The following is a 230,686-nucleotide window of genomic DNA, read 5'->3' on the forward strand; positions in this document are numbered from 1 at the left end:
TTTTATTTGGATAATATTTATTTTTATGAAGTGCCAACTGTTCCTGTTGTTCCTACAATGGCAGCACCTACACCAACTGTTCCAGCTGCAAACGTAATATCTGTTTTTAGTGATGCATATACAAATGTTGGAGCAGATTATAATCCAAATTGGGGTCAAGCTACAGCTGTTGCTCAAGTTCCAATTGCTGGAAATAATACTTTAAGATACACGAACTTAAACTATCAAGGTTTGCAATTGAATACTAGTCAAAATGTTTCAGGAATGACACATTTGCATATTGATTATTACACAACTAATTCATCTCTTTTAAATGCATATTTAATTAGTACTGGACCTGTTGAAACACCAAAAAATTTAGCAGTTCCAACAAACGGTGCTTGGGTAAGTTTAGAAATTCCATTATCTGAATTTTCACCTGTCAATCTTTCTGATATAATTCAGTTTAAATTTGATGGAAACGGAACTATTTATTTGGATAATATATATTTTCATAACTAATAAGCTAATTATTAACTCATAAAATTTAAAGAATGATTTTAAAAAATAAATTAAATAGTAAGTACTTTTTAGTAGCCAGTATTCTTATACTTGTTAGCTGTTCCACAGATGAAAAACAAACTGTTGTAACCAAAACACAGTTAGTTATGCAAGATGAATTCGATGTTGATGGTGCACCTAACTCTGATTTATGGAGTTATGATATTGGTACAGGAAGCAACGGTTGGGGTAATAATGAGTTACAATATTATACTGATAGACCTGAAAATATTGTAGTCGAAAATGGAATGTTAAAAATAACAGCTCGTCAAGAATCGTTTATGGGTTCAGGATATACTTCAGCAAGAATTTTAACTAAAGGAAAATTTGAACAAAAATTTGGTAGAATTGAAGCTCGAATTAAACTTCCAACAGGAAAAGGAATTTGGCCAGCGTTCTGGATGTTAGGTTCAGATATAGATATTAATTCATGGCCTCAATGTGGAGAAATTGATATTATGGAATATTTAGGAAATAGCCCTACTAAAGTATTAGGGACTTTACATGGTCCTGGTTACTCTGGAGCTGAATCAATTTCTAAATCCTATTCATTAACGAATGACAGGTTTGATAATGACTTCCATATTTTTGGGATAGAATGGGATAACAACTACATTAATTTTTATGTAGACGATGTTTTATACAATCAGTTGAAACCAGAAGATGTTCCTGGAGATTGGGTTTTTAATAATTCTTTCTTTATGATTTTAAACATGGCAGTGGGTGGAAACTTACCTGGATCTCCAAATCAAGATACTGTTTTTCCTCAAGAAATGTTAGTAGATTACGTGAGAATATATCAATAAAAAACTTTAAAATACATATTTAATTAATACAAAAAAATTGTGAAATCAGGATTTATGTAAAAACCTGATATAGGATTTCTTTGTCTAAAATTAAACAATATTAATATAGAATTCTTTAAGAAAAACATGAATAATAATCAGACCATAAGTAATGAAAATGAAATAGATACAGAAAAAGTATCTATGGATATTGTTTTAGTAAATGGTGAAAAATATTATAAAATTTCCAATAACAATGCTATGCGTCCCTTTTTTATGAGTATAGTAAGTGATGCAAATCATTGGATGTTTATTTCAAGTAATGGTGGTTTAACAGCTGGAAGAAAAAATGCTGAATTTGCTCTTTTCCCATATTACACAGATGATAAAATAACAGAATCATTTGACATAACAGGCAGCAAATCTATTTTTCAAATTCAATTGAATGGTCAAACTCATATTTGGGAACCTTTTTCGGAACGATTTTCTGATAATATATATTCCATTTCCCGTAATTTATATAAAAATCTTTATGGAAATAAAGTAATATTTGAAGAAGTCAATCATGATTTAGAAATTACTTATAGCTACCAATGGAACTCAAGCAATAAATATGGTTTCGTTAGAAAGTCTGAATTAGTAAATAATTCTAATAAAAATTATAAAATAAACCTTTTAGACGGAATCCAAAATATCCTGCCTTATGGTGTTAGTAGCGATTTACAAAATGCAGCTAGTAATTTGGTCGATGCCTATAAAAGAAGTGAATTGCATGAAAAAAGTGGTTTGGGAATTTATGCTCTAAGTGCTATTATAGTAGATAAAGCAGAACCAAGTGAAGCTCTAAAATCAAATATTGTTTGGTCATTAGGATTGGAAAACCCAAATTATTTAGTTTCGTCTTTACAACTTTCAAAATTTAGAAAAAAACAAAAAGTTACTCCAGAAAACGACATTAAAGGGGAAAAAGGAGCATATTTTTTAAATACTGAAATCAACTTAAAAGCAAATTCAAAAGAAGAATGGATGCTTGTTGCAAATGTAAATCAAGATCATTCTGACGTAGCTCAAATCATCAATACCATTCAAACTGAGAAAAATATAGCTAATTCAATTAATGATGATATTGAATTAGGTACGCAAAAACTAATTGCCTTAAATGCTTCTTCGGATGCTTTGCAATTAACCAACGATAATTTAAGAGATACAAGACATTTTGCCAATACATTATTCAACATAATGCGCGGTGGAATTTTTGACTTTAATTACCAAGTTGAAAAACAAGATTTTAGTTCTTATCTAAAAAAGGCAAATACTTTAGTCTTCCAAAAAATAGAAAACAATTTAAATCAGTTACCAGAATTATTTTCATTAGAAACCTTAAAAGAATTTGCTTCTAAACAAAATGATTCAGATTTTGAAAGATTAAGTTTAGAATACTTACCACTAAAATTCAGCAGAAGACACGGTGATCCAAGTCGTCCATGGAATAAATTTTCAATTAATACACAAAGTGAAATTGACGGTTCTAAAATTTTAGATTACGAAGGAAATTGGAGAGATATTTTCCAGAATTGGGAAGCATTAGCTCATTCTTTTCCTGAGTTTATTGAAAATATGATTCATAAATTCTTAAATGCAACCACTTTTGATGGGTATAATCCATATAGAGTAACTAAAGACGGTTTTGATTGGGAAACGATTGAAGAAGATAATCCTTGGTCATATATTGGCTATTGGGGTGATCATCAAATTATTTATTTGTTGAAGTTTTTAGAAATTATTCAAAAGCACCAACCCAAGAAATTAGAGGAGTATTTTAACAACGATATTTTTGTATATGCCAATGTGCCTTACGTAATTAAATCGTATGAAGATATTCTCAAGAACCCAAAAGACACGATTGAATTTAATCACAAATTAGATTTAAAAATTCGTGAAGAAAGAAATACAATTGGTGCAGATGGAGCTTTGCTAAAAGATGCTAATGGTGAAATTTATAAAGTCAACTTTATTGAAAAAATGTTGGCTACGGTTTTAGCAAAAATGTCCAATTTTATTCCTGAAGGTGGAATTTGGTTAAATACGCAAAGACCAGAATGGAACGATGCCAATAATGCATTGGTTGGAAATGGTGTTTCAATGGTTACACTTTATTATTTGAGAAGATTCTTAAATTATTTCCAAAATTTAGTTGAAAATTCGGAAGTCGAACAAATAAAACTATCTAATGAAATGGTAGAATTTTATCATGCTGTAAGAGAAAATTTAATAAAATATGAACACTTATTACAGGGAAAATTCACTGATTTAGATAGGAAAACAATTTTAGATACTCTTGGGAAAGCTGCTTCAGAATATCGCAATCAAGTGTATCAAAATGGCTTTTGGGGAAATAAAAGAACGCATTCCATGGCTGGTTTAAAACGATTTATAGAAGTAAGTTTAAAATTTATTGACCATTCCATCGATGCTAATAAAAGAGCAGACAATTTATATCACGCTTATAACTTAATGACTGTTGAAAACGATAAAGAAGTTTCAATCTCATATTTAAGCGAAATGCTTGAAGGTCAAGTTGCTGTTTTAAGTTCAGACTATTTGTCCTCTAAAGAAGCTTTAAGCGTTTTAGATGGTTTAAAAAGCAGCAAATTATTTAGAAAAGACCAATACAGTTACATTCTATATCCAAACAAAGAATTACCAAAATTCATTGAAAAAAATACAATTTCAGAAGAAGCTGTTTTAAAATCTGAATTACTTAAAGAATTAGTAGCCAATAACAACACACAGATTATCGAAAAAGATTGTTTTGGAAAATACCATTTCAATGGAAATTTTAAAAATGCAGCTGATTTAGAAAAAGCATTAGAAGCACTTTCTAAAACTTCTTATTCAAATAAACTTCAAAAAGATAAAAAACAGGTTTTGCAAGCTTTTGAAGAAGTTTTTAATCACAAATCATTTACAGGTCGTTCTGGTACTTTCTATGGTTACGAAGGTTTGGGTTCAATCTATTGGCACATGGTTTCAAAACTACAATTAGCGGTTCAAGAATGTTGTTTGAAAGCTGTTGAAGAAAATGAATCACCAGAAATTATAGGAAGATTATTAGAATATTATTATGAAATTAATGAAGGAATTGGTGTGCACAAATCTCCAGCATTATACGGAGCTTTCCCAACTGATCCTTATTCACATACTCCAGCCGGGAAAGGTGCTCAACAGCCAGGAATGACAGGTCAAGTGAAAGAAGATATTTTAAGTCGTTTCGGTGAGTTAGGTGTTTTTGTTAAGAATGGAAAATTATACTTCAATCCATGTTTATTACGCAAAGATGAATTTCTTACAAAAGCTAAAACATTTAAGTATGTAGATTTAAATTTCAATCAAAAAAGTATTGACTTACATCAAAATTCGCTTTGTTTTACTTATTGTCAGATTCCAGTTATTTATAAAATTTCCGATAAAAAAGGTATTGAAGTTCTATACAACGACAATACAAATAAACAGTTTGAAACATTGACTTTAGATGCAAATACAAGCAAACAAGTTTTTGAAAGAACTAATGAAATCAATCAAATAATTGTACACGTTTTAGCAAACGATTTAAAATAAAACAATGAATTGCAAGGCATTATTACATACTAAAATAACCTTAAAATCTATTGCTATAAGTGCATTGGTTTTGATTATGTTTTCATGTAAAAAAGAAACTAAAATAAGTAATTCCCCAAAAAGTAAACAAGTGACTGCAAAAGATATACTAGGAAATCCAAATTATCAAGCCATATGTTATGGTGGTTATCGAAAGACTTCAAGAGATGTCCAACCCACAATAGCACAATTAAAAGAAGATTTACTGATTTTAGCAGCTATGAATATTAAAGTGGTTCGAACTTATAATGTTCATTTAGCTCATGCTTCTAATGTTTTGATTGCAATTTCTGAATTAAAAAAAGAAAATCCAAATTTCGAAATGTATGTAATGTTAGGTGCTTGGATAGATTGCAAAAACGCTTGGACAGAATTAGAACCCAATCATGAAGTTGAAAGTGAAAGAAATGCCAAAGAAATTGATGAAGCAGTTCGATTAGCTAACAAATATCCAGAAATTGTAAAAATTATAGCAGTTGGAAATGAAGCTATGGTAAAATGGGCAACCAGTTATTTTGTACAAGCTAATGTGATTTTAAAATGGGTTAATCATTTACAAGAATTTAAAACGAATAATAAATTAGATAAAGATTTATGGGTTACATGTTCTGATGATTTTGCTTCTTGGGGTGGAGCAGAAGATGTTTACAAAACAAAAGATTTAGAAGCACTTATTCAAGCTGTAGATTATGTTTCTATGCATACCTATCCTTATCATAATTCGCATTATAATCCAAATTTCTGGAAAATTCCAGCTGATGAAAATTCACTTTCTGATTTAGAAAAAGTAAATGCTGCTATGAATCGTTCTTTAGAATTTGCCAAAATGCAATATAATACGGTTAAAAATTATGTAAAAAGTATCAATCCAAGTAAACCCATTCATATTGGTGAAACAGGTTGGGCTTCAAGTTCAGATGGTTTTTATGGTGATGAAGGTTCAAAAGCTTCTGATGAATACAAGCAAGCCCTTTACTATAATGCTATGAGAGCATGGACAAATAAAGAAGGAATCTCATGTTTCATTTTTGAAGCTTTTGATGAACCTTGGAAAGATAGTGGCAATCCATTAGGTTCTGAAAATCATTTCGGACTAATTACAGTGGATGGAAAAGCAAAATATGCCTTATGGGATTCAGTTGACAACAAAATATTCGAAAATTTAAAGCGAAATGGAATGTCAATTACCAAAACATACAATGGTAATAAAGAAGAATTAATGAATAATGTTTTAGTTCCACCAAATCATTAATCATATGAAACATTTAAAAACTACACTTTTCACCTTTTTAATAATGACAATGATTAATTGTAATAAAAAAAATGATGCTCTAGAAATTGAAGTTTATGAAACGTCAGCTTCTGGAAATACTTTGACTAAAGTTACAGAATTTACAAAAGCAGATAGTTTAATTACGATTGATTTAAATTCAGAAGAAAAATTCCAAACTATTACTGGTTTTGGAGGATCTTTTACGGAAGCTTCGGCCTCATTACTTAATCGCTTAAGTTCAGAAAAGCGTAAAAAAGTGCTAGATGCTTACTTTAGCGAATCAGGTGCCAATTATTCATTGACTAGAACACATATAGCTTCATGTGATTTTTCATTAAACAATTACACCTATGCTAAAGTCGAAAATGACATGACTTTGGAACACTTTACTATTGAAGATGATAAAGATGATCTAATTCCAATGATAAAAGAAGCTAAAGCTATTTCAAAAGAAGGATTTAAAATTATTTCTTCACCATGGTCTTGTCCTCCTTGGATGAAAGACAATAAAAAGTATGTGGGTGGAAAATTACTACCAGAATACAATGATGTGTTTGCTTTATATTTTTCAAAATATTTAGAAGCTTATAAAAAAGAAGGCATTGATATTTGGGGTGTAACAGTAATAAACGAACCTCACGGAAACGGAAACAATTGGGAAAGCACACATTTTTCTCCAAAAGAAATGACCGATTTTGTACAAAATCATTTGGGGCCAAAATTAGAAAAAAACGGTTGGGGAAATACTAAAATTTTAGGTTATGACCAAAACCGTGCAGGAATAAAAGAATGGGCAGATGAAATGTACAGAGATGAAAAATCCTCAAAATATTTTGCAGGAATGGCTATTCATTGGTATGAAAGTACGTATGAAGTTTTTCCAGAAGATTTACAATATGCTCACAAAAAGGCTCCGAATAAATACTTAATTGAGACAGAAGGTTGTGTCGATTCAGAAATTCCACATTGGCAAGACGATGCTTGGTATTGGAAAAAAGAAGCAACAGATTGGGGTTGGGATTGGGCAAGTGAAAAAGAAAAATATTTACATCCAAAATACGCTCCAGTAAATAGATATGCAAATGATATCATTGGATGTTTAAACAATTATGTTGATGGTTGGATTGATTGGAATATGGTTTTAGACCGACAAGGTGGACCAAATTGGTTCAAAAACTGGTGCGTAGCTCCTGTAATTGTTGATCCTGAAAAAGACGAGGTTTATTTCACACCACTATATTATACGATGGCCCATTTTAGCAAATTTATGCGTCCAGGAGCAGTCAAAATTGGATGTGTAACAGATTCTAAAAATGTAGTTTCAACTGCAGTACAAAACCCTGATGGTAGTATTGCAGTTGCTATTTTTAATCCTACAGAAACTAATTATTCAGTAGAATTGAAATTGAATAACAAGAAAAGAATCATCACAATTCCGGCAAAAGCTTTGCAAACGGTTGTGATTAAATAATAATTTAAAAACACATAATTATGTCAAATAATACTTCAAAAGGAAAAGTACCGATGGGCCAAAAAGTAGCTTTTGGATTAGGTATGTTAGCCAATCAAATGTTTCCTGCAGCATTAGGTATTTTTATGGTTGTTTTGGTTCAAGATTTAGGTTTTCCAACATGGATGTGGGGAATTCTTTTTTTCCTACCTAGAGTTTTCGATTCTATCACTGACCCAATCATGGGATTTATTTCTGATAATACTAAATCAAAATGGGGCAGAAGACGTCATTATGTTTTTGTAGGTGCTATTATAATGGCAATTTCATTCATTTTAATGTGGCAGTTGGAAAGAGCTGATGGTATTTCTTATAATTTTACATACTTTCTATTGTGGTCGTTAATGTTCTACTTGGGACTCACTATTTTCAGTGTGCCTTATGTAGCAATGGGATATGAAATGAGTGATGATTTTCATGAAAGAACAAGTATTATGGCTGTCGCTCAATGGATTGGACAATGGGCTTGGGTAATTGCTCCATGGTTTTGGGTTATAATGTATGATCCTGAATGGTTTGCCTCAGCAGATATTGCAGCTCAAACATTAGCCATTTGGGTTGGTGTTGGATGTGGTATTTTGGCAATAGTTCCAGCCATTTTTATTAAAAGTAAATCCACTTTAAATGACGATAATTTGAAACCGTTGACCATGAAAAATATTGGTTCTAGTTTTAAAGAAATTATAAAAGGTTTTCAAGAAGCATTTAAACTAAAACCTTTTAGAAAATTATGTATTTCTACTTTTTTTATTTTCAACGCATTTAATACTGTTGCTGCATTTTCTTTCTTTATAATTGTTTATTACTTATTTAATGGTGATGCTGGTGCAGCTTGGATTTGGCCAACCCTTTTTGGAAGTGTTGGTGCTTTGGCAACGACTTTTGTTGTGATTCCAATTGTAGCTAAAATGTCGAAAGCAATGGGTAAAAAGAATGCTTTTTTAGTTTCACAAGGGATTTCAATTTTGGGATATATTTTATTGTGGTTTTTATTTGTTCCTGGTAAACCCTATTTGTTTTTAATAGCTTTACCTTTCTTTTCTTTTGGAATTGGTGGGTTATTTACCTTAATGATGTCAATGACAGCTGATGTTTGTGATTTAGATGAATTGAATTTCGGACATCGACGTGAAGGAATTTTTGGTGCGATTTATTGGTGGATGGTTAAATTTGGTTTTGCTATCGCTGGTGGTTTGAGTGGTTTAATTATGTATGTAATAGATTTTACTCCTAATGCAGCTACTCAACCAGAAGGTGCAGTAACCGGTTTACGAATCTTTTTCTCAGTATTTCCAATAATGGGAACATTGATTGCCATGTATGTTATGCGAAATTATGATATATCAGAAGAACGAGCATTAGAAATTAGTGCAGAATTAGCCAAAAGAAAAGGAATAAAGAAAAAACAATCTTCATCTTATTTACCTGGCAAATTGAAATCATTAATCAAAAGTGATACAAATATTAATACTTTAAATGGTTTAGACTTAAGTTCAAAAACAGAATCAGAGATCAAAGAACAATATATAAAAATATTAAATGATGGATTACATGGTCTTTGTTTTAGTCCTTATGTCGAAGGTCAACAAGCTGGTGATATTTTATCGGTATCTCAAATTAAAAGAAGGTTAGAAATAATTGCTCCACATACCAAATGGATTCGTTCTTTTTCTTGTACAGAAGGAAATGAATTAATTCCAGAAATCGCACATCAAAAAGGATTAAAAACAGTTGTAGGAGCTTGGATTAGTGATGATAAAGCAAGAAATGAAAAAGAAATTGAATCGCTAATTCAATTAGGAAAAGCTGGTTTAGTTGACATTGCTGCTGTAGGAAATGAAGTTTTACACCGAAATGAAATATCAGAACAAGAACTTTTAGGATATATTTTAAGAGTTAAAAAAGCTTTGCCAAATGTCAAAGTCAGTTATGTTGATGCCTATTATCAGTTTTTAGATAGACCTAATCTTGTAGCACATTGCGATTTATTGTTAGTGAATTTTTATCCTTTTTGGGAAGGAGCTAACAATGATTTTGCGCTTACTTATTTACATCATATGTTGGAATTAACTCAAACGGTTGCTAAAGGAAAGAAAATTATCATTTCAGAAACTGGTTGGCCAAGTAAAGGAGAAAGTGTTGATGAAGCTATTCCTTCTCAATATAATGCTATGAAATATTTTGTAAATTCTCAAGAATGGGCTAAAGCCAATAATATAGAATTATTTTATTTCTCTTCTTTCGATGAATCATGGAAAGTAAAACAAGAAGGAACAGTAGGAACAGCTTGGGGAATTTGGGATAAAAATGAAAAATTAAAATTTGAACATTTAACCGATACATATGTCATTTAGAAAAGATTATATAGATTATTTAGACACTGTTGACTATGCTAATCCAGATTATGGTGTTGGTTTAGATTTTACTGAAAAATCAGAACAAGAAATTCAAAATCTTTTTAATGAAGTATTTAATAAAGGCATGCACGGCCTTTGTTTTAGTTTATATGAAGACGGACAAAAACCAGGAGATATAATTTCAGAAGAACAAGTTCGCAGAAGAATGAAAATTATTGCTCCTTATACCAAATGGGTACGCTCTTTTTCATGTACAGAAGGAAATGAATTTATTCCAATTATAGCTAAAGAATATGGCATTAAAACACTTGTAGGTGCTTGGTTAGGAAATGATCCAGAAATTAACGAAAAAGAGATTGAAGGTTTAATCAAATTAGCCAAAGAAGGTTATGTCGATATTGCAGCTGTTGGAAACGAAGTAATGTATAGAAAAGATTTGTCTGAAGATGAATTATTAGGTTTCATTGCCAAAGTAAAAAAAGAAATTCCTTCCAATATTCCGGTTGGATATGTTGATGCTTATTATGAATTTACTATCAAACCTAGAATTACAGAAGCTTGTGATGTCATTCTAACCAATTGTTATCCTTATTGGGAAGGAAGTTCCGTAGATTATTCTTTAGCACACATGAAGAGCATGTACCATCAAGCTAAAGGTGTTGCCAACGGAAAAAAAGTAATTATAACCGAAACAGGTTGGCCAAGTCAAGGTGAAAGTTTTAGAGATTCTCATCCATCAACTGAAAATGCTATTAAATATTTTATCAATTCGCAATTATGGTCAAAAGATGAAAATATTGATATTTTTTATTTTTCTTCTTTTGATGAATCTTGGAAAGTAGGAGCAGAAGGAGAAGTTGGTGCTTATTGGGGAATTTGGGATAAAAATGAAAAATTAAAATATTAAAATATCTGTAAATAATGATATCAAAGAAATAGCTTTTTTATGATTAAAAACGCAAGTATTTGATTTTAAAAATTCATTTTTGATACTTTTTTCAAGAAAATTTTGAATTAAATTTGGAATTCATTCAAAAATTATGTTATATTTGGCTCATAAATCACTAATAATCAATTAGCCTATAGCAAATAAAAATACTTTTTAAAAATTATTTAACCCCAATTAAAAGGTATTATTATGGCTAATAATCAACTTCCTGACGCAATTTTAGTGCAGCAATATATAGCTGGAGATGAACTAGCACTTTCTCAACTAGTAGAAAGGCATCAATCGAGAATTTACGGATTTATTTATTCAAAATTAAATGATCGCGATCTTTGCGATGATATTTTTCAAGATACATTTATTAAAGTTATTAGAACTTTAAAAACAAAAACATACAATGAAGAAGGAAAATTTCTTCCTTGGGTAATTCGTATTGCACATAATCTTATTGTTGACCATTATCGTAAAAACAAGAAAATGCCAATGACAAGAGAAACAGAAGAATATTCTATTTTTGAATTTCTTAAAGATACTTCCTCAACTATTGAAGGTCAACTGATTACGGAACAAGTTGAAATAGATTTAAAGCGCTTAATTGAAGAATTACCAAACGATCAAAAAGAAGTTTTGGTAATGAGAATGTATGAAGATTTAAGTTTTAAAGAAATTTCAGAACAAACAGGAGTTAGTATAAATACAGCACTTGGAAGAATGCGTTATGCATTAATGAATTTAAGAAAACTAATTGATAAAAATCAGATTGTTTTGACGAATTAATATTTGTTTAGTTATATATTATGCTTATTGAACCATTTTGATATTCTCAAAATGGTTCTTTTTTTTTACGAAATAAATAATTTTAACATTTATACAATATTTAATTCTCAATTTCGTTATAGTATAAACAATCATATATATGGCAAAAATTTACTCTAAAGAAAAATTAGCTTCTTCAAAAATGTTACCTAAAAAAGAAACTATTCAACTGATTTTAAGTTACTCTGCAGCATTAAATGTTGTTAAAGTAGGTAAGAAAAAATTTGAAATTATAGCTAATTAAGAAAAAATCCTGATAGAAAATATCAGGATTTTTTTATTTTAAACTAGTTTTAAGGTCTATTTTAATTTCTTATAATATTCATTTAAAACTGATTTTCTGCCTATTGTTTTGGTAATGATATCTTTTTCTAAATCCCAGCCTCTAGCTTGAGAATATTCTCTTCCATACCAAATAATTTGTAAGTGCAAATCATTCCACAATTCTCTTGGAAAAATAGCTTTTGCATCTTTTTCTGTTTGAGTTACATTTTTTCCATTGGTTAAATTCCAACGGTACATTAATCTATGAATATGTGTGTCTACTGGAAATGCAGGAACACCAAAAGCCTGACTCATAACAACACTTGCTGTTTTATGTCCAACTGCTGGTAATGATTCTAAAGCTTCAAAACTTTGTGGAACTTCTCCGTTATATTTATCAATTAAAATGTGTGATAAACCATGAATTCCTTTCGACTTCATAGGAGATAAACCACAAGGTCTAATAATTTCTTTTATTTCTTCAACACTCATCTTTACCATATCAAAAGGATTGTCTGCTTTTGCAAAAAGAAGAGGTGTAATTTGATTCACTCGTACATCTGTGCATTGAGCTGACAATAAAACAGCAACTAATAAAGTATAAGGATCTTTATGATCTAAAGGAATTGGAATTTCAGGATATAATTCATTTAACGTATTTATAACAAATGTTGCTCGTTCTTTCTTGGTCATTTTTGTACTTTTATAGATGTAAAATTAAGCAAATTCAAGAACAAGTTCAATACCAATAACAAGTTCAATTTAAAAAATAAAATATGACAACTTTAAAAGCAGGAGATAAAGCACCCAATTTTTCAGGATTAGACCAAAATGGAAACCAACATACTTTAGCAGATTATAAAGGAAAGAAATTAGTTGTTTTCTTTTACCCAAAAGCAAGCACACCAGGTTGCACAGCAGAAGCTTGTGATTTAAGAGATAATTTCAAGAGATTTGAAGCTCAAAATTATGCTTTATTAGGAGTTAGTGCTGACAGTGCAAAAGCACAAACCAAGTTTATTGAAAAATATGATTTACCTTTTCCTCTTTTAGCCGATGAAGATAAAAGTGTGATCAATGCTTTTGGAGTTTGGGGACCAAAGAAGTTCATGGGAAAAGAATATGATGGCATCCACAGAACTACTTTCATTATTGATGAAAACGGAATCATTGAAGAAGTAATTGAAAAAGTGAAGACTAAAGCACATGCTGCTCAGATTTTGGGGTAGTGGGTTAACGTTTTGCGTGTATGAGAAGTAGCGGATTAAAAAGCACTTCACTTTCAGTTTGACATTGACTTTTATTAAAAGCACTGACCTTTGATTTAGTAATGAACCCGCTATTTCTCATACACGATGTTGTAGTGCGTTTTTTTTATTCAATTATATACCTATGAATACTCGTATTATATATTTGAGTTTTAAATTTTCTTTTGTCAATCATAGTGTCTTTTCTTTTTTTAAAGTCAATATGAAAAATTTCGTAATCTGATTTAACAACTTTCACTTCATAACAGTCATTAATTTTAATTCCTAAATTTTTAATACCGTATTCTGTTAAGTCCGATATTTTATGGAAAACAGTGTCATTTTTCACGAAATAAAAATAAACAACATCTTTTCTCGTTGTAGTTCCTTTTGGGGAATTAGGTTTTAATTTTTCTACAATGCCGTATGTTGTAAATGAATTATTTTTTAATTTCTCTAATCTATTCTGTCTATAGAAATATAACAGAGTAAAAATAGGTAAAACAAAAAGTAAAATATATCCAATTGTCTTTATAGAGCTAGATTTTTTCTTTTGTTTTTCTATTTTCCTATTTTCCATATTTAATTTTCAAACTTCTTTTAGTTTAGTTTCATCGGTCAAAATGCACTACAACTCGTTTATATTCGCAATAACTTACACATTTTATTCCAAATTAGCAGGATAGTCACAATTGCTAAATATTTTAATCAAATATATAAAAAAAGTTCTCAACTTAGTGGTTGAGAACTTTTTTGTTTTTTTGTAAATATGTTTTGTTAGTCTCTTGTTTCACAATGATTTAAAAATCCAAAAAGATTATCTTTTTTAATCAATTCTGGTACTCCTTCTGGAACGTTTTCTTCCCATCCAGGTTCATTGGCACAAATTTGTTTTAAAACTTCTCTTGAGAATATTTTTAGATTTTTTTTGTCATAAGTTTCAATATCAACCACCTTTCCATTGTAAGCAAAGAATTTGTATAACTCTTTCATACGTGGATGAACTTTTAAGTTTTGAGAGTTTATGATTTCTCCATCTTCACCTTCCATTGGATATAAATATACTTTCAAATCTCTGTAGAATAATTTTCCAAATGCTTCCAATATTCCACCACTCAAATGGCGGTAATATTTCTCATCAAAAATATCTACAAGATTGTTAACACCCATAGCTAATCCCATACGAGCTTTTGTAAAACTTGAGAAGTATTCAACAACTTTATAGTATTCTTGGAAATTTGAAATCATTACGGTTTGTCCTAATGAACAAAGTAATTCAGCTCTATCCATAAAGTCACGTTCGTCAATTTCTCCTTCAGATCGTAAGTTAGACAAGGTAATTTCAAATATTACATAAGTATTGTCTTTGTCTACTTTATTTTCTTGTATAAACATCTCGTAAGAACGCTTATACATATTCATATTTACTTTAGTAACAGGTCTAAAACTTCCTCTTAAAGCAAGAATATTCTTTTTGTACAAAACAGCTGCAGGCAAAATATTTTTTCCTTCCGGGTTAAACATTACAGCATCAGTCATTCCGTTTTTAACCAATTGCAAACTCATTAAGCGGTTATCTACATTTTCAAAACGCGGTCCTGAAAAGTTAACAGAATCGATTTCTAATTGGTCTTGGTCTAAATGATCATATAAATAGCGTAATAATTTTTTAGGATCATTATACTTATAAAAAGCACCATAAATTAAATTAACTCCTAGAGCACCAAGCGTTTCTTGTTGTAATCTTGCGTCAGTTTCTTTAAAACGAATGTGTAAAATAATTTCGTTATATTCTTCATTTGGTTCAACTTGGTAATTAATTCCAACCCAACCGTGACCTTTAAATTTTTTAGCAAAATCTATGGTTGCAACTGTATTTGCGTAACTAAAAAATAATTTATTAGGATGCTTATCCCTTTTTAAACGTTGCTCAATAAGTTCGGTTTCATGTTTTAACATTTTGCGCAAACGACTTTCAGTTACATAACGACCATCAATTTCATCACCATAAATGGCATCACTAAAGTCTTTATCATAAGCAGACATTGCTTTTGCAATTGTTCCTGAAGAACCACCAGCTCTAAAAAAATGACGAACAGTTTCTTGTCCAGCACCAATCTCAGCAAAGGTTCCATAAATATTCTCATTCAGATTTATACGCAAAGCCTTATCTTTCAACGAAGGTATTTGCTCAATTTCTTTATCTCCTCTTAATTTAATTTCAGTCACAATTGTTTTTTTATAGCGATTTGTTTTACAAAGGTAATTATTTAATCATTTTTTTTTGATTATTTTTACATAAAAATAACAAATTGAAGGTCTATTTTCTAGGAACAGGTACATCTCAAGGAATTCCAGTAATTGGAAGCAATCATTCTGTATGTTTAAGTACAGATTTAAAGGATAAACGGTTACGTGTGTCGGTTTGGATTCAAGATGAAGGTTTTTCAGTTGTAATTGATTGTGGTCCAGATTTTAGGCAACAAATGTTGACTTCAAAATGTACTCAGCTTGATGCTATTTTGTTTACTCATGAACATGCAGATCATACTTCAGGTTTAGATGATATTCGTCCTTTTTTCTTTCGACAAGGTAATATTCCCATTTTTGCTCATAAAAGAGTTTTACAAAATTTAGAAAAACGATTTGATTATATCTTAATTGATGAAAATAAATATCCAGGAGCTCCTTCCGTTTTAAAAAATGAGGTAAAAATCAATCAAGATTTTAGAATTAAAAAGAAAACTATTATTCCAATAAATGCAATGCATGGAAATTTACAAGTTTTTGGATATAGAATTGATGATTTTGTCTATTTGACTGATGTGAAAACTATTGAAAAATCTGAAATTGAAAAAATAAAAGGTGTCAAAGTTTTAGTAATTAATGCTTTACGCGAAGAAGAGCACAACACACATTTTAGTTTAAAAGAAGCTTTAGATTTTATACATTTGGTCCAACCAAAAAAAGCCTATTTAACACACATTAGTCACTTATTAGGTTTTCATGAGGAAGTACAACAAAAACTTCCAGAAAACGTTTATTTAGCTTACGATAATTTAGAAATTAATTTATAAAAAATTCTAGCCTTATGAAAAATACAATTCTATACTTATTTATATTTTCTTTATTGATTAATATCTTTCAATATGTCAATTCTAATAAGATATTAGATGCCAAAGAAAAACAAATTGTAGATACAAAAAGGCATTTAAAAATATCTAGAGATTCATTGAGATTAATGAGTGAAAATAACTCTTTCGACTTAAAAAATAACGACAATGCTCAAGAATATTTTTACAACAAAGGTATTGATTTCAATAAAGTGATTGAGAAAGTTAATAATGATATTAATGCTTTAAATGCTACTAAAGGAGGAAATCCATTAATTCCTTATGATATGATTGATGGAAAACCATTTTTAGTGAATAGAATTAAAATGGTTAATCATCGTTGGGTAATCGCAGAATATTCAAATGGAAAAATTTGGGGTGAAGTACTGCTAAAATATTTTATAGTAGAAGATAAACCTACTGAATTTGAAACAATTGACACTGTTTTGTTTGAAGCAACTTTATAAAAAAAATTAACGTATTGTTTTTTTTACTAAATTTAGCAATCAATTATTAAATCATGAAAAAGCTTTTGCCATTATTTTTTTTATTTACTTTTTTTACTTCTTGCGATTATGTTTTGAAGAATAAAGAGAATAATGCAATAGTTACAACTGATTCAGTTCCAGAATTGGGAATTCCAATTGAAAAAGATAAAAACGGTTGCGTAAAAGAAGCAGGTTATAAATGGTCAATAATAAAAGATGATTGTATAAGAGTTTCAGATGAAGGTTTTCGTTTAAATCCAATAGATGATTTGTCGAATTTAGAACCTACAAAAAGTGCTTATGTACTTTTAAGTGAAGAAAAACTACAGGCTGAAGTTTTTTTACAAGAAAAGCAAAATTCAATTTTATTATCAAGAAAAACTGAGGATGAAGATTTTATAGAAAAAAACTATAAACTTTCTATAAAATCAGGTTACACTTTTGCCATAAATGATTCTATTTCTTACAAAGCTGCAGAAACAGCCATTAAGGCAGTTGTTGGTTCCGACATTCAAGAAAAATAATTAATTGTTAATTAACCAATCTCTCAAATCATAAAAATTTTGTGGTGAAACTCCGTGTCCAATAGGATATTCATTATAAACTACATCAATGCCTAAATTTTCTAAAACTGGTTTTGTTTTTCGAGCCCAATCAACCGGAATTACTTGATCAACTGTTCCGTGAGAGACAAAGAATTTAACTTTGGTAATATTATTTTTCAAGTAATCTTCAGTAGCGATTTCTGTATTCAAATAACCACTCAATGCTACAACTCGATTAATTTTTTCAGGATAAGATAAAGCCACAGCTGAACTCAAAATGGCTCCTTGACTAAATCCAATTAATGTCACTTTTTCGACATCAATGGCATATTTTGAAACACATTCATCTATAAATTCGACAATCAAATCGCGTGAACTTCTCGCTTGATCTAAATCCGAAAATTTGTTTTCATCTGCATCAAAATTTATGGCATACCATGCATAACTTTCGTACATCATGTCATAAGGTGCACGAGCAGAAATTACATAATATTCATCAGGTAATTCGGTTGCAAAAGAGAATAAATCTTCTTCGTTACTTCCATAACCATGCAATAAAATGATAGCTGGATTTTTATCTAATTTGACTTTTGGTTCTCTAATTAAATGATGTAATGACATAAATTATAGGCTTTTAAAAATGTTTTGGAAAAATTTTCCAACAATTGGGCTTTCTTTTTTTTCTCCGTTCAATGCTCCAATAAAACCATAAATCCAAAGAGCGAACATAAATACCCAAAAAGAAATGCTTATCATCCAACTATCAAAACCTCCAACGATGTATGAAAGCATTAAATACATAAGATTAATTCCTAATGCTTGTCTTATATGATAACTGGCAAATTCAGACCTGTTTTCATTATTCATCAAAATTGAAATTATAGTTCCTATTATGGTTAAATAACTAATGATTGCAATATTTTTTCCTTTGTTGATATCGTCAAAATTTTCCATTATATTTCTAATTTTCCATTATTATAAATTCCATATACTTTTCCTTTTAAATTTTGGCCTAAAAAAGCCGAGTTTTTAGACTTTGAAAGAATATCTTCTTTAGTAAAAGTTGATTTTTCATTTGGATTAAATAAACTTAAACTAGCTTTATTTCCAACTTCAATTTTATTTTTTTCTATTCCAAAAACTGCTTTTCCGTTTGTTAATTTTTCAATAATGACTTCAGTTGAAAGCACATTCTGAAGCATTCCAAAAGCTGTTTCTAAACCAATGGTTCCGTTTTTAGCTAAATCGAATTCCAGTTTTTTATGTTCAATGTCAATTGGATTGTGATCTGAAGTTATCATATCAATAGTTCCATCAGTAATTCCTTTTAATAAAGCTTTTCTGTTAGCTTCCGTTTGCAAAGGTGGTGTTACTTTATATCTTGAATCAAATCCTTCTAGAACTGTTTCATTTAGAGTCAAATGATGCACTGAAACGCTACAAGTTACGTTTAATCCTTTCTTTTTAGCTTCTTTAATCAAAGCTACAGATTTTGCTGTTGAAATAGTTGGAATATGCATTTTTCCACCAGTATATTCTAAAATAGAAAGATTTCGAATCAAATCAATTTCTTCTGCCATAGCTGGAATTCCTTTTAAACCTAATTTGGTACTGACAATTCCTTCATTCACAACACCATTTCCTTTTAAGGTTTTTTCTTGGCAAAAAGAAATCACTAAACCTTCAAAATCTTGCACATATTGAAGAGCAATTTTCTGAATATTGGCTTTGTCCATGGACTTGTTATAATCACCAAAAGCAATTGCTCCAGCATTTTTCATATCAAATAATTCTGCTAAATCATTGCCTTCACTATTTTTTGTTAAAGCTCCAATTGGATGCAAATTTGTGGCAAAACCATTGGCTTTATTTTTCACAAATGAAATTGCCGATTGATTATCCAAAATAGGATAGGAGTTAGGTTGTAAAGCTACATCTGTAAAACCTTTTTTGGCAGCCACTTTTAATCCATTGGCAATAGTTTCTCTGTCTTCGTAACCTGGTTCGCCAAAGCTTACTGATGAATCAAACCAACCTTGTGAAACATGAAGATTATCCAAAGAAATTTCTTCTATTTTTTTGGGGTTTTTAGCAGTTTTGTCAATGGAAGTTATTTTTCCATTTTCAATAGTAATATCCATTTTTTGATTGTGAAATTTACTTTCAGCATCAATGATGGTTGCTTGTTTTAGTATAACATTTTTCATTTGAAAATTGTTTAGTTGTGTTGTTGTTTTAGTTATAATTACTATTTAACGAATTTCTGAATCAGCATTTCACTGACCAAAAACAGTAAGGCTAAAATAATAAACCATTTCCAAAATTCTTTTGAACTTCGTGATGACTCTATTTCATTAAAAACTGTTGAAATATCATTTACTTTAGTAAAATCTTCAAAAGTTGTTTCGTTTTTAGATTCTAAATCACTTTCTGTTCTTGAGTAATTGAAACTTATATTTTTTAAATTATTCTCTTTCTTTTCTATTGCGAAGTTTCCAGAATTTGCTGGTAAATCTCCAAGAGATAATTTGATTTTTGTATTCAAAACTTGTTGCATTGGAATAAAGCTTTCGTCTTCATTTTGAATCGAAATCACTTCGTCTTTACTGGTAATAGCATCAATTAAAACGACTTCATTTTCTCCAATTGTGTGAGATAATTTACCCGAATTTCCTTTGGTTTGAGCCATGTTATAAAAAGTAGGCACAATTAAAGGTGAATTCTGAAAGTTTGAATTTTGCTTATTTATTGGTGCAGAAAACGTATAAATACTTCCAACTTGATTGCTTGTTGATTGCAAGAATGCACTTCCATCTTCAAATTGTAAAATTGGTAATCCTTTCGTGCTTAAGGCAAAACTTTGTTTTACTTCTGGATATTGAAAATTTGTGATTTTCTTCTCAAAAACATTCTGATATAATGGATGTGAAAAACTAATTTTTGTAATTTTTTTGTCTTGATTTTGTAAAGCCGTAAAGCTTGAATTCCCAACTTTATTCGTCAAACTATTTAATTTTTCAACAGAAATTGAAGCTGATGGAATTATAATCACAGTTCCACCTTTAGCATAAAAGTCATTCAAATTTGTAGCTAAAGAACTCGGAATTTCATCTAATTCATTCAAAACGATTGTATGTTGATTTTCTAGTTCACTGTAATTAATTTCTGAAAGTGTATAATTAGTTACATCAAATTCTTCTGAAATATAAATCTTATATAGAAAAGCATTTTTATCAGCTGCTCCAATTGTTGTGACTTTAATTTTCTTTGGTTTTTCAATGCTGAAATAAAACGTATTATCATAATTTAGACCTTTATCTTGAATTTGAGCATAGCCATGAAAATCCTTTTTTGGTAAAGTGAAAATTACACTTTCTTCGTTTTCTTTGAAATTCACAATTGTTTTGGCAACATTTTTTGATCCATTAACAATTGAAAGTGGAATTCCGTTTTCTTGTTCACCAAATGATTTTAAGGTGACTTTTATTTCATAAAACTGATCTAAATTCTGCGAAAGTGTAACGTTTTCAATGCTTACATTGTTTTTGTTTTGAGCAATGGCATCAATGAAATAAAGAGAATTTCCTTCTGAAAGTGATGTTGTTTTCTTTGAAGCTACATTAATTGCATCGGAAATAACCACGTAATCAATAGATGTATTTGGTTTTTTAGCTTGTATTTTTGTAATTAGATTGTCTATTTCAAAAGGTGTTCCACTGTATTTTAGATTCAGTAATTCTTTTTGAATGGATTTGATATCTGTGTCCCAAAAAACATCATTTCTTGTCAATAATGATAAAGTTTTGGTTTCTGGAGTTTCTTCAATTAATTCTTGAACGGCTCTTTTAAGCAATTCACCTTTATTTCCTTTGGCTTGCATGGAAAAAGAATTGTCTAATAAAATAACCAATTCGTTATTCTTTTTATCATCATCTTTTCCTTTAAAGAAAGGTTGAGCAAATGCAAAAATTAAAGCAGCAAGCAATAATAAACGAGTCGCAAGAAGCAACCATTTTTTAATTGTAGAACTTTTTTGGGTTTGAATTTGGAGTTCTTTCAGCAATTTGACATTCGTGAAATACTCTTTTTTAAATCGTCTTAATTGGAATAAGTGAACGATAATTGGAATTACCAATAAAAAAAGAAAGTATAGAATCTCTGGGTGTTTAAATTGCATCAAAAATTTAATTTTTCAAAAGTACTTAATAAAAACTAATATTCAAATTTTAAAAATCCCAAATTCCAAAAGTTAATAATGAAGTTTGGGATTTGGAATTTTCCTTTTTGGAGTTTATTTCTTCTTTCTCTTAGCAGCACGTTTGCGTTCCATATTTCTATTGGTAGAACCTGAAACTTTTTTATAACGTTTTCCTGGTCCACCCAAATTAACTTTTTTGTTTTTGTCACTTTTCTCGTGAAAAGAAGCACCACGTTCAACATCTTCTTTTTTCTTTTTCACTTTCATTTTAACCTTGTCTTTTTCGAATTCTAATTTTCGAACTTCAACAACAACGTTTTCTGGAATGTCAAGGATTTCAATTTCTTGATTCATTAAAGTCTCTACTTCCAAAAGCATTTCTTCTTCTTTTGGAGCAATAAAACTTATCGCAACACCTTCTTTATCAGCACGACCAGTTCGTCCAATTCTGTGGATATAACGTTCTGGTTCATCAGGAAACTGTAGGTTGAATACGTGAGTGATATCTGTAATATCCAAACCACGAGCCATTATATCAGTTGTAATCAAACCACGTAGTTCTCCACTTTGAAAGCTTTCCATCGTATTTAAACGATAATTTTGTGTTTTATTGGAATTAATAACACCAAATTGACCGGTAAAATGTTCTTCTAAAAAGTCATCTACTAATTCAGAAATACGTTTGCTATTGATGAAAATCAAAACTCTTGAAGTAGTTTCATCACTTTCTAAAATATGTTGTAAGATGTTCAATTTCGTTAAAAAATTGGGAACACTATAAATATATTGACTAATTTGTTCCAATGGAGTTCCACTTGGAGCCAAGGAAACTTCTTGTGGAAAATCGAAATATTCTTCTAACAATTCATCGACTTCTTCTGTCATGGTTGCAGAAAATAAGATGTTTTGTTTTTTGGTTCGCATCATTGATAAAATTGCGGTCAATTGTGTTCTGAAACCTAAATTTAAGATTTCATCAAACTCATCAATTACTAATTTTTGAAGCGTATCAAATCGAACCACATTATCTAAAGCCAAATCCATAATTCGACCTGGAGTTGCTACTAAAATGTCTGTTCCTGTGTAAACTGAGGTTTTTTGTGTATTGATATTCACACCACCATAAATACCAAGAGTTCGTATATTCATGTAAGTGGTTAACTTTTCAATTTCTTCCACTACTTGAACTACTAATTCGCGTGTAGGAACCAAAATTACAACTCTTGGAGTGTGTATATCTGCAACGAATTTCCATTGTTTTAGAATTGGTAAAAGGTATGCGAATGTTTTTCCTGTTCCAGTTTGTGCAATTCCCATAACGTCTCTTCCCGAAAGAATAACTTTATAGGCTTTTGCTTGAATTGGAGTAGGAGTCTCAAAACCTAATTCGTCCAAGGCTTTTTGTAGTGATTTTGGTAAATCAAATTCAGAAAAAGAATTCATTGTGCTAATTTTGTGCAAAGTTACAACTTTATTCTTTGTGTATTAAACATAAAAAAACCTTTCGGTTAGGAAAGGTTTTTAGATTTTTAGATTTGGAAATTTTATAATTTCCCCATATTGGAAGCTAACGTTTCAATAAATTTTCCAATAGGTCCTTTGATCATCATGGCCATCATTGGATTAAATTCTCCTTCAAAATGCAATTGAACTTCCGTTTTGTTTGCATCTATTTCGTTTAAGTTTCCCGTTAAGGTAAATGGTAATTTACTTGAAGCAGCTCCTAAAACAATTTTAGAATCTGGAGTAAATTCTTTTTTTACCAATTTAATTTCGGGCATTCCTTTTAAACCAAATTCGAAACAATTTTCATCAATTACTTCAAATTTTGCTATGTTTTCAGGCATTAATTTTTCAAAATTCTTTACATCTGATAATTGTTCAAATAAATATTGTGCCGATTTTTCTATTGTAACTTTTGGACTTTCTAAATTCATATTTAATTCTTTTTTACCATTAAGGTATTAACGATGATTAAGTTTTTTAGCTAATTGCTAACTATTATTGATTCCAAGTAGATGGACTTTTAGACCATTCCACTAAAGATTCCATTTCTTTTTCTGAAACATATTGTTTTTCAATAGCTTTTGCTAAAAGTGTACTGTAATCACTCAAAGTGTAAACATCAATGTTTGATTTTTTGAAGTTGTCTTTAGAAATATCAAAACCATAAGTAAATATAGCAGCCATTCCTTTAACGTTTGCACCTTCATTGCGTAAAGCTTCCACAGCCATTAAGCTACTTCCACCTGTACTAATTAAATCTTCTACAACTACTACGCTTTGTCCTTTTTGTAAAAAACCTTCTACTTGATTTTGTCTTCCATGTTTTTTTGCTTCTGGTCTAACATATACAAAAGGAACTCCCATCACTTCAGCAACAAGTATACCAATTCCAATAGCACCGGTAGCTACACCTGCAATGACATCTGGTTTTCCAAACTTTTCTTCAATTTGTTTCGCAAATTCATCACGAACGTAATTTCTTATAGGAGGAAAAGACAGTACCAATCGGTTGTCACAATAAATTGGAGACTTCCAGCCTGAAGCCCACGTAAAATAATTTTTTGGATTTAATTTAATTGCGTTTATTTGTAAAAGCAATTCGGCTGTTTTTTGCGCTGTGTTGTTATTAAAAATCATATTGCAAATGTATAAAGTTTTTGTGAACGATAAGCCACTTTTTTTAACAAATAAAATAGAAAAAGAAACCGATTTTCAATTATTTCTTTTGGAAAGTATTGATATTAAAAAACTTATCATCAAAATTTTTCAAAATAAAATTCAAAAAGCATTTTTATATCATCCTGATGAATCATTACTTTTGAAGACTTTGAAATCAAAAATTCCTGTAGTAAAAGCTGGTGGTGGATTGGTAAAAAATGCTAAAGGTGAAATTTTATTCATTTTTAGAAATGGAAAATGGGATTTGCCAAAAGGTGGAACTGAAAAAAAAGAAACCATGGAAGAAACAGCCATGCGTGAAGTAGAGGAAGAAACAGGTGTAAATGGTTTGTCAATTGTAAAGAAACTTTGTAAAACTTATCATGTTTTTAAACGAAATGGTCGTTATAAGTTAAAAGTAACTACTTGGTATGAAATGAATTCCACTTTTAACGGAAAAACTGAAGGGCAAGTTGAAGAAGGAATTGAAAAAGTAGAATGGATTAAACCTAAAAAAGTTTCTAAGCTTTTGGAGAACTCTTACGAGAACATCAAATTGCTGTTTGATGAATAAATGAATTATTAATTAAAACTATATATAAAATGAGAAAATCAATTTTAATGTTTGCTTTTGCAATCGCAACGATGACATTCGTATCATGTAAAGGAGAAGCAAACGAAGGAACAGAGACAAACGTTGAAGCTACTGACGAACATGCAGGTCATAATCATGAAGAAGGTGAAATGCATATGGCAAGTTATGTTTGTCCAATGGATTGCGAAAAAGGAAAAACATACGAAGTAGCTGGAAAATGTCCAGTTTGTGAAATGGATTTAGTTGAGAATACTGAAAGCCATGAAGGTCACGATCATGAAGGTCACGAAGGACACAATCATTAACATTCTATAATTTTTACTAATAATTTTGTAACAACATACACCCGTTTTTTATTGAAATTTGTAAAGAATCAAAAAATTAAAAAACTATGGAAATTACAAAAAACGTACAAACATTAGAAGAATTAATATCAATTCTTGATGATGGAAAGGTTGGTTATACAAATGCTGCAGAAAATTGTGAAAATCCGACCTTAAAAACTGAATTTTTGTCAAATGCAAGAGAGAGATCTTTGATGATTGTTCAATTACAAGATGAAATTAACAACTTAGGAAAATCAACAGATGCGACAGATGGTCCATTAGGAGCTATACATAGAGCATGGATTGATTTTAAATCTTTTGTTACTGGTCACGATACAAATGCAATTATTGAAGCATGCGAAACAGGTGAAGAATATGCTATTGAAAAATTTAAAGCAGCTTTGAAAAATGATTTTCTTACACCTTCAACAAGAGCTGTAATTATTTCTCAATTAGCAATGATTGAAAGAGCACTTGTAAAAATTAAGTCTTTTAAGATTATCAATGCTTAATTGATTTTGGCAAAGAAAATGAGAAAAGAGCTTTTATATAAAAAGCTCTTTTTTATTTCACCCTATAAACAGGATACTGCAAATGTGCTTTTTCATAATAAGGCGAATGTTTGTAAATCCAATCTAACTGCCAATCACCGTTTTGAGCGAAGTCTTTATCGTTTTTCTTTTTCGTTTCAAATTCTGCTTTCAAAGTCGGATTTTTATCTAAAATTTCTTTGGCTAAATCTTCAAAAACATAAGCCGAAAAATATTCTTTTTGCTGTAAAATAGGATCAAAATAATTCCAATTGAAATAACTGTCAACAGCTTCAGGTTCTAAAGTTTCCAAAAGATATTTCACTCCTTTTTGTTGGGTTTTGATTAAGAAATCTCCTTTTCTAAAACCAAGTTTTTCTTTACTTGAAGTCACAACTGTATTGTAATGTCCATAATGTCCTTCATACGGATTTTTAGCAGTTTTGTAATCCGCAATTTTATAACTTTCGACTTCAATTACAGTATCGTTTTTAATTTCAGTCATTTCAATTTGGTTGACTTTTAATAACTCTAAAATTGGCCATTGTGATTTTGGAACTATATAATAAGTTGGAATTATAACATTTTTTGTTGCTTTATAATCATTATAAAAAGGTATATTTTTGGTAAAAGGTTTTGCTCTGTCATAAAATAATCTTGGTTTTCCTGAAACATCACTTGGTTTGTAATCTCCTTCATAACCTCGAAAAGCAATAGAAGAGACTTTAGAAGAATCAATTTCCCATTGCAAAGGATAAAGATTTCCGACTTTATAATTTTCTAAATTTTCTGTTTTTAAAGCTTTGATTTTCTTATGATTTTTATCGACATATTTCAAACTTGAAACCATGTATCCATAAGTCACTTTTACACGACTGGCAAAATCTTTTAACATATGTGTTTCAGGCACAGAACCAATCGCATTGAATATAGTAGTGTATCCTGTTGCATATCTTGGTGTATCCATAAATTGTGCAAATCCTTCATCAGGTTTATCACCGTGAATGTTTACATAAGGCACACTTTCAATATCTTTTTTCTTCAAATCTTTTACGATTTCTGGATGCATTTCGGTTTTATAAAACTCACCCAATTTTCCACCCAAACGTTGATGCTGTGTTGCAATACAAGTGAAAGTATATTGATAATCAGCACCATTACTCACATGATTGTCAATGAACATATCTGGATTTACCAAATGAAAAATCTCTTGAAAACTCTTAGAATTTTTAGAATCTGTTTTGATAAAATCTCGGTTCAAATCATAGTTTCTTGCATTTCCTCTAAAACCATATTCCTCTGGACCATTTTGATTGGCTCTCGAATGTGAATTTCGATTCAAACTTCCACCAATATTATAAACTGGAATCGCAACTAAAACCGTATTTTTTGGAATAGAAATCTTTTTAGCAGCCAAATCACGCATCAGCATCATGGTTGCATCAATTCCATCTGGTTCACCTGGATGGATGCCATTGTTGACTAAAATCACCGCTTTGTCTTTGTTGATTTGAATGAAATTAAATTGTTTATCTGGATTAAAAATCACAATATGCAAAGGTTCACCACTATCCGTTTTGCCCATTTCTTTCACCGAAATCGTTTCAAAAGCACTATCTAATTTCTGATAATAAGCAATACATTCTTCATAAGTTGTGGATTGATTGCCATTTCCTTTTTCAAATGGTGTTAAATATTTTTCTTGGGAAAAGGAAATAAATGAGGTTAAAAATAATAGTGTGATAATGTAACGCATAGTCTTAAATTTATTCTTTCAAAAATAGTGATTTTTTTACCACAGATTCGCAGATTTTTAGAAGATGATTTATTTTTTTTCGTCAGTTCGAGTGTTTTTGTGGAATGAAATGTAGCAAAAATGTATCGAGAACTTTTGTTTTGGAAATTGATTTCAGTTCACGACTTCTCGATACAATTTTCAAAATTAAAAACTAGCGTTTTTCATTTTAAAAACCACTCGAAATGACGGAATGTATCATAATTCGTAATTGATAATTCGTAATTCCTAATTCAAACCCTATCTTTGCTCCATGAATACAAATCACCATTCGACTAATTTATTGGTCAATTTAGGAATCGAAAGCCTAAATGAAATGCAAGAAGTAGCACAAACTACTATTCTTAATGACAATAACGTTTTATTACTTTCTCCAACAGGTTCAGGGAAAACCTTGGCTTTTTTGATGCCTATTTTCCAACTTTTGGAAGAGCATATCAATACGGTTCAGTGTTTAATTTTGGTTCCTTCACGTGAATTGGGTTTACAAATTGAGCAAGTTTGGAAGAAAATGGGAACGAATTACAAAGTCAATATTTGTTATGGTGGTCATTCATTGGATACAGAAATTAAGAATTTAAGCAATCCACCAGCCATTTTAATTGGAACTCCTGGAAGAATTAAAGATCATTTGGAACGCAAATCGTTTGAGGTGGAAAACATCACGACTTTGGTTTTAGACGAATTTGATAAGTCGTTGCAACTGGGTTTTCATGAAGAAATGTCTTTTATCATTGGTCGTTTGCCGAAATTGAATAAACGTGTTTTAGTTTCCGCTACAGCTGGCATTGAAATTCCGAAATACACACGAGTTGTAAACCCAACGGTTTTAGACTTTATTGTAGAAGAAGAAGAAAACTCGAATTTAGACATTAAATTGGTCATTTCGAAAGAAAAGGATAAGATAAACACGCTTTTTCAGTTGATTTGTACTTTAAAAGGAGAAAGTGCGATTGTGTTTTGCAACCATCGTGATGCTGTGGAACGTATTAGTGATATGTTGAACGAAAAAGGAATTTACGCTACGTTTTATCATGGAGGAATGGATCAAGATGAACGAGAACGTGCTTTGATTCAGTTCAGAAATGGAAGTATGAGTTATTTGATTACGACAGATTTGGCTGCTCGTGGTTTGGATATTCCAGAAATGAAGCATGTGATTCATTATCATTTGCCTTTAAAGGAAGATGAATTTACACACCGAAATGGTCGTACAGCTCGTATGCAAGCTTCTGGAACAGCTTATGCTTTGATTCACGAAAGTGAGAAAAAGTTAGATTATTTCGATTATAGTTTAGAAAAAAAAGTGGTTACTGAAACAACAAGATTGCCAAGACCACCGCAATTTCAGACGATTTATATCAGTGGTGGAAAGAAAAACAAGTTGAATAAATTTGACATTGTAGGCTTCTTTTCGCAAAAAGGGAAATTAGAAAAAGGGGATTTGGGTTTAATTGAAGTGAAAGATTTTATTTCGTTTGCTGCTGTGAAATATGGAAAAGTGAATGAATTTTTGAAAAACATTCGCGATGAGAAGATGAAAGGGAAGAAATATAAGATTGAAGTTGCGAGAAAGGTTGTTAAGAAAGAAGAGGAATAAATTTTGTTTCAATTTGTTTCAGGTTGTTTTAATAGTTTCAAGTTGTTTGTTTAGTTATGGATAATTGTCCTTTATGTAATGGAAATGCTACGGTTTTTTGCGAAAAGCCCAATCATTTATTCTACAAATGTGACACTTGTGAAGGCATTTTTAGACCAAAGCATACGCATTTAGATGCAACTGCTGAAAAAGCCCATTATGAGCAACACAACAACGATGTAAATGATTTAGGCTATCAAAACTTTGTTTTTCCTGTGGTGAAAGTTGTTTTGAATAACTTTTCTGCTGAAGATAAAGGCTTAGATTTTGGTTCTGGAACTGGACCAGTGATTGCCAAATTGTTGCGGGAACAAAACTACCAAGTAGAAAATTACGATTTGTATTTTGAAAATAAAACTGAACTCTTGCAACAAAAATACGACTACATAACCTGTTGCGAAGTAATGGAACATTTTAAAGAACCTTTGAAAGAGTTTCAACAATTGCAAAAAATGCTTAAACCAAAGGGTAAGTTAATTTGCAAAACAGAAATCTACAAAAACCAAACTCCTTTTGAAAATTGGTATTACAAAAATGACTTAACCCATATTTTTATTTACCAAGAAGCAACTTTGCATTGGATACAAAAGAATCTTGGGTTTGGGAAGGTTTTGTTTTTGGATAAGGTTGTTGTTTTTGAGGGTTTTTAACGTTTTGAATATCAAAAGGGGTGATTTCTAAGCACCAACCTTTCGGTTAAGCACAAAGTTCTAAAGAAATGAAAACCTTGATTTTACCAGTACCTCGCTTGTTTTTTATATACATTGTTGTACCACGTTATTTAAGTAGTTTAGATATTCTTTCACTATTTATTTTATTTAATTTACATAATGGTTTTAATGAATTGTCAACATATTTATCAGTCAGTAAATTTTTATTTTTAGCTGATGTATAATAAGCAGGTATTGTAAAATTATTAGGATAATATTTTCTGTCTGTTACAAAAGGAATTGATCTAGTGTCTTCGGAGCAAATTAATCTACACTTTGTAATGACAACTATTGCAGGTAAATGCGGATCGTCAAAGTCTTCATTGTCTCGTAAATTTTCAACTTTCTTTTGGTATTCATCAATATCGTTTTGACATCCTTCTACAGCTTTCCCAACATCTTTAAGTAGTCTAATAATTGGTAGATATTTCGAAGTTTTAGCCATTTCCTTACGATATTGACTACCCCCAAATATCATTATTCCTTTACCTAATAATATCCATTCAAGTACTGGCTTGAAATCTAAGTGTTTAGCAGATGATTTTGAAAATACATTAGCCACACAATTTGCATCTATAATTATTGCCATACTTAAATTATATTTCTAATAATTTAAGTTCCTCATCAATAAAAAAGTCTCGATAACTTGTTGGGACTTTCTTTGTAAAAGTTCCATCTTTATTAATTTCTATGTTCGTTATTGAGTTTCCATCAATATTTCGTTCAAAAAATAGTACTTTGGTGTCAAAGTTCACTTCTTTTTTAGAACTATGTAATTTGTGTCTAAGCCTGTTAATAGTAAAATCACTATGAGTTTCTATTATAAATTTATTTTTGTCATTTTTTACAGCGTTGTAAAGAAAACTACCAAAAGCAGCTTGAGCTTTTGGATGCAAATGCACTTCAGGTTGTTGTATTGAAAAACAAGTTTTCTTTGTAGATAATACCTCAATTATAATAGGTAAGGATTGAGAAACGCCATAGCCCACATTAGGTAGTTTAATTTCAATGTCTTTATATTTTACAATAATTTCAAAAGGAGAACTATTCTTTTTTCCTAATTCACGTATTTCTATTTTATCAAATAAATTACTATCCTTTCCAAAAGACTCCAAAATTGTAATTATCTTGTTCTTTTCTATATTAGATTTGTTTCCTAGAATTTGACGAAGAATAGAAGGGATATGGTCTCCTTCTGGAGAAAATTTTATTTTGTAAGATTCATATGTTCTTTTAGCTTTTGCTCTAATTGGAGCTAACCATTTGTAGCTTGGGTAAAGCATCTCCTGACCAAAAGAAGTTCTAAATTTAAATTCATCATTATTTTTCATAATTTCTCTTTCAATAAATCTTATTAGAAGAGAAAGGGGTAATTGTTGATGAGGAATATTTATTCTTTTGTACTGCTTAGGAAATTCAAAATCAACAGCCCATTTTTCAAATTCTATAACTTCTGTTTGTTTTATCCGATAAGTAATTTGTTTTTTAGTAAACTTAACAAGCACATCAAACTTCTCGATTTGAAATTTAATTTGAGAGATTATTGGGACAGAGTTTTCTTCGGTAAATTCAAAAATAACTCTAAATGTTTGTTGTTTTTTCTTTTTATCATCATCATCAAAATTTGGTTTTTCAATTCCGATTTGAAAATGATTATCTTGAGTTTTTTTATTTATTATTTCTTCAAAATATCCTAATTCAATCTCATTGTTATTGAACTCATAGTTATACCAAAATTCTGGACTTGAAAGAAGATTAATAATTTTTAAAAATGAAGTTTTTCCTGTACTGTTTTCGCCAACTAAAAAATTAATATCTTTTAATTCAACAAATTGTTGTTTGAATCCTTTGTAATTCTTTAAATATATTTTTTCCATATAGGTTTTTTTAATGTGGTATAACTTGTGCATATGTTGAACTAACAAATACTTACAAGTGTTTATAAATGTTTGTAATTAATTGTAAATATATAAAAACAAAAAATACAATTATTACGGTTTTTCGCATAAAAACAAAAAAAAGCAAAAAAAGCTAAAAATCATTTCTAACTTTTAGCTTTCTTATTCTATAAAAAGGTTCTCGATACATATTTTGTTTCATTGCATTACAAAAAAAACACTAGAACTGACGAAAAAATTATTTCCCAGGCACAACCTTATAAGTTGGATCTTCTAAAATATTTACATCAATAATCGCTTCCGCATTTTTAAGCAATTCTACACAATCGTTACTCAAGTGTTTTAAGTGCACTACTTTGTTTACGGCAGCGTAACGTTCTGTTATTTTGTTTACAGCATCAATGGCACTCATATCGGCAATTCGGCTTTCGGCAAAGTCTATGATGACTTCGTTGGGGTCGTTTTGTACATCAAATTTTTCAGCAAAAGCTGTTGTTGAACCAAAGAATAAAGGGCCAAAAATCTCATAATGTTTCACACCATTGTCATCTACATATTTTCTCGCACGAATTCGTTTGGCATTTTCCCAAGCAAAAACCAAAGCAGAAATAATTACTCCAATCAAAACCGCTAAGGCTAAGTTGTGTAAGAAAACCGTAATCAAAGTAACCACAACCATCACAAATATATCGGATTTTGGCATTTTGGTAAAGGCTTTAAAACTGGCCCATTCAAAGGTTCCAATGGCAACCATAATCATCACACCAGTTAAAGCAGCCATAGGTAATAATTCAATGACTGGTGCTCCAAATAAAATAATGGCTAAAATGGTCAAAGCAGCTACAATTCCAGATAATCGAGCTCTTGAACCTGATGATAAGTTGACTAAAGTTTGAGCAATCATTGGGCAACCACCCATTCCAAAGAAAAATCCGTTGGCTATATTGGCTGTTCCTTGTGCTAAACATTCGCGGTTGCTGTTTCCTTTTGTGCCTGTGATTTCGTCTACTAAATTCAGCGTTAACAAACCTTCTGTTAAACCCACAGCAGCCATAATCAATCCATAAGGCAAAATGATTTTAAAGGTTTCAAACGTAAAAGGAATTTCAGGAATATGAAAAGGAGGAAGGCTTCCACTAACAGAAGCGATATCTACTACTTGTTTGGTATCAATTTTAAAAATAAGTACAACTGCAAAAACGACAATAATAGCAACCAACGAAGCCGGAACAGCTTTTGTAATTTTTGGAAATAAAAGAATAATAGCAATAGTTAAGGCCACTAATCCAGCCATGATGTACAAGGCTGAACCTGATAACAATTCGCTTTGTCCGTTTACAATGGTTTTAAATTGCTCTAATTGCGACATGAAAATGATTACCGCTAAACCATTTACGAAACCAAACATTACAGGTTGTGGCACCAATCGGATGAATTTACCTAATTTGAGTAAACCAACTACAATTTGAATAATTCCAGCCATAGCAACAGCTGCAAAGACATATTCTAAACCATGAGAATTCATTAAAGCAATCAAAACGATAACGGTTGCACCAGCACCACCAGAAATTAATCCAGGACGACCACCTAAAATAGCTGTGATTAATCCCATGATAAAGGCTCCATATAATCCAACTAATGGTGGAAAACCAGCTAAAATAGCAAACGACAACGATTCAGGAATCATAGTCATGGCAACGGTTAAACCAGCAAGGATTTCAATTTTATAATCTACTTTTTGTTTAAAATCGAAAAGATTTAGGACTTTTTGCATTACAATTTGGGCTTAGAAAATTAAGCGGCAAAGGTAGGGTTTTCAATTTAAAGATAGAAGTTACTTTTGCAATGAAGTTTTTTGGAACACAGATTTTGAGAAATTGTAGAAATCTGAGAAATGGAACGCGGATGACGCTTATTTGAATGATTTGCGGATTTTTTTAACGCAAAGTGTGAAAGTTTTTCGCAAAGTTCACAAAGAGTTGAGGAGAAGCTGAATCAAGTTCAGCTTGACAAAAATTAGAATAAAATAAACTTTGAGTAACTCTGTGCTTTACTTTGTGATACTTTGTGTAAGAGATTTAATCGCAAATTTTTTATATAAAACATAGCTATGTTTAACTATGTAAAGCAAAGCTTCTCAACTCAATACAAAAAAATCTATGTGCCTATGTGGTTCAATAAAAACTTTGAGTAACATTGTGCAATACTTCGAGAAACTTTGTGCTACTAAAAAACTTATTTTTTCAAAACAGAATCAGGAACCATTTTAGAAACATCACCACCATTTCTTAAAACGTCTCTTACAATACTTGATGAAATATAGGAAGTTCTAGCGGCTGTTAGTAAGAATACAGTTTCTATTTTAGACATGGTTCTATTGGCATGAGCAATGGCTTTTTCAAATTCAAAATCAGCTGGATTTCTTAAACCTCTTAGAATGAATTCGGCTTTTTCTTTTTTACATAAATCTATGGTCAAACCTGTATAAGTTATGACTCTTACTTTTGGTTCATCTTTAAAAGCTTCTTCGATAAATCGTTTTCTGTCTTCTAGGGAAAACATGTATTTCTTTTCGGCATTGACACCAATGGCAACAATGACTTCATCAAACAGAGAAATCCCTCTTTTTATTATATCAAAGTGACCGTTTGTTATTGGGTCGAATGAGCCTGGGAAAATTGCTTTTTTCATTTTTTATCAGTTGTCTGTTGTCTGTTGTCAGTTAACTGAAAACAGATAACGGTTTTTTTATTTCTTCCAAATTGGTTTGTTTTGTAAAGCTAATTCAATTTCACTATCTAACAAGTCTTTCATTGCAATTTTTGCATAATCTGCTTGTTGTGGAAATATGCTTTGTGGGCTTAAACCTGGATTGGTGTTGATTTCAATAAAATGTGGTTCATCATTCATGATGATATATTCAGCTCTAGAAAAACCTTTCATTCGCAAAGATTCATACACTTTTATGGCTGTTTTTTTGACTTTTTCTGTCATTTCATCACTAATTCTAGCTGGAGTTATCTCTTCTGATTTTCCTAAATATTTGGCTTCATAATCAAAGAATGCATTGTGCGAAACGATTTCTGTGATGCCTAATACAGTTGTTTTTCCTTTGTAATTTAGCACACCAACTGAAACTTCCATACCATCTAAAAAGCTTTCTATTAAAATATCTTTGTCTTCTGCAAAAGCAAAAACTAAGGCTTTTTCATATTCTTCTTTCGAATGTACTTTTGAAATTCCCAAACTACTTCCTGATTGATTAGGTTTTACGAAAAAAGGTAATCCTAAATCCGCAACAACATCTTCATAAGTGAAATCAATATTTCCTTCAGAAACATAAATAGATTTTGCTCTAGGAATATTAAATTTAGATAAAACAGATAAGGTATCACGTTTGTTAAAAGTCAAACTCGATTGGTAGTAATTGCAACCAGCATAAGGGATTTCTAATAGTTCCCAATAAGCTTGTAAATGTCCATCTTCACCTGGTGTTCCGTGTACTGTGTTTAAAATCACATCAAAATGAATGGTTGAAAATCCATCAGAAAATGAAAAATCAGCTTTGTTTATTGGAAATTTTTCTTCTTCCACAATAGCGTGCCAACCTTCTAACAAAATATGAATTTCATAAATGTTATACTTTTCTTTATCTAAATTATTTAAAATTAACTGTCCACTTCGAAGTGAAATTACTGACTCATCAGAATATCCACCCATTACAACTGCTATGTTCATATAAAAATTGAATATATACTTCCATACAAAAATATCATAATTTATTTATTTGAAGGTTAGGAATTGTAGTTTTATTAAAAATAAATAAGCAAATAATAAATTGGTACTTCTGTGTTTAATATTTGATAGGTATATCAAACTATAAATTTATATCTTTGCTAAAATTAAATGTATGAGGTTTTTCGAATTTTTAAAGAGTTGGGCTTTTTTTAGACAATTATTGATAGCCATATTGATAGTTGGTGTTATGGGCTTTTTATTAGTGAATTTTCTAGATTTTAGAACTAGACATGGTGAAGAAATTGAAGTTCCAGATTTAAAGAAAATGAAAATTGAAATTGCTGAAGAAAAATTAGCCGATTTAGGTATTGAGGCTTTGGTTTTAGATACAATTGATTACAATAAAGATTATCCTCCTTTTTCAATTGTGGAACAAGATCCAGAAGTAGGAGAGAAAGTAAAAGATGGTCGAAAAATATACGTAAAAATCAATGCTGGTGGTTATGCTATGATTACTTTACCTGATTTAGAGGAGAAAACATACAGACAAATTCAAGCTACATTTAGAGCTTTAGGTTTACAAGAAGGAGAAATTACATACAAGCCTAATTTAGCGAAAGATTTGGTTTTAGTGGTTAAGCATAAAGGGAAAGTAGTTAAAAAAGGAGATAAAATTCTTAAAAATTCTGTTTTAGATTTAGAGTTAGGTGATGGAAAACGAACATTTGAAGATTCAGATTTAGGTATTGATACAATTAGTGTTTCAAACCCAGAAATTGATGTGGATGTTCCAACAACTGAAGGACAATAATAATGAACGAAGAAGAAAAAAATATTGATGCCGAATTAGAAGAAGATTCGCTACATGAGCATTTTAAATTTGAAGCCACAAAAGGACAAGCACCTTTGCGTGTTGATAAATTTTTAATGAATTATATCGAAAATGCTACTAGAAATAAAATTCAACAAGCTGCTACAAACGGAAATATTTTTGTAAATGATGTACCAGTAAAATCAAATTATAAGGTCAAAGCTTTTGATGTTGTTAAAGTTTTATTGGAATATCCTCCGTTTGAGAATTTAATTATTCCAGAAAATATTCCGTTAAATATTGTTTATGAAGATGATCAATTGCTAGTTATCAACAAACCACCAGGTTTAGTAGTACATCCAGGTTATGGAAACTACACAGGAACTCTTGTAAACGCTTTAGCTTATCACTTTGATAATTTACCAATGAACAGTTCTGAACGACCTGGATTGGTTCACAGAATAGACAAAGACACTTCTGGTTTAATGGTTGTAGCTAAAACGGAATCAGCTATGACATATTTAGCTAAACAATTTGCAGATAAAACTTCTGAAAGAGAATATATTGCCATAGTTTGGGGAAATGTGAAAGAGGATGAAGGAACGATTGAAGGAAACATTGACAGACATGTGAGCAATAGAATGCAAATGGCAGTTTATGATGTGGATAGCGATAAAGGGAAACCTGCAATAACACATTATAAAGTACTAGAACGTTTAGGATATGTTACTTTAGTTTCTTGTAAATTAGAAACTGGTAGAACACATCAAATTCGCGTGCACATGAAACATATTGGTCATACATTATTTAATGATGATCGTTATGGTGGAGACTTGATTTTAAAAGGAACAACTTTTACAAAATACAAACAGTTTGTAGACAATTGTTTTAAAGTCTTACCAAGACAAGCACTTCATGCTAAAACATTAGGTTTTGAACATCCTACTACAAAAGAGTTTATGCGTTTTGATTCGGAAATTCCTCAAGATATACAAGAATGTATTAAAAAATGGAGAACCTATTCTAATGTCAAAAGTTTTGAAGATTTAGAAGATTAATAATATTCAATTTTTCTTGAAGTATATAAAACAAGATTGTTTAACGTCGTTTTCTTGCTAATCCAGTTTTCATTATTGTCATAGGTGTATTCTAGCTGTTTTTTATAGATTTCATTACCATTTCCGTCATATACAATATGAAAAATCACATTGTTTTTGAAGTCGTATTTATAAACTGTTTCAGATATTAACTTTTCGTTTTTGAATACTTTCCAAGTAGTCATATTATCATTTTGATCATATTCAAATTCTTCTCTGGTTTTTGAATTGTCAAAAACTTCAAAAGTGGCTTTAGAAATTAAACGCTTTTTCTCATCATAGGTTTTCGATATTTCTGAATCTAAACTTCCGTTTTCAATTAAAGTTTGCGAACTTAATAACTGATTATAACTATTGTAAAGCGAAGTTGTTTTTGAAATTATTTTGAAATTTTTATCATAAAATACTTCAGAGGCTCTATTACCATTGTCATCATACTCAATAGATAGTCTTGACTGCATTGTTTGTTTATTTCGAAAATAAATTTCTTCTTTAACTCTATTGTTTTCATCATAACTAAAACCAGTTCTATTGATTACTATTTCATTATCATCGTATTTGTAGTGTTCAGCCAATAAGCCTTTATTATATAAAAACACCTCTTTGTCTAGTATTTTAGCACCATTATAACGTCTAGTAATAATAGTATTTTTTTCGTCGTCCCAAGTGTATTTTGTTTCTACATATTCAGTAGGAGAAGTAAAGTTTTTCTTAGAGATTATTTTGTCTTTTCCATCAAAAACAATGTCTTCAGTTATATTTCCGTTTTCGTTGTAAGTGATTTTGTTGATTAATTTTCCTTTTTTGTCAAATTTTAATGCAATATCTGGTAAAAATTGATTTTCAAATTTACGAACTGAACTGGTGTTTCCACCATCTTTTTTCTCTTCTGTGGTATATTCTAAAGTTGATTTGACGCTTCCTTTTAAACCAAAGGCACTCCATTCAGAATGAGCTTTAGAAGTTCTAATTTCTTCAGTTTCTGTTTTATTTTCTTTTTTACAAGAGATTAATAATGAAGTTACGTAAATTAATACAAATATTTTTTTCATAATTATTACTTAGAAGCTGTAGCGTTATCAAATTTTTGAGAAACAGTTTCCCAATTGATTACATTGAAAATTTCTGAAATATAATCGGCTTTCTTGTTTTTATATTTTAAATAATAAGCATGTTCCCAAACATCAATAGCTAAAATTGGAGTTCCCTTTTCAACTGCATTTGACATTAAAGGATTATCTTGATTGGCAGTTTGTGTAACTTTTAATTTTCCATCTTTATCAACAATTAACCATACCCAACCTGAACCGAAAAGGGTTGTAGCTGTTTCAGAAAGTTTTGAGTTTAAGTTGCTAAATGAACCAAAATCTCTGTTTATAGCTTCTGTAAAAGCAGTTGTAGGTTTTGTGTCTTTTTTTGGACTTAAAATTTCAAAATATAAATTGTGGTTGTAATATCCACCAGCATTATTGCGAAGAAATGTATTATTGATATCTAGTTGATTTAAGATTTCTTCTATTGTTTTTGTTTTAAACTCAGTATCGTTGACTGCTGTGTTTAATTTATTGGCATATCCTAAATGATGTTTTGAATAATGAGTTTCCATTGTTGTTGCATCAATGTAAGGTTCTAAATCATTGTATTGATATGATAAACCATTCATTTTAAATGGACCAGTTGTAGTTTTGACATCAGCGGGATTTCCATATATAACTTCTTCAACAACATTTGGATCAGGTAATTGTACTTCTTGTAGTTGTTTTTCCTTTTTACATCTAGTTAATAATAAAACAGAAAATAAACTTAATAGTACTGTTTTTTTCATTTCGGTATTTTTTATTGACAATTAAAGTTTTCTTTCTTTTAGTAATGAATTTATTAATTCAATATATTGTTCTTTAGCTTCATCAATTGATAGGTGATTCACTTGCATCCAAGCATTCATCTTAAAAGCATTTTTTAAATCATTAGAGTCTTGAGAAGCTTCAATAGTTAATGAAGGTCGAGTAGAAGTAGCATGCTTGTACAATCCATATAGTACCAATTGTACATTTGGTGGAACAGATTCTTTCGGAATCTTATTAGCATTTTCAAATGCTTCATCAAATAAAATATTTAACGCTTCACTATTCAATTTTACTATTTTTTTGTTAGTACAGTAACTCCTCCAATGGCTTTTTGACCTAATTTAACATCAATAGGAGTTCCTATTGGAAAATATAAGTCTACTCTAGAACCAAATTTAATAAAACCAGCATCTTTTCCTTGAACAACACGCATTCCAACTTGTGCATAGTTAACAATTCTACGAGCTAATGCACCAGCAATTTGACGATACATAACTTCTCCATAAATACGATTTTCAATGACTACAGTAGTTCTTTCGTTTTCTTCACTTGCTTTTGGATGCCAAGCAACTAGATATTTTCCTGGATGATATTTGCTGTATTTTACGATTCCATTTAACGCATAACGTGTAACGTGAACATTGATTGGTGACATAAAAATAGAAACCATTAAACGTTTGTCGTTGAAGTATTCTGGTTCAAATACTTCTTCAATAACAACCACTTTTCCGTCAACAGGAGCAATAACATGGTTGTCGCTATTGTCCACATTTCTTTTAGGATTTCTAAAAAATTGTAACACTAAAATTAATATTACTATTGCTAAAACTTGAATAAATTTTCTTATCCAAAAATTATCAAAAACATCTGATAATAGTAACAATGCTACTGAAATAATAACTGTAGCTAAAATAATTTTTCCACCTTCTTTATGAAACATAATATAAAATTTGATAAAATAAATATACAAACGGAGCAACAAATATAATACTATCTAGCCTATCTAGCACACCACCGTGACCAGGCATAATGTTTCCGCTATCTTTTACTTGTGCAATTCTTTTAAACTTGGATTCCACTAAATCTCCAATTGTACCAAAAACGCTAGCAATAAATGCAATTCCTATCCAAATATACATAGTTTCTATATTATCGGAACCTATAAAATATTTTGCTATTAAAACGCTCGCTAAGATACTAAATACTAAGCCACCAAAAAATCCTTCGATGGTTTTTTTTGGTGAAATGCGTTCAAAAAGTTTATTCTTTCCTATAGATTTTCCAACAACATAGGCAAAAGTATCATTTGTCCAAATCAGAATAAAAATACCAATGATAATTTTTGGATTATAACCCTTTACACCAAAGGGTATTTTAGTAATAAAAATAAATGAAAGAATAATATAGCCTAGAACATAAAAGTATTTATCTATAGTAGAGCAGGGTAAGTTTTGTTTAGAAAAAAGAAAAGCCATTGCTTTAATTGAAATCAACAATGTAATTGCTAAGGTAATCTGGATGATTGATGTTTCATTAATTTCACCAAAAGTAAAGAAGTAAAACAAAACAATTCCTACAATAAAAGGAGCTATTTTTGGGATTTGAACAAGATTACAAAATTCATTAATTGCAATGACCATAAAAACGCCAAATAGTATAAAAAAACTAGTGGTAGAATAGGAAATAGCAAACAGTAACAAAACTATATAAACTACACCTGATAATAATCTGGTTAGAGTTTCGTTCATTTTATAAATCTTCTAATAGCAACAAATATAAGTTTTTGTGGCTGCTTCCATAATGAAGAAAGTCCTCCTCTTTTGTTTTTTCAAAATACTTTATAGTTGTAATATTTGATGGATATTCTTTGTCGTATCTTTTCTTAATGTTTCTAAGACCATCGCTTTTGTTTCCAACAATTTGACTTGTTGTGGCAAAAACAACCATGTCACAAGGTAATTCGTTAGCTTTGTATTGTTTGAATTGTTTAGATGAAAATAATATTGAACCATCGTCAGCAATTAAATCTTCGCAAATTGTAAAAAAGAATTTAGGAGTTTTTACATTTTTGTATTCTAATTTATTTTCATCCAATAACGAAAATAATTTTTCGTCATGACATAAAACTTCGTTTTCAAACCAATCGTTTTCTTCAAGAATATTTTCAAATTGTTCTCTTAATTCATTTAAGTTTTCGCAATATAAAAATTTACCACCGTTATTTTTAAAATTGAAAGTAAACTTTTCGTCAATTGGAGTATTTATTTCAGGTTCATAAGGGCTTCCTTGTGAATCTTTATCGTCTTCTGAAGTGTTGCCAAATATTTTTTTGAATATGTTCATGTATGGCTGGATTTTTGAATTTAACCAAAGGTAAAAAATCTTAACTCAAAATTAATATGAATTAAGATTTTTTATTAATAAACAATTGTTAATAACCTTAGGCTATATCTTCGTTTGTGTGGTCTGAAATATCTTCTAAAGGCTTGAAATTTCTCTGACCAAAAATAGTTTCTAAGTCATCTTTAAAAATAACTTCTTTTTCAATCAGAATATCAGCTAGTTGATTCAGTTTATCTTTATTTTCTTCCAAGAGTTTAATAGCTCTTTGGTATTGACCTTCAATTAAAATTGAAATTTCGCTATCGATAACCTTTGCAGTTTCTTCAGAATAAGGCTTAGAAAAATTATAGTCGTTTTGACCAGATGAATCATAATATGTAATGTTTCCTAACTTTTCATTCAATCCATAAATTGTAACCATGGCTCTTGCTTGTTTAGTTACTTTCTCTAAATCACTCAAAGCTCCCGTAGAAATGTTATTGAACATAACTTTTTCTGCAGCACGACCACCCATAGTTGCACACATTTCGTCTAGCATTTGCTCTGGACGAACAATTTGTCTTTCTTCTGGTAAATACCATGCAGCTCCAAGACTTTGACCACGAGGAACTATTGTTACTTTTACTAAAGGAGCAGCATGCTCAAGCATCCAACTTACCGTTGCATGACCAGCTTCGTGAACAGCAATTGCTCTTTTTTCTTCTTTAGTAATGATCTTGTTTTTCTTTTCTAAACCACCAATTATTCTATCGACAGCATCCAAGAAATCTTGTTTGTCTACAGCTGTTTTATTGTTTCTTGCAGCAATTAAAGCAGCTTCGTTACAAACGTTAGCAATATCAGCACCAGAGAAACCTGGAGTTTGTTTAGCTAAAAATTCAGTATCTAAACCTTCTGCTTTTTTAAGTGGTTTTAAATGCACTTCAAAAATTTCTTTACGTTCTCTAATGTCTGGTAAGTCAACATAAATTTGTCTATCAAAACGACCTGCTCTTAATAAGGCTTTGTCTAAAACATCAGCTCTGTTGGTTGCTGCTAATACGATTACATTTGAATTAGAGCCAAAACCATCCATTTCAGTTAAAAGTTGGTTTAAGGTGTTTTCTCTTTCGTCATTTCCACCAGACATGTTGCTTTTACCTCTAGCTCTACCAACTGCGTCAATTTCGTCAATAAATATAATTGATGGAGATTTTTCTTTTGCTTGTTTGAATAAATCTCTTACTCTAGAAGCACCAACTCCTACAAACATTTCCACAAAATCTGAACCAGATAAAGAGAAAAAAGGAACTTTAGCTTCTCCAGCAACAGCTTTAGCTAATAATGTTTTACCAGTTCCAGGAGGACCAACTAACAAGGCTCCTTTTGGAATTTTTCCACCTAGTGAAGTATATTTTTCTGGTGTTTTTAAGAATTCAACAATTTCTTGTACTTCTTCTTTTGCTCCTTCTAAACCAGCTACATTAGCAAATGTTGTTTTTACATCTGTTTTTTCGTCAAATAATTTAGCTTTAGATTTTCCAATGCTAAAAATTTGGCTTCCACCACCACCAGCTCCACCACCTGACATTCTTCGCATCATAAAAATCCAAAGACCAACTAAAATTAGAATTGGTAAGAATGAAAAGAATATTTCAGTCCAATCACCAGTTGATTTAAAATCATAATTTGTAATTAACCCTTTTTCATCAGCTTCTACTAATTTCTTTTGAAAGAGTTCTTCATTACCAATATTTTCTAATAGATAATGAGGGCCTTTTTCGTTTGTTTTTCCTAAAACATCTTTATTTACAGCATCATATTTTTTGTCGTTTAATACTTCTTTTTTCAAGAAGATTTCAGCAGTTTTGCCATTATATACAATAACTTTATCAACTTGAGACGAATCTAAAAGTTGATTAAATTTTGAAATACTACTTGGTTTTGGATTGCTTAAATCAACTCCCGATGATGCCACTTGTATAATGAAAAATAAGGCAAGAATTGAAAGAAATATATACCACGGGCTAAATTTCAAGCCTGGTTTTTTATTATTATCGTTTGACATATTTAATTTTTATTTTCTAATGAAATGATTTGGGCATCTCCCCACAAACCTTCAATGTTATAATATTCTCTAATGTGTTTTTGAAAAACATGAACTACAACGTTAACATAATCCATCAAAACCCATTCAGCATTTTCAGAACCTTCAACATGCCAAGGTTTGTCTTTTAATTCTTTTGAAACTACTTTTTGAATAGAGTTAACGATTGCATTAACTTGTGTGTTCGAATTTCCGTTACAAATGATAAAGTAATCACTTACGGTGTTATCTATTTCTCTTAAATCAAGAATATCAATATCATTTCCTTTAACATCTTCTATACCTTTGATGATATTTGCTATTAAATCATCATTACTTACTTTCTTTTTAGTCATCTAAATTTTTTACTTTATGCAAATTTACCAAAATTTGTCTTTACATTTGAACGTTAACAAAAGTTTACAAAAATTATTTTTACACATGAATATCATCAAACTAAATGCCACAAACTCAACGAACGACTATTTAAAAGATTTAATGCGAAAACAGTTTGTTGATAACTTTACAATTGTGATAGCTAATAATCAAGAAAAGGGTAGAGGTCAACGAGATGCAGAATGGTTTAGCGAATCAGGTAAAAACCTAACGTTTAGCATTTTAATTAGAGATTTGATAATGAGCCCAACAGAACTTTTTTCTTTAAATATTGCAGTTGCTTTGAGTGTTTTTGAAGCATTAAATCTACTGACAAGAAAAAATATTGCTGTAAAATGGCCAAACGACATTATGGCAGATAATAGGAAAATTGCTGGAATTTTAATAGAAAATGCTATTCAACAAAATGGAGAAATTTATTCAGTTATTGGAATTGGCCTAAATGTAAATCAAATTAATTTTAATTCTGCTAAAAAAATAACTTCATTAAAATTAATTGAAAATGTAGATTTTAATTTAGATAAAGTCTTGAATTTGGTAGTAGAGAATTTAAAACAAAATATTTCTTTAATACGAAGTAATGAAAAAGTTTTATGGAATAAATATTTAGAGAACTTATTTAAAAAAGAAATTCCCACAACTTTTGAAGATGAAAATCAGGAAAAATTTATGGGAATTATTAAAGGTGTTTCTTCAATTGGCCAACTTCAGGTTTTGCTTGAAGATGATTCCATAAAAAATTATGGAGTTAAAGAAATTAAAATGTTGTATTAGTTAACAATAATCTTTTTGGTTATCGATTGATTTTCTGAACTTAATCTCAATAAATAAAAACCTTGAGGTAAATTCTCTAAAGTATATGTATTGTTGTTTAATACAGGTTTTTTTATTACTTGAATTAGTTGTCCGTTTAAATTAATTAACTCAATTTCTTCTAAAGCAATTTTTGTTTCAATGTTTACTCTATTATCATTTGAAGGATTTGGATAAACTGAAATTTCACTTAAATTAACAAAATTTTCTGTTGATAAAAAGATAGATGGCCAACGGTTTTGAGCTACTGGTCCGCCCCAAATAACAGTTGCTAAATAAGGGTTGTCAATAAAAGGATTTCTGTTTCCTTGACCATAACTATTACTTGAGTTCCCCAAATAAGTATTTCTATTATCTTCGTATTGTGAAACTGGATCTTCAGCGTTCCATTGTAATAGCAAGTCAATCATGTTTGAATCACTAGAGTTTGTTGTACCAGATGCTACATAGGTGGGTAAGCATTGATTTCCATATCGTAAATACATATACATGATAATTCTTGCACAATCACCTTTCCATTCGTCTCCTGGATACCAATTACTTCCTACAGTTGTAGACTGTATCCCTGAACCTGCTCCAAATTTTTTGTTTCCTCTATCTGAATTGCGTTGTACATCAGATGCTCTTAACATTTGTGCATCAGCACCTGGACCAGATTGTCCTAAAGCAGGATTTCCTAATGATTGAGCAAAAACATGCTCTCTATTCCATTCTCCAACATTACCACCATTGTTGTTTTTGTTTCTAACTCTATCGTTTGTAACATCACTATCAGAGCCATTTTCCCAACCATAAATTAATTGTACATTATTTGAATTTGTTGGATCTAAATCAACGATTTTTAAAGCTTCCCAAACATCGCTATAAGATAAAATTGAGGTATGTGTTGTAGTAATTTTTGTTGCTAAAGCATTTTTTAAAGCAGTACCAGTTTGGTTCCAATTAAAACCATTATAATAAGGTGTTGCAGGAGCACCATTTTGAGCAAAACTAATTATTACGCTCAATAAAAATAATAAAATGTAATTCTTTTTCATGTTTGTTTAATTATATTTTTTTTTCTAATAAAGCCATATAGAATCCGTCAAAACCTGATTGATGTGCCAACACTTTTTGGTCTTTTATTAGTTTGAATTTTTGTCCTTCTTCTGTTTTTAAGAATTTTTTAATCTGTTCTTCGTTTTCAGATGGCAAAATAGAACAAGTGGCATAAACCATTTTTCCACCAGGTTTTACAATTTTTGAATAATTATGTAAAACTTCTTCTTGCACTTTTTTGATGTTATCAATAAATTCTGGTTGTAATTTCCATTTGCTGTCAGGATTTCTTTTTAAAACACCAAGTCCGCTACATGGAGCATCAATTAATACTCTATCTGCTTTTTCGTGTAAACGTTTGATAACTTTTGTGGTATCAATTACTCTAAATTCTGCATTGAAAACACCATTTCTTTTAGCACGGATTTTTAATTGTTTCAATTTACTTTCATAAATATCCATTGCAATTAATTGTCCTTTATTTTCCATCAAAGAAGCTAAATGCAACGTTTTTCCACCAGCACCTGCACAAGTATCAACAACTCTCATTCCTGGTTTTACATCTAAATAGTAAGCTACTAATTGAGATGAAGCATCTTGTACTTCATATAAACCTTCTTTAAAAGCTGGAATAAGAAAAACATTTGCTCTTTCTTTTAAAACAAGAGCATCAGGTTGGTCTTTTAAAAATTCAGTTTCAATGTTGTGATCCATTAAAATGGCACGCACTTTTTCTTTAGTCGTTTTTAAAGTATTAACCCTTAAAATTACTTTTGCTTGTTCGTTTTGAGCAGCTAGTTCTTTTTCCCAAACTTCTTTTCCTAACTCTTTTAGACCTAATTCATCCATCCAATCAGGAATAGCTTCTTTGAATTTTCTAATTTTAGTTAATTCATCAAAACGGCCTTTTATTTTTCGAGTTGGAGTACTTTCAAAATATTTCCAATCGGGTAACTTTATTCCTCTTAAAACAGCCCAAACAGCAAAAATTCTCCAAACATCATCTCTTGTAAATGGTTCTTTTACTTCGGCTATTTCAGTATATAATCTTTTCCAGCGAACAATTTCATAAATAGTTTCGGCAACAAATTTACGGTCGTGACTTCCCCAACGTTTGTCTTTTTTTAAGGCTTGTGCAACCATTTTATCGGCATAAGCTCCTTCATTAAGGATGGCCATTAATGAATCAATAACTGTAAATACTAAATTTCTGTGTAATCTCATTTCTTTTTTAATCAGCTTGCAAAGATAGTATTAATAATGTGTTTATAGAATTTTTTAATCATAAAAAAAGACCACATTGCTGCAGTCTTTGTTTTTATTTATAATTTGAATTTTATCCTCTTCCACCTCTAGATGAACCACCTCTGGATGAACTTCCAGTTGAAGATCCTCCATTTGAAGATGAACCTCTTGAGCTTCCCATTGAAGGTGAACTTGAGCGAGATGGAGCACTTGCTCTAGAAGGAGAGCTCGATCTAGAAGGAGCACTAGTTCTTGTTGAAGAAGAACCTCTATTTGAAGATATTGCTTTTGGAGAAGAACTTCTTGTTGATGTACTAACTCTAGGAGAAGAAGAAGTATTAGATCTTTCAGCTCTAGTAGAAGTTGTATTTCTTGTAGAACTATTAGCTCTAGTGCTTTCGTTTCTTGTTGCAGTAGTACTTCTTGGTGTTTCTACTGATGCACTATTGTCTCTTGTAGAAGTTGTAGCTCTTGGACTTTCACTTCTAGTTGATGTTGTGCTTTTCGTAGAAGTTGTCGCTCTAGTATTTCCTTCTCTTGTTGAGACTTCACTTCTAGTAGAATTATTATTTCTAGTTGAGTTGTCACTTCTATTTGAAGATGCAATTCTAGGTTGCGTGTTTCCTCTTTCTCTAGCGTTTACTGTTCTTGTACTTCTTGTTCTATCTAATTCATATCTATTAGTCACAGATGCATTTCTGTGAGAGAATGAACGATTAGGATATCTTACTTCATAAGCATTTGCTCTTCTTCCATAATATGCGTTGTACGAAACTCTACAGTTTCTATAATTTACATAGTTGTAAACGTGACCATATCCACCAATATATACATTTATATGATTTCTATATCTAAAAACCGGAAATGGACGCCAATATGAATAGTAAGAAGGATAATAACCCCAATACCAACTAGAATAATAAGGACGATAATTTGTTACCCAAAATGTAGTATAGATTACTGGTGTGTGAACATAAACTGGTTCGTAAATGTAATTTTCACCATACATATACACATCACCAACAACTTGAACTTGAACTTTATTGTTTTTATCACGTTGTACTTCAATTGTAGCAACATCTTGATATAAATCTTTATCAATAACAGATTGTACAATTATAATATGATCATTTCCTTCAATTGATTCTATAACTCGTAAATAATCTACATAATTATCACCGTTTAAGTCCAAATTACTAATTTGAGCTTTAGGATCATTAATTCTTTTTTCAAAGTCTTCTAAATCAGAAGACTCTCCAAAGATTGTAGCAATAGCTCTTAAATCTAAATTATCACTAATTTCAGATGAATTTGCTGTTACAGTTGTTTTATCTTGTGCATTAACAAACATTGTTGTTAAACTAAGTAAAAGGGCAAGGGTGAATAATTTTTTCATAATAAATAGTATTAAGTTACTAAAATGTTTGAATTTTTACATTCGAATATTGAATATTCAATATTCGTGCCAAAGTATATCAGGAATACTTAATCACTTGTAAATCAATTTTTTAATAATTTATAGATTTGGAATTTGAATTTAGAGTACTATTTATAACTTTACAAAAAAATAATCAAGATGAAATATTTTCAATGCATTTTTATTTTACTATTAATAAGTTCTTGTAGCTCTCAAAAAGAAATGAATGGAAATTATTCTAAAGTCGAAATTCAATCCATTTTGGATGAAAAAATTAGTATTAGGGCAATTTTAAGTGATGAAAATTATCTTTGGTATGCTGGAGACAATGGTAATTATGGTAAAGTAAATTTGAAAACCAATGAAGTTTCAAAATATAAAGTTCAGTCAGACACAACTGTAAATGAAATTAGAAGTATAGCTCAAACAAAAGATTATATCTTTTTATTACCAGTAGCAAATCCAGCAAATGTTTATAAAATTTCTAAGAAAGATAATTTGCAACAAATTGTATACTCAGAAATAAATGAGAAAGTGTTTTATGATTCCATGCAATTTAAAGATGAGTTAAACGGAATGGCAATGGGTGATCCAACAGAAGATTGTTTGTCTGTTATTGTTACTAATGATGGAGGAAATTTTTGGAGAAAAATAAGTTGTGATGATTTACCAAGAGTAGAAGATGGAGAAGCTGCTTTTGCTGCAAGTAATTCAAATATAATGTTGGAAAAAACAAAATCATTTATGGTTTCTGGTGGTAAGAAATCTAGATTATTTGCAAGTGATGATTTTGGAAAAACTTGGCAAGTTTATGAAACGCCTATAGTTCAAGGTGAAGAAATGACTGGAATATTTTCTGCAGATTTTTACAACGATAAAATCGGATTTATAACTGGTGGAAATTATATGAAACAAAATGATAATACCAATAACAAAGCGATCACTTTTGATGGTGGAAAAACTTGGAAATTAGTGGCAAATGGTCAAGGTTTTGGATATGGTTCTTGTGTGCAGTTTGTTCCAAATAGTGAAGGAAAAGCATTAGTTTCTGTGGGAGCCAATGGAATTCAGTATTCTAATGATTTTGGAAATACATGGCAACAATTGAATGAAGATAAAGAACTTTATACTATTCGATTTTTAGATTCAAAAATAGCTTTTGCAGCTGGAAGAAATAAAATAGTTAAAATAATCTTTTCAGAATAAAATTAATAAAAGAAAGACTACTCACATTAATGAATAGCCTTTTCCTATAACAATTTTTCCCTTATTAAATTAGAATGATAAAACTACATTTAAAGTGAAATCATCATTGATAGCTTTGTCTCCTAAACCATCAAAAATACTTCCTGAGTTGTATTCAATTCCGTATTTTGTTCTGTCAATCACAACTTCAGCAGTAGCTGTTTTGTCTTTTACTGTGATGTCAAAAACTACTTCATTTGTTTTGTCTTTGATGGTTAAATCTGCATAAATAGTGTAAGTGTTATTTTCTTTTGTAGCTATTTTTTTGAAAACTAATTTTGAAGTTGGGTATTTATCAGTACCAAAGAAATCATCAGCTTTTAAATGTCCTTCTAATTTTCCTTTCATTCCACCTTCTAAATCTGTAACATTGATTGATGTCATATCTACCGTAAAATTCCCACCTACCAATTTTTTTCCGTCAAATACTAAAGCTCCTTCTTTTAAGCTTACTGTTCCTTCATGTTTACCTGTAACTTTTTTTCCTACCCAGTTGATTGTGCTTTTTGCAGCATCTACTTTTACGGTTTTTTGAGCTGTAGCTGAAAATGTAACGAATGCTACTAATGTTAATGCGATTGATTTTAAATTTTTCATTTTTGTTTTAAATTTTAGTGATTGTTTTTATTAAATTGTTTCAAATAATTCGTTAATTGGTTTTCTTACTTTTGGATAGTGTTGCGTTGCATCTTCTTCATGACGATATCCTAAAGTTGCTACTAATGAAGCATTTAGGCCAAGTTTGTCTAATCCTAAAATTTCATTGTATTTTTCTGGTTCAAATCCTTCCATTGGAGTTACATCAATTTTTAGCTGTGCAGCTGCATTTAGTAAATTTCCTAATGCTAAATAAGTCTGTTTTGAAGTCCAATTTGATTTGATTTCTTTTGGTAAAGGAGTTATTTTTGATTTCATAAAATCACTATATCCTTTTAAATCTTCAGCTTTTAAGCCTCTTGTTTGAGCCATATTACTCATATAATCGTCAATATGATTATCTTGTACATCAACCATATTTGCAAAAACAAATAGGTGAGAAGCTTCAGTAATTTGAGATTGTCCCCAAGAAACGGGTTGAAGTTGTGCTCTAACTTCTGGGTTTTCAATAATTATTACTTTGTAAGGCTGTAAACCATAAGAAGAAGTGCTTAATTGAATTGCTTCTTTCAAAGTTTCTAAATCTTGTTCAGATATTTTTTTTGAGGCATCAAACTTTTTTGTTGCATAGCGCCAATTCTGATTGTCTAAAAATGTATTCATAGTTTATATAGTTCTGAATTTTTCTAATAATTCGTTTAAAGTTTCTAATTCTGATGTTGTTAAGTTTTTTGTAAAACTTTTTTCGTGATTAATTACTAAAGGATCCAATTCTTTTAATGTATCTAGCCCTTTTTGAGTAATAGTAATCTCCATTTTTCTTCTATTGTTTGGACAAATTTCACGTGTTACAAGATCTTTTAATAATAATTTGTCTACTAATCGAGTAGTGTTACTTGTTTTTGCAATCATACGTTCTTGAATATCACACATGTTTGCCGATTTTCCATTCTTACCTCTTAATATGCGTAATACGTTAAATTGTTCTACTGATAAATCAAAAGGTTTTAAAACTTCATTAAATTTTTCACCAATACTATTATGGCAATACATTATATTAAGTAATGTCTTCTTTTCTAAAGCTATTGGTGAATTACTTTTTATTATATCTTCAATTTTCATAATTGTATATACAAATATTTACATGACAAATGTAGTATATTTTTTTAATTGTATATACAAATGTCAATTAATTTTTTGTTAAATTTTTAAAATTATATTTTTGAGTGTACATTTGATAAAAATTTTTTAGAAGATGAATTTAGAACAAAACGATTGGTGGAATACCTTTTTAGCAGATGATAATGCTGTTATTCTTGATGTTAGAACAGATGATGAATTTGAATCAGGAAAAATTTCTGGAGCCATTAACATTGATATTTACAAGGGACAAGGTTTTATTTATATGTTAGAGGAATTAGATAAAACTAAGAATTACTACGTGTATTGTGCTGCTGGTGGTAGAAGTGCACAAGCTTGTGGAATTATGAATCAATTGGGTTTTGAAAAAGCTTATAACTTGATAGGTGGAATATCACAATGGGATGGACCAGTAGAATAACGAAAAAGAGCTAATTGAAAAATCAGCTCTTTTTTTATGAAATTTTCTTTAATTTATTTTTATCAAGTAAGGTTATTTTTTTTCCTTTTAAATCGATTATTCCTGATTTATTATATTCAGAAAGTAAACGAATACAACTTTCAGTTGCTGTACCTATCATTCCTGCTAATTCTTCTCTAGAAAGTTGAAGTTTTAATGAATTGTCTTCGTTTACACCAAAATTTTCTTCTAAGTATAACAAGGTTTCTGCTAATCGTTGTTTTACTGTTTTTTGAGCCATGTCAACCATGTGGTCATCCGAATCTTTTAAATCACCACAAATAGTTTTCATCATATTCAGTGAAAATTGGTTGTTTTCATTAAAAACACCCATAATTTCTGATTTTGGTATAAAACATACTTGCATGTCTTCTAGAGCAATGGCACTTAAATTTGCTGCTTCATCACTTATCATTGAACGTTGGCCTAAAAGTTCACCTGGTTTAGACAATTTTACAATTTGGTCTTTACCATTATCACTCAACTTAGTCATTTTGCATACTCCTTCTTTCACACAATATACACCGTTTACCGTTTCTCCTTCTTCAAAAATAGGTTCTCCTTTTTTTATGGTATAAGATGTTTTACAATCTGCCATTTTAATAAGCTCATTTTTTGTTAAGGCTTTTAGAGAGCTAAATTGTCTAACAATACACTGTTCGCACTTACTCATATAGTATGATTTAACTTATTTTACAAATATAATTAAAGTATGACAAATATCATATTTTTACTTATCAACATTTGCAACCTTTGTTACAGGTAAAATGAGCAAATTTATGGACACAAATAACTGTTTCCATTGTGGTAATGAAATTATTAAAAAAGACGAAATCATTTTTGATGAAAAAAGTTTTTGTTGTAATGGTTGTAAGACCGTTTACGAAATTTTTAGTCAGAACGATTTATCTTGTTATTATGATTTAGAAAAAGCACCTGGTGCAACGCCACAAGAGATTAAGGGAAAATATGATTTTTTAGATGATGAAAAAATTATTGCAAAACTGTTGGAATTTCAAGAAGATTCAACCGCTATTGTTTCACTTTTTATTCCTCACATACACTGTAGTTCGTGTATTTGGATTTTGGAAAATTTACAAAAACTGCAAGATGGAATAAGTACATCACAAGTTAATTTTCCTGAAAAGAAAGTAAGAGTTACTTTCAATTCTACAAAAACTTCTTTAAAAGACATTGTTTATCTTTTGAGTTCTATTGGATATGAACCCTACATAAGTCTTGAAAATTTTGATGAAGGAAAGAAAAAAGTAGATAGAAGTTTGATTTACAAAATTGGAATTGCCTTTTTTTGTTTTGGAAACATCATGCTACTTTCATTTCCTGAGTATTTTGAAGTAGAAGAATTTTGGATCAATCAATACAGAGGATTCTTTCGTTGGCTGATTTTTGCATTGGCATTGCCTTCTTTTTTGTATTCAGCTTCAGGCTATTATGTTTCCGCTTGGAAAAGTATTCGTTCAGGACTTCTAAATATTGATATTCCTATTGCATTAGGTATCATTGTAATGTTTATTAGAAGTACGGTTGATATCATTTTCGATTATGGTCAAGGTTTTTTCGATAGTATGACTGGTTTGGTTTTTTTCATGCTTTTAGGAAAATTATTCCAACAGAAAACGTATGATTTTCTCTCTTTTGAACGTGATTATAAATCTTATTTTCCAATAGCAATTACAAAAATTTTGCTTACTGGTGAGGAAAATTCCGTTCAAGTTTATGATATTGAAAAAGGAGATAGACTGTTAATTCGCAATCAAGAATTAATTCCAGTTGATGGAATTTTAATTTCAGAAAAAGCTTCAATTGATTATAGTTTTGTTACTGGTGAAGCTGTTGCTATAGAAAAAAAATCAGGTGACAAACTCTACGCAGGTGGAAGAATGATGGGTAACGTTATTGAAATGGAAGTTTTGTTTTCAGTTTCTCAAAGTTACCTAACACAATTGTGGAGTAATGATGTTTTTCAGAAAAGAGTGGAACAAAAACATAAAACCATTACAGATAGAATCAGTAGATATTTTACGCCTATATTATTAATTATCGCAATAGTATCTTTTATCTATTGGGTTTTTATTGATGTTACAACTGCTTTTAATGTTTTTACAGCAATTTTAATTGTCGCTTGTCCATGTGCATTAGCTTTGACAGCACCATTTACCCTTGGAAATGTGCTTCGAATTTTAGGGAATCGAAAATTTTATTTAAAAAATGCTTTAGTAATTGAACAAATGGCTAAAGTAGATACTATTGTTTTCGACAAAACAGGAACTATAACAACCAACAAAAAAACAGCTATAACCTATGAAGGTGAAATACTGAATGAAAATGAGTTAGCAGTTCTGAAAAACACTTTAAGAGGTTCCAATCATCCATTGAGTAGGAGATTGTATGATTTCATTCCTAATCAAGAAAGAATGGAAGTGTCTAGTTTTGAAGAAGTTATTGGAAAAGGAATTTTTGCTATTTGTAATGATATGACAATAAAACTAGGTTCATCTCAATTTTTGCAACACATGAGCGAAAATACCCATAAGAAAACCAAAGTTCATGTTGAAATAGATGGAATTTACAAAGGCAGCTATATTTTCAATAATCAATACAGAAAAGATTTAGAACAGTTATTTGAAAGTTTAGCCAAAAAATACAATTTGGTTGTTTTATCAGGAGACAATGATGGGGAACAAAAAATTCTCGAAAAAATGCTTCCTAGCAAAACAAAATTAGTTTTCAATCAAAAGCCAGAAGAAAAGTTGTCTTACATAGAAAATCTTCAAAAAGAAGGCAAAAATGTAATGATGATAGGTGATGGTTTGAACGATTCAGGAGCATTAGCTCAAAGTAATGTGGGAATTTCAATCTCAGAAAATGTAAATGTTTTTTCACCAGCTTGTGATGGAATTTTAGATGCTTCACAATTTAATAAAATCAACTTTTTCATGAACTATTCTAAAAATGCGATGAAGACTATTTATATGAGTTTTGGGTTATCCTTACTCTATAATGTAGTAGGATTAAGTTTTGCAATTACAGGAACTCTTTCGCCAATAGTTGCTGCCATTATAATGCCATTAAGTACAATTACAATTGTAAGTTTCGTAACAATAATGACAAATATTTACGCAAGAAATAAAAAATAGCTTTAGTTGAGTTACCGTTGGCTTTAGCCATCGAAAAAATAATTTTAACAAAATTTTAAAGTATGACAAATATCATATTTTAAGCAAAATAGGCAAAGTAACTTTGTTATCACAAATTAGAGGTATGAGTGTCATTTATATTTTAATCACAGTAAGTATAGTAGTTGCGGTTGTTTTCTTGGTTGCTTTTATAAAAGCAGTTAAGAGTGGACAATATGACGACGATTATACACCATCAGTCAGAATGCTTTTTGACGATGAATTAATTAAGAGTACAAACAAATTAACTAAAACTGATAAAAAAAAATAATTAATTATGGAGAAAGAACAATTTTATTACGACAACAAAATTGTGAGAAACTTCCTTTACGCATCAATTGCTTTTGGTGTAATTGGAATGTTAGTTGGTCTTATAGTGGCCTTCATGTACTTATTTCCTAACATGACCGATGGAATTCCTTGGTTGAGTTATGGTAGGTTAAGACCTTTACACACTAACGCTGTTATTTTTGCCTTCGTAGGTAACTCCGTTTTTGCAGGAGTATATTATTCTTTGCAAAGATTATTAAAAACCAGAATGTATAGTAATTTCTTAAGTCAGTTAAACTTTTGGGGTTGGCAGTTAATCATTCTTGGTGCAGCTATTACATTACCATTAGGATACACATCATCAAAAGAATATGCCGAATTAGAATGGCCTTTTGATATTGCAATTGCTTTAATTTGGGTAGCATTTGGAGTTAACATGATTGGAACAATAATAAAGAGAAGAGAGAGACATATTTATGTAGCCATTTGGTTCTATTTAGCTACATTTATTGCTGTTGCTTTACTTCATATATTCAATAATATTGAAATTCCTGTTTCAGCTTTTAAATCTTACTCAGTTTATGCAGGTGTTCAAGATGCTTTAGTCCAATGGTGGTATGGTCATAATGCAGTTGCGTTTTTCCTTACAACGCCAATTCTTGGATTGATGTATTATTTTGTTCCGAAGGCAGCTAATCGTCCAGTATATTCATATAGATTATCTATTATTCACTTTTGGTCGTTAATTTTCATTTATATTTGGGCTGGACCTCACCACTTATTGTATTCAGCTTTACCAGATTGGGCTCAAAACTTAGGAGTTGTATTTTCAATCATGTTGATTGCTCCTTCATGGGGTGGTATGATTAATGGATTACTTACATTAAGAGGTGCTTGGGATAAAGTAAGAACAGACCCTGTTTTAAAATTCTACGTTGTAGCAATTACGGGTTACGGTATGTCAACTTTCGAAGGACCAATGCTTTCACTTAAAAACGTAAACGCTATTGCTCACTTTACAGATTGGATCGTAGCTCACGTTCACGTTGGTACTCTAGCTTGGAATGGTTTTATGGCTTTCGGTATGATTTATTGGTTAATACCACGAATGACTAAAACTAAATTATTTTCTACAGCATTAGCAAATTTCCACTTTTGGATTGGAACATTAGGTATCATTTTATATACTTTACCAATGTATGTTGCAGGATTTACTCAAGCTTCTATGTGGAAACAATTTAATCCAGATGGTTCATTAGTATATGGAAATTTCTTAGAAACAGTTACTGAAATCATGCCAATGTATGCTATGAGAGCAATTGGTGGAACTCTATATTTTATCGGAATTTTAGTTTTGGTTTATAACGTAGTAAGAACAGTAATGGCTGGTTCTAAAGTAGAAGATGAATTAGCAGAAGCTCCAGCATTAGTAAAAATTTCTAGCAAACAACTAAAAGGTGAAACTTGGCACTCATGGTTAGAAAGAAAACCAGTTCAATTTACAATCTTAACTACAGTTGCAGTAGCAATTGGAGGAATTGTTCAAATCGTTCCTATGTTGGTTGTGAAATCAAATATTCCAACGATTACAAGTGTTAAACCATATACACCATTAGAATTAGAAGGAAGAGATTTATACATTCGTGAAGGATGTAACAACTGTCACTCTCAAATGATTCGTCCTTTCCGTTCAGAAGTTAAACGATATGGCGAGTATTCTAAATCAGGTGAATATGTATATGATCATCCATTCTTATGGGGTTCAAAACGTACTGGTCCAGACTTAATGCGTATTGGTGGAAAATACAATGATAATTGGCATTTCAATCATATGTGGGATCCACAAAGTACTTCATCAGGTTCTATTATGCCAGGATACAAATGGATGTATGATAATAAACCAATGGATCATCAGCATATTGAGAAAAAAATGGAAGTAATGGTTACACTAGGAGTTCCATATACTAAAGAAGATATTGCAAATGCTAGAAAAAATATGGATGCACAATCGGCTCAAATTGAGAAAAACTTGAGTAATGATCCAGATTTTGTAAAATCGTATGAAGATAGTAAAAAAGCTGCTGCTGCAAGAGGTGAAGAATTTACACCAATGAAAGACAGAGAAATTGTAGCACTTATTGCTTACTTACAGCGATTAGGAACGGATATTAAAGTCAAAAAAACAGAATAATTTAAAACTCATAAGCATGTTAAAATTTGTAAAACACAATATGGAAACCATTATGGGAATTGACATTTATCCTATAATATCATTAGTGCTTTTCTTTATCGTTTTTGTTTCCTTCTTCATTTGGGCAATGACTTATAGTAAAGACAAGATTAAAGAATTAAGTGAATTGCCATTTAAAGATGAAAAATAATTAAAGCTACCTCTTTCTTTTCAGAATAGAGAGAGGTACTTTTTACTAACCAAAGCAAAAGCTAATAATAAAACAAGTTAAAATGAAAAAAATAATTCCAGCATATGTAAGAGTTCCGTTACTTTTTGCAATTGTTTTTGCAGCAATGGAATACTTTATTGATTCAGGAGATAAACCAGCGTTTATTGAATATCCAATGGTGTCTTTATTCTTAGGCGTATTTCTATTTTTATTAATTGCAATAGAAATAGTAATTAGTGCTGTAGATAATGTTACTTATCATTTATTGACTGATGAACAAAAACAACAATTAAAAGAAGCACAAGCATTGCCTTTCACAGAAGGGAAATTCTATCAAGGTTTGGTAAAAAAACTAACTCGTTCTAAAGCGATTGAGCAAGAACAAGATGTAATGTTAGACCATGATTATGATGGTATTAAAGAGTTAGATAACGTATTGCCTCCTTGGTGGGTATATCTTTTCTATGCTTGTATTGTATTTGCCATAGTATATTTAGTTCGTTTTGAAGTGTATGGCGATTATACACAAGCTGAAGAATTTGAGGCAGAAATGGCACAAGCTGATATTGAAATTAAAGAATATTTAAAAACGGCTCCAGATTTAATGGATAAAGAAAGTGTGACATTATTAACAGATGCAACTTCTTTGGCTGAAGGAAAGACACTTTTTACATCTAATTGTGTGGCTTGTCACAGAGCAGATGGTGGTGGAGCAATTGGACCAAACTTAACCGATGAATATTGGATTTTAGGTGGTGGTATCAAAGACGTATTCAACACATTAATGGAAGGTGGTAGATCAGGAAAAGGAATGATTTCTTGGAAAGATCAATTAAAACCAACCGAAATGCAAAAAGTTGCAAGTTACGTGCTTTCTCTTCAAGGTACAAATCCAAAAGATCCAAAACCTACTGAACCAGAAGCAGTGCTATACAAAGCAGAAGCTTCAGCAACAACAGATGAAGTTAAAACTGAAACTGCTGATGATTCAACAACTATAAAATAAATTATAAAAGGTTTTAAGTTGTGACTTAAAACCTTTTTCAACTCGTTTTAGACTTGTATTTAAAACAACAAAATTATGTCAAAGTTACCAGACGAAAGTTTTAGAGATTCCATAGGAACCATTACCACTGAAGGAAAGAGAAATTTTATTTTCCCAAAAAAACCTTCTGGAAAATTCTATGATAAAAGGAAAATATTAAGTTATATATTGTTAGCATTTCTTTTGTCAGCTCCTTTCATAAAAATTAATGGAAATCAATTTCTGATGTTCAATGTTTTAGAGCGAAGATTTTCAATTTTTGGATTTCCTTTTTGGCCACAAGATTTTCATTTATTTGTAATGTCAATGATTGTTGGAGTAGTGGGATTAACTCTTTTTACGGTAGCTTTTGGTCGAATTTTTTGCGGTTGGTTTTGTCCACAAACAATTTTTCTAGAAATGGTTTTTAGACGAATTGAATATTGGATTGATGGTGATAGAGGTTCTCAAATGCGTTTAGCAAAACAAGAATGGAATGCGAAAAAAATAAGAAAACGTCTTACTAAATGGATTATCTTTTTTATCATATCTTTTATTATCGCTAATGTTTTTTTAGCTTACTTAATAGGAAGTGATAAACTAATTCAATACATAACAGAAGGACCAGCTAAAAATTTAAGTACTTTAATTGCCTTACTAATTTTTACAAGTATTTTTTATTTTGTCTTTGCATGGTTTAGAGAACAAGTGTGTATTATTGCTTGTCCTTATGGTAGAATGCAAGGAGTACTTTTAGATAATAAATCAATTAATGTAGCTTATGACCATGTAAGAGGTGAAGGAGTTACAGGAAGAGCAAAATGGGATAAAAGAGAAAATAGAGCCGAAACGGGTAAAGGAGATTGTATTGATTGTAATCAATGTGTAGTCGTTTGTCCTACTGGAATTGATATTCGTAATGGTACTCAACTAGAATGTGTTAATTGTACTGCTTGTATAGATGAGTGCGATACTATAATGGAAAAAGTGGGATTGCCAAAAGGATTAATTCGCTATGCCAGTGAAGATGAAATTGTGAACAAAGAAAAATTCAAGTTGACAACTAGAATGAAAGGTTACATAGGTGTTTTAACTTTACTGATTGGAGTTTTAATAAGTTTGCTGTTCATGAGAAATGATGTAGAAGCAACTGTATTAAGGTTGCCAGGACAATTATTTGAACACAAAGGAGAAAATATCAGTAATATATTTACATATAAGATTGTAAATAAAACCGTTAGAGACTTTGATAGTGTTTATTTTAAAATTAAAAGCCCAAAAGGAACTATTAAAATGGTTGGAAATCCTTATGCAAAAGTCAAAAAAGAAGGATTAGCTCAAGGTACTTTATTTATCGAAATAAATCCAGCTTTTCTAAAAGGAGATAAAACCAAAGTTAAAATTGAAGTTTACAACAAAGATGAATTAATTGAAACCACAAAGACGAACTTTTTAGGACCAAGAAGTTTTAACTAGGATTTTCGGATTTTCAGATGGCGGATATTAAGAAAGAAATTTTATAAAAAAGACTTAACCATAAACTTGTCGATCCGAAAGGAATTAAATTTTAAAAAAAACATTGCATAAAAAGAAACTTCGCGACTTTGTGACTTTGTGGCAATAATAGAAAAAAAGAAAAAAATGAAAATAAATTGGGGAACAGGAATCGTAATTGCATTTGGACTATTTATCACATTCATATTGTATTTTGTATTTAAAGTACAATCAGATTCTACATATGATAATGAATTGGTGACAGAAGATTATTATAAAAAAGAATCATTAGTTCAAAATGATATTGAAAAGCAGCAAAGTGCCAATCAGTTAGAATATAAATTGAAATTTACAAAATCTGCTGAAGGAATTACAGTTGAATTTCCTTCCAATTTTGATTTTAAAAATATAAAAGGAAAAGTGTCCTTATATAGACCGTCAAGCCAAAAGCTAGATTTTGAAATTCCGATTTCATTATCTTCTTCAAATTTGCTCATACCTAATAGTAATTTGGAAGGCGGTCTTTGGGACATTTCTGTAGATTGGACTTACAATGATTCCAGCTACTTGAACAAAGAAACAATGTATTATTAATTTTCTAAATTTCTAGTTTGGAATTTGGAATTTAAAATATTGAAATTTTAAAAAATGGTGTGCTTTTAGGTAATTGGTATTCTTAATTAGTTTATTGGTTATTAGTTTTTTAATTTTAAACCTTTTATCTAAAACACACTTTTTTAACATCGATTTAAAAAAATCAATTTCAAATCCAATGCAAATTCAAAAATCAACAATCGTTAATCTTCAATCAACAATATAATGCTTTATTCTGCTATCATACTAGGTTTAATCAGTAGCTTTCACTGCATAGGAATGTGTGGTCCAATTGCTATGATGTTACCTGTTGATAGAAATAATCCAACCAAAAAAACAAAACAGATTTTCACTTATCATTTAGGAAGATTAACAGCTTATTCGAGTTTAGGATTACTATTTGGCTTATTGGGAAAAGGATTATCAGTTGCAGGTTTACAACAACAATTATCAATTATAGTAGGTTTATTGATGATTATTGTAGCAATTGTTCCAGAAAAAGTATTTGCACGTTACAATTTTTCGAGACCAGTATATAATCTTATTTCAAAAGTAAAATCTAGTTTAGGAAAACAATTCAAAAACAAGAGTTACAAATCGCTTTTCACAATTGGCTTGCTGAATGGATATTTGCCTTGTGGAATGGTTTATGTAGCTTTATTTGGTGCAATAGCCATGCAAAGTTTACCAATCGGAACTTTATATATGTTTCTATTCGGATTAGGTACAATTCCAATGATGAGTGCTGTAGTTTATGTAGCCAATTTCATCACACCAAAAACCAGAAATTCTATTCAAAAAGCAATTCCAGTTCTAACAATCTTAATCGGAATGTTATTTATAGTAAGAGGTTTAGGATTAGATATTCCATACATTTCACCAAGTAATATGAGTTTGTTTGTGCAACCAGAGGCGAATTGCCATTAAAAAACGTTAGCAGTTTAAAGGGTTAAGAGTTTAAAAGGTTTTGCGATTTTAAACGTTATTAAATTTTTCAAATTTCTTCAATTTCTCAAATCTGTGTTCCAAAAATCGAACATCTAAATAGTCATTGAAAACAACTGCGTTTGTGGTGCTTTTCTAATCAATCTTAAATCAAAAGCCATACAAATATTACGAACATAAGGTTTACCTCTTTCTGTAATTTTAATAGAATTTTCTTCAATTGTCAATAAACCATCTTCTTTCATTTCTTGAAGACTTTGCAAAACATCGTTTATTTCATCAAATTTCATTGCATCATTTTCCCATGAAGTAGTAAACTGACACATTAAATTTAGAATATGTTTTCTTATAATTAAATCTTCATTTGTCAAAATATGACCTCTAAAAACAGGTAACTCATTTTTATCTAAACGTGCATAGTAATCCTCTAAAGATTTTTCATTTTGTGCAAAAGCATACCAACTGTCACTTATAGAAGAAACTCCTAAACCAATCATTAATTGGGTTTTTGATGAAGTATAACCCATAAAATTGCGATGTAACTTTCCTTCTTCAAAAGATTTGGTCATGCTATCTTCTTTCAAAGAAAAATGATCCATGCCAATTTCAATATAATTATTTTTAGCTAATTGAATTTTACCTTTTTCATACAATTCTCTTTTTTCATCACTTTTGGGTAAATCTTCATCTTTAAAACCACGTTGACCATTTCCTTTTATCCAAGGCACATGAGCATAACTATAAAATGCTAGTCTATCTGGTTGAAGCGATTTTGTTTTATCAATCGTATCCAAAACATCATCTAAAGTCTGAAAAGGCAATCCAAAAATTAAATCGTGACCAATTGAAGTATAACCAATTTCTTTGGCCCAAAGCGTAACTTTTGCCACATTATGAAAAGGTTGAATTCTATGAATTGCTCGTTGTACTTTTTCAGAATAATCTTGAACTCCAAAACTAACTCTTCTAAAACCTAAGTCATATAAAGTTTGTAAATGTAGTCTTGTTGTGTTGTTTGGATGACCTTCAAAACTAAATTCATGTTGAGGTGCTTTTTCAGCTTTTTCAAAAATTCCGTTAATTAAACGTTCTAAATTCTTTGGAGAAAAAAACGTTGGAGTTCCACCACCTAAATGAATTTCTTTAATTATTGGCTTTTCAGTTAATAGATTACAGTATAATTTCCATTCTTTTAAAACAGCATCAATATAAGGATGTTCCACTTCGTGACGTTTGGTAATTCGCTTATTGCAGCCACAAAAAGTGCATAAGCTCTCGCAAAAAGGTAGATGAATGTATAAACTTATTCCTTCTTCTGTGTTAGATTCATCAAATGATTTTTTGAATGAACTTTTCCAATCAGAAACAGTAAATAAATCTTCTTCCCAATAAGGCACAGTTGGATAGCTTGTGTATCTTGGACCAGGAACATTATATTTTTGTACGAGTGTTTGCTGCATAACATTTTTAATTTAGTCAAAAATAGTACTGCTTTGTAAAACTAAAAATGATATTTATCATAAATTGATATTTGTAACAATTATTACATGTTTTACTTTTTTTAAGTCGTAATTTTGTTTTAAAACTATATAGAAAATGAACGCAAAATTTAACGAAATAATAAACCAAAATCAGCTAGTATTAGTAGATTTTTTTGCTGATTGGTGTGGACCTTGTAAGATGATGTCTCCTATATTACAAGAAACGAAATCTGTAGTTAAAGATGATGTTAAGATTATAAAAATAAATGTAGATCAACATCAGGATTTGGCTTCAGAGTTCATGGTTCGAGGAGTTCCTACTTTCATTTTATTTAAAGAAGGTAAGATGCTTTGGAGACAATCAGGTGTTTTAAGTAAAGATCAAATTGTAGAAATAATTAATCAATATAAGAATTAATAAATTTTTCTTATTTTTATAAAAAATTCTACAAATGAAAAATATATTTTTAAGCTTAAGTATTTTAGTTTTAACAACGTGTTCGTGTATAAAACAACAAGAAGGTGTTACATTAGTTGATTCAAACAAGTTTGAAGAACAGATGAAAGAACCAACTAGTCAAATTATAGACGTAAGAACTCCTGATGAATTTGCAGAAGGTCATATTACAAATGCAGTAAATATGAATGTGAATGATAGAGATTTTGAGTCAAAAATTGCTACTTTGAATAAAGAAAAACCTGTAATGGTTTATTGTAAAGCTGGAGGAAGGAGTGCCAAAGCTGCAGCCATTTTACGAGATAATGGTTTTAAACAAGTTTATGATTTAGATGGAGGAATGATAGGATGGAATGATGCTAACAAACCAGTTGAATATTAACCAAAAATTACATTTATGAAAAAAAATATTGGAAATGGAGATCGATTTCTACGAATTATGATAGGAATTATTGCCTTAATTTTAGTCATGGGAAATGTCGTTGAAGGTACTTGGATGTGGGTTGCTTTAGCAGTTGGATTAATTATGGTTCTAACATCTTCCATACAGTTTTGTCCGGCATATAGTTTATTTGGAATAAATACTTGTAAGGTTAAGAAAAAAAAATAAAACAAAGAATATGCTACAAAAAACCTCGCTTACACTAAACGAGGTTTTTTATGCTTTTAAAATTATATGTTCAATTATTATTTATTTGAATTACATACATCATGTATAGCAAAATTTTGAGCATTTCATCTTGATGTTATTTAGCTTAAAAAGAACAGAAAAATAAGAGGGAATAGTAAACCAGCAACTGCGAGTTTCCAACCTCTTCTTTTAAAGGTGTGTTTGCCATGTTTGACCATTAATGTTCCTGTAATTGCAATAATGATTAATGAAATTCCAAAAATGTCTGAAAAATAAATCCACCAATTTGAAGTGTTTTTGTGTATAAACATCATTTGACTAACAATTGGTGTTTTTATAAAAGTAGTAATTTCTCCTTTTCCTAAATTTATATCTATTTCAACATCAGTTTTTTCATAAGAAATACTTAATTCGTCTTTTTTAATTCTATGTCTTCTGAATTTATCTTTTATTCCTAATGCTTCACCAATAGCTATTGCTTTTTCTTCAGATATATCTTTTTCATCAGCCAAATTAACTTCAATGGCTTTTGTTTCAATAGTATATTTTTCGGCATGAAAACTATCTCTGTGGTTCATTAAAATTCCTGAAAAGGCAAATGTTATGATTAATCCTAAAAAGAAATATCCTAAATCTCTGTGCAATTCTCTTGCGTTAACTTTTTTCATATGTAATTAAAAATTTAATTCTAAGGTTGTGTAAAAACTTCTGGTTTCTGAAGGAATAATTCCTGGTCCAGGATAACCAGTTGCTCTTCTAGTGAAATATTTTTCGTTAGTAAAATTATTTACTCCAGCTTCTAATTTAAAATTTTTGAACTTGTAAGAAGCCGAAAAATCAAAAACAAAATAAGAAGGAATTTGTCCAAAAATACCGTAAGTATTCTCAGTTTCATCGGTTGGTGAATTATTAGCATTAGTAAACTGTTCAGACAAATGCGTAAACTGAATGTTAGACAAAAAGTTCTTATAACCTAAATTCATTCCAGTTTTGACATTCAAATTAGGTACAAATTCTACTTTATTTCCTTTAATGTTTGGAATGTCAGATTTTAAATATTCAGAATCTGTAACAGCTGTATTTGTGAAAACAGTCCATTTGAAATTTTCATTTGATTGAAAAAAAGTTTGACTGATATTCCAATCGATAAATGTTTCAATTCCATAATTAAAAGCTGTTCCGACATTATCTCTAATTCGAACGACAGCAGCAGCACCATTTGGGTTTAAGCCTTGATATTCTCCAATTTTATCATTATAATATAAAGCAAAGACACTTCCGTCAAAAGAAATTACTTTTCTAATTTGACCTCTAAATCCTAAATCAGCAGTAAATCCTTTTTCATCTGTAATGTCTGATGCAATTACCTGACTAGGTGTAACGGTTCTGATATCATTGAAAGTAACCGATCTATAATTTTGCGAAACGTTTCCGTATAATTCCGTATTATTTTTGGCTTTATAACTTAATCCAACACCTAATAAAACAAAGTTTCTGTCTTTTATGTTGTTTTCAGTTTCTTGAACATCTAATATTATGTTTCCGGCAAAATCCTCATTGATTCTTCGATAAGAACCAATGGCTTGCGTTTTAATTTTTTCAAATCTAAATCCTGGAGTAACTGAAAACTTAGAAGATAATTTAAACATATTCTCTCCAAATACAGAAAGATTTAAGTTAGGATATTCATAATCAGATTGGCTAGCATAAGTTGGAAATTCATCTGTTGCTAAATTGAAATTGGCATCACTTCCTGAACTTCCTGGTCCTTGAATTCCGTTGTTTTTGGCTTGATAATATTTTGCACCTAATAAAAAAGCACTCTCGTTATCATTGATTTTGTATGTTGTTAAGTATCGAGCTTCTGCACCCCAATTTACAAAATCACCTAAAATTAAATCTCTACCAGAGCCTTCAACATCATTTGAAGAAACTCGGTTGTCTCTATAACCAACAGCATTTCTTTCAGCATTTAATCCGAATAATTGTAAGGAGAAATTACTGTTTTTTGTTACTTTATGTTTTAATTGTAAAGCAAATAAATTCCAATTGACTTCAAACCAATTTCGTTTTCTGTTGCTTTGAAAAATATCTTCATTAAACATTTTGTCAGTTAAACCACCAGCTTGTTGTGCCAAGTAAGTAAAATAGGTGTAATCAAAATGCACTGAAGTTTTTTCGTTAAATTGATAATTTAAATTGGCAAAATAATTTTTACTTTCAAATTTGGAATTGTCTCTAAACCCATCTCCTTTTTTGTAATTATAAAAAGTATAATAACTGAATTTACCTTTTGTTCCACTCAAAGAAGTAAAGTTTGTAAATAAACCAAAAGATCCTAGTGTATTTCTAGTTTGAACTTCAATAGGTTTTTTACTTGGAGATTTTAGTTTGAAATTCACTAAACCACCAAATTGTGTTCCATATTGCAAAGAAGCAGCACCACGAATAATTTGAACTTCTTCTAATGCTTCTGTTGGAGTTGCATAATAACTTTCAGGATAACCTAAAACATCAGCACTAATATCATAACCATTTTGTCTTGTGTTAAAGTTTGATGTTCTATTTGGATTTAATCCACGACCACCAATACTCAATTGCAATCCACCATCTGAATTTTCATTAATAGTTAAACCAACAACTTGCCCAAAAATTTGACGAGCATTATTGGTTGATTTATTTGCAGTTAATTTTTCTACAGAAATAACTTCAGTTTTCTTACCAGCATAAATGGCTGTTTCTTCAACGTCTTTTAATCTGTTTAGAGCAAAAATTTTATCTTTTTGAGCTATTAAAACTATTTCGTTTAACAGATTAATTTTTTTCAGTTGGACATTATAATTTTTACTTGAGTTCGAAAAAACTACTTCTAAAACAATAAAATCTTCATTATAAAAAACAAGTTGATTGTCAATTTTATTTATGATTTCGATGGTGTAGTTGCCTGATTCATCAGAGATTGTACTTTGATTGTTGGTTTTATTGTAAATGTTAATGTTAGCCAATTTTTGTTGATTTTCATCTTCAACAAAACCAGATATTTTTTCTTGAGCAGTAACAGTGTAGCTAATTAGAATTAGTACTAATATTTTAAAGGCCTTTAATTTCATCGTTAAATGGTAAAATCCAGTTTTTAGGTTTAAATGATTCTTTTTCATTGGCTAAATTTACGTTAGGATCAATGTATTTTTGACTTAATCTTCCGTTAAGAGCAACGTAACTTTCGACATATATTCGTGGGTTTACAACACCTTGTTTTTCATAATAATCTTTCAAAATATGAGCATATTCTAAAATAAAATCTGGTTGAAAAGCCATTTGTTTTTCTTGAAAAGCTGTTAAGAATTGAGTATTATTAACTCTAATTTCTTTTTGGGTTTTAGGATCAACTACTTTAAATTGAATGTAGCCTGCTTTTTCCATCAACATTACTCGCCAAGAGAATCGGAAGCCTTCTTCTGTCCAGAATAATTCATTTGGATATAACATATACCTAAAAGGAAATACTAATTGAAAAACAATAAATAGTATTAAAATAGCTTTAGTTAATTTTGAAGCAAGTTTTGAGCTTTCAAATTGCAAAGCATTATTAAAACGTTCGAAATTAATTTTGAAAAATGATGCAATTTTTTTCAATATATTTTCATGAAATGAAGGTTCAAAAAACACTAGAGAACTTACAATCATTACAAAAGGAAAAACACCAATTGGAAATAACATTCGTGTCAAAACATGAAATAATACTACTAAAACAAATGCAAATTTACGAGTGGGTTTATAAAGTAATAAAAAAGGAATTGATAAATCATAAAGCATTCCAGTCCAACTAAAAGCATAATGCACCCAATTTTGATTTAAGAGTGTTTTTATAAAAGGTAATTCAGTATTTGTTGGTAACCAAATTTTTAAAGGCATTGCTTCAATTAGCCAATCAGAATTTATTTTAGCTAAACCTGCATAAAAATATACTATGGCAATTAAAATTTTAAGAATATCAACATTCCATTTAGGAACATATTGAAAGCGTATTTTTGGATTTTGTTTAGCATCAACTGAAAAATAAGCATTTGCTGGTAGAAATATAAACACAAAACTTACTATTGAAATAAAATAATAATGATTTAGATAAGTAGTTTTGTCTAAAAGCTCGATATAAGTAAAACAAAGAAAAAATGTGATTATTGCTATTCTGTATTTATATCCAATAGCAACACAAAAAGCAGCTATTGCCGTAATTAAAAATAGGAGGTAAGTATAGTTTCCTAATCTAGGAATCCATTCGAAACCGTAATAAGTAAAACGATTTGTAGGTAAAATATACAGTTTTTCAATCCAGCCTAAAACTGCAAATCGAATTAAACTGAAAAGCATCATTAAACCAAACGCTAACCTGTAAAAAGCTAGCGTTGCGGTTGATGTGTATGCATTAAAATATGTATTCAGTTTTTGTATCATGATTAATCACCATCACTATCTACGTAATCAATAGTGATGTTTAAGGCTTGCATCATGTCAAGTTTAATGTAAACTACGTTTTGTTGCAAAACATCATAAGCATTAAGCATTTTTGAATTGTCAGTTGAAACCTGATAAGAAAAGTTGTTATCCAAAAGGTTATTTACAGTATAGCTACTTGTAAATTGATTGTTTATAACATCACTAAGATTTTGGTCACTTCTCACTGCATTAACATAATCTAAATATGATTTTAAACTTGGACCAGTTGAAGAACTGTTGAAGTTTTTTCCATTAAAGAAATCTTGTTGAGCTTGAATTGCTGTGTTTAATAATTCTTTTGAAATGTCTTTTTTATAAAAAGCTTCAACTTTTTCTGGAAATAATGTTCCGCTAGAAAATACTCCAGCAGGAATTCCGATTTTACCACTTCTAATATCTTTTTCTAAGTTTTTAACAAACAAATTGGTTATTACATTTACCGAACTACTCACTGTGTTTCCATTGCTAGAAATGAAAGTGTTTCTATAAGATGAATTCCAATCTGCAACTACAGAATTACTATTTGCTTTCAGTTTATTCGTTACATCTAATAAATATTGTTTGTATTTATTTGCATTTGTGTTTGAAGTATAAAATGTAAGAATATCAGCATCTGTAGAACCTAAACCATTTATAAGGTAATCTAAAGCAGGAAGACCTTGTTTAGAGTATTGAGATAATAAATCTAAATTATAACTTCCTGAAGCAATATTATTTTCAATTGCAGTTGCATCTGTAGGATAAGTATTTGTAGTTTCTTTGAAGTTTATTTCTGTTGCTTTTCCAACATAAAATAAAGTCACTTTTTGATACGCTTTGTAAGCATTAATCCAAGAAGATCTAACTGTTTGTAGATTTGCTTCTGTTGGAGTAGTAGTGAAATTGATAACATCATAAGATAAAGTTTGCATTGTATCATCATAATTTTCATAGCTTGGAATTATAATGTTGTCTGCCCAATGCGTTAACATTGCAGTTCTATCATAATTATCTGTAATTGAATCATCACTATTGTCACTTGAAGAACAAGCATACATAAGTGAAATTAGACTGATAAATAAAAATATTTTCTTCATTTTTAAAATTTATTTTTGCAAAAATACAAATGTTTTTATTCTTATCTATATTTATTCTAAATAAATTTAAAATAATTTTATCAACAATTGTAAGCCTTTACGGAACTTTTAAATTAAATGTTATTCTAATTATAAAAAGAACCTCAATAACTTTTCAATTATTGAGGTAAATTTAATGTTTTTTATAAATAATTAGTTTACTGTTGCTGCTTGAGCTACTGTAAATCCAAATCTCGTTGCAATTTGAGTTGAGATAGCATCCAATTTAGGAGAGATGTTATCAATATCCCATAAGCCGTTTGGTCCACTTATTAAAGTATTTAGCATAGTATCAACTTCTACTTTTGAGAAATAAGGATTGTTGGTTCCAGGTTTGTTTGTATATCTTAATGACATGATAAAACCGTATGCTTCTGATAATGCATGAAAAGCTTTTGCACCATTATCAGTAACTAATTTAGCTTTTCCATCTTGTAAATAATACACTGCTCTTACAGCAGGAACGATAGCGATTTTTTCTTTTATGATTGCAATTTGTTCATCACGAGTTGTGTAATCGTTAGCAACAATTGCAGCTCTACCTTTTCTAAATGCTAAATCAATATCAGCTCTTACAGTATTAAAATCTGAATCAGCATTTACTTGATTGATATAACTTGACCAGAATTTATAAGAATTATTTGCTGCATCATCAGCTCCATAAATGTAGCCATAAGCTTCATCCCAATTGTGTTCCATTGTAGTATAGTTTTTGCCTGATTCTACAATTTTGTTGGTATTGTCTATAAAATTAGTTCCAGCATCTAATTTATTTACACTTAAATAAGTGTTTACAATTTGATCCATAAATGAAGCACCCATCATTCCTTTTAACAAAACTTGTTGAGGTTCTAATCCATTAGCTGCAAATAATCGCACTGAAGATCCATCTAAATATTTTCCAGCTACACCAGCAGAAGCATTATTACCTTGACTTGCATTAACTCCTTCTGTAAATTGAGTTTCAAAAAATGCTCTTACACTAACTTGTTCTGCAGTAGTTCCACCACCAAATAATAAGTCAAAATAGTCAACAGAAGCAGCAGTTTTATCTTTTAATTGTTTTCCAGAGCTGTTTAAATCTGCACTTGAAAACGGATTTCCTGTGTTAGAGTACATATTGTTTAAAACAGTTGCATCTATAGCAATTCCAGCAGTTCCTTGAGTTTTATAATAGTCACCCATCTCTTGTAACATTAAGATTCTAGCATTTTGTCCGGAATAATCAACTGAAGTTAAATTGTTTCTTTCAAAGGTATAAGTTTCAGGGATATCATATGTTTGTGTTGAAGGATTTGAATCATCATCATTAGAACATGATATAAAAAAAGTAGATAAAGCTACTAAAGCTAAAAATTGTTTTTTAGAATTCATTACTTATTTGGATTTAATTAAAATAACGACGCAAAAATAACAGGTCGTTTTTAATTGACAAAATTTATTTAGACTTATTTTAAATAAAATTTATAAGCTATTGATTTAGAGTTAATAAAAATCAATAATTTTAAGAATAACAACTAATCGTTTTTTTCATTAACTTTGCACTCCTAAATAAAAGTGCTACAATGTTAGAAAGACTTCAATATGTAAAACAACGTTTCGATGAGATATCAGATTTGATTATTCAACCTGATGTTATTGCCGATCAAAAGCGTTATGTTCAATTAAACCAAGAATACAAAGGTTTAAAAGACTTGATGGAAAAACGTGAAGAATTAATCAATATAACAGGAAATATAGATGAAGCTAATGAGATAATTGCTGATGGCTCTGATGCCGAAATGGTTGAAATGGCTAAAATGCAATTAGATGAAGCTAAAGAACGTTTGCCTCAATTGGAAGAAGAAATCAAATTTATGTTGATTCCTAAAGACCCAGAAGATGCTAAAAATGTGATGGTAGAGATTCGTGCAGGAACTGGTGGTGATGAAGCATCAATTTTTGCAGGTGATTTGTTCAGAATGTATACAAAATATTGCGAAAATAGAGGATGGAGAACTTCTGTTGTTGATATGAATGAAGGAACATCTGGTGGTTTCAAAGAGGTTATTTTTGAAGTTACTGGAGAAGATGTTTATGGAACTCTGAAGTTTGAAGCTGGTGTGCATCGTGTGCAACGTGTTCCTCAAACAGAAACTCAAGGTCGTGTGCATACTTCTGCTGCAACAGTAATGGTTTTACCAGAAGCTGAAGAATTTGATGTTCAAATAGACATGAATGATGTTCGTGTGGATTTTTTCTGTTCGTCTGGTCCTGGAGGTCAATCAGTGAATACTACAAAATCTGCTGTTCGTTTAACGCATATTCCAACTGGTTTGGTGGCTCAATGTCAAGATCAAAAATCGCAACATAAGAACAAGGATAAAGCATTAAATGTTTTACGTTCTCGTTTATATGAAATGGAATTAGCTAAGAAGGAAGCAGAAGATGCTACAAAACGTACATCACAAGTGAGTAGTGGTGACCGTTCAGCAAAAATTAGAACATATAATTATGCTCAAGGTCGTGTAACAGATCATAGAATTGGTTTAACCTTATACGATTTAGGAAATATTATGAATGGTGATATTCAAAAAATCGTAAGTGAATTACAATTGGTAAGTAATACTGAAAAATTAAAAGAGTCAGAAGTCTTTTAATTTAAGACTTATATATAAATCAAAAACAGCGAGATAATTCTCGCTGTTTTTTTCCCCGAAAGTAAGGCATTTGCCAAACTAACATACATAACTGTTAAACTAACAATTATTTTTTTGCATCTGCATTCTCTTCAGATTTTGAACCAATTCTGTTTACAGTATACATTGGTGCAAATTTTACTTTAATTCCTGCAATTTTTCTATTGTCTTCTCCAGATAAACCTTCTTTTTCAACTGTATTTTTTCTAGTATCTAGAGCTTCATAAGTTAACTTAATTTCATCCCAATCTTCTCTTGAATAATTGTCTTTATTAGCTTCTACAGTGTTGTAAAAATTTTCATAAACACTTGCGATGTTGTCTTTGTTTACCCACATAAATTTCATGTCATCATTTACATAAGAGTCACCAAAGAATGATTTATACATAACCATTTTAGAATTTTCTCCATCCATTCTTTGTTTTTCAGTAACTATTTTTACTTTATACTCATCGTATTTCATAGATGCATTGTCTAAGTCTTTTTGTAATGCATCTTTATCTTTAGCTGAAGCTAATGAAGATTCGGCATCAGTTTTCATTCTTTGGTAATCAGCTTCAATTGCATCCCAATTAGCAGCAGCTTCAGCTTCAGCAACATTACTGATTGAATCGACATAGTTTTCATAAGAATCTACTGATTTTTGGGCCATTTCTTGATTTTCATCTTTACAAGATGTAAACATTGCTGCGAAAGCAACTAATCCTAATGTTAATTTTAAATTTTTCATTTTTTTAGAGTTTTAAATTATTTAGTAAATTTATTTAGTCTGAATGTTTTAGCTGTTATATAATTTTGGTTATATCTTATACAATTAACTTACATTATTTAATTTTTTATTTTAATGTTTTTTTGAAGAGTCAACTTTTTTTGCAATAAAATTGGTTACTCCATATTGTAAAACATATCCCAATATTTTCTTAAACATTGAATGTGATTTTCCCAAAAGAAGTCTCTTTGAAAAAAAACCACCTGCAAGACTAACTGCAGATTGAAGTAAATTTGATTTAACTCCAGGAGATTCTTTAAAATCAATTAATGTTTGATTCAGAATATTGATAGGCTTAATACTTTCATAAGTAGCATTTAATTGATATTTTAATTCTTCAAATTTCAATGCTCTTTTACGTTCTAAAAGTTCGATTGCAATATCTAATTCTTCATTTTGGTTCTTATAAGATCTCATCGTTTGAAATATTTGGATTTGTATTTTTAACTTTTGGGTGTAATAATTTTGCAATTACTAAATTGGTCAAAGGAATTTTTAATAGTTTATCGCTAAATAAAAATAGTATAATTGCGACTATTAAATAAAAACCAGATACAATTAAAAATCCTAGATACATTTCATCTAAAAGCTTTCCAATGTAAAGACTTAAGGCTATGTTTATCAATAAAGAAAACATTGCAACAACCATTAATAAAGCTAATCTTGCAAATAATGATGAAACTACATCAGCAGTTTTATCAATTGCATTTAACCTATAGAGTTCTAAACTTGTTTCAGTATACTCTTTGGCTTTTTCATATAACTTTTCAAAGTTTGTTGCAATATTATCCATTTTCTATGATTTAGTAATTTGTTTTTTTGCGTTAACTGCTTCTTCTTTTCCTTCTTCTAGCAAGCTTTCCCCTTTGCTAACTAATGTGTTGTATTTTTCAGAAACGGTGTCTAAAAACTCGCTGAAGCTATCTTTTAAGCTGTCTTTAGCTGAATTGCTCTTGTCAGCGATTTTTTTTCTAGTTTTTGATCCTTTGTCTGGAGCAAACAAAATTCCTAATGCTGCACCAACTGCAACTCCGCTTAATACTCCAATTATTGTTTTACTTGTTTTCATAATTTTTTATTTTTTTAATTATTTTTATTTGTTTTTATACTCCTTTTCCTCTAATCAATCTTAATAAAATTGCAATTACGGCTATTACTAATAAGATATGAATTAATCCACTTGCACTGTAAACGAAGAACCCTAAGGCCCAAAATATCACTAAGATAACTGCAATTAGGTATAATAAATTTTGCATGATTTCTATTTTTTTAAAGGTTACTAATTAATTTAATTTAAACGCTACATAAAGACTAATGTTGCTGTTTTTTCCATCAGGAAAAGTATAAGTTGTTCCAGCAAAATCTCTTTCTTTTCCTACAGTAGAAAGACCGTAGTTATAACGTGCTCCAATTCCTATTGAATTAAAGTCGAACCCTAAACCAGCAGAAAGTCCTACATCAAATTTGTTGAAATCATCATTATCAATATCTTCTTCAAAATTGACATCTCCATCGCTATTTTCATTCGTTACTTGAGCATCAATTAAATAAGCAAAGTAAGGACCAGCGTGAATATTTATATTATCAGTCAAATTGACTTTTAATAATAATGGCACTTCAATATAATTTAATTTAAACTTAGCTTTTCCACTTACAAAAGCGTTATCATATTCAAGTTCTGCACCTTTTCTAGAATATAAAAACTCAGGTTGAAAGGCTAATGAACTAGTTAGCGGAACTGATGCATAAAAACCTGCATTAAAACTTGTTAATACATTATTATCATCAACATCTTCTGTGTACATATTTGAAAAGTTTACACCACCTTTTACACCAACTTGTGCGTTTCCTGTATCATTTGTTTGAGCTTGAACATTTGCAAATGTTGCTCCTAAACAAAAAATAATAGCCGAAAATAATTGAATTCTGTTTTTCATAGTAATAGATTTAGTTTAATATTTTTTTTCTTTTCTACATTACAAAGATGCAACAGGTTAGGAGCTATTTCGTTATAAGATATTTTCGATGTTTTATAGAATTTCCATTTAGTGTTATATTTATAAAATTAAACTAAAAAAAGACTCTCCATTATAAATGAAGAGTCTTTTGAAATGTAATCTATGAATTACTATTTGAAGCCTTGATCAGAGAGTTTTTTTTTTATTGTGTTTAGTTCTTTATCAATATTATGTAGGTTTTTTTCATTGGAAACGATTTCGACATCGTGAATAAAATCTGCAAATTTTGAAGGTTTAATAGGATTCGAAAACTTTATTGCATAACTTTTTGCAAATTCAGCTCCAAAATATAATATTACTGAAGAATAATATACCCAAACCATTAATATTACAAATGAACCAGCAGCTCCATAAACATCTTGAATATTTGAATTGGATATGTAAAAAGAAATTAAAAATTTCCCAATCATAAATAATATCGCAGTTGGAACCTGTCTCCATTTTATTTCTGCATCAGGTAAGATGGTGAAAATTGCTCCAAATAATAAAGAGATAATACTAAACGTAATTATATTATTGGCAATATATACTAAATAAAAAGCAGAATCTGAGAATTGGGAAAAGAATCGATCACTTAGAACGTCCATTATGGTTGAAACACCTAAAGAAACCAAAAGAATAAAACCAAAACTACCAATAACACCAAAAGACAATAATCGCGATTTTATAAACAACCAAAATCCTGATTTTTTCTTCGGTTTGATTCCCCAAATTGTGTTTATAGAATCTTGAATTTCTGCAAAAACAGATGTTGCTCCAATAAGTAAGGTAACTACTCCAATAATTCCAGCAATAGTACCTTCATTAGATAAGCTTAAATTTTCAATAATGTCTTGAATTTGATTGGCACTTGATGGTCCGACAAAATTTTTAATTTGTCCGTAAATCGTACCTTCTATTGCTTCTCTTCCTAAAAAAATATCAGATAAAAATAAAATAACTAATAGTAAAGGTCCTAATGAAAACATAGTAGTGTATGCTAATGCACCACTCATTTTCAAAACTTTATGTTCTAAAAAACCATTGAAAGCATTTCTAATTACCTGAAATAATGAAACGAAATATTCTTTTGTAGCACTCATAATGTGAATTTATAAAAGATCATCTAACAATTCATTATTACTAATTAAAATATCTTTAGACTTATCAGCAAAATTCTTGAATTCTATATCTTTTGATGTTTTTTCAATAGTGTCAAATAATTGTATCTGATTTTTAATTTCCTTTTCTAATAATGAAATTAAATAGTAACTTGAGTTAATTCCTTGTAAAAAATTTTGATTTAAGTTTAAATCATAAATAGGTTCTGGAATAATGATTAAATTTTCATCCGTAATTTTTTTTAAATCGTTTTGGATTTTCTGGTGGTCTTTTTTAATTTTTAGAATTATTTGAGATTCATTTAACTTTTTGGAATTGTTAAATGCAATAGAAGCTATATCAATAATTTTTTTATTAGTTTCATTTAAAAAAGCTACACTGTTAAAATTTATTTTAGATTCAATGTTTATTGATTTTTGATTTAAAGGATGTACATTGATATTACTTAATGATTTATCTTTTTTTAAACAAGATGCAAAAAGAATAATCACAAGTACGCACATATAGGATAATAATTTAAGACTTGGGAGTTTTAACATCGCGTAATTTTTATTACAAATTACGTAATAAAAACAATTAATTATGTTATAACATTAATAAGCAATCTTACATAATTTCCATGTAATATTCCTTGAAAACGAGTGTTTAGGAACAGTTTTATTTTCTATTTTCACTATTTTCTTTTTTACCTTCTTCAATTAATTTTTCAACTTCTTCAGCTTCATCACCTTTAAGATTTTCAATATGTTTACTTTGTTTAGATTTATCTTTATTGATTATGAATTTTGAATAAATAGGAAAATGATCTGAACCAAAATATTCTAATTTTTTTAATTCTTCCATAAAAATATCAGCCGTGTGAAAAATTAAATCAATAGGAAATCTCATGAAAAAATATTTGGCATGATAAGTTGAAATAAAGCCTTTTCCTATTCTACCATCTATTGTTTTACTGGTTTTTCTGAATAGTATAGATGATTTTGCCCAAGCAACATTATTAAAATCACCAACAATTATACAAGTATCTGCGTTATTTTTAACTCTTTTTGCTACACTTAATAATTCTCCATCTCTTTCTTTTGAATTATCTTCTTCAGTAGGACTCGGTGGTGGTGGATGAACACCAAAAAAGGTAAAAATGTAACCATCTTCTGTCTGCAATTTGGCTTCTATACTTGGGATATCATCTGCAACAAAATAATGCACTTTATAATCTAAAATGGTAATTTTAGAATAAAAATGCATTCCATATGTGTTTTCTAAAGGAATTTTAATACTGAAAGGATATTCTTTATCAAATTCATTCAATGACTCTTGCCATTTCTTATCAGATTCAATAGTTAAGAAAAGATTTGGTTTGTACTTATTTATTAAGTTTTTAAAAAGATTAAAGTCATTATTGTCTTTATAAACATTAGCAGATATTAATGAAATCTTCTCTGAAGAATTTTCAAAATGTTTCTTTTGTGAAGTTTTATAAAACGATGTGAATTTATAGAGTGCTGATAGGTGAATGAAGATAAAAATTATAGTTGCAAATTGAAGTACAGTTATTAACCAGGATTCTTTATCTAATAAAAAGAAACTCAACAATAAAAAAGTTACTTGAAGAGTGACTATTTGAATTTTGCCATATTCAGAAATTTTGAAGAACCAATTAGATAAATTAGTATAAGGCAATATACTAAACAATAATAACAGAGAAGATATAATAATAAACCACATAAGTAAAATATTTAGTTTAGTATATTTGGTTTTATACTCTTATTATTTAAGCTGGAAAATAAACAGTGAAGGTTGTTCCATCTCCTAATTTACTAGTTGCAAAAATATGTCCATCGTGTGTTTCAACAATTTTTTTACAAATTGCTAAACCAACTCCAGTTCCTTGATATTCTGTCTTTCCATGAAGACGATTAAATAATAAAAATATCTTTTCAGCATTTTCTTGATCAAAACCAATTCCATTGTCTGTAAATTCTATTTTATAGTATTTTTTTGAAGTATTGTCTTTTAATTTTGATTCGTTTCTAGCTATTGTTTCGGTACAAGAAATGTCAATCACAGGAGCAACATCTTCTTTTGCATATTTTAAGGAATTACTCAATAAATTAGTAAATAATTGTTGCGTTTGAAAGCTTATTCCATTAATTACAGGTAGTTTAGAATGATTGATGATTGCTTTTTTGTCTTCTATATTTTGAGATAATTCTAATAAACTGTTTGTTAATTGTTCATTTAAATCAATTTTTTCAAATATTTTTTCAGTTCTATTTGTTCTTGAATATTGTAATAAATCATTAATTAAAACACGCATTCTATTGGATGCTTTTTCAATTCTACCTAAATATTCGATACCAAATTCAGATAAATTATCTTTTTCTTTATCATTAATCCTTGAAATAAAAGTTTGAATTTTACGAAGAGGTTCTTGTAAATCATGACTAGCCACGTGATTAAACTCACTTAATTCCTTTATATTTTGTTCTAATTCTTTATTTCTATTTCTTAATTGCTCACTTTTGTTATAATCTTCAGTAACATCTTGAGTTGTACCAATCATACTTTCTGTTCCGCTAACATCCTTAAAAGACTTTGCTATTGTACTAAAATGTCTAATTGCACCATCTTTTCTAATGATACGATAATTCATATTTGGGATTTCCTTTGTATTTAGAGCACTTTCATTGGCTTCTATCACAATATGTTTATCTTCAGGATGAACAAACTCTAATAATTTTTCTATAGAAGGATTGAACGATTGAGGCTCACAACCTAATAACCTAAATTTATTATCTGAATAAGTAAATTCAAAAGTATCATAACTTAAAACCCAACTTCCATATTGTCCTAGAATCTCAGCTTGTCTACTTGATTCATCAAATATTTTTAATTCTTTATTTACTTTAATTAAATCTTCATTACTAGTTATTAATAATTCATTTTTAATATGGTCGTCAGTAATATCTATTGTTACACCTAAAACTGTTTTATTACCCAAATCGTCAATAAATAATTTTCCAGTAGATCTTAAGTATCGAATTTGACCATCTTTTCTAGTTATTCTAAAATAGGAATAGGGAAGACTTTCATCTTTTAAAATTTTGTCAAAAATATCATTAACAATTTGATAGTCTTCTTCATGCACAAATTTCATAAAATTTTCTTGTCCAGCTTCAAACGATTGTGGTTCAGTTCCAAGTATTCTATATAAGTTATCAGAATAAATAATAACATTGGTGTTTAAATTCCATTCCCATGTTCCAAATTCAGAAAGAATTTCACCTTGATAACTTAGAAATTGAGATTTTTTTAATTTTGTATTTGCAGCTTGAAGTTTGTCTACATCTCTTGTGGTTTGATTATAAGCATAAATTAACAACGCTAAAGTAATTAAGAGTATAGTTAGTGTAAGAATTGGTGTAAAATAAACTTGATTGTTATATTCTGAATTTCGTGCTCTAAGATAACTTTCTTCTAGAGCTACCATTTCATTTAGTTTATCTCTAGTATCAACTAACAATTTACTACTTTCTCTAAAATTTTTTTTAAAAGCACTATTATTCGTGATATTGACTCCTCTGCTTTGTTCAGCATATTCTTTCATGTATTCATACCTTTTATTGACTATTTTAAAAAGGTCTTGAAGATTATCTTGTTGTTCTTGATTATCACTTATTAAAGTTTTTAATGATAAAAAAGTGTTATTTACGTTTTTTGTTGCCTTTCTGTAAGGTTCTAAATACAGCGTGTCTTTAGATATTAGATAACCTCTCATGCTATTCTCAGAATCTTTTATAAAAGAAAATAAGCGTTCTAGTTCAAGATTAACCTCATAAGTATGCATCAATAATTTGGAAGAGTTTGAAATATTATTGATATGTTTAAATGTAATAGCTCCAAGAAAGAGTATTACAAATAAACTTATTGTAAAAATAATTTTGTGTAATAAAGATGACTTATGTTTTATATCTTTTAGAGGCATTATAATCTAAGTAAAAAATTTTCTTTGTTTAACCCATTAGTGTGATATTGCCAATTTATAGTAACAACATCTGATAGTATTTTCTTTAAATCGTTGAAATTACTTGGCTTTTTGATATAAATATTTGCTCCTAAAACAAAGGTGTTTTCTATATCTTCTTCAGAGGATGAAGTAGAGTAAATGGCAATTGCAATATCTTTAAATTTATCATTTTGTTTGATTTCTTTTAGACATTCAATTCCATTTAAAATTGGCATATTTAAATCCAGAAAGATAATATTTGGCAAAACTGTATCTGAATGTTCTAAAAAATTAATTAATTCACGACCGTTTTTAACTGTGTTAACCACGGTATTTATTTTTAACTCGTCAAAAGCATCTGTAAAAAACAATCTATCATCTTCATCATCATCAGCCAAAGTAATTAGGATAAAATCTTCTTGCATAATTTTTTAGTTTAAGTTTTTTGTAGTGATTTCTCTTCTCTTTTTAATAATTCGTTGAAATGCAGATGGAGTTATTCCGGTTGTGTTTTTAAATTGTGAGCTTAAATGAGCAACACTTGAATAATTTAATTTAAAAGCAATTTCGGTCAACGATAACTGATTGCTTATAATAAGTTGTTTGGTATATTCAATTTTTTGAATAATAATAAAATTTTCAATGGAAGTATAGGTAACTTCTGAAAAAAGATTAGATAAATAGCCATAACTATGACCTAATTTCTCAGCGATATAAACAGAACTTTTTACATTTACTGTAGAATCTTCATTAAAAACCATATCAATAATGGTGTCTTTTATTTTTTGAATTAAAATGGATTTTTGATTTTCAACGATTTCAATTCCATAATTCTTCAGTGAATTGCTAAATTCACTTAATCTTTCATTAGAAACCTTTTCTAAAAATTCGATTTCTCCAAAGCCTAAAACCTTGTGTTTTATTTGATGTTCCTCTAATTTTTCTTCGAGAACTTTTTTGCAAATTGAGTTGAAATCAAACTTTATAAATACTTTCATAGCTATTACTTTAATCCGTAAATTTATTTAAAATTAATGATATTTTCCTTATTTATTCTCAATTCTTTCATAAGAAACAGTTGTAGTTGGTAAATTATAACCACTTGATTTTAGAATTTTGTAAACGGCTAATTGCAAGTCTGATTTTAATTTTCCTCCTGGAGCTTTTACTTCATCAGTTTTATACCAATAATAAATTTTAATATTAACGATATCATTCTCGATTTTATCAACTAAACAGAATGACTTGGTATTTTTAATACAAATTCATTTTCCATTAATGTTGCGTCTATTTGTTGCATTGCTAAATCAATTTTTTCATCATGAGCAACACTAATTATAAAATCATCTCTCATTAATTGATCTACCGTAAAATTTTCTAAATTATTTTTTAAAATAGAGCCGTTTGGAATATAAGCATCAATTCCGTTTAAAGTTTTAATGGTTGTTGAACGCAAACTCATTTCAATAACTCTTCCTTTTACATTTTCAATTTGAATTAGATCTCCAATTCTGAAAGGTCTTTGAAAAGCCATTAAAATTCCGGCAAGAAAATTTTCTCCAATATCTTTTAATGCAAAACCAATTATAAATGTAGATAATCCAGCTGCAGCTAAAATTTTATTGGTAACATCATCAAAACCAAGAATGCCTAAACAAACCACAAATAGGATTATAGTTAAAACCATTGAAATAATACTTAAAATAAAATCAGCAATCAAAGGATCATTTGCTTTTGAAATGATTATTTTTTTGGAATATTTATTGATTAACTTGATAATTAATAATCCAATAATAAAGATAATTACTGAAAAAATAATAGTTGGCAATTGATTAATTAAACCAAACCAAGATTGATATAAAGATTGTTTAAATGTTTCTATTTCTGGACTCATAAACGTTTATTTATTTTTTTTAGCCTCTTTTTCTGCTTCTTTAGCTGCTTTTTCTTTTTCTCGTTCTTTCTTCTTAAAATAACCTCTTAATAGAAAATTATGTTTAGCAGCTTCCATATTTTCTTCTAAACCTTTAGAACTTTTTCTTAAATTTTCCATCGTTCTATCTAAATCTTTAGCCATTCCTTCATCATTCATTAATTTTCCAATTGTTCCTTCACCGTTGTTAATATCACTTAATAACAGAGCTAATTCACTTGTGATAATTTCAGCATTTTCAGCAGTAACTTTTATAGATGATAATATTTCATCAAATTCTACAGGTTCAAAGGATTCTATTCGATCACCATCTTTAACCTGAGGAGATTTTGAACTTCCTTGAGAAATAGTTAAAATTCGATCACCTATAACTCCTTCAGAAGCGATGGATGCTTTACTATCTTTTTTAATGAATTTTTTTACATCGTTGTCTATTGAGGCAATTATATTTACAGTAGAATCATTAATGATTTGAATATTTTCAATAACTCCAACCGATATTCCAGAGAATCGTACTTGACCACCAACTTGTAAACCACTTACATTTCCAAAATTGGTTGTGATTTTAAATTTAGAACTAAAAAGATTTTGATTTGTTCCAATAAAAAATATGATGATAAATAGAATTAGTATTCCTAAAGATACAAAAATTCCTAATCTTACTTTATATGCGTTTTTATTTGTTGTCATGATTTCTTAATTAAAAAATGATTGAATATAGGGGTCATTATCTGTTGTAAATTCTTCTAAGCTACCTTCTTTATAGACTTTTCCATCTTTTAGCATTATAATTCTGTCTGCAACTGTTTTAACACATTTTATATCGTGTGTAATAATTATAGAGGAATTATTAAATTTATTTTTTGTTTCGTTTATTAAATCGCTTATTTCGTCTGAAGTTATTGGATCTAAACCTGTAGTAGGTTCATCATAAAGTATTATTTTAGGATTTACTACTAATGTTCTTGCTAAACCAATTCTTTTTTTCATTCCACCAGAAAGTTCCGATGGCATTTTATCGATTGAATTGGGCATACTTACATTTTCTAAGGCTTCTTCAATTTTAGTAGTAACTTCTTCTTTGGAAAATTTTTTATCCAATCTAGAAAGTGCGAAGGTTAAATTCTCTCTCACTGTCATAGAATCATAAAGAGCAGCACCTTGAAAAAGAAAGCCAATTTTTTTACGTACTTCAATTAGTTCTTCTTCATTAATATCAGTTAACTCATAATTGCCCACTTTTATACTTCCTTCATCATGCTGTAAAAGACTAACAATGCATTTTATCAAAACAGATTTTCCTGTTCCAGATTTCCCTAAAATTACTAAATTTTCTTTTTCATACAATTGTAATGTTACACCTTGTAAAACCTTTTGATCTCCAAAACTTTTTTTGAGATTCTTGATATCTATAATTATGTTTTTTGCTGTCTTTTCCATTATAATAAATCAGTTATTTGTACAGCAATTAAGTCTACAACAATTAATAATAAGGAAGCGGTTACAACTGCTGAGTTTGCAGCAATACCAACACTTTCTGTTCCTCTTCCTGCATTGTAACCTTTGTAACACCCAACTAAACCAATAACGGCTCCAAAAAAGAAAGATTTGATTATAGCTGGAATAATATCAATAAATTCTACTACTTTAAAAGCTTGCGTTATGAATAATTTTAAACTCACATCATCTTTAATGTTTACTCCTAACCAGCTTCCAAATATTCCAATTGCATCAGCATATAAAGTAAGGATTGGAATCATCACTGTAGCTGCTAAAACTCGTGGTATAATTAAAAAATTTACTGGATTTGTGTTAGAAACTTCCATGGCATCGATTTGTTCTGTTACGCGCATTGAACCTAATTCAGCACCCATACTTGAACCGATTTTTCCAGCACAAATTAAAGCTGTGATAACTGGTCCCATTTCTCTAATAATAGAAACAGCAACCATTCCAGGAAGCATTGCAACTGCTCCAAATTCAACTAATGGTGGTCGTGATTGAATTGTTAGAACTAAACCAATTATAATTCCTGTTATGGAAATTAAACCAACTGATTTATTTCCAATTTGATAGCATTGTTTTAAAAACTCTTGAAATTCTAATCGATTCGAAAATAGATTTCGAGTTATGTTTTTTAAATAATTTACAACATTTGCTACATTTAAAAAAAAAGCAACACTCTTTTCTTTTGCAACAGATAAAAGTGGCTTGTCGGTTTGAGAAGAAAGTATTTTTTTGCTCATTGTCTATAAATTATGAAACAAAAATAGTCAGTAGCGGTGTTTTCTTTCTTACACAATTTCATTTATTTCTTATAAGATGTTTATTATTTACTTAACATTTTATAAATCTTATTTAGAATTTTGTAAGACTCTAATGGCTTGCTATTCTTAGCTTTGGATAAACTAAAAATACAACTATCATGAGTAAAATAGAAAATTTATTTGAGGAAAAAGCAATAGAAAAATTGCAGAAATTAATTGCAGACACAAAAACCTGTTTGTTTTGTACAGATTTAACATCATTACCTATTAGTACAAGACCAATGGCAAGTACGAAAGTAGATGATTTAGGTAATTTATGGTTTATAAGTTCTTCACAGAGTAATAAAAATTTTGAAATTAAAGCAGATAATAGAGTTCAACTTTTTTATACAAATACTAACGAAAGTGAATTTCTATCTATTTATGGAAATGCTCAAATATTCAAGGATAAAGTAATTATTGAAAAACTTTGGTCACCAATCGCAAAAGCATGGTTTGATGAAGGCAAAAAAGATCCGAATGTTTCAGTAATTTGTGTAAAACCAAGCGATGTACATTATTGGGACAATAAAAACGGAAAAATTATTTCTTTACTAAAAATAGCAACTCAAGCAGCAACTGGTATTAAAATGGATATTGGAAGAGAAGGAGATTTGAAATTTTAGAATCTAAATTTAATTCCATTAAAAAAGGCTTTTCAATATGAAAAGCCTTTTTTATTTTTATGAATATGCCTTTTCAACATCTTCTAGAGTTTTTATCGATTCATATTCAATTTTAATGCTGTTATAATGATTGCTTAAAATATTTCTTAAATCCATTGTAATATATTCTTTATCCAAAATATCTTCAAGATGATCTAAAATATCTTTTTCAATTTTTATGGATTCTTCAAGTAAAGTTTGATTATCTTTTTCTGATGTTATTCTTTTTGTAGAAGATAAACTTTCAGCATCTGCATTTTGATCAATTGTTATTTCTTCTGATTTTAATAAATGAGTTCTTAATTCTTTTACTAAACTATTTCTATGTAAAATTTTAGAATTTAAGTATTTTATTAAACTTTTATTTGTTGCATTTACTGTACCATCCTTATAAACTTTCTCAACAATGATGGCCTTTTTTATAATTGCTTGAATTTTCTGATTCATTTCTATATTTGATCCCATAATGTAAATTTTTCGATTGAAATTAATTTAAGATACTAAGTTACAATTACAAAAAAGTTTTTGAGTTATAAAATTGCTCGAATAAATTTCAAGATATTCATTACATTAAAAAGGATATCCAATAGCTAAATTGAAAATTAAATTGTCTTTTCTCCAAGAGCCATTTCCAAAATCAACTTCATCAATTACCCATTCTTCACCTTTTGGTAAATAAGGTTTTCTTAAAGGAAATGCTAAATCAGTTCTAAGAATTAAAAAACTAAAATCAAATCGCAATCCTACACCAGCTCCAACCGCTAATTGACTTATAAATTGGTTGGAAAATTTGGCACCAGGTTTATTTTCATCTTCATTCAAAAGCCAAATATTTCCAGCATCTACAAAAACAGCTCCTTTAACTAAATCATAGATTTTGCCTCTAAATTCAGCATTCATCTCTAATTTTAAATCACCTGATTGATCTGGTAAAAAAGAATTTGTAGTTTCATTTCCATTAAAAGTTCCTGGTCCTATGGATCTTGCTCTAAAAGCTCTAATACTACTTGTTCCACCAATGTAAAATTGTTTAATAAAAGGTAATTCATCCGAATTTCCATACGGAATTCCGGCTCCAACTATTATTCTACTGACAAATCTTGTTTCTTTAGTGAAATTATAATAGTGACGAAATTCAGCTTCTAATTTTGTATATTGACTAAAGGGAACACCTAAAATAGTTTTAGGATTTTCGCTGTCATTTGCTCCTAAAATTAAACCTGTTGAGTTTCCAGATAAATCAACTCCACCTCTAAAATAAATGTTGTTTTTTTTATTTTGCAACATTGTATTTGTGTAAGTGTAATCGTAAGTTGTTCCTAAAATAAACTGTTTGTCAATTACTCTTTGTAAAGAAGGAATAGAATCTATTTGAGATTTATATAAATCAGAAACATTATTTGAAGAAGTAAAAGCAATATTCAACACTTTTAAATCATGTTCTTTTCTTTCATTTTCTTTCCATAAATATCCGAATGAAGAATTTAAAGTTTTTAAGGAATAAAGTTGGGTTCTCAATTGATATTCATAGCCAATTAATGCTCTAGTTCTAGGAACAAAAGCACTTCCGGAAGTCATATTAAATGGAGAAATAAATCTTGGCCAAGTCAGACTTGCTTCACCACCAAAACGATAAACATTAAACCCATTATTTTGACCAGAAACTTGGACTTCAATACCTGCAAAAGCTGAAATTTTTAATAATTCTGCTCCTTTGAAGGTATTTCTATTACTCCAATTTATATTTAATTCGGTTCCAGAATAATTGGCTGAATTTGTTTTAGCTAAAGCTTCCAATTGGATGGATTTTTTAGGTAAAGCTGTCAAATAATAATAAGCATCTAATTGATTTCGATTTGTATTATTTTCTTCAAAATCATTTTTAACAAATTTGAAGGTTCCTAAAGTAATCAATCTGTTTAACGATAGGTTATGAGTTGTTCTGTTGTATAAATCTCCTTTTTTAAATAATAAAGTTTTCTCGAAAATAATTGGTCTAAAAACAGTTCTATTGTCAATAATAGTCAAATCTTGATATTTAATAGTATCCATTTTTCGGTTAGCAATAGTATCTCTTTTTAAATTAAAACTTGGATACACAAAAATATTATTGATGGAGTATTGGTTTTTTGCTTTTTCCGGAATGTCACCCTTAATTTTTAGAATTAAATCCACTTCATGATTGGCAACAGTACTGTCAACTTGAACTAATAAATAATTTTCGTTAAAATAATAAAAACCTCTTTCTTTTAAATTGGCATCAATTCTTGCTCTTTCTAATTTAATAACATCTAAATCATAAGGATTTCCAACTTTTAAAACGCTTTTTTCTTTTAATTTATTAATTTCTTGACTCAATATGATTGAATCTTTAGGAAATGTTATTGACTTAATTTTATATTGATTATTAAGTTTAGTAGAATAATTTGCTTTTGCTTTTTTTCCATTTCTGGTTGAATCTGCTTTTGACTCAGCATTAAAAAAACCTTTATTTTCTACGTAATTTTGAACAACTTTTTTATTGTATTCTAAGTCAACATCACTCATTAAAACAGGTTCTTTTCCTAACTTGTATTTAACCCAATGTTTGAAACCTTTTTCTTTTTTTACTGTATCATAAATATTATAAAAAACAATGCCTGGTCGCATTCCTAAAATTGATTTATTAGGTTTCGGACGAATTAATCCATCCAATTCAGATTCTATGGATTTTCTTGTTTTTTTATCTTCTTTTCCTTTTTCGATTACTATAGTATGACCAACGTACAATAAATCTCCTTCAGGAATTTTACTTGTTCCGCTACAGCTCAAAAGAATTGAAACTGCAAAAATTAGTAAGATGTAATTATTTAGTCTCATTCTTTTTTTTATCTTCTTTTCTGTCTTTTTTTCTGTCTTTTCTACTTTTTTGAAATAACTCTTTAAATTTATTGTAATTCATTGTAATTATAAATGCTACACCAGTTTCAATAACTTGACCTTGCAAAGCTACTTGATAATTGTTTTTTCTGTAAGCTCTAAATTTATAACGACCATCTTTAGTTATTAAGTAATCTGCTGTAACATCTCCAGCAATTGTTGATGCTTGTTGGTTTTCTTGTTGTTCACCATCCACTCCAAAACTACTTCCTACAGTAACTTTTAATCTGTCGTTTAATAATTGTTTCGAAAGTCCAACATTTAAATCTGTTCTTTCTTCTCTTTGTCCAGAAGAATAATCTTCAGTATTTTCTAGGTCAAAATCTAATTCAAATCCTTTTATTAAATCTCCTGCTAAATTATTTAATTGTTGCGATAAAATTTTACTAGCACTTTGTTTGGCTAAAAATGCACCACTAACACCACCAGCTTCACTTTGAAAAGGGTTTTCACCAATAAACCTGTTTAATAACAATAAGGCAAAAACTTGTTTGTTGAGTGCATCTTCATCTCTTCTTATTTGTTCTAATTTGGCTTGGGTTGTATTAATTATTTCTGCTGAAACCGAGTTATTTCCTTCAGGCAAAACAATATCAAATGAAATTTCTGGTTGTAATAACTCACCATTCATTTTTAATTCTGCTTCAAACGGAATTCTTTGTTTATAGGTATTTCTTGTTTCATCATTAATTCCAGCTAATTGATCATCTACTAAATCCAATGGAGAAGCATCTACTTTGTAAACAGCCGTAATATTTACATTTGCTGTTGTTGGTTCACCTGTCCAAAGGATATAACTTCCCGGTTTTATATCAAATCTTCTTTTTATTAAATTAAAATTCATCTCATAAGCTCCACCAGTAAATTCATATTTTCCTGTTAGAGTTGTTTTTCCTGAAGGATCAATTCCACCTGTTAATTCGGCTTCACCTTGTAATTTTAGATAATCTCCATTGGCTTCATCAATGATAATTGAAATCTCTGCATCTTTATCGACTGCAATATTTACTGAAGCATCAATTCCTTTTACTTCTGTTTGTGAGATTTGTTTTGTTGGGTCTTCAACTGTAATTAATACTGGTTGATCTTGATCGATGAATTCAACAATTCCTTCTCTATCAGCTATTGAAGGATCGCTTTGTGGCAAAACTATTGAGAATTTTGTATCAGCATTTATTTTTACTGTTCCATTAATAATTGGACTTTCTAATGTTCCTTTTATGTCCAAATTATTATCTAAATACAATTCACCATAAAATAAATCATTGTCTTTTGCTTTTGAATTTACAGCTCTAAAATTATTTGCTACAACATTTAAATTAAATCCTAAGTTAGTATAATTTTCACTATCAATTGTACCATTTATAGTCAATGGATTATCGTTTTCATCTTGTAATTTAAAGTTTTTAAAGACTATTTTATCAGTATTAAATTTTATTTCATCGTTAATTAATTTGAATTTTGAATTTAACATAACTACTACAAAACCAACATCATTGAATTTGATATTCCCATTGACATTAGGATTTGTCGCTTTTCCAGTAACATCTAATTTTCCATTTAAATACCCTTCACTTTCTCTTAAATTATCTAAAGTAAATGGCTGTAGAGATTTCATTTGAAGTTTTTGAATATCGACAAGAAAATCTAAACTTTCATTGCTAATGTTATAATTTCCATTAATGTTTAATTGATTGTCTAAGCCAGATAAGGTTAAATTAGCATTATACAAATTAGCCGTTTTATTGTCAACTTTTGCATTAAGATTACCAATAGTATCATTTTTCATGCTAAGATTTTCAATATCTAAGTCTGCTACAAAAAGAAAATTAGACGTTAAATCTTTAATTGTGGCTTCACCATTTATTGTTCCACCAACTTCATAATTTGATTTAGCAATACTTGTTAAGGACTCTAATTTAAAGTTTTCAAATTTTGCTTTAATTGGAGCATTTGCAGCATTACTTTCTGATTGAACTGTAAAAGATTGTTGATTATTTTGAATAATAAAATCGCGAATGATTATTCCGTTTTTCTCAATTTTAATTTCATTATTTTCATTAACTGTCCAATCTTCATAATTTAAAAGTAATTTTTCTGGATTTAAGCTCATGATTGATGCGCCTAAGCTATCTTTAAAAATTCCCGAAAGAAAATATTTATCTGTATTCTTTACATCTTTTATATTTAGAGCATAATCAATAGTGTTGTCTTCTAGTTTTCCAACCAATGAAGTTTTTGGAATTTCAAATTCGGATACTTTTATCTTATCTAAAGTAACATTATACAGTAAAGCGTTATCAATTGAATTGACTTTGATATTTCCATTTGAAATTTCATTTCCTGCATAATTCAATCTTGGAATAGTTGCATTTATAACAATTGAATCATTCGCAGAATTGTAATTTCCACTTAATGTAATTTCTGATGACTCAATAATTTCTGGAATTATTTTTTTTAGTAACGGTTCGTCTTTAATTAAGAATTCAAAGTTTAGGTTTTGATTTTCAGTGTTTTGAACATATTTTTTATCAATTTGATAATATTTTGAAATCGAATTAGTCAATTGGTCAGCAATAGTTGAAAGTTTATAATTTCCAGAAATTAAACCATTTGCAAATTGAGATTTTAAGATAAGTGAGTCTTTTTCCAAATTTGAAACGGCTCTAATACTGATTGTGTCTAAAGGAAATTGTTCTTTTTCTAAAGCAACCAAAAAATTATTAGCGTTGATAGTTCCGTTTAAATTATCTGGATTTAAATCATCAAAATTGGCTGTGATATTGCCTCTCATTTTTAATGGTCCAGCATGAAGATTCAACTTATTTAAATCAACAAGTTCGATATTTAACTTCAAATCTACAGTTGGTTTTTCCGGATTTGAAGAGCCCTTTGCATCTAAAACAAAATTTAAATTTGGATCTGTAGAATTAGCATTTGCAACAAATAAACCGTTTTTAATATTTCCATTTATGTTTATGTTGTTGTAATCATATTCATTAAACCTAGCTTTTATAATTTTTGAAGTCAATTTAGCTGTCATTTTTGAAGGATCAAGACTTCTACCATTTATACTTGCATTTGCCGTGACTTTTCCAAATTGTTTGTTTTTGATAAATGTTCCTAAATCAAAATTTTCTACACTTGCATCAGCAATGTATTTTTCATCATTTTTTCTAGATTGATCGAAGGTAGCTTCCACAATAGCATTTCCAAGGGAACTTTTTATATCTAAATTGGTTATAAAAGCATTTATTGTTCCTTTGAAATTTCCTTTTGCATTAAATTTTTCAGGTAATTGAATGTTATCAGGAATTGTATTTTTAGGTGTAAACGAATAAATGTCTTTTGATGAACTTTCTAAATTTTTTATAGAAAGATCAAAATATGTTGTTTCAAAATTTGGCAATCCTTTTATGGTTCCGTTAGCATCAACTTTTGTGTTTCCAATTCCATTTGCATTGAACGTACTGATAACTAAATCATCTAATTGACCATTTATATTGGCATTGAAATTCAAAATTGCATTTGGATTATTACTAAAAACATCATTTGAGTTCAAATCTGGAACCAATAATAAAACATCTTTGAAACCAAGCTTGCTGTTTTTTAAATTTGCATCAACAGTTAGGTTTTCAGGATTTTCAGTCAAAGATTCAATTGAAGGATAAGTTACTATAATATAATCTTGTAAAATAGTTTGTGGTGTTTTTGCATATAAATTTTTAAGAAAAGCACCTTTTGAAGTGTAATTAAATTCCGTTTTTAATTCCTCTAATTGAAAACCGCTAGATTCATTAAAAGACAACGTTTTAATTTCTCCATTATAATTATCATCATTAATTGTGATATAATTTCCTTTGAAATTTAAAGCATTTATTTTTAAATGGTTAAAGTCAATTCCTTTTTGAGTTTTTACTTCATTATTATTGTTAAATTCGAAATCAAATTCCGTTATTGAAATGTCATCAACTTCTATTTTCCAAGGTAAACCAGATGAACTACTTTCGGTATTTTCTGCAACAGTTTGATTTGATTTGGTTAAGATAAGTTGGCCATTAGTTTTGTTTAACTCAATTGATTTTAGCGCAATAATTTGTTTTTCTAAATCAATTGTTTTGACTTCTGTTTTTAAGTTTTCAAATTCGATTTTAGTATCTAAATTTGTGATAGCATCTTTATAAGTTACATCAATATTTTCGACATTAATGTTTTTGAAATTTAATTTTAGAATGGTTGTTTCAGCTTCTTCTTCGATTTTTTTGGTAACTTTTTTAGTAGCTTCAACCAAATCTTGATTTAAAGTTAGTTTTAAACCGTTTAGATTAATGTCAGGAACCTCAAAATTCAAATTATTTAAATCAAACTTTTTGATATCTGTGTCAAAATGATTGATGTATAAAACTACATTATTTTTCGCAACAACATCTTTATACTTAAATTTGATTTTATTAAGATTGATTTTTTTAATGTAAATCTCCATTCCTTTTTCATCAGTCTTTGGCTCATTTGGAGTTTCAAAAGCTTTTATGATGTAATCAAAATTGTAAATAGAATCTTTGTTTACACTAATGTTAGCCGTAATTTTTTCTAAATCAATAGAATTAATTTCAACTTTGTTATTCAATAATTGGAATAAACTAATGTCAATTTTTAAGGATTTTCCAGCTAATAAAGTATCATTTGATTGATCTTCAAAGTAGACATCATTTAAAATTATTTTTTTGGGAAATGCAATATCAATTGTTCCAATTTCGACTTTAGTTTTAATTTTATCTTGTAAAAAAACCACAGCCTTATCTTTGGCTAAATTTTGAAAAAAAGGAATTTGAATTAATATCAATAAAAGAAGAATAAGTCCAATAATTGAGCCTATTATCCATAAAAATATTTTTAAAATTTTATTCTTTTTTAACTTCAAAATCAGAAAGTATAATTAACTCCAATTCCTTGATAACCAAAACCAATTTCTGGTGCTATTTTTAAATTAGTTTCTTTTTTTCTATGCATACGAGGCACTAAAATTCCACTTGCAGCTCCTACTAAATACCCAACAATTACGTCTGAAGTAAAATGATTTCCACCCTTTACTCTATAATATCCAACAACTGCTGGAAGAATTGCTGCTCCAGCCCAAATGTAAGGTTTTGCTTTTGAATTTGGATAAAAATCAGAATATACTTGTGCCGCAAAAAATGTTGAAGCTGATGCAGCACCAACGTGTCCACTAAAAAAAGATCGTTGGTTATCATTTGATCTTCTAATTTCATCTGATAATTCATCACTATATATTCTTGGCCTAGATTTTTCGACTAATCCAGCAGTCATTGTAAATACAGCTAACGAAAGTCCAACTGATTCCACATACATTACAGATAATTGTCCAGCATGTTGTCTTGTGTTTTTATCTAATGTAAATAAAAAAGGAACAGCTAATGAAGCAATTAGGGGTAAATCACTAGTCTTAGATGCTTTATCATCGTTATAGCCAGCCGACCATCTATCAAAAGACCAAACATCATTTTTATTTAAATTGTTGAATTTTTCTAAAGAAAGGGAATCTTTATTTTTAATAATCACTAATCCTAAAGCATTTATTCCTGTAACTCCAGCTATAAAAGCACCATCAGTTAGTAAGTCTGTTTTATATGGAGATTCAACTTGAGAAAAACTCAAAAGTGACTGTAGTGACAAAAATAAAACCAGTATCTTTTTCATGTTTTTTGTTTTATAAATGAAATACAAATTTGAAAAGAATAGCTAGTTAAAACGTTATAAAATATTTTCAATCTGTTATATAATTTAAAGCAAACTGTGTATTTAATTATATAAGTAAATGCAATAATTATATAACAAGTATGGTAGTAGAGTTCTTAATTTTACAATCTATTTAAAACCCAACACATATGAAATTAATTCATAAAATAACGTTATTAGTTTTTTTGTTAACTAATACATTTGTTTTTTCGCAATTTGATACAGATGCTGTTCATTTAGAAATTACGCACATACCCAATTCAAATTTAAAAAACGCTGACGCAAGAGCTCATCTTACAGAAGTTGATTTTCAAAGTTATGCACCAACAATTAGGATTGGAGAAAAAATAAAAATAAATGGATTAATAAATTATCGTTTGTATGATTATAATTTTGATTCTTATGATCCAGAATTTAATAATTATCCAGATAATATGCACCATTTTAAGTTGATGGTTTTGTATAGACACATTTTAGATGAAAACTGGACTTTATATGCTGCTCCAAGAGTAAATATAAGAACTGATTGGAAAAAACCAATTAATTCAGAAGATATGTTTCCTTCATTTTCAGGTGTTTTTGTTAAAGATGTAGTTAAAAATCCTAATTATAAATATGGAGTTGGAATTAATGTAAATAATAATAATGGTAAGTTTAGAATATTACCAGCATTGTATTTTCAATATGAAAAAGACAATATGAAAATTTCTGCATTTATTCCAAGTAAAGCATCTATTTCTTTTGCTAAAGATGGATATTCTTATGGGTTTGGTTATCATGCAGAAAGTAATTTAACACATTTAAATTTATCTAATGATCCAATAATTAATCCAAATGATATAACTTATTTAAGAAATATGAATATCTTTATCTACCCAACTTATGCTAAAGATTTAGGTTCAAATATTTGGTTGTCTTTTAAAGCAGGTGTTACAGTTAGTAGGTTATACGAACAATATAACAGTAATTATGATAGAATTTCAGAATTCTATAATGATGAATTTAAACCTAATTTCTTCTTGAATGTTGGAGTAAGTTACAAAGTAGATTCGAATAAAAAATAAAAATGATAAAACTTAAAGATCAAAAATATCCATTTAATTCAAAATTTTCTATTGCACCTTTTGTGGAACAGCTAGATGCTGATTTTTTAAAAATTTCTCCAAAATATTTTGAAAATATATTTTTTAAAATAACTAATTTATCACAAAAAAAAGAAATAAACCTTAAAAGAATTCAAGATAATACTTCACTTTTTAATTCCTTTTTTTCGTTTGTTATTCCATCACATTTAAGTAAAAATGAACTTAAAATGATTGCCAAACCCATGGGTGAAGATTTACTTTTTATTTCCGAAAAATTAAATCAAGTTCAACCAGAAACAGCAGATAATAATAAGATTAAATTTTGCAATATTTCTGAAGATGAGTTATACAAATACAAATGTATTTTGTTATTAAACTCAATTTTGGAAAATAAAATTTCTTATGATAAAAAAATAACGGTTGAGTTTGAAGACTCTAACGGTATTTTTAAAAGTTTTATAGTTGACGATAATCATCAGTTTGTGAATATCTTTCCTAATGATGCAAAAAATATTCCAACTTCTGATCAAATCAATGAGCTTTTAGAAGATTTTGATAATTATGATTTATGGAAAACCCTTTTTCCTCCAAACTCATGGACAATTGAAGGTTTTAGTATTATAACTCTAATTGAAAACACTATTGATAATGCAGTTTCTGATTTGAAAACGAATTTGTTACAAAGCAATATTGATTCTGTTTTTGCTGATGATACTTTCAAAAAAATATTCAGATCAATTTTTAATATCAAAGATCTTAAAGTTGGTGTAACAATATACAATCATGATGAAGACATATTAATTAAACCAAAATACAATAATTTAAAAATCGACAGTTTTACTTTAGGAACAGAAGAGTTCAGACCAATTACAGATTATATTGAAGACACTATTGTTAAACGATTAGTACAAGATAAAGAATTTATTATTGTGCAAGATATTGAATTTTATAGTATAGGTCATCCCAATTCAATTGTATTAAAGACATTGATTGAACAAGATATTAAAAGTTTGATTATTGCTCCAATTGTTTCACATAAAAAAGTAGTAGGTTTTTTTGAAATTGTTTCAAAAGTAAAACACGCAATTAAGAAAAGAAATGTTTCAAAACTTAATATGGTTTTGCCCATTATAAAAAATACTATTGAAAAGGCTATTGAAGAAAATAGCAATAAAATTGATGCAATAATTCAAAACGAATACACTTCTATTCATAAAAGTGTTTATTGGAAATTCAAAAATCAAGCTAGTCAGTTTTTAAAATCTAATAAGGATATAGAAGATTATAACTTTAAAGATATTGTTTTTGACGGAGTTTATGCTATGTTTGGTCAAATTGACATTAAAGGTTCATCTGAAAATAGATTAAACGCTTCAAAAGATGATATTGAAAAACAATTAAAATTATTGATTGCTATTTTTGATGATATTTTGCAAGAAATGAACTTATTAATCATTGAGCAAATTGTTTTTGAATTAAATAAGTTGTCAGAAAATATTCATAATAATTATGAAGTTAATACAGAAAATATTTTTAATCAATACATTGCAAATGAAGTTCATCCAATATTAAATACTCTTGATTTTCCTGAACATATCCAGAAAAAAATTAATTCATATAAAAATCAATTAGATGAACAATTGAGTATTGTATATGATTCAAGAAGAAAATATGATGAATCAGTTACTATTTTAAACAAAAAAATTGCTAGTTATCTTGACAAAAAACAAGTTGAAGCTCAAGAAATTTTTCCACATTACTATGAAAGATATGCAACTGATGGAATAGAGCATAATTTGTATATAGGAGCATCCATTGAACCTAAAAAAGAATTTAATGCTATTTATTTGAATAACTTAAGACTATGGCAATTAAAAACGCTTTGTGAAACAGTGTATAATTATCAAAAATGGAAACATATATTACCTTTTCCGTTAGAAATTACAACTTTAATATTAGTTTTTAGTACTCCTTTAACCATACGATTTAGGTTGGAAGAAAAATTGTTTGATGTAGATGGTTCATACAATGCAAGATATGAAGTTGTTAAGAAAAGAATTGATAAATCACATGTTAAAAATTCGGAAGAGCGAATTACACAACCAAACAAAGTTACAATAGTTTATTCTCAAACAAATGAAAAACTTGAATACATTAAGTATCTAAAATATCTAATTTCTCAAGGATTATTAGAACCTACAATTGAAAAATTAGATGTTGAGGATTTAGATAGCGTTACAGGTTTAAAAGCACTTAGAGTAACAATTAAAGCTATTGATTAAGAGTTTTTATAGGCATAAATAAACGCAAAAACAGATGCAATTATTCCTATCATAAAAATCGTGTAAGTAATTCGTAAAAGTCTGTATTTTCGTTCCAATATTATTCCTAAATAATGTAAATCTTTTGCTAAAGAACCATACATATAATCGTTGTCAAGCATCATTTTATTAATTTCTCCTTGAAAAACATCATACGGAATTCTATAAAAATTACCAAAGAACAACAGATTCACTTTTTTATTTATAACGTCTTCATCAGTGAAATCGGATTTTGTGACTTTTGGCCTGGTAGACAAAATGGCAAAAATTATAGAGGTAACACTAAAAAATAACAATACAAAAGTGGGTAATGATAAATAATTATTTCCTGGACTATCAAGTTTTGGAATTAAAACTGACAAGGCAACTGAAATAATAACAGCATTAACTGAAAGTAATATGTTAGCTTTACTATCTGCAATATCACTCAAACGCGTGTGATTATTTATAGTTACTCTAAAAAGAGTTTCAACACCTCTTCCTAATTTTTTATTCTTTTTCTTTTTCTTCTTTTTTTCTTTCTTTTCCTCAACAATTGGTCTTTCCATAACTTTTAATTTCTCTATTTTTTCTTTCAATTTTTGAATGTTTTTGTCTTTGATTGCATCCCAATTCAATTTAGCATATTCTGTATAAAAATGATGCTTTTCGTTTAATAAAGCTAAATTTCCTTTTGCCCATTCTAAATCGCAACAAACATTATAATTGGTCAATTCCCATTCTTTTCTTAAAAGTGAAGCAGTTTCAAAATAATTTTCTTTTCCTAAATGATTATAATCAGCATCACAAATTATTTTTTCCAAAATAGTGGTTGGAACATAATTGAAAACGGTTGCTCTTATTATTTTAGCTACTTTTTCAATATATATAATATCATAATCATTTTCTTCTAAAAATTTACTGACTATTCGTACACTTACTTCTTCATGACCTTCTTTACACTCAACATATCCACAATCATGAAACCAAGCTGCAACTAACAAAATTTCTAAATCTTCACCATCAATTTTTTCATGAATAGCAATTTCTTCAGCCGCTTTAACAACTGACTTGGTGTGATTAATATTATGATACGTATATTTGAATTCTAATATATTTTCAAATAATTCTGTAACATATAGTTTGGCTTTATTTACTAATTTCATACTTTTAAATAATATACTAAAATATGCAAAATATTTACTTTTATCTACAAAAAAAAGCATTTTTTTTGTTTTCAATTTCTTTCTTTTTAATATTAACATCTTGTGCTACTTTTAGTGTTCAAACAGGAAAAGATTTAAAAAACCCTATTGCAAATATTGATGTTAAAAAAAGTGAAGTAGATCACACTTTTTATTTAATTGGTGATGCGGGAAATGCTGATGAAATTAATTCTGAACAAGCACTACAACCTTTAAAAAATCAATTAGATAATGCTTCAAAAAATAGTACACTTTTATATTTAGGAGATAATGTTTATCCCATTGGTATGAGTGGAAATAAAGAATCTGAAGCCTACAAAGAGGCAGAAATAATTCTCGAAAATCAATTAAAAATTACAAAAAATTTCAAAGGAAAAACAATAGTTATTCCAGGAAATCATGATTGGTATAGTGGTTTAGATGGCTTAAATGCACAAGAAGATTTTGTACTTAAGTACATGAATGATGAAGAAGCCTTTTCTCCACGAAAAGGTTGTCCAATTGAAGACTTTGAATTAAATGATAATATCACTTTAATTACGATTAACAGTCAGTGGTATTTGGAGGATTGGAATAAATTTCCAACTATAAATGATGATTGTGTTATTAAGACTAGAGAGGAATTCTTTGAGGAATTTGAAAATTTATTAACCAAAAATCAAGATAAAACAATTGTGATTGCTATGCATCATCCTTTATTAACAAACGGTGTTCATGGTGGTCATTTTGGTGTTCGTAAAATGTTATTATCAGCAGAAAACTCTTTCCCAGTACCATTATTAGGAACTTTATATTATTTATTGCGTAAAACTTCTGGAATAAGTGCACAAGATGTCTTAAGCAAAGAATATACAGAAATGTCTAAGAGAATTCAAACAATTATAAAAAAGAAAGAAAATATTGTTGTAGTTTCAGGACATGAGCATAGTTTAGAATATATTCAAAAAGACGGAATTAAACAAGTTGTGAGTGGTTCAGGTACAAAGACAAATGCTGCTAGAGCGATTTATCCAAATGATTTTTCTTATGGAAAAAATGGATATGCAACTCTACAGGTTTTAAAGTCTGGTGAAACTATACTAACATTTTATGGAAAACAAGATGGTAAAGAGATTGTTTTATACAAACAATCCATAGTAAAACCAACTAATACAGAAACAAAAGATTATCCTAATACATTTCCAAAATACAAAGAGGCAACTGTTTATGATATTAAGGAAACCAAAAAATCTGGATTTTATAATTTTTTATGGGGAGAACATTATAGAAAATATTATGGATTACCTATAAAAGCACAAGTGGCTACATTAAGTACTTTGTATGGTGGTGTTAAACTAGATAGAGAAGGTGGAGGACAACAAACAAACTCATTAAGAGTAATAGATAATAATGAAAAAGAATATGTTTTAAGAGCTGTTAAGAAAAACGCAACTAGGTTTTTCCAAGCTGCAGTGTTCGTAGACCAATATGTAGAAGAGGACTTAAAAGGAACTTATGTAGAAACTTTTTTACTAGATTTCTTTACAACAGGACATCCTTTTGCCGCATTTATGATTGATGATTTGTCAAGAAGTATAGGGATTTATCACACAAACCCAAAATTATTCTATATACCAAAACATGATGCTTTAGGTAAATTTAATTCAAGTTTTGGTGATGAATTATATATGGTTTCTGAACGTGAAGATGATAGCCAAAAAGAAAAATCATCGTTTGGAAGAGCTGATGATATTATTGGAACAGATGATTTACATAAAAAATTAAGAAAGGATGAAAAGTATATCATTGATGAAAAAGCCTTCATTAAAGCAAGGTTATTTGACATGCTAATTGGAGATTGGGACAGACATTCAGATCAATGGAAATGGTCTGAATTTAAAAGAGGTGAAGAAGTAATTTATAGACCAATTCCAAAAGATAGAGATCAAGCTTTTCCTAAATATGGAGGAGCCTTGTTAAGTATAATTCTAAACCTACCAGAATTTAGAAAAATGCAAACTTATGATGATGATATTCAAAACTTAAAATGGCTAAATAATGTTGGATATGAATTAGATATTGCCTTACTTCAAAATAATAAAAAAGAAGATTGGATGGGTCAAGCAAAATTTATTCAAGATAATTTAACAGACAAAGCTATTGATAACGCTTTCAAAAATTTACCTTCAGAAGTTCAAGATGATACAAGTGATAAATTAAAAGCGGACTTAAAATCTAGAAGAGATAAATTATTGGTATATGCTGAAAAATATCATAAAATGCTCGAAAAAAGAGCTGTGATTGTCGGAACTGATAAAAAAGAAGATTTTACAATTACTAAACTGAACAAGAACGAAATCGAAGTAACTCAAATTAGAAATAAAAAAGATGGAGTAGAGCAATTTATTTCTAAAAGAAAATTTAATGCTAAAGACACTAAGGAAATTTGGATATATGGTTTAGATGATGACGATAAATTTGTAGTGGAAGGTGATTATAAGTCTAAAATTAGAATAAGAATAATTGGGGGTCAAAACAATGATTCTTATAAAGTTGAAAATGGAAATAATATCAAAATTTATGATTACAAATCAAAGAAAAATGAATTTGATATTGATGGAAAAACTAGTAAAAGACTGAGCGATAATTATGAAATGAATTTATATACTACTAAAAAAGCTAAATTTAATTCTTTTTCAGTAATTCCTGGTGGAGGTTTTAATCCAGATGATGGTGTAAAAATTGGAGTCAGAATGAATTATATTGATAACGGTTTTAGACAAAATCCTTATACAAGTAAGCATACTATAATACCAAATTTTTATTTTGCAACCAACGGATTTGAACTTATGTATAAAGCTCATTTTCCTAGATTGTTGGGTCGTTATGATTTTAATATCGACTCTAAGGTTACAAGTCCCAACTTTGCAATTAATTATTTTGGATATGGAAATGAAACCGTATTTAATGACAATATAGATTTTGATTTTAATAGAGTAAGATTAAAAATGTTTTCATTTTATCCTTCAATAAGTAGAGTAGGAAATAAAGGTAGTAATGTAAAACTACAGTTTGGTTTAGAAAACTTAGAAGTTGAAAATACAGATAATAGATTTGTTACTACTTCAAATACTATTGATGACAGATTATTTGAGGATCAACAGTTTGCAAGCACAAAATTATCATATGGTTTTGAGAATTATGATGTAGTTTCTTTACCAACATTTGGTATGGGCTTTTTATTAGCTACTGAATGGAAAACTAATTTGAATGATGCAAATAGAAATTTTTTCACATTAGAAAGTAAATTCAATTTTTCTCATAAAATAACCACTAACGGAAAATTAGTGTTTAGTACATTGTTAAGAGGAAAAATAATCACTAACGATAATTTCGATTTTTATCATGGTGCAGCAATAGGAGGAAATAATGGATTAAGAGGATTTAGAAATGAACGTTTCTTAGGAAAACAATCATTTTATCAAACAACTGATATAAGATTAACATTGGGAACTATTAAAAGGAGTTTAATCCCTATGAAATATGGAATAATCGGTGGTTTTGATTATGGTAGGGTTTGGACAACAAATGATGACTCTAACAATTGGAATACTACATACGGTGGAGAATTGTGGTTGAATGGAATTAATACAATAACAGCTAAATTAGGTTATTTTGCAAGTCCAATTGACATTGGAAGATTTACTTTTACAGTAAGTTTTGGTTTTTAATTGAAAAAAAAAATATATAAAAAAGCCAATTAAAAGAGATTTTAGTTGGCTTTTTTTTAAAAATAGTATTGACTAAAAGTGAATTATATATTTCAATGAAATTTAGGTTTATCTTATAATTGGTAGATACCTTATTTAGTTTCTAACTTATATTTATACAAATTACCACCAACATTTTTAGTTTTTTCATCCGTAATATACAAAGTGTTATTGTCTTTAAAAGTAACACCTTCTCTTTGAGTGTAACTATTAAACTTAATTTCTTTAACTTTTCCATCTGTGAACTTATCAGTTGTGTAATTGGTAAAAATCCACATTTTTTTATTACTTATTAAAGCAAATTTGTCACCATCTGGACTTATAGCTGCATCAGTAATGGCACAAGAATTAAAACTATCGCACGTAACATATTTAGTAATAAGTTTTGCAGTCTGATTTCCCGCTTTATTTTCTACTTTGTATATATGCGATGTTCCGTCAAATCCTTTGCTTCTGTTTTTTGTAACTAAGTAAAAGTTGTCTTTGTAAATAACAAATGACTCGCAATCATACAGTAAAAAATGTTTTTTTGGAGGAAACTCTTCTTGATCTTCATAAGAAAAGTTTACAGTATATTCCACATTAATTTTGTCATTTTCCAAATCATCATTTGAAATTTTATAAATAGCTAAATTTTTACGATTATTGTTGTTGTTTCCAAAATCTCCTATGTATAAATTTCCATCATTGTCAGCTGTAATTGCTTCCCAATCATGATTTTTAACTGACATAATTTCAATAGACTTTAAAAGCTTACCTTCTAAATCAAGTTTGTGAATTTTTTCAGAATTTCCACTATCTTGAATAACCCAAATTGCATCATCTAAATAAACCATTCCTGAAACTTCTCTTAAGGATTCTGGTAGTTTAAAAGTTTCAATTTCACTGACATTTTTCACTTCATCTTTACAAGAATTAAATAATAGAATAAATAATAAATAGCTTAATATCATGATGTGTTTTTTCATAGGTTTTGATAATGATGTTATATTGTAAATTTACAAATCATTTTACTAAAACTAAAAGATTAGATTAGAATATAATGTTAAAAAGCATACTTTGTATAATAAGGCATGCTTTTTATGAGAACAAATTAATCATAGTTTAATTTTTATTTTTCAATTTTCTAATTTTTTTCCAAACTTTTAATCGATATTTTGCTTTGTTGCTAAAATATTTTTCTTCGGCTTCTCCTAAAACAAATCCAATAGCTTTAAATTTTACAGAATTATCAAATATAACTTTTAAAGAAGCAGTAATGGGCAGAGCTAAAATCATTCCAGGAATTCCCCATAACATTGAAAATAAAATAATTACTAATATAGAAACAAATGAATTTAAAGAAACTTTTGAACCTGTTATCTTAGGTGTAATAAAATTTCCTTCAATAAATTGAATGAATCCAAAAATAGCAATAACACCAAAAGGATACCAATACGAATCTTTTGTAGCTAACGCAATCAATGCTGGTAAAACAGATCCAATAATGATTCCTATGTATGGAACCAATAATAATAAAGCACATAAAAAACCAAAGAAAAAAGGATAGTCTATTCCTAAAGCTAATAAACCAATACTGTTTAATACTCCAACAATAAACATTACGCTAACTAAACCAACTAAATAATTCTGTTGTACTTTATAAAGTTGATCTAAAATCAAACGCATTTTTTTCTTGTCACTAACTTTTGCAGTGGCTTTATATAGAAAACTAATTAAAAAACTTCTATACAATAAAAAAAAGAACATGTAAAGTGGAGTTAATACAAAATCACTTAATATAGCTCCTGACCTTGTTAGAAAGTCAACAATTTTATTAGAATTTTGTTTTACCATTTCTTTTACTTCGAGTTTTTCACTACCAACAATGTCCTTGCTTTCAATTCCAGTAGAATCTTCAGTTTCTTTAATTAGGATATTAGTTTTCTCCATTATTTTATCATAATAGGTACTACTTTCGTCCATAATATCTTGAAATTGAATAGCAATTAAAACAATTATGGCAGAAATAACAGTAGTGAAAACTAAGATGGCAATTGTTATGGAAAATATTCTATTAAAACATAATCTAGTTTCAAAAAAACGCACAATTGGATATACCAAAACACTTAATAGAATGGCAAAGAAAATTGGAATTAAAAAGTCTTGTAGCACATATGCCATGAAAACAATTAAGACAAATGCTAATAAGTCTTGAACTACATGTGTTTTATTATTCAATATATTCATGGGTTTTGGTTTTAAAAAGAACTGTCTATAAAGATATTAATAACCTAATAAGATACCAATATATTTATAGACAGTTCAAAGAATTTTATTTAGAAAAAACTATAATTCAGCAATCATTTTTTTTACTTCATCTTTAGTTTTTCCAACTTTTTGTTGAATTCTTCCATAAAATTCATCTTCTTTTCCTTCTTCAAAAAGAAGATCATCATCTGTTAAATCAGCAAATTTTTGCTTCATTTTTCCTTTAAACTCGTTCCAGTTTCCTTTGATTTCTGTTGTGTTCATAACGTTTTATATTTGAATTAATAATTATTTTTATTTATTTTCTGAATCAACTTCAAAATTAATTTTTCGTAAATTCATTCCGTAGGTGTAATTTGTGCTTAATATCACATCATTACAGTCAAAATGTTTGATAATTCCACTTTCTTGCATTGCTACAACCCAACATGTATTTTGGTGCATTCCATAATCAATTATAAATAAAGTTTGACCAACTCATAAAGGAGTATTTACAAGAATGGTAGGGTTAAGTTGAAGTATCATTTTTACATTTTTTTAAATTAACTTTGATATCTTCTTAGAATCCAAGCTTGGGCTTCATGTTTTAGTATGATACCAGTCAAAAAATCGGCTGTGCCAAAATCATCAGTTTCTTCTGTTTCTTTAATAAAATCTCTAATTTGACTTATTAATTTTTGATAGTCAGCTAATAATTCTTTAACCATAGCATCTTTATCTTCATATTTTGTACTTTCTTTCAAAACTGAATTATCATTAAATTCTTTCATTGTTCCAATAGCTTTTTCACCTAATTTACCAATTCGTTCAGCTACTTCATCAATAATTAATTCTAATTCATTGTATTGATTTTCAAAAAGTTTATGCATTTCCATAAAGCTATTCCCGGCTACATTCCAATGAAATTTTCTAGTTTTTACATATAAAACCATTTCACTTGCTAAAACTGTGGTCAAGTTTTTTATGTTAGACTTCATATCTTTTTGAGGTATTCCTAATTTAGTATCCATTTTATTTTTTTTTAGTTGTTTAAATTGTTCTCTTACAAAGGTATTGAGTCAAGCTTATAATCTTCTTACACAATTTTTTAGGATAGTTATAAAATTTTAATCAATTATGAATTTAACATTGCGAATTGCTTAAAAGAGACCTTAATCATAACTATTTTTTCCCAATCAATTAAATCAATAATAGATAAGTTGCTAGGAAAAACAATGTTTTTTAGTTCTATGATAAATGATAATAAAAACATCTCAAAGTAATTTACCTGTTTTGCATTTACGAGTAAGTCATTCGTAAAAGTAGAAACCATTAAATTGAATCCACCCATTGCTATTTTCTGAAATATCGTTATCGCATTCATAATCTTATTATTTATTTTACAAATCTATTACAAGATGTATTTAAAGCATTTACAGAATTTTGATAGATATTTATAGAATATATATTTTAAATGATTAAACTTTGTAAATTTGCCCAACAACATAACTTTTCATGACTACAAAACAACTTTTAGAACAAATTCAAGCAAAAAAATCATTTCTATGCATAGGTTTAGATGTTGATTTAAATAAAATACCTAAACATCTTTTAAATACAGAAGATCCTATTTTCGAATTCAATAAAGCCATCATTGATGCTACTCACGATTTGTGTGTTTCCTATAAACCAAATACAGCTTTTTACGAAGCTTACGGAATAAAAGGTTGGCAATCCCTTCAAAAAACAATCAATTATATCAACGAAAAATATCCTGAAATTTTCACAATTGCTGATGCAAAACGTGGAGATATTGGAAACACTTCATCTATGTATGCCAAAGCTTTCTTTGAAGATTTGAATTTTGATTCAGTAACAGTTGCTCCATATATGGGAAAAGATTCAGTAGAACCTTTTTTAGCTTTTGAAAACAAGCATACGATTATGTTGGCTTTGACTTCCAATGAAGGAGCTTTTGATTTTCAAACTAAAAATGTAGAAGGAAAAGAATTATACAAAATGGTTTTAGAAACTTCAAAAAGTTGGAAAAATTCTGAAAACTTAATGTATGTTGTGGGAGCAACCAAAGCCGAATATTTTACAGAAATCAGAAAAATTGTTCCAAATAGTTTTCTTCTAGTTCCAGGAGTTGGAGCTCAAGGTGGAAGCTTGTCAGAAGTTTGCAAATATGGAATGAATGATTCTGTTGGATTATTAATAAATTCATCTCGTGGAGTTATTTATGCTTCGAATCAAGAAGATTTTGCACAAAAGGCTAGGGAAGAAGCTCTGAAATTACAACAAGTAATGGAATTGATTTTAAATAATAAATGAATTTCTATTAAGGATAATAAATGATTCAATTCAAAGACCAAATAGGAAATCTACATTCATTTGAAGTAACACCAAAACGCATCGTTTCAATAGTTCCTTCTCAAACAGAATTATTGTATGATTTAGGTTTAGAAGATGCAGTTGTTGGTATTACAAAATTCTGTGTGTATCCTGTTCATTTTAAAGCTACAAAAAAAATAGTTGGTGGTACAAAAAACATCAACTATGAAAAAGTAAAAGAATTACAGCCTGATGTAATAATTGCCAATAAAGAAGAAAATACCAAAGAAATTGTGGAAGAATTAAGTAAAATTTGTCCAGTAATTGTAACAGATAATTATACGATTGAAGACAATTTACAAATGATTCTTGATTTTGGAAAACTGTTTAACAGAAGAACAGAAGCTCAAAAATGGTTTGATAAAATTAATTTTGCCTATCATGATTTTCAAAACTTTATCAAAGATAAACCCTCAAAAAAAGCAGCTTATTTTATTTGGAAAAATCCTCACATGGTTGCCGGAAAAAATACTTTTATCAATACCTTATTAGAACTTAATCATTTTGAAAACATCTATAAAGAAAAAGGAAGATATCCAGAAGTTGAACTAAAAAAGATACGTTTAGAAGGTGATCCAGATGTAGTGTTTTTATCTTCAGAACCTTATCCTTTTAAAGATGAAGATGCTTTTGAAATTGGTCGATTTACACATCACGCTAAAACTGTTTTTGTAGATGGTGAAATGTTTTCTTGGTATGGAACACGATTGTTAAAGGCTTTTGACTATTTTAAATTACTTCAAAATAAAATATAAAAAAAATGTTGCACAATTAAGTACAACACTCTTTTTACTAACTAACTCAACCAAACCTTTTTTGTGATCTTTAACGGTACAAATGTCGTTAAATTTTTTTTGGCTAATGTTAACTATTTGTTATATATATGTTATTGATTATTAAAATTTTATATTTTTTTTAATCTTGTAAAGCAAATACTTTTTTCAATAAATCTGATGTTCTTGAACTAAGGTTTGTTCTGATGTTTTGTTCTTCAACAGCAATCATTTTAAAAACTCCTTCCATAGCTTTGTTTGTAGTGTAGTCAGTTAAATCTGGATTTACTTTAGTAACAAAAGGAATACTGTTATATTTTGTAATGATATTTGTCCAAACTTTATCAGCTCCAACTTTCGAAAACGAATTTTTAATCACAGGATTGAATTTAGCATATAAAGCATTAGAAGTTGATGTTTCTAAATAAGTTGTGGCAGCTACATTATTGCCCATTAAAATATTTTTCGCATCCGTGAATGTCATATTTTTTACTGCATCAACAAAAATGGGAGTAGCCTCTTTTACAGCATCTTCAGCAGCTCTGTTTAAAACTTTTAAACCTTCATCAGCTAAGCTAGATAAACCGATTTGTCTCAACTTAGTATCAACTGTTTTCAGTTCATCAGGTAAAAGAATTTTAACCGCTTCATTTTTAAAAAAACCATCCGTTGCGGTCAATTTTGTAACTTGTTTGTCAATTCCATTGTCTAAAGCTTCTTTTAAACCATTTGCAATATCTAATTGATTTAATCCAACGGTTCCTTGTGGAAGTTGATCAACAACTTGTTGTAATTCTGCACAGCCAGTTGTTGTTAAGAATAATGTTGAAAGTAAAATGACTTTAATCTTTTGTAAAGGCTTTAAATTTGGTATGTTTGTTGTATTCATAATTGAAAATTTGATAATGAAAAATTTATATTTTATTGTTTTACTCTTTTTTCTTCAAAATATATCAGCTCAATCAGTTCTTGTAGCTGACGTAATAGAGGAAAACAAAATTACTGGATTTTCTGAACAAAAGCTAATAATAATCGACTTTTGGGCTACTTGGTGTGCACCTTGTGTTTCAGCAACGAAACAATTAGAAATCCTTCAAAAACAAAACAAAGAAAAGGTGTTTGTACTATCAATGTCTGACGAACATTCTTCAAAAATTAAAAAATATTTAGACAAAAGACCTATTGACTTAATGGTAACCTCTGATTATGATAAATACACTTTTTCCAAGTATGAAGTAACTTCTCGTCCTTACGCTATACTTTTGGATTTAAATGGGGAATTATTATGGAAAGGTCATCCTTCAGATTTGACACAAAAAAAGTTGGATCAATTTTATGATGAACAACCCAAAAATTTAATTAAGAAAGATTTGTTTTCTATAATAGAACTAAAAGCAGAAGATGCCCAAGTTGAAGAAAAATTATCAGATGTAAATAAAATCCTTATTGAAAAAATAGATGATGATTTTGAGGAAATTACAAGTACAAATGATGAAGTAAATTATGCAGGAAGTTTGTCTAATTTGTTTTTTGTCTTATCAAATAAATATCCTTTTGAATTACAATTTGATGAAAAGGCTGATGAACGTTTAAAATTGACCTGCTCAAAACAAATGTGGGAATTAAACAAGCAAAAAATTATTGATGAAGTAATGTCAAATTTTGATTTACATATAACCGAATTTACAGAAGAAATAAATGCTACAGAATTAATAATTAAAAATGATAATCTGCTATGGGATGCTAACCAATTCGACTGGGAGGGAAGTCCTTCTAACTATATAGTAGGAACTGATAGAATTCAAGCTGATAATATATCTTTGTTTGCTATATGCAGTTTGTTGAGTAAAGTAAAAGATGTTAATTATATTTACAATGGGCAGAATACTTCACTTTACGATTGGGATTTACAATTTTTATATGATGATTTAATGCAAGAAGAATTAGAAAATTCTTTTGGAATAACTTTAAAACCAATAACATACAACGCTAATATTACAAAGATTTCTAAGAAATAAATTATTCAAGATAAAAAGTCTTAAAATGAGAATTCAATCTTTCATTTCAGGACTTTTTAGTTTTAGACTACTAAAAAGACAAACTTCTATTGAATTTCTATACTTGTTTTAAAGTTTAATTTTTTTTTTAAATATCTTATAAATAAAAAGAGGAGTAACATTGTTACTCCTCTTTTGGTATAATCATAATTTAGGTTTTACTATTATTGTAAAATTCTAAATTCAGTTCTACGGTTTGCTTGATGTTGATCATCAGAACAACTAACTCCATTAGAACATTTGTTTTTTAATCTAGTTTCACCATAACCTTTAGCTACTAATCTGTCTCTAGAGATTCCTTTGCTAACTAGATAGTTAACCACAGATTGAGCTCTTTGTTGAGATAAAGACATGTTGTAAGCATCATTTCCTCTAGAGTCAGTATGAGACATAATCTCTACTCTTAAGTTTGGCTTTTCATTCATTAATTTTAATAAATTCTCATCAATATCTTTTGTAGATGTTGGTGTTAATTTAGCACTGTTATATTCATATAAAATATTTAATAGATTATTAGTTCCAACTAAAGAACAATCAACTTCTTCCCATACAGTAATTCCACCTTTTTTAACTAATTCTACTTTTGTTACAGTTTTAGTAACTGCAGGAACTATCACTTCTGTTGTACTAGCTGGTCTGTCAACAACTTGTCTTTTAATCGTTGCATATTCAGCAGGAATTTCAACTACTGAACTACTTGCAGGTGTTGCAATAACTTGTCTTTTAACCATTGCATATTCAGCAGGAATTTCAATTTCTTGCATTCTTGCTGGAACATCAACAACTTGTCTTTTAACCATTGCGTATTCAGCAGGAATTTCAATTTCCTCAACTCTTGCAGGAGTTACAACTACTTGTTTTTTTACGACTGCATATTGAGCAGGAACTTCAACTTCTTCATATCTTGCAGGTGTAGCAATAACTTGTCTTTTAACCATACTGTAAACAGCAGGAACTTCAGTAGTATTTACTTTAGCTGCATTACTAATGATTTGTTTTTTGTAAGTTGCTGTAGTTTCACAGTAAGCCTTTCCTTTAGGATCATTACAATCAATTGTTCTTGTAGTGGCATCACTATCTAATTTTGTAAAAGGTACAGTTTCTGTTTCCTCTGGAGTTTCAACGAAACACATAGTCATACAGTCCTCTTTATTAACAGAAGGACAATCCGCTAAAATTGTATATTCCCATTTTCCTGATTTTTCTTTTGTTACAAAAGTTTTTGAATCTTTTGAAAAAGTTGCTGGTATAATTTCTAATGTACTTGAAGCTTCTTTAGAAACGTAAGAAACATTTTCTGTAGTATATGATTGAGGAACAGAGGTCATTACTTTCATAGCTTCTTTAGCCATAATTTTTTCTTCCTCAGTTTTATAAGTTGCAGGAACAAAAACTAATTTTTTAGTAGCTTCTTTAGAAACAATTTTTTCTTCAACTGTTTTATAAACAGCAGGAATTGTAACTAATTTCTTCGAAGCTTCTTTAACTAACATTTTTTCTTCAATTGTTTTGAAGCTTGTAGGAATTTCAACCATTTTCTTTGTCGCTTCTTTAACTAACATTTTTTCCTCAACTGTTTTGTAAGTAGCAGCTGTAGTAATAGTTTTTGAACCAGCTTCTTTAATTAAAACTTTTTCTTCAATTGTTTTGTAAGTTGCAGGAACTACCGTCAGTTTTTTGTAAGAAGGAGAAACTTGTATGGTTTCAGTTACTTCTCTAAATTCATCTTTAGTGATACATTTAATGTAACACTTTCCTGGAGTTGGATTTACAGGAAGCTCCTGTGCATAAACTCCAAATGACAATAACGTTATTAACGTTGTAATCAATGTAATTTTTTTCATTTGTTTTGTTATTATTTTTCTCAAACTTAGTTTTTAATAAAATTTTAACAAAATATAAAACTTTAGAGATGAATATTTTAGATGAAATGAATTTTTATTCGTTAAAATGCATAATTATCTTTATTCCAATTGGTATTATATAAATTATTTAATTCGTAAATTGCACCTTCAAAAAATGATAATTATCTAAAATGGAACCACAAGTACCTTATACACCTATAAATAAAGTAAGAATTGTTACTGCAGCCTCACTTTTTGACGGTCATGATGCAGCAATCAATATAATGAGAAGAATCATCCAATCTACGGGTTGTGAGGTGATTCATTTAGGTCATGATAGAAGTGTAGATGAAGTTGTAAACACAGCAATTCAAGAAGATGCAAATGCAATTGCCATGACATCTTATCAAGGTGGTCATACAGAGTATTTAAAATACATGTATGATTTACTTAAAGAAAAAGGTGCTGGTCATATCAAAATTTTTGCTGGTGGTGGTGGAGTTATTCTTCCAACAGAAATTGAAGAATTACATACTTATGGTATAGAAAAAATATATTCTCCAGACGATGGTCGTGCCATGGGATTACAAGGAATGATTAACGATTTAGTAAAGCGTTCTGATTTTCCAATTGGTGATAAATTAAATTGTGAAATTAATCATTTAGAAGAAAAAGTGCCAACTGCAATTGCTCGCGTAATTTCTGCAGCTGAAAATTTTCCTGAAATTGCAAAGGAAACTATGGATGCTATTCACAAAAAGAATGAAACTTCAAAAACTCCAGTTTTAGGAATTACAGGAACTGGTGGAGCAGGAAAATCTTCTTTAGTAGACGAATTGGTTAGAAGATTTTTAATTGATTTTCCTGAAAAAACAATCGGATTAATTTCTGTTGATCCATCAAAACGTAAAACTGGTGGTGCATTATTAGGAGATAGAATTCGTATGAATGCAATTAACAATCCTAGAGTTTATATGCGTTCCTTGGCAACTCGTCAATCGAATTTGGCGTTGTCTAAATATGTAAATGAAGCGATTCAAGTATTAAAAGCAGCAAAATATGATTTAATTATTCTAGAAACTTCTGGAATTGGACAATCGGATACAGAAATTATGGATCATTCAGATGTTTCTTTATATGTAATGACACCAGAATTTGGAGCTGCAACGCAATTGGAAAAAATCGACATGTTGGATTTTGCTGATTTAGTAGCTTTAAATAAATTCGACAAACGTGGAGCTTTAGATGCTATTCGTGATGTGAAAAAACAATACCAACGCAATCATAATCTTTGGGATGCAAATCCAGATGATATGCCAGTTTTTGGTACAATTGCTTCTCAATTCAACGATCCTGGAATGAACACATTATATAAATCTATCATGGATAAAATGGTAGAAAAAACAGGTGTTGATTTAAAATCTACTTTCCAAATTACACGTGAAATGAGTGAGAAAATTTTCGTAATTCCTCCACACAGAACTCGTTATTTGTCTGAAATAGCAGAAAACAATAGAAAATATGATGAGATTGCTTTAACACAAGTTGAAGTAGCTCAAAAATTATATGGAATTTTCAAAACGATTGAATCCGTAAACGGAAATCTTCCAAAAATTGATAAAACCGGAATCGTAGCAGATTCATTAAATAGAACAGAGGAAAATAAAGTGTTTTTAGAATTGTTATTGCAACAATTTGATAAAATTAAAATGGACTTGGATGCCTACAATTGGGAAGTAATTCTTACTTGGGACGAAAAAGTTCAGAAATACAAAAACGAATTTTATACGTTTAAAGTTCGTGATAAAGAAATCAAAATTGCAACGCATACTGAATCGCTATCGCATTCTCAAATTCCAAAAGTTTCGTTACCAAAATATAAAGCTTGGGGCGATATTTTAAAATGGAATTTACAAGAAAACGTACCTGGAGAATTTCCATTTGCATCTGGATTATATCCTTTCAAACGTGAAGGTGAAGATCCAAGTAGGATGTTTGCTGGTGAAGGTGGACCAGAAAGAACTAATAAGCGTTTTCATTATGTAAGTGCAGGAATGCCTGCAAAACGTTTGTCAACCGCTTTTGATAGTGTAACATTATATGGAAACGATCCTGATTTACGTCCAGATATTTATGGAAAAATCGGAAATGCTGGAGTTTCTATATGTTGTTTAGATGATGCTAAAAAATTGTATTCAGGTTTCGATTTGAGTCATGCTTTAACATCAGTTTCTATGACAATTAATGGACCAGCACCTATGTTGTTAGGATTCTTTATGAATGCTGCCATCGATCAAAACTGTGAAAAATACATCAAAGAAAATGGTTTGGTGGATGAAGTAGAAGCTAAAATTGTTGAAATCTACAAGAAAAAAGGAACCAAAAGACCAAAATATCAAGGAAAATTACCTGAAGGAAATAATGGTTTAGGTTTAATGTTGTTAGGTGTCACAGGTGATCAAGTTTTGCCAATGGATGTTTACAACGACATAAAAGTTAAAACATTGTCGCAAGTTCGTGGAACAGTTCAAGCGGATATTTTGAAAGAAGATCAAGCACAAAACACGTGTATTTTCTCTACAGAATTTGCTTTACGTTTAATGGGTGATGTACAAGAATATTTCATCAAGCAAAATGTTCGAAATTTTTATTCGGTTTCGATTTCAGGGTATCATATTGCTGAAGCTGGAGCGAATCCTATTACGCAATTGGCTTTCACGCTTTCTAATGGTTTCACTTATGTGGAATATTATTTAAGTCGTGGCATGAATATTAATGATTTTGGACCTAATTTATCATTTTTCTTCTCTAACGGAATTGATCCAGAATATGCTGTGATTGGTCGAGTAGCTAGAAAAATTTGGGCAAAAGCCTTGAAAAATAAATATGGTGCTAACGAAAGAGCACAAATGTTGAAATACCACATTCAAACTTCTGGACGTTCATTGCATGCTCAAGAAATTGATTTTAATGATATTCGTACAACTTTACAAGCTTTATATGCGATTTACGATAACTGTAATTCATTGCATACCAATGCTTACGACGAAGCGATTACAACCCCTACAGAAGAATCAGTGCGAAGAGCCATGGCAATTCAGTTGATTATTAATAAAGAATTAGGTTTAGCGAAAAACGAAAATCCAATTCAAGGTTCGTTCATTATTGAAGAATTAACGGATTTAGTGGAAGAAGCAGTTTTAGCTGAATTTGACAGAATTACTGAAAGAGGAGGAGTTTTAGGAGCTATGGAAACGATGTACCAAAGAAGTAAAATCCAAGAAGAATCCATGTATTATGAAATGTTGAAACACACAGGAGAATTCCCAATTATTGGTGTAAATACATTCTTAAGTTCAAAAGGTTCTCCAACGGTTATTCCAGCTGAGGTTATTCGTGCAACAGAAGAAGAAAAACAATATCAAATTGATATGTTGAATCAATTGCATACAACTTATGAAGATAGAGTAGAGGAGCAAATTCAAATTCTTCAAGAAGCAGCTATTAAAAACGAAAACATGTTCGAAAAATTAATGGATGCCACTAAAGTTTGTTCTCTAGGTCAAATAACTAATGCTTTGTTTGAAGTTGGTGGTCAGTATAGAAGGAATATGTAATTTTTTTTAAGTACAAATAAAAAAGGTCAAACAAATTTTGTTTGACCTTTTTACTTTTATAAAATAGTACTATAAAGCTGGTTCGTGTTTACCTTCTTTGATTTCCTCAATCATTTTTTTATTGAAAGCTGGTAAATCGTCTGGATTTCTACTAGTCACTAATCCCTTGTCTACAACAACTTCTTTGTCGTGCCATTCTGCTCCAGCATTGATTAAATCTACTTTTATAGATGGGTAAGATGTCATTTTTCTTCCTTCAACGACCTTAGCACTAATTAAGGTTTGTGGTCCGTGACAAATTGCCGCTACTGGTTTTCCTACTTCAAAAAAAGCTCTTACAAATTTTAAGGCATCATCATTAGTTCTTAAACTATCAGGATTAATTACTCCACCTGGTAATAATAAGGCATTATAATCTGAAGGATTTGCATCTGCTAGATTTTTATCAACGTCATATGACTTTCCCCAATCAGTAGATGCCCAAGCTTTAATACTTCCAGATTTTGGACTTATAATTTCTGCTTCCCAGCCTTCTTTTTCTAAAGCTTCTTTAGGTGATGTTAATTCAATTTCTTCAAATCCATTGGTAGCTAATATTGCTATTTTCTTTTTCATAATTAAAATTTAAGTTAGTATTAATTTTTATTGTAACAAATCTAAGAAAATGTTGATTTGTACTATTTATATCATTTTTAATGATTGTTATATTATATCAATAAAAGAATAGCCTTTCAGCATAATTTGAAAGGCTATTTTTAGGAATATTTTTTTATTTTTTATTCAAAGAATAAATTCCTCCACCAAAAAGAACTACAGCTAATCCTATATAAAGAAAACCTTGTTCTTTTCCTGATTCATTTGAAGCATCTATTTCTAAACCTAGTACTTCAACTTCTTTACTATTATTAGAGACTTTGTTAATTCCTAAATAACCAATATATAATGCTCCAATAATTAAAACAGCTCCAAGTATTTTTCCGATTTTCATAATGTAAATTTTTAAAGTTATTTTGTAAAATTACTTTAAACCTAATATTGAAGTGTTATAAGGTCTTTATTGTTTTTTATAGAATTCCCATACATAGAAAAAAAGGCCTTTCTTTCGAAAGACCTTTTAGGTTAATCAGAATTAATAACAACTTACTTAATAATGACCTTTTCAACGAAACCTTCTTTAGTTTTAAGAAGATAAATTCCTTTTGGGTAATTCATTTCTAAACTTACTGTATTTTCTTGTTCCGTGATTTTTCTTCCTGAAATATCAAAAAGACTTACTGAAACTTCTCTGTTAAAATAAACCATTCCATCTTTTACTGGATTTGGATAAACCACAAATGCATTAGTCGCTGCAGTGAAATTATCGTTCGCTAAAACATCATTTGTAATTTCATAAATGCTTAGTGTAGCACTAACTTCATTAGCCATAACTACTAAACCTTTTCCTAATGAATTATCAGCAGGAGCAATGTAAATAATTCCTTCTGGAGCTAAATCTCCACCAACAGTTGGTATAGTTCTGTTGTTTTTATAAGAAACAAATGTTGGAGCTGAAGGGTTTGTAATATCATAAGTCATTAAACCACCAGTTCTTTCTAAAGTAATGAATGCATACACAGCACCGTTTATTTCTGCTAAAGTAATTCCTTCTGGTTCTGGACCTTTGTTGTCACTTCTGTTTTTTAAATTATTATTATTGTTACTCGCGTTGAATAATACTCCAAATGTTGGATCATTAGCCGTAATTTTCTCAAAATCATCACCACTATCATAAACTATTTGTCCTGTTGTAGCATTCCAAATACTGAATGAGCGTGCTCCAAAAACATGAATTTCATCAAAATCACCATCGTTATCTGTATCTCCAGTTGCATTAGTTACTGTTAATCGTCCTAAATTTGAATTCTTTTTAAGAAAGTCTGGATTTGGAAAAATAGTTGGATCTAAAGTATAAGCACTACTTCCTACACGAACTTCTTCAGCTAAACCATTATAATCTCTTGCATCACCTTCATTGGCTGTAACTAAATAAGTTGTTCCATTTGCAGTATATTGAGCCATTGCATCTGGCATATACATTCCTTTGATAGGCCAATTGCTCATAAAAATTTCTCCAAATTGATCTGAAGCATCTAAAGTGTTTCCAGCAACATTATGGTCTTTTAATCCTAATGGTGTGATAGCTGTAATTTGGTTAGTAACTAAATTAATAGTTGCTATTGCATTATTTTCTTGTAAAGTTACCCATGCAGTCAAACCATCATCAGCGACTACAATATATTCTGGTTCAAGATCTTTAGAAACGGTTGCATTTACTCCGAAAATACGAACACCATTTGCTCTTAAAGTAGCTAATTGAGAATCAAAAGCATTAAAATTCAGATTAGTAACATCTGATTGTTGTACATTGTTAAATCCTCCAGATACATTAATAATAGAAATACTTCCTTCTGGATCAATTGTGTAATCATCATTTGGTTGCCCTTCGTTTGCTGTTAAAAATTTCGTTCCATCTGGTGTAAAAGTTATCATATCTGGCAAAACTCCAGCTTCAACTACTGAACCAATAGTTCCATTAGCATCCATAAAAACGACTTTACCATTTGTAAAATTAGCTCCTTCAACTGTGGCTGCAAGAATTCCATTTTTAAAGGCTATACTTGTTCCTCCAATTCCATAAGATGATAAATCAACGGACATGATTGGTGTAATAGCTGATGGATTTGCAAAATTTAAAATTTCAACTTTTGAAGCTGTTGAATTCATTACAAATAACCTTTGTGTCGTTGGATCATGAGCTACAATTTCAGAAGAACCTGTTGGGTCAACAACATAATTTGTTAAATAATTGATGTTTAGAGCATTCGAAGCTACAGGAAAATCAGTTTCATCATCTAAAATATAAACTGTATTTTGTGTAATTCCTACAAGATTTGCTCCTGAAGCATTAGAAAGTTCCACGGTAAAGTAGGAATCTCCGTTTGCTATTGTATTATTGTTTAAAGTAACAGTTATAGTTTGTGAAGTTGAACCTATTGGAAAAGTAACTGTTTGGTCTGTATAAGTGTATTCTGTTCCGTTAGTTGCAGTTGCATTTGTTACCATAACATTGGCTTGAACAGTTACAATAGAAGTAGAAGCATTAGAAAGATTGATTGTTAGTGTAGCTGTGGTTGCATTTTCATTAACAATTGTTGTTTCTGTAGCAAAAGCAATGTTTGAAGCTACTATTGGATTGAAAGTTCCAGGTGAAGCAAAAACATCTAAACCAATTGATTGTCCTACTAAATATGTAGCTGGAGCCCAATTTGTTCCATCATTTAAATTACCGTTTGGATTTAATAATTCTAAAGAAGGTCCGTTTCCATCAGGAGATAATGGCCATGGAGTTGCATCATCATATTCAACTTTACTAATTACATTTCCTTCAGAATTTAATATTTGAAGTAACTCACCACCATTTCCTAGAGCATTGCTAATTCCTTGAGGCATATCAATAAAAGAAACTCCATAAAAAGCATCAGCACTTGCTTTATCAGTTGCTAATAAAACAACTGAATTTGCAGCTAATGTTAATTCGTCAAATTCAAAAATGAAATTAGCTTCGTCTTTAACTTTAATTCCTCCTAAAGCAATTGAAGCCGAAGAATTATTGTAGATTTCTAAAAACTCCAATTGGTTAGAATTAGCCGATGGAGCATTGTACATAATTTCAGAAATAATCAATCCAGACGTTAACGCATTGTAAAATAAGTTTGGACTCACATAAGCTGGAGATAAAACATTATTTGCTGTATCTTGAACGTTACTAACTGTTAATTGGTAAGCACTTCCTATAGTAAATCCTGTATGTGTAAGTGTTACAGAATTTAAAGTAGCGTTGTAAACAGCACTCGAAATAGTTAAACTTGGTGCAAAAACATAATTTGAAATTAATTCAGCTGTAGTTTGATTTAAGCTTTCAGAGAAAATAATTTCAACTGTGTTTTGAGTCAATACGTTTACAATAGCAACTGTTGGTGCTGATGTGTCGTTAGCAGAAATTACAAATGAAGTTGCATTAAAAGGTAAATCTGGAGTTGTACTGTTGTTATGATCATCAGCTGCTGTGTCTTCAACTTGCCAATTTGATGGATTATTTAATTGCGATATATATCCGTTAGCATCTAAACCTGTTCTAACACTATTATAATTAGCAATATCTGTTCCTTCTGGTAAAAGAATTGCTGTTGAACCTAATGTTAATCCAGAGTTTGTTAAATCTCCAAAACCTGTAGATGAATTTGAAATTGCAGCTAACATAGTAGTTACTGTTCTTGGAGGTGTACCTAAAAAAGCAAACATAGCATCGCTGGATGAAGAAATTCCTCCAGCATTGTTCACAGAAATAGTTCCAACAGAAGGAGTAATTGTAGCACTCACATTATTGATTGAAATCACAGTTCCTGCAGGAATAAGCGTTGAACCTGCAGACCAAGTAAAATCTCCTTCGTCAGTTCCAAAACTTGTTCCATTCCATTCAGAATCACAAAAAATAATTGTTGAATTTGCCGGAATGTCTTTAAAAGTTACAAATGCAATGTCATCATCGCCATCTGCATTAAAACCTACAAAAGCAATATCTCCAGCTGAAGATAATTGTGCTTTTACCAAGTAGGTAATTAAACATAATAGTAAAGTAAATTTAATTTTCATAAGATAAGTTTTTTGTTGTTTGTGCAAACTTACCTTATAAATGAGGTTAATTTAGTTACCTCAAAATCATCAATTTATTTTTAAAACATTATCAAAATGTATCTTAAAAATTAAGAAGTAAAGGAATTGTAAAATTGAGATTAACTCTCTTTTTCATTATTGTATTTTCGAACAATTGCTTTCAGTTTTTCAGCTCGAGCTGCTTTTTTTGCTTTTGCTTTGTCTTGTTCTTTGTGTAATTTATCGTTATGCTTCTTAATGTTCTTTTCGTTATTCCTTCCCATAGTTATAAGTTTATCGTATTTTTTTTTATCTAATTTTAAATAACCAATATGTTTTTCATCTTCTGTACCAGTTTTAGTTTTTGTAATTTTCAATTGATATTTTGCTTTGAAATCTTCTGATAAAATATCATCAACTCTATAAATATCATCTACATCAATTCCGTACTTGTCATCAATATGTGAAGCTCCGGCTCCTTCAAATCCACAATGTTTAAAAAAAGTTGTTTTCTTACTATTTTTAATGGCAGCCGCTTTAGTTTTTGCAACAGTCAAGACTTTATAATGATATTCTTCAAATTCATTTTCTTTATAACCACCAAGATTGATAAAAAATAACTTTTCTTTATTTTCAATAAGTTCATTTCTATCAACAATTTCAATAGAATATCCATCAATATATGTTATTTTTTGCCAAGCATCTATATGAATTTTTCCATTAGCTTCTGGCCAAAAATCTTTCATATTTGGAATTAATTCAGCTAAGGAATTACCTATTCCAAAAAAAATATCATGTTGTTCTGTTAACCTACCTTTTGGTGTACAACCTAACATTACCATATATAAATGAATCTTTTTACTCATACTTCAAAAGTACAAATTTTTGTTAAATAAAAAGTTTGGCACGGCAATTGAATATACCATAACATCATTAATCATTTTAATATAAATATCATGAAAAAAATTACATTAGTTTTAGCTTTTATCGGGATGATAACACTAAGCAGTTGTACAGTAAATGAAGTTGTAGAAAGAGATATAGTAGATTATGACACTATAAGTGAAGTTTTTGAAGTAACTACATCTTTTAGCTCAAATAATAATTTTAGTAGATTGGTTACATTCAATCCACCTATATATAGTTCTGATATGGTATTAGTTTATAGATTAAGTGGGTACTCAAACGGTACTGATTATTGGAAGTTATTACCAGAAACATTTTATTTTAATGATGGTACATTAGATTATAAATTTAATTATAATTTCACTAGATACGATGTTGAATTATATATGGAAGGATTTGAATTGTGGAATTTATCAACTCAAATTACAAATAATCAGACTTTTAGAATAGTTGTTATTCCAGCTGCATTTACTAATAAGTCAGCGGTTGATTATTCAGATTATAATGCAACAATTGAAATGTTAGGTTATACAAATTCAGAAATTAAAAAGTTAGATTAAATATAAAAATAGTTTGTTAGTTTAGTTAGATTAGTTTGTTAAAGAGAGGTTGCTGGGAAGTGACCTCTTTTTTTATGTGTTTTTTTTATCTTTATATAAAGAATATGTTATTCCTACAAGCAATGATAAAGCTATAAACCCTAATGAAGCCCATTCTGGTAATTCAATATAATCGTGAGCTAACATTTTTACTCCAACAAAAGTTAAAATCGCAATTAAACTATATTCTAGATAACTAAACTTTTCTAACATATTTGCCAAAAAGAAATACATAGAACGTAAACCAAGAATCGCAAAAATATTAGAACTAAAAACTAAAAAACCATCAGAAGTAATAGCTAATATAGCTGGAACGCTATCCATTGCAAAAAGAACATCCATTAATTCAATTACAATAAGTGCTACAAATAAAGGAGTTGCAAATAAGATGTTTCTTTTTCTAACAAAAAAATGCTCCCCTTCCATATGCATTGTAATTGGCATCACTTTTCGCAAACTTTTAAAAACAAACGAGTTTTTTGGATTAAAAACTTCTTCATCATCATTTTTAAATAACATTTTTGCGGCTGTGAAAATTAAAAATGCTCCAAAAACATAAACCATCCAACTGAATTTATTAATAAGTAATACACCAAAATAAATCATCAACCCTCTAAACACTATTGCACCAAGAATTCCCCAAAATAAAACTCTATGTTGATATTTTTGAGGAATTTTAAACGATGAAAATATAACTGCAATTACAAAAATGTTGTCAACACTTAAAGAAAGTTCAATTAAATATCCTGTAATAAACTTCATGGAAGCTAAAGTAGGAGTAAGGTTGGAAGGATTTTCAATATAACCATTAGAGTAAATCCAATAAATCACACCTGAAAATAAAAATGACAAAGTAACCCATATAGCTGTCCATATCCCAGCTTCTTTAGAGCTGATAATATGAGGGTTTTTGTTAAATACACCTAAATCTAATGCTAAAAAAAATATAATTGCTGCAATAAAAATAACCCAAACTATCATAAAATTTTGTTTAATTCCACAAATATAATTTTTTAGATTTAAAAAAAATAATTCAAGGGAATTGTATTTTTTAAAATTTCAACCCCTAAAAAAATAGGGTGTGAATTATTTTTATTCATTTTTTTTATATATTTGCGTCAAAATAACAAGGTATATAATCAAATAATCAATAATTATGTCAACAATTCGTTTCAAGGCACTTGAAAAAGCTAATTCAAGAACTGTAGTTCACGTAGAAGAATTAGATAAAAAATCAGCCATTTTTGGTAGCAATGTTTTTAATGATAAAACAATGCGACAATTTTTAACTTCTGAAGCTTATAAAGCTGTAAAAAGTGCAGTGCAACACGGAACAAAAATTGACAGAAAGTTAGCAGATTATATTGCATTAGGAATGAAAGAATGGGCTCTTTCTAAAGGAGTAACACATTATACACACTGGTTTCAGCCTTTGACAGGTGGAACAGCTGAAAAACACGATGCTTTTTTTGAAACTTCTTTTGACGGAAGTGATCCAGTAGAAAAATTTGGAGGAGATCAATTAGTACAACAAGAACCAGATGCTTCTTCTTTTCCTAATGGTGGAATTAGAAACACATTTGAAGCAAGAGGTTACACAGCTTGGGATCCAACTTCTCCTGCTTTTATATATGGTACAACACTTTGTGTGCCTACTGTTTTTGTTTCATATACTGGAGAAGCTTTAGACAACAAAGCGCCATTGTTAAGAGCTTTAAGTGCAATTGATGAAGCAGCAACAGAAGTAGCCAAATATTTTGACAAAAATGTTAAGAAAGTAACTCCAACCTTAGGTTGGGAACAAGAATATTTCCTTGTAGATAGAGCTTTGGCAAATTCTCGTCCTGATATTATGGCAACTGGTAGAACTTTATTAGGTCATACTGCAGCTAAAGGCCAACAATTAGACGATCATTATTTTGGTTCTATTCCAACTCGTGTATTAAATTATATGAGAGATTTGGAAAACGAATGTATGTTATTGGGAATTCCAGTTAAAACTAGACATAATGAGGTTGCTCCAAGTCAATTTGAATTAGCTCCAATTTTTGAAGAAACTAATTTAGCAGTGGATCACAACTCATTATTAATGGATGTAATGCAAAAAGTAGCAGAACGTCATGAATATAAAGTATTATTCCACGAAAAACCATATAAAGGTGTAAATGGTTCTGGAAAACATAATAACTGGTCATTAGCAACGGATACAGGAATTAACTTATTAGCTCCTGGAAAAACCCCAATGAGTAATCTTCAATTTCTAACATTTTTTATTAATACAATTAAAGCGGTTCATGATAACGAGGAACTATTAAGAGCTGCAATTGCTTCGGCAAGTAATGATCACAGATTAGGAGCAAACGAAGCGCCACCAGCAATTATTTCAGTGTTTATTGGTGAACAATTGACTAAAGTTTTAGCTGAATTAGAAGGTGTAACTAAAGGAAAACTTTCTCCAGAAGAAAAAACCGATTTAAAATTAAATGTAGTTGGTAAAATTCCTGATGTATTGTTAGATAATACCGATAGAAATAGAACTTCACCATTTGCTTTTACAGGAAATAAATTTGAATTTAGAGCTGTTGGTTCTACTGCAAACTGTGCTACATCAATGACAACGTTGAATGCAATGGTTGCCAAACAATTAATGGATTTCAAAAAAGAAGTTGATGCATTAATTAAAAAGAAAGATTTAAAGAAAGACGAAGCTATATTTAATGTATTAAGAGAATATATTAAAGGAACTAAAAAAATTCTTTTTGAAGGTGATGGTTATAGTGATGCTTGGGAAAAAGAAGCCAAAAAACGTGGATTAAGTAATCATAAAACAACCCCTGAAGCCTTAAAAGCTAAAGTTTCTAAAAAAGCAATGGATTTGTTTGAAGGATTAAATATTATGAATCATGTTGAAGTGGAAGCTCGTTACGAAATTGAATTAGAAGAATATACTAAAAAAATTCAAATAGAAGGAAGAGTTTTAGGTGATATCGCTCGTAATCATGTTATTCCAACAGCAATTAAATATCAAAATACTTTAATTGAAAACGTTAAAGGTTTAAAAGAGATTTTTGGAAAAGACTACGAAAAAGTGGCAAAAGAGCAAATATCAATGATAAAAGAAATTTCTTCGCATATTGAAGGAATAAACACAAACATTGATAAAATGATTGATGAAAGAAAGAAAGCAAACAATTTAACTGATATGGAAAAAATGGCTGCTGCTTATTGTAATAAAGTTAAGCCATACTTCGAAATTATTAGAGAACACGCTGATAAATTAGAATTAATGGTAGACGATGAGATGTGGACATTAACTAAATACAGAGAATTATTATTTACTAAATAAAATTTTAAATTAGCGTTAAAGAAGGCTTGTTCTATCACAGAACAAGCCTTCTCTAGTTAAAACACTTAGAGATTATAAGTGAAAACACCCTAAATTAAGAATATTGTAACATTTTAACGATATTTTTACTTATTTCATCGAAAATAGCATTATTTATCATGAAATAAATTTGGTGGTTTAAAATATTGTATTACATTTGAACTCAATGAGCGAATAATATGCTTTATACCTACTAACTATTTTATAGTTTTTAAGCATATAATAATTATACTTCATGTATAATATGTAATTGTGTATCCCTGCAAGCACAAGATGTTTTTTTTATTTAAGAAAAATAATTTTTTTAAATTTTAAAAGTTTTTTCAGCCCCAAATATTGAAATTGTAACCAATTAAATATTTATATTATGAAAAACTTAATTTTAAGTGTAGCCTTTCTTGTGGCTACGGGAACTGCTTTTGCCCAAGGAAACGTAAGTAGTGTTTCTCAAGACGGTACTACAAATCAATCAGAAGTACTACAAGTTGGTATGACTAATAATTCTGTGGTGAATCAAATGGGTTCAGTTTCAGCTCTAAGTGGAGAATCTAATGACTCAGATGTTAACCAAAATGGTGTTTCTAATGATTCAGATGTTAAACAAGACGGTGATTTCAATGAAGCAGATGTTATTCAATTAGGAGATATGAATGACGCTACAATTGATCAAGGAGTTGGAAATGCAGAAATGAATGAAGCTATTACTACACAAACTGGTGATGGAAACACTTCTATGCAAAAACAACGTTTTGATAACAATTATGCTTCAACAACTCAAACTGGTAATGGTAATGATGCTATTCAAGACCAAAGCTCAGGACCAAACGGTTCACCAGGAAACACAGCTTACATCACTCAATTAGGAGATGATAATATGGCTGACCAAAAACAAGTTGGAAATTCAAATTATGGTAACATTGATCAAGTAGGTACGCTTCATTACGCTATTCAACGTCAAACAGGAGATAGTAATGTTGCTTATTCAACTCAAGGTGATACTAGTAACTGGTCAAGTCAAATGCAAAATGGTGATAACAATTATGCAAGAGTTTATCAAAATGATTTTAGTTCAGGAGGTTTTAATGAAGCAGAACAAATTCAAATTGGTGATGGAAATGTTGCTGTTGGAGACCAAGGTTTAGGAACTGTAACATCTAACAATGACATATGGCAAAGACAAGTTGGAAATGGAAATGATGCTTACGCAATCCAACGTGGAGATAGTAACAACTCTAGACAAAGACAAATTGGTAATGATAACATTTCAGATCACGACCAAAATGGTGATGATAACTTTGCAAGATCACATCAAAATGGAGATTTAAATATTTCTAATATTGATCAATTAGGTAACTTAAATGTAGCTACAACTCTTCAAACAGGACAATCTCATTTAAGCAATGTAAACCAAATTGGTAATGGAAATAATTCAAACGTTACACAATCTAACTAAACTTTAGTATATGATGAGATAGTTTTCTACATAGTGAGCTATCTCATCTATATTTTTAATAAGCCAAATTATGATCTTAAAAAAATACATATTATTTTTTGCAATCATTTTCACTCAAATGAGTTTTTCTCAAGAAAAAGAAAATAATGAAGACTTTAAACAATATAGTTCTTCACTTTTTAATTCTGAACAAAACTCGTTGTTTGTTGTGTCTAATATGGCAGATAAGTTAAACACTGTTCAATTCAACCAAAATAGTATTAACATTCAACAAATAGGTGATTATAATGTGATTGATGCAAATGTTAATTCCGAAAATTCAAAGCTGTTTATAACACAAGAAGGAATTAATAATTCAGTAGGATTAATAAAAAACACACCTGAATTAGTTCAAAGTATTTCTCAAACAGGAAATAATAATACAATTAGTGATTTAACATATTACACCAACTATAAAGTGAATATGGAAATGACTCAGAATGGAAGTAATCAAAACATTCAAAACATAGGTACCAATTCATTGTCAAAGGATATGAAAATTTCCCAAACAGGAAATGGTGCATCAATTATAATAATTAATCAATAAAATGAAAAAAACAACTACATATTTAACCCTTTTTGCATTTTTATTTTTATTTAATTTTAGTAGCAAGGCTCAAAATTTAAATACAGATATTAAGGCAAAAATCGTTCTTGAAGATGTAGAAGGAAATATTAAAATTACTGGTACAGCAGAGAATTTAACTAATGTGCTGCAAAGTTTGACCTACAAATTATCAGTAATAAAAAAGAATTTAAAATCAGAAAATCGTTCTTCAAATGCACAAGAAGGTGTTTTTACATTAGACGCTAGTGAAAACAAAAACCTTTCAACCACACAAATAAATAAAAGCAGTGAAGACGAAATAATAGTGTTACTGTTATTTTATGATGAAAATAATCAAATTGTTAGTCAAGATAGAGTCGTAATTAGTGATCAAAAAAAAAAGGATAAAGTAATCATTTTAGATGATGGAATTGAATTAGCAGGAATAGTTACTGATGAAACTAAGACAAAAATTGGAAAAGATTTTTATGATATTTTTTATTATTTATATAGAGATTACAATCTAAATGCAAAGCAAATTGTTAAAGTTAATGAAGAATTAAGTTTTGGAAGAAATACCAAAATTGTAATTATGATTGAAAATGACGTTGTGTATGAATTTTTAGCTCGACCAGATGAAGAATTTTTAGAAGCAATGGCCAAAAACGCACTATATGAAACCTATCAGTTTCTAAAAAAAATAGAAAACGAAAAGAAATATATTACTCAATATTAAATAAAAGCCTAAAATCATGAAGTTTTCAATCCTACTATTAACTATTTTTTTTTCATTTTCCATGAATGCTCAAGATTTGGTCTATAAACCAAAAAATCCAGCATTTGGTGGAGATACTTTTAATTACCAATGGCTGTTAAGCTCAGCCGAATCTCAAAATAAATTAAAGGATACTGGGATTGAAACAGATAAAGAAACAGAATTAGAAAAATTTATAAATAATTTAAATTCTCAACTTTTAAGTCAAGTTTCAAGGTCATTATTTGCTGAACAATTTGGCAATGACGGCATCTCAGAAGGAACATATACTTTTGGAAGCTTATCTATAGATGTTTATCCGTCAGAAGGTGGATTAACAATAAGTATTTTAGATACTACTACTGGTGAACAAACTCAGGTTATAATCCCAAATCCATAAATTTATATATGAGAAAATTTTACTATTTTTTTTTCGCCATCTACTTTTTATATGGTTGTAGCGCTTATTTTAATCAACCTTTAGGAATTGAAAGAGCTATTATTGGTGAAAGCACACCTGCAACTTCTTTATTGAAAAATTTACCTAAACCTAAAGAACCTGTTGTAATAGGAATCTATAAGTTTAGAGATCAAACAGGTCAATATAAAGCTTCAGAAGTGGGAAGCACTTTTAGCACCGCTGTAACCCAAGGAGCAACTTCTATATTAATAAAAGCCTTAGAAGATTCAAAATGGTTTGTACCAATTGAACGTGAAAATATTGGTAATCTTCTACAAGAACGAAATCTTATTCGTTCAACTCGACAAGAATATACAAAAAACACTAATGAACCTCAAATAACACCTTTACTTTATGCTGGAGTTCTATTGGAAGGTGGAATAGTTTCCTACGATTCAAATATTATAACAGGTGGTTTTGGTGCAAGATATTTTGGTGCTGGTGGTTCTACAAAATACAGACAAGACAGAGTTACAATCTATTTAAGAATGATTTCTACCTCAAATGGAAAAATTCTAAAAACAGTTTATGTGTCCAAAACCCTTTTTTCACAAGCAATTGATCAAAGTTTTTTTAGATATGTAAAATTCAAAAGATTATTAGAAGTTGAAACAGGGTATACTACAAACGAGCCTGTTCACATGGCAGTTACTGAAGCAATAGAAAAGGCAGTAGAATCTTTAATTTTAGAAGGTATAAAAGATAAAATTTGGGTAGCTGATGCTCCTCAAGCTGAAATAGACAAATTAATTAAAAATTATGAAATATCTGAATCTATGGCAGATTCAACAGCTATCTATAATAGAAAATTAGTCAAAAGAAGATCAGATTTTGCTTTAGATTTTTCTGGTGGTGTAACTAGAATTCAGGGTGACTATGTTAATCCACTCTTGAGACCTTTTTTTAAAGGAGGTTTAAGATATTTTTTCAATGAAAGCATCAATTTATCTTTATCAGGATCATGGAATAAATTTGATACCAAAAATAGAAAAAGCTATGAATACTTAACTTTTGACGCCAATACTGAAATTATATTTTTGCCAAAAGATATACTAACACCCTATGTGTTTGGTGGTGTAGGTTTTGGTACTAATAAGTCTAGTGATAACACACATTTTAAATTTCAATATGGACTTGGTTTAGAGTATTTGGTGACTGATAATATTGGGTTTAGACTTTTTGGCGAACATAATCTAACATTCAGTGATGAGGTTGATTACTTAACCTCAGGAAAAAGAGATGATTATTATTATCGATTTGGTGCTGGATTAACGTATTATTTCAAATAGCATTTAATTTAAAGAATTATGAAAAATAGTTATATAAAATTGGGCTTATTTCTTTTACTACTACTTGTTTCTTGTAGTGAAGAAGGCATTGAAGAAATTCAGTTTGGTACTGTTTCTGGTAGAGTAGTCGAGTCAGGTAGTTTTGAACCAATTCCAAATGTAAAAGTATTTTCAAGTCCAAACTCAAGTATCGTTTTTACTGATGATGATGGAAATTTTAGCATGATTGATGTGCCTGTTGGAGATTATTCGTACCAAGCAAAAAAAGAAGGGTATATCACTAAGTTTGAAGCGGCAACAATTACCGATGGAGCCAACACAGAGCTAGTATTTGAATTGGAATTATCTACAAGTGAAAATAGACCACCAACAACACCCGTTCTAGTTTCTCCAACAGATAATGCTACAAATCAAAGTATTCAAGTCAATTTAACTTGGACAGCAACAGATCCTGATGATGATGATTTAACTTATCAGGTTATTTTGAAGAATGATGCTAATTCTACTGAAGTAACTTATTCAGATATTACCGATACTTCTTTTCAACTGACTAATTTGGTATATGGTGTAAAATATTTTTGGCAAGTTACAGTTTCAGACGGAATTAATGATTTAGTTTATAGTTCTATAAAATCATTTACAACCATTAATTTTCCAACTACACGGTTTTTATATGTGAAGAAAATTGGACAAAACAACGTAATTTTCACTAGTGATGATAATGGCAACGAAATTCAATTAACAGATTCTGGAACCAATAGTTGGAGACCAAGAAAAAATAATCAATCTAATAAAATTGCATTTATTCGTTCAAACGGAGCTCAAAATCATATTTATATTATGAATCCAGATGGTACAAATGTATTTAAGGTTACCAACTCAGTTCCAATTGCTGGTTTTAATTCAGATTATGTTAATTTTTCATGGAATGCCAATGGAAGCCAAATCATCTATCCTAACTTTGATAAGTTGTATAGAATTAGTAGTAACGGTAGTGGATTGACTCAGATTTATCAAACTACTGGAGGAAAATTAATTTCTGAATGTGATTGGAGTTTTGACGGCACAAAAATTGCCTTGAAAACAAATAATTTAAGCGGTTATATGGCAGAAATCTTTGTAATTAGTGCTAACGGAACATTTTTAACACAAGTCATTACACCAGTCTCAGGAGCAGTTGGTGGTTTGAATTTTTCAGTTTCTGGGCAGAGATTAATTTTTACCAGAGACATTTCAGGTTATGAAAGCTTTAATTACAGACAATTAGACACTCGAATATTCCAACACGTTTTTTCAACAGGAACAACTTCTGAAATTTCAACCCAAAAACCTCCAGGAACAGTCGATTTGGATGTAAGATTTTCTCCAAATGAAGCTGAAGTAATTTTTGTAAACACTTCCAATGATTTTTTGAGTACTCGCTACATTCAAAAATATGAAATAGGAACAGTAGATTCTAGAGAAACGCTTTTTACTGGTGCAACGATGCCTGATTGGGAATAAATTTCTAAACAGTAGCATACTAAAAAAGAAAAATTTAGCGTTTTATAATAAAATTTTATGCGATTATTTTTTCTTTTTTTCATAAGTATTTGTTTCAGTCAAAATAAACAGCGTTTTTATTTTGACTTTAATGAAAGCAGTTTTAATGCAACTCAGGAAAATGATTTTCAAAATTGGTTAACAGCTAATGCAAATATCGAAATTATTAAAATAGAAGGATATTGTGATTACGTTGGAACTACTGACTATAATGTACAACTTGCCCAAAAGCGAATTGATTTTGTTTTAAATAAATTAAAAACAAAAAATATAGTTTCAAAAACAATTATTCAAAAGCCTTTTGGTGAAGATTTTGAACAAGATACTATTCAAGATTTGAATAGGAGAGTTGATCTTTACTACATCGAAAAAGAAGAATCTTTAGAAAATTTCATGGATAAGAATATCTTAGGAAAAACTATTGTATTAAAGAACTTAAATTTCTACAACAATTCCGGTACATTCTTACCTGAATCTAAACCAGTTTTAGAAGAATTATTGGCTATATTAAATAAATATCCTAAACTTAAAATCGAAATTCAAGGTCATATTTGTTGTCAATCTGTAGAACAAGCTAATAAAATTGAAGATATTGCCAAAGTTAGAGCTCTAGCAGTTTATGTGTATTTAACCAATAACGGAATTCATGAAGAAAGACTAAGTTATAAAAGTTTTAAAAGCACTAAACCCTTATTTCCCATTCCTGAAAAAAATGAAGAACAACGAATGGCAAATCGAAGAGTTGAAATCATGATTTTAGAAAATTAATTATGGCACGCTTTTTTATGTAATATAATTATCGTTACTTAGTTTTTTAAATCTTAAATCATTAAAATGAAGCCTTTTTTATCTTTTATTATTCTTTTTTTAACTTTAAACACTTTTGCTCAAGAACAATTTGTCGTTTATTTTAATAGCGATAAATTTGAATTGACAAAAACAGAAAATAAGAAATTAGAAGAATGGACGAAATTTCATACCAAAGATAAAATTGTTGCTATAAACGGATACACCGATGAAGACGGAAGTAGTGGTTATAATGATACTTTGGCTAAGAAAAGAGTGAATCATGTATTTGAGATAATCAAAGGTAAAGTGCCTTTTAGAGAAGATTTTAAAAGTAGAAGTTACGGTGAAAACTTTAATCAATCTAAAAACAAAGCAGAAAATAGAAAGGTTACAATCTATTATATTAAAGAAAAAGATTTGGCACGAGAAAACGAAATTTTAGGAATAAAAGAAGAAGTAGAAATTATTGTTGATTCGACATTTGTACTAGATGAAGTTATTTCAGATGATGCTCCCTTAGATGAACGAATTGCAAAAACTAGAGAAGGCAAAACATTGATTCTAAAAGATATCAATTTTTACCACAACACATTTGGAGTTATGAATGAATCTCGACCTATTTTATATGATTTGGCTTTCATTATGCAAAACAATCCAAAATTGGTAATTCAAGTGCAAGGACATGTTTGTTGTAATGCTGATGTGACTGATTCTCGTTCAATTATGTTATCAAGAGAACGAGCAAAAGCTATTAAATTGTTTTTAGTTTCTAGAGGAGTTTCAGCAGCAAGAGTTAGTTTTCAAGGATTTGGAAGTTCTATGCCTTTGTATCCAATTCCTGAACAAAACGAAGAGGAGCGTGTTGCCAATAGAAGAGTGGAAATTTTGATTGTCAAAAAGTAATTGATAATTTAATTTGAATGTTTCAACTTCTTTTTAAACCACATAGATTACATAGTTTTAGTTTTAGTTTGAGTCTAAAGTCGCTTTGCTTTTCATAGTTTTCATATTAGTATTATTAATTTGTAAATTGCGGTTAAATTTTACTGATTTCCCTAATTTCTTCAATCTGTGTTCCGAGAATGTAAAACTTTAAAAATCCAAAAATCTTTTCCTATCTTTGCCACACAACACACAAACTACAAAAATGAGTTCTGATACAAGTCAACGCTACAATCTTCGTGGAGTTTCTGCTGCCAAAGAAGATGTTCACAATGCCATTAAAAATATAGATAAAGGGCTTTTTCCTAAAGCTTTTTGTAAAATTATACCTGATTATTTAACGAACGATGATGCGTATTGCATCATAATGCATGCAGATGGAGCAGGTACAAAGTCTTCATTAGCTTATATGTATTGGAAAGAAACTGGTGATGTTTCCGTATGGAAAGGTATTGCTCAAGATGCTTTGATTATGAATATTGACGACTTATTATGTGTTGGTGCTGTAGATAATATTCTACTTTCTTCCACAATTGGTCGTAATAAGAACTTAATTCCAGCTGAGGTTTTATCTGCTATTATTAATGGAACAGAAGAATTATTGAATGAGTTAAAATCATTTGGTATTACGATTCGTTCTACGGGTGGTGAGACTGCTGATGTTGGAGATTTAGTTAGAACTATTATTGTTGATTCTACAGTTACGGCTCGAATGAAACGTTCTGATGTAATTGACAATGCTAATATAAAACCAGGAAATGTAATCGTTGGATTATCAAGTTCTGGTCAAGCTACTTATGAGAAAAGTTATAATGGTGGAATGGGAAGCAATGGTTTAACTTCTGCTCGTCATGATGTGTTTCATAAGTATTTGGCTGAGAAATATCCTGAGAGTTTTGATGCTTCTGTGCCTAATGAATTGGTTTATTCTGGTCAAGTTAAATTGACGGATGCAGTTGAAAATTCTCCTATTGATGCTGGTCAGTTAGTGCTTTCACCAACGAGAACTTATGCTCCTATAATTAAAAATATTTTAGACAAATATACTCCTAAAGAAATTTGTGGAATGGTGCATTGTAGTGGTGGAGCACAAACTAAAGTGTTGCATTTTGTTGATAATGTACATGTGATTAAAGATAACTTATTCCCAATTCCTCCTTTATTTAAATTGATACAAGAACAATCTAAAACGGATTGGAAAGAAATGTACCAAGTGTTTAATTGTGGACACCGAATGGAACTTTATGTAGATGAATCTATTGCAAATGACATCATCGAAATCTCAAAATCATTTGGGGTTGAGGCGCAGATTGTCGGTAGAGTAGAAGAGAGTCCTACAAAGAAGCTCACAATTAAAAGTGAATACGGAACATTCGAATATTAATATAGAAAACAAACTCAAAATAGAGTTGGTTTTTTCTTATCTGTATTCTGGATTTTCGAATTCCCAGCGTTTTCCGTTGTCCCAGTCTTCTCTTGAGTTTCCGTATTTTGGGTAACCTCCTTGACTTTTAAGCATGTGTGCTAAGTGTAATAGATTATACGTCATGAAGGTGGTGTTTCTGTTGGTGAAGTCTGAGTCTGTTCCTAGTGGTGGACTGATTTTTTTGCCTTGCCATTCGGTGTCACCGTAACTTGGTCCAGGTCCTACTTCTCCTATCCAACCTGCATCGGCTTGGGGTGGAATGGAATAGCCTACGTGTTGCAATGCATATAAAATTCCCATGGCACAATGTTTTACTCCGTCTTCGTTTCCTGTGATTATGCAACCTGCAGCTTTTCCGTAGAAGATGTATTGTCCTTTTTCGTTTGTTTTTCCACTCATGGCATATAATCTTTCGATTAGCTTTTGGCATTCTGATGATTTTTCTCCTAACCATATGGGTGTTCCTACAATTAGAATGTCTGCGTCCATGACTTTTTTGAAAAGGGTTGGCCATTCGTCTTCGTCCCAACCGTATTCGGTCATGTCTGGGTAGATTCCTGTAGCTATTTTGTGGTCTATAAATCGGATTTCTTCTATGCTGACTTTTTCCTTTTTCATGATCTCTTTGGACACATCCATTAAGGTATCAGTGTGACTTTTATCTGGAGATTTTTTTAGGGTGCAGTTGATGTATATGGTTTTTAATAAGCTGAAGTCTGGTTGGCTCATGATAGTTGTGTTTTAAATTAAATTATGTTTTTTTTTATTGAAAAGCAATTGGAGCTGCTAAACAACTGTTGGGAATGTTGAATGCATTTACTAAAGATACCGCATCTGGTCTTATTTCCCAACATAATTGATTGACCATTTTTCTAATGGCTTTTGTTTTTACGGATTCCATGTAGCCTTCTTCTAAGAACCAAGCTTTGTTTTTTTCTATTTGATGCAAAGCATATAAATGTGCTAGTTTAGTTAAGGCTGTTTTGACTGCTTCCTCTTCGACTGTTTCAACGGCTTGTTGGAATTGTTCTAATGTTACTCGTTCTAGGTAGGCTTGTGCTACATCTATCATTTGGTGTTGCACTACGTTGAAGGCATCATAAGGTTCCATGCCTTTGTCTATTAGTTTTTTGATTCGGTTTGCGGCTGAAGCTACTATGCTTTTTTCTCTGTATTGAAAAGCTTGTAAGTGGAATTCAGCATCTAGTAAATGTTCTTCGTTGGTGTTTCTTGTGGCTATTGGATTTTTTTCTGATATGGCTGTTTTGGCATTTTCGAAGACGTAATTTAGTATGCCTAACGAACTCATTTCTCCAAATGATTTTCTGAATTCTGACAATCTGTTTTTGGCTACTAGTTGCATTAGGACTGTGTTGTCTCCTTCGAAAGTGGTGTATATTTCGGTGTCGTTTTTTAGCGCATCTATTCGGTTTTCTGATAGGTAGCCTTTTCCTCCACAGGCTTCTCGGCATTCTTGTAATACTGTTGTGGTGTTCCATGTTGCGTAGGACTTCATACCTGCTGCTAAGGCTTCTATTTCTTGCATTTCTTCTTCGGTTCTGTTGATGAAACGGTTGGTTAGGTATTGCAATGCGAAATGTATAGCATAGGTTTTGGCTAAATGTGGTAATAATCTTCTTTGGTGTATTCTGTAATTTAAAATTGGTATTTCTGAACCACCTTCTGGACCGAATTGTCTTCTTTGGTCTGCGTATTTTATGGCTATGGTTAGTCCTGATTTTGCGGCTGCTAGTGCTGAACGGGGAATTCCTATTCGACCACCGACTAGAGTTCCTAACATGGTGAAGAATCTTCTGTTGTCGCTGGCAATGGGACTTTCGAATTCTCCTTGTTCGTTTACGGATGCGAAACGGTCTAGCATGTTTTCTTTTGGAATTACTACTTCGTGGAAGCTTATGGTTCCGTTGTCGACACCGTTTAATCCCATTTTTAGGCCGCAATCTCCTATGGTTATTCCTTTTAAGGTGTTTCCTTTTTCGTCTCTTATTGGAACTATGAAAGCATTTACTCCGTAGTCGTGGTCGTCTATGATTAGTTTGGCAAAAACGGTTGCCATTTGTCCATGAACGGCTGCATTGCCTATGTATTCTTTTTGTGCGTTTTTGTTTGGGGTTTGTATGGTAAAGGTTTTGTCTGTGTGGTTGTAAGTAGCTGTAGTTTCGAGACCTTTTACGTTGGAACCGTGATGGGTTTCTGTCATTGCGAAACAGCCTGGTAATTTTAAGGAACCTACATCCTTTAAATACTTTTCGTGATGCTTGGCTTTTCCTAGTGAATGAATGCTCATTCCCCAAAGACCGAATTGTACTCCGAACTTAATGACTAAACTTAAATCGTGATAGCTTAGGGTTTCCATGATTGCGAAGTAATCGGCTATGTTGCCACCACCACCGTATTGTTTAGGATAGGCCATGTTTCCTAAATCCTCATGGGCTAAAACTTTACACCATTCGTAAACTGTTTCTCTATAAATGTGAATGTCTGTTGTGGTTTCATAGGCAAACTCTGGTCTTGAAATTATAGTCTTTACTTTGTTGATTATGGGTGCTTGTGCTCCGTCTAAAAAGGTGGTTAGTTTTTGGACATCAAAATTGGTATTGGATTGGCTTTTGGAGGTGAAGGTGTCTTCGTTTGTTTTGAAATTACTGGTGAATTCTTCTCCTAAGATTCCTAAATCGATTTCTATTTTCTTGAAAGGGGTTGCTAATGCTTTTATGTGTTCGTTGTTGTGGGATAAAGCGAGTGCGATATCATATAATGATTGACTTTTGGGATGCTGTTTTACGATTTCTTTTATTTCTTGGTACCAACTGTCTAAAGTTTTTCTTGAGGGTGGGTTTGATATATCGATTTTGTGTAGCAGTTCTTCTTGTTCGTTTTGTGAAAGCCAAGTTTGTGTGGTTATGAATTTGTTTACGATTTCAAATTCTTTTTGGGTAAGCAAATCATCTGACCATACTAAATAGAATAGGGGTGTGAAAGCTATTAGTTTGTTGTTGTCTGGTGTCATGTTTTTGTTTGTTTCAGGTGTTTTTTTTATTGTTGGTTGTCTGTTTTTTTGTGTTGGTTGTCTAAATTTAAGGAATTGCGTTTGGTTTCTTTTGGTGTTTAAGATTTTTTTAGGTTTTGAGGAAAGTTGATTAGGAATTGGGAATTACGAATTACGAATGGGTGGGATGTTTGTTTAAATGTGGGGTGTCTAAATCTAAATGTACTTGTACTATTTCTAAGTGTTGGAGGTCTAATTCTAAATGTACTTGCAATATTTCTAAATGTGGGAGGTCTAAATCTAAATAAACTTGTGATATTTCTAAATGTGGGAGTTCTAATTCTAAATTTACTTGTAATATTTCTAAATGCGGGAGGTCTAAATCTAAATTAACTTGTTACATTTCTATATGTGGGAGCTATAATTCTACTTGTTGGTGTTTTATTTCTATTTGTGGGAGGATTATTTCTTTTTGGAGATGAAAAAAGACCTACGGCAGCTGCAATAAGTCTTTTTGATGTAGTGAGTGCGAAAGGTTTTTGGGTCTTAGTCTTTTTTGATTGTGAATTTTAGACCGCTTATTTGGGCATATTCTGGGCTGGTTGCTCCGAAAACTGATTTTACATATTTTTTTACTTCTTGTGCCGTTTCTACTAGATTGTTTGTTTTTGTGTAAAGGGTTTTGTTTCTGTCTATTCTTGCGTTGCTGACGTTAGCGTAAGCGGTTGTGACGGCTGTATTTTTTGCATTTAAATCATCAATTTTTAATTCTAATGCACCCACTTGTAAATCGGTTTCGTTTGGTGTGTAGCTTGGTTCTGCTTTTAGTACTGCTTTTAAACCCGCTAGGTGTTGTATTAATTGATCGTAGGACTGTTGGCTTGACGAAATGGTTTTAGGAGCAGGAGCGTTTGGGTCTGCTGGAGTTTCGATTTTAGAAGCTCTTTTGCCTTGTAGTTTTCTATTGAAGCCTTTTGCATCATCTATGGTTTCTTTTGATGCTTCTGTTGTTTGCAATGCATTTATTAAACGTGTGCCTAATGTTTTGACATTGCTAAAAGCGGCAAAGCGTTCGTTGACACTGTTGTTGTAATTTGTGTTTTGTGCAATTACTTCTGTCAGTTTGTTGTCTCCTTCTTCTTTTAATGCGACAAGTTGTGGCAGTTTAAGACTGTTTTTTGATGGATTGTAGTTTGCTCCATAGCCTGTGACAAACTGAATTAAATCTTGAAAGTTTGCAACATTTTTTGCATGCCCGACTTCTGATGTTGATGCCATAAATAACTGGTTTTAAGGTTAATAATAGATTGAAGTTATTAAATCTTTTTTAATTATTTATGATTTTTTATGACAATTTTACTACAAAAATGTAAATTTCTTACAATATCTTTATTTGTAAGGGTTTTCGAGGGTTTGGGGCTTTGGTGTGAGGGTGGAATGTTGGGATTTTTGACTTTTTTTACTGGTTGTTAGGTGGTTGAGGGTTTGGAATTTGAAGATAAGAAGCATGTTTAGGCTTTAGCATTTAATTTTTGTTGCACTGAATTTTTTAAATTGTTTCTTTCTACTGATACCTTGTTAGATTTTTTTTCTGAAAGCTGAATGAGTTGCATTAAACGGTTGAAAATTTCTTTGTTAGTTTTGAATTTATCTATTAATTCTGTTTTCTTTTTTGATGTGACTGCTCTGTAAATTAGTAACGCAATTTTATCTAAGGTGATGCTATCTATTTTTTCTAAAGTGAGTGCAATGGTTTCGTATTCGTTTTCTGTAATTTCTAGAAATGTTATATTGTAGTTGGTTTTCAGTTTGCTGTCTAATAGTGTTAGCTCTTCTGCATTGGTTTTCTTTTTGGCATCGAAAAGGTTTTCTAAGAATTCTTGGAAGTTTTCGATTATGTAGGCAAGGGCTATTTTTGGTAGGTGTCTTTGCATTTATTTGTTAACGTGTTTATGTATGAAAAGTTGCGGTTTTGTGTGCGAGGATGTTCCGCAGGAAAATCAGACGTAACAAAATTGCAACTGACTTTGTTTAATCACTAATTTAGCAATTTTTATACACGTTGTAGGCTGTAGTGCTTTTTTCAGATTATTGATTCCCATTCTTTTTGAATTTTATTCAGTTTGATTAGAAATGGGATTAATAATGCTAATTCTAACCTAATCGTTACATTAAATCCATCTTGAATAAAAGGTAAAACAACCATAGAAATTATGCAAAGAGCAATTCCGATTATTGCATCTATTTTTCCAATTTTTATTCCGAAATCTTTTTCAAACCACAAAGCAAATGCTGTAATTCCTTTCAGAAGTCCAACTGAAATAACAATCAGTCCATTTAAAGAAAAAGGTTCATTCGTTTCAAATCCGTAGAATGCAAGAGCAGGTTTAATATTTGTAAAACCGAGAATTAAACAAACAAGAGACAAAAGTCCGAACAACATAAATATCCAACAGAAAATTTTAATCCACCAAGGAAGAAGTTTTCTTCTTCTCTTTTTTATATTTTCAAATTCTTCAAATGAGTTTTCAGTCAGAGTATTTTCTTCCATATTAAAATTTCGATTTAGTTTCGTTGTATTGCAGCCAACGGTCTCGGCTATGAGTAGTTGCGTGGTTTAATACTTAACTTTGCAAGTACACACCAAGTTGGAAATTCCGCAGGAATTTCCAAAGTAGGCGAGAACAAGCAATTACTTATAGCCATTGTTTTGTGTAGTTTTTATTCTTTTCTATATTCTAAAATATCTCCTGGTTGACACTCTAAAGCCTCACAGATTGCCTCAAGTGTTGTAAATCGTATCGCTTTTGCTTTACCTGTTTTTAATATCGATAGATTTGCTGGTGTAATTCCGAGAATTTCAACCAATTCTTTCGATTGCATTTTTCTTTTTGCAAGCATTACATCTAAATTAACTATAATAGCCATAATTAAATAGTTAATTCGTTTTCCTCTTTTAGAGTTATCCCTTCTTTAAAAATGTCTGCTAAAAAGAACATAAGATAACCTAAAATCAAAAAGACGATTAATTCGGTAGAAAATAAGTCAATAACCCTACTAGAACCTAGCGTCCAAACTAATAAAGCAATATCAATAATCAATGTTCCAAAAGCAAAAGCAAGAAATGATTTACCTGCTTTTTTAAAAGCTGAACCAACTTCGTTTTGAAAAATATTTTTTTCTGCGAACAACTTTGTCGTTTTATTCAATTGGTAAAGACCTAAAAATATAAATCCAAATACAACAATGTAACAAACTGCAAAAATTAAATAAGCTGTTATTGACATTTCATTATCAATACTTGTCAAGTTTACTTTAGAGAAAAAAGGCTCTTCAGGTAATTTCCATTTTCTTAATAATTGAAAGGTCCATTGTAGATAATCAATTAATTGAATTCCTGCGAACACAATTCCTCCAACGTAAATTGTGTTAAAGGCTTTAATACCCTTGTCTGTGTTTTTTGTTTGATTTTTCATTTTAAATTAATTTTATTATTGCAAATCTATAAAATATTATCGTAAAACAATAATAAAGTATTAAAAAAAAATAATATAATTTATATTTAATTGATTTTCAATTGTTTAGTGTTTGGTCAAATTACACACAACGGTCTCGGCTATGAGTAGTTGCGTGGGTTAGCGATTAACTTTGCAAGTACACACCAAACTGAAAATCCGCGAGGATTTTCAGAAATAGGCAAGAACCAGCAATTACTTATAGCCATTGTTGTAGCACGTTATTTTTTATTTTTATATAGTTCAAGAGCTTTTAAAAATTTCTTTCCACCAGCCTCCGTTTGGTCATCGATAAATCCGTTCAATTCAGGATGATTTTCCGAAATCCAGTTTAAGAGTTCGCTTCTATTTTTTCCCCAAGTCTCTTCGTCAAAATTTAGGTACTCCGTTTCTATGGTAATGATTTTGTCGTTTTCAAATTTCAGAATCTCATTTGTCAAAAAAGGCTTTTGCATAAAGAACAGAATTCTATTATCAGTTTTTGAAACTTTTGCTTTGACAATTCCGTTTTCCGAACTCATTTCGATTACTTTATAAGTTGGTTCAAAAACAGAATCCCATTTTAACCAATTCCCTACATAATCATTTTTAGAATATCTCACTTCATAGTCATATTTGGGTATCGTGGTTATCAGACTGTCGGTTAATAAATCTTTCATTTTAGAACTATTAGATTCGTCAAGTGCCACGAAATATTTTTCAGCAATTTTCAGTTCGTCAAATTCCTTTTCAGAATTTTTACAGGATATAATTGCGATAGTCAATAGTAGTAATAGTACTGTAGTTTTATTCATTCGTTCTTGGTTTGGTCTAATGTGCTACAACGGTTTGCGTATATGACTTGTGGCGGTTTTCGAAGTGCTTTCTTGTCGGCTTGCACCAAACTTACTTAAAAGCAAAAAACTTGAATTTACCACTTTCCCCGCCATAAGTTATATACGCTGTTAGCGGTTCGGTGTTTATCAAAAGTAATTTAGGTCTTTTATTTCCACCAAAAATCAAATACTTGGGTGGTATCTTTTAGGTAAACCACTTCGCCAATTTTTGGGGTTGCAATGTTTAGGTTTTCTGTTTTATTAAGCTGTGTTAGGGTTTCTAAAGGGTCGTCCCAATTGTGATTGGCCATTTTAAATTTAGAAGAGTGTGCAGGCAATATGCGCTTGGCTTTTAAATCTTTGGCAGCTTGTATAACGTCTTCCGGAAAATTGTGAACCGCTCGCCAAGCAGCATTGTACTGACCGTTATCTAAAATAGCAAAATCAATTGTTGCATATTTCTTCCCAATGGCTGCAAAATGACTATCGTAACCACTATCTCCACCTACATAAATAGTCATCGATGGTGATTTAATTAAAAAGGATGCCCAAAGGGTATTGTTGCGGGAAAATCCTCTGCCCGAAAAATGCCGAGCAGGCTCGCAATGAATGCTTAGGTCGGTGCCTTGTTGTGTGCTTTCGTACCAATTTAATTCGATGATTTTATCTTCGGGAACGCCCCACTTTTTAAGATGATTACCTACCCCTAAACCAACTATAAACTTTTCTGCCTTTTCTTTTAGATGGATTATAGTGGGGTAATCTAAATGGTCATAATGGTCGTGGGTAATGATAAGGTAATCGATTTTGGGAAAATCTTCTGCTTGATAAATATCCGTTCCCGCAAAGGCTTTGTTGGTACCGGGAACGGGAGATGCATTGCCGCTGAATACAGGATCTACCAAATAGGTTTTTTGGTCGAGTTGCATAAAATAACTGGAATGACCGAACCAAACAAGAACATTTTCCTCAATTGCTAAACTTTTCAAATCGGTTTTAATGGTAGGTAATGTTTTATCAGGAATAGGGTTAGAAGGTTTTTCAAATAGTTGCTCTTTTATCACTTGTGTCCAAGAATAATTAGGGGTAAGCATCGGTGTTGGACTGATATTTTGAAATTTACCATCCTTATAATTAGAGAGTTGTTCATATTTTTGCCTGTCATCTTTGGTTGGAGAAGCCCCAAATTTATCTTGTTGCATAAAAAGCCAAAGAGCAAGAATTAAAATGGAAACTATTACAATAAATACAATCATCACTTTTTTTAATTTTCGAAAAAACTTGTTCATCTTTTTTAGATAGAAAAATTTGATTCATTTAAATTCTTGAAAAAGCCAACACATCTAATCTTATCCAGAAAGCTTATCACTATTTTCTTTTATTAATTTGCTAAAAACACAACGGGCAACTACTACAGGATTTTCTTGGTGGTCTTGAAAAAGTTGAATATCCACTTTAACGATGGTTTTCCCATCTTTAATCACTTGAGCCTTAGCTTCTATATCGCTGGAGGTTGCAGCGTGTAGATAGTCTATGCGCATATCAATGGTATTGAGTTTGTCTTTGGGAGATTGCAGCGTAGTAGCAGCTGCAGTGCCACCTGCTGTATCTGCAATAGCAGCTAAAAACCCTCCGTGCCAACGCTGCTGAATGAAATCTCCAATGAATTCGTTTTTAAAAGGAACGTGAAGATGTGCATAACCCGACTTCACTTCCAAAATTTTTATACCTAATAGTTGATTAGCAGGCATCAATTCTTCAATGCCTTTTTTTAATAACTCAATAAATTCTTTTTGCATATTTTATGGCTTTATTTGTCATTTAATTTGCCGGTTGCAAATAAATAAGACCGCAAGATAATTTTTTTAATGATTTCTTTTTCTTCTTCATTTCGAGGGGCATACACCATAATAAAATTATGAGTAAGATAGCCCATTTTGGCAACTGGGTGTAACTCACCCCAACCTCGGCTTATGACATATTCAGCATCTTTTAATGTTAGACCTAAGTGCATACTGCCAACGGGCACTGGATGAAAGTGAGCAAACTCATTTCCAATCATAAAGGCGTGACAATCATTGCACATTTTGTCGGAAGAGAGACACATAGCTTGGGCCCCGGGAACAGATATTTTGCTGAACTCTTTGTTGATTTCAGGAAGCGAGAATGCCCAATCCATTAGTGAATCAACGAGTTTACGGTCTTCGGGCTGTTGATTCAGCTGCATATGTGGGTTGCTTGGTGTAGTTTTGGGTTTAATCCCATTTCGTAAGGGAAGTTCAAAGGTGTTTTCGTTTATCATATTTTTAGGGATTGATTTTTCATATTTTGTTAATTGTATTTTTCCTTGATTGAAACTGACGCTAAATGAAGTGAAAATCAAAACGATTAATAGTAAGTACCAATAACAGGATACTGTCATTATTGTTTGATGATAAAACTCCTTTCCCCAAAAGCGGGAAGGGAAGACTCTGATTCAAAAAAGTAATGTATTTCATCTTTGGAATCCATCAACCCTAAACTATATAATACAGGCACAAAATGGTCGGGCGTAGGAGCTGCCAGTTTGCCTAATTTATGACTGTTTTGATAATTAATAATGTTAGAGATATTTCTTTTATCTATTTGTTCCTTAACCCAGTTATCATATTCCATCTCCCAACCATAGGGCGAACTATCATTGCTTTGCATTTTTTTCATAGCAAGTGGGAGATTGTGAATTAATGCACCGCTGCCAATGATGAGTACTCCTTTTTCACGAAGTGATTTTAATTGTTTTCCTAACTCGTAATGATATTCAGGTTTTGCATAATAGTCGATGCTTAATTGAAATACAGGCACGTCCGCTTCAGGAAACAAGTGCATAAGCATAGGCCAAGCTCCGTGGTCGAGACCCCAGTCGGTAGTTTCGCTAACCGATGGGATAATGCGTTTTACTTCTTTTGCAATTTCAGGGGAGCCTTTAGCTTTGTAAAATACATCATAATATTCTTTAGGAAACCCATAGTAATCGAAAATCTGTTGCTGTTCAGGCGATACGTTAACAAAAGTTCCTCGGGTACACCAGTGAGCCGAAACCACCAAAGCAGCTTTTACCTCATAATTTTTTTTCAATTCCTTTCCCAATTGAAATAAGGTATTCCAAAAGGTGCGTTCTTCTCTTGAAAGCGGAATATCCATAGGATTGCCGTGCGAAGTAAATAAAACAGGCATCTTTTTTCCTTGAACAGGAAGTTCATCCGTATATTTTCTAAAGCTGCTTAAGGTATTCACAATTGTTAGTCCTAATGTTGCTAATATAAATTGTTTTCGATTCATTATATTCTACTGTTCAAAATTAGGAATTTGATTATGATAGATTTCCATTGAAAAGTTTATTAAACATTTCAGGGATTCTCACCCAAGCAGTTACCCAAATGAACAACAGAACGATGGATTGAAAAGCGTAAGGCTCGTCATTGGCCATATGTACCAATATGGCACCTCCAAAATAAGCACTCAATAACAACACCCCTAAAACAGCGGTGCGAGGTATTAAAAACAACAATACACTTACCAATTCACCTAGAGCTATAATGGTTATCATTGAGCCCAAGCCCCATTTACCGAAATTTTCAACCATTTCGGGGTTGCCTAATAGCTTTTGGCTGGCACTCATTACTAATAAAGCGGTAAGCAATCCTGCCATTACCCAACCTGTAATTTTTCTACTTTTGCTCATAATTGATGTTTTTAAGGTTTAAACTCTATTTTCATCTGCCGTCCAGTTTTTTATGCTTTCTTTTATGGCTTTTGGACTAAGGTTTTCTTTGGCTGCCCGCTCTATCAATGCTGCTAATTCTTTATCTGATGCAAATCTGGTGGCTACCAATTGTGCCATTGTTAATTTATCTTCTAATTCTTCTAATCTGTTGCCTGTCAAAATATAATAGCGTAATCGTAGTTCTGCTCTTATGGTTCTGTCTTGATTTTTTGTGGCATACAATCTAGCTATTAAAGAAGCGAGAAAAACACTTAAAGCTAAAATCAGAAAAAAGATTTTTTCAGTCAGACTGTGGTCAGAGAATAGCAATACAATACTCAATATCACCCCAACGAGCGTGAGCGGTGATAGAATAAAATGATGAAGTGGATTGTAACGGACGTGATTTTTAAAATTTTGCATATTCAATTATTTTTTGGTTATACTTTTTTTAAAATTATTTACAATGATGCTCTTTAGTTAAGGCAATTAGCTTTTGCAAGGTATGTTTCATCTGGTCCATTTCTTCTTGACTTATCCCTGAATGACTAATGGAGCAAGATAATTTTTCAGGTATGTAACTCGCCTTCTTTTTCAAATTTATTCCTTTTTCTGTAAGGCTTATCTCCACTACACGTTCGTCACTACTAGAGCGTTTCCTTGAAATAAAACCTTGACTTTCCAACCTTTTAAGTAAAGGGGTTAGAGTATTGGACTCCAGCATTAGTTTACTGCCAATATCATTTACCGTCAGGTTTTGGTATTGCCAGAGCACCAACATCGTTAAATATTGAGGGTAAGTAAGCCCCAACTCGTTGAGCAGGGGCGTATAAAGTTTGGTTACCACTCTAGATGCTGCGTATATCGGAAAACAATACTGATTTTCAATTTCTAATTCAGCAGAATTTTTCATTTTTAAAGAATTTTTCGCAGGTAACTTTCCATTTTCTCCGGCTTGGTGGTAGGAGCAAATCGTTTGACCGGCTTTCCGTTTTTGTCAATGACAAATTTGGTAAAACTCCATTTGATGTTGCTACCTAAAATGCCTCCAAGTTTGGATTTTAAATACTTAAAAACGGGGTGAGCATTGGCCCCATTGACTTCTACTTTGTCGAACATGGGAAAACTTACCCCGTAATTAATTTCGCAAAATTCACTAATCTCATTGGCTGTGCCTTGTTCCTGCTTTCCGAATTGGTTGCAAGGAAATCCCAAAATAACCAACCCCTTGTCTTTGTATATTTTATACAAATTTTCCAATCCCTCATATTGTGGGGTAAGTCCGCACTTGCTAGCAGTATTTACCACCACTATGGTTTTACCTTCAAACTCTTTCAAAGAAATGGTTTCTCCGTTGAGTTTTTTTGCCTCAAGTTCAAATAAGCTCGCTTCCATTTTAATTACTTTTTAGTTGGAAAATAAGTTTTGAAAAAGGCTTTCATATCCTTCCAAGAAGCTTTGTCGGCAGCTTCATTGTAGGAAATGGGAAGGTTGAATTTTTCCCCGGTAGCTGTAGATGCTTTATTGGTAAAAGCGTGTGTGGCATCAGCATAAGACTTAAACTGGTAGGTAATGTTGTTGTCTTTCATTTGTTGATGAAAATTATCCACATCAGCTTGCGGCACAAACGAATCACTTTCACCGTGGCAAACCAATACTTTGGTGTTTTTCATTGCAGGACTAGCTTGAAAGCCGCTTAGTCCACCGTGAAAACTAACCACAGTTTCTAATGGTACCCCTAAGCTGGCAGCAAAAAGCGAAACCGTTCCACCAAAGCAATAACCTATGGCACTTACTTTTGAAGCGTCCACCTGTTGTAGTTGAACTACAGCATCATAAGCCGCCTGCATCCGACTTTTTATCAGGTTAGGATCCCCATAAAACCTTCCGGCATTGGCCTGGGCATCGGCAGGGTTTTCTACGACCAATCCATTACCGTACATATCCACCGCCATAGCTACATAGCCTAACTCTGCCAACATTTTAGCACGATTTTTCACATAGTCGTTCAGCCCCCACCATTCGGGCACTACTAAAATGGCAGGTTGTTTTCCCTTTTGCTTTGCAGGATAATAAACAACGCCATTGAGTGTAACCTCGCCATCTTTATAGGTAATTTCTTCAGTTTTAACCTTGCTTTTTACATTTTCTTTGCTGTTTTGGGCAGTCAGAGTTTCTACACTAAAAAGGAGTGTAAAAAGCAATAAAATGTATGTTTTAAAATTTATCGTATTCATTCTGTTTGGTTTTTAAATTTTATAAAAAGAAATCTCCATTGGCTCTATCCATAGCTGTAAACTGCAACATCCAATAAGGATAAATAGGGTTTAATGCTGTTAGCTCATCCAGGATTTTAACATCTTCTGCATCCATTTCCCAGGTAGTAGTTTTGATGTTGTCTTCCAACTGGTGAGGCTTGGTAGCTCCAATAAGTACGGAAGTTACTCCGGGTTTTCTCAAAAGATAATTTAGGGCTGCTTGTGCTATAGAAGCCTTGTGTTTGTTGGCAATTTTTTCCAACTCATCAACAATAGCATAGCCTTTTTCCGGATCGATTTGAATAAAATTCTGCTCTTCATTGGTTCTTCTTGCTCCTTCCGGCATTGGCTTGTCTTTTCTGTATTTACCGGTTAAAAATCCGCCTCCAAGTGGCGACCAAGGGGTAAAGGCTAGTTTTTGATCCAAGCAAAGCGGTATCAATTCATATTCTACATCTCTGGATATAAGTGAATAAATGGCTTGCAATGAGACGGGTTTTTCCCAATGATTTTTTTCAGCGGTGTTGATAAACTTCATTAGCTGCCAAGCCGGGAAGTTACTTACCCCATAATATCTAATTTTTCCTTGTGAAACGAGGTCATCAAGGGTTGAAATGGTTTCTTCAAAAGGGGTAATAGGATCATAACTATGAAGCACATAATGGTCGATATAGTCGGTACCCAATCGTTTTAAACTATTGTGGCAGCTCTCGATGATGTGTTTTCTGGACAAGCCCACATCATTAATTTCTTTACTCATTCTACCGCGGACTTTGGTAGCAATGATGACATCCTTTCTTTTGTCTTTCACTGCTTTTCCTAAAATATCTTCCGATTGGCCGTGAGAATAAACATCAGCAGAATCGAAGTAATTAATGCCAGAGTCTATGGCGATGTCCACTAATCGCTTACTATCTTCATAGCCTAGAGAACCTAACACACTCCAGTAGCCACTGCTACCAAAACTCATCGTTCCCATACAAAGTTCTGAAACTAAAATTCCTGAATTTCCTAATTGATTGTACTTCATAGTTATTTAATTTAAAGTGAATGATAAATATTTAAGTGCAAAAGTATATCTTTGAAGATTAAATCGCAAGCGATATATTTTGTTTTAACAAATTTTAGGATTTTGAAATTTTTTACACTGACCGCTAACTTGTTTATATCCGCAAATCCTCTACTAGTTTTATACCAAATTGGCAGGATAGTTACATATTTATTTTCAAATATATGTAAAAAGTTTAATAGTTATTTAAAATCTTACAAAAGTCTATTAAGTTCTTCTTTTGAAGGTTAAAAGGTTATGAGGTTAAAAGGTTATGAGGTTAAAAGGTTATGAGGGAAAAGGGAAAAGGGAATAGTTTTTAGTTATGTTTTTTGTTTTTTATCTGTGTTGATCGATAAGAATATTATTTCCGTCAGGGTCTGTTAGTGTTATGTATTCTGGTCCTGTTGTTTTTTGGTCTGCTTCTCTGGTTATTTCTATTCCTAGAGATTTTAGGTGGTTTTGTATGGCTCTTACATCATCAAAGTCATCAATGTTTTGAGCATTTCCGTCCCAACCCGGATTGAAAGTGATGATATTTCCTGTGAACATTCCTTGGAAGAGTCCGATTACGGCATTTTCGTTTTTAAGTACTATCCAGTTTTGATCGATGTTTCCCCCTTTGTATTTGAATCCTAAATTTTCGTAGAATTCTTTTGATTTGTGAATGTCTTTTACGGCAAGGCTAATTGAGAAGGCTCCTAGTTTCATGTTTTTTAGTTTAATTGTTTAATGTCCAAATTATTGCTTTTTCTTTAGTGGCTCTAAAGATGGTGTTGTGATGTTCGGTTGGTTCGTCTGAATACTTCCACAAAAAAGATGGCTTTTTGTTTTTGAATTTTTCTTCTAATTGTTTGGTGTATTTGAAAATATCTTCGGCATCAGAACCTGCAAACCAGATTTTTTTATTGGTGTAATCGTTGTCTTTGGTTAAGGTTTCAAAGTTTTTTAAAAGGTATTGTTCGTTGAACCAAAGGGAAGGGTCAAAGGCAATGTAATTGTCAAAGAGGCTGGGTTGAAGTATAAATGTTTCTACTACAAATAATCCGGCTAATGATTCTCCTATAATGGCTTTTTTGGAAGTGGTTTTGTAGTTTATGTTGATGGTAGGGATTAATTCGTTTTGGATGAAACTTCTGAAGTTGTTCGCACCACCTGGGTTTTTGATATACTCTAAATCATAGGCTACTTTTGAAGGTCCGGTTAGGTCTTTTCTTCGGTCGGTGTTTTCGATACCTACTAATACATAAGGAGGAATTTTGTTTGCAGCAATTAGTTCACTTAATGTGTTTGCTATGTGTGGAAAATCTTCTTTGGTTCCTCCATCTGGCATGTATAAAACAGGAAGGCTGTCGTTTGATTTTTCGTAGTTTGGTGGTGTCCAAATGTTTATTATTCGGTCTTCGTTCAGGAATTTTGAAGTGATTTTTATACTATCGTGTTTTGGAATTGGGTCGTTGTATGTTATTGCTGTTTGTTTGCAACTGATGGAAAGTATTCCAAAAAATATGATTGCTAATAGTTGTTTCATTTTTGTTGTGTTGGATTTTATTAGGCTCTAAGAATTTTTTCCATTTTTTTTCCTTTGGCTAGTTCATCGACTAATTTGTCTAAATAACGAACCTCACGGGTTAATTTATTTTCAATTTCTTCAATTCGGTAACCACAAATTACACCTTTGATGAGTTCGGCATTTGGGTTTAAGGTTGCTTTTTGAAAGAAGGTTTCAAAAGTGACTTTTTCTTCGATAAGTTTTTGTAAATCTTTTTCATTAAAGCCTGTTAGCCATTCAATTACTTGATGTAGTTCTTGAATGGTTCTTCCTTTTTTTTCAACTTTTGTGATATAGTGTGGATATACAGATGCAAATGTCATTTTTGCTATTCTTTCGTTGTGATCTGCGGTTGGTTTCATTTTGGGAGGGTTAGAAGGTTATGTGGTTAAAAGTTTAAGAGGTTAATTGGTTAAGAGGTTATATGGTTAAGAGGTTAAAAGGGTTTGTGTTTATGGGTTTAGTTGGGTTCATTTTTTTGTTTAACTGTTGTATTTAAACTTTTAGTATTCCTCTGAAACCTCTTGCTGCATAATATGATTCTGCTCCATTGTGGTAAATAAATACAGTATCAAATCTGAAGTCTCCAAAAATTGCTCCACCTAATTTTCTGATTTTTTCTGGTGTTTTTAACCAGCTTGAGGTTTTGGTGTCAAAATCTCCTAGCGTTTGAAGGTATCGGTATTGTTCTTCATCTAAGATTTCAATTCCTATGGATTTAGCAACTTCAACTGCACTGTTTTTGGGTTTGTTGGCTTTTCGGGCATCAAGTGCTTCTTGGTCATAACAATAGCTTCTTCTTTGTGCTGGACTTTCGGCAACGCAATCGAAAAAGATAAATTCATTTGATTTTGAATCATAATCCACAACATCTGGTTCTCCTCCTGTTTTTTCCATTTTTTCAATTATGGCCAATTTTTTAGGATTAGCTTTTAGCTTTTCTTCAATTTTATTCCATTCTATATTTTTATGACGGTTCATGTTTGTTTCAAAACGTTTTTTTAGTATTTCGAGTACTTCTTGATTTGCCATTTATTGAAAGTTAATAGTTGAAATGTATTTCAAATATAATGAAATTAAATAAAAAAAGGTATTTAGATTTGACTCTAAATACCTTTTATGTTAGTTGTTTTGTTATTATTGAGGGGCGTTTTCCTGTAACTCAATTTCAAAAACTAGATTTGTTTTTGCAGGAATTGGTCCTCCACCTTTTTCACCATAGCCTAAATTGTAAGGTATGAATAATAGGATTTTATCACCATAATTAACATAATCTAAACCTTCAAGAAAACCTGGAATTAAACCCGCTTTTTTTCCATATTCGAAAGGAAAAGGTTGGTATCCTTTTGCATCTTTTCTTCTATGATCGAATTTACCATATTCTTTAGCAATTTCTTCATAACTAGAATCGAACATTTCACCATTTTCAAAATATCCAGCATAGTTTACATATACTGTTGTTCCGTTAGCTGGTTTTACACCTTTACCTTTAGAGACAATTACATATTCTAAACCAGAAGATGTTTTTGTTACTTTTTTTCTCATCTTAGTGAGATATGCTAATTTGTTTTTTGCTGCTTTATCTGCCATTTCTTTAGCTGCTTTAGCTTCTTCATCTTTTTTACCGTAGTAATCACTAAAGACTTTTTTTGCATCAAATTTTTTGGCTTCTGGACCTACTTTGATAATGTTTACTTCCATTATTTGATCTCCTTGAGCAACTGCATTTACAACATCCATTCCTTCTAGAACTTCACCAAAAACACTATGTTTGTTATCTAACCAAGGAGTTGCTTTGTGTGTAATGAAGAATTGTGAACCATTTGTTCCTGGTCCAGCGTTTGCCATCGATAGAATTCCACCTTTGGTATGTTTTAGGCTTTCGTCAAATTCGTCTTTAAACGCATAACCTGGTCCACCAGAACCTGTTCCTTGTGGGTCACCACCTTGAATCATAAAATCGGCAATAACTCTATGGAATTTTAATCCATTATAATAAGGTTTTCCTTTTAGTTTTTCTTCTACAAATGGATTTGTTCCTTCTGCTAAAGAAACAAAATTTGCAACAGTAATAGGTGTTTTTTGGTATTCTAACTTTAAAAGAATATCACCTTTGTTTGTTTTCATTTGCGCATATAATCCGTCTTCTGTTTGTGCAAAAGAGAATAGAGAGCTAATTAATACGGTTAAAACTAGTAATTTTTTCATTATTTATATTTTATTGTTGTGGTGCTTTTTCAAGCATTTCTATTTCAAATACTAAGTTGGTTTTTGGAGGAATTGGTCCGCTGCCATTTTCACCATAACCTAATTGATACGGAATGAAAATTAGTGCTCTATCTCCAAATTTCATATTTTCTAATCCTTCGATAAATCCTGGTATTAACCCTACTTTTTTACCATATTCAAATGGGAAAGGTTGGTAACCGTTCATTTCTTTTCTTTTTGTGTCAAGTCTTCCATAATGTTCTGCTACATCAGCAAAGCTTGTGTCAAACATATCACCATTTTCAAAGTATCCGGCATAGTTTACAAACACTTGCGTACCAGCTTTTGGTTTTGCTCCAGTTCCTTGGTTAATGATTACGTATTCTAAACCTGAAGCTGTTTTTGTGGCTTCTTTCCTTTTTTCAGTTAAATAATTTGCTTTGTCAACCATTACAGCTTTAGCTCTTTCTTCTGCCATTTTAACGGCTTCAGCTTCAACTTTATAATAGTCTGTGAATGTCTTAACAGCATCAAACTTTTCTGCATCAGAACCATTTCTGATGATTGTAATTTTTGTTATAGTATCACCTTGTTCGATTGCATTTACATTTTCCATTCCTTTAATTACTTCACCAAAAACAGTGTGTACTCCATCTAACCAAGGAGTTTCTTTATGTGTGATAAAAAACTGAGAACCGTTTGTGCCTTGTCCGGCATTAGCCATTGAAAGTACTCCCGCTTTATTGTGCTTAAGTGTTTCGTCAAATTCGTCTTTAAATTTATATCCAGGTCCACCTAAGCCAGAAGCATCAGGATCACCACCTTGGATCATAAAATCATTTAAAACCCTATGAAATGTTAACCCATCATAAAAAGGTTTGTCTTTGAATTTTTCGTCAACAAATTGGTTTTTACCTTCAGCTAATGAAATGAAATTGGCAACAGTAATAGGAGTTTTTTGGTATTCTAATTTTACAATAATATCTCCTTTGGAAGTTTCGATATTTGCAAATAGTCCGTCACCTAAATCCGCATGAGGATTGTTTTTACAAGAAGTAAAAAGAGCTGCAAGAGCGATAAAAAATATACTTAATTTTTTCATTGTTTAAATTAATTGTTAGACGTGTCTTTTTTTATGTCGTTTAAAGTTACTGTGCAAAGTAAAGGTTCGTTTGTTCCAATTTTGTTGTTATCTCCATGATACCCAAAACCAGAGTGAGAAGGAAATAGAAAAGTAACTTCTTCACCTTTTTTCATGATTTTGATACCATCACGTAAGCCCATTAATATGTTTTCTTTATCTACATAATAGGTTTGAGGTTTTAGTTCTTCTTTGGTGTAAATTGTTGTACCATCTAATTTTTTAAGTTCGTAAACGAAATAAGCAATATCTCCTCTTATTGGAGTATTTGTAGCTTCATCCACTTTAGTGTTGTATGAATACCAATATCCTTTTGGAGAAGCAATATATTCATTTAAACTATCGTTTTTTATGAATTTGTCTATAGCATTTTCTTCTTCAGCAATTAATACTTTGTTTCTTTCAATAGATTCATTGATAAATGAACCAGATGATTGAGAAACTGGTTTTCGTGCTTGTTGGTTGGTACAACTTATAAAGAATATACTTATTAGTGATCGCAGGATTATTTTTTTCATTTTTTATTTTTTTTCAGATGCTAAAATAGCAATAAATTTTTTTACAGTTTCTTCTAATGAAAGTAAAGATTTTCCACCAGCTGCATTAATGTGTCCACCACCATTGAAATGAGTACGAGCAAATTGATTGACATCAAAATCTCCTTGAGAACGGAATGATATTTTTATGATTCCTTCTTCTTTGTTTTCGATGAAGATGGCTGCAAAATCTATTCCTTTAATTGTTAAACCATAGTTAACAATACCTTCTGTATCTCCTTTTAGGTTGTTGGCACTGTCTAATTCTTCTTGTGATAAAGTGATGTAAGATGTTTTATATTCAGGTAGAACCACCATATTATTCAAGGCCATTCCTAAAATCTTCAAGCGATTTGTTGTAGAATTGTCAAATAATAAATTGTGAATAGCAGAATTGTCAGCTCCTTTATCAATTAGATCAGCAATGACTCTATGAGTTGTTCCTGTTGTTTTTGGGTATCTAAAGCTTCCAGAATCAGTTGTAATTCCGGTATAAATACAAGTCGCGATATCTTTGTCGATACTTTCTTTATAGCCTAATGCATCTATAAAATGATAAATCATTTCGCAAGTTGAACCATAAGCTACATCTGAAAAAGTATATTTAGCATAAGAATCTGGAGCTTGATGATGATCAATCATTGCCATAGGAATATCTAATGTTTCAAGATAAGCACCCATTACATCTCCTGTTCTGTGCAAAGCATTAAAATCTAATGTAAAAATTAGTTTACTGCTTTCAATTTCTTTTTTTGCCCTATCATTTTCTCTTTCGAAAACAAGAACTTTATCAGCCTCTGGTAACCAACTTAAAAAATCTGGGAATTCATTTGGAGCTACAACAACTACTTGATGATCTAATTTTCTTAGAAAATGATATAAAGCTAAAGTTGAGCCCATTGCATCACCATCTGGATTTCTGTGTGGTATAATACTGATTTTTTTTGGAGATAATAACTGACTTTTTAAATCTTGTAATTCGTTTGAGTCGAACATGTTTTATTTTCTTATTTTGAAATGAGTATTCCTAAACTAACGGCTAAAATACCTAAAATTAATGATAATGAAGTGTAAATTAATGCTAGTTGATAATTTTGATTTTGAATCATGTTTACATTTTCTAATCCGAAGGCAGAAAAAGTTGTAAAACCACCGCAAAAACCTGTAATTAATAAAAGTTTAAGCGATTCATTTACATTTTGAAATCGTGAGAAGTAACCAACAAGTATGCCAATTAGTAAACAACCGATGATATTGACAATAAAAGTTTGATATGGAAAAGTAGAAAAAGATTTTTTGGCAACTATCCAATGTACTAAATACCTCAAAACACTGCCTGAAGCACCACCAATAGCTACTAAAATTAAATTCTTAAACATATTTATCGAATTAAACTAAAATGTCCTTTTACGATTCTACCATTTTCAAATGAAATAGTGTACCAATAATCTGTTGCAGGTAAATCTTTATCATTTAATTTTCCATTCCATCCAGATTGATTAGCTCTAAAGCTGTAAATTAACTTTCCATATCTATCAAATATAGTAATAATTGTTTTAGGTTGTAATGATAACAAAGGTACTTGCCAAGTTTCATTAAAACTATCACCGTTTGGAGTAAAAAACTTTGGAGCTGCTAATACTTGGAAATTTCCTGGTGTAACTCCACATCCTTTAGTATCTCTTACATAAAAAGAATAATTCCCTGTTGAAAGGAATGAGAATGTATTGTTTGTTTGAAAGTTTATTCCATCTAATGAAAATTCGTAAGTTCCGTTTCCTGATACTTGTATGGTAGCGGTATTATTATCACTAAAGTCATTTACAATAACATTTGTAATTGTAGCTGGCTCTGACGATTCTACAGTAAATGTTTTTGTTGCAGAACAACCATTTGCATTTGTAACCGTTACTGTATAAACTCCAGCCGAATTTACGGTTATTTGATTTGATGTTTGTATTGGATTTGTATTCCAACTATATGATGTGAAACTGTTTGGCACCGATAATGTGATTAAAGTTCCATTACACAAACCAATTATTTCGTTTTGGCTTAATGAAAGCGTATTTACTTTAAGTTGAATTGGAAAATCAGTATAACATTGTACATTGAGAATTCTTGCGTAAATGGTTTGAAGATTTGGAGTTGTATTGGTATAATTTGAAGGTAAAGCCGTTGTACTTGTTGGACTTTCAAAAAAGGCTACTTGAAATGAAGCAGGTAAATTGGTAAATAATTGTGTTTTGATAGCATCTAAATTAAAAGAAGTTTTGCCATCATTAGTCCCATCGCTGTCACAGGTTTCGAATAAAGTTTGATTTTGAATTAGCATAGGAGCATATTCAATGTCAATGTCACTGGCATACAAACAATTTCCATTGATAAGAATCTCAAGTTTATAATTCCCTGCTGAAGTTACTGTGTATGATGGACTAATTTCACCAACTAATATTTGATTGTCTTCGTACCATTGATAGGTAAATGAATTAGTTACAAGTGCATTTAATTGTAAGGTTTCATTTTCACACAAAGGATTTCCTGTAGCAATTAATCTATCATCACCAAGATTTACTCCAAAATCAAAACTTCCACCATCAAGAAAAATAGCAGAATCAAAACGGGCATTTCCTTCATCAGCGATAACAATTTTTATATGATAGCCTGTTCCAGGTGTAACATCAGCTTGAGCAGTCATTACCTTGGTTTGACCGTTAAAGTTTGTAGGATGTTCGGTTCCGTTAAAAGCATCAAAGTAAGCTTGATTTGCAGGTGGACAGATAGTACCAATTCCTCTAACAGTATTGACTTTAACAGGAGTATTTGTGTTAGGAATTAATGCTAAATTGATATAATTATTCGTTCCGTCTTCTTTCAATAAAAAAGCAAAACCATCTGTGAAGTTACATTGATTTGGAGATGGATTAGTCAAGTATTGTTCAGATGAAAAGATATAATCAAAACTAAATTTGTTTCCGATAGGTATAAAATCAAATTCTAATACTGTTGCATTGTAAGAATTATTTAGTCCTAAAGCTTGTTCTAAATCTGGATCACCATTCCAACCCATATTTTGCCCATCATCAGACAAAAAAGTGTTTGGACCAACCGTATTAATGGCTTTTCCAGTACTTAAAACAACACCATTTTGAAATGGGAAAGTAGTACCACTTCCATCAAAACGGGCATAACTTTTTTCTCCTGATGTAAAATTTCCTCCAGAAACAGAGAAATTAGAAACAGTTGCACATGGACTATTGATTAAAACATTTTCAATCAATTGTTGAGCTGTGTAGTTTTCATCAGTTGTAATGTATTGACTGTAATTTTTTTGACTAAAAAATACAGTTAATACGACTATTAGTATAAATTTTATTCCCTTCATTGCGAGGGCAAAGATACTATAAATCTCTTTTCTTTACTATGTAATAAGAGCCAAAAATGAAGATTGCGGTCCAAATTAACACAATTATAAGTGTTGTATAATGTACACTGTAATCTTTAACATTATCTATTCCAACTTGTGAGCCAATAGTTTTAGCAAAATTTAATCGTGTAATTGGTTCTACAATCAAATTTGACATGGATTCTAATGGCATAAAATCATAAATTTTGTCTACCCACGTTTCATCATTGTTTTTCATTCTTAGAATTCCATATTTGATGATGGCAAAAGATATATTTTCAAACATATACCAAAAAAATAAGAATCCTAAGGCAAATGCACTTCTTTTAATTAAAACTCCTAAGAATAAACAGAATGAAAAAAAGGCAACTAATTTTACAAAGAATGCTAAGATGTAATCCACTTGAGAAAAAATAATTCCAGCTTCTGTGTATGAAGAATACATTAATCCTAAAATCATGGAAACTATGAATACAAAAAGGGTAGAAATAAAAGCAAATAAAACTACTGTAATGAATTTTGAAAGTACAAATTCTTTCTTACTCATTCCATCAATTAAATTTTGTTTTAAGGTTCCATAACTATATTCATTTGCCATCATAGAAACAATTACAACTGCTAAAAATATTTTAAAATAGTCAGCCACATAAGTGTTAAAATGCCAAATAAACGGGAAATTAAAAACTCCTTGATCAGCTACGCTAATATGTATTGGACCAATATCAAATTCAACAGCAGCTATTAATGAAATTAATGTTAGAAGTACAAAATAAGTAATAGTTAACACTTTACTCGCTCTGTTTTTCCACAGTTTTTGAATTTCTATTTGGAATAATCGTATCATATTTTTTGGGTATAGGGTGATGGGTAATTGGTTATTTGGTCAATTGCAAAAACTGTTCTTCTAAACTGTGTTTTCTTTTGATCAACTGACTTAAAACTATTTGATTTTCAAAAAGATATTGATTTAATTCGTCAGCTTCAAGTTTGTTTTTTAGGAACACTAAAACTTTTCCCTCTTCTTCAACACATTTTTCTATGGAATTATGATTCATTAACATCGTAATCAGAGCATTTGAATCTTTGGCTTGTAACTCAAAAAAGCCTTCATTAGAAGCCATTGCATCCACTGGACCTTCATATAGCATTTTTCCATAACGAAGCACAACAACATGACTGCAAACTTTTTCAACTTCATCTAATAAATGCGAAGCCAATAAAATAGTAGTTCCTTGCGAAGCAATTAAGCGAATTAAATCACGAATTTGACGAATTCCTTGTGGATCTAAACCGTTTGTAGGTTCATCTAAAATTAAAATTTCTGGATCATTTAATAGGGCAGAAGCAATCGCTAAACGTTGTTTCATTCCTAAAGAGAACGTCTTGAATTTGGAATCTTTTCGGTCTAAAAGTCCAACCAACTCTAGTTTTTCAATCACTTTTGTAAAAGGAATATCTTTTATCTTACAAACTAACTCTAGATTTTCTTGAGCAGTCATGTATGGATAAAAATTGGGTCTTTCAATAATCGCTCCTACTTTTTTCAATGCGTCATGAGTTTCTAAACTTCCATTGAACCATGAAAAATCACCTGAAGTTTTGTTGACCACATTTAATACAATTCCGAGTGTTGTTGATTTTCCTGAACCATTTGGACCTAAAATTCCGTATACATTTCCTTTTTTAATTTCAAAAGAAACATTGTTTACAGCATGAATTTTTTTACCAAATATTTTATTAAGGTTGTTGATTGAAAGTATAGTTTCCAAAGTAGTAGTTTTTAGTTGTAGTTATAAGACGATGAAATGTGTTTTTTGTTACTCAATAAGGAAACCTTGTAAATTTTATTAATAAAAAAAGCCTGTGAGTATAACTTACAGGCTTAAATTAAAGGAGTATTAATCTTTAATTATTATTTGTTTTTTTAAATCGCATTACAGGAATTCCATTTGCCATTAAATTCAACTTGTTGTTCTCATCAAATGAAAATGATTCTACTTTTTCCATCATTTCTAAAAAAACTTTGTCACCATTTCCTTCGCAATATCTTAATGTTGCTGGTCCAGGTTCACTAAAGGTTAGTTTTTCGTTATCCAAAGTGAATTTATAAGAGTAACCATTACAACTGTTAGTTCCATGTACTCGATTTGATTCTTTGTCAAAAGTCAAATTAGGTTTTTCGTTTGGATATAATCCATCAAAAGCTATTCTTGAACCTGTGATGAAATCTAGTTCCCATGTAGTACTATATAACTCTTTTGAACTAGCTTGTTTTGTAGTAGAACAAGCACTGAAAATAATTCCAGTTAGCATTAGTAAAAATAAGATTGATTTTTTCATAATAAATAATTTGGGTTACTACTCATTCTATTTAGGATAAAAATACAAATAAAAAGATGTAGGAAAAAGGAATTAGGAAATTTTTAGATTAATTTACTTTATCTTATAATAGTAAAAACCTCAGTTTGTTTATTACTTTTCACTTCAATTTTATTTCCTTCATTTAACATACTATCAAAATCAACTTCTGTGATGTCAAAACTAAATTGAGTTACAAATTGATTAAAAGCGGTAGATTTTTCAGACTTTATTTCTTGTGTATCCGAATGCAATTCATAGGTTTTGTCATTTGCAATAAAGTTGAATGTAATTCCATTATGGGTTTTTATATTTTGATTTCCAACTATAGTTACATTCAAAAAATGAAATTCAGCTAGTTCTTGTACTTTAATCCAAATTCCACCTGTTTCATGAGCAGCAATTTTGTCTCCAATATAATCAGTGACTTTTTCTTCTGAAAATACTTCCACTAGATTTTTCTGAGGATTCTTATCGGTGTTTTCTTTATTTGATTTTCTTTTAATAAAATTGAACATAATTTAATTTCTACTTTTTATATTTTTTTCACACAAATCGATAATTTGAGCAATTCTATTTTGTCTTGTTTCTTCTCTTTTAGCTTGGTTTAGCCAATACAAATAACTTTTTCTGTAAGATTTACTGAAATTTTCATAATTAGAAATAGCCAAAGCATTTTTATCAAAAGCTTTTTGCAAATCTGCTGGAATTTCCAAATTTTCAACAGCATCTAAACTTTCCCATGAACCGTTTTGTTTGGCAATTTCGATTTTTTTTAAACCACTTTCGTGCATTAAATTAGTTGCAATCAAATCATCAATATAATCCTTGTTGATTCTGCTCCAGACACTTTTGTCGTTTCTTGGTGTAAAAAGTTGTTGCCTTCGTTCTTCGTCTAATTTTTTACAGTAGAATCAATCCAGCCATAACAAATAGCAACTTTTACGGCTTCTTCCCAACGCATACTTTCGGTTTCACTGGCAACTTTATAAAAAATTAAATAAACTGCTTTGTGTTTATCATGATTTTCATGAAGCCAATTTCTCCATTCTGTGTGGTTTTTGAAGTATAAGGTTGGTTTTTCGTGCATAAATTAGTTTGAATTTCAAAGCTACAAAAAAACCTGCAAGTTTTCACTCACAGGTTTATCTTAATACTTAATACTCTAAATCTTAATACTATTTAATAGTTTCAAAACTACGTTTCACAAAAGCAGTCAATTCTTCTCCTTTTAATAAACCTTGAGAAAGTTTGGCTAAATCTAATGCTTGTTTTACCAAGTTGGCTTTAACCGTTTCGTCTTTTGTGTTTAATAAAGAAGTCGCGAAATCAGAATTTGAATTTACAATCAAGTTATACATTTCTGGGAAATTACCCATTCCGAACATTCCACCACCACCAGATTGACTCATTTCTTTCATTCTTCTCATGAATTCTGGTTGTGTAATCATAAACGGTGCAGCATTGCTATCCATTGCTTCTAATTGAACACTATATTTTTCTTTTGGAACAATAGTTTCAATTGCAGTTTTCAATGTTTCTTTTTCTTCATCTGATAATTTTGAAATTTGAGTATCCTCTTTTTCAATTAATTTATCAATAACATCACCATCAACACGAGCAAATGTTAGATTTTCATTGTCACTTTCTAATTTCTGAATTAAATGCGAAACAATTGGACTATCTAACAATAAAACTTCGTATCCTTTGTCTTTAGCAGCAGCAATATAACTGTGTTGTGCTTCTTTGTTAGATGCATAAAGAATAACTGTTTTTCCGTTTTTGTCTGTTTGTGTTTCTTTAATCTTTTCTTTTAATTCATCTAAAGTAAAGTAAGTATCATCGACTGTTGGATATAAAACAAAAGCTCCTGCTTTTTCATAGAATTTTGGTTCAGAAAGCATTCCGTATTCCAAAACAATTTTGATGTCATTCCATTTTTTCTCGAAATCTTCACGGTTTTCAGTGATTAATGCTTTCAATTTATCAGCCACTTTTCTATTGATGTAATTGGATATTTTCTTCACATTTCCATCCGCTTGAAGATACGAACGAGATACATTCAAAGGAATATCTGGAGAATCAATCACACCTTTTAACATCGTTAAAAATTCAGGTACAATTCCTTCTACATTATCTGTTACAAATACCTGATTTTGATATAGTTGAATTTTATCTTTTTGCATTTGTAAGTCAGCCGATAATTTTGGGAAATATAAAATTCCAGTCAAGTTAAACGGATAATCTACATTTAAGTGAATGTTGAATAAAGGCTCATCAAATTGCATTGGATACAACTCTCTATAAAATGATTTATAGTCTTCATCGGTTAATTCAGAAGGTTGTTTAGTCCAAGCTGGATTTGGATTATTGATGATATTATCTACTTCTTTGTATTCTGTTTTGTAATCTTCAGGAGCATCTTTTGGTTTTGGTAAAGCTTCTTGTTTGGTTCCAAATTTAATTGGAATTGGCATGAACTTATTATATTTTGTTAATAATTCACGAATTCTACTTTCTTCTAAAAACTCTAATGAATCTTCTGCAATATGTAAAATAATTTCTGTTCCTCTTGTAGTTTTGTCACTTGGAACTAAAGTAAATTCTGGACTTCCATCACAAGTCCAATGAGCAGCTGGTGCATCTGTGTGTGATTTTGTGATTAATTCTACTTTTGAAGCAACCATAAAAGCAGAATAGAATCCTAATCCAAAATGACCAATAACACCTGAATCTTTAGCTGAATCTTTATATTTTTCTAAAAATTCTTCAGCACCAGAAAAGGCAATTTGGTTGATGTATTTTTCAACTTCCTCAGCAGACATACCTAAACCTTGGTCAATGATGTGTAATTTCTTTCCTTCTTTATCAATTTTTACTTCAATAATAGGATTTCCATATTCAGATTTTGATTCACCGATACTAGTTAAATGTTTTAATTTTAAAGTGGCATCGGTTGCATTAGAAACTAGCTCACGTAAGAAAATTTCGTGATCGCTATATAAAAACTTTTTGATTAAGGGAAAGATGTTTTCTACTGAAACATTAATTTTTCCTGTTGTCATATGTATATTTTTTTAGTTAAACAATTTGAATTTTTAATAGACAAATAGAGTACCAATTGCATTTCGTCTGACAAATTGACTGATGTTGGAATTTTGTTAAATTATTTTGTAATTTTATAAGAAAGTAGAAAGTTTCTGACCTAATTTTGTATAACTTAATTTAACTAAAATTATAATTATGAAAAAAAGTATTCTAATAATGGTGTTGTCCGTTTTATTATTTGGATGTAAATCGCAATCAGTTACAAACACTAATGTTGACAACAAGACAGAAAGAGTAATAAAAGGAGATTGGATGGTTACAAATGTAAGTTTTCCAGGTTCAGATTATATCAAAGTGACTTCATTTGATTTAGCAGATTCACAATGTTTTGTAGGAAGTTCTTGGAAATTTGTTTCTAACAATAACAAAGGAACTATGACTTTGAATGATGCAAATTGCATTGCATTTAGTTCACCAATTACTTGGTACATAAATCAAGAAGGAAATTTTGTAATGAAAATTATAAATGATTACAAAGCGAAGAAAGTAAATCAAGGTTATATTTTGAGAGTGGCTAACGTAACAGAAACAAGCTTTGAATTGATTGATAAAATAAATGTTGGTGGTTCTATGAAAGAAGTAACTTACCAATTTCAAAAACAATAAATACTAACCAAAAAATAAAATAAGATGAAAAGAGTAATAATGTATAGTTTATCGGTAGTTTTTTTAGCAGGAACAATTCTTACGAGTTGTGAAGCTGCAAAAAACACAAACAAGACACAACGAGGTGCTGCCATTGGAGTAGCTGCTGGAGCAGTTTTAGGAGCTGTAATTGGAAATAATGTAAAAGGTGGAAGTTCTGAATTAGGAGCTGTCTTAGGTGGAGTTGTTGGTGGAGTTGCTGGTGGTGTAATTGGTAACAAAATGGATAAACAAGCTCGTGAAATTAAAGAAGCTTTACCAGGTGCAGAAGTGGAAAGAGTAGGAGAAGGAATTAAATTGGTTTTAGGTGAAAATGCAGTTCGTTTTGATACAAATAAATCAACGTTAACAGTTCAAGCTCAAGCAAATTTAGACAAATTAATTCCAGTTTTTCAAAGTTATGCAGACACTGATATTACTATTTTTGGATATACAGATAGCACAGGAGCTGCTGAATACAATCAAAAATTATCAGAACAAAGAGCAGCTTCAGTTAAAAGTTATTTAGCTGGAAAAGGATTAAGTGTTGCTCGTTTTACAACTAAAGGTTTAGGAATAGCTGATCCAATTGCAGATAATGAAACTGTTGAAGGAAGAAGCAAAAATAGACGTGTAGAATTTGCAATTACTGCCAATGAAAAAATGATTGAAGATGCTCAAAAAGAAGCAGGAGAATAATCTTTAAAATCATAAATAATAAAAAAAGACTACTTAATTTAAGTGGTCTTTTTTTTTGAAAGAACTTTAACAAAACTTTGGTTCTTGTTTTTTTACCAAAGAAAAAGGGTTTCGTAAATTTATACTGTATTTAAAATCAAGATTATGCCAGTTAAAAAATCAACTTCTAAAAAGAAAAAAATAGACGACAATGTCATTGTCAGTTTATATATGGATTATGTATTATCTCATAATGCTGAACCTAAAAATGTGTTTTTGTTTTGTAAAGAAAACGAAATTGAAGAAGCAGAGTTCTACAGTTTTTATGGTTCTATTGATGCTTTAAAAGAAGATATTTGGATTAAGTTTTATGAAAATACTGCCTCAAATTTAACTAAGGACGAAAATTTCAAATCCTATTCTAATAAAAATAAGTTATTGTCTTTATACTTTACGATGTTTGAAATATTGACATTAAATAGAAGTTATGTTTACTTTACTTTAAAAGACAATAAGGAAGGTTTAAAAGCTTTAAAACAATTGAAAGGTTTAAGATCTCATTTTAAAACATTCATAAATCAAATTATAGATGAGAATGAAGAACCTAAAAATGAGACTCTTCAAAAAATCACAAAACCAATTTATGCTGAAGGAGCATGGATTCAGTTTTTGTTTTTGTTGAAATTTTGGTTAGATGATACTTCAAAAGGATTTGAAAAAACAGATATCATGATTGAAAAATCAGTAAAAGCGGTTTTAGATGTTTTGGACACAACTCCTCTAGAAAGTGTGATTGACTTAGGGAAATTCATTTGGAAAGAGCGATTTAATTAAAAATATATGAAAACATTAGATAAAATTCCAACAAACAAAATTGAACGTGCTGGGCAACTGGTTAAAACAGGTTTCAAAGTTGGAGGAAATTATTTGGCTTATTACGGTGAAAAAGTGGTAAATCCATCTTTGACAAAAGATAAATTGAATGAAAACAATGCTGAAGACATTTATGATGGTTTAAAAAACCTGAAAGGTAGTGCTTTAAAAGTAGCTCAAATGTTGAGTATGGAAAAAAACATTATGCCTCGTGCCTATGTGGAAAAATTTTCACTGGCTCAATTTTCAGTACCACCATTGTCAGCTCCATTAGTTAGAAAAACTTTCAAAAAATATTTAGGAAAAACGCCAGAAGAGGTTTTTGATACTTTTTCTGAAAATTCAGTAAATGCTGCTAGCATTGGGCAAGTACACAAAGCTTCTAAAGATGGAAAAGAATTGGCCGTTAAAATTCAATATCCTGGAGTTGCTGATAGTATTGGTTCTGATTTGGCAATTGTAAAACCTTTTGCGATTCAAATGTTTAATTTGAAAGGAAAAGATTCTGAAAAATATTTCAAAGAAGTCGAACATAAGTTGATGGAAGAAACGGATTATAATTTGGAATTAAGACAAGGAAATGAAATTTCGAAAGCTTGTGCTCAAATTGAAAATTTGCGTTTTCCAAAGTATTATGAAGAACTTTCATCTGAAAAAATATTGACTATGGATTGGATGAATGGTGAACATTTATCTGAATTCACAGCTCATAATGAAGATAGAGAATTGCGAGATAAATTAGGTCAAGCGTTATGGGATTTTTATATGTACCAAATGCATAAAATGAAACAAGTGCATGCTGATCCTCATCCAGGAAATTTTTTGGTTGATAAAGATGGAAATTTAATTGCCATTGATTTTGGTTGCATCAAACAAGTTCCTGAAGATTTTTATGTGCCTTATTTTGAATTGGCTAAACCTGAAATCATTGATAATCCAAAACTTTTTAATGAGAAATTATATGAATTAGAAATTCTTCGTGAAGACGATTCTCCAAAAGAAATAGAATATTTCACAGCTTTGTTTCATCGTTTATTGAGTTTGTTTACCAAACCTTTTCATGGTGATTTCTTCGATTTTTCTGATACAGAATTCTTTGGACAAATTGCAGCTATGGGAGAAGAGTTTTCAAAAGACACCCAATTAAGAAAAATGAATGGAAATAGAGGTTCAAAACATTTTTTATACATTAATAGAACATTTTTCGGATTGTATAATCTATTACATGCCTTAAAGGCAAGAGTACATACAAAGCAATTTGAAAAATATATTTAATTTTTAGTTTGATTAATTGCAAAAGAGCATTACTTTATAAATAGAGTAGTGCTCTTTTTTTTTAGGAACACAGATTCAATAAATTAGAGAAATTGAAATAATCTTTTAGGTTTTAAACTTTGTAGTTTAATTTATTGAAATTGACTTTTAACATTGATATTGCAATTGTTATTGTAAATTTGTATTCTAAAATTATACAATGCTTTCCATTCAAAACATTTCATTTTCGTATTTAAAACAAAAAACAATTCCGGCTTTTTCTTTAGAATTAGAACAAGGAAAAACACTTGCTATGATTGGAGAAAGTGGTTGCGGAAAAAGTACACTGTTAAAACTAATTTATGGTTTACACGATTTAGATGAAGGAAAAATTTTTTGGAAAGAACAAGAAGTTTTAGGTCCAAAATACCATTTAGTTCCAGGAATGGATTTTATGAAATATTTGGCTCAAGATTTTGATTTGATGCCTTTTATTACTGTTGCAGAAAATGTTGGAAAATATTTATCAAACATTGATAAAGAAAAGAAACAAAATCGAATTCTTGAATTATTAGAGATTGTCGAAATGTCTGAATTTGCCAATGTGAAAGCCAAATTTTTAAGTGGTGGTCAAATGCAAAGAGTGGCATTAGCAAGAGTTTTAGCTTTAGAACCAGAAGTGTTATTGTTAGACGAACCTTTTAGTCACATTGATAATTTTAGGAAAAATAGTTTACGAAGAAGTCTTTTTAAGTATTTGAAAGAACATAAAATAACGACTATAATTGCTTCGCACGATGAAAACGATTATTTGTCTTTTGTAGATGAAATAATTGTGATTAAAGATGGAAAACAAATGGCAAATGGTTCTCCAAAAGAGTTAATCGCAAATCCACCTAATTATTATGTAGCTTCTCTATTTGGTGATGTAAATGAAATTAAAGCAAGTTTTTTTGATGGAAAGTCAAATCATGTTTTATTGGTCTATCCTAATCAATTGAAAGTTGTTGAGAAATCTAAATTAAAAGTAACTGTAACTCAAAATTACTTTAAAGGAAGTTATTATTTAATTGAATGTAATTATAAAGATGGAAAATTGTTTTTTGCTAATGATGATGAGTTTCAAATTGGAAATGAGATTTGTTTGAAAATGAAATAAATGAAATTCCTACGGAATGACAATATAGTTTGTTATCAATCCTTATAAATAATTTCAATGGCTAATTTTCCAGTATTTTTGTCTAAAACTCCTTTGTATGAATGACTTTCTGTGTCATTTAATTTGATATATAATTCTGATAATTCAGATTTTGCTAATTTATTTTTTAGAATATAATCATCTAAATCTACTTTTTCAGTGTCAATTATAAAAGATGAATTTTTAGTTTTCGTATTTTCATTATAACTACAATCTACATTTTTTATTTTTGGAATGTTTATTCCTGTTCGTAATTCTATATTGTCAATATTGAATCTTTCACAATCACAACTATTATAAATCATTTTACTAAAACTATAGAATCCAAAACCTGCTAAGGTGAAGAATAGAACTATTGCTGAAATTATAAGATAAATTTTTTTCATTCTTTTGTTTTACAGCTAACGAGTTTTTATAAACTATATTTTAAAAAAAAATCCCCAATTTTTCAATTGAGGATTTCTAAATTCTAAGTTTCTAAATTAAAACCCATTCACCTTTTGCAATAAGTGATTCCGCTTTTTTATATTTCATAGTTTCCGTTTTTCCACTCATTACGTGTTTGATAGTAACAGTGTCATTACGGTTAATTTTTGGTGTATCTCTAACTATAGTTTCAGTAACTTGTGGTCTTTGACTAGCCATTTGACCAGCTTGTTTATTAGCTTCAGCAGAATCATTTATTTCAGTAGATTCTTTACTTTCTGTATAGTTTTCTTTTTTGCGAATAACTTTTGCTTCTTGAATCTCATTTGGATTTTGAGAAGGTAAATCTCCTTTAAATAAGAAAGAAATTACTTCTTTATTCACATCATCAATCATTCGTTTAAATAATTTGAATGCTTCAAATTTATAGATTAATAAAGGATCTTTTTGTTCGTGAACCGCTAACTGAACCGAAGTTTTCATTTCGTCCATTTTACGTAAATGTTTTTTCCAAGCTTCGTCAACTATTGCTAATGTAATGTTTTTTTCAAAATCATTTACTAAAGATTTTCCTTCAGTAGCATAAGCTTTTTCAAGATTTGTAACTACGTTTAATGATTTAATTCCATCTGTAAAAGGAACTACAATTCTTTCATATTTACCATCATTGTTTTCATATACATTTTTAATTACAGGAAACGCTTCTGCTGCATTGCGAATTACTTTTTCTTCATAATGTGCTAAAACAGCTTTGTATGTTTTTCCAGTAACTTCCATTTCTGAAAGTTTGTTAAATTCACTTTCTGTAATTGGAGCAGTAACTGAAAAATAACGAATCAATTCAAATTCATAGTTTTTAAAGTCACCAGCACCTTTATTTTCTTGAACGATAAGCTCGCAAGTGTCGTACATCATGTTAGCAATATCCACCTTCAAACGTTCTCCATGTAAGGCATGACGTCTTCTTTTGTATACTACTTCTCTTTGAGCATTCATTACGTCATCATATTCTAATAAACGTTTACGTACTCCAAAAGCGTTTTCTTCTACTTTTTTCTGTGCTCTTTCAATAGATTTAGTCATCATCGAATGCTGAATAACTTCACCTTCTTGTAATCCCATTCTATCCATTACTTTGGCTACTTTTTCAGAACCAAATAAACGCATTAAATTATCTTCTAAAGAAACATAGAATTGAGAACTACCAACATCACCTTGACGACCAGCACGACCACGTAACTGACGGTCAACTCTTCGTGAATCATGACGTTCCGTACCAACGATTGCTAAACCACCCGCTTTTTTCACTTCATCAGATAATTTGATATCCGTTCCACGACCAGCCATGTTAGTTGCAATGGTTACCACTCCAGGTTTCCCTGCTTCAGCTACAATTTCAGCTTCATTTTTGTGCATTTTTGCATTCAATACATTGTGTTGAATACCACGCATTTTAAGCATTCGACTTAATAATTCTGAAATCTCAACAGAAGTTGTTCCAATCAATACTGGACGACCTGAATTTGATAATTTTACAACATCTTCAATAACAGCGTTAAACTTTTCACGAACCGTTCTATAAATTAAATCTTCTTTATCATGACGAGCAATTGGTTTGTTTGTTGGAATTTCAACAACATCTAATTTGTATATTTCCCATAATTCACCAGCTTCTGTAACTGCTGTTCCAGTCATACCAGCTAATTTGCTGTACATTCGGAAATAATTTTGTAAAGTAACCGTTGCAAATGTTTGCGTTGCAGCTTCAATTTTTACGTTTTCTTTCGCTTCAATCGCTTGGTGTAATCCGTCAGAATAACGACGACCATCCATAATACGACCTGTTTGCTCATCTACAATTAACACTTTGTTGTCCATCACAACATATTCCGTATCTTTTTCAAATAAAGAATAAGCTTTTAGTAATTGCGTTAATGTATGAATACGTTCCGATTTGATTGAAAAGTCTTTGAATAATTCATCTTTTCTTTCCGCTTCTTCTTCTTTTTCTAAATTTGCTTTTTCAATTTTAGCAATTTCAGTTCCGATATCTGGTAAAACGAAGAAATTTGAGTCTGTATCTTTTGATAAAAATTGAATTCCATTATCGGTTAATTCAACTTGATTGTTTTTTTCTTCAATTACAAAATATAATGCTTCATCAACTTTTGGCATCTCACGATTGTTATCTGCCATATATTGATTTTCTGTTTTTTGAAGCAATTGTTTAATTCCTTCTTCCGACAAAAATTTGATTAATGCTTTACTTTTTGGTAGGGCTCTATAAGCTCTTAATAATTGGAAACCACCATCTTTAGTGTTTCCTTCTTTGATTAGTTTTTTAGCTTCAGTTAAAAATCCAGTGGCTAATTGTCTTTGTAAATTAACTAGATTTTCAACTTTTGGTTTTAATTCACTAAATTCTTGTCTATCTCCTTGTGGAACTGGACCAGAAATGATTAATGGTGTACGAGCATCATCGATTAAAACCGAGTCAACTTCATCTACAATTGCGTAATTATGTTTACGTTGTACTAAATCTTCTGGAGCATGAGCCATATTATCACGTAAATAATCGAAACCAAATTCGTTATTTGTTCCGTAAGTAATATCAGCATTATAGGCTTTTCTTCTTGCATCAGAATTCGGTTGGTGATTATCGATACAATCAACAGTCATTCCGTGAAATTCGAATAATGGTGCTTTCCAAGTACTATCTCTTCGTGCTAAATAATCATTCACTGTTACTAGGTGAACACCATTTCCAGTTAAAGCATTTAAATAGAGTGGAAGAGTAGCTACTAAAGTTTTTCCTTCACCTGTTTGCATTTCGGCAATTTTACCTTGATGTAAAACTACACCACCAATAAGTTGTACATCATAATGAATCATATCCCAAGTGATGGCTTTACCAGCTGCATCCCATGAGTTAGCCCAAACAGCATTATCACCCTCAATAGTTATGTATGATTTAGTTGCTGATAACTCAATATCTTTTGGTGTTGCCTTAACGGTTAAAGTTGTGTTATCTTTAAATCTTTTTGCTGTTTCTTTTACAACTGCAAAGGCTTCTGGTAAAATTTCATTTAGAACTTTTTCTGAAATTTCGTAAGCTTCTTTTTCTAAGACATCTATAGCAGCATAGATATCTTCTCTAGCATCTATATCTGTAGTGTTTTCTGCATCGCTTTTTAAAGTTGCAATTTTGGTGTCTTTTTCTGCTCTTGCTTGTTTTATTTTATCTTTGAATTCAGCCGTTTTAGCTCTCAACTCATCGTGAGATAAGGCAGCTAATGCTTTTTCAAAAGTGTGAACTTTAGCAATAAGGGGTTGAATGCTTTTTACGTCTTTTTCGGATTTATCACCCACAAAAGCTTTCAATATTGAATTTAAAAAACTCATAATAGTTTGTTTTATCTAATTGTTTGTAAATATAACCAAAAAAAAAGCCTCAAGTTGAGACTTTTTTGTTGTGATTATTTATTTTTTTTAATACTCATCCTCGTTCCAAAGATAATCTTCGTCTGTAGGATAGTCTGGCCAAATTTCTTCCATTGATTCGTAGATTTCTCCTTCATCTTCTATAGACTGTAGATTTTCCACTACTTCCAAAGGAGCTCCTGCTCTAATTGCGTAATCTATAAGCTCGTCTTTGGTAGCTGGCCAAGGTGCATCACTTAAATAGGATGCTAATTCTAATGTCCAATACATCTTTTTATCGATTTAAATTTGTGCAAAAATAAATTTTTAACTTAAAAAGTCAAGTTTTTTTTGATTTATTTTATAAATATTTTTAAGAACGTCTTTTTTTAAATTCCAATTTTTGAAATTCCAAACTCCAAAAATTAAAATAACAGCCTAAAAAACTTTGGAATTTGGGTTTTTAAAGTTGGAATTTTACTTCCTTGGAATCCATTTTACTTCCTCAGCTTTTAAGTCTAAAGTCAACTTTCGTGCCAACACAAAAAGATAGTCAGAAAGTCGGTTTAAGTATGTCAAAACAAGTTCGTCTGTAGGTTCTAAATCGTTTAAATGTACCGATAAACGTTCTGCTCTACGACAAACACAACGTGCAATATGACAATATGACACAGTTGTGTGTCCACCAGGAAGTACAAAATGCGTCATTTGAGGAAGAGATTCTTCCATGGTATCGATTTCTTTTTCTAGAAAGGCTATATCGGTTTCAACTAAACCTAAATTTTGAAGTCTAGGTTGACCATTTTTTAGTGTTTCTTTTTCTGGTGGTGTTGCTAAAATAGCTCCAACAGTAAATAATCTATCTTGAATTTCGGCTAAAACGGTTTTGTAATGTGAATCTATTTCTTGATCGCGAATTAATCCTATGTAGGAGTTTAATTCGTCAACGGTTCCGTAGCTTTCGATTCTTATGTGGTGTTTTGGAACTCTTGTGCCTCCAAAAAGCGCTGTAGTTCCTTTATCTCCTGTTTTTGTGTAGACTTTCATTTTTTGAGTAATTAGTGACTAGTAATTAGTAACTAGTTATTTGGGGTTATCTTTTGTTTTTTTACTTTTGATTTGAAATGATTTTCTGTGATTCATATTATTTGGATATTTTTTATGCAAAATTTTTAAGATAATGTATAAAATGATAATAACTGAAAGGAGAAGAATCATGTTTGTTTAAATTTCCTCAAAGATAGCCTAAAGTTTACAAAAGCAAAAATGATTTATCTGATAGCCCTGATGGGAATGGCATCCTTTTTTTGTAAAAAAAAAGATAGAATGGACAGCAGGAAAAAGGTTAGTAAATAAAAGACCTAACCACTTGCTTCTTGAAAATTCAATTTCAAAATTCAAATTTTTAACTGATTACTAAAAACTGAACACTACTTATCTATTTTTAACGTCGCTTTCTATAATTCCATCTCGTAAACGGATGATTCTGTGAGCATGAGCAGCAATATCTTCTTCGTGAGTTACCAAAATCACGGTGTTTCCATTGGCATGAATATCATCGAAAAGTCCCATGATTTCTACGGAAGTTTTACTATCCAAATTTCCTGTTGGTTCATCAGCAAGAATGATAGATGGCTTGTTGACCAAAGCACGTCCAACAGCCACACGTTGACGTTGTCCACCAGAAAGCTGGTTGGGTTTATGATCCATTCTGTCGGCTAATCCAACTTGGGTAAGAACTTCTGTGGCACGTTCATTTCTTTCTGATTTTGAGTAACCAGCATAAACCATCGGTAAAGCAACATTGTCTAACGCTGTTGTTCTTGGCATTAAATTAAAGGTTTGAAAAACGAATCCAATTTCGGTGTTTCTAATTCCAGCTAATTCGTCGTCGTGCATATCGCTGACTAACTTTCCGTTAAGTAAATAGGAACCTGCAGTGGGTGTGTCTAAACAACCTAAAATATTCATCAAAGTTGATTTTCCTGAACCTGATGGTCCCATTAAGGCAACATATTCACCTTTATTTATGGTTAAATCAATTCCTTTTAAGACATAAACAGTTTCGCTTCCTAAAGGAAAATTTCTTGTGATACCTTTGATTTCTATGATTGGTTTTGACATGTTGATTTTAGATTGCTGATTAACGAATTTAGATTTCAGAACTATCTATAAGTAGAATTAAGTATCGATTTGTTACAGATATAATTTGTTTTTTTGGAACACAGATTTAAGAAATCTGAATAATTTGAAGAAATCTTTGTGAGCTTTGCGTAAAACTTAGTGTCTTTGCGGTTAAAATCAGACTCTAACTACGAAATGTTCTTTTTCTTGTTCGGCTCTAAAGAATACAAATCCCCATTGAAAAGTATCTATGGTGACTTTTACTTTTGGATTATTTTTTATGGTTTCCCAAGTTTCTTCCATGTCTTTTGACCAATGAATGTCATCGAAAATCCAGACTGTGTCGTTTGTGATTGTTGGAAGTAGAAGTTCGAAATATTCTAAAGTTGCTTTTTTGGAATGGTTACCGTCAAAGTAGATTAGTTGGAAGTGTTCAGTGTTCAGTTGGCAGTTAACTAAATAATCTTCAAATTTTGAGGTAATAAACTCAATGTTTGATAAATTTTGTAATTGACATTGATTTTGTGCAATTTCTTGAGTTTTAGAACAGCCTTCTAAAGAAATTATTTTAGCAGTTTTATTTAGCTTCGCTCTGTTCGACTTCGTCTCGAGTCCTAAAGATAGGGCAGAAGTGGCTAACCCTAATGAAGTTCCTATTTCTAAAATGCTTGTAGGTTGGAAATAATTTACAATTCTAAAAAGTAGTTTAGCTCTTTTAGATGAAATTCCAGCTGTTTTTGCAATTTTTGAGATTTGTCTTTTGTTGGATTTAAAAATTCTTGAACCTGCTCCAAAATCGGTTACTTCAATGAAGTTTTTGTTTTCTAATAATGATTTTCTGTATTGTTTTAGAATTTCATATTCAGCATATTTTTTCTTATCGTAAAAGCATTTTGTGATTAAATTATATACAAATGGTGAGTGAACTCCATGTTGATTTGTGGAGTTTTTTAGAAATTTTAGATATGATTTAATTAATTGTAGCACTAAGTTTCTCTATGTTTGGCACAAAGTAACGCAAAGAAATTAAAGAAAAAAAACTTTGAGAAACATTGTGTAAAACTTAGTGTTACATTGTGCAACCTCATTCCATTTTAGCAGAAAGTTCAAACCATCGTTCTTCTTTGGCTTCTATTTTTTTAATGATAGCTTGCAATTCTTTTGCTTTTATTTCAATGGCATCATCTGCTACTTTTCCATCAGTAAAAAGTTGTTCGATTTTGGCTTTATCAATTTCTAAATCTTTGATTTCTCTTTCAATTTTTTGATATTCTTTTTGTTCGTTGAATGATAAGCCTGTAGTTATATTTTGTTGCTTCCAGTCTTTCTTTTCGGCTTTGTTGTCTTCCTTTTGTTGCACATCAGCAGAATCTTCATAAGCTCTAAAATCGGAATAATTTCCCGGAAAATCTTCTACTTCTCCTTCTCCGCGAAATACAAATAAATGATCCACAATTTTATCCATGAAATATCTGTCGTGAGAAACAACTAATAAATTTCCAGGGAAATCTAATAAGAAGCTTTCTAATACGTTTAGCGTTACGATATCTAAATCATTTGTTGGCTCATCTAAAATTAAGAAGTTTGGATTCTGAATTAAAACGGTACATAAGTACAAACGTTTCAATTCTCCACCACTTAATTTTTCTACAAAATCATATTGTTTTTTGGCATCAAACAAGAATCGTTCTAATAATTGTGAAGCTGAAATGATTTTTCCTTTCGTTAACGGAATATATTCACCATATTCTTTAATAATATCAATTACTTTTTGACCTGGTTTAGGATTGATACCACTTTGAGTGTAATATCCAATTTTTATGGTTTCACCAACAATTACCTTTCCAGAATCTGGTGGCATGGTTTGGGTCATGATGTTTAAGAAAGTCGATTTTCCAGTTCCGTTTTTTCCTATGATTCCAATGCGTTCTCCTCTTTGAAACGAATAAGAAAAATCATTTAAAATAATTCGGTCTTTAAAACTTTTATTCAGCTTAACCAATTCAATGATTTTGCTTCCCATTCGTTCCATGTTGATTTCCAATTCTACGACATTTTCTTTTCTACGACTTTCTGCCTTTTCTTTAATCACATAAAAATCATCTTGACGTGATTTTGATTTTGTAGTTCTAGCTTTCGGTTGTCTTCGCATCCAAGCTAATTCTTTTACGAATAAGTTTTGGGCTTTGTCAATACTGGCATTTTCAGAAGCAATTCGTTCCTCTTTTTTTTCTAAATAATACGAATAATTTCCTTTGTATTGGTATAATTTTCCGTTGTCTAATTCGATGATTTCATTACAAACACGTTCTAAGAAGAAACGGTCGTGCGTAACCATAAACAAGGTTATATTTTCTTTAGCAAAATAGCTTTCTAGCCATTCAATCATTTCTAAATCTAAGTGATTCGTAGGTTCGTCTAAAATTAATAAATCAGGACGACTAATCAAGATAATCGCTAAAGCCAATCGTTTCTTTTGTCCACCAGAAAGACTTTTAACTTTTAGTTTTAAATCTTCAAGTTTAAGTTTGGAAAGTATTTGTTTGTATTGTGTTTCAAAATCCCAAGCATTATGTCGGTCCATATCATCAAAAGCTCTTTGATACACTTCTTCATCTTCTGGATTTTCTAATGCTTTTTCGTATTGTTCAATGACTTTTAGAATTTCATTGTCAGAAGCAAAAATACTTTCTTCAATTGTCAATTCATCTTGCAAATTATTATTCTGTGAAAGAAAAGCCATATTGATTCCTTTGCGAACTACAACTTGACCTGTATCTGGTTCGTCAAAACCATTTAAAATATTCATGATAGTTGTTTTTCCAGAACCATTTTTGGCAATAAAGGCTATTTTTTGGTCTTTATTAATTCCAAACGAGATGTTTTCAAACAAAACACGTTCTCCATAACTTTTGGATATATTTTCTACAGAAAGGTAATTCACAGTGAATTTGGTATTTAGATTTTAAAAATGCAAAAGTAGTTTATTGCCTATAATGAAACAATGTTTTAATTGTAAATAAAAAAAGCTGCCTTTTCAGACAGCTTTCAAATTTATTTTAAAATTTCAACTTCAATATGACTATCATTAAAAATTTTGATAAATGATTTTGTATAGTCTTCTTTTTTAGCTAAATATTGGTTTTCTAAAAATTTCTGTGGATTTACGGCAATCATTGGATACCAAGTGCTTTGGACTTGAATTTGGATTTTGTGCCCTTTTTTGAAGGTGTGCAAAACATCTTGCAATCTAAAGTTTACTTCAGTTGTTTGATTAGGAGTTAATGCTTCTGGTTTTTCAAAACTAGTTCTGAATCTTGCTGGCATCACTTCACTGCGAACCATTTGATGATAATTGGCATAAAGAACATTCGGTTTATCTGCATTTTGAGGTTCATCAGCTGGATAAATATCAATTAATTTTACAATAAAATCTGCATCAGAAGAAGAGGAAGCTATTTTTAGCTTTGCCATAATTTCTCCAGCTAAAGTGATGTCTTCAGTTAGATAATCTGTTGTAAAAGTTACTACATCTGGTCTGTTTATTGCAAAGCGTTGGTCTTCACTCATATAGTTTCTTGGTGTAAATCCATTGTATTCGGCATAATTAATACTACTTGGAACAGGATTATTAGGATCGCTATAATATTCTGAAAAAGTATTGTTTTGAGCTTTTTCATTTTCTAATTTTCCATTTGAACTCAAATAAAAATTTAATTTCGAACTTTCTTTTGGAGGCCAAGTTGTAAATTCTTTCCATTCTTTTTTTCCTGTATCAAACATGTATGCTTCTGGCAAGTCAACGGCATTTTTTGAAGCTCCTTTTAAATAGTGATTGAAAAATTTATATTCTATGTTTTTCTGATAAAAAGTGGCAATACTATCTCCAAAATAAATATCATTATGAAAATGTTTGCCTGATTCTCTTGACCAACCACCATGAGAAAATGGTCCCATTACAATCGTATTTTTTGCTTTTGGACTTGTTTTTTCGATAGTTTTGTAAATGTTTAAAGGTCCAGCTAAGTCTTCCGCATCGAACCAACCACCAACAGTCATTACTGCATGATTGATATTTTTTAAATGAGGTAATAAATTTCTAGATTGCCAAAACGAATCATAACTAGGATGATTCACAATTTCTTGCATGAAAAAATTATCTTTATAATATTTATCAGTAGCTTCCTTTACAGTTCCAAGTTCATTATAGAAAATGGAACCATCTTTAGAAGTTGGACGAATCATTTGATCAGTATACCAAGCTTTATTTTCAGCTTTGGTTTTTTGAACTCCAAATACAGGAAATGTTCTAAAATAACCCATTACAAAGGCTCCATTATGGTGAAAATCATCAAAAAAGAAGTCAGAAATTGGAGCTTGTGGTGAAGAAGCAACTAAAGCTGGATGATTAGCAACGGTTCCAACAGCAGTATAAAATCCAGGATATGATGTTCCGTATTGTCCTGCTTTTCCATTATTGTTTTTGATATTTTTTACTAACCAATCCACAGTATCATAAGTATCTGTACTTTCATCAACGTCTTTTTTAGTTTTATGTTCTACTTGTGGCGTCATGTTGGTAAAAGTACCTTCACTCATGTATCTTCCGCGTACATCTTGATATACAAAAATGTATTTTTCTTCTTCTAAAAAGGAATTTGGTCCTAAAGATTTTTTAAAGTTTTCTTCTCCATACGGAGCAATACTATAACATGTCCTTTGCATCAAAAAAGGATATTTTTTATCCTTAGAAATGTCTTTTGGTGTATAAATGGCTGTGTAAAGTTTAACACCATCTCGCATGGGAATATAAACTTCTTTTTTGTCGTAATTGGCTTTGATGTCTTCTTGTGAAAACAAATTTAAAGACAATAAAAAAACTAATGTTTTTAATAAAAATTTCATTTTGAAAAGTTATTGAGTTGTTAATTAGGAATATAGGATATTTTAAAATCCGAAGATATTAAGATTTTCTCAATTAAATAAATTGTTGCTAGAAATAGTTTTAAAGATTAATTATATTCGCACTATGCAATTATCTGTAATCATCCTTAATTATAATGTTCGTTTCTTTTTAGAGCAATGTGTTTTTAGTGTTCAAAAAGCATTAGAAAACATAGATGGCGAAATTATCGTAGTTGATAATAATTCATCAGATGATAGTTGTGCGATGATGAAAGAGAAATTTCCGAATGTTAAATTAATTGAAAACAAAGAGAATTCAGGTTTTCCAAAAGGAAATAACATTGGAGTTGCAGAAGCTAAAGGAGAATTTATCTGCATATTAAATCCAGACACTGTTGTCGCTGAAGATACTTTTATAAAAATTTTAAACTCCAAACTCCAAACTCCAAACTCCAAACTAGGAATAGTAGGTTGTAAATTAATTGATGGAACAGGAAATTTTCTTCCTGAATCAAAACGTGGTGTTCCAACACCTTGGGTAGCTTTTACTAAAATTTTTGGACTGTATAAAATGTTTTCAAAATCAGGTTGGTTTAATCAATATTATGCACAACATTTGACTGAAAATCAAACTGGTAAAGTTGATATTCTAGTTGGTGCTTTTATGATTTTGAAACGTGATTTGTATAATGAAGTCGGTGGTTTTGATGAAAATTGCTTCATGTATTCAGATGATATTGATTTGAGTTATATGGTTTTGAAATTAGGTAAAGAAAATTATTATTTTCATGAAACTTCAGTAATTCACTACAAAGGAGAAAGTACTGTTCGTGACGATTTGTACATGAAACGCTTTCGTGAAGCGATGCAATTCTTTTACACAAAACATTTAAAAAAATCAATTGTTTTTGATTTGATGATGCAAGTTGGTGCTTTCACATTTAGTTTGATTAAGAAAAATCAACAAAAAAATGTCAAACGAATTATTGATGAATATATAGTTTTTTCAAAATCAGAGTTGAATCTAAATCTTAAAATAAATTCAACATACTTCAAAGAGTTCAATGATTTCAGGAATGATTCTTCAAGCAACATGGAATTAATTTTTGATGTTGACTCATTTTCATTCAAGGAAATTATAACATTTATGGAACAAAACAAAGCTAGCAATCTCACCTTTAAAAACTACATCAAGTCTTCGAGTTTTTGTATTGGTAGCAATAATTCTAATGATAGAGGCGAAATCATAACAATAAATTAAACTTTAAAGAATCAATAAAAAACGCTAATATTTTTTTTGAATTCGAGGTAAATAGTCAAAACTTTTATTAATTTTGCAATTGAATTAAAAGAATATAACGCTACAGTAAGAATATGGCAAAATTTGAATTAAAACTTCCTAAAATGGGAGAAAGTGTTGCAGAAGCAACCATCACAAATTGGTTAAAAAAAGTAGGTGAGTCTATTGAAATGGATGAAGCTGTACTTGAAATTGCTACCGATAAAGTAGATAGCGAAGTACCAAGTGAGGTTTCTGGAATTTTAACAGAAATTCTTTTTAATGTTGATGATGTAGTTCAAGTTGGTCAAACAATTGCTATTATCGAAACAGAAGGTGCGAGTGCTGAACCAGTTGCTAGTTCATCAGTAGCAGAAGCTCCAGTTGCTTCAAAAGCCATTGAAGAGCAAATTGCAACAGTAAAAACAGATTTAAATTTCACACCAGATTTTTCTGAATCGGATAAATTCTTTTCACCATTAGTAAAAAATATTGCTTCTGCAGAAGGAGTTTCTGTTGAAGAACTAAATAATATAAACGGTACAGGTAAAGAAGGTCGCGTTACTAAAAATGATATTCTGGATTATGTTGCCAATAGAGGAAATGCTCCAGTTGAAAAAGCAACAACTCAATCAGTAGCTCAACCACAACAAACATCAACTAAAGTTGAAACTCCAAAAGCAGCTCCAGTATCAGTAAATGGTGGAGACGAAATTGTAGAAATGGATAGAATGCGTAAGTTGATTTCAGGTTACATGGTCGCTTCAATTCAAACTTCGGCTCACGTACAATCGTTTATAGAAGTGGATGTAACGAATATGTTCAAATGGAGAGATAAAGTTAAAAATGCTTTCGAAAAACGCGAAGGTGAAAAATTAACATTCACACCATTATTTATGGAAGTTGTTGCAAAAGCTTTGAAAGATTTCCCAATGATGAATATTTCTGTTGATGGTGATTACATCATTAAAAAGAAAAATATCAATTTAGGAATGGCTGCAGCTTTACCAAACGGAAATTTAATTGTACCTGTTATCAAAAATGCGGATCAATTGAATTTAGTTGGAATGGCAAAAGCTGTTAACGATTTAGCTAATAGAGCAAGAATTGGAAAACTAAAACCAGACGATACTCAAGGAGGAACTTATACAGTTACAAACGTAGGAACATTCGGTTCAGTGTTTGGAACTCCAATTATCAATCAACCGCAAGTTGGAATTTTAGCTTTAGGTGCTATCAGAAAAGTACCAGCAGTTATAGAAACTCCTGAGGGTGATTTCATTGGAATTCGTCAGAAAATGTTCTTATCACACAGTTATGACCATAGAGTAGTGGATGGAGCATTAGGAGGTAGTTTTGTAAAACGAGTTGCTGAATATTTAGAAGCTTGGGATATTAATAGAGAAATATAATTCAAAAAAATTAAAAGCCTAAATTATTTTTAGGCTTTTTTTATAGGGAAAAAACTTATATTTGCGGAATTTTTAAATTAACTTAAATTCTATTAATATGAAAAATGTAAAATTATTTTTAATTTTATTTACACTAACAGTTTTACAATCTTGTAGCAGTAGTGATGATTCGGCTCCTGAAACACCTGAAACACCTGTTGATCCTTTTGTTAATTTAATAATCACCACAAAAACACCATCTTATGACCAAAATAATAATATTGTTTTAACAGGAGGTAATTTGTCAACCACTTTAAATAGTGGATCTTACAATGTAGGACTTTGTTATAGTGAAAATCCTAATCCTACATTAGGTGGAAATTCTTATATTGCAAATAGTTCTAACTTAAATGGTAATTCATTTGAAAGTACAATTTATGGTATTACTTTAGGAAAAACTTATTATTTAAAAGCATATGTGCAAAATTATGCTGGTGAAGTAAAGTATGGTAATGAGGTTGTATTTACTCAAAATTTAGATTTAAATACAGGTTTAGTAAAAAATATATCTACTACTGGTTTTAGTGTTGATGTAACAGTTGGTAATAATTTATCTACTAATGTGGAAAGAGGAGTTTGTTATAGTACAAGTCAAAACCCAACCGTAAATAACCAAAAATATCAAGACGCTACAAGTGGTTCAGGTATTTTTACTTTAAACATTGATGGAGGAACATTGTCTCCTTCTTATTATATTAGCCCAAATACTACCTATTATTTAAGAAGTTATGTACAATATAATGGACAATACTATTACGGAAATCAAGTGTCTTTTAAGTCTTGTGGTTATGTTGGAGGGTCTGGAGGTTACGTTTTTTATGACAAAGGTGAAACCACAAATGGTTGGAGGTATTTAGAAGCTGCACCATCAAAATTGCAAACAACTAGTTTTTCATACTTTAGATGGGTTAGTACAAGTTGTGCTACAAATATTTTTTTAAATGGAATACAAAACACCATTGGAACAGGTTTTGAAAACTCAGTTATAATTAGTAATTTTTGTAATTATAATAGTGTAGGGGCTACAATGTGTATGAACACAAGTTTAAATGGTCAAAATGATTGGTTTTTACCTTCTATTGACGAATTAAAAGAATTATATAAATTAAAATTCACAAATTTAATAACATTTGATAATGTGGATTTATTAAGTTCATCGCAATCTTCAAATTCACTATGTTTTGCAGTAAATATTAATACAGGTAATTCTTTTACTTCTAATAAAACTAATCAATTTCAAGCATGGCAGGTTAGAAGGTTCTAATACTTGGTGTCTAAAAAAAAAACAATAACCGTTTTGATGAAAATCTTAACGGTTTTTTTGTAAATTACATCTAAAAAATCATGAAGAAAACCTTAATTCTATTTTTTACCCTAATATCACTTTCTTTTAAATCATCCGAAAAAGAGGTACACAAAAAAGGAATCAATTTCTTTAAAGGTTCTTACAAAGAAGCATTAGCAAAAGCCAAAGAAGAAAATAAACCCGTTTTTCTAGATGTTTATGCAAGTTGGTGTGGACCGTGTAAAAAATTAAAAAAGACAACTTTCAAAGACGAAACAGTTGGTGCATATTTCAATAAAAATTTCATTTGCATAGCTATTGACGGTGAAACTGATGAAGGTTTAGCAATCATAGAAAAATATGGAGTCAGAAGTTACCCTACTTTAATAATTGCCGATTATGAAGGAAACATGAGAACCAAAACTACTGGATTTGTTAAACCTCATATTTTGATAAATTTCGGAAAAAGAATTGTTCCTTGATATTAACCTAAATTTATCATTTAAATTTTAGTGAAACCATTTTCAAAAATTTATATTTGTACTATAAAATGATAAAATGGAATTAAAACTTACAAGACCAATCTGCTTTTTCGACCTAGAAACTACTGGAATAGATGTCGCAAAAGATAGAATCGTAGAAATATCAGTATTCAAAGTATATCCAAACGGAAATAAAGAAAGTAAAACTTGGTTGGTAAACCCAACAATTCCAATTCCACCACAAACTACAGCTGTGCACGGAATTACAGATGAAAAAGTAGCCAATGAACCAACTTTTGCGGAATTAGCAAATCAAGTGTATAACATGATTAAAGATTCTGATTTAGCTGGTTTTAATTCAGATAGATTTGATATTCCATTATTAGCCGAAGAAATGCTTCGTGCTGGTGTTGATTTTGATATGAAAAATAGAGTTTCAGTAGATATTCAAACTATTTTCCATAAAAAAGAAGAAAGAACCTTAAGTGCTGGTTATAAATTCTATTGTGGTGAAAGTCTAGAAAATGCCCATTCGGCCGAAGCTGATACAATGGCAACTTATGAAATTCTAAAAGCACAATTAGATAGATATCCAGATTTGGAAAATGATATTAAGTCATTATCTGAGTTCACTACAAGAAAACGTTCAGTTGATTTTGCAGGATTTATAGTATTGAATAAAGAAGGTAAAGAGGTTTTCTCATTTGGAAAACACAAAGGAGTTTTAGTTGATGAAGTTTTAGAAAACGAACCGGGTTATTTCAGTTGGTTACAAAATGCTGATTTTCCGCTATATACTAAAAAAGTGCTGACAGCCATTAAACTTAGAAAATTAAACACTAAATAAGCGATTAGTATGAAGTGATTAGTGAATAGTTATGATTTGCTAATTACAATTTACTATTTACTAATAACTATGAAAAATGAAGATAATTTGTATTGGTCGAAATTACGCTGACCACATTTCTGAACTTAATAACGAAAAGCCAATAGAACCTGTTATCTTTTTGAAGCCAGACACAGCTCCAATTCTTAAAAAATTTCCATTTGTGATTCCAGCTTTTAGTAAAGATGTGCATCATGAAGTAGAAGTTTTGGTTAAGATTTGTAAAGTTGGAAAATATATTAGTCCCAAATTTGCACACACTTATTATGAAGAAATTGGATTAGGAATTGATTTCACAGCTAGAGATGTTCAAGCCGAATTAAAAGCTAAAGGTTTACCTTGGGAAAAAGCTAAAGCATTTGATGGTTCAGCAATGATTGGTGATTTTTTACCAAAAGAGGATTTTAAATCATTAGAAAATATTAACTTTGAATTACATTCAAACGGAAATGTGGTACAACAAGGAAATACAAGTTTAATGCTTTGGAAAATTGATGAATTGATTTCTTATGTTTCACAATATTTCACCTTAAAAAAAGGAGATATTATTTTCACAGGAACACCAAAAGGAGTGGCTCAAGTAAAAAATGGTGATGAACTGACAGGATTTATCGAAGGAAAACAACTATTTAAAATTCAAGTTAAGTAATGGCATTGCATTATAATCTAGCTAAGGTTTACGAAATATCTTCTAATGATGCTGATTTTGCACAACAAATCGTTGAGCTTTTTTTGCAAGAAGTTCCACCAGAAATTGAAAACATCAAAAAAGGAATTAAAGCAAAAGATTATAAAAAAACCTATGCTGCTGCTCATAAAATAAAACCTACTCTTGATTTATTAGGAATGGATTTAGCTTTCGATGAAGTCAATCAAATTATGAATTGGACAAAAGTAGAAGGAAAGAAAAAAGAAATTTTAGAAGTTTATAAGTTGCTCAAAGAACAAGTCAAGTTGTCTTCTAAAGAAATTAAGAAAAATCACAATATAGAATAAATATGCAAGCAACTATTGTTACTATTGGTGATGAAATTCTTATTGGTCAAATAGTAGATTCTAATTCATCATATATTGCAAAAGCTTTAGATAAAATCGGAATTGAAACACACGAAATGCTTTCTATTTCTGATAATAAAGAACACATACTATCAACATTTGAGAAACTTCAAAATAATGTCAATGTAGTTATTGTTACAGGAGGATTAGGCCCAACAAAAGATGATATTACTAAAAAAACATTTTGCGATTATTTTAACGACGAACTTGTTGAAGATGTAAAAGTTTTAAAACACGTTACAGATATTATTGAAGGTTTTTACAAAAGACCTATCACACAATTAAATAAAGATCAAGCTTTAATTCCTTCCAAAGCTAAAATTTTATTCAATAAAATGGGAACTGCTCCAGGCATGTGGATGGAACACGAAAATACAATTTTTGTTTCTTTACCAGGTGTTCCTTATGAAATGAAATATTTGATAGACAATGAAGTAATTCCAAATTTGATGCAAAAATTTGAAAGACCTTTTATAGTACATCAAACAATTATGACGTATGGAAGAGGTGAAAGTTTGGTAGCAGAACAAATAGAAGATTGGGAAAACAATTTACCTTCATTTATAAAATTAGCCTATTTGCCAAGTCCAGGAAGAGTTCGTTTGCGATTAACTGCTCGTGGAAAAGATGAAAATATCTTAAAAGAAGCTATCAAAAATCAAGTAACAACTTTAACACCTTTAATAGAAGATATTATTGTTGGATTTGAAGAAGATGATTCAATTGAAGTTGTTTTAGGTCGAAAATTAACAGAAAAAGGCTTGACTATTTCAACAGCAGAAAGTTGTACAGGTGGAAAAATTGGACAAATGTTAGCTTCAATTAACGGAGCTTCAGCTTATTATAAAGGAAGTTTAGTTACATATGCTACACAATCAAAAATAGATGTTTTGAATGTTTCAAAAGAAACTATTCAAAAACATTCTGTTGTGAGTGAAGAAGTTGCATTGGAAATGGTTAAAAATGTCAAACGAATTATGCATTCAGATTATGCAATTGCTACAACTGGAAATGCTGGTCCTTCAAAAGGGGATTCTGATGCAGATATTGGAGTAGTTTACATTGCAATTGCTACACCTATAGCGGTTTATGTAGAAAAATTTGACTTTGGACAACCAAGAGAAAAAGTGATTGATAGGGCAGTTCATAAAGCCTTTGAAATGGTCTATAAAGAAATTTTAAAAAAATAATAAACTTTGTTTGTATATTGATTAAAATTTTGTTTCTTTGCACCCTTATTTAGAATAACGATAAAAGACTTCAATAATGTCAAGAGTTTGTGAACTTACAGGAAAAAGAGCGATGACTGGAAACAATGTTTCTCACGCTATGAATAAGACAAAGAGAAAATTCTCTGTGAACTTATTCAAAAAACGTTTTTATGTTGCAGAAGAAGATAAATGGGTTACTTTAAAAGTATCTGCTGCTGCTTTAAAAACTATCAATAAAATTGGTATTGCTGCTGCAATGAAAAAAGCAAAAGCTAACGGATTGAAATTTTAATCTAAAACCTCTAAAAAATATATAAAGATGGCAAAGAAAGGTAATAGAATACAAGTAATTTTAGAGTGTACAGAGCATAAAGCTTCTGGTGTAGCAGGAACTTCTCGTTATATCACTACTAAAAACAAGAAAAATACTCCAGACAGATTGGAAATTAAAAAATTCAATCCAGTTTTAAAAAGAGTAACAGTTCACAAAGAAATTAAATAATAAGAAATTTTACATCTGTAAAACTTCATAAAATAGTATATTATGGCTAAGAAAACCGTAGCAACATTACAAACAGCTTCAAAAAGATTAACCAAAGCAATCAAAATGGTTAAGTCTCCAAAGACTGGTGCTTATACTTTCGTTGAGTCTGTTATGGCTCCTGAACTTGTTGACGAGTTCTTAAAAAAGAAATAAGACACTAAAATTATATATAGAAAAGCTGCTTTCGTTTGAAAGTAGCTTTTTTATTTTTACATTTGTTTGAAATTTACAAACTTACCCAATGAGTTTTTTTAAAAAGTTATTTTCGTCAGATAAAAAAGAGCAACCTCTAAATGAAGAGGCAAAACAAACTTTAGATAAAGGTTTAGAGAAATCTAAGACTACATTTTTTTCAAAATTATCAAAAGCTGTTGCCGGAAAATCTAAAGTTGATGATGAGGTTTTAGATAATTTAGAAGAGATTCTAGTTTCTTCTGATGTTGGTGTAAATACCACATTAAAAATTATCGAGCGTATTGAAAAACGTGTAGCTGAAGATAAATATTTAGGTACAGACGAATTAAATAAAATCCTTCGCGAAGAAATTGCGGGTTTATTATCTGAAACTAATCAAGGTAATGAAACTGAATTTAATGTTCCAAATACTGGTGAACCTTATGTAATTATGGTTGTTGGTGTGAATGGTGTTGGAAAAACGACTACCATTGGAAAATTAGCATCGCAATACAAAAAAGCAGGTTACAATGTTGTTCTTGGAGCAGCTGATACGTTTAGAGCAGCAGCAATTGACCAACTTCAAATTTGGGCTGATAGAGTAGATGTTCCTATTGTAAGGCAGCAAATGGGAAGTGATCCTGCTTCAGTTGCTTTTGATACTTTAGAATCTGCTGTTAGGCAAAAAGCAGATGTGGTTATTATTGATACTGCTGGTCGTTTGCACAACAAAATCAATTTAATGAACGAGTTGACCAAAGTAAAACGAGTAATGCAAAAGGTAGTTGCAAATGCCCCACATGATGTAATGTTGGTTTTAGATGGTTCTACAGGTCAAAATGCTTTTGAACAAGCAAAACAATTTACTGCAGCCACTGAAGTGACAAGCTTAGCTGTAACAAAACTAGACGGAACAGCAAAAGGAGGAGTCGTTATTGGTATTTCAGATCAATTTCAAATTCCTGTAAAATATATTGGTGTTGGTGAAGGAATTGATGACCTTCAAGTGTTTAATAAATTAGAATTTGTCGACTCATTTTTTAAATAGACTTATGGATAAATCACTTTTAAAAAGTCCTGTAGTGATTGTAATTATTGCTGTTGCTCTAGCATTAATTCCTTTACTTTTTGATAGCGAAAACATGTTAGTATTACTACGTTTACTTTCATTTGTTATGTTTTTTTATGCTATACATTTATTTACTCAAAAACGAAAAGCTTCAAAGTAATTAATTAATAAAAGCATTAATTTTTTCCCAGAGTACATTATCAAAATCTGATAGGGCAAAATTTGTTCCATCAGCAGCATCACCCATTCTGACTATAACAAGTTTTCTACTTGGAACTACATAAATTTTTTGGTCGTTTTTTCCTAAAGCTGCATACATATCATTTGGTGCATTTGGTATTAAAGTTCCATTAAATTGAATTTGTGTTTGAGGTAAATGATAAGAAGATTTCCCATTCAACCACCATAAATAACCATAAGCTTGATTAATGTTTTGAGATGTATTTGTCGCAGCATTCAAATAATTTTCATTAATTATTTGTTGTTCATAATTCCAATTTCCTTTAGCATAAATCATTAAACCAAAACGAGCCATACTTCTGGTATTACTCCAATAGACACTTAATCCACCACTTTGAATCCAAGCACCTGACATTCCAATTGGATTTTTTAACTTTGCATTAAAATAGTTATCCCAAGTCTGATTACTAGATTGAGCAACCACATCTTGCATTTTTACGTACACATTATGATAAGCCCATCTTGTTCCAGCATCTGCAACATATTGAAGATTTGCAGGAGAAACATCGTCACCTAATGTATCATCTAATCCAGAATTCATAGATAACAAGTTTTTACAAGTAATTAAATTCTCTTTTGCTAATGGAGCACTAGTCCAACCTGTTCCTAAATAGTCTGAAACTTTATTGTTTATATTAATTAATCCTTCCTGCTCAGCTATGCCCGAAACGGTTGAAGTAAGTGTTTTTCCAGCACTTGCCCAATACCAAGGTGTATTGGCTGTATGTGTTCCAAAATAATGTTCTATAACAATTTTTCCATCATGAAGAATTATGAAACTTTTTGAATTTTTTAATTCCAAATAATCTAATAAAGGTTGTAATTTATCTTGGTTCCAACCTAAATCACTTATTGGTTTTGTTTCCCAAACATCTGAACCATTTGGAGGAAAGTAAATAGTTTCTGTTGGAAGTGGAAAAGGTTCACTTATTGGTTCACCATCATCATTGGAACATGATAAAAACAAAAAAGAAACTATAAATAATAACACTATTTTTTTCATAATCAGAAGAATAAAGATTGAACTATTAGTATTAGACAATAAAAGTATAAAATAGTTTAATCCAAAACTAAATATTTGTAATTTAGTGCAATATTTAAAACATGAAAATAAAGATATTAATTATTGTACTTTTTTCTATTATAGTTTCTTGTAAACAAGCTGTAAAAGAAACCGATATCGAAAACCTTAACGGTTATTGGGAAATTGAAAAAGTAATTCTTCCAGATGGAGAAGATAAAGAGTATAAAGCCAATGAAACATTCGATTTTTTTGAATTAAAGGATAAATCAGGAATAAGAAAAAAAGGCATGCAACAATTTGATGGTACTTTTTTAACCAATGATGTTTCAGAAAATTTTGTAATCGAATTCAATGAAGGGAAAAGCTACATAAATTACCAAACTGACTTTGCTAAATGGAAAGAAGAAATTCTTTTGCTTAACAAAGAAAAATTAGTAGTTAAGAATAAAAATGATTTAGAATATCATTATAAAAGACCAACTTTTTTTACCAAAAAATAAAAATCATCAACAGATGGCAAAACGATTTAACGAAGAAAATTCACTTCAAGACATTTTAAAAGAATTCATTCAAGTCAATAAATTAGATGCTGGAATGGATAAAATTGATGTGGAACAAGCTTGGAAAAATCTAATGGGAAATGGTGTTAACAATTATACAGAAGAAGTTCTTTTAAAAAGAGAAACGCTCTATGTAAAATTATCCTCTGCTGTTTTGCGTAATGAATTAAGTTATGGAAAAGATAAAATAATTAAAATGATTAATGAGGAAATGGGTAAAGAAGTAGTAAAGTCTTTAGTTTTGAGATAAAACAAAGAAATCCCAAAATAAATTGAGATTTCTTTTAACTAATTAAGAACATTTTTCAATAAAACAAACTCCAATTAAAATTGTGCTGTTTCAGTTGAATCCTTCATGGCTACAGTTGACGATAATCCGGCTGTAACTGTATTTTGTACTTCATCAAAATAAGTTGTTCCTACAAAATTTTGATGTTTAACTGCTCTAAAGCCTTCAGCTTGTAAAGCAAATTCTTTTTCTTGTAATTCTGAATATCCAGCCATTCCTTTTTTCTTGTAAGCTAAAGCTAATTCAAACATAGAGGTATTTAGGGCGTGGAATCCAGCTAAGGTTATAAATTGGAATTTATAGCCCATTTTAGCAATGTCTTCTCTAAAAGTTTCCATTTGAGCAACCGATAATTTTGCTGCCCAGTTAAAGGATGGAGAACAGTTATAGGCTAATAATTTTCCTGGAAATTTGGCATGAATTGCTTCAGCGAATTTTCTTGCTTCTTCAATATCTGGTGTTGAAGTTTCTAACCAAATTAAATCTGCAAACGGTGCGTAGGATAATCCTCTGTCAATACCTTGTTCAATCCCTGCATTTACATTAAAAAAGCCTTCTGGAGTTCTTTCTCCAGTTAAAAACTTTCTATCTCTTTCGTCAATATCACTAGTTAATAAATTGGCTGCATCAGCATCTGTTCTTGCTACAATTAATGTGGGAACATTCATCGTGTCAGCAGCTAATCTAGCAGCAACTAGTTTGTTTATGGCTTCTTGAGTTGGAACTAAAACTTTTCCTCCTAAATGGCCACATTTTTTTGCCGACGAAAGTTGGTCTTCAAAATGAACACCAGCTGCACCAGCTTCAATCATAGCTTTCATCAATTCAAAAGCATTTAAATTTCCTCCAAAACCTGCTTCAGCATCAGCAACAATCGGAACTAAATAGTCTTTTTTATTTTCAATTCCATTTACGGATTGAATTTGATCTGCACGCAATAAAGCATTATTAATTCTTTTAACAACCTGAGGAACACTATTTACAGGATATAGAGATTGATCAGGATACATTTCTCCAGCTACATTTGCATCAGCAGCTACTTGCCAACCACTTAAATAAATAGCTTCTAATCCAGCATCAACTTCTTGAATGGCTTGATTTCCTGTCAAAGCACCAAGGCCAGCAACCCATTCTTGATTGTTTAATTTATGCCAAAGAACTTCAGCTCCACGACGAGCAATAGAATATTCAATTTGGTAAGAGCCTTGTAATGTAATTACTTTTTCTGCAGAATATGGTCTTTCAATACCTTTCCATCTTGGGTTTGTAGTCCAATCTGTAACTAATTGTTGAATTCTTGCATTTGTTTTCATAATTTTGTTGTGATTTTTGAATAGTTATTTATAATTATTTGAATTTACTGTCAGGTGTTCTAGCACCTGGCAGTTTTTTTTAGTCTAAATATTGGTAAGCTTTTAGGGTTAAAAATTCATCTAACTCTTTATTTTGAATCATTTCTGAGAATAGTTTTGTAGCTAAATCAAATTTTCCATTAGCATATCTTATATCACCTACATAGGTTTTGATGTTATTTAATTCTTCTTGAATGATTTGATTGTATAATTCTGCTGTACATTTTTCTTTGTTTTCAAGAAGTACTTCTTTGTTTAACCAATTCCATAATTGTGCTCTTGAAATTTCAGCTGTAGCTGCATCTTCCATTAAATTGTATAATGCAGCTGCTCCAACACCCATTAACCATGATTCAATATATAATATTCCAACGTTAATATTTTTATGAACCCCTTTTAATGTTACAGTTCCTTTTGGCAATTCTAGTAACTGCTCTTCCGTGATATTAATTTCTGGTCGTTTTATATGTAGGTGATTTTTAGTTGTCATAAACTCATTGAAAACATTCATTGCTAAAGGAACTAATCCAGGATGAGCAACCCATGTTCCATCATGACCATTTTTGACTTCACGTATTTTGTCAGCTTTTACTTTTTCAAAGGCGATTTTATTGGCCTCTTCGTCATTTTTTATTGGAATTTGAGCTGCCATTCCTCCAATAGCTAAAACATTTCTTTTATGACAAATCTGTATAACTCTTAGTGAATAAGCTTCCATAAATGGACTTGCCATTGTTACTTGATCTCTGTCAGGAACTATAAAATCAGTATGATTTTTTAATTTTTTGATGTATGAAAAAATATAGTCCCAACGTCCACAATTTAAGCCAGCCATATGATCTCTTAGTTCATAAATGATTTCATCTAATTGAAAACTAGCAGTTATGGTTTCAATTAAAACTGTAGCCTTAATAGATTTTTGAGGAATATTTAAAAACTCTTGAGCAAAAATAAACACATCATTCCACCAACGTGCTTCTTCATAATGTTCTAGTTTTGGTAAGTAGAAGTAAGGCGCTGAACCTTGTGCTATTAGAGTTTTAGCATTGTGATAAAAGAATAAACCAAAATCAACCAAAGATCCAGAAAGAAATTCTTCGTGTAATTTTAAATGTTTTTCTTCTAAATGCAATCCTCTCGGGCGAACTAATAACGTCGCTGTTTCATTATTAAGATTGTAATTTTTACCGTTTTGCTCTAAAGAAATGGTTTTATCTATAGCGTCTTTTAAATTTTGTTGTCCTTCCATTAAGTTGGACCAAGTTGGTGAACAACTGTCTTCAAAATCTGCCATGAAAACTTTTGCTCCCGAATTTAAAGCATTAATCACCATTTTTCTGTCAACTGGTCCAGTGATTTCAACTCTTCTATCTAAAAGAATTTCTGGAATTGGAGCAGCTGTCCAATTTGATGTTCTGATATGTTCTGTTTCTGTTGGAAATTTTGGTATTTCTCCTTGATCAAATTTTTGTTGTTGAACTTTTCTTTTTGCTAAAAGTTCAATTCTTTGTGAATTAAATTTAACATGAAGCGCTTCTAAAAAAGTTAAGGCTTCTTCTGAAAGTATTGAAGTAGCTTCTGACTGATTAACAATTTGAACATTATTTTGTGTTACTGTTTTCATAGTAATGGAAATTAAATGATTAGCTGGGACAATATTATAAAAAAATAAATTACAAAACAAGCGAACGTTCGCTAAAATGTAAAAATAATTTTTTAGTGGTGTTTTTTATTTTGATTTAATGTATATTTGTAGCTATAAGTAACCAAGTATTTTGCTTTAAATTAGCTTAGTGAAAGGTTTAATGTAGAAAAAATGATAGAAGAAGAATATATTCGATTGATTTTTGGATTAAAATTAAAGCAATTGAGAACAGATAAAAATTTGTCATTATTTGGCTTAGCTAAAGTTACTGGACTTTCAAAATCGTATTTAAATGAAATTGAAAAAGGTAAAAAATATCCAAAACGTGATAAAATACTACTATTGTCAGAAGCATTAGACACTACTTATGACCAAATGGTTTCTCTAAAGTTGGATAAAAACTTAGCTCCAATTGGAGAAATATTGCAATCGCGAATCTTAAAAGAAATTCCGTTAGAAGTTTTTGGAATAAAAGAAAGTAACTTAATTGATATTATTGCAGAAGCACCAATAAAAGTCAATGCCTTTATCAGTACCCTTTTTGAGATTGCAAAACATTATAATTTAACGCGTGAAAGTTTTTTCCTAGCGGCTTTACGTTCATACCAAGAAGCTAATAATAATTATTTTGAAGAAATTGAAGTACAAGTAGAAAAATTTGCTAAAGCTTATTCCATAGATTTAAGTAAACGTTTAAAAGTTGAAGACTTAGAAGAGATTTTAGTTGAAGAATATGGTTACACAATTAATAATGAAGAGTTGATCCAACACACTGAATTGAATAGTTTACGTTCGGTTTTTGTGCCAACTTCTAAAACTTTATTAGTTTCATCGGAAACAGATAATTCACAACGAATGTTTATTTATGCCAAGGAAATTGCTTATAATTTCTTGGAAATTTCAGATAGACTTTATACTTTTTCTTGGATAAAATTTGAAAGTTTTGATCAGGTTTTAAATAATTTTATGGCTTCGTATTTTGCAGGTTCGTTATTAATTCCACGTAATATATTAGTTAATGAATTAAAGATGTTTTTTGTAAATAAAGAATTTATTGCCGAAGATTTTCAAAAATTAATGGATAAATTCACTGATTCACCTGAAACTTTTTACCAACGACTAACAAATGTATTGCCTAAAGATTTTAATTTAAAAAACTTATTTTTCTTGCGTTTTTCACATAAGCCAGAAAGAAATGATATTCAACTGACTAAAGAGTTGCATATTACAAATTTGCTAGAACCACATGCAAACGAGAGAAATGAACATTATTGCAGACGATGGGTTTCTATAAAAACGTTGCAAAAGATTGCTTCTTCAAAGGATTCACATTTGTTTGATTACCAAATATCTTCTTATCAACACACTGAAAATAAATATTTAGTACTTTCATCTGCAACGAAAGATCCGTTTAGAAAAGGATATTTTAGAAGTATCTCACTGGGAATTTTAATTTCGTCTCATTCTACAAATAAAATTAGTTTTTTACAAGATACTACTATTCCTATAAGACAAGTTGGAGTGACATGTGAATCTTGTTCCGTTTCTGATTGTTTAGAAAGAGTAGCTCCCCCAAGAAATTTGGAACGAAAACTACGATTTGCTAAAACAGATAAAGTAGTAACAGAAATTATGGAAAAATTTAAATAAAAAAAATCCCATTTCAATGAAGAAACGGGATTTTATATTTTTATTATATTTCTGTCCGAATATCTATTATCCGAAAATCTGAAATCTAGAACATTTCTCTTCCAGCAAAATGAAAAGCACCTTCAATAGCAGCATTTTCATCAGAATCTGAACCATGAACTGCATTTTCACCCATTGAAGTAGCGTATTTATTACGAATAGTTCCTTCAGCAGCATCAGCAGGATTTGTAGCACCAATTAAAGTTCTAAAATCAGCAACAGCATTTTCTTTTTCTAAGATAGCAGCCACAATTGGACCTCTTGTCATAAATTCAACTAATTCACCATAGAATGGTCTTTCAGCGTGAACTGCGTAAAATTCTTTAGCATCAGCTACAGTTAATTGCGTTAATTTCATTGCTACAATTCTGAAACCACCTTCAGTAATCATATTTAAAATTCCACCAATGTGTCCGTTTTCAACAGCATCTGGCTTAATCATTGTAAAAGTTCTATTCGTTGCCATAACGTTTTTATTTTTTTTAATTCGAGTGCAAAAATAGTGTATTTAGACTGAAGTTTAAAAGTTTATTAGTTTAAAAGTTTACTAATTTTTTTTGGAGCGAAAGACTTGGGCATTTTTAGTTATGTATTTCCTGCTATCCATTGCAATATTTTTATCTCGTTTTGAGAACGAGATAAAAATGATTTCCATTGCTATCAGGGCTAGGAGAGAAGGGTTTGTTTTTTGTTTATTTTTTTTCGGGATTTCTTGAAGTATGAAAAACAGCATTTATTATTAATGAATTTTCAATAATTTCATAAACAATAACATATGGAAATTTTTTAAAGGGTACTTCACGAAAAGTATCAAATTTTATTTGAAATAAAAAGGGATTTGTTTTAAGATAATCCAAATTTTCTAAAAATTCAGAATAAAATTGTTTACCTAATTTTTTATTTATTTCACTATAATATTCAATAGCATTTTCAATTTCTAAAGATGCTTTTTTACTTAAAAGAATATTAAATACCATATTTGGATTTAATTGCTCTTTTAAACTCTTCTAAAGAAAGTACTTCCGCTGGGTTTTTTAAATATTCAGATTTTCGTTCTCTAACTTCATGAATTTGATTTTCATTTAATATAGAAGATGAATCTTCAACAAGTAAAGAAATTTTTTCTAAAACTTCAGGATTTTCTATTTTATTAATTTTTGCAATTAACTTTTTTCTTTCTTCTAAAATATTCATTTTTAAACAATTTGATATAAAATTACAAAAAAAAATCAAATACTAATTATGGTAAACTCATTTTCTAAAGGCTTCAATTCTTTAAACAACTTATCAATTAATTCTTGACCAAATTCCAAATAATATTCCGAGAAATTGGCTTTCCGTTCTTGTAAACTTTGTTTTGGAAACAATTCATCTTGAAGGGAAGAAATGCGTTCTAATTTTTCAGCTAAAACTCTTTTTTCAGCTTTTAGCAAACGTTTTTCTAAGTTTTCTAAACCTTTTATTTGTTTGATTTCTTGTGCTTTTACAGCTCCAACAAAAGATTTGTCTGTTTTAGCTGCAATGGCATATAAATCTTCAAATTGCTTTTTCAAATGTTCTTTTTGAGAAGTAAAATCTATATCAAAATTGGATAACTCTTTTGTTTTGTTTGAAATCAAATCTTCTTGGTTGCTAAATAAAGCAGACCAAGTTAAATCTAATTTATCTGCTTTTTGGACTTGTTTTTGAGTTGCAATTAATACCGAATTTCGAAGTAAAAGCATTGGAAAAGTTACATTATTAGCTTCAAAATTAGATTTCAATTCCAACCAATAAGCCAATTCTCCACCACCACCAATGTAGCATAAATTAGGCAAAATCACTTCTTGGTACAAAGGACGCAAAATCACATTTGGACTAAATTTCTCTGGATGATTTTCCAATTCAGCTAAAATTTCACTTTCTGTAAAACTATAATTTGTATTTAAAACTTTGTAGATATTGTCTTCAAAAACAATTCGCTCACGCAAGTTATCTTCGATATAAAACAAGTTAATTTCACGTGGATTGACTTGGATTTTATATTCAGACAAAAGTTCGTTAGTTTTCAAAACCTCTTCGCTAGAAGTCTGAATGAGTAATTCTTCCTTGGCATAAGGAACAAACAGTTGTTTCAGACTTTTATCATCACCATCTAAAATTACTAAACCTTTTTCCTTGAAAAGTTCATTGGCAATAAAACGAGTTGCATCAGCTAAATTAGAATGTTTTAAATAGCCTTTTTCAAATAAATTTTTTAAATATGTTGCATTTTCTCCTAAACCTAATTCTGACGAAAATAGCTCAAAAACCTCTCTTAAACCTTCAGTAGATAATCTTCCAACTGGACCAAAGCTCTCTTTTTGCCAACTGATTTTCTTTCCTTTAAACCAAAAATGATTGATTTCTTCAAAATCATGATCTTCGGTAGCCATCCAATAAATAGGCACAAAATTTTGATTTGGATATTCTTTTTTTAGCTGTTCACAAAGGTTGATAGTCGAAATGATTTTATACAAAAAATACAAAGGCCCAGTGAATAAGTTTAATTGATGACCTGTTGTAATGGTGAAAGTATTCTCTTCTTTTAAAAGTTTTATATTGCTTAAAGTTGTTTCAGAAGTTACAAAGTTTTGGTATTGCTTCTTGAGTGAATCAACTAAAATTTTTCTATTATCGAGAGGAAAGTTATTCTGTTTTTCTTGGATTTGATCTGAAAAATTTTCTAATTTAGGAAATCTATTGTACAATGCTTTTAAATTGGTTTTTTCGTCTAAATAATCATTCATTAATTTAGAAAAATATCCTGATTTTTGGTAGCTTATACAGTCAGATGGCATAGTTTAATTTTTTTTGTAAAAGTAGTAAATTACATTTTTTAAAGTATTATAGAAATCTTAAAATATACTTTACCTTTGCAAAAACAATTAACCTTGCAAAACATACTCTTAATCACACCACCTTTTACCCAACTGAATACACCGTATCCAGCAACAGCTTATATAAAAGGGTTTCTAAATACCAAAAACATTGAAGCTTTTCAAATGGATTTAGGAATAGAAGCGATTTTAGAAATGTTTTCAAAAGAAGGTTTAAAAGAAATTTTTAAGATAACCGATAACCAACAACCGACAACTGACAACAGTCAACGAATTTATGCCTTAAAAAACGATTACATCAACACTATTGACAACGTAATCTCATTCCTTCAAGGAAAAAACCCAACATTAGCTAGACAAATTTGTAGCGGAAATTTCCTGCCAGAAGCTTCTCGTTTTGATCAAGTAGATGATTTAGAATATGCTTTTGGTGCTATGGGAATGCAAGACAAAGCCAAACATTTAGCGACTTTATATTTAGAAGATTTATCCGATTTTATTGTAGAATGCGTGGATGAAAATTTCGGATTCAGTCGTTATGCTGAACGTTTAGGTAGAAGTACCAATTCGTTTGATGAATTATACAGTGAATTGCAAAACGAAACAACGTTTATAGATAAAATCACTTTAAAGATTCTAAAAGAGAGAGTAGAAGAAATTCAACCCAAATTAATCTGTTTTTCAGTTCCTTTTCCAGGAAATTTGTACAGTGCTTTTCGATGTGCTCAATTTTTAAAAACGAATTATCCAGAAATAAAAATCGCAATGGGTGGTGGTTTTCCAAACACCGAATTAAGAGATTTAAAAGACAAACGTGTTTTTGAGTTTTTCGATTTCATTACTCTTGATGATGGAGAATTGCCTATAGAATGTCTATATAATGCAGTTTGTCACACTGAGCCTGTCGAAGTGCTTTTTAAACGAACATTTCTCCTAGAAAATAACGAAGTAGTTTACAAAAACAACTCCTCAAAACCAGATTACAAACAAAGTGAAGTCGGTACACCTGATTATTCTGATTTGCTTTTGGAAAAATACATTTCAGTTATCGAAATTGCCAATCCAATGCACAGTCTTTGGTCAGATGGTCGTTGGAATAAACTAACCATGGCGCACGGATGTTATTGGGGAAAATGTACGTTTTGTGATATTTCTTTAGATTACATAAAACTATACGAACCCATCGCTGCCAAAACTTTGGTCGATAGAATGGAGGAACTTATAATTCAAACTGGAGAAAACGGTTTTCATTTCGTAGATGAAGCTGCACCACCAGCTTTGATGCGAGAAGTAGCTCTAGAAATCCTAAAACGAAACCTAAAAGTGACTTGGTGGACCAACATTCGTTTTGAAAAAAGTTTCACGCAAGATTTATGTATTTTGTTGGCCGCTTCTGGTTGTATTGCAATTTCTGGTGGTTTAGAAGTAGCTTCAGACCGACTTTTAGAATTAATTAAAAAAGGAGTTACTGTTGAACAAGTAGCTCAAGTAACCCGAAATTTCACAGAAAGTGGAATTATGGTTCACGCTTATTTGATGTATGGTTACCCAACGCAAACGATTCAAGAAACTGTTGATAGCTTGGAAATGGTACGTCAATTGTTTGAAATTGGCGTTTTGCAATCGGGTTTTTGGCATCAATTTGCTATGACTGCTCATTCTCCAGTAGGTATGTTTCCTAAAGAGTTCGGAGTAATTCCGCAACAAAACGAAGTAACTTTTGCCAATAACGACATAGCTTTCAAAGATAAAACCGGAATCAATCACGAGAAATTCAGCTTTGGCTTAAAGAAATCCTTATTCAATTATATGCACGGAATTTGTTTCGATTATCCTTTACAAGATTGGTTCGATTTCAAAATTCCAAACACTAAAATAAAACCCGATTTTATTTATAACGCTCTTCAAGATTCAACTGATTTCAACACCAAACCTTCAGCCAAAATCGTTTGGATAGGAGGAAAGCCAACTTACGAAATCTTCACAAAATCCAAAAAAGGAAATAGTTGGGAAATGATGCAGCTAACTTTTCACGATAAAAAAAATGTAACCGAAATCACTGTTGAAAAAGAACAAGGAGCATGGTTAATTCATACATTACATAAAATCTCTATTACTACAAATAATAAATTTACTTTTTCTCAATTAAAAACGGATTATGAAATTAATTTGAATGATTTTGAGTTGTTTTGGTATTCAAAGTCTATTAATTCTTTGAGAGAAATTGGATTGTTGGTATTATAATTTTTTTTTTGAAATTGCAATTGCTATTGAATTTTGAATTTGATTAGGGCGTTCCCTTTCAGGTCGTGCTGTCCACTATATCTTTTTGTGTTTTAAGAAACACAAAAAGGATGCCGTTCCCATCACTAACGCATTCGATTAAATAGAAAAATTCACTTTTTTATCAACTATATCATTTTACCAATATTTCATTTACGAAAACGTTTTCTTTTTTGTAAATTTACCCTTCATAAAAATTACACTATGAGTACAAACTATAAACTTTCTGTAAATCAAGAAAATAACTTTGATTTCAACGAAAGCGATTTAAAAAATTTAGATGAAATTCAGTTGTCAAATAACAAATTTCATGTCTTAAAAGAAAGCAAACCTTATTCAGTTGAAGTAGTTTCAACCGATTTAGCTTCCAATAAATATACAGTTAAAGTTAATAATTCGGTTTATGAAGTAGCCATTGCTAACGAATTAGACCAATTAATAACAGCAATGGGTATCGAAAAAGGAAGAACCAAAGTCGTAAATGCTATCAAAGCACCAATGCCAGGTTTAATTTTGGAAATCAACGTTTCGGTTGGACAAGAAGTAAGAGAAAATGATCCATTATTAATTTTAGAAGCCATGAAAATGGAAAACAGTTTCCTGTCACCAAGAGACGGAATCATAAAATCTATTGCAGTAGAAAAAGGAAACGCAGTAGAAAAAGGACAATTATTAATCGAATTTGAATAGCTTCCAGCTTCAGCTGGACGGATGAAAATTAAAAATATAATGATAAAAAAAATAACAAAAATATTAGTAGCCAATCGTGGTGAAATTGCGATTAGAGTAATGAAAACAGCCCAAAAAATGGGCATCAAAACGGTCGCTGTTTATTCTACAGTAGATAGAAATGCTTTACACGTCAAATTTGCTGATGAAGCCGTTTGTATTGGTGAAGCAGCTTCAAGTCAATCGTATTTAAGAGGTGATAAAATTATAGAAGTAGCCAAAGAATTGGGAGTTGACGCTATTCATCCAGGTTATGGATTTTTGAGTGAAAATGCTCAATTTGCTGAACTTTGCGAAAAAAACAATATCATTTTCATTGGACCAAAATCCAAAGCCATTGAAATGATGGGGAATAAATTAGCAGCCAAAGAAGCTGTGAAAGATTACGATATTCCAATGGTTCCAGGAACTGAAGACGCTATTACAGATATTGAAGAAGCAAAGAAAATAGCAACATCAATCGGATTTCCAATTCTGATTAAAGCTGCTGCTGGTGGTGGTGGAAAAGGAATGCGTATTGTAGAAAAAGAAGCTGATTTTACTTCACAAATGGATAGAGCTATTTCAGAAGCCGTTAATGCTTTTGGTGATGGTTCAGTTTTCATAGAAAAATATGTAACGAAACCAAGACATATCGAAATCCAAGTGATGGCTGATAGTCACGGAAATATTGTTTACATTTTTGAACGTGAATGTAGTATTCAAAGAAGACATCAAAAAGTGATTGAAGAAGCTCCTTCGGCTGTTTTGACTCCGGAATTACGTAAAAAAATGGGTGAAGCTGCTGTAAAAGTAGCCAAAGCTTGTGATTATTTAGGAGCAGGAACAGTTGAGTTTTTACTAGATGACCAACATAATTTCTATTTCCTTGAAATGAATACGCGCTTGCAAGTAGAACATCCAGTTTCTGAAATTATTGCAGGTTTGGATTTAGTAGAACTGCAAATAAAAGTCGCGCAAGGTGAGGCTTTACCAATGAAGCAAGAAGATTTAAAAATCAACGGTCATGCAATGGAACTTCGTGTCTATGCAGAAGATCCTTTGAATGATTTCTTACCAAATGTTGGATTTTTAAGCACTTATATTTTACCAGAAGGAGAAGGAATTCGTGTAGATAACGGAATCGAGCAAGGTACAGATGTGCCTATTTATTATGACCCAATGCTTTCGAAATTAATTACTTATGGCAAAAATCGTGAAGAAGCTATTGCTTTGATGATTAAAGCCATTGATAATTATCACGTAGAAGGAGTTGCTACAACTTTAGCTTTTGGAAAATTTGTAATGCAACACGAAGCCTTTCGTTCTGGAGAATTTGACACAGGTTTTGTAAAAAAATATTATGATGCCGAAAAACTAAAAGCCCAACATGCAACAGAAGCCGAAATTGCTGCTATGATAGCTTTGAAACAATATTTGAATGATTTGAAATTGGTAAAACTTCCAAATTAAAGTGTTCATTATTCAGTAAAAAGTGTTCAGTTTAAAAATATTATTAACATATAAGTAAGATTTAAGGAAAGTCTATTTTCTATTTTCTTTTCTCTATTTTCTATAAAAAAATGCAAGACAAAATAAAAACATTAAACGATAAAATAGCTTTAGCCAAACTAGGTGGTGGTGAAAAGAGAATTGCAAAACATCACGAAAAAAAGAAATTAACAGCAAGAGAACGAGTTAATTATTTATTAGATGAAGGTTCTTTTGAAGAAATTGGTATGTTAGTTACACACAGAACCAAAGATTTCGGAATGGAAAATGAAATCTATTATGGAGATGGAGTTGTAACGGGTTACGGAACAATAAACGGAAGATTAGTTTACGTTTTTGCTCAAGATTTTACAGTTTTTGGTGGTTCGTTATCAGAAACACATGCCGAAAAAATCTGTAAAGTAATGGATATGGCACTTAAAAACGGTGCTCCAATGATTGGACTTAACGATTCTGGTGGTGCTCGTATTCAAGAAGGTGTTCGTTCATTAGGTGGTTATGCTGATATTTTTTACAGAAATGTACAATCTAGTGGTGTAATTCCTCAAATCTCTGCGATTATGGGACCATGTGCTGGTGGTGCAGTATATTCTCCAGCTATGACTGACTTCACAATGATGGTTGAAGGAACGAGTTATATGTTTGTAACTGGTCCAAATGTGGTGAAGACGGTAACAAATGAAACAGTAACTTCAGAAGAATTAGGTGGTGCAAGTACACATTCTACAAAATCTGGTGTGGCTCACATAACTTCTCCAAACGGAGTTGAATGTTTAGAAGATATAAAAACTTTACTAAGTTATTTACCTCAAAACAATAGAGAAACTACTCCAAAACTGGATTACGTTTTAAATGATGAAATTAGAGAAAAATTAGATACAATTATCCCAGATAATGCCAACAAACCTTATGATATGCATGAAGTTATTGGAAATATTATTGATGAAGATAGTTTCTACGAAATTCATAAAGATTTTGCTGAAAACATCATAGTTGGTTTCGCTCGATTAGCTGGAAGAAGTATCGGAATTGTAGCGAATCAACCAATGGTTTTGGCTGGTTGTTTGGATGTAAATAGTTCAACAAAAGCAGCTCGTTTTGTTCGTTTTTGTGATGCATTCAATATTCCATTATTAGTTTTAGAAGATGTACCAGGATTTTTACCTGGAACTGATCAAGAATGGAACGGAATTATCGTTCATGGAGCCAAATTGTTATATGCTTTTAGTGAAGCCACTGTTCCGAGAATTACAGTAATTACTCGTAAAGCTTATGGTGGTGCTTATGATGTAATGAATTCAAAACACATTGGTGCTGATATGAATTTTGCTTGGCCAAGTGCCGAAATTGCAGTTATGGGAGCGAAAGGAGCATCGGAAATTATCTTCAAAAACGAAATTGCAGCTGCTTCAAATCCTGAAGAAAAACTGAAAGAGAAAGAAGCTGAATATGCAGAGTTATTTGCCAATCCTTACACAGCAGCTCAAAGAGGGTTTGTGGATGAGGTAATTGAACCAAGATTCACTAGAAGAAAATTAATAAAAGCTTTTAGTATGCTCGAAAATAAAGTAGTGAATACTCCAAAACGAAAACACGGAAATATTCCTCTATAAAATATAAACCATCTGAAAAGGTGGTTTTTTTATGCAATTAAATAAAAGTTAAAATTAAATTTATAAGCATAGTTTTTTTATCTTGTCAAACTTTTAAATCATATTTTAAGTATTGTAACTATTTGATAATGAATCGTTTTTTATTAATAATTTTATTTTTTGCTCTATCTATATTCAATTCGTTTGCCCAAAAAACAACGAAACATAAAGTAGTTAGTGGAGATTCATTTTATTCTATTGCCAAAAAATACGGTGTAACGGAAAATGACATTTATGAAGCAAATCCAAAATCAAAAGGACAAACCTTACAATTAAATACGGTTTTAATCATTCCTTCAAGTAAATTAACATCTAAATCCAACAATAAAGCAAATCAAGAGTTTCATGTTGTTGCATCTGGTGAGTCTTTTTATACAATTGCAAAAAAATATGATCTATCGGTTGACGATTTAAAACAATTTAATCCAACAATTTTACCAAATAAATTACAAGTTGGAACTAAATTAGCTTTGACAAAAAATAAAAATTCAAAAGAAAAAGTTGAAAAAAGCAAAGAAGAAGTTTCTTCTTCTAATGATTTAATTCACTCTGTGAAAAAAGGAGAAACAATTAGTCATATTACAGAAATCTATGATGTTAGTTTTAAAGAATTAAAGAAGTTAAATCCAGGTTTAGATGTAAAACTTCAAATTAACGAAAAAATTATCATTAGAAAAGGAAAAGAAAAACCTAAAAAAGAAATAATTGAACCAAAGGTCGAACCTGTTAAAATTATTAGTCCTACCGCTGTTCAATTAGAATCTATGGCAGCGGCTGATGATGATGTTGAAGAACCAGATGATTCGGGTGAAGTAACGCATGTAATTGCTCGTGGAGAAACATTGGCAAGTATTGCTCGTTTATATAAAACTACTTTAGCTAAATTACAAGAATTAAATCCTAAAGTTGGAAATAAGATTTTTGCTGGAAGAAAATTAATTATTAAAAAAGGAATTACACCAGTTAAACCACAACAAGTTAATTTATATGCTGATGTTGAAGAGTTAGTGGAAGAAGCAACACCATTATCACTTGAAGGATTAGAAAGTGCAGATCAGTTAATAGCTATTGCTTCTGAACATTTAGGAACAAGATACAGAAGCGGTGGAACAAAAAGCGGTGGATTTGATTGTTCTGGTTTAATGTGTTATACTTTTTCGCAACTTGATTTTAAATTGCCAAGAACTTCAAATGAACAATCTAGAACTGGAAAAAAAATAAAGAAAAATCAAGCTCAAAAAGGAGATTTAATTTTCTTTTCAACCAATGGTAGAGGAACTGTCAATCATGTGGGAATGATCACTGAAGTTGTAGATGATGAAATTTTCTTTATACATTCTTCAGTGAGTAGAGGTGTAATTGTTTCTTCAAATAAAGAAGCTTATTATGCAAAGCGTTTTGTGAGAATTAACAGAGTTTTGGATATAATTAAGTAGTAATTAAATTAGAAATAGCTTTTGCTAATTCTCTATCTTTTTCAGTAATAGTATTACCTTTATCGTGAGTTGTTAAAGTTATTTCAACTTTATTGTAGATATTTTTCCATCCTGGATGATGGTTCATTTTTTCAGCAAGTAATGCTACTTTACTCATAAAACCAAAAGCTTCTACAAAATCATTGAATTTAAAGGTTTGTTGTAATTTATTGTCTTCTTCTTTCCACATACTATTTTTCGTTTCGGTTTGATATTTTAATCGGCATTTCATTTAAAGTGGTTCCACCTTTTATTCCAAAATCTAAAGTACGAATTGGGAAAGGAATCATAATATCATTAGCATCATAAGCTTTTTTAATTCGCATTATTGCTTCACTTCCTACTTTATTATAAACTCCTTGTTCTGGAGTATTTATCCACATTCTAACAGATAAATTAACAGAACTATCTCCAAATTCAACAAAATAAACATTAACTGCATCCTCTTTTGAAAGTTCTTCAATATCGCTTACAGCATCTAAAGTAATTTGTTTAACTTTCTCTAAATCATCACCATACGAAACTCCAACGCTTAAATCAAAACGTCTTTTTTGTAAAATGGTATAATTTTCAATAGGATTTTGAAACACTTCTTTGTTAGGAATAATTACAGTTTGTCCTTGAAAAGTTTCCATTACAGTATCTCTTAAATTAATTTCCTTAACCTTTCCCATATAATCTTTAATTTCAACTATATCTCCAACTTTTAAAGGTTTTCTAAATGAAATAAATATGCCAGACATAAAATTTGCAGCAATATCTTGGAAAGCAAACGCTAAAGCTAATCCTAAAATTCCTGCTCCTGCTAATATTGAAGTAACCGCTTTATCAAGATTTAGAATACTTAAAACTGTAAAGATTACTATACCAAGAAATATAAAATAAATTACCGAACTAAATAAATTGTTAAGCGTTATATTGTTAGATATTTTTGAAATAAGTTTTCTGGAAATTTTTCTAACGAATTTTGCTAAGTAAAAACCAATTACCATTACAACTGCTGCCATAACAATATTTGGTAATAATTTAATTAAAGCTTCAACCCAATCCGTTAGTTTTTCAGTAATTAAATTAGATATTTTATTGATGTCCATATTTATGTAAAGTTTTATCACTGACAAGATACCAAAAGAATATATTATTTACAATATAACAAGAGTCAAATTTTAGAATGTTTTTAAAACAGAGTTCCTTGGATCCCTTCTGAACATGGTTCACTATTAAAATCAAAAGAATTAATTATCTCAAATTGTTTTATATTAGGATTAAATTTTCTTAAAAAGATTTTATCACATTGAAAAGATAATTCGGTCTCCTGAAATAATTTATGCGCAATGGCTAATTTTTCAAGGCTTAGTTTTCTGGCAATGGATAAATGAGGTTCATTACTTTTATACATTTTCTTTTCAATTAATGATGAAGTCAAACTTTTCATTATTTTTTTAAACCTTTCTTAGAATTTTCTGAAGGACTGATATAAAAAGCACCATTTGGATAACTATCAAATCCATTCAATAAGACTTGAAAAGGAGTGAAGGTTTTGGTAATTTGAGCTATCTTTTTTTTAATAATTTCAATTTCTTTGTCTGTTGAAGTAAATTCACAAATAGTTATATGAGCTAATGAGTTTTTACTGTTGTACCAACCAATCTCATCCGCTAACTGAAGTTTTAATTTTTTAACTTCTTCGGATGTTTTAGAATCAGGAATGAAAGCTATTGAGTACTTGTCTTCCATTTACTTATAATTTTGATCATGTTTTGTATCAGACAAAAATTTAAAGAAATTAAATATGTCAAATTAAAATTTTAATCTTATTTATATAAGAAATATGATTAGTTTTGCCCAAAATTAAAAACTTCAAATAATCTTGAAGTTTTTTTATTTAATTATATATGCAAGAATACTTACCTTATCTATTATTAATCGCTTTAGGATTTATAGCTGGTTTTTTAAATACTGTTGCAGGTGGAGGAACTTTATTAACCCTTCCCATTTTAATTTTTATGGGATTACCGGCTCCTTTAGCTCAAGGAACTAATAGAGTTGCCATACTATTACAAACGTTTACAGCTGTTAAAGGATTTAAGAGTAAAGGAGTTTCTACCTATCCATTTAGTTTATATGTTGGAATAGCATCATTAATTGGTTCCATAATAGGAGCTTACTTAGCCTTAGATTTTGACGGAAAAGCTTTCAACAGAATGTTGGCAGTTGTAATGATTATGGTTTTGGTTTTAACACTTTATAATCCTAATAAAAATACAGAAAGCTTAACCGAAAAATTAACTGGAAAAGCATTATATATTTCTTTGGTTGTTTTTTTCTTTTTAGGTATTTATGGAGGTTTAATTAATGCAGGAATTGGTTTTTTAATGTTAGTTGCTTTACCCTATATTAATGGAATGAATCTTTTAAGAGCAAACGCTACCAAAGTATTTGTTGCATTTGTTTATACTATTGGAGCAGTTGTCGTTTTTGCTATTAATGACAAAATTGACTACGGATTAGCCGCAGTTTTATCTGTTGGAAATGTTTCTGGTGCTTGGTTTGGAAGCCGATGGTCTGTTAAAAAAGATGAAAAAGTAATTAAAATGTTTTTAGTTGTAACGGTGACTGCCTTAGCAATAAAATTGTGGTTTTTTGATTAATATTTCACGTATTCTGTAATTTCTAAACCATAGCCAATCATACCAACACGTTTTGTTTGCTCAGAATTTGATAATAATTTGATTTTAGAAATATCTAAATCATGAAGAATTTGTGCTCCAATTCCAAAGTCTTTTGCATCCATTTTTACTTGTGGAGCTTTATAAATACCTTGTTCTTGTAATTCTTCTAATTCAACAATCCTATTAAGCATTTCAATGGACTGTCTTTCTTGGTTTATGAAAAGTACTGCTCCTTTTCCTTCTGATTCAATTTTGGCAAACATATCTTCTAATTTATTATCAGGATTAGAAGTAAGTGTTCCTAAAATATCATTATTTACTTGTGAAGAATTAATTCGGGTTAAAACCTCTTCACCGTTGTTCCAACTACCTTTACTTAAAGCAATATGAACTTGTTTATTTGTTGTTTGAAGATAAGCTCTTAATCTGTATTTTCCAAAACGAGTAACTATTTCAAAATCTTTTTTCTTTTGAATTAAACTATCATGTTGCATTCTATAAGCCACTAAATCTTCAATAGAAACCAATTTTAAATCAAAACGTTTTGCAACTTCGGCTAATTCTGGTAAACGTGACATTGTTCCATCCTCATTCATAATTTCACAAATAACACCAGCAGGAGTAAAGCCAGCTAATCGTGCAAAATCAATTGCTGCTTCGGTATGACCTGTTCTTCTTAAAACTCCACCTTGTTTAGCAATTAAAGGAAAAATATGTCCAGGACGAGCTAAATCAAATGGTTTTGTGTCTTCATTAACTAATGCCATAACCGTTTTTGCTCTATCACCAGCTGAAATTCCAGTTGTTACACCATTACCTTTTAAATCAACTGAAACTGTAAAAGCAGTTTCCATATGATCTGTATTGTTTGTAACCATTGTGTGCAATTCTAGTTCTTTACAACGTCTTTCGGATAAAGGTGTGCAAATAAGTCCACGACCATGTGTAGCCATAAAATTAATCATTTCTGGAGTTACTTTTTCAGCTGCAGCCAAAAAGTCTCCCTCATTTTCTCTATCTTCATCATCAACAACTATAATTACCTTACCTTGACGAATATCTTCAATCGCTTCTTCGATAGTGTTGAGTTTTATTTTATGTGACATTTTCTGTACTTGTTTTTTGTTTTCTAAACTTGTTTATTAATTTTTTGATGGGATCAGTAATCCAATCAAAATTGATCATAATTCCTATATCATTAGTTGCTCTGTAGGTTAACAATATAGCAAAAGGAGTTAATATTATAGAAGACATCCAAGTTCCTAAAAAAGGACTTATTGAGTCTTCTTGGGCTAATTTTCTGCCAAAAGTATTGATAAAGTGAAACGTAATAAAAATTAGAACAGCAAAAACCATTGGTAAACCTAATCCTCCTTTTCTAATAATTGCTCCGAGCGGTGCACCAATAAAAAACATTAACAAACAAGAAAAAGCTAGCATGAATTTTTCATGAATGGCTGTCCAATGTTGGTTGATATTTTTTTTCTTAAATTCTAAATCATTTTTACTACTTTCAATAGAAAAATCGATACTAGTAGTATTATTTGCCGCAATATCAATAATTTTCTTTTGATCAGATAAATCATATAATTCTAATAAATTATCTGTTTTTATATTAGTTTCATTAGTATTTTGCTGTAACTTTCTAGAGTTTAAAACATTAGAAGTTCTTTGAGTAATGTTATCTGAGAATGAAACAACATCTTCAATATAATTCTTCTGTAAAGAATCAATAGTGATATTTAATTCGCTTATATTTAACATTTTATCGGTATTGGAAATATTTTCTTGATCTATATCAGAAGTGTTTAATTTTCCAACATCAATTGTTAAAATGTATTTTTTGAAAGTACTTTTTGCAAAAGGAAGTTTCTTTTGTTCTTCATATTTTTTTGGTAAAATGTCTTCATAATAATTTCCATCAAATAATTCAAGATTTAGTAAGTTTCCGCTATCATCACTTGATAAAATACCACTTTTTGCATTAATTATTGTACTTGCACCGTTTCCATTGCTTGCTTTTTTGTGAATTGTAATTCCTTTTAAAAACTGACCTTTATCACCAGATTTTTCTTGAACTTTAATATTCGTATTTCCAATTTGATTAAATTGTCCTTGAGCAATAGCCATAGCTGGTTTTTGTTGAACAATATTCTGACGTAAATTAATAAACTTGTATTGTGCTTGAGGAATAACGTTGTTTGAAAATATAAAGGCAACTAAACTTAACACAAGAATAAATGCTGTTAAATATTTCATGGCTCTTTGTAAAGAAATTCCAGAAGATTTCATTGCTGCAAACTCATAATTTTCTGAAAAACTTCCAAAAGTCATAATTGAAGCCAATAAAACAGAAAGAGGTAGTACTAATGGAACAACATTTGGAGCATAAAAACTTAAAAATTTTAAGATAGTCATGAAATCCAAATCTTTACCAGCTAGTTCGGCAATAAAAAGCCAAATTCCTTGTAGAATGAATATAAAAAACAAAATTACGAATACACTAGTAAACGTAATTATGAATGATTTTAAAATATATTTATCTAATATTTTCAACGAAACTTTATTTAGTCTAATCTATTGATATAATAGCCAGAATATTTTGATTCGGTAAAGGTAAAATGATTTTTTGATAAAGGCTGATTTGTTTTAAAAGAATTAACAGTTAAAGTTGTTTTTGTTCCTTTTTTATCTGTTTGAATCATGTTATAAATATGATTAGTTGAAGTATCTATTCCCAATAATATCTCTTTTACATTATCTTTAGAACTAGTAGGTTTCAATTTGATATATTGAATTTTTCTTCCTTTAATATTTTGAGAAATATCCCACGCATAAGAATATCCAGATTGGAAAAAAGTCAGCATTTTATCAGGAGTAATCTCATTATCATCATCTTTTCCGCTTGAAATAGTTATTTCTTCGTCTTCAGGAACAATAGTGTAGGTTTTTTTTCCATCATAAATTTTTGTTACACCCATGAAGTTTAATACATACTTATTACCACTTATCGCAACATTTCCTTTACTGTCTTGGTTTATGTTTTCTTTAGCGTTTTGCAACGAATATTTGAAATCAATAACAATATTAGTATAACCTTTAGCTTTTGTAGCCACATCATCTAAAAGTTGTTTTGCTTTTTTGGCATCTTGAGCCTGAATGTTTAAAGTAAATAAAAATAATACTACGACTTTAATTAAAGTTTTCATTTTATGAGTTGTTTTGTTCATTATTTAAAAATTGTTCTAAGGCTACTAAATCTGGAATTAATACTGAACGAGCTTTACTTCCTTCAAATGGACCAACTATTCCAGCAGCTTCTAATTGATCTATTATTCTTCCAGCTCTGTTGTAACCTAATTTAAGTTTTCTTTGTATTAAAGAAGCACTTCCTTGTTGAGCTGTTACTATAACTTCTGCAGCATCTCTAAAGAGTGTATCTCTTTCGGCTATATCCATATCAAGTTTTGTGCCACTTTCCTCACCAACATACTCTGGTAATTGATATGCTTCAGGATAAGCTTTTTGTGATCCGATGTAATCTGTTATTTTTTCTACTTCAGGTGTATCTACAAAGGCACATTGCACACGTACTATTTCATTTCCTTGTGTAAATAATAAATCTCCACGACCTATTAACTGATCAGCTCCTCCTGAATCTAAAATAGTTCTAGAGTCAATTTTTGAAGTAACTCTAAAAGCTATTCTGGCTGGGAAATTGGCTTTAATCATACCTGTAATTACGTTTACAGAAGGTCTTTGTGTAGCAATGATTAAGTGAATTCCGATAGCACGAGCTAATTGAGCTAAACGTGCAATAGGAGTTTCTACTTCTTTACCAGCTGTCATTATTAAATCGGCAAATTCATCAACTACTAAAACTATATATGGTAAAAAGCGATGACCATTTTCTGGATTAAGTTTTCTTAATTTGAATTTTTCGTTATATTCTTTGATGTTTCTAACCATTGCATCTTTCAATAAAGAATAACGGTTATCCATTTCAATACAAAGTGAATTTAAGGTATTGATTACTTTTGCATTATCAGTAATAATTGCATCTTCTGTGTCAGGAAGCTTTGCCAAATAATGTCTTTCTATTTTATTAAAAAGCGTTAATTCCACTTTTTTAGGGTCAACCAAAACAAACTTAACTTCTGCTGGATGTTTTTTATAAAGAAGAGATGTTAACACAGCATTTAAACCAACAGATTTACCTTGACCTGTAGCACCAGCCATCAATAAGTGTGGCATTTTTGCCAAATCAAAAACAAAAGTTTCATTTGATATATTTTTACCTAAAGCAATAGGCAATTCCATTTCAGACTGTTGAAATTTGGTTGATGAAATTACACTTTTCATGGAAACCAATGTTGGATTTGCATTTGGAACTTCAATACCAATTGTACCTTTTCCAGGTATAGGTGCGATAATACGAATACCTAAAGCGGCTAATGAAAGAGCAATATCGTCTTCTAGGTTTTTAATTTTAGAAATTCGAACACCAGCTTCAGGAACAATTTCATATAATGTTACAGTTGGACCAACGGTTGCCTTAATCTGAGAAATTCCAATTCCATAATTTTTTAGAGTTTCTAGAATTTTGTTTTTGTTTTGTTCTAACTCTTCCTGATTGATAGTAATTCCACCAGATGAATATTCTTTTAGTAATTCAACACTTGGCATTTTATAATTTGATAATTCCAATGTTGGGTCAAATTCACCAAAATTCTCAACTATTTTTGCGGCTAAATTACCTTCAATAGTTTCTTCTTCTTCAGTAGTTTCAATGACAAATCCATCATCTTTAGTTTCAATGACTTTCTTAGCTTTGTCTTCAATATAGAAGTTTTCTTCAACTTTAGGAGTTTCTTTTATTTTTGGCTCTAACGACAATTCTGATGGATGCCCAATAGTTGGTTTTAGACTTTCTTTGTCAATTTCAAAAGATGAATTTGGTTTTAATTCAATTTTAGAAATAGCTTCTTCATCTTCCTTAATTATAAATTCTTTAGGTGTGTTTTCATCAATATTTTCAAGAGAATTATTTTCTAATTCATCTGTTTCAACTTTATTTTCTTTTTCAAAAACTGGAGTTGGAATATTGTTTTTAATTTTTTCAACTTTGTCTTTAATTTTATCGGGAGACATTTTCATTTTGAAAATTAAAAAAGCAATCACTACGATAATAAGTAGGAGTAAAGTTCCAATTTTTCCAACGTAATCTTGAATAAATTGAGTGATTTCGTATCCAATAATTCCTGATAAATTAGGGAATTGATCCCAAAAAAAACCGAATAATAAACAAAAGGTAATGATTAGGTAAAAATCCCAAAACAGCGATTTTCTTAATTTGAATATACTAATATCTAAAATAAAATATATTCCTATCATCAATATTGACTTCACAAATATAATCGATGCTATACCAAAACCTCTATAAATGAAGAAATCAGCTAAATAAGCACCAAATTTACCTAACCAATTTTGAGTTTTATCAGTTCGATCAATTATAGAACCTAATTGGCTTTGATCATAATTACCCGTTACATAATGTGATATAAAAGAAATTAATAAAGCTATAGCTGTTAAAACTAATATACACCCTAAAACAAATCTATGCTGCCTATAGTTTTTAGGAGCATTTTTTTCTTTTTTTGGAGCTGATGTTTGCTTTTTAGCCATATAAATTCACCTTAATTTAAGGTTTTATTCAAAGTTACTTAAAATATTAGTGGAATATAAATAATACATCCAATTGCAATAGCTGTTAAGGCTGCAAAAAAGACGGCACCTGCTGCAATATCTTTAATGAAACCTATTCTTTCATGATAATCTGGATGAATAAAATCTGCAATTTTTTCAACAGCAGTATTTAAACCTTCAATTCCTAAAACTAAACCAATAGCTAAAGTTTGAATTAACCATTCTTCGTGAGAAATACCAAAAGAGAAACCAGCAATAATCATTATAACAGCTAAGCAGCTTTGAACCATTATACTATGTTCAGTTGTTATGAGCTTTACAGCACCCTTAAAAGCAAATCCCATGCTTTTAATTCTTCCAGTAAAAAGCGTTTCATCTTTTACGAATTTCATAAATAATTAAAGTGAAGATAAAGCAGATTCATAATTAGGTTCATCAGCAATTTCTGCAACTTGCTGAGAGTGAATAACTGTACCGTTTTCGTCTAAAACAATCACAACTCTTGAATGTAAACCTGCTAATGGTCCGTCAACAATTTCTAATCCATAATCTTTTCCAAAACTTCCGTCTTTGAAATCTGACAGATTAATTACATTTTCTAAACCTTCTGCTCCACAAAAACGTTTTTGAGCAAATGGTAAATCTCTAGAAATACATAATACTTTAGCGTTTTTTAATTTGCTTGCCTCTTCGTTAAAAGTTTTAACTGATGCTGCACATGTTCCTGTATCTATACTTGGAAAAATATTTAAAACAACTTTAGATCCTCTAAAATCTTCTAAAGTTACTGTTGATAAATCGTCTTTTACTAATTTAAAATTAGGTGCTTTTATTCCTTTTACTGGTAATTCACCTGATGTTAATATCGGATTTCCTCCTAAAGTTATTGATGCCATTTTCTTATAAATTTTAAAGAACAAAAGTAAGAAATAAATTTGGAATAGGGAAAGGCAAATTTATTTAATAAAATTATAAAAATAATTGCACACTAAATTATTATATCGTAATATTGCAATATAATAATAAGATATATGGGAGCATCTAAATCAGATTTTTTTTCAGAGGAACAAAATGAATTAGCCAATTTATTTAAGGCTTTTTCTCATCCTGCACGAATTGCAATAATTCAATATTTACTGAAAGTCAATTCTTGTATTTGTGGAGATATTGTGAACGAACTTCCCTTAGCACAACCAACAATCTCACAACATTTAAAAGAGTTGAAAAACTCAAAAATAATTCAGGGAACGATTGAAGGAACTGCAATTTGTTATTGCTTAAATCCAGAAACTATTGAAATGATTGAAAACTATTTTGCTGAAATTTCCAGAGAATTAAAAAATAAATGTTGTTAAATATTAAACAAGTTAGACTTCTTAGATTATAGAAGTCTAAAAATCTAAAAATCTAAAAATGAAATTATCAGAAATAAAAAAGGAATTAAAAAAGCTAGCAACTATTGCTTTTCAATTACCAAATGGAGATTTAGTGCCTACTCATTTTCACGTTACAGAAGTAGGTAAGACAATAAAACACTTTATCGATTGTGGTGGAGCCGTTAGAAAGGAAGAAGTTGCCAATTTTCAATTGTGGGAAGCAAATGATTATGATCACAGATTGCATCCAGAAAAATTGGTTCATATTATTGAATTGTCTGAAGAAAAATTACAAATTCCAGATTTAGAGATTGAAGTGGAATACCAAATGAAAGATACTATTGGTAAATTTGATTTGGATTTTGACGGAACGAACTTTCTTTTAATTTCAAAAGTAACGGATTGTTTGGCTAAAGATAAATGTGGAATTCCAGCAGAAAAGCCAAAAGTTAAAATAGGTGAGTGGAAACAAAAAGAAACTTCTTGTTGTTCACCAGATTCAGGTTGTTGTTAAAAGTATATATATGTTTAAAGAATTAAATACAACTATAGAAATATTTAGTAAAATTTCTATTTCAAACGAAAGAAAAGAAGTACTTCAACCTTTAATTGATTTTATTCAATATAAAGTTTATTCTAACGAAGAAATTCGTTTGAATTTTATTTGCACTCATAATTCCAGAAGAAGTCATTTATCCCAAATTTGGGCACAAACAATGGCTTTGCATTTTAATATTCAAAATGTTTTTTGTTATTCTGGTGGAACAGAAGCTACTGCAATGTTTCCAAAAATAGCTGAAACACTAGAAAATCAAGGGTTTCATATTCAGAAATTAAGTGAAACTGAAAATCCAGTCTATGCTGTAAAATTTAACGAAAATGCTCATCCTATCATTTGTTTTTCAAAAAAATATGATGCTGCATTTAATCCAAAATCAAAATTTGCTGCGATTATGACTTGTTCGTCTGCAGATGAAGGTTGTCCGTTTATTTTTGGAGCAGAAAAGCGTTTACCTATTCGATATGAAGATCCAAAAGCCTTTGACGGAACCGATTTAATGAATGAAAAATATGCTGAAAGAAGTCTAGAAATTGCTTCTGAAATGCATTACGTATTTTCAAAAATAGCAAAATAAATAATTTAACTAAAATAATATAAATAATGAAAGTAATTAAAATTTTAGGTACAGGTTGTGCAAAATGTAATACAACAGTACAAGTGGTTAACGATGTAATTAAGAAAAACAATATTGAGGCAACAGTTGAAAAGATAGAAGATATTCAAAAAATAATGGAATATAACATCATGTCAACTCCTGCTTTTGTAGTCGATGAAGTTATTGTAACTAAAGGGAGAGTTCCAAGTGAAGCCGAAATTTTAGAAGCACTTAAGTAATTATGTTTGACTGGTTGCAAAACTTTTCCGATTGGTTAATTTATTCCATTTTTGACATTGTAAAAGGAAGTAAATTGGGCGATTCACTCAACTTTTTTGTGTATGACACGATTAAGATTTTAATCTTATTGTTTCTTATCACATTTATAATGGGAATTGTAAATTCTTATTTTCCAGTTGATAAAATCAGAAATTATCTTTCTCGCAATAAACTTTTTGGTTTAGAATATCTTTTTGCATCAACATTTGGAGCTATTACTCCTTTTTGTTCTTGTAGCTCAGTTCCTTTATTTATTGGATTTGTAAAAGGTGGAATTCCATTGGGAGTTACGTTTGCTTTTTTAATCACTTCTCCCTTAGTTAATGAAGTTGCAATTGCTTTGTTTATCGGAATGTTTGGTTTAAAAGCTACAATTTTATATGTTTCAAGTGGTATCATTTTGGGAATGATTGGTGGTTTTGTTTTAGGAAAATTAAATCTTGAAAAACACTTGTCACCTTGGGTACAACAAGTCTTGCTTAATGCAGAAAAAGAAAGTGATTTAGAAATTGAAAAACAATCTTTTGTTCAAAGATTGCCATTGATTTTTAGAGAAGCTATGGGGATCATAAAAGCGTTTTACTCTATGTTGTAATCGGAATTGGAATTGGTGCTTTAATGCATGGATTTATACCAACAGGTTTTTTTGAAGATTATATTAGTAAAGACAATCCATTTGCTGTTCCGTTAGCTGTAATTATTGGAGTTCCAATGTATAGCAATGCAGCAGGTGTTTTGCCAATTATTCAAGTTTTTGTACAAAAAGGAATTCCTATTGGAACTGCAATTGCTTTTATGATGGCAGTTGTAGGTTTATCAATACCAGAAGCGACTTTACTCAAAAAAGTAATGACTTGGAAGTTAATAGCCATTTTCTTTTCAGTGATTACATTTTTTATTATTATTTCTGGATATTTATTTAATATTTTACTTTAAAAATGAAAACAAAAACGCAACTTTTTTTGGAACTTTGGATGGAATCCAGAACAAGACTTACGAATCAATTAGCAACTCTAACACAAAATGATTTAGCTAAAAAGTTAGCACCATCTGTTAATAGTATAGGATTTCTTATTCGTCATATTGGAGATGTGGAATTGCTTTTTGCAAAAAATGTTTTTAATAATAAAGACATAAAAGTTATTGCAAAAACAGTTATAGATAAAAGAGATACAGGTGAATGGACTAATCTTCAAGAATTGAAAGACTATGTTGCTCTTTCTTTTGAATCATTAAAATCAATTGTTGAAAAACAAAGTGATGAAGATTGGGAAACGTCTATTACTACTAACGAATTTGGAACAAAAACTAAATCAGAAGCCTTTGGAAGAATTGTTTCTCATACGGCTTATCATGCTGGTCAAATGGCAATTATCAATAAATATGGTACAATTTAAAAACAAATAATTATGAAAAAAAGTATTTTATTAGTACTCTTTATTTTTACAATAATATCTTGTAAAAAAGAGGAAACAGTGTTGAAAACAGATAGTGATGTTACTTCAGTTTCTTTACCTAATAATCGATTAGAAATCTATGCTTTTCATGGAACACGTCAATGTGAAACATGTAAAAACATGAAATTAAATACAAAAGCTACATTAGATAAATATTTTTCTGATAAATTAAAATCAAATGCAATTGTGTATCAAGTTATTGATGTGGATGATGATAAAAATGAAGCTTTAGCTGAAAAATTTCAAGCAACTGGAACAGCTTTAATGATTAACAAAGTGGTTGATGGAAAAGACAATATTTCTGATTGGAGTGATTTTGCATTTGATAAAGCAAATGAAGCCAATGAATTTATACCGGAATTAAAAATTAAAATAGAAGAAGTTTTAGAATAATTTATGGAAACTGTAAATCAATTTTTTAACGATGCTAATATGCCCATTTTTGGAGCATTACTTTTAGGGCTAATGACTGCAATAAGTCCTTGTCCTTTGGCTACAAATATTACAGCAACAGCTTATATTTCAAAAACATTGTCAAGTAAAAAGAAAGTGCTCCTGAGTGGGTTTTTATATACTTTGGGATTGGCATTGACTTATACTTTAATTGCTTTAATCATTATTTTTGGAGCTAGTAAATTTCAAGTTGCCAAATTTTTTCAAGGTAATGGTGAAAAATTTGTTGGTCCTGTTATGGTACTTATTGGTTTAGTAATGTTAAATATAATTAAATTGAATTTTTTTGGAAAATCAAATTTTACAGAAAAGTTAGAGAATAAATTTAAAGACAAAGGATTATTGGGCTCTTTTCTATTAGGTTCCTTGTTTGCTATGGCATTTTGTCCTTATAGTGGAGCAATGTATTTTGGAATATTAATTCCAATGAGTATTAAAAGCAGTATTGGTTTTGCTTTGCCTTTTTTTTACGCAATAGGAGCAGGTTCTTTAGTATTATTTTTTACGTTTCTAATTGCATTTAGTATGCAAAAGGTAGGTAAATATTTTAAAATCATTACTAAAATTGAAAAGGTAATGCGCTTAATAGCAGGAATTTTGTTTGTTTTAACAGGTTTCTATTATATTTTTATATATCTTAAATTAATTTAAAAAGAATGAAAAAAAGATTAGGATTTTTAGACAAATATTTAACGCTTTGGATTTTTTTAGCGATGTTATTGGGTGTTGGAATTGGTTATTTTATTCCGAATTCAGCTGATTTTATTAACTCCTTTTCTTCTGGAACAACAAATATTCCTTTAGCAATTGGATTAATTTTAATGATGTATCCGCCTTTAACAAAAATTGATTTTTCAAAAGTTCCATTGATGTTTGAAAAACCCAAATTACTTGGAATTTCATTTATAATTACATGGATTGTTGGACCATTTTTAATGTTTTTATTAGCGACATTTTTCTTGAAAGATTATCCAGAATACATGACAGGTCTAATTATCATTGGAATTGCTCCTTGTATTGCCATGGTTATTGTTTGGAACGAATTGGCTGAAGGAAACCGTGAATTAACAGCTGGATTAATTGGATTAAACAGTTTGTTTCAAGTATTATTTTTTAGTTTTTACGCTTATTTTTATTTGGAAGTAATGTTGCCTTTATTCGGAATAAAAGGTTTAGAATTAGACATTACAGTAGCTGAAATAGCAAAAACGGTTGGAATTTATTTAGGAATTCCGTTTGCGTTAGCTGTTGCTAGTCGTTATTTTATAAAGAAATATATTGGTGATAAATGGTTTAATCAGAAATTTATTCCGTTTGTTTCACCAATTACATTGATTGCTTTATTGTTTACAATTGTTGTAATGTTTAGTTTAAAAGGAGAAATGATTGTTGATTTGCCTTTTGACGTTGTTAGAATAGCAATTCCATTAGTAATTTTCTTTACTATTATGTTTTTTTTGATGTTTTTTGTAGCCAAAAAAATTGGAGCAAATTATCGTGATGCTGTAGCTTTATCTTTTACAGCTTCTGGAAATAATTTTGAATTGGCAATTGCTGTATCCATTGGAGTTTTCGGCATCAACAGTGGTCAAGCTTTCGCAGGAGTTGTAGGACCTTTAGTAGAAGTTCCTGCTTTGATTATATTAGTTAATGTGGCTTTTTGGTTGAAGAAAAAGTTTTATAAATAATCTAAAAAAACCATTAAGATATTAAGTTTCATTTAGAGTTGTATTTCTAAATTGTCTTAATATCTTAATGGTTTAAATATTAAGGTAACTGTCCTTATTTGTCGATAGAGCCTAAAACTCGCTTCATAAAATCATTTAAAGCTGTTTTTTTGTCTTTTCCTTCTTTGACCATTTTGTGAACTTCAAGAGCTCCATACATGTTTGAGATTAATTCACCAATAACGTCTAATTCTTCATCTTTTAGAGAAGAAACTTCTGTTAGATTTTCAAGAACTTCAATCGCTTCAATCAAGTAATCTTGATCGTTATCTTCGATGAATTGTGTTAGTTGTTTTATTACAGGTAGTTTCATTTTATGCTGAATTTATTTCAGTATCTCATCAATACTGAAGTTTATGTGTTTAAAAGATTAAAAGGCTTGAGTTACTTATAACCTATTAAACTTTTAACCCTTTTATTTTATATTACTTCACTAACCAATTCCGTTAAAACTTCTAACTTATTAGTTTGAGTTTGATTTACTAATTTTCCGTTTTTAAAAGTAGCAAATGTTGGTAAATTATCAACGGTTGCTAATTTTCTTGATTCTGGAAATTTTTCAGCATCAACCATTAAAAATGGAATATTTTCGTTTTGAGAAGCCAACATTTTAAATTTTGGTTTCATAATGCGACAATTTCCACACCAAGTGGCTGAATATTGTACTACAACTGTATCATTTGAAGCTACAACTTCTGCTAAATTATCTTGTTCTATTTCTGTAAACATAATTTTAAATTTGAAGTTAAAAAAAACCAAATTCCAAAGTTATATTCTTGGAATTTGGAATTTTAAATTTGGAATTTTTGTTTTTAGTTTTGAGCTAAATAAGCTGCTGTACTTAATCTATCAGCACTCATAGCTTCTTTACCTTCTTCCCAGTTAGCTGGACAAACTTCACCTTTAGTTTGAACGTGAGTGTATGCATCGATTAAACGTAAATATTCGTTTACATTTCTACCTAATGGCATATCGTTTACACTTTCGTGGAAAATTTTTCCTTCTTCGTCAATTAAGTAAGTAGCTCTGAAAGTTACGTTTGAACCTTCTAAAATTTCGTCATTTAATGCTTCATCAAAAACCCATTCAGCATCTAAAATATCTAAATTAGCAGCTAAATTACGAGTTGTATCAGCTAAAAGAGGATAAGTAACACCTTCAATTCCACCGTTGTCTTTTGCAGTGTTTAACCAAGCAAAGTGAACTTCATTAGTGTCACACGAAGCACCAATTACCATTGTATTTCTTTTTTCAAATTCGCCTAAAGCATTTTGAAAAGCATGTAATTCTGTTGGGCAAACAAAAGTAAAGTCTTTTGGATACCAGAATAAAACTACTTTCTTTTTGTTGTTAACTGCTTCTTCTAAAACGTTAATTCTTAAGTTATCTCCCATATGAGAAATTGCGTCAACTGTAATGTTTGGGAATTTTTTTCCTACTAATGCCATTGTTTTTTATTTATTATTAATAATTGATTTTCTAATGCAAATTTACAAAAGCAGTATACATTTAAGAATTAATATGATGTTTTCTTTTTATTAAGATATAGAGAATAATTATCAATATATTTCTTACTATTTTTTTAACTTTAATTTTATGAATTTCTTACTTATTTATTGTTTAAATTGTTATAATAATAATAAAACCATCTTTTAAGATGGTTTTATATTTTAAAATAATTATTAAAAACTCAATTAATTATATATCAAAACGGTCAGCATTCATAACTTTATTCCAAGCTTTAATAAAATCTTTTACAAATTTTTCTTTAGCATCGTCTTGTGCATAAACTTCGGCATAAGATCTTAAAATAGAATTTGAGCCAAAAACTAAATCAACTCTAGTAGCAGTCCATTTTGATTCACCAGTTTTTCTATCAATTATATCATATGTATTTTGATCATTTTCTTTCCACGTGTATTTCATGTCTGTTAAGTTCACAAAGAAATCATTAGTTAAAACTCCTACATTATCTGTAAAAACACCATGTTTAGTTCCATCGTAATTAGTTCCTAAAACTCGCATTCCTCCCAAAAGAACTGCCATTTCTGGAGCGGTTAATCCCATTAATTGCGCTCTGTCTAACATTAATTTTTCTGGTTTTACAGCATAATCTTTTTTCAAATAATTTCTAAAAGCATCATGTGTTGGTTCTAAATCAGCAAATGATTCAGCATCCGTCATTTCGTCTGTGGCATCACCTCTTCCTGCAGTGAAAGGCACATTAACATTAAAACCAGCATCATTAGCTGCTTGTTCAACAGCTGCTGAACCTCCAAGAACTATTAAATCAGCCAAACTAACTTTTTTAGCTAAACCTGATTGAATTTCGGTAAGTTTATTTAGTACTTTTTGAAGTCTTTTGGGTTCGTTTCCTGCCCAATCTTTTTGTGGAGCTAAACGAATTCTTGCACCATTGGCACCACCTCTAAAATCAGAACCTCTAAATGTTCTTGCACTATCCCAAGCTGTAGTAATTAATTCACTTCTTGATAGACCACTATTTAGTAATTTTGTTTTTAATTCTTCTATTTCAGCATCTGATAAAGTGTAATCTACTTTTGGAATTGGATCTTGCCAGATTAAATCCTCTTGTGGGACATCTGCTCCTAAATAGCGATCTTTTGGACCTAAGTCACGATGCGTCAATTTAAACCAAGCTCTGGCAAAAGTTTCTGTAAAGTAATCAGGATTTGCATAAAATTTTTCTGAAATTTTTCTGTAAATAGGATCCATTTTCATGGCCATATCAGCATCAGTCATGATTGGATTATTTCTTTTTGTAGGATCAAAAGCGTCAACAGGTTTGTCTTCTTCTTTTATATTGATAGGTTCCCATTGCCAAGCTCCAGCTGGACTTTTCTTTAATTCCCAATCATAATTTAAAAGTAAATAGAAATAACCATTATCCCATTTCGTAGGGTTTGTTGTCCATGCTCCTTCAATTCCACTGGTTACTGCATCAGCACCAATTCCGCTATTAGAAGGATTATGCCAGCCTAAACCTTGTTCATGCAAATCTCCAGCTTCTGGTTCTCTACCAAGTTTAGAAGCATCTCCATTTCCATGAGCTTTACCAACAGTATGTCCACCAGCAGTTAATGCAACGGTTTCTTCATCATTCATAGCCATTCGTTTGAAAGTTGTTCGCACATCAATTGCTGTTTTTAACGGATTTGGTTGACCATCAACACCTTCAGGATTTACATAAATTAAACCCATTTGAACAGCTGCCAAAGGACCATCTAACGATTCACGATTTTCAACATCGTTATATCTATTTTTGGTTTCGGCTAACCATTCTTTTTCAGCACCCCAATTCACATCTTTTTCTGGATGCCAAATATCTTCTCGACCACCAGCAAAACCAAATGTTTTTAAACCCATGGACTCATAAGCCATATTTCCAGCTAATATCATTAAATCTGCCCAAGAAATTTTATTTCCATATTTTTTCTTAATAGGCCACAACAAACGTCTTGCTTTGTCTAAACTAACATTGTCTGGCCAACTGTTTAAAGGGGCAAAACGTTGACTTCCAGAACCGCTTCCTCCACGACCATCAGAAACTCTGTATGTTCCGGCAGAATGCCAAGCCATACGAATCATTAAACCACCATAATGACCCCAATCTGCTGGCCACCAAGATTGACTATCAGTCATGAAGTTTTTAAGGTCTGTTTTTAAAGCTTCTAAATCCAATTTTTTGAATTCTTCTGCATAATTAAAATCTTTACCTAATGGATTTGTTTTTGAATCGTGCTGATGTAAAATATCAAAATTAAGAGCATCTTCCCACCAGTCTAGATTACTGGTTGTACTTTTAACGATATCTTCTTTTTGATGAAAGGGGCATTTGCTGATGTTGTTTGAATTTTCCATAAAGTTTGCTAATATTTTAGAATTAATGCTATTTAATTGATAATACTCTTAAAGATGTACTTATTGATTATCAAAATTACAAATAAAAAAATCACTACTGTAGTTAAGTAATGGTTATTTTTTATTTTTAAATAGATTATTCTTATAGAAAAACTATCCTTTAATAGTTGAAGCTAATTGCTTAATTTTAATATTAAATGCAGCAAAAAATAAAGTAGTTATTGGACTTAACCAATTAAACACTGCATAAATAAAGTATTCTGCAACACCAACGCCTAAAACACCGCTCTGATAAGCTCCACAAGTATTCCATGGAATTAAAACTGAAGTAACTGTACCCGAATCTTCAAGCGTTCTACTTAAGTTTTCTGGAGCTAATCCTTTTTCTTCATATGCTTTTTTAAACATTTTACCTGGAATAACTAATGCCAAATATTGATCTGAAGCAACGATATTTAAACCTAAACAACTGATTACTGTACTAGCAAATAATCCAAAAACAGAACTTGCAAAGGATAATAAAACTGCAGTTATTCTAGCTAAAGCTCCTATAGCATCCATTATTCCACCAAATACCATAGCTGATAGAATTAATAAAATAGTCCAAAGCATTCCAATCATTCCTTTAGAACTAAATAAATCATTTAGTTGAACATTTTCAGTTATAATTGCTGTCTCATTGAAAACTGCACTAGATATTGAAGATAAAGTAGAATCCCCTATGGATATTAATATTTGAGGTTGAAAGTATATAGCAAAAATTGCTGCAACAATTACACCAGCAGATAGAGCTAAGAGTGGTTTTGTTTTTAATAAAATTAAAGCAACTACCATTAAAGGAACTGCAAATAAATAAGGTGTAATGTTAAAAGTTGTTTTAATAGTTTCTAAGATTGAATTTAAATTGGTTGTTCCAGTAGTTTCAGTCGTGAAACTTAAAATTGCAAATACAATTAGCGTAACTATATAAGTTGGAACAGTTGTAATAGACATATATTTAATATGAGTAAATAAATCTGTCCCAGCCATAGCAGGTGCTAAATTTGTCGTGTCACTTAAAGGTGACATTTTATCTCCAAAATAAGCTCCAGAAATAACTGCTCCGGCAATCATTCCAGAGGGAATTCCTAAAGCTGTTCCAATACCAATTAAAGCTATACCAACTGTAGCAGACGTTGTCCAAGAACTACCAGTAGCTATAGAAATGATTGAAGAAATTACTACAGAAGCAGGTAAGAAAATTTCTGGACTTAAAACTTGTAATCCATAATAAACCATTGCGGGAATTATACCACTAACTAACCAAGTTCCAGCTAAAGCACCTACAAGTAAAAGAATTATTATAGGGACAAATACACTTTTTATATTAATCCAAATTTCTTGAATCATTTTATGTATTGTTACTTTATTAAAAAGGCCCATAACTAAAGCAACACTTCCTGAAAGTAGTAAAATTAATTGATTTGAATAATCACCCAATAAAGCACCATCTGCGAAAAAAATGTTGTAAGCCAAAAGCACCATTAAAAAAAAGACAGGCACGAGAGCTTCCCATATGTTTAGCTCTTTATTTTTATTGATTTTATTATCCATGAATTATTTTTTGAAGACGCAATATATAAAAAAAAAACGGCATAAAGATTTCTTAAACCCTCTTTAGTAAGGAAGATTTTATTTTCTTTTAAAAGTTGTTTTTATAATGTCCGAAGGGAATACTACTGGACTTTCATGACCTTCTTTGTCTACTGACGCTACACCGAAATAATAATTATCAATAACGATACCTTCTAGAATATAATCGTTAACTTTTCCAACAAATCTACTATTTTCCCATTGAGGAGAAGTGGTTAGTCTCCAATAAATTTTATAACCAGCTATTTTGTCGTCAACTATTTTATCCCATTTTAATTTAACACTTGGTTCTACAATTCCACCAATTTCCACATTTGTTGGAGCAGGAGGAGACCAACCTAGACTTGCTAAATTAATTACATTTACACTAGTTAGTTTCTTTGTATATTCAAAATTTACACCTTCCAATACATCTCCGTATTTAATACCATTTTCTTCTCTAATATTTTGGTGTTGTCTGTTGTAATTTTCATGAGCTTCCATTATTCTAACACCTGCAAATCCTAAATCATTAAATGGTCTATGGTGACCACCTCGACCAAATCTATCCAATCTATAAACCATCATTGGATTCATTTCCGGCATATAAGTCTTTGTTGTTTTTTCAATAAAACGAGCTAGTTGTCGGGAATTTCCGTCTACTTCACCACCATAAAAGCGTCTTAAATTTCTGGTTCTTTCTGATTCATTGGCTGGAGTAGGTTCAGAAAATATTCTAAAAGTTCTATTATCAATAACCCCATCGACACCTTCAATATTGCCTATCATATCATTATTCAATACACCAATGATTTCCCAACCCTTATTTTTGGCATAATTGGCTAAACCTTTTCCACCAAAAAGACCTTGTTCCTCACCTGAAAGTCCGATAAAAACAATACTATTTTCAAATTTGTATTTTGATAAAACTCTTGCAGCTTCAATTGTTCCAGCCATACCAGAAGCATTATCATTAGCTCCAGGTGCATCAGAAGTAAAATCCATAGTATCTGAATTTCTACTATCAATATCACCAGTCATTATAATAAATCGATTTGGATATTTAGTTCCTTTTTGAATAGCAACAACATTTACAATCCAAGTATCTTTTGGAATACGTTCACCATCATTAGTTGTTACATAATCTTTTTGATAAAATACTTCTAAACAATTTTTACAATCTTTTGAAATTTTATCAAATTCAGATTTTATCCATCTTCTAGCAGCTCCGATTCCTCTTGTGTTTGAAATAGTATCGCTAAATGTATTTCTAGTGCCAAAATTAGCTAATGTAGTTATGTCGGCCTTAATCCTCTCTGAGGAGACACTATTTATTATATCATAAACTCTTGCGTCAGTTTGACAATAGATATTTTGATAAATTAGGAAAATGAGAAATAAAAGCTTTTTCATATTTATAATTTTATCAAATATAAAAAAAATCCGTTTAATTTATTCGTGATGAGAATTAAACGGATTGTAAAGTTTACTTAAAAAAGAATTATAAAATTGAAAGTTCTTTCATACAAGCTTTCATCCTTTCGTAAGTTCTTTCGATATTATTATCTAATCCAATTGAAAAACGAATTAAACCATCTGTTAAACCCATTTCTTCTTGTTCTTCTAACGGAATTTCAGATGAAGTTGATGTTCCAGGTGCACTAAACAATGTCTTGTAGAAACCTAAACTTACAGCTAAATAGCCTAAATTTCGTTCTTGCATTAATTCCATTAAAGTATTTGCTTTATCTAGAGAACCTACATCAATCGTTAACATTCCTCCAAAACCATATTCTGGATTAATCATGTTTTTATACAGTTCGTGACTAGGGTGGCTTTTTAATCCAGGATAAACCGTTTTTAAACCGTCTTTTTCAAATCTTTCAGCTAAATATGCTGCATTATGACTATGTTGTTTGATTCTTAAATGCAATGTTCTCAAATTTTTCATCACAGAAGCTGAACGCATACTATCCATTGTTGGTCCTAATAACATACTTGCACCTGAGTTTACATTTTTTAAATCATTAATAAATTCTTGAGAAGCACAAACTACACCACCAACTGTATCACTACTTCCGTTGATATATTTTGTTAGGGAATGAATCACAATATCGGCACCTAATTTAACTGGAGAAACAGATAAAGGAGAAAATGTGTTATCCACAACTAATTTTAAATTGTGTTTTTTTGCAATTTTAGAAAGGTTAGAGATATCAGCAACTTCTAGAAGAGGATTACTTACCGTTTCACAATATAGAACTTTTGTATTAGGTGTAATTGCAGCTTCTACAACATCTAACCTGGTAATATCTACAAAAGAAGTGTTTACACCCATTCTTGGAGCAAAATTCTTTAAGAAAGCATAAGTTCCTCCATATATAGTGCGACTAGAAACTATATGGTCTCCATTTCCACATAATTGTAATAGAGTTGGAGTAATAGCTCCCATTCCTGAAGCAGCTACGTTTGCCGTTTCAGTCCCTTCCATTGCAGCTAAAGCTTTGTCAAGATATAGATTACTTGGAGAGGAATGACGCGAATATAAATAACAACCTTCAGCATTTCCTTCAAAAGTATCAAACATAGTTTTTGCAGAAAGGAAAGTATACGTTGAAGAATCAGATATCGAAGGATTTACACCTCCAAATTCTCCAAAATACTGTAAATCTTGTATATTGTCAGCTGGATTAAATTTGCTCATTATTTTGTGTTTTTAAATTAAAAGTTGTTCAAAGTTGATAAATTGTAAGTAAAAAATCAATATAAACTTAATTATTTAGAATTTTATTCTAAAATGTTTGTTTTTATTAGATTTTTATTCCTATTAACTTTATGTAATCCAATAATTATAGTATTTTTGAAACCTGAAACCTAAATATATGGATGCAATAGATAAAAAATTATTAGTATACTTACAACAAGACGCAAAAAAAACAACTAAAGAGTTATCTTTAAAGTTAAATCTTTCTGTTACGGCAATTTATGAAAGAATAAAAAAGTTGGAAAGAGAAGGAATAATTTCAAAATATGTAGCTTTACTTGATAGAAAAAAAATTGATAAAGGGTTTATGGTCATCTGTAACATTAAGTTAGTTCAACATAATGTAAATAGTGTAACCACTTTTGAAAAAGAAATCGTTAAATTAGATGAAGTTTTAGAATGTTATCATGTAAGTGGAGATTACGATTATATTATAAAAATATATGTTACTGATATGGATGCATATAGAGAATTTATGTTGACTAAACTAACAACGCTTCAACATATTGGAAGTACACATAGTGTTTTTATGATTGGAGAAGTTAAAAACGAAACAAATTTTAAATTATAGATAGATGAAAACTAGATTATTATTAGGTATTTTAGTTAGTGCGATTTTAATTTCATGCAAGGCAAAAATGGAAGAAACTACACAGAATATCCATAGAAAATGGATGTTGATCCAATTTGAAAATTTTCAAAAAGAGACACTTATTGAAAAACAATGTTATTTAGACTTAACAGATCAAAAAAATGCTATGGCAAATATGGGATGTAATAGTTTAGGTTTTGTTTATGAGCTTAAAAATGATAATGAAATTCTTTTTAATCAGGGAAGAACGACTCATATGTATTGTGAAGATCATGCAATTGAATCTCAATTTTTAAGTATTGTCAAAACTATTTCATCATATAAAGTAAAAGGTCATAAACTGCATTTAAGAACTAATACAGACAAAGAATTAATTTTTGTTGCTGAAGATTGGTATTAATTTAAAAAATTTAAATCCAAAACTAAATTTATTTGTAATTTTGCACGACAAAATAAAATAACACACAAAAAATACAAATATGAGTCAGTTTGATGTAGTAATAATAGGTTCTGGTCCTGGTGGATATGTTTCAGCAATTCGTTGTGCACAATTAGGATTAAAAACCGCAATCATTGAAAAATATTCAACTTTAGGTGGAACTTGTTTAAATGTAGGATGTATTCCTTCAAAAGCAATGTTAGCTTCATCTCACCATTATGATGAAATAAAACACTTTGCAGATCATGGAATTGAAGTTTCTGGAGAAGTAAAAGTGAATCTTCAAAAAATGGTGGATAGAAAACAAGCTGTTGTTGATCAAACTTCTGGTGGTGTTAAATATTTGATGGACAAAAATAAAATCACTGTTTTTGAAGGATTAGGTTCTTTTGAAGATGCAACTCACGTTAAAGTGACTAAAAATGATGGTTCTTCTGAAGTAATTGAAGGGAAAAATATCATTATTGCAACAGGTTCAAAGCCTTCAAACTTGCCATTTATCACATTAGACAAAGAAAGAATAATCACTTCAACAGAAGCTTTAAAATTACCTGAAGTTCCTAAACATTTAGTAATCATTGGTGGTGGAGTTATCGGAATTGAATTAGGACAAGTTTATTTAAGATTAGGAGCTCAAGTTTCTGTAGTAGAATATATGGATAGAATTATACCAGGAATGGATAGTTCGTTATCTAAAGAATTGACAAAAGTTCTTAAGAAACAAGGAATGAAATTCTACGTTTCGCACAAAGTACAATCAGTTGAAAGAAAAGGAAATGAAGTAACAGTAAAAGCCGAAAATGCTAAAGGAGAAGTTATTTCTATAGAAGGAGATTACGCTTTAGTTTCTGTAGGAAGAAGACCTTATACTGCTGGATTAAATGCAGATAAAGCTGGTGTTAAAATCACAGATAGAGGAATGGTTGAAGTTAACGATCATTTACAAACAAATGTTTCAAATATTTATGCAATTGGTGATGTTGTTCGTGGAGCAATGTTAGCACACAAAGCTGAAGAAGAAGGAACAATGGTTGCTGAAATCTTAGCGGGACAAAAACCACATATTGATTATAACTTAATTCCTGGTGTAGTTTATACTTGGCCAGAAGTTGCTGCAGTTGGAAAAACAGAAGAACAGTTAAAAGAAGAAGGTGTTGCTTACAAAGCA

The 230,686-nt window shown here is 30.2% G+C and carries 232 protein-coding genes (2 of these 232 only partly in view); 94 read left to right on the top strand and 138 right to left on the bottom strand.

Annotation, left to right across the window (positions count from 1 at the left end):
* The 9 genes from AABJ49_RS00235 to AABJ49_RS00275 all read left to right on the top strand — a co-directional run.
* Nucleotides 1-501, top strand: the end of a protein-coding gene (locus tag AABJ49_RS00235) for a glycosyl hydrolase family 16 (RefSeq protein WP_338374961.1). Its footprint begins 1,416 nt before the window's first position; the window shows 501 of its 1,917 coding nt (coding positions 1,417-1,917); the start codon falls outside the window, past its left edge; its stop codon occupies nucleotides 499-501.
* Nucleotides 502-533: 32 nt separating this feature from the next.
* Nucleotides 534-1,346 carry a glycoside hydrolase family 16 protein gene (locus AABJ49_RS00240; protein ID WP_338374963.1) on the top strand — a complete coding sequence of 271 codons (813 nt, stop codon included), beginning with the start codon at nucleotides 534-536 and terminating at the stop codon, nucleotides 1,344-1,346.
* A 126-nt stretch (nucleotides 1,347-1,472) separates the two neighbouring features.
* Entirely contained in the window at nucleotides 1,473-4,943 is a 3,471-nt protein-coding gene (locus AABJ49_RS00245; RefSeq protein ID WP_338374965.1) for a hypothetical protein, read from the top strand.
* A gap of 4 nt (nucleotides 4,944-4,947) precedes the next feature.
* Complete coding sequence (locus AABJ49_RS00250; protein WP_338374966.1) at nucleotides 4,948-6,234, top strand: glycosyl hydrolase family 17 protein; 1,287 nt, start codon at nucleotides 4,948-4,950, stop codon at nucleotides 6,232-6,234.
* 4 nt (nucleotides 6,235-6,238) lie between these two features.
* Entirely contained in the window at nucleotides 6,239-7,726 is a 1,488-nt protein-coding gene (locus AABJ49_RS00255; RefSeq protein WP_338374968.1) for a glycoside hydrolase family 30 protein, read from the top strand.
* A 20-nt stretch (nucleotides 7,727-7,746) separates the two neighbouring features.
* Nucleotides 7,747-10,119 carry an MFS transporter gene (locus AABJ49_RS00260; protein WP_338374969.1) on the top strand — a complete coding sequence of 791 codons (2,373 nt, stop codon included), beginning with the start codon at nucleotides 7,747-7,749 and terminating at the stop codon, nucleotides 10,117-10,119.
* Nucleotides 10,109-11,029, top strand: coding sequence for a glycosyl hydrolase family 17 protein (locus tag AABJ49_RS00265; protein ID WP_338374971.1), 921 nt, complete (start codon nucleotides 10,109-10,111; stop codon nucleotides 11,027-11,029). The genes AABJ49_RS00260 and AABJ49_RS00265 overlap by 11 nt, the downstream gene beginning before the upstream one ends.
* Before the next feature lie 231 nt (nucleotides 11,030-11,260).
* Nucleotides 11,261-11,845: a sigma-70 family RNA polymerase sigma factor gene (locus AABJ49_RS00270; RefSeq protein ID WP_338374973.1), complete on the top strand. Its 585-nt coding sequence runs from the start codon at nucleotides 11,261-11,263 to the stop codon at nucleotides 11,843-11,845.
* A 139-nt stretch (nucleotides 11,846-11,984) separates the two neighbouring features.
* Complete coding sequence (locus AABJ49_RS00275; protein WP_338374976.1) at nucleotides 11,985-12,128, top strand: hypothetical protein; 144 nt, start codon at nucleotides 11,985-11,987, stop codon at nucleotides 12,126-12,128.
* A 56-nt stretch (nucleotides 12,129-12,184) separates the two neighbouring features.
* Here AABJ49_RS00275 and nth read toward each other — a convergent pair whose 3' ends face one another.
* Nucleotides 12,185-12,841: an endonuclease III gene (gene nth, locus AABJ49_RS00280; RefSeq protein WP_338374978.1), complete on the bottom strand. Its 657-nt coding sequence runs from the start codon at nucleotides 12,839-12,841 to the stop codon at nucleotides 12,185-12,187.
* 83 nt (nucleotides 12,842-12,924) lie between these two features.
* On the opposite strand from nth, the gene bcp reads away from it, so the two are divergent.
* A complete protein-coding gene (gene bcp / locus AABJ49_RS00285) occupies nucleotides 12,925-13,377 on the top strand; it encodes a thioredoxin-dependent thiol peroxidase (RefSeq protein ID WP_338374980.1) in 453 nt (150 codons plus the stop codon).
* 145 nt (nucleotides 13,378-13,522) lie between these two features.
* Here the strand turns inward: bcp and AABJ49_RS00290 are convergent, their stop codons facing one another.
* The gene (locus tag AABJ49_RS00290; protein WP_338374982.1) at nucleotides 13,523-13,975 is read right to left on the bottom strand and encodes a hypothetical protein; all 453 of its coding nucleotides are present in this window, start codon (nucleotides 13,973-13,975) and stop codon (nucleotides 13,523-13,525) included.
* Between the two features lie 197 nt (nucleotides 13,976-14,172).
* Entirely contained in the window at nucleotides 14,173-15,627 is a 1,455-nt protein-coding gene (locus tag AABJ49_RS00295) for a TonB-dependent receptor (RefSeq protein ID WP_338375672.1), read from the bottom strand.
* Nucleotides 15,628-15,707: 80 nt separating this feature from the next.
* Here AABJ49_RS00295 and AABJ49_RS00300 point away from each other — a divergent pair, with 80 nt between their 5' ends.
* From AABJ49_RS00300 to AABJ49_RS00310, 3 genes are read left to right on the top strand one after another with little or no spacing between them, the layout of a single operon-like run.
* Nucleotides 15,708-16,472 carry an MBL fold metallo-hydrolase gene (locus tag AABJ49_RS00300; RefSeq protein ID WP_338374984.1) on the top strand — a complete coding sequence of 255 codons (765 nt, stop codon included), beginning with the start codon at nucleotides 15,708-15,710 and terminating at the stop codon, nucleotides 16,470-16,472.
* A gap of 14 nt (nucleotides 16,473-16,486) precedes the next feature.
* Complete coding sequence (locus AABJ49_RS00305; protein ID WP_338374986.1) at nucleotides 16,487-16,975, top strand: hydrolase; 489 nt, start codon at nucleotides 16,487-16,489, stop codon at nucleotides 16,973-16,975.
* 53 nt (nucleotides 16,976-17,028) lie between these two features.
* Nucleotides 17,029-17,520, top strand: a complete 492-nt coding sequence (locus AABJ49_RS00310) for a hypothetical protein (protein WP_338374989.1) — start codon at nucleotides 17,029-17,031, stop codon at nucleotides 17,518-17,520.
* Here AABJ49_RS00310 and AABJ49_RS00315 read toward each other — a convergent pair whose 3' ends face one another.
* The 7 genes from AABJ49_RS00315 to pyrE form a co-directional block, all read right to left on the bottom strand.
* Nucleotides 17,521-18,162, bottom strand: a complete 642-nt coding sequence (locus tag AABJ49_RS00315) for an alpha/beta fold hydrolase (RefSeq protein ID WP_338374992.1) — start codon at nucleotides 18,160-18,162, stop codon at nucleotides 17,521-17,523.
* A gap of 3 nt (nucleotides 18,163-18,165) precedes the next feature.
* On the bottom strand, nucleotides 18,166-18,495 hold the full coding sequence (locus tag AABJ49_RS00320) for a hypothetical protein (RefSeq protein ID WP_338374994.1): 330 nt from the start codon (nucleotides 18,493-18,495) through the stop codon (nucleotides 18,166-18,168).
* Nucleotides 18,495-19,748 (bottom strand): dihydroorotase, encoded by a 1,254-nt coding sequence (locus AABJ49_RS00325; protein WP_338374996.1) that lies wholly within the window; start codon nucleotides 19,746-19,748, stop codon nucleotides 18,495-18,497. The genes AABJ49_RS00320 and AABJ49_RS00325 overlap by 1 nt, the downstream gene beginning before the upstream one ends.
* A gap of 41 nt (nucleotides 19,749-19,789) precedes the next feature.
* Nucleotides 19,790-21,718, bottom strand: coding sequence for a BatA and WFA domain-containing protein (locus AABJ49_RS00330; protein WP_338374999.1), 1,929 nt, complete (start codon nucleotides 21,716-21,718; stop codon nucleotides 19,790-19,792).
* Nucleotides 21,719-21,832: 114 nt separating this feature from the next.
* On the bottom strand, nucleotides 21,833-23,182 hold the full coding sequence (locus tag AABJ49_RS00335; protein WP_338375001.1) for a DEAD/DEAH box helicase: 1,350 nt from the start codon (nucleotides 23,180-23,182) through the stop codon (nucleotides 21,833-21,835).
* A 101-nt stretch (nucleotides 23,183-23,283) separates the two neighbouring features.
* The gene (locus tag AABJ49_RS00340) at nucleotides 23,284-23,676 is read right to left on the bottom strand and encodes an SRPBCC family protein (protein WP_338375003.1); all 393 of its coding nucleotides are present in this window, start codon (nucleotides 23,674-23,676) and stop codon (nucleotides 23,284-23,286) included.
* Between the two features lie 64 nt (nucleotides 23,677-23,740).
* Nucleotides 23,741-24,382, bottom strand: coding sequence for an orotate phosphoribosyltransferase (pyrE, locus tag AABJ49_RS00345; protein WP_338375006.1), 642 nt, complete (start codon nucleotides 24,380-24,382; stop codon nucleotides 23,741-23,743).
* A 7-nt stretch (nucleotides 24,383-24,389) separates the two neighbouring features.
* On the opposite strand from pyrE, the gene AABJ49_RS00350 reads away from it, so the two are divergent.
* From AABJ49_RS00350 to AABJ49_RS00360, 3 genes are all read left to right on the top strand, one after another.
* A complete protein-coding gene (locus tag AABJ49_RS00350) occupies nucleotides 24,390-24,977 on the top strand; it encodes an NUDIX domain-containing protein (protein WP_338375008.1) in 588 nt (195 codons plus the stop codon).
* A gap of 29 nt (nucleotides 24,978-25,006) precedes the next feature.
* Nucleotides 25,007-25,303 (top strand): heavy metal-binding domain-containing protein, encoded by a 297-nt coding sequence (locus AABJ49_RS00355; protein WP_338375011.1) that lies wholly within the window; start codon nucleotides 25,007-25,009, stop codon nucleotides 25,301-25,303.
* Between the two features lie 86 nt (nucleotides 25,304-25,389).
* Complete coding sequence (locus AABJ49_RS00360; RefSeq protein WP_338375012.1) at nucleotides 25,390-25,836, top strand: PA2169 family four-helix-bundle protein; 447 nt, start codon at nucleotides 25,390-25,392, stop codon at nucleotides 25,834-25,836.
* 52 nt (nucleotides 25,837-25,888) lie between these two features.
* Here AABJ49_RS00360 and AABJ49_RS00365 read toward each other — a convergent pair whose 3' ends face one another.
* On the bottom strand, nucleotides 25,889-27,610 hold the full coding sequence (locus tag AABJ49_RS00365; protein ID WP_338375013.1) for a M14 family zinc carboxypeptidase: 1,722 nt from the start codon (nucleotides 27,608-27,610) through the stop codon (nucleotides 25,889-25,891).
* A 292-nt stretch (nucleotides 27,611-27,902) separates the two neighbouring features.
* Here AABJ49_RS00365 and AABJ49_RS00370 point away from each other — a divergent pair, with 292 nt between their 5' ends.
* Both AABJ49_RS00370 and AABJ49_RS00375 read left to right on the top strand, forming a co-directional pair.
* A complete protein-coding gene (locus AABJ49_RS00370; RefSeq protein ID WP_338375014.1) occupies nucleotides 27,903-29,249 on the top strand; it encodes a DEAD/DEAH box helicase in 1,347 nt (448 codons plus the stop codon).
* A gap of 56 nt (nucleotides 29,250-29,305) precedes the next feature.
* On the top strand, nucleotides 29,306-29,938 hold the full coding sequence (locus tag AABJ49_RS00375; protein WP_338375016.1) for a class I SAM-dependent methyltransferase: 633 nt from the start codon (nucleotides 29,306-29,308) through the stop codon (nucleotides 29,936-29,938).
* 127 nt (nucleotides 29,939-30,065) lie between these two features.
* On the opposite strand, the gene AABJ49_RS00380 is transcribed toward AABJ49_RS00375, so the two are convergent.
* From AABJ49_RS00380 to AABJ49_RS00400, 5 genes are all read right to left on the bottom strand, one after another.
* Nucleotides 30,066-30,587, bottom strand: a complete 522-nt coding sequence (locus AABJ49_RS00380) for a hypothetical protein (protein WP_338375018.1) — start codon at nucleotides 30,585-30,587, stop codon at nucleotides 30,066-30,068.
* Between the two features lie 7 nt (nucleotides 30,588-30,594).
* Entirely contained in the window at nucleotides 30,595-31,875 is a 1,281-nt protein-coding gene (locus AABJ49_RS00385; RefSeq protein WP_338375020.1) for an AAA family ATPase, read from the bottom strand.
* Nucleotides 31,876-32,134: 259 nt separating this feature from the next.
* On the bottom strand, nucleotides 32,135-33,670 hold the full coding sequence (locus AABJ49_RS00390) for a SulP family inorganic anion transporter (protein ID WP_338375022.1): 1,536 nt from the start codon (nucleotides 33,668-33,670) through the stop codon (nucleotides 32,135-32,137).
* A 461-nt stretch (nucleotides 33,671-34,131) separates the two neighbouring features.
* Nucleotides 34,132-34,587 (bottom strand): pantetheine-phosphate adenylyltransferase, encoded by a 456-nt coding sequence (gene coaD / locus AABJ49_RS00395; RefSeq protein WP_338375024.1) that lies wholly within the window; start codon nucleotides 34,585-34,587, stop codon nucleotides 34,132-34,134.
* 57 nt (nucleotides 34,588-34,644) lie between these two features.
* Complete coding sequence (locus AABJ49_RS00400; protein ID WP_338375026.1) at nucleotides 34,645-35,634, bottom strand: D-alanine--D-alanine ligase; 990 nt, start codon at nucleotides 35,632-35,634, stop codon at nucleotides 34,645-34,647.
* A gap of 172 nt (nucleotides 35,635-35,806) precedes the next feature.
* Here AABJ49_RS00400 and AABJ49_RS00405 point away from each other — a divergent pair, with 172 nt between their 5' ends.
* Together AABJ49_RS00405 and AABJ49_RS00410 are read left to right on the top strand one after the other, a co-directional pair.
* Complete coding sequence (locus tag AABJ49_RS00405) at nucleotides 35,807-36,445, top strand: PASTA domain-containing protein (RefSeq protein WP_338375028.1); 639 nt, start codon at nucleotides 35,807-35,809, stop codon at nucleotides 36,443-36,445.
* Nucleotides 36,446-36,447: 2 nt separating this feature from the next.
* Nucleotides 36,448-37,503, top strand: coding sequence for an RluA family pseudouridine synthase (locus tag AABJ49_RS00410; RefSeq protein WP_338375031.1), 1,056 nt, complete (start codon nucleotides 36,448-36,450; stop codon nucleotides 37,501-37,503).
* Here AABJ49_RS00410 and AABJ49_RS00415 read toward each other — a convergent pair.
* The 8 genes from AABJ49_RS00415 to rsfS all read right to left on the bottom strand — a co-directional run bounded on the left by AABJ49_RS00415 (nucleotide 37,500) and on the right by rsfS (nucleotide 44,153).
* Entirely contained in the window at nucleotides 37,500-38,594 is a 1,095-nt protein-coding gene (locus AABJ49_RS00415; protein WP_338375033.1) for a hypothetical protein, read from the bottom strand. The two genes, AABJ49_RS00410 and AABJ49_RS00415, sit on opposite strands and share 4 nt — an antisense overlap.
* Before the next feature lie 5 nt (nucleotides 38,595-38,599).
* Nucleotides 38,600-39,367 carry a superoxide dismutase gene (locus tag AABJ49_RS00420; RefSeq protein ID WP_338375035.1) on the bottom strand — a complete coding sequence of 256 codons (768 nt, stop codon included), beginning with the start codon at nucleotides 39,365-39,367 and terminating at the stop codon, nucleotides 38,600-38,602.
* A gap of 21 nt (nucleotides 39,368-39,388) precedes the next feature.
* Nucleotides 39,389-39,676: an acyl-CoA-binding protein gene (locus tag AABJ49_RS00425; protein WP_338375036.1), complete on the bottom strand. Its 288-nt coding sequence runs from the start codon at nucleotides 39,674-39,676 to the stop codon at nucleotides 39,389-39,391.
* Between the two features lie 5 nt (nucleotides 39,677-39,681).
* Nucleotides 39,682-40,329 (bottom strand): phosphatidylserine decarboxylase family protein, encoded by a 648-nt coding sequence (locus tag AABJ49_RS00430; RefSeq protein WP_338375038.1) that lies wholly within the window; start codon nucleotides 40,327-40,329, stop codon nucleotides 39,682-39,684.
* Nucleotides 40,319-41,137 carry a phosphatidate cytidylyltransferase gene (locus AABJ49_RS00435; protein ID WP_338375041.1) on the bottom strand — a complete coding sequence of 273 codons (819 nt, stop codon included), beginning with the start codon at nucleotides 41,135-41,137 and terminating at the stop codon, nucleotides 40,319-40,321. The genes AABJ49_RS00430 and AABJ49_RS00435 overlap by 11 nt, the downstream gene beginning before the upstream one ends.
* A 1-nt stretch (nucleotide 41,138) precedes the next feature.
* Complete coding sequence (locus AABJ49_RS00440) at nucleotides 41,139-41,732, bottom strand: lactate utilization protein B/C (RefSeq protein WP_338375043.1); 594 nt, start codon at nucleotides 41,730-41,732, stop codon at nucleotides 41,139-41,141.
* Between the two features lie 97 nt (nucleotides 41,733-41,829).
* Complete coding sequence (gene ftsH / locus AABJ49_RS00445) at nucleotides 41,830-43,779, bottom strand: ATP-dependent zinc metalloprotease FtsH (protein WP_338375046.1); 1,950 nt, start codon at nucleotides 43,777-43,779, stop codon at nucleotides 41,830-41,832.
* 2 nt (nucleotides 43,780-43,781) lie between these two features.
* Complete coding sequence (rsfS, locus tag AABJ49_RS00450) at nucleotides 43,782-44,153, bottom strand: ribosome silencing factor (protein ID WP_338375048.1); 372 nt, start codon at nucleotides 44,151-44,153, stop codon at nucleotides 43,782-43,784.
* A gap of 85 nt (nucleotides 44,154-44,238) precedes the next feature.
* Between rsfS and AABJ49_RS00455 the strand changes: the two genes are divergently transcribed.
* Nucleotides 44,239-44,967: a biotin--[acetyl-CoA-carboxylase] ligase gene (locus AABJ49_RS00455; RefSeq protein WP_338375050.1), complete on the top strand. Its 729-nt coding sequence runs from the start codon at nucleotides 44,239-44,241 to the stop codon at nucleotides 44,965-44,967.
* Here the strand turns inward: AABJ49_RS00455 and AABJ49_RS00460 are convergent.
* The 3 genes from AABJ49_RS00460 to AABJ49_RS00470 all read right to left on the bottom strand — a co-directional run bounded on the left by AABJ49_RS00460 (nucleotide 44,964) and on the right by AABJ49_RS00470 (nucleotide 48,685).
* On the bottom strand, nucleotides 44,964-46,043 hold the full coding sequence (locus AABJ49_RS00460) for an endonuclease (RefSeq protein ID WP_338375053.1): 1,080 nt from the start codon (nucleotides 46,041-46,043) through the stop codon (nucleotides 44,964-44,966). The two genes, AABJ49_RS00455 and AABJ49_RS00460, sit on opposite strands and share 4 nt — an antisense overlap.
* Before the next feature lie 10 nt (nucleotides 46,044-46,053).
* Nucleotides 46,054-47,268, bottom strand: a complete 1,215-nt coding sequence (locus AABJ49_RS00465; RefSeq protein WP_338375055.1) for a methyltransferase domain-containing protein — start codon at nucleotides 47,266-47,268, stop codon at nucleotides 46,054-46,056.
* Between the two features lie 112 nt (nucleotides 47,269-47,380).
* On the bottom strand, nucleotides 47,381-48,685 hold the full coding sequence (locus AABJ49_RS00470) for a hypothetical protein (protein ID WP_338375058.1): 1,305 nt from the start codon (nucleotides 48,683-48,685) through the stop codon (nucleotides 47,381-47,383).
* Between the two features lie 180 nt (nucleotides 48,686-48,865).
* Between AABJ49_RS00470 and AABJ49_RS00475 the strand changes: the two genes are divergently transcribed.
* Nucleotides 48,866-49,912 (top strand): oxidoreductase, encoded by a 1,047-nt coding sequence (locus tag AABJ49_RS00475; protein ID WP_338375061.1) that lies wholly within the window; start codon nucleotides 48,866-48,868, stop codon nucleotides 49,910-49,912.
* 69 nt (nucleotides 49,913-49,981) lie between these two features.
* On the opposite strand, the gene AABJ49_RS00480 is transcribed toward AABJ49_RS00475, so the two are convergent.
* The 3 genes from AABJ49_RS00480 to AABJ49_RS00490 are packed head-to-tail and all read right to left on the bottom strand — an operon-like array spanning nucleotide 49,982 to nucleotide 51,670.
* Nucleotides 49,982-50,548, bottom strand: a complete 567-nt coding sequence (locus AABJ49_RS00480) for a YceI family protein (RefSeq protein ID WP_338375062.1) — start codon at nucleotides 50,546-50,548, stop codon at nucleotides 49,982-49,984.
* Between the two features lie 30 nt (nucleotides 50,549-50,578).
* Nucleotides 50,579-51,211, bottom strand: a complete 633-nt coding sequence (locus AABJ49_RS00485) for an NAD(P)H-dependent oxidoreductase (RefSeq protein WP_338375065.1) — start codon at nucleotides 51,209-51,211, stop codon at nucleotides 50,579-50,581.
* Nucleotides 51,212-51,214: 3 nt separating this feature from the next.
* Nucleotides 51,215-51,670: a MarR family transcriptional regulator gene (locus tag AABJ49_RS00490; protein WP_338375067.1), complete on the bottom strand. Its 456-nt coding sequence runs from the start codon at nucleotides 51,668-51,670 to the stop codon at nucleotides 51,215-51,217.
* A 133-nt stretch (nucleotides 51,671-51,803) separates the two neighbouring features.
* On the opposite strand from AABJ49_RS00490, the gene AABJ49_RS00495 reads away from it, so the two are divergent.
* Nucleotides 51,804-52,109, top strand: a complete 306-nt coding sequence (locus tag AABJ49_RS00495) for a rhodanese-like domain-containing protein (protein ID WP_338375069.1) — start codon at nucleotides 51,804-51,806, stop codon at nucleotides 52,107-52,109.
* A 34-nt stretch (nucleotides 52,110-52,143) separates the two neighbouring features.
* Here AABJ49_RS00495 and AABJ49_RS00500 read toward each other — a convergent pair whose 3' ends face one another.
* Nucleotides 52,144-52,821 carry a Crp/Fnr family transcriptional regulator gene (locus tag AABJ49_RS00500; RefSeq protein ID WP_338375071.1) on the bottom strand — a complete coding sequence of 226 codons (678 nt, stop codon included), beginning with the start codon at nucleotides 52,819-52,821 and terminating at the stop codon, nucleotides 52,144-52,146.
* Nucleotides 52,822-52,927: 106 nt separating this feature from the next.
* Between AABJ49_RS00500 and AABJ49_RS00505 the strand changes: the two genes are divergently transcribed.
* The 8 genes from AABJ49_RS00505 (at nucleotide 52,928) to AABJ49_RS00540 (ending at nucleotide 62,056) form a co-directional block, all read left to right on the top strand.
* Nucleotides 52,928-55,306, top strand: coding sequence for a heavy metal translocating P-type ATPase metal-binding domain-containing protein (locus tag AABJ49_RS00505; RefSeq protein WP_338375073.1), 2,379 nt, complete (start codon nucleotides 52,928-52,930; stop codon nucleotides 55,304-55,306).
* A gap of 124 nt (nucleotides 55,307-55,430) precedes the next feature.
* On the top strand, nucleotides 55,431-55,616 hold the full coding sequence (ccoS, locus tag AABJ49_RS00510; protein ID WP_338375078.1) for a cbb3-type cytochrome oxidase assembly protein CcoS: 186 nt from the start codon (nucleotides 55,431-55,433) through the stop codon (nucleotides 55,614-55,616).
* A 6-nt stretch (nucleotides 55,617-55,622) separates the two neighbouring features.
* A complete protein-coding gene (gene ccoN, locus AABJ49_RS00515) occupies nucleotides 55,623-57,806 on the top strand; it encodes a cytochrome-c oxidase, cbb3-type subunit I (RefSeq protein ID WP_338375081.1) in 2,184 nt (727 codons plus the stop codon).
* 16 nt (nucleotides 57,807-57,822) lie between these two features.
* The gene (locus AABJ49_RS00520; RefSeq protein ID WP_338375083.1) at nucleotides 57,823-57,996 is read left to right on the top strand and encodes a CcoQ/FixQ family Cbb3-type cytochrome c oxidase assembly chaperone; all 174 of its coding nucleotides are present in this window, start codon (nucleotides 57,823-57,825) and stop codon (nucleotides 57,994-57,996) included.
* A gap of 82 nt (nucleotides 57,997-58,078) precedes the next feature.
* A complete protein-coding gene (locus tag AABJ49_RS00525; RefSeq protein WP_338375086.1) occupies nucleotides 58,079-59,023 on the top strand; it encodes a cbb3-type cytochrome c oxidase N-terminal domain-containing protein in 945 nt (314 codons plus the stop codon).
* A gap of 75 nt (nucleotides 59,024-59,098) precedes the next feature.
* Entirely contained in the window at nucleotides 59,099-60,517 is a 1,419-nt protein-coding gene (gene ccoG / locus AABJ49_RS00530) for a cytochrome c oxidase accessory protein CcoG (RefSeq protein WP_338375088.1), read from the top strand.
* Between the two features lie 165 nt (nucleotides 60,518-60,682).
* A complete protein-coding gene (locus AABJ49_RS00535) occupies nucleotides 60,683-61,129 on the top strand; it encodes a FixH family protein (RefSeq protein WP_338375091.1) in 447 nt (148 codons plus the stop codon).
* A 225-nt stretch (nucleotides 61,130-61,354) separates the two neighbouring features.
* Nucleotides 61,355-62,056, top strand: coding sequence for a sulfite exporter TauE/SafE family protein (locus tag AABJ49_RS00540; RefSeq protein ID WP_338375094.1), 702 nt, complete (start codon nucleotides 61,355-61,357; stop codon nucleotides 62,054-62,056).
* 113 nt (nucleotides 62,057-62,169) lie between these two features.
* On the opposite strand, the gene hemN is transcribed toward AABJ49_RS00540, so the two are convergent.
* Nucleotides 62,170-63,534, bottom strand: a complete 1,365-nt coding sequence (hemN, locus tag AABJ49_RS00545; RefSeq protein ID WP_338375096.1) for an oxygen-independent coproporphyrinogen III oxidase — start codon at nucleotides 63,532-63,534, stop codon at nucleotides 62,170-62,172.
* A 136-nt stretch (nucleotides 63,535-63,670) separates the two neighbouring features.
* Between hemN and trxA the strand changes: the two genes are divergently transcribed.
* The 3 genes from trxA to AABJ49_RS00560 are packed head-to-tail and all read left to right on the top strand — an operon-like array spanning nucleotide 63,671 to nucleotide 64,622.
* Nucleotides 63,671-63,973 (top strand): thioredoxin, encoded by a 303-nt coding sequence (trxA, locus tag AABJ49_RS00550; protein ID WP_338375098.1) that lies wholly within the window; start codon nucleotides 63,671-63,673, stop codon nucleotides 63,971-63,973.
* A gap of 34 nt (nucleotides 63,974-64,007) precedes the next feature.
* A complete protein-coding gene (locus tag AABJ49_RS00555) occupies nucleotides 64,008-64,394 on the top strand; it encodes a rhodanese-like domain-containing protein (RefSeq protein ID WP_338375100.1) in 387 nt (128 codons plus the stop codon).
* Nucleotides 64,395-64,409: 15 nt separating this feature from the next.
* Entirely contained in the window at nucleotides 64,410-64,622 is a 213-nt protein-coding gene (locus AABJ49_RS00560; RefSeq protein WP_338375103.1) for a DUF2892 domain-containing protein, read from the top strand.
* A 140-nt stretch (nucleotides 64,623-64,762) separates the two neighbouring features.
* On the opposite strand, the gene AABJ49_RS00565 is transcribed toward AABJ49_RS00560, so the two are convergent.
* The 5 genes from AABJ49_RS00565 to AABJ49_RS00585 form a co-directional block, all read right to left on the bottom strand.
* A complete protein-coding gene (locus AABJ49_RS00565) occupies nucleotides 64,763-65,311 on the bottom strand; it encodes a PepSY-associated TM helix domain-containing protein (RefSeq protein ID WP_338375106.1) in 549 nt (182 codons plus the stop codon).
* A gap of 6 nt (nucleotides 65,312-65,317) precedes the next feature.
* Entirely contained in the window at nucleotides 65,318-67,801 is a 2,484-nt protein-coding gene (locus AABJ49_RS00570; RefSeq protein ID WP_338375109.1) for a TonB-dependent receptor, read from the bottom strand.
* The gene (locus AABJ49_RS00575; protein WP_338375111.1) at nucleotides 67,734-69,098 is read right to left on the bottom strand and encodes an HTTM domain-containing protein; all 1,365 of its coding nucleotides are present in this window, start codon (nucleotides 69,096-69,098) and stop codon (nucleotides 67,734-67,736) included. The genes AABJ49_RS00570 and AABJ49_RS00575 overlap by 68 nt, the downstream gene beginning before the upstream one ends.
* 2 nt (nucleotides 69,099-69,100) lie before the next feature.
* Nucleotides 69,101-70,216: an imelysin family protein gene (locus AABJ49_RS00580; protein WP_338375113.1), complete on the bottom strand. Its 1,116-nt coding sequence runs from the start codon at nucleotides 70,214-70,216 to the stop codon at nucleotides 69,101-69,103.
* Nucleotides 70,217-70,408: 192 nt separating this feature from the next.
* A complete protein-coding gene (locus AABJ49_RS00585; RefSeq protein ID WP_338375115.1) occupies nucleotides 70,409-71,629 on the bottom strand; it encodes a DUF4856 domain-containing protein in 1,221 nt (406 codons plus the stop codon).
* Nucleotides 71,630-71,820: 191 nt separating this feature from the next.
* On the opposite strand from AABJ49_RS00585, the gene prfA reads away from it, so the two are divergent.
* A complete protein-coding gene (prfA, locus tag AABJ49_RS00590; RefSeq protein ID WP_338375117.1) occupies nucleotides 71,821-72,894 on the top strand; it encodes a peptide chain release factor 1 in 1,074 nt (357 codons plus the stop codon).
* Between the two features lie 106 nt (nucleotides 72,895-73,000).
* On the opposite strand, the gene AABJ49_RS00595 is transcribed toward prfA, so the two are convergent.
* The 16 genes from AABJ49_RS00595 to AABJ49_RS00670 form a co-directional block, all read right to left on the bottom strand.
* Entirely contained in the window at nucleotides 73,001-73,663 is a 663-nt protein-coding gene (locus AABJ49_RS00595; protein WP_338375120.1) for a hypothetical protein, read from the bottom strand.
* A gap of 111 nt (nucleotides 73,664-73,774) precedes the next feature.
* The gene (locus AABJ49_RS00600; RefSeq protein WP_338375122.1) at nucleotides 73,775-74,119 is read right to left on the bottom strand and encodes a hypothetical protein; all 345 of its coding nucleotides are present in this window, start codon (nucleotides 74,117-74,119) and stop codon (nucleotides 73,775-73,777) included.
* Nucleotides 74,106-74,495, bottom strand: coding sequence for a hypothetical protein (locus tag AABJ49_RS00605; protein ID WP_338375125.1), 390 nt, complete (start codon nucleotides 74,493-74,495; stop codon nucleotides 74,106-74,108). Before AABJ49_RS00605 ends, AABJ49_RS00600 begins: the two co-directional genes overlap by 14 nt.
* Before the next feature lie 3 nt (nucleotides 74,496-74,498).
* The gene (locus AABJ49_RS00610; RefSeq protein WP_338375127.1) at nucleotides 74,499-74,771 is read right to left on the bottom strand and encodes a YtxH domain-containing protein; all 273 of its coding nucleotides are present in this window, start codon (nucleotides 74,769-74,771) and stop codon (nucleotides 74,499-74,501) included.
* A gap of 34 nt (nucleotides 74,772-74,805) precedes the next feature.
* On the bottom strand, nucleotides 74,806-74,958 hold the full coding sequence (locus AABJ49_RS00615) for a lmo0937 family membrane protein (protein ID WP_338375130.1): 153 nt from the start codon (nucleotides 74,956-74,958) through the stop codon (nucleotides 74,806-74,808).
* Nucleotides 74,959-74,985: 27 nt separating this feature from the next.
* Complete coding sequence (locus tag AABJ49_RS00620; protein WP_338375132.1) at nucleotides 74,986-75,639, bottom strand: porin family protein; 654 nt, start codon at nucleotides 75,637-75,639, stop codon at nucleotides 74,986-74,988.
* A 191-nt stretch (nucleotides 75,640-75,830) separates the two neighbouring features.
* Nucleotides 75,831-76,802 (bottom strand): YihY/virulence factor BrkB family protein, encoded by a 972-nt coding sequence (locus AABJ49_RS00625; RefSeq protein ID WP_338375135.1) that lies wholly within the window; start codon nucleotides 76,800-76,802, stop codon nucleotides 75,831-75,833.
* A 9-nt stretch (nucleotides 76,803-76,811) separates the two neighbouring features.
* Nucleotides 76,812-77,324: a hypothetical protein gene (locus AABJ49_RS00630; protein WP_338375137.1), complete on the bottom strand. Its 513-nt coding sequence runs from the start codon at nucleotides 77,322-77,324 to the stop codon at nucleotides 76,812-76,814.
* Between the two features lie 154 nt (nucleotides 77,325-77,478).
* Entirely contained in the window at nucleotides 77,479-78,546 is a 1,068-nt protein-coding gene (locus AABJ49_RS00635; protein WP_338375140.1) for an endonuclease/exonuclease/phosphatase family protein, read from the bottom strand.
* Between the two features lie 46 nt (nucleotides 78,547-78,592).
* Nucleotides 78,593-80,806 (bottom strand): PAS domain-containing protein, encoded by a 2,214-nt coding sequence (locus AABJ49_RS00640; protein WP_338375142.1) that lies wholly within the window; start codon nucleotides 80,804-80,806, stop codon nucleotides 78,593-78,595.
* A complete protein-coding gene (locus AABJ49_RS00645; RefSeq protein ID WP_338375145.1) occupies nucleotides 80,806-81,252 on the bottom strand; it encodes a response regulator in 447 nt (148 codons plus the stop codon). The genes AABJ49_RS00640 and AABJ49_RS00645 overlap by 1 nt, the downstream gene beginning before the upstream one ends.
* Before the next feature lie 6 nt (nucleotides 81,253-81,258).
* Nucleotides 81,259-81,825, bottom strand: a complete 567-nt coding sequence (locus AABJ49_RS00650) for an AraC family transcriptional regulator (RefSeq protein ID WP_338375148.1) — start codon at nucleotides 81,823-81,825, stop codon at nucleotides 81,259-81,261.
* A gap of 233 nt (nucleotides 81,826-82,058) precedes the next feature.
* Entirely contained in the window at nucleotides 82,059-82,721 is a 663-nt protein-coding gene (locus AABJ49_RS00655) for a mechanosensitive ion channel domain-containing protein (RefSeq protein ID WP_338375151.1), read from the bottom strand.
* Between the two features lie 6 nt (nucleotides 82,722-82,727).
* The gene (locus tag AABJ49_RS00660) at nucleotides 82,728-83,450 is read right to left on the bottom strand and encodes an MlaD family protein (RefSeq protein WP_338375154.1); all 723 of its coding nucleotides are present in this window, start codon (nucleotides 83,448-83,450) and stop codon (nucleotides 82,728-82,730) included.
* Between the two features lie 6 nt (nucleotides 83,451-83,456).
* Nucleotides 83,457-84,200, bottom strand: coding sequence for an ATP-binding cassette domain-containing protein (locus AABJ49_RS00665; protein WP_338375156.1), 744 nt, complete (start codon nucleotides 84,198-84,200; stop codon nucleotides 83,457-83,459).
* Nucleotides 84,200-85,006, bottom strand: coding sequence for an ABC transporter permease (locus tag AABJ49_RS00670; RefSeq protein ID WP_338375158.1), 807 nt, complete (start codon nucleotides 85,004-85,006; stop codon nucleotides 84,200-84,202). The genes AABJ49_RS00665 and AABJ49_RS00670 overlap by 1 nt, the downstream gene beginning before the upstream one ends.
* Nucleotides 85,007-85,185: 179 nt before the next feature.
* Here AABJ49_RS00670 and AABJ49_RS00675 point away from each other — a divergent pair, with 179 nt between their 5' ends.
* Complete coding sequence (locus tag AABJ49_RS00675) at nucleotides 85,186-85,692, top strand: pyridoxamine 5'-phosphate oxidase family protein (protein ID WP_338375159.1); 507 nt, start codon at nucleotides 85,186-85,188, stop codon at nucleotides 85,690-85,692.
* 57 nt (nucleotides 85,693-85,749) lie between these two features.
* On the opposite strand, the gene AABJ49_RS00680 is transcribed toward AABJ49_RS00675, so the two are convergent.
* From AABJ49_RS00680 to AABJ49_RS00695, 4 genes are all read right to left on the bottom strand, one after another.
* Nucleotides 85,750-86,196 carry a hypothetical protein gene (locus tag AABJ49_RS00680; protein ID WP_338375162.1) on the bottom strand — a complete coding sequence of 149 codons (447 nt, stop codon included), beginning with the start codon at nucleotides 86,194-86,196 and terminating at the stop codon, nucleotides 85,750-85,752.
* 105 nt (nucleotides 86,197-86,301) lie between these two features.
* Nucleotides 86,302-88,590 carry a BamA/TamA family outer membrane protein gene (locus tag AABJ49_RS00685; RefSeq protein ID WP_338375165.1) on the bottom strand — a complete coding sequence of 763 codons (2,289 nt, stop codon included), beginning with the start codon at nucleotides 88,588-88,590 and terminating at the stop codon, nucleotides 86,302-86,304.
* Complete coding sequence (locus AABJ49_RS00690) at nucleotides 88,577-93,493, bottom strand: translocation/assembly module TamB domain-containing protein (protein WP_338375168.1); 4,917 nt, start codon at nucleotides 93,491-93,493, stop codon at nucleotides 88,577-88,579. Before AABJ49_RS00690 ends, AABJ49_RS00685 begins: the two co-directional genes overlap by 14 nt.
* Nucleotides 93,494-93,573: 80 nt before the next feature.
* The gene (locus AABJ49_RS00695; protein WP_338375171.1) at nucleotides 93,574-94,368 is read right to left on the bottom strand and encodes a phosphatase PAP2 family protein; all 795 of its coding nucleotides are present in this window, start codon (nucleotides 94,366-94,368) and stop codon (nucleotides 93,574-93,576) included.
* Nucleotides 94,369-94,556: 188 nt separating this feature from the next.
* On the opposite strand from AABJ49_RS00695, the gene AABJ49_RS00700 reads away from it, so the two are divergent.
* The gene (locus AABJ49_RS00700; RefSeq protein ID WP_338375172.1) at nucleotides 94,557-95,471 is read left to right on the top strand and encodes a DUF6268 family outer membrane beta-barrel protein; all 915 of its coding nucleotides are present in this window, start codon (nucleotides 94,557-94,559) and stop codon (nucleotides 95,469-95,471) included.
* A 2-nt stretch (nucleotides 95,472-95,473) separates the two neighbouring features.
* Nucleotides 95,474-97,774: a GAF domain-containing protein gene (locus AABJ49_RS00705; RefSeq protein ID WP_338375174.1), complete on the top strand. Its 2,301-nt coding sequence runs from the start codon at nucleotides 95,474-95,476 to the stop codon at nucleotides 97,772-97,774.
* Here AABJ49_RS00705 and AABJ49_RS00710 read toward each other — a convergent pair.
* Nucleotides 97,771-98,958 (bottom strand): Pycsar system effector family protein, encoded by a 1,188-nt coding sequence (locus tag AABJ49_RS00710; protein WP_338375176.1) that lies wholly within the window; start codon nucleotides 98,956-98,958, stop codon nucleotides 97,771-97,773. The two genes, AABJ49_RS00705 and AABJ49_RS00710, sit on opposite strands and share 4 nt — an antisense overlap.
* A 23-nt stretch (nucleotides 98,959-98,981) precedes the next feature.
* Between AABJ49_RS00710 and AABJ49_RS00715 the strand changes: the two genes are divergently transcribed.
* On the top strand, nucleotides 98,982-102,707 hold the full coding sequence (locus AABJ49_RS00715; protein ID WP_338375179.1) for a metallophosphoesterase: 3,726 nt from the start codon (nucleotides 98,982-98,984) through the stop codon (nucleotides 102,705-102,707).
* A 131-nt stretch (nucleotides 102,708-102,838) separates the two neighbouring features.
* On the opposite strand, the gene AABJ49_RS00720 is transcribed toward AABJ49_RS00715, so the two are convergent.
* From AABJ49_RS00720 to AABJ49_RS00745, 6 genes are all read right to left on the bottom strand, one after another.
* Nucleotides 102,839-103,714 carry a hypothetical protein gene (locus AABJ49_RS00720; RefSeq protein ID WP_338375181.1) on the bottom strand — a complete coding sequence of 292 codons (876 nt, stop codon included), beginning with the start codon at nucleotides 103,712-103,714 and terminating at the stop codon, nucleotides 102,839-102,841.
* Between the two features lie 136 nt (nucleotides 103,715-103,850).
* Entirely contained in the window at nucleotides 103,851-104,975 is a 1,125-nt protein-coding gene (locus tag AABJ49_RS00725) for an AI-2E family transporter (RefSeq protein WP_338375185.1), read from the bottom strand.
* 99 nt (nucleotides 104,976-105,074) lie between these two features.
* A complete protein-coding gene (locus AABJ49_RS00730) occupies nucleotides 105,075-105,260 on the bottom strand; it encodes a CsbD family protein (RefSeq protein ID WP_338375188.1) in 186 nt (61 codons plus the stop codon).
* A gap of 30 nt (nucleotides 105,261-105,290) precedes the next feature.
* Entirely contained in the window at nucleotides 105,291-105,440 is a 150-nt protein-coding gene (locus tag AABJ49_RS00735) for a hypothetical protein (RefSeq protein WP_338375190.1), read from the bottom strand.
* 98 nt (nucleotides 105,441-105,538) lie between these two features.
* Nucleotides 105,539-106,006, bottom strand: a complete 468-nt coding sequence (locus tag AABJ49_RS00740) for a DNA starvation/stationary phase protection protein (RefSeq protein WP_338375193.1) — start codon at nucleotides 106,004-106,006, stop codon at nucleotides 105,539-105,541.
* Nucleotides 106,007-106,110: 104 nt separating this feature from the next.
* Nucleotides 106,111-106,359 (bottom strand): hypothetical protein, encoded by a 249-nt coding sequence (locus AABJ49_RS00745; RefSeq protein WP_338375195.1) that lies wholly within the window; start codon nucleotides 106,357-106,359, stop codon nucleotides 106,111-106,113.
* 131 nt (nucleotides 106,360-106,490) lie between these two features.
* Between AABJ49_RS00745 and pyrF the strand changes: the two genes are divergently transcribed.
* Both pyrF and AABJ49_RS00755 read left to right on the top strand, forming a co-directional pair.
* On the top strand, nucleotides 106,491-107,309 hold the full coding sequence (pyrF, locus tag AABJ49_RS00750; RefSeq protein ID WP_338375198.1) for an orotidine-5'-phosphate decarboxylase: 819 nt from the start codon (nucleotides 106,491-106,493) through the stop codon (nucleotides 107,307-107,309).
* A 20-nt stretch (nucleotides 107,310-107,329) separates the two neighbouring features.
* Entirely contained in the window at nucleotides 107,330-108,124 is a 795-nt protein-coding gene (locus AABJ49_RS00755; RefSeq protein ID WP_338375201.1) for a helical backbone metal receptor, read from the top strand.
* A 160-nt stretch (nucleotides 108,125-108,284) separates the two neighbouring features.
* Here AABJ49_RS00755 and AABJ49_RS00760 read toward each other — a convergent pair whose 3' ends face one another.
* On the bottom strand, nucleotides 108,285-109,031 hold the full coding sequence (locus AABJ49_RS00760) for a DUF4197 domain-containing protein (protein WP_338375204.1): 747 nt from the start codon (nucleotides 109,029-109,031) through the stop codon (nucleotides 108,285-108,287).
* A gap of 16 nt (nucleotides 109,032-109,047) precedes the next feature.
* Between AABJ49_RS00760 and AABJ49_RS00765 the strand changes: the two genes are divergently transcribed.
* On the top strand, nucleotides 109,048-110,160 hold the full coding sequence (locus AABJ49_RS00765) for a TlpA disulfide reductase family protein (protein ID WP_338375207.1): 1,113 nt from the start codon (nucleotides 109,048-109,050) through the stop codon (nucleotides 110,158-110,160).
* Nucleotides 110,161-110,363: 203 nt separating this feature from the next.
* On the opposite strand, the gene AABJ49_RS00770 is transcribed toward AABJ49_RS00765, so the two are convergent.
* Nucleotides 110,364-112,043, bottom strand: coding sequence for an OmpA family protein (locus AABJ49_RS00770; protein WP_338375210.1), 1,680 nt, complete (start codon nucleotides 112,041-112,043; stop codon nucleotides 110,364-110,366).
* Between the two features lie 191 nt (nucleotides 112,044-112,234).
* Here AABJ49_RS00770 and AABJ49_RS00775 point away from each other — a divergent pair, with 191 nt between their 5' ends.
* Nucleotides 112,235-115,660 carry a methylmalonyl-CoA mutase family protein gene (locus AABJ49_RS00775; protein ID WP_338375213.1) on the top strand — a complete coding sequence of 1,142 codons (3,426 nt, stop codon included), beginning with the start codon at nucleotides 112,235-112,237 and terminating at the stop codon, nucleotides 115,658-115,660.
* Between the two features lie 69 nt (nucleotides 115,661-115,729).
* Here the strand turns inward: AABJ49_RS00775 and AABJ49_RS00780 are convergent, their stop codons facing one another.
* The 4 genes from AABJ49_RS00780 to AABJ49_RS00795 form a co-directional block, all read right to left on the bottom strand.
* Nucleotides 115,730-116,275 carry a type 1 glutamine amidotransferase domain-containing protein gene (locus AABJ49_RS00780; RefSeq protein WP_338375215.1) on the bottom strand — a complete coding sequence of 182 codons (546 nt, stop codon included), beginning with the start codon at nucleotides 116,273-116,275 and terminating at the stop codon, nucleotides 115,730-115,732.
* 154 nt (nucleotides 116,276-116,429) lie between these two features.
* Nucleotides 116,430-116,648 (bottom strand): hypothetical protein, encoded by a 219-nt coding sequence (locus AABJ49_RS00785; protein WP_338375218.1) that lies wholly within the window; start codon nucleotides 116,646-116,648, stop codon nucleotides 116,430-116,432.
* A gap of 152 nt (nucleotides 116,649-116,800) precedes the next feature.
* Nucleotides 116,801-120,352: a choice-of-anchor I family protein gene (locus tag AABJ49_RS00790; RefSeq protein WP_338375221.1), complete on the bottom strand. Its 3,552-nt coding sequence runs from the start codon at nucleotides 120,350-120,352 to the stop codon at nucleotides 116,801-116,803.
* Nucleotides 120,353-120,492: 140 nt separating this feature from the next.
* Nucleotides 120,493-121,218, bottom strand: a complete 726-nt coding sequence (locus tag AABJ49_RS00795; RefSeq protein ID WP_338375223.1) for a DUF1543 domain-containing protein — start codon at nucleotides 121,216-121,218, stop codon at nucleotides 120,493-120,495.
* A 90-nt stretch (nucleotides 121,219-121,308) separates the two neighbouring features.
* Between AABJ49_RS00795 and AABJ49_RS00800 the strand changes: the two genes are divergently transcribed.
* Nucleotides 121,309-121,818, top strand: coding sequence for a hypothetical protein (locus tag AABJ49_RS00800; RefSeq protein WP_338375226.1), 510 nt, complete (start codon nucleotides 121,309-121,311; stop codon nucleotides 121,816-121,818).
* A gap of 72 nt (nucleotides 121,819-121,890) precedes the next feature.
* On the opposite strand, the gene AABJ49_RS00805 is transcribed toward AABJ49_RS00800, so the two are convergent.
* Nucleotides 121,891-122,838 (bottom strand): TerC family protein, encoded by a 948-nt coding sequence (locus AABJ49_RS00805; protein WP_338375229.1) that lies wholly within the window; start codon nucleotides 122,836-122,838, stop codon nucleotides 121,891-121,893.
* A 175-nt stretch (nucleotides 122,839-123,013) separates the two neighbouring features.
* Between AABJ49_RS00805 and AABJ49_RS00810 the strand changes: the two genes are divergently transcribed.
* The 10 genes from AABJ49_RS00810 to AABJ49_RS00855 all read left to right on the top strand — a co-directional run bounded on the left by AABJ49_RS00810 (nucleotide 123,014) and on the right by AABJ49_RS00855 (nucleotide 134,441).
* The gene (locus tag AABJ49_RS00810; protein ID WP_338375232.1) at nucleotides 123,014-125,203 is read left to right on the top strand and encodes a glutamine synthetase III; all 2,190 of its coding nucleotides are present in this window, start codon (nucleotides 123,014-123,016) and stop codon (nucleotides 125,201-125,203) included.
* Nucleotides 125,204-125,609: 406 nt separating this feature from the next.
* Entirely contained in the window at nucleotides 125,610-126,695 is a 1,086-nt protein-coding gene (locus tag AABJ49_RS00815) for a hypothetical protein (protein WP_338375234.1), read from the top strand.
* A gap of 70 nt (nucleotides 126,696-126,765) precedes the next feature.
* Complete coding sequence (locus tag AABJ49_RS00820) at nucleotides 126,766-127,281, top strand: hypothetical protein (protein WP_338375236.1); 516 nt, start codon at nucleotides 126,766-126,768, stop codon at nucleotides 127,279-127,281.
* A gap of 1 nt (nucleotide 127,282) precedes the next feature.
* On the top strand, nucleotides 127,283-128,017 hold the full coding sequence (locus tag AABJ49_RS00825; protein WP_338375238.1) for a CsgE family curli-type amyloid fiber assembly protein: 735 nt from the start codon (nucleotides 127,283-127,285) through the stop codon (nucleotides 128,015-128,017).
* Between the two features lie 16 nt (nucleotides 128,018-128,033).
* Nucleotides 128,034-128,435 (top strand): curli production assembly/transport component CsgF, encoded by a 402-nt coding sequence (locus tag AABJ49_RS00830; RefSeq protein ID WP_338375241.1) that lies wholly within the window; start codon nucleotides 128,034-128,036, stop codon nucleotides 128,433-128,435.
* A gap of 8 nt (nucleotides 128,436-128,443) precedes the next feature.
* On the top strand, nucleotides 128,444-129,784 hold the full coding sequence (locus AABJ49_RS00835) for a CsgG/HfaB family protein (RefSeq protein WP_338375244.1): 1,341 nt from the start codon (nucleotides 128,444-128,446) through the stop codon (nucleotides 129,782-129,784).
* Between the two features lie 18 nt (nucleotides 129,785-129,802).
* On the top strand, nucleotides 129,803-131,287 hold the full coding sequence (locus tag AABJ49_RS00840) for a carboxypeptidase regulatory-like domain-containing protein (protein ID WP_338375248.1): 1,485 nt from the start codon (nucleotides 129,803-129,805) through the stop codon (nucleotides 131,285-131,287).
* Nucleotides 131,288-131,344: 57 nt separating this feature from the next.
* Nucleotides 131,345-132,094 (top strand): OmpA family protein, encoded by a 750-nt coding sequence (locus AABJ49_RS00845; RefSeq protein ID WP_338375250.1) that lies wholly within the window; start codon nucleotides 131,345-131,347, stop codon nucleotides 132,092-132,094.
* Between the two features lie 66 nt (nucleotides 132,095-132,160).
* Nucleotides 132,161-133,018 (top strand): OmpA family protein, encoded by an 858-nt coding sequence (locus AABJ49_RS00850; protein ID WP_338375251.1) that lies wholly within the window; start codon nucleotides 132,161-132,163, stop codon nucleotides 133,016-133,018.
* 244 nt (nucleotides 133,019-133,262) lie between these two features.
* Nucleotides 133,263-134,441, top strand: a complete 1,179-nt coding sequence (locus AABJ49_RS00855) for an AIR synthase related protein (RefSeq protein ID WP_338375252.1) — start codon at nucleotides 133,263-133,265, stop codon at nucleotides 134,439-134,441.
* 36 nt (nucleotides 134,442-134,477) lie between these two features.
* Here the strand turns inward: AABJ49_RS00855 and AABJ49_RS00860 are convergent, their stop codons facing one another.
* From AABJ49_RS00860 to htpG, 35 genes are all read right to left on the bottom strand, one after another.
* Entirely contained in the window at nucleotides 134,478-135,212 is a 735-nt protein-coding gene (locus AABJ49_RS00860) for an NAD(P)H-dependent oxidoreductase (RefSeq protein WP_338375254.1), read from the bottom strand.
* 34 nt (nucleotides 135,213-135,246) lie between these two features.
* Nucleotides 135,247-137,514: an acyl-CoA dehydrogenase gene (locus AABJ49_RS00865; RefSeq protein ID WP_338375256.1), complete on the bottom strand. Its 2,268-nt coding sequence runs from the start codon at nucleotides 137,512-137,514 to the stop codon at nucleotides 135,247-135,249.
* A 525-nt stretch (nucleotides 137,515-138,039) separates the two neighbouring features.
* The gene (locus tag AABJ49_RS00870) at nucleotides 138,040-138,771 is read right to left on the bottom strand and encodes a hypothetical protein (protein ID WP_338375257.1); all 732 of its coding nucleotides are present in this window, start codon (nucleotides 138,769-138,771) and stop codon (nucleotides 138,040-138,042) included.
* A 233-nt stretch (nucleotides 138,772-139,004) separates the two neighbouring features.
* On the bottom strand, nucleotides 139,005-139,427 hold the full coding sequence (locus AABJ49_RS00875) for a hypothetical protein (protein WP_338375259.1): 423 nt from the start codon (nucleotides 139,425-139,427) through the stop codon (nucleotides 139,005-139,007).
* Between the two features lie 149 nt (nucleotides 139,428-139,576).
* Entirely contained in the window at nucleotides 139,577-140,044 is a 468-nt protein-coding gene (locus tag AABJ49_RS00880; RefSeq protein WP_338375261.1) for a hypothetical protein, read from the bottom strand.
* A gap of 170 nt (nucleotides 140,045-140,214) precedes the next feature.
* A complete protein-coding gene (locus AABJ49_RS00885; protein WP_338375263.1) occupies nucleotides 140,215-140,421 on the bottom strand; it encodes a helix-turn-helix transcriptional regulator in 207 nt (68 codons plus the stop codon).
* 2 nt (nucleotides 140,422-140,423) lie between these two features.
* Nucleotides 140,424-140,969, bottom strand: a complete 546-nt coding sequence (locus AABJ49_RS00890; RefSeq protein ID WP_338375268.1) for a DUF2975 domain-containing protein — start codon at nucleotides 140,967-140,969, stop codon at nucleotides 140,424-140,426.
* Nucleotides 140,970-141,229: 260 nt separating this feature from the next.
* A complete protein-coding gene (locus AABJ49_RS00895) occupies nucleotides 141,230-141,802 on the bottom strand; it encodes a hypothetical protein (RefSeq protein ID WP_338375270.1) in 573 nt (190 codons plus the stop codon).
* 188 nt (nucleotides 141,803-141,990) lie between these two features.
* The gene (locus AABJ49_RS00900; RefSeq protein WP_127137572.1) at nucleotides 141,991-143,112 is read right to left on the bottom strand and encodes an MBL fold metallo-hydrolase; all 1,122 of its coding nucleotides are present in this window, start codon (nucleotides 143,110-143,112) and stop codon (nucleotides 141,991-141,993) included.
* 60 nt (nucleotides 143,113-143,172) lie between these two features.
* A complete protein-coding gene (locus AABJ49_RS00905) occupies nucleotides 143,173-143,622 on the bottom strand; it encodes a PaaI family thioesterase (RefSeq protein WP_262319379.1) in 450 nt (149 codons plus the stop codon).
* 11 nt (nucleotides 143,623-143,633) lie between these two features.
* Complete coding sequence (locus tag AABJ49_RS00910) at nucleotides 143,634-144,125, bottom strand: hypothetical protein (RefSeq protein ID WP_262319378.1); 492 nt, start codon at nucleotides 144,123-144,125, stop codon at nucleotides 143,634-143,636.
* A 119-nt stretch (nucleotides 144,126-144,244) separates the two neighbouring features.
* Entirely contained in the window at nucleotides 144,245-145,141 is an 897-nt protein-coding gene (locus tag AABJ49_RS00915) for a class III extradiol ring-cleavage dioxygenase (protein ID WP_262319377.1), read from the bottom strand.
* A gap of 31 nt (nucleotides 145,142-145,172) precedes the next feature.
* Entirely contained in the window at nucleotides 145,173-145,544 is a 372-nt protein-coding gene (locus tag AABJ49_RS00920) for a DoxX family protein (protein WP_262319376.1), read from the bottom strand.
* An 18-nt stretch (nucleotides 145,545-145,562) separates the two neighbouring features.
* Nucleotides 145,563-145,988: a DUF6526 family protein gene (locus tag AABJ49_RS00925; protein ID WP_262319375.1), complete on the bottom strand. Its 426-nt coding sequence runs from the start codon at nucleotides 145,986-145,988 to the stop codon at nucleotides 145,563-145,565.
* 34 nt (nucleotides 145,989-146,022) lie between these two features.
* On the bottom strand, nucleotides 146,023-146,478 hold the full coding sequence (locus AABJ49_RS00930) for a MarR family transcriptional regulator (protein WP_127137567.1): 456 nt from the start codon (nucleotides 146,476-146,478) through the stop codon (nucleotides 146,023-146,025).
* Nucleotides 146,479-146,480: 2 nt separating this feature from the next.
* Nucleotides 146,481-146,960: a glutathione peroxidase gene (locus tag AABJ49_RS00935; RefSeq protein ID WP_262319374.1), complete on the bottom strand. Its 480-nt coding sequence runs from the start codon at nucleotides 146,958-146,960 to the stop codon at nucleotides 146,481-146,483.
* A 5-nt stretch (nucleotides 146,961-146,965) separates the two neighbouring features.
* Complete coding sequence (locus AABJ49_RS00940) at nucleotides 146,966-147,802, bottom strand: dienelactone hydrolase family protein (protein ID WP_127137565.1); 837 nt, start codon at nucleotides 147,800-147,802, stop codon at nucleotides 146,966-146,968.
* 19 nt (nucleotides 147,803-147,821) lie between these two features.
* On the bottom strand, nucleotides 147,822-148,853 hold the full coding sequence (locus tag AABJ49_RS00945; RefSeq protein ID WP_262319373.1) for an aldo/keto reductase: 1,032 nt from the start codon (nucleotides 148,851-148,853) through the stop codon (nucleotides 147,822-147,824).
* A gap of 357 nt (nucleotides 148,854-149,210) precedes the next feature.
* The gene (locus AABJ49_RS00950; RefSeq protein ID WP_338375289.1) at nucleotides 149,211-149,582 is read right to left on the bottom strand and encodes a VOC family protein; all 372 of its coding nucleotides are present in this window, start codon (nucleotides 149,580-149,582) and stop codon (nucleotides 149,211-149,213) included.
* A 10-nt stretch (nucleotides 149,583-149,592) separates the two neighbouring features.
* Nucleotides 149,593-150,402 (bottom strand): alpha/beta hydrolase-fold protein, encoded by an 810-nt coding sequence (locus tag AABJ49_RS00955; RefSeq protein ID WP_338375291.1) that lies wholly within the window; start codon nucleotides 150,400-150,402, stop codon nucleotides 149,593-149,595.
* Nucleotides 150,403-150,422: 20 nt separating this feature from the next.
* Nucleotides 150,423-150,785 (bottom strand): DUF2200 domain-containing protein, encoded by a 363-nt coding sequence (locus AABJ49_RS00960; protein ID WP_338375293.1) that lies wholly within the window; start codon nucleotides 150,783-150,785, stop codon nucleotides 150,423-150,425.
* Nucleotides 150,786-150,918: 133 nt separating this feature from the next.
* Complete coding sequence (locus AABJ49_RS00965) at nucleotides 150,919-151,455, bottom strand: DUF4256 domain-containing protein (protein ID WP_338375295.1); 537 nt, start codon at nucleotides 151,453-151,455, stop codon at nucleotides 150,919-150,921.
* A 105-nt stretch (nucleotides 151,456-151,560) separates the two neighbouring features.
* Complete coding sequence (locus AABJ49_RS00970; RefSeq protein ID WP_338375296.1) at nucleotides 151,561-152,631, bottom strand: peptidylprolyl isomerase; 1,071 nt, start codon at nucleotides 152,629-152,631, stop codon at nucleotides 151,561-151,563.
* Nucleotides 152,632-152,641: 10 nt separating this feature from the next.
* Entirely contained in the window at nucleotides 152,642-153,733 is a 1,092-nt protein-coding gene (locus AABJ49_RS00975; RefSeq protein ID WP_338375298.1) for a peptidylprolyl isomerase, read from the bottom strand.
* Between the two features lie 8 nt (nucleotides 153,734-153,741).
* On the bottom strand, nucleotides 153,742-154,290 hold the full coding sequence (gldI, locus tag AABJ49_RS00980) for a gliding motility-associated peptidyl-prolyl isomerase GldI (RefSeq protein WP_338375300.1): 549 nt from the start codon (nucleotides 154,288-154,290) through the stop codon (nucleotides 153,742-153,744).
* A 3-nt stretch (nucleotides 154,291-154,293) separates the two neighbouring features.
* Nucleotides 154,294-155,304: a bifunctional oligoribonuclease/PAP phosphatase NrnA gene (locus AABJ49_RS00985; RefSeq protein ID WP_338375301.1), complete on the bottom strand. Its 1,011-nt coding sequence runs from the start codon at nucleotides 155,302-155,304 to the stop codon at nucleotides 154,294-154,296.
* A gap of 11 nt (nucleotides 155,305-155,315) precedes the next feature.
* Nucleotides 155,316-155,687: a fluoride efflux transporter CrcB gene (gene crcB, locus AABJ49_RS00990; RefSeq protein WP_338375303.1), complete on the bottom strand. Its 372-nt coding sequence runs from the start codon at nucleotides 155,685-155,687 to the stop codon at nucleotides 155,316-155,318.
* Between the two features lie 2 nt (nucleotides 155,688-155,689).
* On the bottom strand, nucleotides 155,690-157,690 hold the full coding sequence (locus AABJ49_RS00995; RefSeq protein WP_338375305.1) for a choice-of-anchor L domain-containing protein: 2,001 nt from the start codon (nucleotides 157,688-157,690) through the stop codon (nucleotides 155,690-155,692).
* A 16-nt stretch (nucleotides 157,691-157,706) separates the two neighbouring features.
* Nucleotides 157,707-158,555: an ABC transporter permease gene (locus AABJ49_RS01000; RefSeq protein WP_338375307.1), complete on the bottom strand. Its 849-nt coding sequence runs from the start codon at nucleotides 158,553-158,555 to the stop codon at nucleotides 157,707-157,709.
* 31 nt (nucleotides 158,556-158,586) lie between these two features.
* Nucleotides 158,587-159,480, bottom strand: coding sequence for an ATP-binding cassette domain-containing protein (locus tag AABJ49_RS01005; RefSeq protein ID WP_338375309.1), 894 nt, complete (start codon nucleotides 159,478-159,480; stop codon nucleotides 158,587-158,589).
* A gap of 136 nt (nucleotides 159,481-159,616) precedes the next feature.
* Complete coding sequence (locus AABJ49_RS01010; RefSeq protein WP_338375310.1) at nucleotides 159,617-160,051, bottom strand: META domain-containing protein; 435 nt, start codon at nucleotides 160,049-160,051, stop codon at nucleotides 159,617-159,619.
* Between the two features lie 98 nt (nucleotides 160,052-160,149).
* A complete protein-coding gene (locus AABJ49_RS01015; protein WP_338375312.1) occupies nucleotides 160,150-160,587 on the bottom strand; it encodes a hypothetical protein in 438 nt (145 codons plus the stop codon).
* Between the two features lie 3 nt (nucleotides 160,588-160,590).
* Complete coding sequence (locus AABJ49_RS01020) at nucleotides 160,591-160,863, bottom strand: YdeI/OmpD-associated family protein (protein ID WP_338375314.1); 273 nt, start codon at nucleotides 160,861-160,863, stop codon at nucleotides 160,591-160,593.
* A 101-nt stretch (nucleotides 160,864-160,964) separates the two neighbouring features.
* Nucleotides 160,965-161,159, bottom strand: coding sequence for a hypothetical protein (locus tag AABJ49_RS01025; RefSeq protein ID WP_338375315.1), 195 nt, complete (start codon nucleotides 161,157-161,159; stop codon nucleotides 160,965-160,967).
* A gap of 88 nt (nucleotides 161,160-161,247) precedes the next feature.
* Nucleotides 161,248-163,134: a molecular chaperone HtpG gene (gene htpG, locus AABJ49_RS01030; RefSeq protein ID WP_338375317.1), complete on the bottom strand. Its 1,887-nt coding sequence runs from the start codon at nucleotides 163,132-163,134 to the stop codon at nucleotides 161,248-161,250.
* A gap of 178 nt (nucleotides 163,135-163,312) precedes the next feature.
* Between htpG and AABJ49_RS01035 the strand changes: the two genes are divergently transcribed.
* From AABJ49_RS01035 to AABJ49_RS01055, 5 genes are all read left to right on the top strand, one after another.
* Nucleotides 163,313-163,783: a hypothetical protein gene (locus AABJ49_RS01035; RefSeq protein ID WP_338375319.1), complete on the top strand. Its 471-nt coding sequence runs from the start codon at nucleotides 163,313-163,315 to the stop codon at nucleotides 163,781-163,783.
* A gap of 24 nt (nucleotides 163,784-163,807) precedes the next feature.
* Complete coding sequence (locus AABJ49_RS01040; RefSeq protein ID WP_338375321.1) at nucleotides 163,808-164,500, top strand: OmpA family protein; 693 nt, start codon at nucleotides 163,808-163,810, stop codon at nucleotides 164,498-164,500.
* A 144-nt stretch (nucleotides 164,501-164,644) separates the two neighbouring features.
* On the top strand, nucleotides 164,645-165,313 hold the full coding sequence (locus AABJ49_RS01045; protein WP_338375322.1) for a TetR family transcriptional regulator C-terminal domain-containing protein: 669 nt from the start codon (nucleotides 164,645-164,647) through the stop codon (nucleotides 165,311-165,313).
* A 6-nt stretch (nucleotides 165,314-165,319) separates the two neighbouring features.
* Complete coding sequence (locus AABJ49_RS01050; RefSeq protein WP_338375323.1) at nucleotides 165,320-166,627, top strand: AarF/ABC1/UbiB kinase family protein; 1,308 nt, start codon at nucleotides 165,320-165,322, stop codon at nucleotides 166,625-166,627.
* Between the two features lie 199 nt (nucleotides 166,628-166,826).
* Entirely contained in the window at nucleotides 166,827-167,765 is a 939-nt protein-coding gene (locus tag AABJ49_RS01055; protein WP_338375324.1) for an ABC transporter ATP-binding protein, read from the top strand.
* A gap of 35 nt (nucleotides 167,766-167,800) precedes the next feature.
* Here AABJ49_RS01055 and AABJ49_RS01060 read toward each other — a convergent pair whose 3' ends face one another.
* The 8 genes from AABJ49_RS01060 to AABJ49_RS01095 form a co-directional block, all read right to left on the bottom strand.
* Nucleotides 167,801-168,190 carry a hypothetical protein gene (locus AABJ49_RS01060; RefSeq protein WP_338375326.1) on the bottom strand — a complete coding sequence of 130 codons (390 nt, stop codon included), beginning with the start codon at nucleotides 168,188-168,190 and terminating at the stop codon, nucleotides 167,801-167,803.
* A gap of 91 nt (nucleotides 168,191-168,281) precedes the next feature.
* The gene (secA, locus tag AABJ49_RS01065) at nucleotides 168,282-171,632 is read right to left on the bottom strand and encodes a preprotein translocase subunit SecA (RefSeq protein WP_338375327.1); all 3,351 of its coding nucleotides are present in this window, start codon (nucleotides 171,630-171,632) and stop codon (nucleotides 168,282-168,284) included.
* Nucleotides 171,633-171,719: 87 nt separating this feature from the next.
* Entirely contained in the window at nucleotides 171,720-171,941 is a 222-nt protein-coding gene (locus AABJ49_RS01070; protein ID WP_022828503.1) for a DUF2795 domain-containing protein, read from the bottom strand.
* Nucleotides 171,942-172,127: 186 nt separating this feature from the next.
* A complete protein-coding gene (locus AABJ49_RS01075; RefSeq protein ID WP_338375339.1) occupies nucleotides 172,128-172,697 on the bottom strand; it encodes a cob(I)yrinic acid a,c-diamide adenosyltransferase in 570 nt (189 codons plus the stop codon).
* Nucleotides 172,698-173,084: 387 nt separating this feature from the next.
* Entirely contained in the window at nucleotides 173,085-173,774 is a 690-nt protein-coding gene (locus AABJ49_RS01080; RefSeq protein ID WP_338375340.1) for an ABC transporter ATP-binding protein, read from the bottom strand.
* A 177-nt stretch (nucleotides 173,775-173,951) separates the two neighbouring features.
* Nucleotides 173,952-174,761 (bottom strand): class I SAM-dependent methyltransferase, encoded by an 810-nt coding sequence (locus AABJ49_RS01085; RefSeq protein ID WP_338375343.1) that lies wholly within the window; start codon nucleotides 174,759-174,761, stop codon nucleotides 173,952-173,954.
* 97 nt (nucleotides 174,762-174,858) lie between these two features.
* Complete coding sequence (locus AABJ49_RS01090; RefSeq protein ID WP_338375345.1) at nucleotides 174,859-176,718, bottom strand: ABC-F family ATP-binding cassette domain-containing protein; 1,860 nt, start codon at nucleotides 176,716-176,718, stop codon at nucleotides 174,859-174,861.
* A 110-nt stretch (nucleotides 176,719-176,828) separates the two neighbouring features.
* Nucleotides 176,829-178,679 carry a CocE/NonD family hydrolase gene (locus AABJ49_RS01095; RefSeq protein WP_338375347.1) on the bottom strand — a complete coding sequence of 617 codons (1,851 nt, stop codon included), beginning with the start codon at nucleotides 178,677-178,679 and terminating at the stop codon, nucleotides 176,829-176,831.
* Nucleotides 178,680-178,803: 124 nt separating this feature from the next.
* Between AABJ49_RS01095 and AABJ49_RS01100 the strand changes: the two genes are divergently transcribed.
* From AABJ49_RS01100 to AABJ49_RS01160, 13 genes are all read left to right on the top strand, one after another.
* Nucleotides 178,804-179,940 (top strand): glycosyltransferase family 2 protein, encoded by a 1,137-nt coding sequence (locus AABJ49_RS01100; protein WP_338375349.1) that lies wholly within the window; start codon nucleotides 178,804-178,806, stop codon nucleotides 179,938-179,940.
* 113 nt (nucleotides 179,941-180,053) lie between these two features.
* Nucleotides 180,054-181,370, top strand: a complete 1,317-nt coding sequence (locus AABJ49_RS01105; protein ID WP_338375351.1) for a dihydrolipoamide acetyltransferase family protein — start codon at nucleotides 180,054-180,056, stop codon at nucleotides 181,368-181,370.
* A 97-nt stretch (nucleotides 181,371-181,467) separates the two neighbouring features.
* Nucleotides 181,468-182,673, top strand: a complete 1,206-nt coding sequence (locus AABJ49_RS01110; protein ID WP_338375352.1) for a hypothetical protein — start codon at nucleotides 181,468-181,470, stop codon at nucleotides 182,671-182,673.
* An 80-nt stretch (nucleotides 182,674-182,753) separates the two neighbouring features.
* Entirely contained in the window at nucleotides 182,754-183,176 is a 423-nt protein-coding gene (locus tag AABJ49_RS01115; protein WP_338375354.1) for a thioredoxin family protein, read from the top strand.
* 76 nt (nucleotides 183,177-183,252) lie between these two features.
* Nucleotides 183,253-184,023 carry a 3'-5' exonuclease gene (locus AABJ49_RS01120; protein ID WP_338375356.1) on the top strand — a complete coding sequence of 257 codons (771 nt, stop codon included), beginning with the start codon at nucleotides 183,253-183,255 and terminating at the stop codon, nucleotides 184,021-184,023.
* Nucleotides 184,024-184,099: 76 nt separating this feature from the next.
* The gene (locus AABJ49_RS01125) at nucleotides 184,100-184,711 is read left to right on the top strand and encodes a fumarylacetoacetate hydrolase family protein (protein WP_338375358.1); all 612 of its coding nucleotides are present in this window, start codon (nucleotides 184,100-184,102) and stop codon (nucleotides 184,709-184,711) included.
* Nucleotides 184,711-185,058, top strand: a complete 348-nt coding sequence (locus tag AABJ49_RS01130) for an Hpt domain-containing protein (RefSeq protein ID WP_338375359.1) — start codon at nucleotides 184,711-184,713, stop codon at nucleotides 185,056-185,058. The genes AABJ49_RS01125 and AABJ49_RS01130 overlap by 1 nt, the downstream gene beginning before the upstream one ends.
* A 2-nt stretch (nucleotides 185,059-185,060) precedes the next feature.
* Entirely contained in the window at nucleotides 185,061-186,308 is a 1,248-nt protein-coding gene (locus tag AABJ49_RS01135; RefSeq protein WP_338375361.1) for a CinA family nicotinamide mononucleotide deamidase-related protein, read from the top strand.
* Between the two features lie 76 nt (nucleotides 186,309-186,384).
* Nucleotides 186,385-186,621, top strand: a complete 237-nt coding sequence (gene rpmB / locus AABJ49_RS01140; RefSeq protein ID WP_338375363.1) for a 50S ribosomal protein L28 — start codon at nucleotides 186,385-186,387, stop codon at nucleotides 186,619-186,621.
* Nucleotides 186,622-186,648: 27 nt separating this feature from the next.
* Entirely contained in the window at nucleotides 186,649-186,831 is a 183-nt protein-coding gene (gene rpmG, locus AABJ49_RS01145; RefSeq protein ID WP_011963553.1) for a 50S ribosomal protein L33, read from the top strand.
* A 42-nt stretch (nucleotides 186,832-186,873) separates the two neighbouring features.
* Entirely contained in the window at nucleotides 186,874-187,026 is a 153-nt protein-coding gene (locus AABJ49_RS01150) for a DUF4295 domain-containing protein (RefSeq protein WP_113988621.1), read from the top strand.
* An 88-nt stretch (nucleotides 187,027-187,114) separates the two neighbouring features.
* Nucleotides 187,115-188,095, top strand: coding sequence for a signal recognition particle-docking protein FtsY (gene ftsY / locus AABJ49_RS01155; protein ID WP_338375372.1), 981 nt, complete (start codon nucleotides 187,115-187,117; stop codon nucleotides 188,093-188,095).
* Nucleotides 188,096-188,099: 4 nt separating this feature from the next.
* Nucleotides 188,100-188,276: a hypothetical protein gene (locus tag AABJ49_RS01160; RefSeq protein ID WP_338375374.1), complete on the top strand. Its 177-nt coding sequence runs from the start codon at nucleotides 188,100-188,102 to the stop codon at nucleotides 188,274-188,276.
* Here the strand turns inward: AABJ49_RS01160 and AABJ49_RS01165 are convergent, their stop codons facing one another.
* Nucleotides 188,277-189,359 (bottom strand): serine hydrolase, encoded by a 1,083-nt coding sequence (locus tag AABJ49_RS01165; protein ID WP_338375376.1) that lies wholly within the window; start codon nucleotides 189,357-189,359, stop codon nucleotides 188,277-188,279.
* 101 nt (nucleotides 189,360-189,460) lie between these two features.
* Between AABJ49_RS01165 and AABJ49_RS01170 the strand changes: the two genes are divergently transcribed.
* Both AABJ49_RS01170 and AABJ49_RS01175 read left to right on the top strand, forming a co-directional pair.
* Entirely contained in the window at nucleotides 189,461-189,880 is a 420-nt protein-coding gene (locus AABJ49_RS01170; RefSeq protein WP_338375378.1) for a hypothetical protein, read from the top strand.
* A 13-nt stretch (nucleotides 189,881-189,893) separates the two neighbouring features.
* Complete coding sequence (locus AABJ49_RS01175) at nucleotides 189,894-190,190, top strand: DUF721 domain-containing protein (protein WP_338375379.1); 297 nt, start codon at nucleotides 189,894-189,896, stop codon at nucleotides 190,188-190,190.
* Nucleotides 190,191-190,264: 74 nt separating this feature from the next.
* On the opposite strand, the gene aceA is transcribed toward AABJ49_RS01175, so the two are convergent.
* Both aceA and aceB read right to left on the bottom strand, forming a co-directional pair.
* The gene (gene aceA, locus AABJ49_RS01180) at nucleotides 190,265-191,542 is read right to left on the bottom strand and encodes an isocitrate lyase (protein WP_338375381.1); all 1,278 of its coding nucleotides are present in this window, start codon (nucleotides 191,540-191,542) and stop codon (nucleotides 190,265-190,267) included.
* A 79-nt stretch (nucleotides 191,543-191,621) separates the two neighbouring features.
* On the bottom strand, nucleotides 191,622-193,205 hold the full coding sequence (gene aceB / locus AABJ49_RS01185) for a malate synthase A (protein ID WP_338375382.1): 1,584 nt from the start codon (nucleotides 193,203-193,205) through the stop codon (nucleotides 191,622-191,624).
* Between the two features lie 192 nt (nucleotides 193,206-193,397).
* Here aceB and AABJ49_RS01190 point away from each other — a divergent pair, with 192 nt between their 5' ends.
* Nucleotides 193,398-194,876, top strand: coding sequence for a helix-turn-helix domain-containing protein (locus tag AABJ49_RS01190; protein ID WP_338375384.1), 1,479 nt, complete (start codon nucleotides 193,398-193,400; stop codon nucleotides 194,874-194,876).
* Nucleotides 194,877-194,961: 85 nt separating this feature from the next.
* On the opposite strand, the gene AABJ49_RS01195 is transcribed toward AABJ49_RS01190, so the two are convergent.
* The 4 genes from AABJ49_RS01195 to bshC all read right to left on the bottom strand — a co-directional run bounded on the left by AABJ49_RS01195 (nucleotide 194,962) and on the right by bshC (nucleotide 197,734).
* Nucleotides 194,962-195,381 carry a nucleoside-diphosphate kinase gene (locus AABJ49_RS01195; protein ID WP_338375386.1) on the bottom strand — a complete coding sequence of 140 codons (420 nt, stop codon included), beginning with the start codon at nucleotides 195,379-195,381 and terminating at the stop codon, nucleotides 194,962-194,964.
* Between the two features lie 226 nt (nucleotides 195,382-195,607).
* Entirely contained in the window at nucleotides 195,608-195,892 is a 285-nt protein-coding gene (locus AABJ49_RS01200) for a type II toxin-antitoxin system RelE/ParE family toxin (RefSeq protein ID WP_338375387.1), read from the bottom strand.
* On the bottom strand, nucleotides 195,882-196,109 hold the full coding sequence (locus AABJ49_RS01205) for a hypothetical protein (RefSeq protein ID WP_338375388.1): 228 nt from the start codon (nucleotides 196,107-196,109) through the stop codon (nucleotides 195,882-195,884). The genes AABJ49_RS01200 and AABJ49_RS01205 overlap by 11 nt, the downstream gene beginning before the upstream one ends.
* A gap of 35 nt (nucleotides 196,110-196,144) precedes the next feature.
* Complete coding sequence (bshC, locus tag AABJ49_RS01210) at nucleotides 196,145-197,734, bottom strand: bacillithiol biosynthesis cysteine-adding enzyme BshC (RefSeq protein ID WP_338375390.1); 1,590 nt, start codon at nucleotides 197,732-197,734, stop codon at nucleotides 196,145-196,147.
* Between the two features lie 93 nt (nucleotides 197,735-197,827).
* Here bshC and AABJ49_RS01215 point away from each other — a divergent pair, with 93 nt between their 5' ends.
* The 5 genes from AABJ49_RS01215 (at nucleotide 197,828) to AABJ49_RS01235 (ending at nucleotide 205,364) form a co-directional block, all read left to right on the top strand.
* Nucleotides 197,828-200,017 carry a B12-binding domain-containing radical SAM protein gene (locus AABJ49_RS01215; protein ID WP_338375391.1) on the top strand — a complete coding sequence of 730 codons (2,190 nt, stop codon included), beginning with the start codon at nucleotides 197,828-197,830 and terminating at the stop codon, nucleotides 200,015-200,017.
* Between the two features lie 243 nt (nucleotides 200,018-200,260).
* Nucleotides 200,261-200,746, top strand: coding sequence for a biotin/lipoyl-containing protein (locus tag AABJ49_RS01220; protein WP_338375393.1), 486 nt, complete (start codon nucleotides 200,261-200,263; stop codon nucleotides 200,744-200,746).
* A gap of 51 nt (nucleotides 200,747-200,797) precedes the next feature.
* Nucleotides 200,798-202,237: an acetyl-CoA carboxylase biotin carboxylase subunit gene (accC, locus tag AABJ49_RS01225; protein ID WP_338375673.1), complete on the top strand. Its 1,440-nt coding sequence runs from the start codon at nucleotides 200,798-200,800 to the stop codon at nucleotides 202,235-202,237.
* Nucleotides 202,238-202,347: 110 nt separating this feature from the next.
* Nucleotides 202,348-203,889, top strand: coding sequence for an acyl-CoA carboxylase subunit beta (locus AABJ49_RS01230; protein WP_338375395.1), 1,542 nt, complete (start codon nucleotides 202,348-202,350; stop codon nucleotides 203,887-203,889).
* Between the two features lie 128 nt (nucleotides 203,890-204,017).
* Nucleotides 204,018-205,364, top strand: a complete 1,347-nt coding sequence (locus tag AABJ49_RS01235) for a LysM peptidoglycan-binding domain-containing protein (RefSeq protein ID WP_338375396.1) — start codon at nucleotides 204,018-204,020, stop codon at nucleotides 205,362-205,364.
* On the opposite strand, the gene AABJ49_RS01240 is transcribed toward AABJ49_RS01235, so the two are convergent.
* The 4 genes from AABJ49_RS01240 to AABJ49_RS01255 form a co-directional block, all read right to left on the bottom strand.
* On the bottom strand, nucleotides 205,357-205,593 hold the full coding sequence (locus AABJ49_RS01240) for a 4a-hydroxytetrahydrobiopterin dehydratase (protein WP_338375397.1): 237 nt from the start codon (nucleotides 205,591-205,593) through the stop codon (nucleotides 205,357-205,359). The genes AABJ49_RS01235 and AABJ49_RS01240 overlap by 8 nt on opposite strands.
* Nucleotide 205,594: 1 nt before the next feature.
* Complete coding sequence (locus tag AABJ49_RS01245; protein WP_338375399.1) at nucleotides 205,595-206,497, bottom strand: mechanosensitive ion channel; 903 nt, start codon at nucleotides 206,495-206,497, stop codon at nucleotides 205,595-205,597.
* Between the two features lie 83 nt (nucleotides 206,498-206,580).
* Nucleotides 206,581-206,838 (bottom strand): hypothetical protein, encoded by a 258-nt coding sequence (locus AABJ49_RS01250; protein ID WP_338375401.1) that lies wholly within the window; start codon nucleotides 206,836-206,838, stop codon nucleotides 206,581-206,583.
* On the bottom strand, nucleotides 206,838-207,140 hold the full coding sequence (locus AABJ49_RS01255) for a 2'-5' RNA ligase family protein (RefSeq protein ID WP_338375402.1): 303 nt from the start codon (nucleotides 207,138-207,140) through the stop codon (nucleotides 206,838-206,840). Before AABJ49_RS01255 ends, AABJ49_RS01250 begins: the two co-directional genes overlap by 1 nt.
* 158 nt (nucleotides 207,141-207,298) lie before the next feature.
* On the opposite strand from AABJ49_RS01255, the gene AABJ49_RS01260 reads away from it, so the two are divergent.
* Nucleotides 207,299-208,054: a sulfite exporter TauE/SafE family protein gene (locus AABJ49_RS01260; protein WP_338375404.1), complete on the top strand. Its 756-nt coding sequence runs from the start codon at nucleotides 207,299-207,301 to the stop codon at nucleotides 208,052-208,054.
* Here the strand turns inward: AABJ49_RS01260 and ribB are convergent.
* Genes ribB through tpx form a run of 6 tightly spaced genes read right to left on the bottom strand, consistent with a single transcriptional unit; the run spans nucleotide 208,051 to nucleotide 214,677 of the window.
* Complete coding sequence (gene ribB, locus AABJ49_RS01265; RefSeq protein ID WP_338375406.1) at nucleotides 208,051-209,181, bottom strand: 3,4-dihydroxy-2-butanone-4-phosphate synthase; 1,131 nt, start codon at nucleotides 209,179-209,181, stop codon at nucleotides 208,051-208,053. The genes AABJ49_RS01260 and ribB overlap by 4 nt on opposite strands.
* Nucleotides 209,171-210,631: an LptF/LptG family permease gene (locus AABJ49_RS01270; RefSeq protein WP_338375407.1), complete on the bottom strand. Its 1,461-nt coding sequence runs from the start codon at nucleotides 210,629-210,631 to the stop codon at nucleotides 209,171-209,173. The genes ribB and AABJ49_RS01270 overlap by 11 nt, the downstream gene beginning before the upstream one ends.
* A gap of 11 nt (nucleotides 210,632-210,642) precedes the next feature.
* Nucleotides 210,643-211,284, bottom strand: a complete 642-nt coding sequence (locus tag AABJ49_RS01275) for an outer membrane lipoprotein carrier protein LolA (RefSeq protein WP_338375409.1) — start codon at nucleotides 211,282-211,284, stop codon at nucleotides 210,643-210,645.
* A 1-nt stretch (nucleotide 211,285) separates the two neighbouring features.
* Nucleotides 211,286-213,760, bottom strand: a complete 2,475-nt coding sequence (locus tag AABJ49_RS01280) for a DNA translocase FtsK (protein WP_338375410.1) — start codon at nucleotides 213,758-213,760, stop codon at nucleotides 211,286-211,288.
* 38 nt (nucleotides 213,761-213,798) lie between these two features.
* Nucleotides 213,799-214,173 carry a diacylglycerol kinase family protein gene (locus AABJ49_RS01285; RefSeq protein ID WP_338375411.1) on the bottom strand — a complete coding sequence of 125 codons (375 nt, stop codon included), beginning with the start codon at nucleotides 214,171-214,173 and terminating at the stop codon, nucleotides 213,799-213,801.
* 6 nt (nucleotides 214,174-214,179) lie between these two features.
* On the bottom strand, nucleotides 214,180-214,677 hold the full coding sequence (gene tpx, locus AABJ49_RS01290; RefSeq protein ID WP_338375412.1) for a thiol peroxidase: 498 nt from the start codon (nucleotides 214,675-214,677) through the stop codon (nucleotides 214,180-214,182).
* 135 nt (nucleotides 214,678-214,812) lie between these two features.
* Here tpx and AABJ49_RS01295 point away from each other — a divergent pair, with 135 nt between their 5' ends.
* From AABJ49_RS01295 to arsB, 10 genes are read left to right on the top strand one after another with little or no spacing between them, the layout of a single operon-like run.
* A complete protein-coding gene (locus AABJ49_RS01295; protein WP_338375414.1) occupies nucleotides 214,813-215,136 on the top strand; it encodes a metalloregulator ArsR/SmtB family transcription factor in 324 nt (107 codons plus the stop codon).
* Between the two features lie 58 nt (nucleotides 215,137-215,194).
* Nucleotides 215,195-215,671: a DUF6428 family protein gene (locus tag AABJ49_RS01300; RefSeq protein WP_338375416.1), complete on the top strand. Its 477-nt coding sequence runs from the start codon at nucleotides 215,195-215,197 to the stop codon at nucleotides 215,669-215,671.
* Between the two features lie 10 nt (nucleotides 215,672-215,681).
* Nucleotides 215,682-216,293 carry a protein-tyrosine-phosphatase gene (locus tag AABJ49_RS01305; protein WP_338375417.1) on the top strand — a complete coding sequence of 204 codons (612 nt, stop codon included), beginning with the start codon at nucleotides 215,682-215,684 and terminating at the stop codon, nucleotides 216,291-216,293.
* Between the two features lie 26 nt (nucleotides 216,294-216,319).
* On the top strand, nucleotides 216,320-216,553 hold the full coding sequence (locus tag AABJ49_RS01310) for a thioredoxin family protein (protein ID WP_338375418.1): 234 nt from the start codon (nucleotides 216,320-216,322) through the stop codon (nucleotides 216,551-216,553).
* Between the two features lie 2 nt (nucleotides 216,554-216,555).
* Nucleotides 216,556-217,188 (top strand): permease, encoded by a 633-nt coding sequence (locus tag AABJ49_RS01315; RefSeq protein ID WP_338375420.1) that lies wholly within the window; start codon nucleotides 216,556-216,558, stop codon nucleotides 217,186-217,188.
* A gap of 23 nt (nucleotides 217,189-217,211) precedes the next feature.
* Nucleotides 217,212-217,529, top strand: a complete 318-nt coding sequence (locus AABJ49_RS01320; RefSeq protein WP_338375422.1) for a permease — start codon at nucleotides 217,212-217,214, stop codon at nucleotides 217,527-217,529.
* Nucleotides 217,530-217,531: 2 nt separating this feature from the next.
* On the top strand, nucleotides 217,532-217,990 hold the full coding sequence (locus AABJ49_RS01325; RefSeq protein WP_338375424.1) for a DinB family protein: 459 nt from the start codon (nucleotides 217,532-217,534) through the stop codon (nucleotides 217,988-217,990).
* A gap of 12 nt (nucleotides 217,991-218,002) precedes the next feature.
* The gene (locus tag AABJ49_RS01330) at nucleotides 218,003-218,443 is read left to right on the top strand and encodes a nitrophenyl compound nitroreductase subunit ArsF family protein (RefSeq protein ID WP_338375426.1); all 441 of its coding nucleotides are present in this window, start codon (nucleotides 218,003-218,005) and stop codon (nucleotides 218,441-218,443) included.
* A gap of 3 nt (nucleotides 218,444-218,446) precedes the next feature.
* A complete protein-coding gene (locus AABJ49_RS01335) occupies nucleotides 218,447-219,154 on the top strand; it encodes an aromatic aminobenezylarsenical efflux permease ArsG family transporter (protein WP_338375428.1) in 708 nt (235 codons plus the stop codon).
* A 5-nt stretch (nucleotides 219,155-219,159) separates the two neighbouring features.
* Nucleotides 219,160-220,191 (top strand): ACR3 family arsenite efflux transporter, encoded by a 1,032-nt coding sequence (gene arsB, locus AABJ49_RS01340; RefSeq protein WP_338375430.1) that lies wholly within the window; start codon nucleotides 219,160-219,162, stop codon nucleotides 220,189-220,191.
* A gap of 94 nt (nucleotides 220,192-220,285) precedes the next feature.
* Here arsB and AABJ49_RS01345 read toward each other — a convergent pair whose 3' ends face one another.
* From AABJ49_RS01345 to AABJ49_RS01375, 7 genes are all read right to left on the bottom strand, one after another.
* Nucleotides 220,286-220,543, bottom strand: a complete 258-nt coding sequence (locus AABJ49_RS01345; RefSeq protein ID WP_338375432.1) for a hypothetical protein — start codon at nucleotides 220,541-220,543, stop codon at nucleotides 220,286-220,288.
* A gap of 107 nt (nucleotides 220,544-220,650) precedes the next feature.
* Nucleotides 220,651-220,959 carry a thioredoxin family protein gene (locus tag AABJ49_RS01350; protein WP_338375433.1) on the bottom strand — a complete coding sequence of 103 codons (309 nt, stop codon included), beginning with the start codon at nucleotides 220,957-220,959 and terminating at the stop codon, nucleotides 220,651-220,653.
* Between the two features lie 83 nt (nucleotides 220,960-221,042).
* Nucleotides 221,043-221,678: a peroxiredoxin gene (locus tag AABJ49_RS01355; RefSeq protein WP_338375434.1), complete on the bottom strand. Its 636-nt coding sequence runs from the start codon at nucleotides 221,676-221,678 to the stop codon at nucleotides 221,043-221,045.
* A gap of 250 nt (nucleotides 221,679-221,928) precedes the next feature.
* Nucleotides 221,929-224,112 carry a catalase/peroxidase HPI gene (katG, locus tag AABJ49_RS01360; protein WP_338375436.1) on the bottom strand — a complete coding sequence of 728 codons (2,184 nt, stop codon included), beginning with the start codon at nucleotides 224,110-224,112 and terminating at the stop codon, nucleotides 221,929-221,931.
* Nucleotides 224,113-224,265: 153 nt separating this feature from the next.
* Nucleotides 224,266-225,705, bottom strand: coding sequence for a Na+/H+ antiporter NhaC family protein (locus AABJ49_RS01365; protein WP_338375438.1), 1,440 nt, complete (start codon nucleotides 225,703-225,705; stop codon nucleotides 224,266-224,268).
* A 78-nt stretch (nucleotides 225,706-225,783) separates the two neighbouring features.
* Nucleotides 225,784-227,136 (bottom strand): M28 family metallopeptidase, encoded by a 1,353-nt coding sequence (locus AABJ49_RS01370; RefSeq protein ID WP_338375440.1) that lies wholly within the window; start codon nucleotides 227,134-227,136, stop codon nucleotides 225,784-225,786.
* 88 nt (nucleotides 227,137-227,224) lie between these two features.
* The gene (locus AABJ49_RS01375) at nucleotides 227,225-228,427 is read right to left on the bottom strand and encodes an aminotransferase class I/II-fold pyridoxal phosphate-dependent enzyme (RefSeq protein WP_338375441.1); all 1,203 of its coding nucleotides are present in this window, start codon (nucleotides 228,425-228,427) and stop codon (nucleotides 227,225-227,227) included.
* Nucleotides 228,428-228,605: 178 nt separating this feature from the next.
* Between AABJ49_RS01375 and AABJ49_RS01380 the strand changes: the two genes are divergently transcribed.
* The 3 genes from AABJ49_RS01380 to lpdA all read left to right on the top strand — a co-directional run.
* On the top strand, nucleotides 228,606-229,058 hold the full coding sequence (locus AABJ49_RS01380) for an Lrp/AsnC family transcriptional regulator (RefSeq protein ID WP_338375443.1): 453 nt from the start codon (nucleotides 228,606-228,608) through the stop codon (nucleotides 229,056-229,058).
* 4 nt (nucleotides 229,059-229,062) lie between these two features.
* Nucleotides 229,063-229,479: an META domain-containing protein gene (locus tag AABJ49_RS01385; RefSeq protein ID WP_338375444.1), complete on the top strand. Its 417-nt coding sequence runs from the start codon at nucleotides 229,063-229,065 to the stop codon at nucleotides 229,477-229,479.
* A gap of 79 nt (nucleotides 229,480-229,558) precedes the next feature.
* Nucleotides 229,559-230,686, top strand: partial view of a dihydrolipoyl dehydrogenase gene (gene lpdA, locus AABJ49_RS01390; protein ID WP_338375445.1) — the 5' portion only. The gene runs 276 nt beyond the window's last position; 1,128 of the gene's 1,404 nt are visible here — the first part of the coding sequence; it begins with the start codon at nucleotides 229,559-229,561; its stop codon lies off the right edge, out of view.

Source organism: uncultured Flavobacterium sp. (genome assembly GCF_963922255.1).
Taxonomy (GTDB): Bacteria; Bacteroidota; Bacteroidia; order Flavobacteriales; family Flavobacteriaceae; genus Flavobacterium.

Excerpts from the sequence above, each read along its gene's own strand:
- AABJ49_RS01260 (WP_338375404.1), top strand. The coding sequence starts at position 207,299 with ATGCAAGAATACTTACCTTATCTATTATTAATCGCTTTAGGATTTATA.
- AABJ49_RS00740 (WP_338375193.1), bottom strand. The coding sequence starts at position 106,006 with ATGGATACTAAATTAGGAATACCTCAAAAAGATATGAAGTCTAACATA.
- AABJ49_RS01380 (WP_338375443.1), top strand. The coding sequence starts at position 228,606 with ATGGATGCAATAGATAAAAAATTATTAGTATACTTACAACAAGACGCA.
- aceB (WP_338375382.1), bottom strand. The coding sequence starts at position 193,205 with ATGAAAACAGTAACACAAAATAATGTTCAAATTGTTAATCAGTCAGAA.
- AABJ49_RS00840 (WP_338375248.1), top strand. The coding sequence starts at position 129,803 with ATGAAAAATAGTTATATAAAATTGGGCTTATTTCTTTTACTACTACTT.
- AABJ49_RS01335 (WP_338375428.1), top strand. The coding sequence starts at position 218,447 with ATGGAAACTGTAAATCAATTTTTTAACGATGCTAATATGCCCATTTTT.
- AABJ49_RS01175 (WP_338375379.1), top strand. The coding sequence starts at position 189,894 with ATGGCAAAACGATTTAACGAAGAAAATTCACTTCAAGACATTTTAAAA.
- AABJ49_RS00870 (WP_338375257.1), bottom strand. The coding sequence starts at position 138,771 with ATGGCATCAACATCAGAAGTCGGGCATGCAAAAAATGTTGCAAACTTT.
- AABJ49_RS00845 (WP_338375250.1), top strand. The coding sequence starts at position 131,345 with ATGCGATTATTTTTTCTTTTTTTCATAAGTATTTGTTTCAGTCAAAAT.
- AABJ49_RS01170 (WP_338375378.1), top strand. The coding sequence starts at position 189,461 with ATGAAAATAAAGATATTAATTATTGTACTTTTTTCTATTATAGTTTCT.
- AABJ49_RS01080 (WP_338375340.1), bottom strand. The coding sequence starts at position 173,774 with ATGTCAAAACCAATCATAGAAATCAAAGGTATCACAAGAAATTTTCCT.
- AABJ49_RS01235 (WP_338375396.1), top strand. The coding sequence starts at position 204,018 with ATGAATCGTTTTTTATTAATAATTTTATTTTTTGCTCTATCTATATTC.
- AABJ49_RS00985 (WP_338375301.1), bottom strand. The coding sequence starts at position 155,304 with ATGTTCGACTCAAACGAATTACAAGATTTAAAAAGTCAGTTATTATCT.
- AABJ49_RS01250 (WP_338375401.1), bottom strand. The coding sequence starts at position 206,838 with ATGAAAAGTTTGACTTCATCATTAATTGAAAAGAAAATGTATAAAAGT.
- AABJ49_RS00910 (WP_262319378.1), bottom strand. The coding sequence starts at position 144,125 with ATGATAAACGAAAACACCTTTGAACTTCCCTTACGAAATGGGATTAAA.
- AABJ49_RS00995 (WP_338375305.1), bottom strand. The coding sequence starts at position 157,690 with ATGAAGGGAATAAAATTTATACTAATAGTCGTATTAACTGTATTTTTT.
- AABJ49_RS00940 (WP_127137565.1), bottom strand. The coding sequence starts at position 147,802 with ATGAATACGATAAATTTTAAAACATACATTTTATTGCTTTTTACACTC.
- AABJ49_RS00835 (WP_338375244.1), top strand. The coding sequence starts at position 128,444 with ATGAGAAAATTTTACTATTTTTTTTTCGCCATCTACTTTTTATATGGT.
- AABJ49_RS00675 (WP_338375159.1), top strand. The coding sequence starts at position 85,186 with ATGAGTAAAATAGAAAATTTATTTGAGGAAAAAGCAATAGAAAAATTG.
- AABJ49_RS00340 (WP_338375003.1), bottom strand. The coding sequence starts at position 23,676 with ATGAATTTAGAAAGTCCAAAAGTTACAATAGAAAAATCGGCACAATAT.
- AABJ49_RS00475 (WP_338375061.1), top strand. The coding sequence starts at position 48,866 with ATGAAATATTTTCAATGCATTTTTATTTTACTATTAATAAGTTCTTGT.
- ftsH (WP_338375046.1), bottom strand. The coding sequence starts at position 43,779 with ATGTCAAACGATAATAATAAAAAACCAGGCTTGAAATTTAGCCCGTGG.
- AABJ49_RS00465 (WP_338375055.1), bottom strand. The coding sequence starts at position 47,268 with ATGAGATTACACAGAAATTTAGTATTTACAGTTATTGATTCATTAATG.
- AABJ49_RS00890 (WP_338375268.1), bottom strand. The coding sequence starts at position 140,969 with ATGAAAAATCAAACAAAAAACACAGACAAGGGTATTAAAGCCTTTAAC.
- AABJ49_RS00860 (WP_338375254.1), bottom strand. The coding sequence starts at position 135,212 with ATGAGCCAACCAGACTTCAGCTTATTAAAAACCATATACATCAACTGC.
- AABJ49_RS01280 (WP_338375410.1), bottom strand. The coding sequence starts at position 213,760 with ATGGCTAAAAAGCAAACATCAGCTCCAAAAAAAGAAAAAAATGCTCCT.
- AABJ49_RS00765 (WP_338375207.1), top strand. The coding sequence starts at position 109,048 with ATGAAAAATTTATATTTTATTGTTTTACTCTTTTTTCTTCAAAATATA.
- AABJ49_RS00420 (WP_338375035.1), bottom strand. The coding sequence starts at position 39,367 with ATGAAAAAAACAGTACTATTAAGTTTATTTTCTGTTTTATTATTAACT.
- AABJ49_RS00265 (WP_338374971.1), top strand. The coding sequence starts at position 10,109 with ATGTCATTTAGAAAAGATTATATAGATTATTTAGACACTGTTGACTAT.
- AABJ49_RS00725 (WP_338375185.1), bottom strand. The coding sequence starts at position 104,975 with ATGAATATATTGAATAATAAAACACATGTAGTTCAAGACTTATTAGCA.
- crcB (WP_338375303.1), bottom strand. The coding sequence starts at position 155,687 with ATGTTTAAGAATTTAATTTTAGTAGCTATTGGTGGTGCTTCAGGCAGT.
- AABJ49_RS00255 (WP_338374968.1), top strand. The coding sequence starts at position 6,239 with ATGAAACATTTAAAAACTACACTTTTCACCTTTTTAATAATGACAATG.
- AABJ49_RS01240 (WP_338375397.1), bottom strand. The coding sequence starts at position 205,593 with ATGTGGAAAGAAGAAGACAATAAATTACAACAAACCTTTAAATTCAAT.
- AABJ49_RS00680 (WP_338375162.1), bottom strand. The coding sequence starts at position 86,196 with ATGGGATCAAATATAGAAATGAATCAGAAAATTCAAGCAATTATAAAA.
- arsB (WP_338375430.1), top strand. The coding sequence starts at position 219,160 with ATGAAAAAAAGATTAGGATTTTTAGACAAATATTTAACGCTTTGGATT.
- AABJ49_RS00665 (WP_338375156.1), bottom strand. The coding sequence starts at position 84,200 with ATGGAAAAGACAGCAAAAAACATAATTATAGATATCAAGAATCTCAAA.
- AABJ49_RS00595 (WP_338375120.1), bottom strand. The coding sequence starts at position 73,663 with ATGAAAAATTTAAAATTAACATTAGGATTAGTTGCTTTCGCAGCAATG.
- AABJ49_RS00610 (WP_338375127.1), bottom strand. The coding sequence starts at position 74,771 with ATGAAAACAAGTAAAACAATAATTGGAGTATTAAGCGGAGTTGCAGTT.
- AABJ49_RS00720 (WP_338375181.1), bottom strand. The coding sequence starts at position 103,714 with ATGAAAAAACACATCATGATATTAAGCTATTTATTATTTATTCTATTA.
- AABJ49_RS00770 (WP_338375210.1), bottom strand. The coding sequence starts at position 112,043 with ATGAAAAAAATTACATTGATTACAACGTTAATAACGTTATTGTCATTT.
- AABJ49_RS00430 (WP_338375038.1), bottom strand. The coding sequence starts at position 40,329 with ATGTTTCATAAAGAAGGTGGAAAAATTATTTTAGCTACAGTTATTATT.
- AABJ49_RS00575 (WP_338375111.1), bottom strand. The coding sequence starts at position 69,098 with ATGATACAAAAACTGAATACATATTTTAATGCATACACATCAACCGCA.
- AABJ49_RS01110 (WP_338375352.1), top strand. The coding sequence starts at position 181,468 with ATGAAAAATGTAAAATTATTTTTAATTTTATTTACACTAACAGTTTTA.
- AABJ49_RS00440 (WP_338375043.1), bottom strand. The coding sequence starts at position 41,732 with ATGAACATATTCAAAAAAATATTTGGCAACACTTCAGAAGACGATAAA.
- AABJ49_RS01195 (WP_338375386.1), bottom strand. The coding sequence starts at position 195,381 with ATGGCAACGAATAGAACTTTTACAATGATTAAGCCAGATGCTGTTGAA.
- AABJ49_RS01035 (WP_338375319.1), top strand. The coding sequence starts at position 163,313 with ATGAAAAAAAGTATTCTAATAATGGTGTTGTCCGTTTTATTATTTGGA.
- AABJ49_RS00775 (WP_338375213.1), top strand. The coding sequence starts at position 112,235 with ATGGAACCACAAGTACCTTATACACCTATAAATAAAGTAAGAATTGTT.
- AABJ49_RS01025 (WP_338375315.1), bottom strand. The coding sequence starts at position 161,159 with ATGCACGAAAAACCAACCTTATACTTCAAAAACCACACAGAATGGAGA.
- AABJ49_RS00950 (WP_338375289.1), bottom strand. The coding sequence starts at position 149,582 with ATGAAACTAGGAGCCTTCTCAATTAGCCTTGCCGTAAAAGACATTCAC.
- AABJ49_RS00885 (WP_338375263.1), bottom strand. The coding sequence starts at position 140,421 with ATGGCTATTATAGTTAATTTAGATGTAATGCTTGCAAAAAGAAAAATG.
- AABJ49_RS00695 (WP_338375171.1), bottom strand. The coding sequence starts at position 94,368 with ATGAAAAAGATACTGGTTTTATTTTTGTCACTACAGTCACTTTTGAGT.
- AABJ49_RS01125 (WP_338375358.1), top strand. The coding sequence starts at position 184,100 with ATGAAGATAATTTGTATTGGTCGAAATTACGCTGACCACATTTCTGAA.
- AABJ49_RS00815 (WP_338375234.1), top strand. The coding sequence starts at position 125,610 with ATGAAAAACTTAATTTTAAGTGTAGCCTTTCTTGTGGCTACGGGAACT.
- AABJ49_RS01385 (WP_338375444.1), top strand. The coding sequence starts at position 229,063 with ATGAAAACTAGATTATTATTAGGTATTTTAGTTAGTGCGATTTTAATT.
- AABJ49_RS00670 (WP_338375158.1), bottom strand. The coding sequence starts at position 85,006 with ATGAGCAAAAAAATACTTTCTTCTCAAACCGACAAGCCACTTTTATCT.
- secA (WP_338375327.1), bottom strand. The coding sequence starts at position 171,632 with ATGAGTTTTTTAAATTCAATATTGAAAGCTTTTGTGGGTGATAAATCC.
- AABJ49_RS00490 (WP_338375067.1), bottom strand. The coding sequence starts at position 51,670 with ATGAAAATTGAAGATATAATAAAAAGTAATTCACCAATAGCTTTAGAA.
- AABJ49_RS00365 (WP_338375013.1), bottom strand. The coding sequence starts at position 27,610 with ATGCGTTACATTATCACACTATTATTTTTAACCTCATTTATTTCCTTT.
- AABJ49_RS00900 (WP_127137572.1), bottom strand. The coding sequence starts at position 143,112 with ATGAACAAGTTTTTTCGAAAATTAAAAAAAGTGATGATTGTATTTATT.
- AABJ49_RS00375 (WP_338375016.1), top strand. The coding sequence starts at position 29,306 with ATGGATAATTGTCCTTTATGTAATGGAAATGCTACGGTTTTTTGCGAA.
- AABJ49_RS00500 (WP_338375071.1), bottom strand. The coding sequence starts at position 52,821 with ATGAGTAAGTGCGAACAGTGTATTGTTAGACAATTTAGCTCTCTAAAA.
- AABJ49_RS01160 (WP_338375374.1), top strand. The coding sequence starts at position 188,100 with ATGGATAAATCACTTTTAAAAAGTCCTGTAGTGATTGTAATTATTGCT.
- AABJ49_RS00920 (WP_262319376.1), bottom strand. The coding sequence starts at position 145,544 with ATGAGCAAAAGTAGAAAAATTACAGGTTGGGTAATGGCAGGATTGCTT.
- ccoG (WP_338375088.1), top strand. The coding sequence starts at position 59,099 with ATGTCAAAGTTACCAGACGAAAGTTTTAGAGATTCCATAGGAACCATT.
- AABJ49_RS00615 (WP_338375130.1), bottom strand. The coding sequence starts at position 74,958 with ATGCAAAATTTATTATACCTAATTGCAGTTATCTTAGTGATATTTTGG.
- AABJ49_RS00700 (WP_338375172.1), top strand. The coding sequence starts at position 94,557 with ATGAAATTAATTCATAAAATAACGTTATTAGTTTTTTTGTTAACTAAT.
- AABJ49_RS00755 (WP_338375201.1), top strand. The coding sequence starts at position 107,330 with ATGATTCAATTCAAAGACCAAATAGGAAATCTACATTCATTTGAAGTA.
- AABJ49_RS00850 (WP_338375251.1), top strand. The coding sequence starts at position 132,161 with ATGAAGCCTTTTTTATCTTTTATTATTCTTTTTTTAACTTTAAACACT.
- rpmG (WP_011963553.1), top strand. The coding sequence starts at position 186,649 with ATGGCAAAGAAAGGTAATAGAATACAAGTAATTTTAGAGTGTACAGAG.
- ribB (WP_338375406.1), bottom strand. The coding sequence starts at position 209,181 with ATGTCACATAAAATAAAACTCAACACTATCGAAGAAGCGATTGAAGAT.
- AABJ49_RS00525 (WP_338375086.1), top strand. The coding sequence starts at position 58,079 with ATGAAAAAAATAATTCCAGCATATGTAAGAGTTCCGTTACTTTTTGCA.
- AABJ49_RS00370 (WP_338375014.1), top strand. The coding sequence starts at position 27,903 with ATGAATACAAATCACCATTCGACTAATTTATTGGTCAATTTAGGAATC.
- hemN (WP_338375096.1), bottom strand. The coding sequence starts at position 63,534 with ATGCAGCAAACACTCGTACAAAAATATAATGTTCCTGGTCCAAGATAC.
- AABJ49_RS00630 (WP_338375137.1), bottom strand. The coding sequence starts at position 77,324 with ATGTGCGTACTTGTGATTATTCTTTTTGCATCTTGTTTAAAAAAAGAT.
- AABJ49_RS00600 (WP_338375122.1), bottom strand. The coding sequence starts at position 74,119 with ATGAGATCTTATAAGAACCAAAATGAAGAATTAGATATTGCAATCGAA.
- AABJ49_RS00935 (WP_262319374.1), bottom strand. The coding sequence starts at position 146,960 with ATGGAAGCGAGCTTATTTGAACTTGAGGCAAAAAAACTCAACGGAGAA.
- AABJ49_RS00825 (WP_338375238.1), top strand. The coding sequence starts at position 127,283 with ATGAAAAAAACAACTACATATTTAACCCTTTTTGCATTTTTATTTTTA.
- AABJ49_RS01375 (WP_338375441.1), bottom strand. The coding sequence starts at position 228,427 with ATGAGCAAATTTAATCCAGCTGACAATATACAAGATTTACAGTATTTT.
- AABJ49_RS01325 (WP_338375424.1), top strand. The coding sequence starts at position 217,532 with ATGAAAACAAAAACGCAACTTTTTTTGGAACTTTGGATGGAATCCAGA.
- AABJ49_RS00520 (WP_338375083.1), top strand. The coding sequence starts at position 57,823 with ATGTTAAAATTTGTAAAACACAATATGGAAACCATTATGGGAATTGAC.
- AABJ49_RS01205 (WP_338375388.1), bottom strand. The coding sequence starts at position 196,109 with ATGAATATTTTAGAAGAAAGAAAAAAGTTAATTGCAAAAATTAATAAA.
- AABJ49_RS01230 (WP_338375395.1), top strand. The coding sequence starts at position 202,348 with ATGCAAGACAAAATAAAAACATTAAACGATAAAATAGCTTTAGCCAAA.
- AABJ49_RS01115 (WP_338375354.1), top strand. The coding sequence starts at position 182,754 with ATGAAGAAAACCTTAATTCTATTTTTTACCCTAATATCACTTTCTTTT.
- AABJ49_RS01050 (WP_338375323.1), top strand. The coding sequence starts at position 165,320 with ATGAAAACATTAGATAAAATTCCAACAAACAAAATTGAACGTGCTGGG.
- AABJ49_RS00470 (WP_338375058.1), bottom strand. The coding sequence starts at position 48,685 with ATGAAAAAATTATTCACCCTTGCCCTTTTACTTAGTTTAACAACAATG.
- AABJ49_RS00620 (WP_338375132.1), bottom strand. The coding sequence starts at position 75,639 with ATGAAAAACAGAATTCAATTATTTTCGGCTATTATTTTTTGTTTAGGA.
- AABJ49_RS00660 (WP_338375154.1), bottom strand. The coding sequence starts at position 83,450 with ATGACAACAAATAAAAACGCATATAAAGTAAGATTAGGAATTTTTGTA.
- AABJ49_RS00415 (WP_338375033.1), bottom strand. The coding sequence starts at position 38,594 with ATGAAAAAAATATTTGTATTAATTTACGTAACTTCATTATTAATCTCT.
- prfA (WP_338375117.1), top strand. The coding sequence starts at position 71,821 with ATGTTAGAAAGACTTCAATATGTAAAACAACGTTTCGATGAGATATCA.
- AABJ49_RS00460 (WP_338375053.1), bottom strand. The coding sequence starts at position 46,043 with ATGAAAAAGAATTACATTTTATTATTTTTATTGAGCGTAATAATTAGT.
- AABJ49_RS00360 (WP_338375012.1), top strand. The coding sequence starts at position 25,390 with ATGGAAATTACAAAAAACGTACAAACATTAGAAGAATTAATATCAATT.
- AABJ49_RS01300 (WP_338375416.1), top strand. The coding sequence starts at position 215,195 with ATGAAATTATCAGAAATAAAAAAGGAATTAAAAAAGCTAGCAACTATT.
- AABJ49_RS00605 (WP_338375125.1), bottom strand. The coding sequence starts at position 74,495 with ATGGATAATATTGCAACAAACTTTGAAAAGTTATATGAAAAAGCCAAA.
- AABJ49_RS00480 (WP_338375062.1), bottom strand. The coding sequence starts at position 50,548 with ATGAAAAATTTAAAATCAATCGCATTAACATTAGTAGCATTCGTTACA.
- AABJ49_RS00855 (WP_338375252.1), top strand. The coding sequence starts at position 133,263 with ATGAGTTCTGATACAAGTCAACGCTACAATCTTCGTGGAGTTTCTGCT.
- AABJ49_RS01095 (WP_338375347.1), bottom strand. The coding sequence starts at position 178,679 with ATGAAATTTTTATTAAAAACATTAGTTTTTTTATTGTCTTTAAATTTG.
- AABJ49_RS00585 (WP_338375115.1), bottom strand. The coding sequence starts at position 71,629 with ATGAATTCTAAAAAACAATTTTTAGCTTTAGTAGCTTTATCTACTTTT.
- AABJ49_RS01105 (WP_338375351.1), top strand. The coding sequence starts at position 180,054 with ATGGCAAAATTTGAATTAAAACTTCCTAAAATGGGAGAAAGTGTTGCA.
- AABJ49_RS00335 (WP_338375001.1), bottom strand. The coding sequence starts at position 23,182 with ATGAATTCTTTTTCTGAATTTGATTTACCAAAATCACTACAAAAAGCC.
- AABJ49_RS00735 (WP_338375190.1), bottom strand. The coding sequence starts at position 105,440 with ATGCACCAAAATACATGTTGGGTTGTAGCAATGCAAGAAAGTGGAATT.
- AABJ49_RS01075 (WP_338375339.1), bottom strand. The coding sequence starts at position 172,697 with ATGAAAGTCTACACAAAAACAGGAGATAAAGGAACTACAGCGCTTTTT.
- AABJ49_RS00760 (WP_338375204.1), bottom strand. The coding sequence starts at position 109,031 with ATGAATACAACAAACATACCAAATTTAAAGCCTTTACAAAAGATTAAA.
- AABJ49_RS00970 (WP_338375296.1), bottom strand. The coding sequence starts at position 152,631 with ATGAAAAAATTACTAGTTTTAACCGTATTAATTAGCTCTCTATTCTCT.
- AABJ49_RS01350 (WP_338375433.1), bottom strand. The coding sequence starts at position 220,959 with ATGTTTACAGAAATAGAACAAGATAATTTAGCAGAAGTTGTAGCTTCA.
- AABJ49_RS01020 (WP_338375314.1), bottom strand. The coding sequence starts at position 160,863 with ATGCACGAAAGTGGTTTAAAAAAAATCGAAATTGCCAAACAAAACGGT.
- AABJ49_RS01045 (WP_338375322.1), top strand. The coding sequence starts at position 164,645 with ATGCCAGTTAAAAAATCAACTTCTAAAAAGAAAAAAATAGACGACAAT.
- AABJ49_RS01055 (WP_338375324.1), top strand. The coding sequence starts at position 166,827 with ATGCTTTCCATTCAAAACATTTCATTTTCGTATTTAAAACAAAAAACA.
- AABJ49_RS00640 (WP_338375142.1), bottom strand. The coding sequence starts at position 80,806 with ATGCCTCTAAAAGATATAAAACATAAGTCATCTTTATTACACAAAATT.
- AABJ49_RS00535 (WP_338375091.1), top strand. The coding sequence starts at position 60,683 with ATGAAAATAAATTGGGGAACAGGAATCGTAATTGCATTTGGACTATTT.
- AABJ49_RS00275 (WP_338374976.1), top strand. The coding sequence starts at position 11,985 with ATGGCAAAAATTTACTCTAAAGAAAAATTAGCTTCTTCAAAAATGTTA.
- AABJ49_RS00685 (WP_338375165.1), bottom strand. The coding sequence starts at position 88,590 with ATGAGACTAAATAATTACATCTTACTAATTTTTGCAGTTTCAATTCTT.
- AABJ49_RS00555 (WP_338375100.1), top strand. The coding sequence starts at position 64,008 with ATGAAAAATATATTTTTAAGCTTAAGTATTTTAGTTTTAACAACGTGT.
- AABJ49_RS01370 (WP_338375440.1), bottom strand. The coding sequence starts at position 227,136 with ATGAAAAAGCTTTTATTTCTCATTTTCCTAATTTATCAAAATATCTAT.
- AABJ49_RS01330 (WP_338375426.1), top strand. The coding sequence starts at position 218,003 with ATGAAAAAAAGTATTTTATTAGTACTCTTTATTTTTACAATAATATCT.
- AABJ49_RS00805 (WP_338375229.1), bottom strand. The coding sequence starts at position 122,838 with ATGATAGTTTGGGTTATTTTTATTGCAGCAATTATATTTTTTTTAGCA.
- AABJ49_RS00405 (WP_338375028.1), top strand. The coding sequence starts at position 35,807 with ATGAGGTTTTTCGAATTTTTAAAGAGTTGGGCTTTTTTTAGACAATTA.
- AABJ49_RS01165 (WP_338375376.1), bottom strand. The coding sequence starts at position 189,359 with ATGAAAAAAATAGTGTTATTATTTATAGTTTCTTTTTTGTTTTTATCA.
- AABJ49_RS00715 (WP_338375179.1), top strand. The coding sequence starts at position 98,982 with ATGCAAAATATTTACTTTTATCTACAAAAAAAAGCATTTTTTTTGTTT.
- AABJ49_RS00355 (WP_338375011.1), top strand. The coding sequence starts at position 25,007 with ATGAGAAAATCAATTTTAATGTTTGCTTTTGCAATCGCAACGATGACA.
- AABJ49_RS00580 (WP_338375113.1), bottom strand. The coding sequence starts at position 70,216 with ATGAAGAAAATATTTTTATTTATCAGTCTAATTTCACTTATGTATGCT.
- AABJ49_RS01245 (WP_338375399.1), bottom strand. The coding sequence starts at position 206,497 with ATGGACATCAATAAAATATCTAATTTAATTACTGAAAAACTAACGGAT.
- AABJ49_RS01040 (WP_338375321.1), top strand. The coding sequence starts at position 163,808 with ATGAAAAGAGTAATAATGTATAGTTTATCGGTAGTTTTTTTAGCAGGA.
- AABJ49_RS00565 (WP_338375106.1), bottom strand. The coding sequence starts at position 65,311 with ATGAAAAAAGTTAACGCAAGAGAATTGCACAGAGATTTAGGATATTTC.
- AABJ49_RS00790 (WP_338375221.1), bottom strand. The coding sequence starts at position 120,352 with ATGAAAATTAAATTTACTTTACTATTATGTTTAATTACCTACTTGGTA.
- AABJ49_RS01070 (WP_022828503.1), bottom strand. The coding sequence starts at position 171,941 with ATGTATTGGACATTAGAATTAGCATCCTATTTAAGTGATGCACCTTGG.
- AABJ49_RS01060 (WP_338375326.1), bottom strand. The coding sequence starts at position 168,190 with ATGAAAAAAATTTATCTTATAATTTCAGCAATAGTTCTATTCTTCACC.
- AABJ49_RS00795 (WP_338375223.1), bottom strand. The coding sequence starts at position 121,218 with ATGAGTAAAAAGATTCATTTATATATGGTAATGTTAGGTTGTACACCA.
- pyrF (WP_338375198.1), top strand. The coding sequence starts at position 106,491 with ATGACTACAAAACAACTTTTAGAACAAATTCAAGCAAAAAAATCATTT.
- coaD (WP_338375024.1), bottom strand. The coding sequence starts at position 34,587 with ATGAAAAAAGCAATTTTCCCAGGCTCATTCGACCCAATAACAAACGGT.
- AABJ49_RS00350 (WP_338375008.1), top strand. The coding sequence starts at position 24,390 with ATGTATAAAGTTTTTGTGAACGATAAGCCACTTTTTTTAACAAATAAA.
- AABJ49_RS00250 (WP_338374966.1), top strand. The coding sequence starts at position 4,948 with ATGAATTGCAAGGCATTATTACATACTAAAATAACCTTAAAATCTATT.
- AABJ49_RS00625 (WP_338375135.1), bottom strand. The coding sequence starts at position 76,802 with ATGAGTGCTACAAAAGAATATTTCGTTTCATTATTTCAGGTAATTAGA.
- AABJ49_RS00310 (WP_338374989.1), top strand. The coding sequence starts at position 17,029 with ATGAAAAAGCTTTTGCCATTATTTTTTTTATTTACTTTTTTTACTTCT.
- AABJ49_RS00895 (WP_338375270.1), bottom strand. The coding sequence starts at position 141,802 with ATGAATAAAACTACAGTACTATTACTACTATTGACTATCGCAATTATA.
- AABJ49_RS00705 (WP_338375174.1), top strand. The coding sequence starts at position 95,474 with ATGATAAAACTTAAAGATCAAAAATATCCATTTAATTCAAAATTTTCT.
- AABJ49_RS00240 (WP_338374963.1), top strand. The coding sequence starts at position 534 with ATGATTTTAAAAAATAAATTAAATAGTAAGTACTTTTTAGTAGCCAGT.
- AABJ49_RS00905 (WP_262319379.1), bottom strand. The coding sequence starts at position 143,622 with ATGCAAAAAGAATTTATTGAGTTATTAAAAAAAGGCATTGAAGAATTG.
- AABJ49_RS01305 (WP_338375417.1), top strand. The coding sequence starts at position 215,682 with ATGTTTAAAGAATTAAATACAACTATAGAAATATTTAGTAAAATTTCT.
- AABJ49_RS00400 (WP_338375026.1), bottom strand. The coding sequence starts at position 35,634 with ATGAACATAGCAGTTGTAATGGGTGGATATTCTGATGAGTCAGTAATT.
- AABJ49_RS00975 (WP_338375298.1), bottom strand. The coding sequence starts at position 153,733 with ATGAAAAAATTAAGTATATTTTTTATCGCTCTTGCAGCTCTTTTTACT.
- AABJ49_RS00570 (WP_338375109.1), bottom strand. The coding sequence starts at position 67,801 with ATGAAAAAGAATCATTTAAACCTAAAAACTGGATTTTACCATTTAACG.
- AABJ49_RS00325 (WP_338374996.1), bottom strand. The coding sequence starts at position 19,748 with ATGAAAAATGTTATACTAAAACAAGCAACCATCATTGATGCTGAAAGT.
- AABJ49_RS00540 (WP_338375094.1), top strand. The coding sequence starts at position 61,355 with ATGCTTTATTCTGCTATCATACTAGGTTTAATCAGTAGCTTTCACTGC.
- AABJ49_RS00560 (WP_338375103.1), top strand. The coding sequence starts at position 64,410 with ATGAAAAAAAATATTGGAAATGGAGATCGATTTCTACGAATTATGATA.
- AABJ49_RS01130 (WP_338375359.1), top strand. The coding sequence starts at position 184,711 with ATGGCATTGCATTATAATCTAGCTAAGGTTTACGAAATATCTTCTAAT.
- AABJ49_RS01315 (WP_338375420.1), top strand. The coding sequence starts at position 216,556 with ATGTTTGACTGGTTGCAAAACTTTTCCGATTGGTTAATTTATTCCATT.
- AABJ49_RS00865 (WP_338375256.1), bottom strand. The coding sequence starts at position 137,514 with ATGACACCAGACAACAACAAACTAATAGCTTTCACACCCCTATTCTAT.
- AABJ49_RS00960 (WP_338375293.1), bottom strand. The coding sequence starts at position 150,785 with ATGAAACCAACCGCAGATCACAACGAAAGAATAGCAAAAATGACATTT.
- tpx (WP_338375412.1), bottom strand. The coding sequence starts at position 214,677 with ATGGCATCAATAACTTTAGGAGGAAATCCGATATTAACATCAGGTGAA.
- gldI (WP_338375300.1), bottom strand. The coding sequence starts at position 154,290 with ATGAAAAAAATAATCCTGCGATCACTAATAAGTATATTCTTTATAAGT.
- AABJ49_RS01255 (WP_338375402.1), bottom strand. The coding sequence starts at position 207,140 with ATGGAAGACAAGTACTCAATAGCTTTCATTCCTGATTCTAAAACATCC.
- ftsY (WP_338375372.1), top strand. The coding sequence starts at position 187,115 with ATGAGTTTTTTTAAAAAGTTATTTTCGTCAGATAAAAAAGAGCAACCT.
- bcp (WP_338374980.1), top strand. The coding sequence starts at position 12,925 with ATGACAACTTTAAAAGCAGGAGATAAAGCACCCAATTTTTCAGGATTA.
- AABJ49_RS00915 (WP_262319377.1), bottom strand. The coding sequence starts at position 145,141 with ATGAATCGAAAACAATTTATATTAGCAACATTAGGACTAACAATTGTG.
- AABJ49_RS00270 (WP_338374973.1), top strand. The coding sequence starts at position 11,261 with ATGGCTAATAATCAACTTCCTGACGCAATTTTAGTGCAGCAATATATA.
- AABJ49_RS00305 (WP_338374986.1), top strand. The coding sequence starts at position 16,487 with ATGAAAAATACAATTCTATACTTATTTATATTTTCTTTATTGATTAAT.
- AABJ49_RS00650 (WP_338375148.1), bottom strand. The coding sequence starts at position 81,825 with ATGAAAGTATTTATAAAGTTTGATTTCAACTCAATTTGCAAAAAAGTT.
- AABJ49_RS00455 (WP_338375050.1), top strand. The coding sequence starts at position 44,239 with ATGAATATCATCAAACTAAATGCCACAAACTCAACGAACGACTATTTA.
- AABJ49_RS00385 (WP_338375020.1), bottom strand. The coding sequence starts at position 31,875 with ATGGAAAAAATATATTTAAAGAATTACAAAGGATTCAAACAACAATTT.
- AABJ49_RS00635 (WP_338375140.1), bottom strand. The coding sequence starts at position 78,546 with ATGTGGTTTATTATTATATCTTCTCTGTTATTATTGTTTAGTATATTG.
- AABJ49_RS01320 (WP_338375422.1), top strand. The coding sequence starts at position 217,212 with ATGCATGGATTTATACCAACAGGTTTTTTTGAAGATTATATTAGTAAA.
- AABJ49_RS00820 (WP_338375236.1), top strand. The coding sequence starts at position 126,766 with ATGATCTTAAAAAAATACATATTATTTTTTGCAATCATTTTCACTCAA.
- ccoS (WP_338375078.1), top strand. The coding sequence starts at position 55,431 with ATGAGTGTCATTTATATTTTAATCACAGTAAGTATAGTAGTTGCGGTT.
- ccoN (WP_338375081.1), top strand. The coding sequence starts at position 55,623 with ATGGAGAAAGAACAATTTTATTACGACAACAAAATTGTGAGAAACTTC.
- AABJ49_RS00745 (WP_338375195.1), bottom strand. The coding sequence starts at position 106,359 with ATGAATGCGATAACGATATTTCAGAAAATAGCAATGGGTGGATTCAAT.
- AABJ49_RS01010 (WP_338375310.1), bottom strand. The coding sequence starts at position 160,051 with ATGAAAAAATCAATCTTATTTTTACTAATGCTAACTGGAATTATTTTC.
- AABJ49_RS00785 (WP_338375218.1), bottom strand. The coding sequence starts at position 116,648 with ATGAAAATCGGAAAAATACTTGGAGCTGTTTTAATTATTGGAGCATTA.
- AABJ49_RS00645 (WP_338375145.1), bottom strand. The coding sequence starts at position 81,252 with ATGCAAGAAGATTTTATCCTAATTACTTTGGCTGATGATGATGAAGAT.
- AABJ49_RS01190 (WP_338375384.1), top strand. The coding sequence starts at position 193,398 with ATGATAGAAGAAGAATATATTCGATTGATTTTTGGATTAAAATTAAAG.
- AABJ49_RS00245 (WP_338374965.1), top strand. The coding sequence starts at position 1,473 with ATGAATAATAATCAGACCATAAGTAATGAAAATGAAATAGATACAGAA.
- AABJ49_RS00330 (WP_338374999.1), bottom strand. The coding sequence starts at position 21,718 with ATGCAATTTAAACACCCAGAGATTCTATACTTTCTTTTTTTATTGGTA.
- AABJ49_RS00880 (WP_338375261.1), bottom strand. The coding sequence starts at position 140,044 with ATGGAAGAAAATACTCTGACTGAAAACTCATTTGAAGAATTTGAAAAT.
- AABJ49_RS00780 (WP_338375215.1), bottom strand. The coding sequence starts at position 116,275 with ATGAAAAAGAAAATAGCAATATTAGCTACCAATGGATTTGAAGAAATT.
- AABJ49_RS01120 (WP_338375356.1), top strand. The coding sequence starts at position 183,253 with ATGGAATTAAAACTTACAAGACCAATCTGCTTTTTCGACCTAGAAACT.
- AABJ49_RS00955 (WP_338375291.1), bottom strand. The coding sequence starts at position 150,402 with ATGAAACAACTATTAGCAATCATATTTTTTGGAATACTTTCCATCAGT.
- nth (WP_338374978.1), bottom strand. The coding sequence starts at position 12,841 with ATGACCAAGAAAGAACGAGCAACATTTGTTATAAATACGTTAAATGAA.
- AABJ49_RS00410 (WP_338375031.1), top strand. The coding sequence starts at position 36,448 with ATGAACGAAGAAGAAAAAAATATTGATGCCGAATTAGAAGAAGATTCG.
- trxA (WP_338375098.1), top strand. The coding sequence starts at position 63,671 with ATGAACGCAAAATTTAACGAAATAATAAACCAAAATCAGCTAGTATTA.
- AABJ49_RS00830 (WP_338375241.1), top strand. The coding sequence starts at position 128,034 with ATGAAGTTTTCAATCCTACTATTAACTATTTTTTTTTCATTTTCCATG.
- AABJ49_RS00710 (WP_338375176.1), bottom strand. The coding sequence starts at position 98,958 with ATGAAATTAGTAAATAAAGCCAAACTATATGTTACAGAATTATTTGAA.
- AABJ49_RS00390 (WP_338375022.1), bottom strand. The coding sequence starts at position 33,670 with ATGCAAAAAGTCCTAAATCTTTTCGATTTTAAACAAAAAGTAGATTAT.
- AABJ49_RS01355 (WP_338375434.1), bottom strand. The coding sequence starts at position 221,678 with ATGGCATTAGTAGGAAAAAAATTCCCAAACATTACAGTTGACGCAATT.
- rpmB (WP_338375363.1), top strand. The coding sequence starts at position 186,385 with ATGTCAAGAGTTTGTGAACTTACAGGAAAAAGAGCGATGACTGGAAAC.
- AABJ49_RS00965 (WP_338375295.1), bottom strand. The coding sequence starts at position 151,455 with ATGGCAAATCAAGAAGTACTCGAAATACTAAAAAAACGTTTTGAAACA.
- AABJ49_RS01295 (WP_338375414.1), top strand. The coding sequence starts at position 214,813 with ATGGGAGCATCTAAATCAGATTTTTTTTCAGAGGAACAAAATGAATTA.
- AABJ49_RS01100 (WP_338375349.1), top strand. The coding sequence starts at position 178,804 with ATGCAATTATCTGTAATCATCCTTAATTATAATGTTCGTTTCTTTTTA.
- AABJ49_RS00810 (WP_338375232.1), top strand. The coding sequence starts at position 123,014 with ATGTCAACAATTCGTTTCAAGGCACTTGAAAAAGCTAATTCAAGAACT.
- rsfS (WP_338375048.1), bottom strand. The coding sequence starts at position 44,153 with ATGACTAAAAAGAAAGTAAGTAATGATGATTTAATAGCAAATATCATC.
- AABJ49_RS00290 (WP_338374982.1), bottom strand. The coding sequence starts at position 13,975 with ATGGAAAATAGGAAAATAGAAAAACAAAAGAAAAAATCTAGCTCTATA.
- AABJ49_RS00260 (WP_338374969.1), top strand. The coding sequence starts at position 7,747 with ATGTCAAATAATACTTCAAAAGGAAAAGTACCGATGGGCCAAAAAGTA.
- bshC (WP_338375390.1), bottom strand. The coding sequence starts at position 197,734 with ATGCCATCTGACTGTATAAGCTACCAAAAATCAGGATATTTTTCTAAA.
- AABJ49_RS01345 (WP_338375432.1), bottom strand. The coding sequence starts at position 220,543 with ATGAAACTACCTGTAATAAAACAACTAACACAATTCATCGAAGATAAC.
- katG (WP_338375436.1), bottom strand. The coding sequence starts at position 224,112 with ATGGAAAATTCAAACAACATCAGCAAATGCCCCTTTCATCAAAAAGAA.
- AABJ49_RS00945 (WP_262319373.1), bottom strand. The coding sequence starts at position 148,853 with ATGAAGTACAATCAATTAGGAAATTCAGGAATTTTAGTTTCAGAACTT.
- AABJ49_RS00435 (WP_338375041.1), bottom strand. The coding sequence starts at position 41,137 with ATGAACGAAACTCTAACCAGATTATTATCAGGTGTAGTTTATATAGTT.
- AABJ49_RS00320 (WP_338374994.1), bottom strand. The coding sequence starts at position 18,495 with ATGGAAAATTTTGACGATATCAACAAAGGAAAAAATATTGCAATCATT.
- AABJ49_RS01275 (WP_338375409.1), bottom strand. The coding sequence starts at position 211,284 with ATGAAAACTTTAATTAAAGTCGTAGTATTATTTTTATTTACTTTAAAC.
- htpG (WP_338375317.1), bottom strand. The coding sequence starts at position 163,134 with ATGACAACAGGAAAAATTAATGTTTCAGTAGAAAACATCTTTCCCTTA.
- AABJ49_RS00655 (WP_338375151.1), bottom strand. The coding sequence starts at position 82,721 with ATGAGTCCAGAAATAGAAACATTTAAACAATCTTTATATCAATCTTGG.
- AABJ49_RS01200 (WP_338375387.1), bottom strand. The coding sequence starts at position 195,892 with ATGGTATTTAATATTCTTTTAAGTAAAAAAGCATCTTTAGAAATTGAA.
- AABJ49_RS01220 (WP_338375393.1), top strand. The coding sequence starts at position 200,261 with ATGAGTACAAACTATAAACTTTCTGTAAATCAAGAAAATAACTTTGAT.
- aceA (WP_338375381.1), bottom strand. The coding sequence starts at position 191,542 with ATGAAAACAAATGCAAGAATTCAACAATTAGTTACAGATTGGACTACA.
- AABJ49_RS01310 (WP_338375418.1), top strand. The coding sequence starts at position 216,320 with ATGAAAGTAATTAAAATTTTAGGTACAGGTTGTGCAAAATGTAATACA.
- AABJ49_RS00875 (WP_338375259.1), bottom strand. The coding sequence starts at position 139,427 with ATGCAAAGACACCTACCAAAAATAGCCCTTGCCTACATAATCGAAAAC.
- AABJ49_RS00800 (WP_338375226.1), top strand. The coding sequence starts at position 121,309 with ATGAAAAAAATTACATTAGTTTTAGCTTTTATCGGGATGATAACACTA.
- AABJ49_RS01150 (WP_113988621.1), top strand. The coding sequence starts at position 186,874 with ATGGCTAAGAAAACCGTAGCAACATTACAAACAGCTTCAAAAAGATTA.
- AABJ49_RS00730 (WP_338375188.1), bottom strand. The coding sequence starts at position 105,260 with ATGAACACAACAGAAATCAAAGGAAACTGGAACGAGTTTAAAGGAAAA.
- AABJ49_RS00380 (WP_338375018.1), bottom strand. The coding sequence starts at position 30,587 with ATGGCAATAATTATAGATGCAAATTGTGTGGCTAATGTATTTTCAAAA.
- AABJ49_RS00485 (WP_338375065.1), bottom strand. The coding sequence starts at position 51,211 with ATGAATACATTTTTAGACAATCAGAATTGGCGCTATGCAACAAAAAAG.
- AABJ49_RS00930 (WP_127137567.1), bottom strand. The coding sequence starts at position 146,478 with ATGAAAAATTCTGCTGAATTAGAAATTGAAAATCAGTATTGTTTTCCG.
- AABJ49_RS00925 (WP_262319375.1), bottom strand. The coding sequence starts at position 145,988 with ATGCAAAATTTTAAAAATCACGTCCGTTACAATCCACTTCATCATTTT.
- AABJ49_RS00505 (WP_338375073.1), top strand. The coding sequence starts at position 52,928 with ATGGACACAAATAACTGTTTCCATTGTGGTAATGAAATTATTAAAAAA.
- pyrE (WP_338375006.1), bottom strand. The coding sequence starts at position 24,382 with ATGATTTTTAATAACAACACAGCGCAAAAAACAGCCGAATTGCTTTTA.
- AABJ49_RS01000 (WP_338375307.1), bottom strand. The coding sequence starts at position 158,555 with ATGATACGATTATTCCAAATAGAAATTCAAAAACTGTGGAAAAACAGA.
- AABJ49_RS01365 (WP_338375438.1), bottom strand. The coding sequence starts at position 225,705 with ATGGATAATAAAATCAATAAAAATAAAGAGCTAAACATATGGGAAGCT.
- AABJ49_RS00315 (WP_338374992.1), bottom strand. The coding sequence starts at position 18,162 with ATGTCATTACATCATTTAATTAGAGAACCAAAAGTCAAATTAGATAAA.
- AABJ49_RS01015 (WP_338375312.1), bottom strand. The coding sequence starts at position 160,587 with ATGTTCAATTTTATTAAAAGAAAATCAAATAAAGAAAACACCGATAAG.
- AABJ49_RS01135 (WP_338375361.1), top strand. The coding sequence starts at position 185,061 with ATGCAAGCAACTATTGTTACTATTGGTGATGAAATTCTTATTGGTCAA.
- AABJ49_RS01285 (WP_338375411.1), bottom strand. The coding sequence starts at position 214,173 with ATGAAATTCGTAAAAGATGAAACGCTTTTTACTGGAAGAATTAAAAGC.
- AABJ49_RS00495 (WP_338375069.1), top strand. The coding sequence starts at position 51,804 with ATGAATTTAGAACAAAACGATTGGTGGAATACCTTTTTAGCAGATGAT.